We start from the raw sequence: 223,496 nt of genomic DNA, 5'->3' as shown, positions 1-223,496 counted from the left end.
TCACCCAGCTCGCCTCGTTGAAGAACGTCACGGCCGACGTCGAGTCGCGCTACCGCGCCGGCGAGGAGGCCAAGCGGCAGGAGGAGGAGCGTCAGCGTCAGGCCCTCGCCGACCAGGAGGCACCGGGCAGCGCCTGGGTGCCCGGCGAGGTCGCTCCGGCGTCGGTGGCGCAGGCCTACGCGCAGAGCATCCTCGGCAACTACGGCTGGGGCGGCGACCAGTTCGGCTGCCTCGTGCAGCTCTGGATCGGCGAGTCGGGCTGGCGCGCGAACGCCTACAACCCCTCGAGCGGGGCCTATGGCATCCCGCAGTCGCTGCCCGCCTCGAAGATGGCGTCGGTCGGCACCGACTACGTCACCAATCACGAGACGCAGATCATCTGGGGCATGAACTACATCTCCGACCGCTACGGCACGCCCTGCGGCGCCCTCTCGGCCTGGAACGCGCGCAACCCCCACTGGTACTGAGCCGCACCGGCACCCCTCCGAGCCGCACCCCGCGGCACGCACGACCCACGTGGGCACAGACCGACGCCCTCAGTACCCCCGATGATCCTGGATCGTCATCCGCGGCCCCCGCCGCGGCGGCCGGAACCCGCTCGCCAGCACCAGCCGCACCACCCGCTGCCGCTGACCCCGCCACGGCTCGAGCAGTTCGGCCAGCGCGTCGTCGTCGATCGGCTCCCCGACGAGCGCCCAGCCGATCGTGGCGGCGAGGTGGTAGTCGCCGAAGCTCACCGCGTCGGGGTCGCCGTGCGCGCGCTGGGCCGTCTCGGCCGCCGTCCACACGCCGACACCGTTCACCGTGCGCAGCCGGCGCCAGACCTCGTCGCCGCCGCGCCCTAGCGCGAGCGTGCGCTCGAGGCCCGATGCCACGGTGGCGGCCTGCAGCACGGTTCGGGAGCGGCCCGGGTCGACCCCGGCCCGATGCCACTCCCACGAAGGGATGCGCCGCCACTGCTCCGGCGTCAGCGGCAGCCGCAGCGGCGCGTGCCCGAAGGCCGGGCGAGCGCGACCGTGCGCGACGGCACCGCTGCCGAGCGGCCCCGGCGCGAGCTCGCCGTACGCCGTCACCAGGATGCGCCACGCCCGGAACGCCTCGACCGACGTGACCCGCTGCTCGATCACCGCCGGCGCCAGCGCGTCGAGCACCCGCCCCGAGCGCGTCAGCCGCAGCCCCGGGTTGCGGCGGGCCGAGTCGGCGAGCAGGGGGTGACCCGAGGTGTCGAGATCGCTCCAGTCGTCGCCCTCGCCGAGCAGTTCGGGCACCGTCGACAGAGCAGCGGATGCTCCACTCCCCCAGGCCCGCACCCTCACCTCGCCCGACACCGGCGTGAGCAGCAGGGTCGCGACGCCCGGGCTCTCACCGGCGGTGCGCAGCGCGATCCACACCCCGCCGTTCTCGTCGAGCCGCGTGCACGGATCTCCGGGGCCGCGCCGGTGGGGCGCCAGCGTGGCCCGCAGATCGAGTCGCCCCCGCGGCCGGTAGACCGTCTCGAGCTCGGGTGCGTGCACCTGGGGCGAAGCGGTCGGGGAGCTCATCGTGGCATGAAGACTACGTCACGCCCCGGACATCGCGGTCACACGCCGGCGTCACCGACAGGAGTCACGCACGGGAGTCGTCCCCCTGCATCACTCGACCGCGTCGAGCAGCCCCCGCAGCCAGCCCGGCCCGCGCACCTCGGCGCCGAGCGCCAGCACCCGCTCGCTCAGACCGCGGTCGGCCGTCACGACGACGATCCGACCGGGAACCGGCAGCGCGGCAGCCCGCGCGACCTCGTCGACGATCGCGTCGTCGCCGGAGCCGGCCGCGCGCAGCAGGCTGACCTGACCCGAGGGGGCGCCCGCCGCATCCTTCGCCTGCCCCTCGAGCACGACACGGAACTGCGGCCAGCTGCGGCCCGCCCCGGCCTCGGGCGAGAACTCCGAGGTGGCGATGCCGGCGTCGCCGAGCAGCTCGAGCCGCGAGATGAGCCGGGCAGCAGCGCCCGCTCGATCCTTCCACCACCCGTCCGGCACCGAGCCGACCACGTTCGCCGCGTCGACCACGACCCGGATGCGCTCACCGAGACGCTCCCGCAGTGCCGGCCACGCCGAGCCGAACCCGGGATGCAGCGGCAGCGACTCGACCTCGTCGAGCGGCACCCACCGCAGCTCGAGGCTCTCCGCGTCGCCGATGCGGGGGTCGAAGAAACGCGCCGTGCGGGTCACCACGGTCACGTACGACCAGTAGCCGAGGTCGAGCACCGAGGTGAATGCGAGCCGCAGAGCGTCAGCCGGCACCCCGGCCTCCTCCTCGGCCTCGCGGATGGCGCCGTCGACCGCCGACTCGCCCTCGTGCCTGGCACCGCCCGGCAGCCCCCAGGTGCCGCCGAAATGGCTCCACTCGGCGCGATGCTGCAGCAGGATGCCCGCCGTCTCGTCGTGCACCAACAGCCCCGCGGCACCGTAGCGCCCCCAGAACCGGCGGCCGTCCGGCCCCTCGACCCAGGCGTCGCCGCTGTCCCGCGGATGCGTCGGGGGAAGTGCCGTCATGACTCCACCTTCTCACGGTGCGGCACAGCCGACCCGCCCGAACGACCATGATGGAAACATGATCGTCACACCCGAGCTCCGCCACCCCCTGCGGCGCTTCCCGACGCGGCTCGGCGAGCGGGTGATCGACTTCGATCGGCGCATCGCTGTGATGGCGATCGTCAACCGCACGCCCGACTCCTTCTTCGACCGCGGCGCCACCTTCGCGCTCGACAAGGCGGTCGCGAGTGCAGTCGCAGCCGCCGAGGCGGGCGCCGACTGGGTCGACATCGGTGGGGCGAAGTTCGCTCCGGGGCCCGAGATCGGCGAGGCAGAGGAGCTCGACCGCGTGCTGCCGGTGGTGGCGCAGCTGGCGGGGGCGAGCGACGTCGTCATCTCGGTCGACACCTTCCGCGCATCCGTCGCCGCCGCCTGCCTCGCCGCCGGCGCGCATGTCGTGAACGACACGACCGGGCTGAGCGACCCCGAGATGGCCGCAGCCGTCGCCGACGGGGGCGGATCGCTCGTCGTCACCCACTCGCTCGCCGAGCCGCGCACGCCCTACCCGCGGCCGCACTACGACGACGTGGTCGACGAGGTGCGGTCCTTCCTCGTGGAGCGGGTCGAACGCGCGGTCGACGCCGGCGTCGCCGAGAGCGCGCTCTACATCGACCCCGGGCACGACCTCAACAAGAACACGCTGCACAGCCTCGAGCTCACCCGCCGCTTCGACGAGATCGCCTCGATCGGCCTGCCCGCCCTCGCGGCAGTGTCGAACAAGGACTTCGTCGGCGAATCGCTCGATGCCGCCAAGCCCGACCGCCTAGAGGGCTCGCTCGTGGCCGCCACCGTCTGCGCGATGCTCGGCGCCCGCATCGTGCGCATGCACGACGTGCGCGCCTCGGTCGCGTCGATGCGCATGCTCGAGACCGTGCTCGGCTTCCGGGAACCCTCCTTCCTGTCGCACAACGTCTGACCCCCTGCCGAGAGAAAGCCTCAGGATGACCGTCCCACCCACCCCCGACATAGTCGAGCTCTTCCCCCTGCCCTCCGCCCCGCTCCCCCCCGAGGAGCTGCTCGCGCTCTACGCTCCCGACCGCGCGACTCCGCGACTCCGGGTCAACTTCGTACAGAGTCTCGACGGATCGGCGACCGTCGACGGCCTCTCCGGCAGCCTCGGCGGCCCGGCCGACAAGGTCGTCTTCGACATCCTGCGCGGGGTCTCCGACGTCGTGCTCGTCGGCGCCGGTACCGCACGCGCCGAGGGGTACGGCGCCCTGACCGTCGACGAGCGCTTCCACGGCTGGCGCGAGGCACTCCGGATGCCCGTGCACCCCGCCATGGCGCTGGTGAGCGGTCGGCTCGACCTCGACCCGGCATCCGACCTCTTCGCGAAGGCGCCCCGCCGACCCCTCGTGTTCACCTCGAAGGCAGCGCCGCCGGACGCCCGGCGGCGGCTCGCCCCCGTCGCCGACGTCGTCGACGCCGGAGACGAGCGGGTCGACCCGGCCCTCGTCGTGCGGGAGCTGCACGAGCGGGGCCTCACCCAGATCCTCTGCGAGGGCGGTCCGTCGTTCTTCGGCGACCTGATCGCAGCCGATCTCGTCGACGAGCTCTGCCTCACGATCAGTCCGGTGCTCGAGGGTGGCATCGGCCCGCGCATCGCCCGGGCCGGCGGCGACACCGTCGTACCGCGACACCTCGAGCTCGCGGGCCTTCTCCGGAGCGGCAGCCTGCTGCTCTCCCGCTGGGCCAGGGCAGCACGGTGAAGGCTCCGCTGCACGTCGAACCCTGGAACCCGGCCGACGCCGCCGATCGGGCCGCGGTCGCGGCGATGGTGCTGCGGTACCACCAGCAGACCGAGAGCGAGAAGGGGTCATCGGCAATCGAGCTGCCCGACCGCTACCGGGCCGAGGCGGAGGACCCGGTGGCGACTTTCGCGGGTTCCACGGTGCTCCTGGCGAAGGAACTCGACGCACCCTTGGGCATGCTCGTCCTCACCCCCACCGCCCCCGGCTGGTGCGAGGTGAAGCGGCTCTGGGTGGAGACCGAAGCCCGCGGACGCGGTGCGGCGAAGCACGTGCTGATGGAGGCCGCCCACCGGGCCGCCGCCGACGGCTCCGGGCTCCGGCTCTCGGTCTGGGAGTGGCGGACCACGGCGATCGCCCTCTACGAGCGGCTCGGCTTCAGCCGGGTGCCCTCGTGGGACTCCCGCGCCGGGCTCGTGTGCCTGGAACGGCCCGCCGACGGGTGACCGCCGGACGGGCATCCGCTCGTCGTCGGCACGCCGGCACCGATGAGAGTGGCAGCCGCCTAGAGCTGGTCGACCGCCGTCACCCGCACGACCGCCGTGCCCGCCTCGTTCGACGCCGCGAGGTCGATCTCGGCGGTGATGCCCCAGTCGTGGTCGCCGGCCGGGTCGTCGAAGATCTGCCGCGCCCGCCAGAGCGTCGGCTGCTCCTCGAGGATGAGCAGGGCGGCGCTGCGCGCGTGCGGGCCGATGCCGACCGAGTCGTGCACGTCGTAGTAGTCGTCCATCGCGGTGGCCCAGCGGTCGGCGCTGAAGCCCGAGGGGCCGTCGAGCTCCCCCAGCTCGTCCCACGCCTCGCGCGCGGCGAGAGTCACCCGGCGGAACAGCTCGTTGCGCACCAGGATGCGGAACGCCCGCGGGTTCGAGGTGAGCAGCTTCGGCGCAGGCGGCACCACGGCCTCCTCCGACTCCTCGCGCCGGGCGGCGGCTTCGACGGCGGCGGGGTCGATCAGCGCCTCCCACTCGTCGAGCACGCTCGAGTCGGTCTGGCGCACGAGTTCGCCGAGCCATTCGATCAGGTCGAGCAGGTCGTCGTTCTTCAGCTCGTCGGGCACGGTCGACCGCAGCGTGCGGTAGGCGTCGGAGAGGTAGCGCAGCACCAGGCCCTCCGATCGGGGCAGCCGGTAGAACGCGATGTACTCACCGAACGACATTGCCCGCTCGTACATGTCGCGGATGACCGACTTCGGCGAGATGTCGAAGTCGCCGATCCACGGCTGCGAGGCGCGGTAGGTGTCGAAGGCCTCGCTGAGGAGGCCGAGCAGCGGCTTGGGGTAGGTGACCTCGTCGAGCAGCTCCATGCGCTGCTCGTACTCGATGCCCTCGGCCTTCATCGCCTGCACCGCCTCGCCGCGCGCCACGAACTGCTGCGCCGAGAGCACCGGCCGGGGGTCGTCGAGGATGGCCTCGGTGACCGAGACGACGTCGAGCGCGAACGACGGCGAGTCCTCGTCGAGCAGGTCGTAGACCGCCAGCGCGAACGGCGACAACGGCTGGTTCAGCGCGAAGTTCGGCTGCAGGTCGACGGTGGGGCGGATGATCGTGATGCCCGTGACCGCATCGGTCACCTGCTCGACCACTCCCGCCGTGCGGAGCGTGCGGTAGATGGCGAGGGCCTGCCGGATGAGCTCGCGCTGCTTGGCGCGCGGCTCGTGATTGTCTTCCAGCAGGGCGCGCATGTTCGCCACCACGTCGCCGCCGCGCGCGATCGTGTTGAGCACCATCGCGTGCGTGACCGTGAGCTGCGAGGTGAGCTTCTCGGGCTCGGCCGCGATCAGCTTCTCGAAGCTCGGCTCGCCCCACGAGACGAAGCCCTCCGGCGCCTTCTTGCGGATGAACTTGCGGCGCTTCTTCGGGTCGTCGCCGATCTTCGCTAGCGCCTTGAGGTTCTCCGTCTCGTGCTCGGGGGCCTGCACCACGACCGTGCCCGCGGTGTCGTAGCCGGCGCGGCCCGCGCGACCCGCGATCTGGTGGAACTCGCGCGCGGTGAGCTGGCGCATCCGCGTGCCGTCGAACTTGGTCAGCGCCGACAGCAGCACCGTGCGGATCGGCACGTTGATGCCGACGCCCAGCGTGTCGGTGCCGCAGATGACCTTGAGCAGGCCGCGCTGGGCGAGCCGCTCGACGAGCCGCCGGTACTTCGGCAGCATGCCCGCATGGTGCACCCCGATTCCCATGCGGATCAGCCGGGCGAGCGTCTTGCCGAACGCCGTCGTGAAGCGGAACGGGCCGATCAGTTCGGCGATCTCATCGCGCACCTCGCGGCTCGCGACCTTGATGCTCGACAGGGCCTGCGCGCGCTCGATGGCGGCGAGCTGGGAGAAGTGCACGATGTAGACGGGGGCGCGCTGGGTCTGCAGCAGCTCCTCGACCGTCTCCTGGATGGGGGTCGTGGCGTAGCTGAAGGTGAGCGGCACGGGCCGCTCGACGCCCGTGACGACCGTGGTCTCGCGGCCGGTGCGGCGCGAGAGGTCTTCGGCCAGCCAGTCGACCTCGCCGAGGGTCGCCGACATCAGCACGAACTGCGCGTTCGGCAGCGCGAGGATCGGCACCTGCCACGCCCAGCCGCGGTCGGGGTCGGCGTAGAAGTGTAACTCGTCCATTACGACCTGGCCCGCCTCGGTGTCGGCACCGTGCCGGAGTGCGAGGTTGGCGAGGATCTCGGCGGTCGCGCAGATGATCGGAGCATCCGGATTCACCGACGAGTCGCCCGTCACCATGCCCACGTTCGTCGCACCGAAGATCTCGACCAGGTCGAAGAACTTCTCGCTCACCAGCGCCTTGATCGGGGCCGTGTAGTAGCTCCGGATGCCCTGGGCCAGCGCCGTGGCGTGGGCACCGACCGCGACCAGCGACTTGCCCGTTCCCGTGGGGGTGCTGAGGATGACGTTCTCGCCCGAGACGATGGCGAGCACCGACTCGTCCTGCGCGGGGTAGAGCGGGGTGCCGCGCTCGGCCGCCCACTCGGCGAAGGCGTCGTAGGCCGCATCGGGGTCGAAGGGCTGCGGCATCGCCGGGCGGGAGGGGGTGGAGGTCACGTGCCCCAGCCTACGGCGGGCCGCCGACGCTCCCGGGTGCGCCGAGGTCGTGGGCGCCGGCTCGCGGAGGGTGGCTCGGCCGGGGCCTCCCGGCTGTCGGCGGCCTGTGCGAGGCTTGACGGATGAGCGAGGGCGTGCGCATCGACAGCTGGCTGTGGGCTGCCCGCGTCTACAAGACCCGCTCGCTCGCCACCGCGGCGTGCCGGGCCGGTCACGTGAAGCTGAACGGAGACCGCGTGAAGGCGGCGCAGCCCGTTCGGCCCGGAGACGAGGTGCGGGCGCGCATCAGCGGCTTCGACCGCATCCTCACCGTGCAGAAGCTGGGCGCCAAGCGCGGTTCGGCAGCGGTCGCGGCCGAACTGTTCGCCGACCTCACTCCCCCGCCGCCGCCGCGCGAGGAGGTGGCGTTCGTGCCCGTGCGCGATCGCGGAACCGGGCGCCCCACCAAGCGCGATCGGCGCGAGCTCGAGCGGCTGCGCGGCCTCGGCACGGGCGGCGGCCCGCACGACAACGAAGACGGAGACCCGGGACTCAGGCACGGCCAGTACCCTTGACCACGACGAGCCGCGACGACGAGCGGCAGCCCTCACCACCACCCCCGCGAGGCCAGTAGGAGCATCATGTCCGACGCCACCCCCACCGACCCCGACGCCACCCGGCCCCACACCACGCACCCCCAGGCCGACGGGGCCGAGACCGCCGGGCCCGTCGCACAGGCAGACGAGGCGCAGCCCGAGACCGACCTGTTCGCGAGTCTCGCCGAGCACGACGACGACGCCTCCGGCACCGGCGCGACCGCCGCCTACCCGACCCCGGCGTCGGAGCCGGCCCCCGAGCCCGCCCCGGGCTACGAGCTGACCGGGCGCGATCGCACCGCCCTCAGCTTCGTCGGCGCCTCGCTGAAGATCGGCACCCCCGAGTTCCGGGCCCGCTACGCCGCCGTCATCGACGACCTCTACCGCCAGCACTTCATCGACCCCAAGGCGCACCCGGCCTACGAGCCGCCCCCCGTGCCGCCGATCGAGGACGTCGAGGAGACGGACCCGCTGGAGATCATCCGCTCGCAGCTGGGACTGGTCTTCGACGACCGGCGCCTCCGTGACGACGCCCGCGCCGACGCCGAGCAGCGCCTCGCCGACACGAGCGAGCGTCTGGCCGAGATGACCGCGCGCTACGAGCGCACCCAGGCCACCCTCGACACCACCGCCGCCGACCTGGCCGAGCGCGAGGAGCAGTTGCTCGCCCTCCAGGCGCGCCTCGCGTCGGAGACGACGGCGCTGCAGCAGCGCCTCGCCTCCGAGACCGCCGCCCTGCAGGCGCAGCTGGCCGACGAGACCGCGCGCCTCGAATCCCAGCGCCTCGACGAGACCGGCCGCCTGCAGACCGAACTCGCGTCGACCACCTCGCGCCTCACCGACGAGCACCAGGCCATGGCTTCGGGCTACGAGGTGCAGATCGCGGGGCTGCACACGGCCCACGCCGCCCAGCTCGAGGAGGTGCGCGGCTCCCACGTCGCGCAGCTCGAGCAGCTCAGCTCCTCGCACGCGGGTCAGATCGAGCAGCTCACCGCCGCGCACGCCGCCCAGGTCGACGAGCTGCGCAAGGCGCATGCGGCCGAGACCGACCAGCTGCGCGCCGGCCACGCCTCCGAGAGCGACCAGCTGCGGATGCACGACGAGCAGCTGCGCGCCGCCCACGTCGCCGAGATCGAGCAGCTCACCGCGGCCCACCAGGCCGAGCTCGAGCAGCTGCGCACCCAGCACGAGGCCGAGCTCGAGCAGGAGCGCACCGCGGCTGCCGCCGAGCTCGACGGGCTCCGCAGCGAGAACACCACCCTCACCGAGCGCTTCACCGCCGAGATCGAGCAGCTCCGCAGCGACCACGCCACCACGGTCGCCGCCCTGTCGGCCGACGGCGAGGGCGCGGCCTCCGCGATCGCGCAGACCGCCGACGAGCTCGAGCAGAGCCGCGCGCGGGTCGTGCAGCTCGAGAACGAGCTGGCGGCCGCGCGGGCCGAGAGCGACGCCGCGACGGCGGCCACCTTCGCCGACGAGACCCCGGCGACGGATGCGGGGGGCGAGCATGAAGCGGCCCTCGCCGAAGCACGTGGCCGGGTCGACGCCCTCGAGCGCGAGCTGGCCGAGGCGCAGGCCGAGGCCGCCCAGGCGCGTCGCGACGCCGATGCCGCCGCCGCCACGGCGGCCGCCGCCGCGTCGGCCGCGGCCTCGGTCTCGAGCCGGGACACCGAGCGCGAGCCCGAGGGGTTCGAGGCCCTCGGCCTCGGCGGGGGCGGCGACGACCTCGACGACGCCCGCGACCGGGTCGCCCGGCTCGAGAGCGAGCTGCGGGCCGCACGCACCGAGATCGGCATCCTCGCCGACGAGCGCGACCGCGCCCTCTCCGACGCTGCTATCTCGCTCGAGGACCGCGAGAAGCTGAGCGACGCACTGATGGCCGCCCAGGCCAACCGGTCGACCCAGGCCTCGATGCTCGAGGTCGAGCTGCGGCAGGCCAAGGCCCTCGTCACCGAGATCGAGGAGATCGCCACCGGCCAGCTCTGCGACGAGGACGAGACCAACGAGTACGCCATCGGCGCCAACGACTCGGCCGTGCTCGTGCTCAACGCCATCGCGGGCGCCGACGAGTAGAGCCGGTTCGCATCGCGACGCCGCTCCGCTTCATTCACGGGAGGAGCGGCGTCGCCATGTGTACGCTGTCCACAAGAGCGTCCGTCACCCAGGACGCTTCCCTACCCCAGAGGCTGAGCATGAGTGATGAGGAGCCACCACCGTCGCGGTCGACCTACCGGCACGGCGGGCTGCGCGAGGCGCTGCTCGAGGCCGGCATCGAGATGGCCCGCGAGGGCGGCCCCGACGCCGTCGTGCTGCGCGAGGCGACCCGCCGCGCCGGCGTCTCCCCCAATGCCGCCTACCGGCACTTCGCCGATCGGGAGGCGCTGCTGAAGGCCGTCAGCGACAGCTGCCTCGGCTTCTCGGCCGACCGCATCGACCAGGAGCTGGCCGAGCATCCGCCGACCGGCCCCGACGGCGCCGTCACCGAGACCGACGCCCGCGCGATGCTGCGGGCGGTGGGCCTCGGCTACCTCGCCTTCGCCCGCGAGGAGCCGGGCCTCTTCCGCACCGCGTACTCGGTGCCCGACGACCTCAGCCACGCCTTCGACGCCGCCAAGGCGGGCCACTCGGGCCGCACCCCGTTCCAGCTCGTCGGCCTGGCCCTCGACGCGATGGTCGAGACCGGCGCCATGCCCGCGGCCCGTCGGCAGAACGCCGAGTTCCTGGCCTGGGCCACGGTGCATGGCCTCGGCATGCTCATCATCGACGGCCCCCTCCGGGGCCTGGACGACCGCATGGTCGACTTCGCGACCTCCCGCCTCCTCGACATGGTCGACCGCGGCCTCTGACCCGCTCCTCCGGGTCGGTGGCGGCACGACCCCTAGGGGCCGGGATGTCCGGGGTCAAGGCTCAGGGGAGAACCCGTGCCGACTGGCATGATGGCAGCATGAGCGGCTCCGGCGCCCCCGCGGGGCAGCACGACGGCGCGCAGCGCGGTGCCGCCGACGAGCGGATCGTGGCGGCGACGCTGCAGCTGCTGCGCGACCGCGGTCCGGCCGGAGTGACGGTCGAGGCGGTGGCCGCGACCTCCGGCGTCGCGAAGACGACGATCTACCGCCGCTACGAAGACCGCGAGGCGCTCCTGACCGCGGCGATCGACGCCGCGACCACCGAGGTGACCCTCCCCAGCGGCATGAGCACCTACGACACCCTGCACTGGCTGCTGGGGGCGGCGCGCGTGCGCGTGCAGGACATCGTGGGGCGCGGCACGGTCGCCGCCATCCTGGTCGACGACGGCGCTGCGCCGTTCACCGAGCAGTTGCGCGACATGATCCGGATGCGCAGCCACCAGCTCGTCTCGTTCCTGGACGAGGCGGTCGCACGGGGCGACCTGCGGGCCGGCCTCGACGTGAAGCTCGTGGTCAGCGTGCTGCTCGGCTCGGCCGTCGGCCACGTCATCCGCGGCGGCGAGCCCGACGAGGAGTGGGCCGACCGGCTGCTCACGCTGCTCTGGCCGGCCCTGACTCCCCCCGACTGATCGGCGCTTCCCCGCTCCATCCCGACTCGCTACACTGAGCATAACTCAGTTTAGGAGGTCGTTCGATGAGGTCTTTGATTGGCAAGACGACGCTCGTCCTGGTGACACTCGCTTTGGCCGCCACGGCACTCGTCGGCCTTCCGGCCAAGGCGGAGGCACTCGGGTGCGTGCTCGGTCCGAGCCTCGCCACGGCAGCGAAAGCCGCAGGAGTCAGCTGTCCGTCACTCGACGGCGTCACGGGGCCCGAGCACTGGGGCGCGGCCGGCGGCGCCTGCAAGTACGGCTGGGATTCGACAGCACTGCCCGCCGGGCTCCTCGGCTTCCTCGATGCCACCTACCTCAGCCGTGAACGGTACGAGGAGGTCGATGGCTCATCAGCGACCGGCTCCTACTACCGCCGGGGCGGGAAGCTGATCGGCGCCATCATCTTCATGCGGCGGCCCGATCACACCTTCGCGGTGCAGATCTACGTCTGGGGCCGAGGCGGCCGCGCCATGGAGACCGCCTACTTCGACTGCATGTGGCCCGGCATGACGTATCTCGACACCTCCGCACAGGCTCGTCACGTGATGCCGCAACCGGGTCAACCGCCCGCCTCGCCGACCTCGACGCGCGTGACGGCCCGAGGTTCGATGACACCGCTCGGAACAGCCAACCTGCTTCTGCGTGTCGACGTGACGAACGGCGACACCGACCCGAATTTCGCAGATCTGCAGTTCGACCTGGCCGGCTACGCCGTCGACGGCTTTCCGACGCTGCCACGCGGCGTCACCTGCCGACCCCACGAGGGCCTGACCTGCTCGATCGACAGCCTGGACCCCGGTCAGACGGTGACGTTGGTGCTCCTCCTGCACGATGCAGGCACGTCGACCGTCGGTGACGTCGACCTGAGCCTGTCGGCCATCGGGATGATCCGCATCAAGGACTGCATCTGCCATGCACCCGTGAATCATCCCTCGATCGTGACCGACTTCTATCGGGTGATCAGGCCCTGACCGCAGCCGGCCGTGACCCCCGGGCTCAGTGGGCGGCGGGGCTCAGTGAGCGGCGGGGGTGCCGGCGCGGGGCGCGTGCGCGACGCGGTCGGCGACCTCCTCCGGCGTGATCGGCGTGCCGAGGATCTTGCCCGGGTTGAACTGCTGCCCGGGGTCGGCCGCGTCGAACAGGCCCTGCATGAGGGCGACGCCGCCGGCCGAGATGTCCTGCTCCATCCACGGCGAGTGCTCGACGCCCACCGCGTGGTGGTGCGAGAGGGTTCCGCCGGCGTCGATGAAGGCCTGCTGGATGCTCGACTTCACGACCTCGTACTGGCCGATCGGCTCGTCGCCGTGCACGAACGCGAAGGTGAAGTAGAGGCAGGCGCCGGAGTGGTACGAGTGCGAGAGGTGGCACATGATCCAGCCGTGCACGCCGAGGGCGTCGTACGCCTTGTTCGCGGCCGCGACGGTGTCGTCGTAGACCTTCTGCAGCTTCGACCACGGTGCCGCGGTCTCGGAGACGTCGGCGGCGGCGCCCCGGTCGAGCAGGAAGTCGCGGAGGTAGGGCGTGTCGAACTTCTTCTGGTCGTAGAGGGCGCCCGGGCCCTTGCCGACGCCGAGGCCGCCGTGCTTCCGCACGATCTTCGACACGAGCTTCTTCTCGTAGGAGACGTGCGAGGAGCTGCCCTCGAAGCCGATGAACGACAGGCACATGTCTTCCAGCACCCAGCCGCGGCGCTGCAGCACCGACATGAGCGTCTTCGTCACGAAGGACGAGACACCCTTGGACTTCTTGCGGGTGGCGAGCGAGAAGCCGCTCTCCCGCGCATCCGACACCCGGGTGATCGACGGCGAGGCGTCTGACTCCGAGATCTCGTGCATCGCCGCGAGGCCGGCCTTCCAGTTCGGGAAGAAGTAGGCCTGCACCTCGCGAACGGCGGGCTGGCGGTGCACCTGCACGGTGACCTCGGTGATCACGCCGAGGCGGCCCTCGGAGCCGATGATCATCTCGCGCACCGAGGGGCCGGTGGAGGTGGAGGGCAGCGGACGCAGCACGACGACCGTGCCCGGGCGCACCATGCGGAGGCCGCGCGCGATGTCGGCGATGTCGCCGTACTTGTCGCTCTGCATGCCCGAGGAGCGCGTCGCGACCCAGCCGCCGAGGGTGGAGTGCGTGAAGCTGTCGGGGAAGTGGCCGAGCGTCCAGCCGCGCGCGTTCAGCTGCTCCTCGAGGTCGGGGCCCTGGGCACCGGCCTGGATGCGAGCGAGGCCCGAGCCCTCGTCGATGTCGAGCACGCGGCGGAGGCGGCCGAGGTCGAGCGAGACGATCGTGCGCTTCTCGTCGGCGAGCGGCTCGAGGCTCCCGGCGATGTTGCTCCCGCCACCGAACGGGATGAGCACGGCGCCCTCGGTGACCACGGCGTCGACGATGCGCTGCACCTCGGCCTCGTCGGCGGGGTAGACGACCACGTCGGGCACGCGGGCGATCTCGTTGCGGCGCACGCGCAGCAGGTCGCGGATGCTCTTGCCGTAGGTGTGCACCACCCGAGCCATGTCATCCGTCGTCGAGTGCGACGCGCCCACGATCGAGACCAGCTCGGCCTCGAACGACGCCGTGATGCGCGGCGGCTCGACCGTGAGCTCGTCGAACGAGAGCGGCGGCACGGGCGGCACGCTGATGTCGAGCGCGACCGCCTTCTGAACGAACGGGGCGAAGTCGGGCTTGTCCTCGAAGTGGAATCCGACGCCCTCGAGGCCCCAGCCCCACCACTTCATGTGCTTCACGTCGGTCATGAGGATCCTTTCAGAGTGCTGCTTCCGGTCGAGTGCAGTCGCTGCACCTCGACCTTGATCCGCTTCGAGAACTGGTCGGGCGTCTCGCCGGGCAGTCCGATCATAGGCTCCCCGAAGATGACCGCCACGGGCGGGCGCCCAGGGATCGGCCAGTTGCGTCCGCGGGGCATGGCGGCGCTCGCGCCGACCAGCGCGACGGGCACGAGCGGCACGTCGCAGGCGAGCGACAGGGCGGCCGCGCCGGCCTTGAAGTCGGCCATCTCGCCGGTCTTCGAGCGCGTGCCCTCGGGAAAGACGAGCAGTGGGACCCCACGGCTCAGCAGCTTCTTCGACACGCCGTGCTTCTGCGCCGTGCCGGTGCGGTCGATCGGGAACGCGTTGAAGAACAGGGCGGTCAGGATGCGCCGCCACCAGATGTCGAAGAAGTAGTCGGCAGCGGCTCCGGCGGCCAGGTACCGGCCCATGCGCCGCGGCAGCGCGCACATGATCAGCGGCGCGTCGAGGTGGCTGGAGTGGTTCGCGACCGCGATGAAGGCGCCCTGCACACCCTTGACGGCGTCGTGCCCGTGCACGCTGACGCGGGTGATCGACCAGACCACCGGCTTCAGCAGCATCCGCTGCGCGACGAAGCGCATGTTCGCCATGACGCCGCTCGTGAAGCGGTCTTTGGGGGCACGGATGAGGTGCGGGTGGTTGTGGGTCATCATGAGGTCTTCGCCTCCGACGGCACGATCGGTTTGCTGCGACTGGACGAGATGCGTCCCGAGATCCAGCGGATGGTGCGGCGGGGCAGGTGCCGCGTGAAGAGCATGAGGAAACGGAACCGCTTCGAGGGCACCGAGAGCACCTTGCCGTGGGCGACGTCGCGCAGGCACTCCTCCACCAGCGCGTCGGCGTCCAGCCAGAGGAACTCGGGGATCGACTTGGTGCGGATGCCCGCCCGCTCGTGGAACTCGGTGCGCACCCAGCCCGGCAGCACCGCCGTGACCTGCACTCCTGTGCCCTTGAGCTCGACCGCGAGCGCCTCGGTGTACGCCGTCGTCCACGCCTTGACGGCGGAGTAGTTGCCGGTCGCGATGGTGCCGGCGACGCTGGAGACGTTCAGGATGGTGCCCTTGTGCCTGGCCTTCATCGCCCGTCCGGCCGCACCGCCGAGCACCAGCACGGCGAGGCACATCACCGACAGCGCGCGCTCGTGGATCGACACGTCGCGCTCGAGCAGCGAGCCGTGGATGCCGAAGCCGGCGTTGTTGACCAGGAAGTCGATGGGCGCATCCGCCGACTCGAGCCGCTCGGCGACGCGGTCGACGTCGGCCCGCACCGAGAGGTCGGCGGAGATGGTCTCGACCTTCGTCGCCCCGTCGCGGGAGAGCTCGGCGGCCGTCTCGCGCAGCCGCTCCTCGTCGCGCGCGACGAGCACGAGGTCGTACCCTCGAAGGGAGAGGGCCCGGGCGAATGCTGCACCGATCCCCGAGGTTCCACCGGTCACCAGAGCCGTCGCCATGGTGCTTAGGATACGCTACGGAGTGCGTAGCGTTAGACGAGCGCATCCGTTCACCCCTCCTCGCCGACCACGCCGGGGACAGTCCGCCTCGGAGAGACCAGATGTCCGTCGAAGAACGAGTTCCCGAGCGTTTCGACGTGCGCGACTTCGCCCGCACCGCGGTCGGCAGCCACCGCGGCGAGATCGATCTCGAGGCATTCGCCGAGCATCCGCTCGCCGATCGCACCGTGCGCCTGCTCGCCTACCTGCGCGAGCTCGAGCGCTCGACCATGACCTACCTGCGGAACGTGCTCGTCACCCCCACCCACAAGGACGCGCGGGTCACCGCGTTCCTCACCACCTGGGCGTTCGAGAAGTACTGGATCGCCGACGCCCTCGAGGTGATCGTGCGCGCCCACGGCGTCGACCCGACCGCGATCGAGGAGCTCCCCCGCCTCAAGGCGATCGCGCTCGAGCTGTCCGAGCGGGCGACGCCCATCGTCGAGTCGTTCCGCGCGAACGCGATCGGGCCCGACGTCATCGGCGTGCACCTCACCACGGTGGCGGTCGACGAGTGGATGACCGAGGCCGCCTACATCCGCCTCAAGACGCTCGACCCGAACCCCGAGCTGGTCTCGCTGCTCGAGCGCATCCTCGAGGTGAAGAAGCGGCACCGCGCCTTCGTCGAGCCCGACGCCCGCGCCCGCCTGACCGCCTCACGCCGCGCTCAGAACCTAGCCCGCCGCGCCCTGCCGCGCACCCCGTGGCCCATCGGGGCCGCGAGCGTGCAGCAATCCGCCTCGGCCTTCTTCTACGAAGAGCTCCTCGACGCCGAGCTCACCGCCGGCGTCGATGCGAAGGTGCGGGAGCTCCCCGGACTCGGCGCCCTGCACGTGGTGCGGGCGGCTCGCGAGCGCGCGCTCGCCCCCTCGCGGGGTGCGGGTCATGCCCTCGGCCGCCGGCTCGCCGGCCTCCGCCACGGTCTCGCACCCGACAGAGCAGCCCGATCCAGCCGAGCAGCCCGATCCACCCGAACGACCTCGACCACCTCGACCTCCAAGAAAGGCGGAGCGACCGGATGACCGACGCCACCCCCACCGACCCGACGACGACCCCCGCCGACTCCGCCTTCTCTCTCGGCAGCTCGCACGTGCTGCTCACGGGCGCCACCGGCTTCGTCGGCCAGGCGGTGCTGGAACGGCTGCTCTCCTCGCACCCCGACACGCGTGTCTCGCTGCTGATCCGGCCGAAGTCGCGCACCACCGGTGAGACCCGCCTGCAGACGCTGCTGAAGAAGCCGGTGTTCCGCACCTGGCGCGAGGCCGTCGGCGAGGCCGAGGTCGAGCGCACGATCCGGGAACGGCTGACGGTCATCCAGGGCGACCTCGCGAACCCGGGCGAGCTGCCCGGTGACATCGACGTGGTGCTGCACGGCGCCTCCACCGTCTCGTTCGACCCGCCGATCGACGAGGCCTTCCAGACCAACGTCGACGGGGCCACCGGCCTCTACGGCGCGCTGCTCGCCTCGGGCAGCGACCCGCACGTGGTGCACGTCTCCACCGCCTACGTCGGCGGAATGCGCAAGGGCGTCTCGCCCGAGGCGCCGCTCGAGCACGAGATCGACTGGCGCGCCGAGAACGCCGCCGCGAAGTCGGCCCGCCGCCGGGTCGAGATGGCCTCCCGCCAGCCCGAGGTGCTGCGGGGCCTGCTCGCCAAGAGCCGCGCCAAGCTCGGCAAGGTGGGCCCGCAGGCCGTCGCCGCCGACGCCGAGGCCGCCCGCATCGAGTGGGTCACCAAGCGCCTGATCGACCACGGCCGCATCCGCGCCGAGTCCCTCGGCTGGACCGACGTCTACACGCTCACGAAGGCCTTCGCCGAGCGCGCCGCCGAGGAGCTCTGGGGCACGGCCGGTCACCGACTGTCGATCGTCCGCCCCTCCATCATCGAGAGCGCCCTGCGCCACCCGTTCCCGGGCTGGCTCGACGGCTTCAAGGTCGCCGACCCGCTGATCATGGCCTACGGCCGCGGCCAGCTGCCCGAGTTCCCGGGCGTGCCCGACTCCATCCTCGACGTCATCCCGGTCGACTTCGTGGTGAACGCGATCCTCGCGGCCGCCGTGACGCCGGCGCCCGTCGACGAGCCGCGCTACTACCAGGTCGTGTCCGGAGCGCGGAACCCGCTGCCGTTCCACACCATGTACGAGAACGTCAAGGAGTTCTTCACCGAGAACCCCATGCCGGGCGACGACGGCGGCATCGCCGTGCCGTCGTGGCGCTTCCCCGGCGGCCGCTCGGTCGAGCGGACGCTCCGCCTGCAGGAGCGCATCGCCTCCGTAGCCGACCAGGCCGTGATCCGGATGCCCTCGAACCCGCGCACGCGGCAGTGGACCGAGACGCTCCGCCGCCGCCAGCAGGGCCTCGACCAGCTGCGCTACTTCGCCGAGCTCTACCGCGCCTACGTGCAGACCGAGCTCATCTTCGACGACCGCAACACGCGGGCGCTGCACGCCTCGATCCCCGACGAGCTGAAGGCCGACCGCGGCTTCGACGTGGCCGAGATCGACTGGCACGAGTACTTCCAGAGCATCCACTTCCCCTCCATCACCGGTCTGACGAAGGCCTTCGCCAAGCGGCCCGCCGGCCGGGCCCGTGCCAAGCGCGCCCTGCCGGTGCGCAGCGACGTGCTGGCCGTGTTCGACTTCGAGGGCACCGTCGTCGAGTCGAACCTCGTCGAGCAGTACCTCTGGATGCGCCTCGGCATGACCCCGAAGGCCCAGTGGCCGCAGGAGTTCGCGAGCCTCCTGGTCTCGGTGCCGGCGTACCTCCGCGCCGAGCGGCGCGACCGCGGCGAGTTCATCCGCACCCTCGTGCGCCGCTACAAGGGCATCCGCGTCGAGGAGCTGCAGGAGCTCGTGCAGGGCCGCTTCGGCGCAGCCATGCTGAGCCGGGCGATTCCGGATGCTCTCGACCGCGTCGCCCAGCACCGCGCCGCCGGGCACCGCACGGTGCTGGTCACGGGCGCGATGAGCTCGGCAGCCGAACCGTTCTCCGCGTTCTTCGACGAGGTCGTCGCCGGCGAGATGCATGCCTCGAAGGGCGTGCTCACCGGCTACCTCGCCGCTCCCCCGCTGGTCGATGAAGCGCGCGCCGCGTGGCTCCGCGAGTACGCGGCCGGTCACGGTGCGAACCTGACCCAGTCGTACGGCTACGGCGACAGCCTCGCCGACGTCGCGTGGCTGAAGCTGCTGGGAAACGCCACAGTGGTGAATCCCGACACCGATCTGTATCGGCACGCGCAACGAATGAAGTGGACGGTGGAGGACTGGACGAGACGATCGTCCGACCGCCCCGTCGCACCGGCTAATCTGGCTCTGCTGCCCGACGCACCGGCATCCGCATCCGAGGAAGGAGACCGGTCGAGCGCCACCTGACGCTCCCCCGACACACCCATGGCATTCGACATCGACAAGTACACGGAGACCTCCACCAAGGTCGCGTGGCAGGACCTCGACTTCTCCGACTTCCGCGAGCACCCCCTTCCCGAGGGCACCCTGCGGAGCCTCCGCTACATGTGCGACATCGAGTACCACACCGTCTGCTACCTGCGGGACATGCTGGTCACCCCCTCCCACAAGGACGAGGACGTCACGGCGTTCATGACCATGTGGAACCGCGAGGAGTTCTGGCACGGCGAGGCCCTCGCGGCCGTGCTCGCCGAGCACGACGTGATCGTCGACTTCGACGAGCTGAAGGCCACCCGCCTGAAGCTCGGCTGGAAAGACCGTCTCGACCCCGTGAAGCAGTCCCTCCTCGGCAACATCGTCGGCTCGGGCTTCATCGCCGTGCACATGGTGTGGGGCGCGGCCAACGAGTGGTCGGCCGTCGCCGCCTACAACCGGCTCGCCGACCTCGAAGCGCATCCGGTGCTCGCCGAACTGCTGCGCCGCATCGCCAAGCAGGAGGCGCGTCACGTCGCCTTCTACGCCACCCAGGCCCGCGAGCGTCTCGGCAAGAGCAAGAAGGCCCAGGTGCTGGCGCGCTTCGCGCTGAAGAACTTCTGGGGCCCGGTCGGCTCAGGCGTGATGAGCGACGACGAGGTGAAGCACGTCATGGGCCACCTGATGGGCGGGCCCGAGGGTCGTCGTGAGGCGGCCAAGATCGACGCGCACATCGCCCGCATGCCGGGGCTCGAGGGCCTCACCATCGTGCAGGACGCCCTCGACGCTCGCAGCATCGCCGCCTGACGCCATTCGGCTGGGCCATACTGCTGACATGGAGTTCAGCACGACGATCCTCGCCAGCGGCAAGAACAACACGGGCATCCCGGTGCCCGAGAGCGTGGTGACGGCGCTCGACCGCGGCAAGCGCATCCCGGTCGTCGTCACCATCGGCGGCCACAGCTACCGCAGCTCGATCGTGTTCTACACCGGTCAGTACCTGATCGCGCTGAGCGCCGAGAACCGGGCGGCCGCGGGCGTCGCCGCCGGTGACACGGTCGTGGTCGGCGTCGAGCTCGACGAGGCGCCGCGCGAGGTCGAGCTCCCGGATGCTCTTGCCGCCGCTCTGGCCGGGGACGCCGATGCCGCGGCCGCCTTCGCCGCGCTCTCGTACACCAACAAGAAGCGCATCGCGACCTCGATCGTCGACGCGAAGACCGACGCCACGCGCGAGCGGCGCCTGGCGAAAGCGCTGGAGGAGCTGGTCTCCTGAGCCGGATGCTTCGCGGCTAGTGGCGGCGCTGCGTCGAGAGGATCGACGTGGCCAGGAAGACCGAGCCCGAGACGCACAGGATGCCGGCGAAGAAGACCCACGCGTTGGCGAGCGTTCCGAACAGGAACATGCCGACGAGGAACAGCAGAATGGCTCCGATGGCAGCGAGCACGTTCATCCGGTGATCCTCCTCAGTAGTGGCTTCGTTCAATACTAGACGGGTGCCGCCCGCAGAGAACTCCCCCGCCTCCGCCGCCGACCGCGCCGTCGTCGTCGGACCCGACGGTCTCGCCCGCCCGGCCTGGGCCGCGGTCGATCCGCTGCTGCAGGAGTACTACGACACCGAGTGGGGCCTGCCCGTGCGCGACGAGCGCGGGCTGTTCGAGCGGCTGAGCCTCGAGGGCTTCCAATCGGGGCTGTCCTGGGCGACCATCCTGCGGAAGCGGCCGGCGTTCCGGGCGGCGTTCCGCGACTTCGATCCGGACGCCGTGGCCGGGTTCGGCGACGACGACATCGCCCGACTGCTGAATGATGCGGGGATCGTGCGGAACCGGGCCAAGATCCTCGCGACGATCGGCAACGCCCGGGCGACGGTCGCGCTGCGCGACGATCCGGCGACGACGGGTGGGCTGTCGGGGCTGGTCTGGTCGTTCCGGCCGGCCCGCACCCCCCTTCCGCGCACGATGGCCGAGGTGCCGACGGTGAGCCCCGAGTCGACGGCGCTGGCGGCGGCGCTCCGCGCGAAGGGGTTCCGCTTCGTCGGGCCCACGACGATGCACGCGCTGATGGAGGCGGTCGGGATCCTCGACACGCATCTGGTCGGCAGCCATCGCCGGGGCAGCTCGGGGGTGTGGGCGCCCGACGGCTCGCCGAGGTGACCCCCGCGGGGCCAGGTGCGCCGCTCGCGCATCCGCTCGGAATCTGCTTCGCTGGGGTCATGAGCGAGAACGAGAGCGACAACCCCCAGGCGACCGTCGAGGTCGTGCCCCAGCCCGAGCAGAACCGCTACGCGCTGCTCGTCGACGGCGAGGAGGTGGGCTTCACGGAGTACACCGACCGCGGCGTCGACCGCGTCTTCCTGCACACCGAGGTCGATCCGGCCCAGGAGGGCCACGGCTACGGAAGCACCCTGATCAAGGGCACGCTCGAGCAGGTGCGCGACGCGGGCCTCCGGGCCGTGGCGATCTGCCCCTTCGTCGTGCGCTACGTCGAGAAGCACCACGACTTCGACGACATCATCGACCCGGTGTCGATCGAGCTGCGCTCATCACTCTAGGGCGCCGGATGCCCGGGCGACCGATGCCCGGGCGACGCCGCCCGCCCGGGCGCCGAACCCGGGCTAGTCGCTGAGCACCGACAGGATGTTGCCCGACGGGTCGAGGAACCACGCGATGTCGGGCCCGCGGTTCGCCGCCTTGCCCCGCAGCACGCCCCGCTCGTCCTGCGGCATGCCCTCGTAGCGCTCGAGCGCCACCCCGGCCGCCTCGAGCTCGTCGACCGCCCGGTCGATGTCGTCGACGGCGAAGTTCAGGATGGTGAACACCGCCGGCACGTGGTCCTCCTTCGGGTAGGCGAGCACGTGCGCGCCACCGGCCGGGAGGGCGATGTCGAGGATGCCCATCTCGTTCGTCGACACCTCGAGCCCGAGGACGTCCTGGTAGAACCGCCGGGACTCGTCGATGTCCGTGACGCTGAAACCGCTGAAACCGTGGTCGGTCGTGAGCATGTGCACCTCCTGTGTACAGTGTCCACAATGCCACCCGGCGGGCGGCGGGTAAAGGCCTCCGGGTGACGGGCTAGCCGAGCACCTCGTCGAGGAAGGCGCGGAACGCCCGCCAGCTGCGGGCGTCGGCCACGGGCCGCCAGCTCGGCGCCTCGGGCAGCGTGAACGCGTGCGGGGCGCCGCTGTAGAGCACGATCTGCCAGTCGATCGCGGGGTTCTGCCGCAGCTCGTCCTCGAAGGCGACGACCGCCTCGTCGGGGACGACCGGGTCGTCGGCGCCGGTGAGCACGAGCAGGGGCGTGCGGATGCTCTCGACGTCGGCCGGCTCGTGCGTGACGAGCCCGCCGTGGAAGCTGACGGCTCCGGCCAGGGCTGCCCCGGTGCGGGCGAACTCGATCGAGGCCGAGCCGCCGAAGCAGTAGCCGATCACGACGATGCGCGACGGGTCGACCCGCGGGTCGCTCGCCAGCACGTCGTAGGCCGCCTGCACCCGGCGGCGCAAGAGCGGCAGGTCGCCGTAGTACGTGCCGGCCTCGGCAGCCGCGTCGTCACCCGTCGGGCGCACCCCGGCGCCGTAGAGGTCGGCGGCGAAGGCCAAGAGCCCCAGGCGAGCGAGCATCTCGGCGCGCACGCGGGTGTACTCCTGCTCCCCCGTCCAGTCGTGCAGCACGAGCACCGCCGGCCGCGGCCCGTCGATCGCGGCGTCGGCGACGAGGAATCCGTCGAGCGCGGTGCCGCCCTCGTCGTAGTGCACACGCTCGCTCTCGATGCGCGCCCCCTCGCGGAGCGGGACGGTGTCGAGCAGGGCCTGGTGCGTGGAGCTGTAGTCGGTCATCCTCTCGGTCTACCACTCCCCGCCGACAGTCCCGTGAACGGGTGCGGTCGGGTGCCGTGGGCGACACCCCGCCGGGTGCGGTCGGGTGCCGTGGGCGACACCCCACCGGTCAGGTCAGCGCGTGCCGCCCCACCCGCGATCGCAGGTCCTTCCGCAGGATCTTGCCGGAGGTCGACTTCGGGATGGCGTCGATGAACTCCACCAGCCGCACCTTCTCGTGCGGGGCGACCCGCTCGGCGACGAAGGCCATCACCGCGGCCTCGTCGAAGTCGTCCCCGGCGTCGGGCCGGCGCACCACGAAGGCCTTCGGAACCTCCTGCGCGTCCTCGTCGGGCACGCCCACGACGGCCGCATCGACCACGTCGGGGTGGGAGAGCAGCACCGCCTCGAGCACGGCGGGAGCCACCTGGTAGCCCTTGTACTTGATCAGCTCCTTCAGCCGGTCGACGATCGCATAGACGCCCTCCGCGGTGACGGTCGCGATGTCGCCGGTGTGCAGCCAGCCGTCGGGCTCGATGGTGCGGGCCGTGGCCTCCTCGTCGTTCAGGTAGCCGCTCATCACCTGGGGCCCGCGGATCAGGAGCTCTCCGCGTGCGCTGGTGCCGGCATCCGGGAACTCGATGTCGGCACCGGTCTCGGGGTCGACCAGCCGGCACTCGGTGTTCGGGATGGCCAGGCCGATCGAGGACAGATCGATGTCGCCCTCGATCGGGATCGCGTGCGTCACAGGGCTCGTCTCGGTCATACCGTAGCCCTGACGCACCTGGCAGCCGATGCGGCCGGCGACCGCCTTGGCGAGCTCCCGGTCGAGCGGGGCGGCTCCCGAGAAGATCACCTCGACGCCCGAGAGGTCGTATTCGTCGACGAGCGGATGCTTGGCCAGCGCGACCGCGATGGGCGGCGCGATGAACACCCACGTGCAGCGCTGCTCGCTGACCGTACGGAGGAACTCGGCCAGGTCGAACTTCGGCATGGTGACCAGGGCGGCCCGCTGCAGGAGGGCGTAGTCGAGCAGCACCGACATGCCGTAGATGTGGAAGAACGGCAGCACGGCGAGCGCCCGGTCATCGCGGGACAGGGGGATGACGTCGCGGCACTGGTGGATGTTCGCCACCAGGTTGCGGTGGGTCAGCATGACGCCCTTCGGCCGCCCGGTGGTGCCCGAGGAATAGGGCAGCACGGCGAGGTGCGTCGCCGGGTCGAACGAGACGTCGGGCGGTGCCGCCCGCTCGAACAGCAGGTCGCGGAGCGACGGGTGGCCCTCCGCGCCGTCGATCACGACGAGGTGGTCGGCGTCGATCCCGGCCTTCTCCGCGGCCTCGGCGGCGTGGGCGTAGAGCGGCGAGACAGTGAACAGCCAGCTGGCGCCGGCGCTCATCAGCTGGTTCTCGATCTCCTCCGCGGTGTACAGCGAGTTGATGGTGGTCGCGGTGCCGCCCGCACGCAGCACCCCGTGGAAGACGGTCGCGAAGGCGGGCACATTCGGGCAGAGGATGCCGACGCGGTCGCCGACCGCGAGACCCCGGGCCGCGAGCGAGCCGGCGAGCGCGTCGATCTGGGCGATCAGGGCGCGATAGCTGGTCTCGTCGCCGCTCGGGCCGTCGACGAGCGCGACCCGGTCGAGGTCGGCCTCCGCGATGCCTGAGAAGAGGGCGTCGTAGACGCTGAGCTCGGGGATGTCGACGTCGGGGTAGGACGAACGGGTCATGAGCTATCTCCTTCGATAGTCGTTGGCCTATTCGACACCGAATCGAGGAGTTCTCGCAAGTTCCCCGGCGTTCTCGCGGGTGCGACTCCGAGCGCGGACAGGGGCGTAGCGTGGCCGTCATGCAGGCCGTTCTGATCGCCCACCCCGGCGACGCATCCGTTCTCGAGCTCTCCGACGTCGACGACCCGCGCCCCGGGCCCGGTCAGCTGCTGATCGACGTGGCCGCGGCCGGGGTGAACCGCGCCGACGTCGCCCAGCGGAAGGGCCACTACCCGCCGCCGCCCGGGGCTCCCGCCTGGCCGGGCTTGGAGGTGTCGGGCGTGGTCGCCGAGCTCGGGCCGGGTGCGGAGGCCTCCGGCTTCGCGGTCGGCGACCGGGTCTGCGCCCTGCTGGGCGGCGGGGGCTACGCCACACGCGTCGTGGTCGACGCCGGTCACGTGCTGCCGGTGCCCGACTCCGTCGACCTGATCGACGCGGCCGGGCTGCCCGAGGTGGTGGCGACGGTGTGGTCGAACGTCTTCCAGCTCGCCGGACTGCGGTCGGGCGAGACCCTCCTCGTGCACGGCGGCTCCAGCGGCATCGGCACGATGGCGGTGCAGCTCGGCCGCGCCTTCGGCGCCCGGGTCGCGGTGACGGCACGGTCGGCCGAGAAGCTCGAAGCGTGCCGGGAGCTCGGGGCGAGCATCCTGATCGACTACACCCGCGACGACTTCGTCGAGCGGGTGCAGAGCGAGGCCGGAGGCGCCGACGTCGTGCTCGACGTGGTGGGCGGCGACTACCTCGACCGCAACGTCGCCGCGCTCGCGGTGAACGGGCGGATCGCGAACATCTCCTCCAGCGGCGGGTCGGCCGCTCTCGACCTCGGGGCGCTGATGCGCAAGCGCGGCACGCTGCGGTCGACGAGCCTGCGGGCGCGGCCCGACGAGGAGAAGACGGAGATCATGCGCAGCGTGCACGAGGACGTCTGGCCGCTCGTCGCCGACGGGCGGGTGCAGCCGGTGATCGGAGCCCGCTTCCCGCTCGGCGACGCGGCCGAGGCCCACCGGCTGATGGAGTCGTCGGCGCACATCGGCAAGATCCTGCTCGTCGTCTAGCGGGTCGGCTGACGAGCGAGGCGCGCGGTCGCCCGGCAGCGCCCGCATGAGCGCACCGAGGCTGAGTCGCGCCTAAGTGTCGCTCTGGGAGTTGAGTCGCGGGTAAGTGCAGCGGTTTGGCGCGACTCACCGCCACCCAGTAGCGGTTTGGCGCGGGGCGCGGGCAGGTGGGGCGGTCAGGCCAGGCGGATGCCGTTCTGCAGACGGGTGCGCAGCTCGAAGACGCGGTCGATGCTCGTGCGCTCGGCGCCGCCGCCCCAGCCGCCGCGCCCGCCCGCGGCTCCGTCGACGCCGTTCCGCAGCAGCTGCGGCAGCAGCGAGCGGCGCACCACGACCGAGCCCGACAGCCGGCCGCGGTCGACGGTCTCCGCGGGCTCGGCGAGTGCCGCATCCGGAACCACCACGACGAGCAAGGTGAACTTCACGCCCAGCGAGCGGCCGAGCGACTTCGCCGCCCGGTGCAGCTCATGCAGCGGCTCGTCGTCGGGGTGCACCGACTCGCCCACCAGCTCGTCCTTCTTCAGCCGCACCTCGCCGCCCCAGTCCTCGGACTGGATGGCGTAGAGACCCGAGGGGCCGAGCACGACGTGGTCGATCGTCTCGGGCACGCCGTTCGCCGAACGGCCCGAGAGCACGTTGTTCCAGATCGTGTAGCCGATACCGAGGGTCGAGACGAGGCCGGCGGTCGACTCCTCGGCGATGGCCTTCGCGAGCCAGCCGCGGATCTCGCGCGGCGCGCTGCGCACGAGCGCCGGGTCGTAGGGATCGGCGATCTCGACGCCGCGGCCCACCCATTCGCGGAGCAGCGTGAGGTAGACCTCGCGCTCCTGTCCGCCGGGGTGCCCGTAGGTGCGGGCCTTCACGGTCGAGCTGGCGGGGCGACCGGATGCGCGGCCCCCCGTCGCGGGGCCGAAGCCCGATCCCGGGGGCGACGCCGAGCCCGAGGCCCCGGCGGTGTGCGTGCTGCCGGCGCCGCCGCCTCTCGACCCGCGGTCGTAGGCGGCCCGGTCGTCGGGAGCGCCGACGAGTTCCCAGGCCCGCTGCACCGCGACGAAGCGAACGGCGTCGCCTCCGGTGTCGGGGTGGGTCTCGCGGAGCAGGCGGCGGTAGGCCTTCTTCAGCTCGTCCTGGGTCGCGGCTGCGCCGACGCCGAGCACCTCGTAGGGGCTCTGCGCGAGAGGGCTGTCGGACACGCGTTCACGATACCGGGCGTTTCCGGGGTGTTCGCCGAATGCGCGGTCAGCGGAATCCCACGCTCCGGCCGGAGGCGCGGGTCGGGCTGGAGGGTGGCGGCTCAGGACACCTTGTCGGTCACCCGCAGCACGAGCACCGGGCACTGCGCCCCGAGGATGACGTCGTGGCTCACCGAGCCGAGCAGGAAGCGGCCGATGCCGTGCCGGCCGTGGCTGCCCACGACGAGCAGGGCGGCCTCCTTGCCCGCGGTCACCAGGGCGGCCGACGGGGCGGCGAGCACGACCTGCGTCTCGACGGCGACGCCGGTGCCGTCCTCGCGCTGGGCCTGTCCCGCGGTCTCCTCGGCGACGTCCTTGGCGCGCTGCTCGAGGGCCTCGTAGAGCTCCGACCCGTCGGTGAACTCGGGCTGCATCAGGGGCGGCAGGGTCCACGCGGTCAGGATGCGCACGGGCTCGCCGAGCAGGGCCGCCTCCGCGAGCGCGGTGCGCACGAGCCGCGCCGAGGAGGGCCCGCCGTCGATGCCGACGACCACGCCGTGCCGCTTCGTCGCGGGCACGTCGGGGATGACCGCGACCGGCACCGTGGCCGACGCCGCGACCCGGAGGCTGACCGCGCTCGTGGTCAGGCGCTCGTAGAGGTCCTTGCGGTAGCTGCCGACGACAAGCAGGCTCGCGCCGATCGCCTCGGCCTCGGCGACGAGCTCGGTGACGGGGTTGCCCCGCCGCACCTTCGAGGTGACCGTGACGTGCGGCGCCTTGCTGTCGGCGTGGAAGGCGGCCTCGGCGGCCACGACCTCGCCCTTCTGCTGCAGCAGCGGGGCGGCGGTGAACGCCTCGGAGTCCCACGACGTGTCGGCGACGTAGAGCACCTCGAGGTCGCAGCCGGTGGCTTCCGCGCGGCGGAGGGCCCAGTCGAGGGCGGTCTGGGCGGCGGGCGATCCGTCGAAGCCGACGAGGATGGGGGCGGACATGGAGGGCTCCTCACGACGGTGACTGGGCTCCAGTCTGGCAGGCGGGGGCCGCGCGGAATACTGCTGACGAGCATCCGGTTGTCTGCTTTCATACACACGCATGGATAATGGGCGTGAGACGCGGCACCGACGGACAGGACGTAAGACCATGGCAGAGCAGCTCCAGCTCGGACTCGACACCTTCGGCGACGTGACCGCCGCCCCCGACGGCAGCCTGCTGCCCGCCGCGCAGGTGCTGCGGAACCTCGTCGACCAGGCCGTGCTCGCCGACGAGGTGAGCGTCGACTTCATCGGCTTCGGCGAGCACCACCGCGACGACTTCGCCGTCTCGGCGCCCGAGGTCGTGCTGGCGGCGGTGGCGGCGCGCACCTCGCGCATCCACCTCGGCTCGGCCGTCACCGTTCTCTCGAGCGACGACCCGGTGCGGGTGTTCCAGCGCTTCTCGACCCTGGATGCGCTCTCGAACGGGCGCGCGGAAGTCATCCTCGGGCGCGGGTCGTTCACCGAGTCGTTCCCGCTGTTCGGCTTCGAGCTCGGCGACTACGAGCGCCTGTTCGAGGAGAAGCTGAACCTCTTCGCCGCCGTGCGCTCGGGCGAGCCGGTCACCTGGGAGGGCTCGACGCGGGCTCCCCTGAAGGACCAGCAGGTGTTCCCGCAGCTCGAGACCGGGCTGCTGAAGACCTGGGTCGGTGTCGGCGGCAGCCCCGAGTCGGTCGTGCGCGCGGCCCGCTACGGCTTCTCGCTGATGCTCGCCGTGATCGGCGGCGACCCGGTGCGCTTCGCCCCCTTCGCCGACCTCTACCACCGCGCGCTCGACCAGTTCGGCTTCGACCGTCAGCCGGTGGGCGTGCACTCCCCCGGGCACGTCGCCGCCACCGACGAGGAGGCGCGCGAGCAGCTCTGGCCGCACTACCAGTCGCAGATGAACCGCATCGGGCGCGAGCGCGGCTGGTCGCCGATGGGGCGCGCACACTTCGAGCAGGAGGCGGGGCCGCACGGCTCGCTCTACGTCGGATCTCCCGAGACGGTGGCGCAGAAGATCGCGTCGGCCGTGCGGGTGCTCGGCGTCGACCGCTTCGACCTCAAGTACGGCAACGGGCCGCTGTCGCACGCGAACCTGATGACGAGCATCGAGCTGTACGGCACGCAGGTCATCCCGCGGGTTCGGGAGCTGCTGGCGGAGGCGCCGGTTCCGGCCTGATCTCCCGCCGCATCGGCGCGGTCGGCGGGCCGGGCCGACCTGGGCGCGTCAGGCCCCGGCGGCTTCGGACTCGCGGGCCAGCAGCGAGCGCTTCACGGCGGTGCCCCAGGCGAAGCCGCCGAGGGTGCCGTCGGTGCGCAGCACCCGGTGGCACGGCACGAACAGGGCGACCGCGTTGCGCGCGCAGGCGCTGGCCGCCGCCCTGACGGCGGTGGGGCGTCCGAGGTGCGCGGCGAACTGCTGGTAGCTGAGCGGATGCCCGGGCTCGATCGTCCGCAGCGCCTCCCATCCGGCGCGGTGGAATCCTCCTCCCGTCTGGGCGACCTCGACCGTATCGATCGCCCGGACGTCGCCGGAGTAGTAAGCGGTGACCGCATGGGCGGCCCGGGTCTCGGCCGACTCCAGCTCGGTCGGCTGCAGGGCGGGCGCCAGGCGTGCCAGCAGTGCGGCCGGGTCGGCGGTCCAGCCTGAGGCGATGACACGGCCGTCGGCATCGGCGATCAGGCCGAACGGGCCGTCGGGGGTGTCGACGAACTGGATGACGGCGGTCATGGGGTCTCCTCGGTGGGGGTCGGGATCGGCTTCTGCCGGGTCGCTGGGGACGGGATCGGCTTCCGGCGGGTCGCGGGGGTCGGCGTGCGCGTGGTCGCGGTGGTGGGTGTCCGGCGAGTCGGCGGCGCCTGGGGCGGGCGGGGCGGTGGGGCCGACGCCGACCAGAGGTGCAGGGAGAGGTAGGTGCGCCACGGTGCGAAGGGGGCGGCCCACGCCGCGAGGGCTCGCGGAGCATCCGGGAACCCGAGTCGTCGCGCACCGGTTCGCAGCGCCACGTCGCCGGTCGGCAGGACGTCGGGGTTCTTGAGCACCCGCATGGCGAGGTAGCCGGCGGTCCAGTCGCCGATGCCCGGCAGCGCGACGAGGCGGCGGCGCTGCTCGCCCGCGTCGTCGCCGAACGAGAGCTCGAGCGCGCCGGACGCCAGCAGCTCGGCCGTGTTCACCACGGTGGCGATCTTGGCGCGGGGGCCGGTGAGCACGGTTCCGGCGTGCTCGGCGATCTGCGCCGGCGTGGGGAAGAGCAGGGTCGGCGCCGACTCCTCCGGTGCTGCCGCCGGCGGCGGGCCGGGGAACGTCGATCCGGCCGCGAGCGTGAGCCGGTGCAGCAGGGTACGGGCCGCGACGACGGTGATCTGCTGGCCGACGATGGCGCGGAACAGCATCTCGGCGGGGTCGACCGCACCGGGCATCCGGATGCCCGGGGTGGCCGCCACCCGTGCCGCCAGCGCCCGCCCCGCGAGCGCCGACGCGCCTCTCTCGGCGGCGAACGCCTCAGCGGCGGCCGACAGCGCCTCGTCGATCGCCACCGGATCGGCGTCGAGGTCGAACAGGCGGCGGATGCGCGAGACCAGCACGGGCAGGTCGCCGAGAGCGGTGAGCTGGGCGTCGAGGAGGAGGCGCGGGGTGGTGCCGCCGGGCATCCGTCGCACCGTGAACCACGCGGGCCCTCCCGGCAGCGCGAGCGAGCGGGAGTAGGAGTCGATGGCGCCTTCGGCGTCGGTTCCGAGGTGCTCGACGCCCGGGATCGCGCGCACGGCCAGCCAGGTGAAGAGGCCGTCGATGTCGAGGGGCTCGCGGTAGGGCAGGGAGAGCGTGATCGAGCCGGGGGCGGCCGTGTCGTGCCGCGACTGGCGCTCGCGGATCGCCGTCGGGGTCAGCTGGAACACCTCGGCGACGGTGTCGTTGAACTGGCGGATGCTCGAGAAGCCCGCCGCGAAGGCGATGTCGGCCATCGGGAGGTCGGTCGAGGTCAGCAGCGTGCGGGCGGTCTGGGCGCGGTGCGCTCGGGAGAGGGCGAGCGGGCCCGCGCCGAGCTCCTCGGTGAGCACGCGGGTGAGGTGGCGGGTGGAGTAGCCGAGGCGGCGGGCCAGGCCGTCGACGCCCTCACGCTCGACGACGCCGTCGGAGATGAGGCGCATGGAGCGGCCGGCGAGGTCGTCGCGGAGGTTCCACGCGGGCGTGCCGGGCACGGCCTCGGGCAGGCAGCGCTTGCAGGCGCGGTAGCCGGCCTCGTGGGCCGCGGCGCTGGTCTCGTAGAAAGTGACGTTCTGCTCCTTCGGGGTGCGCGCGGGGCAGCTGGGGCGGCAGTAAATGCCCGTGGAGCGGACGGCGGTGATGAACTGGCCGTCGAAGCGGGGGTCGCGCGAGGAAATGATGCGGTAGCGCTCGGCGAAGTCCATGAGAGGGAGTCTCGCACGGGCATCCGCTCGCTTCTAGCGGGAATCGGACATGGCGGTGGGAGTCCTGGGTGACGACTCGCTCTGGCGGCGGAGCGGTTAGGCCCGGGCGGTGCGGGTGTCGGAGGGTGGCCGTAGGGTCGGGGCATGGCGCACTCGATCGTTCCCCCGTATCTGCTGGCCCGCATCGCCGAGACCGAGGCGGACGGCATGCAGCGGGCCGCGCAGGCGGCGCGGCGGTCGCTGCTGGCCGATCCGCCGCTGCGCGAGGAGCGCCGGCGCGAAGCGTTCGTGCCGCCGGTGCCCGGGCAGCCGGTCGCGCCCGAGGATGCGGCGCCGCAGCGCACAATCTACGACGCAGGTCGCACCGAGACGCTGCCCGGCCGGGTTGTTCGGCGCGAAGGAGACGCGGTCTCGGGCGACCCGGCCGTGAACGAGGCCTACGAGGGGCTCGGTGCGACGCACGCGCTGCTGGCCGAGGCCTTCGGGCGCGACTCGATCGACGGGCGCGGCCTGCCGCTCGACGCCACCGTGCACTACGGCGTCGACTACGACAACGCGTTCTGGGACGGGCAGCGCATGGTCTTCGGCGACGGCGACGGCGAGGTGTTCGGGCGGTTCACGGCGTCGCTGTCGGTGATCGGGCACGAGCTGGCGCACGGGGTCACGCAGTACACGGCCGCGCTGGAGTACCAGGGGCAGTCGGGCGCGCTGAACGAGTCGTTCAGCGACGTGATCGGCGCCCTCGTCGAGCAGCACCGCCTCGGGCAGACCGCCGGCGAGGCGAGCTGGCTGATCGGCGAGGGGCTCTTCACCTCCGCTGTGCAGGGTCGGGCCCTGCGGTCGATGCTCTCACCCGGCACGGCGTACGACGACGACGTGCTCGGCAAGGATCCGCAGCCGGCGTCGATGGACGACTACGTCGACACGGCCGACGACAACGGCGGGGTGCACCTGAACTCGGGCATCCCCAACCGGGCGTTCGCGCTGGCGGCGATCGAGCTCGGCGGCTTCGCCTGGGAGCGGGCGGGGCAGGTCTGGTACGACGCGATCACCGGGTCGCTCGCCCCGACCGCCGACTTCGCGGCGTTCGCCGAGGCCACCGTGACGGCGGCCCGCTCGCGGTTCGGCGACGACTCCACGGAGGCTGCCGCGATCGTGGCGGCATGGGCTACCGTGGGCGTGAGGAGCGATGACCGACCAGACCCTGCCTGATTCCGACGCCGAACCCGCGCGAGCACCGCAGCCCGAGGGTGACGTCGGCGGTGCCGTCTCCGATGTCAGTGCTGGTGCCCGCGTCGGTGCCGGTGCCGGTGCCGGTGAGCCTGCATCCGCTGGTGGGGGGCGCGAGTTGCGCATCACGGTGGCGCGGTCGGGGGGCGTCGCCGGGATGTCGCCCCGGTGGAGCATCGAGGCGTCGGAGGAGAACGACGTCGACTCGTGGCTCTCGCTCGTGGAGTCGTGCCCGTGGGACGCGCCCGATCCGGCCGACGGGAGCGGAGCATCCGGGCCCGACGGAGCCGGAGCGCCCGGGGCCGACCGCTTCGTCTACACGATCCGGGTGCTCGTCGACGCGCCCGACGAGCCGGAGGTCGAGCACGGCGCCCGCGTGCCCGAGCAGCACCTCGACGGCCCGTGGCGCGACCTCGTCGACCGCGTGAAGGACGCCTCCCGCCGCTGACCGCGCCGCCCGCCGCCGCCCGGGGCAGCCGCCGACCGGCGCCACCGCCGACCGCCACCCCCGCCGACTACCACCGCCGACCGCCACCTCAGCCGACTGCCATCGCCGACCGCCACCGGCCGCGGCTGCCGACCGCCGCTGCCGCCCAGTGCGACCGCCGCCCCCGCCCACCGCCCTCGCCCACCGCTGCCGCCCGCCGGTGCCGACAGCCGCCGCCGATCGTTGCGGCCGCCCACCGCGACCACGACCGCGTGATCTGCGCGCACCTCCCGCATCCTCGGCCCGGGTGAGAATGGACGGATGAGCGTCCCGTCCTCCTCCCCCGAACCTGGCGCGCGGGTTCGACCACGCGAGACGTCCACCGAGGCCGATAGCGGCTCGGTCGGCGCCACGCGTGCGCCAACCCACATCGAGGAGCCCGGGAGCGCACGGGCGGCGGTGCTCGAGTTCCGCGGGGTGCGGTTCGTGCGGCAGGGGCGGGTGCTGCTGGACGACGTGTCGTTCGAGGTACGGTCCGGCGAGCACTGGGCGCTGATCGGGCCGAACGGCGCCGGGAAGAGCACGATCCTGAGCCTCGCGGGGGCGGTGCAGCATCCGTCGAGCGGAGAGGTGCACGTGCTCGGGCAGCGCATCGGGCGCGTCGAGCTGCAGGCGCTGCGGCGGTCGATCGGGCACGTGAATCCGCGGCATCCGCTCGGGTCGGGGCTGAGCATCCGCGAGGTGGTGCTCACCGGGCTCACCGGGTCGGTCGAGCTCGTGCCGCGGTGGGCACCGAGCGCGGATGATCGCGAGCGCGCCGACGCCTTCACCGAGCTGCTCGGCCTCGCCGACCGCGCCACCGAACCGTGGACGACGCTCTCGCAGGGCGAACGTGGACGCACCCTGATCGCCCGCGCACTGATGACCGACCCGACGCTGCTGCTGCTCGACGAGCCGTCGACCGGCCTCGACGTCGCCGCCCGCGAGCAGCTGCTCGACACCCTCGACCGCGTGCGCGAGACGCACCCCGGCCTCGCCTCGGTGCTCGTCACGCATCACCTCGAGGAGCTGCCGACGTCGACGTCCCACGCGATGCTCCTCGCCCACGGCCGCATCACCGCGATCGGCCCGGCCCCCACCGTCCTCACGACCGAGAACATCACGGCGACCTTCGCTCACCCCATCGACATCGAGCACCGCCGCGGCCGCTGGCACGCCCGTTCGGGCGCCCTCCGCGACTGACCGCTCCGCCGCCCGGGTGGGTGACGGATGCGCGGCCCGCCCACGCGAACTGACCGCCGGGCCCCCGCGTGGGTGGGTGACGGATGCGCAGCCCGCCCACCCCGACGGTGACCACGATCGACCCGGCCCCATCGGGCGGCAGCCAGACGCGCGGCCGGCTCCATCGAGGGGCTACCAAGCGCGCGGCGGCGGCCGCGGGAGGGTGCGCCGCGGCGGTCAGGGGTAGCGGCGGGCCAGGGTGGCGAGATAGCGGCGCTGCGGGAGGTGGCGGAGGGCGCGCGGGAGGCGGCGGTAGACGGGGGCGACGACGCGGAAGAGGCGGTCGAGGCGGTGCTGCTGCGCGGGCGTCCAGCGGAAGCCGAAGAGGGTGCGGACGCTCGGCGGCAGCAGGCCGATCGTCGCGAAACGGGCCAGCGGCATCACCACCCGGATGGGCAGCGCCGCCTTCTCGGCCTTCAGCAGCTCACGCGCCACCGCGCGGATCGGCGGGTCGGCGGACAGGCGTGGCAGCATCCCGTCCCAGTAGGCGCGGAAGGCCGCCCGGTCGGCGGGCCACAGCTCGGCCGGCATCTGCAGCGCGGTGCCCAGCACGGCGTATTCGCGATACACGCGCTCGGCCTCATCCGGGGCGAGCGGCCCGAAGACCCGCTCGTACACGGTGATCGCGGTGTCGTACAGCGTGGCCGCCACCCACAGCTGCAGTTCGGGGTCGCGCGCGTCGTACCGCGGGTCGCCCGACGTCCCGTGGTTGCGCTCGGCGTCGGCGTCGGGTGCGACCGTGGCGTCCGTGAGCTGGGCACCGGCCTGGCCGGCGCCGGGCCGGCGGGGGGAGGCGGAGCCGCGGGGCGGGTTCGCGACCGGGGCGTGCGCGCGGTTGACGGCCTTCCGCATGCGGCGGACGTCGTCGGGCGAGCCGTTCGAGAGGGCGTAGATGTAGCTGAGGGTGGCGTTCAGGCGGCTCATCGGACGCGACGCGAAATCGCTGTGCCGCGCCACGCCGTAGCCCACGCCGGGCAGCGCGATCTGCAGCAGGATCGCCCGGCCGGCTCCGGCGAGCAGGATGCCCTCCGGCGCGATGTCCGCGAGCCCGACCATGCGGCCGACGCTACCACCGGCCGCTGACACGGAGGCGAGGGCATGGAATCGTGGGGGACGTAGGCTCGGGAGCATGCCCGAGAACGATGCGACCGCGCCCGAGTGGTCGGCCGACCGCACCGTCTGGGACGTGATCGTGATCGGCGCGGGGCCGGCCGGGGCGAGTGCGGCGCGGGCCGCGGCGGAGGGTGGAGCATCCGTTCTGCTCGTCGACCGGGCGACGTTCCCGCGGTACAAGACGTGCGGCGGGGGGCTGCTCGGCGAGTCGCTGCGGTACGTGCCCGAGGCGGCCCGGCACACCATCGAGTCGCGGGTGCGCGCGTCGCTCGTGACCGACCGCTTCGCGCGGCCGTTCGTGCTGCGGCGGCCGTCACCGTACCTCGCGATGGTGCGGCGGTCGGAGTTCGATCAGGCGCTGGTCGAGGCGGCGACGGATGCGGGGGCCGTGTTCGTCGACGGGGTGGCGGTGCGCGAGATCCAGGCGGATGACGACCCGACCCGACCGGTGCTCGTGCGCACGGCCACCGCCACCGCAGCCGCCCGGGTCGTCATCGGCGCCGACGGCACCGGCGGGCGCACCGCCCGGCACGTGGGCGTCGAGATCGGCGGCGTCGACCTCGGGCTCGAGGACGAGGTCGCGATGCCCGCCGACGCCCGCGCCTGGCGCGACCGGGTGCGGCTCGACTGGGGCGGGGCCGCGGGCAGCTACGCCTGGGTGTTCCCGAAGCGGGACTCGCTGACGGTCGGGGTCATCCAGCGGAAGGGCCGGCCCGACGAGACCCGTGAGTACCTCGCCGCCTGGCGCCGGCACCTCGGGCTCGAGCACGCCGAGACGCTGCACTCCTCGGGGCACCTCACGCAGTGGCGGGTGCCGGGCTCCCCCGTGCGACGGGGCCGCGTGCTCGTGGCGGGCGACGCCGCCGGCCTCCTCGAACCGTGGACCCGCGAGGGCATCTCGTTCGCCCTCCGCTCCGGCACCTGGGCGGGCGAGGCGGCGGCCGCGGCGGCGGTCGGCACGCGGGCGGCACGTGCAGCCGGTGCGGCGGGCGCGGCCGGGTCAGACGAGCGGATGCCCGCCCTCGACGCCTACACCGGGCGCATCCGCGGCGCGCTCGAACCCGAGCAGGTGCTGGGTGCCGAACTGCTGCGCTTCTTCGAGACGCGTCGCGGCCTCGTGCACTCGCTGATCCGGACACGGTGGGGCGCGCGCTGGTTCGCGCGCTTCTGCCGCGGCGAGACCTCGCTCGCCCGCGTGGCACGGCACCCGATCGCGCGCGCCGTCGCCCGTCGCCTCGCCTGACGCCCGCCGCCTCGCGCCGTCGTTCGCCGCCTCGGCGGACGGCGGCACGGGCTATTTCGCGGTGAGGGTGACCGCGGGCGCCGTCGGCGTCGACGTCGACTGCACCTGGGCGCCGACCGTGATGGTCTGGCCCGGCGCGATGTAGGTGCCCCAGTCGGCGCCCGTGCAGGTGATCACCCCGGCCGCGAGCTCGCAGCGCATGCCCCACGCGTTCACCACGGCGGTGGCGCCCGGGTCGGACCAGGAGGCCGTCCAGCCCGTGGAGCCGCCCGTGTTGGTGACCTTCAGTTCGGCGACGTAGCCCTCGTCCCACGTGCTCTGCAATGCCCAGGCCGCCGAGAGGTCGTCGGCGGACGCCGATCCCGGGGTGGTGGGGGTCGGGGTGGAGGCGGAGGGGGCGGAGGAGCCGGGGGCGCCGGTCACCGGTCCGGGTGCGCCGTCGCGGGCCGTGCCGCCGATGCGGGCACCGGGGGTCGCGGGGCGGGCGGGAGCGGCGCTCGAAGGGTTGGCGGTGCCGGGGGTGCCGGGCTGAGCATCCGGAACCGGAGAAGGAGTGGGAGTGGGAGAAGCCGTGGGCGTGGGCGACGACGGCCCACTCGCCGAGGGTGCCGCGGCGTGCGGCGCGACCGCCGAGCCCGGCCCGAGCAGCGGCACGAGCGCCGCCACCTTCTCGGCCTGGGGCGTGACCCAGTCGTCCTGCACGATGCCGCCCGTGTCACCGCTGTTCGGGTTGAACGACCAGTACGAGAAGCTGATGCCGGTCGACCCGAGGTAGGACACGATGTTCTCGAACCACTGCCGGTCGCTGGTGGTCTGCAGCTTCGAGCCGAACTCGCCGACGAGCACCGGGGCGATGCCCTCGCGGGCGAGGTAGCCCCAGTTCGCGTCCCACACTTCGGGCAGATTCGCCGGGTAGGCCGGATCGGAGAACCAGGTCTGCGGGTAGATCGACGCCGGGTAGTCGTGCGGCGAGTAGACGACCCGGTCGGGCACGGCGAGCGAGACGAGGTCGCCGCCCGCATCCGCCAGCCCGCCGCCCCACCAGGTGGTGCCGCCCGAGCCCTGCCGTTCGACGCCCTCGACGATGACGAGGAGCTCGGGGTTCACGGCGAGCACCGCGTCTCCGGCGCGCTCGGCGGCGGCCCGCCAGTCGACCGAGGAGTCGCCGCAGCCCCAGCACGCGGCGCCGTGCGGCTCGTTGTGCAGGTCGACCCCGATCACCGAGGGCTCGGAGCGGTACCGCTCGGCGAGCATCTGCCAGTCGGCGATCCACGCCTCCTCGGGGAAGCGGTCGGTGTACCAGAGGTCGGACTGCCCGGCCGAGTCGGGCCGGTGCCGGTCGAGGATGACGTTCAGTCCGTACGACTTCGCCGCCTGCACGATGGCGTCCATCAGCTCGAGCGGGCTGAGGTCGACGAGGGTGGGGTTCTCGAAGGCGTTGATCGAGGTCGTCACGGGCTGCGCGAGGCACTCGTTCGAGAACGGCAGCCGGATCGTGTTGAACCCCAGCGACGCGATCTGCGCCAGCCCGGCGTCGAGGCTGATCGACCAGAGGCCGTGCGGGGCGCAGTTGGTGGTCTCCATGCCGAACCACGAGATGCCCTTGATCACGTAGGTGCTGCCGTCGGCGGTGACGATGCGGCCGCCGTCGGTGTGCAGCGGGCCGGGCAGGGTGGCCGAGAGGTCGCCGGTGAGCGGTGCAGCGGCCGGGGCGCCCGGATCGGCCGGGGCGGTTCCGGATGCCGACGCGGGCGGCGGCGTGGCCGGGTCGCTCTGCGGGGTGACGGGCAGCGGTGACATGGTCTCCCCCGATCCGATGGGGCCGGGGCCCGCGGTTCCGCTGTGGCGCGGTGAGGACGTCGGGGCGGTGTCACCGGGCAGGACGGAGGCCGCGCCCCCCGGCAGCGCCGAGGCCGAGCCGACCGAGGCCGTGCCTACGACGGCCGCGACGAGCAGCATCGCGACCGCGCCGGCCCGCCATCCCACCACGTCGTCCCCCGAGCCTCGCCGTCGTCCGCAGCCCAACCCTGCTGGCACGAGACTACCCGCCCACCGGGCGTGCGGTGCGAGGATGGTCGCATGGCGAAGGATCAGCAGTACGCCCAGAGCGTCGGCGCCGAGGCCGCCGCCTACGACGCCGGCCGGCCGGGCTATCCCGACGATGCGGTGGAGTGGCTGCTCTCCCGCGCCGCCACCGACGACGACGCCCGGCCCGACGTGGTCGACGTGGGAGCCGGCACGGGCAAGTTCACGGCGTCGCTGGTCGCACGCAGCGCATCCGTCACCGCCGTCGAGCCCGACGAGCTGATGCGCGCCCGGCTGGCCGCGAACCTGCCGACGGTGGTCGCCGTCGAGGGCACCGGCGAGCAGCTGCCCCTCGGCGACGCGTCGGCCGACGTGGTGACGTACGCGCAGTCGTGGCACTGGGTCGACGTCGAGGCGGCGTCGCAGGAGGCCGCGCGGGTGCTGCGGCCGGGCGGCGTTCTGGCACTGGTCTGGAACGTGCGCGACGAGCAGGTCGACTGGGTGCGGCGCCTGACCGAGGTGATCGGCGCCTCGATCGCCGACGAGTACGAGACCGTCGCTCCCCCGGTCGCCGAACCGCTGCGCCGCGACGCGCACGCCGAGTTCCGCTGGACGAACGAGCTCGACCGCGCCGCCCTGCACTCCCTCGTCTCCTCGCGCAGCAGCGTGATCGCGCTCGACGAGCCGGCCCGGGCCGAGCTGCTGGCCGGCCTCGACGAGCTGCTCGACACGCATCCCGACCTCGCCGGCCTCGACCGCTACCCGATGCCGTACCTGACCCGCGTCACCATCGCCCGCCCGATCTGAGCGGATGCGCGGCCGCCCCGTCGCGTCCGGGGCCTGCCGCGCGGCCTGACACGCCGGGCCGCTATCGTGGGGGCATGCCCGAGACGCAGGCCCCCGCCGCCGTCGGCGAGCGTGTTCCCGGGCACGGGCCGCGGACGCGCATCCGCCGCTTCTCGATCAACGCGGTGCTCGACAACCTCTTCTTCGTCATCGCCGGGGCCGCCGCCGTCTGGCTGGCCTACCTGGTGCTCACCCAGGGCTTCGACTCGGGCTGGGCGCAGGTGTGGTTCTACCTCGTGTTCTGGGTGCTCGTGGCGTACATCGCGCTGCCGCGGCTGCACCGCATCCTGACCAACATCTACGTGCCGAACTACTTCATCGGCCGCACCCGCACGAGCGACGGGCTGCTCGGCGACCCGGTGAACCTCGGCCTGCTCGGTGCCGAGGAGCAGTTGCACACCGCCATGACGGCCGCGGGCTGGACCCGCGCCGACGACCTGAGCCTCCGCAGCGGACTGCGGATCGTGCGCTCCACCGTGCTGCGACGCAGCTACGACGAGGCGCCGGTCAGCCCGCTGATGCTGTTCGGGCGCAACCAGGACTTCGCCTACCAGCAGGAGGTGAAGGGCAACCCGTCCAAGCGGCACCACGTGCGGTTCTGGCGCTGCCCCGACGACTGGCTGCTGCCCGGAGGCCACAAGACCGACTGGCTTGCCGCCGGCACCTACGACCGGGCGGTCGGATTCTCGCTGTTCACGCTGCAGATCACGCACAAGATCGACGAGAACACCGACGTCGAGCGGGACCACATCGTCGCCACGATCGAGCAGTCGGTGCCGGCGGCCGAGGTCGACCTGCTGAAGGACTTCGCCACCGGCTACCACTCCAGGAACGGCGGCGGTGACGCCATCGTCACGGACGGCGACCTGCCCGTGATCGACCTGCGCGCGGTGACGCCGACGGCCGAGGCCACGGCCGAGACGCACGCGCCGGTGCCGACGCCGCACGTCGGGCCGAACGCGTCGCCCGTCCCCGACAAGACGGTGCGGCGGCCGGCGCAGATCGTGTTCGGCGCGGCCGTGGTGGTGCTGCGGGCGTTCTCGCCGCTGTTCGTCATCGCCGCGGTGGTGTTCGACTGGCAGGGCGTGCGCGACCTGATCAGCATCGACACGGGCGACGTGGTGCCCTCGGGGATGGATGCGCGGGACTTCGTGCTCTGGGGCGTGGTGGTGATCTCGGCGCTGTTCGGGCTGGCGCAGCTGCTGTTCGGGGTGCTGATGTTCTTCGGCAGCAACGTCGCCCGCATCCTCGTGATGCTGTTCAGCACGATCAACATCGTGATCGCGCTGATCGACCATCTCGGCGGCGCCCAGATCACGCTCGGCACGAACCTGATCGGGGTGTCGCTCGACATCCTGATCCTGATCGCGCTGTCGAGCGGGCGGGCGCGGGACTACGCGCGGCGGCCGCGGGTGAAGAAGGCGGAGCGGCGGGCGCTCTGAGCGGTCGTCACCGTGCCGGGCGCGGCGCGATGGCGTCGAGCTCGCGGGGCGGCAGGGCGATCCAGCCCTCGCGGCGGGCGCGGTCGCGGTGCCGGGCGGGTGGTGGAGGCGTGAGTCCGAGGGCGTGCGCGCGGGCGACGAGCGCTGCCACCACGGCGTCGAACGCGTCGTCGTCGGCGACCATGAGGTCGGCCATCGCCCCGAGCTCGAGCCAGGGCATCCGCTCGCCGAATTCGGCCAGCAGCCCGGCCCGCACCGAGGCGTCGGTCTTGTACCCGCGCGTGTCGAAGTCCCAGAGCCGCAGCGATGCGCCCGGGTAGACCTCGGCGACGCGGCCCGCGCCCGAGCGGTCGACGGGGCCGATCCGGTCGCCGATGCACTCGAGCAGGGCCGCGCAGTGCATGGCGGTGAGGCCGAGGCGGTCGGTCGAGACGCTGAGCGGCCAGCGGCCGGTGACCTCGCGGGTCACCCGATCGGTCTCGCGGTAGGCGAGGGTGCGGCGCCAGGGCATGCCGGCGAGCTCGCCGGCGATCCGCTCGCCGCGGGCGTGGGCCGCGACGAAGGCGACGAACTCGTCAGGCCAGCCGAAGGCGCAGTCGATGCCCGTGGACGTGGCGTCTTCCGCCGCAGCGGCGACCCGGGCATCCGGAACCGCCGTCTCGAGCGAGACCAGCACGGCCGCCGACGACGACCAGTCGATGACGGCGAGAGCAGTGCCTCGGGTCTCGGCCGCGAGGTCGACCCCCGCGGTCAGCACCGGGAGATCGGGCTCAGGCCGCGATGACGGTGAGGCCCATGCCCACCATCGAGAGCGCCACGACCGCCGAGACGATGGCGACGTTCGAGAGCACGCCGACGGGCAGGCGCCCGGCGACCGGACCGCGGTCGACGGCCGACATGGCCTGGCCGAGGTCGCTGAACCCGCCGAGGTCGAAGCCGGTGGCGCCCGTGGCCAGGAAGTGGCCCTCGGTGTACTCGATCATGCCGGCGTACTCGCCGTTGCGGGAGGCGATCCAGAGCTTCGACTCGGGCGTCGCCCAGTTGAGCGGGGCGGCGATCGTGGGGACAGAAGCGGACTCCTCGATGCGCGGTGCCCGCACCGCGGTGATGTTCGTGAGCAGTGCCATGACGAGCCCTTCTGTGTAACCCTGACTGATTATTAGAGAGACTAGCAATAAGTTCGTCAGGTTTTACGGGGTTGTCACATCGTGTCTGCTCGTGTAGGCATCAATTCGCGTCGGCGGGCACCCGCACCTTCAGCGCGCCCGGGTCGATCCACGTCTTCATCGCGATCGCCGTGCCGAAGCCGTCGCCGTCGAGTTCGATCTCCTCGGGGCGGCGCAGCCGCAGCACGAGCTCCTTGCCGCGCAGGTAGTTGAGCGCACGCACCTCTCGCGCCGAGCCCATCAACCGCCGGCCGGCAGCGGTGCGCCGCAGCACGCCGTTCTCCCAGAAGATCTTGCCCATGATCTGCAGCCAGCCGAAGAAGCCCTCCGGTCGCAGCAGCACGATGTCGAACAGGCCGTCGTCGACCGCGGCGTCGGGCAGCAGCAGGATGTTCGCCGGCAGCGACCCGCAGTTGCCCACCATGATCGTGTGCGCCCGGACGTTCCGCGGCGCCTTGCCGTCCAGGCTGTAGCGCAGCCGCAGCTGGTTCTTGTCGCGCAGCACCGTGGCGATCGCCTTCGCATAGGCCAGCCAGCCGACCTTCGCCTTCAGCTCGTCGTCGGTGGCGGCGAGCATCTTGGCGTCGAGGCCGAGGCCGACCATGACGAGATAGGCGTGCTGGGTCACCTTCTCGTCTTCGTGACGGATGCGCACCTGCCCGAGATCGATGGCCCGCTCGGTGCCGCCGAACGCCGTCTGCAGCGCGTTCTCGACGTCGTCCAGCGTGAGGTCGAGGTTGCGCGCGAGCAGGTTGCCCGTGCCGGACGGGAGCAGTCCGATCGGTACTCCCGTGCCGCCGAGCACCTCGGCCACCGCGCGCACCGTGCCGTCGCCGCCCGCGGCGATCACGAGGTCGACCTCCTCCTCGAGCGCCTTCTTCGTGGGGCCCTGGCCCGGGTCGTCGACCGAGGTCTCGAGCCAGAGGGTCTCGGCCCAGCCGGACTCGGTCTCCTGAGCCGCGACCGCGGTCTTCAGGGCGTCGAGGTCGACTTTGATGGGGTTGTAGACGAGCGCTGCTCGGGGTGCGGTCATCTTGGTGACCGTACCAGGGGGCGCGCTACTCCCCCAGCCCTTGCTCCTGCTCGCCGAGCCCCTGCTCGCCCAGCCCCTGCCCGCCGGGCCCGGGGAACCCCGGCCCGAACAGGGCACGGAGACAGCGCCTCACCTGCACGCCGTCACCGTCCATGTAGGCGTTGATCGCCGCGCGGGCGGTGGAGGCGGCCCGCTCGACGGCGAACTGCTCCTCGATCGACCGCGCGAGCGACGCCTTGGGCAGCACCCGCTGCGTTCCGGTGGGGCTCGTGAGATCGGGCAGCGGCAGCAGGCCGTCGTTCGCGAGCCGCTCCCACACCCAGCAGACGTCCCAGAGAAGGCTGAACGAGCGCTGCTGCAGCGCCTGGCGGAGGGCGACCGTCTCGAGGTAGTAGGAGGTGATGCCGAGGCCGTGCTCGTGCTTCCACGCGATCAGCAGCCGGATCAGGGCCCGCAGCGCCCCGTCGTCGTCGATCCGCGAGAGCAGCAGCTCGCGGGAGCCCGGAAGGTGCGGCACCCAGCGGTGGGCGGCGTCGGGCACCCAGACGGTGTCGACGGCGCCGGCGTCCTTCGCCTCGTAGGAGGGGATCAACCGGAGCCCTGCGGTGCCCGGGCGGTCGATGACGAGCGAGTCGCCGTTCTCGAGGCGCGAGGCGAAGACGCCGAGCGCCGACGCCGGGGCACCGGTCGAGCCGGCCCCTTCGACGAGGGCTGCGCGCAGGGCGTCGATCGCCTTGGCGAGGCTGCGCGGCTTCGGGCCCTCGAGCACGACGAGGCAGTCGAGGCGGCTGGGGCCGGCGACGGCGGTGCCGTGCGCGAACGAGCCGGTGTCGAGGATGCGGCGCACCCGCGGGCTGTGCAGCAGCGCCCCGCCGACGTGGGCTCGCAGCAGCCGCGTCTCGTCGACCACGATCGACGACGGCGTCAGCGCGTCGCCGTACGAGCGTATGGCTTCGGCGACATCATCCGGCACGGCTCGACCTCCCGAGGACGAACCTACTCCGGCGGGGGCGCGCGCGGCGGCGGCCTCGCGCGTGGCCACTCGCGCGTGGCCCCTCGCTTCAGCGGCGGCGGCGCGCCTTGAGGGCCCGGCTGTCCTCGAGCTCCCAGAGGTCGAACTCGCGCACCCGCCGCATCCGCTCGGCCCGGTGCCGGCGGTACTCCTCGTCGACCACGAGGTTCGACGTGGCCCGCACCTGGTCGAGCCGCGCCTCGATCTCGCGCGAGATCTCCTCCCACGCGCGCTTCCGGGCGTCGTCGACGAGCAGCGCCACGGCGACGTCGTCGGCGGCATCGCGACGGATGCTGTCGGCCACGTCGCGGTACACCCGACGCCTCGCCGACAGCAGCTCGAGGTCGCGCGCCTTGTAGTCGTGCTGGTGCCGGGCGACCCCGCGGTCGCTCTGCGCCTCCTCGATCACCTCGAGGGCGTGGTCGAGGTTGTTCTCCTGCTCCTCGGCGAGCTCCTGCAGCACCTCGCGCGCCGCCTCCGCCGCCCGCGCGCGGTCGAACGACTCGTCGTCGCGGAGCGCCGACACGATCAGCCGGTTCTTCAGCGCCAGCACGGCCGAGAACCGGGCGATCAGCAGCCCGTCGGCGATGGCGGCGTCGATCTCGTCGGCCGACAGCGGCTCCGGAGGCGCGATCGGCGCACCGCTCGCCAGCCAGCGAGGTCTCTTCGCTCGCCGCCGTGCCATGGTGCGCCTCCTCGACCCCAGCTTAATCGCTCGGGGCCTCAGGCGCAGAGTCGCTCGCGCAGCCAGCCCGCCGCCTCGGAGCGCGGGAGCTCACCCGACCGCAGCAGGCGGGTGAACTCGACCGCCGCATCCGTCAGTCGCCCGTCGGCGGTGTCGGGCCGGTCACCACCGATCCGGATGCTCGCCCAGCGCGCCGCCCGCGGCCCCACCCGCGCGGCCACCGCCACGATCCCCGCGAAGTGCCGGGCCTGCCCGCGGGTGGCGTCGTCGTACTCCCGGGCGAAGCCGCGGCCCCGGATGACGTTGCGTCCCCCGGTCGCCGCATCGAGCATCCAGAGCGGACCCAGGCGCACACCGGCACCGGCCCGACCGATCTCCACGAGGAAGCGACGCATCGACCAGCGCGTCGGGGCTCCTTCGTCGATCGCCGCGACGAGTGAGCACAGGCGGGAGCACGCATCCATTCCTTTGACCCTACGGCGGCACCCCGAACCCCGCTTTCTTTCGCGTTGCGAAAAGTTTTAGTGTGTGCAACCATTGCGGCATGACGATCGAATCCCCGTCGGCTCCGCCCGGGCTTCGCGAGCGCAAGAAGCGCGAGACCGCGCGGGCCATCGAGGTGGCGGCGGTCGAGCTGGCCGCCGAGCAGTCGCTCAGCGAGGCGACGATCGAGGCCATCAGCGCCCGGGCCGACGTCACCAGCCGCACCTTCTTCAACTACTACGCGAGCAAGGAGGACGCGGTGCTCGGCGTCTCGCGCGCCTTCCCCCGCTCGCAGTTCCTCGAACTGACGCAGCGGCATGGCCGCTCGATCGTCGAGACGCTGCTCGACGGCGTGGTGCAGGAGCTCGGTTCGATCGAGCTCGGCACGGCCGACTTCCAGGCCAAGAAGCGGCACGTGCTGCTCGAGAACCCGCACCTGCTCGCCCGCGACTTCCAGACCATGGGCGACATCGAGGCGGAGCTCGTCGCGGTCACCCGCCGGCTGCTCGACGAGGAGGGCGTCGTGCCGCCCGGCGAGCGTGACGACCGCGCGTGGGCCGTGGTCACGCTGATGGGCGCGGTGCTCCGGCTCGCGATGCAGCGCTGGAGCCGCGACTCCGGTTCGGGCGCCCCGGTCGCCGACCACATCGCCGCCGCCTTCCGCGCCCTGCGCGCGGTCGCCCGCGACGCCTGACGCGCCCCACCGCCGCCCCGCGCCCCACTGCCCCACCTCGCTCGACCGCCCCTAGCTCCACCGCCCCACCGCGCTCGACTCCCACCCCGCCCGACCCGCTCTCCGAAGCCACCACGACCCCGAGGAACCCATGACCGCCAACCCCGACGTGAACGGCGCCGCCGTCCCCGCCTCCGGCACCGCCTCCGCGCCTGCCGCCGCCGACCCCGCCGAGTCCACCGGCCTCACCAAGCGCCGCGTCAACCTGATCTTCGCCGCCCTGCTCGTGGCGATGCTGCTCTCGGCGCTCGACCAGACCATCCTCGGCACCGCCCTGCCGACCATCGTCGGCGAGCTCGACGGCGTCAACCACATGCTCTGGGTGGCGACCGCGTACATCCTCGCCTCGACCATCGTGATGCCGGTCTACGGCAAGGTCGGCGACCTGATCGGCCGCAAGTCGCTCTTCGTGATCGCGCTCAGCATCTTCGTCTTCGGCTCCGCCATCGGCGGTTTCGCCATGTCGATGGAGTGGCTGATTGCCGGCCGCTTCATCCAGGGCCTCGGTGGCGGCGGGCTGATGATCCTCTCGCAGGCGATCATCGCCGACGTCATCCCCGCCCGCGACCGCGGCAAGTACATGGGGTTCATCGGCGCCGTCTTCGGCCTCTCCTCGGTCGCCGGCCCCCTCCTCGGCGGCCTCTTCACCGACACGCTCAGCTGGCGCTACGCCTTCTGGATCAACGTGCCCCTCGGCATCGCCGCCATCGTCGCCGCCGTCGCGCTGATCAAGCTGCCGAAGCTGAACCGCGCCGTCCGCCCGAAGATCGACGTCGCCGGCATGGTCACCCTCGCGATCGCGGCGTCGGCACTGGTGCTCACCGCCTCCTGGGGCGGCACCGAGTACGAGTGGAACTCCCCCGAGATCATCGGCCTGATCATCGCGACCGTCGTGGCGGCGGTCGCCTTCGTGCTGATCGAGCGGAAGAGCTCCGAGCCGGTCATCCCGATGTCGCTGTTCGCCAACCGCAACTTCACCCTCACCACCCTCGGTGGGCTCGCGATCGGCATCTCGATGTTCGGCGCGATCGGCTACATGCCGACGTTCCTGCAGATCGTGAACAACGTCAACGCGACCGTCTCGGGCTTCATGCTCCTGCCGATGCTCGCGGGCCTCCTCGTCACCGGCATCGGCGGCGGCTTCCTGATCTCCAAGACGGGCCGCTACAAGTGGATGCCCATCGTCGGCTCCCTCGTCGTCGCCGGCGCCCTGGTGCTGTTCTCGACCATGCGCGCCGACACCCCGCTCGGCCTGGTGCTGGTGTACCTCGCGATCCTCGGCCTCGGCATCGGACTCGCGATGCAGGTGCTCGTGCTGATCGTGCAGAACTCGGTGCCGCACTCGATGGTCGGAACGGCCACCGCGGGCAACAACTTCTTCCGCGAGATCGGCGCCTCGCTCGGCTCCGCCGTCGTCGGCTCGCTGTTCGTCGCCCGTCTCACCGAGCAGCTCGCGTCCTCGGCCGCGCAGCTCGGCGGCGGAGGCGGCGCGCTGCCGACCGACACCAACGCACTCACCCCGGCCGCCATCAACGCGCTGCCGCCCGAGGTGCACACGATCATCGTCGAGGCCTACTCGAACGCGCTCAGCCCCGTGTACCTCTACCTGGTGCCGCTGATGCTCGTGGCGGCCCTCCTCCTCTGCTTCGTCAAGGAGATCCCCCTCGAGACCACGGTCGTCCGCCCCGAGGCGTAGCCCCCGCACCGACCCGAGCGTGAGTCGCGCCGAAGTGCTGCACTTCGGCGCGACTCAGCCCGTTCGGCAGCCGTTTCCCGCGACTCAGCGCCGCAGGAGGTGAGGCTAGGCCGAGACCTCTTCGGGGCGGGGAAAGCGCGCGAAGAGCTTGTCGAAGACCGCGTGGCGGTCGAACTGGAGCGCGTAGGCGCGCGCCTCGTCGGCCCACTGTCGCCGCTGCTCGGGCGTCGTGTGCAGCACGGCGCGGTCGATCGCCGCCGCCACCGCGTCCGGGTCGTTCACCGGCACCACGATGGCGTGGTCGCCGATGGCCTCGCTGATGCCTCCGGTGAGGGTCGTGATGACGGGGCCGCCGCCCGCCAGCATCTTCTCGGCCAGGGCGATGCCGAAGGTCTCGACGAACTCGGGGCGGGGCTTCGACGGGAGCACGAAGGCCGCGCATCCGGCCATCAGGTACGGCTTCTCGGCATCGCCCACGTCGTCGAGAAAACGGATGCGGTGGGCCAGCGGCGAGGCGGCCGCCAGCTCCTGCAGCGCCTCGGCCTGGGGCCCGCGGCCCGCGATCATCAGGGGCAGCTCGGTCGTGCGTCCGACCTCGCTGCGCTCGAAGCCCGCGATCAGGTCGTCGACGCCCTTCGCGTCGGTGAGCCGCGAGAGGAAGAGCAGGTAGCCGTCGTCGACGAGGCCCCGGGACTCGAGCTCGGCGGCCTTCGCCCCCGGGTCGAGGTCGAGGTACTGGGCGGCGTCGATCGCCGGGTAGGAGACCTCGATGCGCTCCCGGCACTGCGCGGCGAAGCGGGTGCCGTGCTGCTCGTCGACGCGCTCGGCCTCGCTGATGATGAGGTCGCGGGTGTACTCCGAGACGGCGACGCAGTGGTCCTGCGAGAGGTAGGAGGAGAGGATGTGCGCGGCTGCACCGAGCCGCCCCTCCTCGACCGCGGTGCGCACCACGTTCGTGACGTCGCTGCCGACCGCCTCGGCGATCGTGGTGACGTTGACCGGCAGGCCCGTGCCCCAGGCGGCGCGCACGGCGTCGGCCACGGCGATGGTGTGCGGGCTGAGGTAGAGCGAGAGCGCGACCGTCGGCACGCCGTCGGTGAAGAGCTCGACGAGGCGGCCCGTGATGCCGGCGAGGTAGCGGCCGTCGGGCACCTTGTAGTCGCCGACCGGAGCCGGGCGCTCGACGATGATGCCGTCGCTGTAGGGCAGCACCGAGTCGAGCGGCTTGAGCGGCAGGCCCGCCGCCTCGAGGCGGTCGATCGGCCAGGTGACGATGCGCACCTCGTCGAAGCCGCGGGTGAGGGCCGTCTCGGCGAGGTTGCGGCCCTCCACCGAGTGTCCGCAGATCACCGGATCGGCGCGCACCACGATGACCAGGCGGTTGCGGATGGCGTTCATGGGGTGTCTCCTGTCGTGCGGGCGTCGCCCGGCTGCTCGGTGGTCGGTGGGGTGGCCGGTTCGGCCGGGGTGTTGTGTTCTGCTGATTCCAGGGTTTCTTCGAACGTGGGTGGCGGAGCATCCGGAACCTCACGCAGCTCGGGCTGCTCGGGAGCGGCGGACGGCTCGGTCTGCAGGGCCTCGGCCACGAGGGAGGCCACCTGCTGCGCCGTCGCGAAGGCGGCCGCCGCCCCCGCCTCGGCGGAGGTCGGCCCCGCGGCGCCGGCCGCGACCGGGTGCGAGGGCGGCACGTCGCGCGTGCCCCACTCGCTCGGCGCGGGCCCGAGCTCGACGACGAGCTCCCCGCCGCGGTGCCACTCCTCGCCCGTCAGCCAGCTGCGCTCGAGCGGATGCCCGTCGAGCCACATCCGCTGCACGTACTGCACCGGCCCACCCGCCACGGGCTCGACGAAGTTCTCGGTGCGGATGACGAAGTCTCCCCCGGCCACCGCCACCGTCGACTCGCGGAACGACGGCGCGTTCACCAGGAAGAGGTTCTGCCCCGCCACCGGGAACACCCCGAGCGACGCCCAGACGAACCACGAGCTGAGCCCGCCCGAGTCGTCGTTGCCCGGCAGCCCGCCGCGGCCCGTGCCGAACTGCTGGTGCACGATGTTCTGCACGATCTCCGCGGTGCGGTCGGGCCGGCCGGCGTAGTGGTAGGCCCAGGGCGCCTCCATGTCGGGCTCGTTGTTCAGCCCCTCGAAGCGGCCGAGCACGTAGCCCGCGAGCAGCTCCTGCGCGTCGGGCTTGTTGCCCGGCTGCACGACGGGCTCGGCGCCGTAGCCGAAGAAGGCGTCGAGCTGCTCGACGAAGCGGTCGCGGCCGCCGCTGACCTCGATGCGGCCGGCCATGTCGTGCTGCAGCCGGAAGGAGTAGTTGTAGCGGCTGCCCTCGTAGTAGGTGGAGTCCTTGAGCAGGCCCGAGGCGGGGTCGTAGGCGTTGATCCACCGGGCGGCGAGCGCCTCGAACTGCGCCGCGAGCGCGGTGTCTCCGACGTGCCGGGCGACCTTGGCGGTGCACCAGTAGCCGAACGCCAGGTCGAGGGTGTGGCTGATCGGATGCGCCTCCCCGCGCAGCAGGAACTCCTCGCCGTAGGTGCGGCGCAGGTCGTCGCTCATGTGCACGAGCGCCCACTCCCAGTCGATCCCGGGCAGCCCGGCCTGGCAGAGCTCGGCCAGGAAGGTGTGCGCGAGCGCGCTGCCCTGGCGCGAGAAGCGGTCGCCGCCGCGGGCGAGGCGGTAGCCGATCGGGAAGTTGCCCTCCTCCTCGCAGATCGTCAGCAGCGCGTTCGCCAGCTCGACCGCCTTGTCGGGGAAGAGGGTGATCAGCAGGGGCAGCTGGGTGCGGTAGATGTCCCACATCGTCGACAGGTCGAAGGCGAACGGGCCCTCGCTCGGCCAGAACGGGCTCTCGGAGTTCGCGAAGCAGGGCTTGATCAGCGAGTGGTAGAGCGCGGTCGAGAAGACCGTCTTGCGCTCGGCGCTCGGCGTCTCGACCGAGATGGTCTTGAGGTGCTTCCGCCAGGTCTTGCGCGTGCGCTCCCGGCGCGCCTCGAAGCGGCCGGGGCCGGGGCCGCAGTCGGCGCGGAGGTTCGCCTCGGCCTGCTCGACCCCGCGCAGCGAGAAGCCGATGCGCAGCTCGATGGTCTGCCCGGGCTCGCTCGGCCCCGCCCACATCAGGCCGAAGGGGCGCAGCGTCGTCGGCCGGATGTGATCGAGCGCCAGCTTCGTGCCGCCCGGCATCAGGCGGCGGTCGTACCAGAGCATCTGCCGCCACTGCGGGGTGTCGCACTCGATGTGCACCGCGATCGGGGCGCCCTCCGCGACGATCTCACCGCGCGCGACGCCGGGCTCGAGGGTCTCGAGGTTCGCCCGCAGCGGGATGGTGGCGCCGTAGGGGATGCCGAGCCCGCCGAGCGAGAAGTCGATCACCACGCGGGCGTTCGCATGCTTCGGGAAGGTGTAGCGGTGCACGGCGCTCTTCGGGCCCACCGTGATCTCGGCGGTGACACCCGAGTCGAGGGTGGCGGAGTAGTAGCCGGGGGTGGCGGTCTCGTCGGTGATGTCCCAGCTGCGGCCGAGCACGTCGAGCGGCTCGACCATCGGCGTGACCCGGAAGTAGTTGTAGTACTTGCGGATGGCGCCGGTGCCCGACTGCTGGAAGTGCGTGAAGCCGCTGGCCAGCAGGGTGTCGTGGATCGTGCTCGGCACACCCTCGAGGCTGAGGTCGTAGCGGCCGTAGCCCGTGGGGTAGCCGCCCGAGTAGGCGCAGGCCGAGACCATGCCGAGCGGGTAGGTGGCACCGGGGTGGGTGTTGCCGATCTGGGGCTTCGGCCACCACCAGGTGGCGGCGAGTCCGGTCTGGGGCGGGAGGGCGGTGGCCTCGGTGCCGATGAAGGGGTCGACGCGGTCGATCATGCGCGGGGGCTCCTTCGGGGTCGGGCGGGGTTCTGGCCGGCGGTGTCGGTCGTGCCTGCGGTGGCGGTGATCGTCGGAGCGTAGGTTCCGCCGGGTACCGCGCGGTTAACCGAAGGTGGACGGACGGCGAACGGATGCGACGGCCTGGTGCGGTGCGGTTCCATGGGGCTCCTCGTGTTCGTCTCGGGGTCGGGTCAGGGCGGCGGGGCGGTGAGGAGTTCGGCGCGTTCGGCGAGGTAGGGGCCGAGCGGGGTGAAGGCGTTCTCGCCGGGCTGGGCGTTCCAGCGCACGGCGACCGTGTCGCCGCGGAGGATCAGCAGCGGCGTGCGGTCGCCCGCCTGCACCGCCGCCGCCTGCGCACGGAGGGTCGGCGGATCGAGCGCGAGGGCGACGGTGTCGAAGTTCACGGTGTCGCCGTCGGCGAAGCGTCCGTGGGCGGCACGCCGGTAGTCGCGGCGCTCCTCGGCCCGCGGGTTCTGGTTCGTGACGCGGCCGGGTTCGATCGCTCGGGTGACCCGGCCGACGCCGTGCAGCCGCGCATCCGTGTCGAGGAGGAGCACGCCGAGTCGCCAGACCCGACCGAGCGGCGTCATCACCGGGCTGCGGCGGATGCCCAGGATCGCGCGCCGCTCGTCGAAGCGGGCCAGAGCTTCGGTGCGGGCATCCGCTCGCTGCAGGGCCGCCACGGTGCCGGCGAGCAGGGCGTCGAGCCCGGCCGCGACGGCCGCGTCGCCCTGCTCGGTGCCCCCGGTGGTGCCGCTCATACGACGACGCTACCGGTCGCCCCGTTTCGGCCGTGTTACCGGATGCTCCCCCGCCCCTGTGCGTCAGGCCAGCGGCGCCCGAGCCCGTCGATCACCGCCAGGCCGACGACGGCGTGCAGGAGGGCGACCGATGCCAGGGCGATCAGCTGCGCATCCGGTGGGAAGAGGACGAACAGGTAGACCCAGAGCCCGAGCACCAGCCCCGCGGACGCCAGCCCGACCGCCCACGGCGCCGCGAGCCGGAGCGCCCAGGCGAGCAGGAGCCCGAGCGCGGCCGGCACCGCGAGGAAGCCGCCCGAGACGGCTCCGGCGGCCGCGCCGATCAGCATCGCGGTGGATGTCAGCCCGGCCGACCCGGTGCCGCCGGCGCTCGACGGGTCGAAGAGCTGTGGAGGCAGGAAGGCGATGAGAGGGAAGAACGACCCGAAGAAGGCACCTTCCACGATCCCGCCCGCGATCGCGAGCAGGGCGAAGAACGCGGCGGGCGCCCGGGCACCGCGCAGTGCGATGCCCGGGCGCTGCGCCTCAGACGAGGTCACACACCGCCGCCGCCCGAGGCGCCGGCGTGGTCGGCGACACGCTGCCAGAAGAGCATCCAGTTCGCGCCGGCTATGCGGGAGTTGGCGATGTTCATGGTCGGACCGTTGTCGACCTTGACCATCGCATGCACATAGAGATGAAGGTAGCCGCTCGGGTCGTTGTACCAGGAGAAGGTGATGAGCGAGCCGGCTCCGTCGAAGTGGCCGGGTAGGGCGACGAACTGCATTGCGCCGCCGTTGGCCGTCTGCACCTTGACCGGGGCGGCGAAGGCCTGCAGCGAGAACGGGCTCGCGTTGAGATTCAGCACCTGGCCGTCGACGGGGTAACCGCGCGGGGCGCCGAAGATCGGGAAGGAGCAGTTGAAGCAATTGTGCAGGAGGTGGCTGGCGGCGAGCTCGGTGGCCTTCGGGTAGCGCGCGCTGTAGAGCGGGAGCGCGGCCGAGAAGTCGTAGGAGTAGTACCAGTTCGGGTCGAGCAGCACCGGGTAGGCCGTCTGCGCGTCGAGGTCGACGTGCTGGGTGAGGGTGTCGCCCGTCCACTCGTAGCGCGTCGGGAGGTCGCGGCCCGCGGCGTCGCGCGCCCAGGGGGCGGCGAGGGTGCCGATGTAGTGGTGGGCGGCGTCGGCGAGGAGGGTGTCGCCGTCGGGGAGCTCGGTGCGCGTGGTGCCGTCGGGGAGGTCGAAGGTGTAGTCGAACTCGCTTCCCGCGGCGGGGCCGGTGAGGGCGGTCAGCAGGCGCACGCCGTTCATCAGCGGCTGCACGTAGGCGGCGGCGTTCTGTCCGATCGCGAACGAGTCGATGCCCGCATCACCCGGGCCCCGTGTCACCGGACCGTGCGCGTCGTCGATGGTGAGGGAGATCGGGAGGCCGGCGCCCTCCGTCTGCGGGGGCGAGAGGTCGACGACGGGGGCGCCGTCGCCGGTGGAGAGCCGCAGCTCGAACGGGCGGGCGCCCTGCTCGGCCGCGATGGCGTCGGCCTCGGCGGTCGTGGGCGGGCGGCTCGTCTCATCGAGCAGCTCGGGCGCGATCCGCCCGATGACGGCCGCGGGGTCGGTGAGCGGTGGGTTCGTGGAGGCGGCCGTCGCGGGAAGCGCGCCGGCGGGGAGGGTGATCAGGGTGGCCGCCGCAGCGGTCGCGACCACGGCCAGCGCCGCGGAGGCGCGCCGCAGCAGGGGTCGGTGGAGTCGTGACATCGAGTGACCTTTCGTCGGAGTGAACCGTTCCCCCGGCCTGTCCGCATGCACAGCATAGACACATATGGTGTTTGTGCCGCATGCTTTCCTGATTAATCCTCTGATTCTTTTTTAGCGTCGACTCCGGATGTCGGGGGTCGGGGGCAGGGTCGTCCCAGAACGACGAAGAAACCCGTCACCGCGCCTGCGCGCGCCACGGCGAACCGCGCGGCAGGCTCGACGGTCAGCGGCGGGGCGGGCGGCAGCGCGGGTCTGAGAAGCGGGTCGGTCGGGCGGAGCGGTGCTACCCGGATGAGGTCAGGGGGTGGGGAGCGGCGTCGCCAGGGGGTCGCACTGGCTCAGGTCGGTCTGCGCGAGCGGCTGGCCCTCGGCGATGACGTAGGTCACGAGCAGCACGACGTCCTCCGTGCCCTCGTTGATCCCCTCGTGGATGTACCCCTCGCCCTCCACGATCGAGTCCCCCGTCTCGTACACGTGCACGCCGCCCGGGTAGATCGGCGCGTAGTGCGTCAGCTCGCCCTGCTCCACGACCGCGACGAGCTGCCCCGCGTGGCAGTGCTCCCCCGTGCCGGCGCCCGGCTTGATCGTGATCCGCCGGAACGCCACCTGCGTCGGCCCCGCGACCTCCACATCGACGGCGGCGTCCTGCTCGCCCTTGCCGAGCTCCTCCACCACGATCGGCGCGTCGGTCGCGGGAGGCGTGGGGGTCGGGGTCGGGTCGGCCGAAGCGGTGGCCGTCGACGGAGCCGGGGCGGATGATGCGACGGCATCCGAGGATGCGGCCGCCGTGCATCCGGAGACCGCCAGCAGCAGAGCCAGACCCGACACGACCAACGCCGAATGCAGGGCGGAGCGAGGGGAACGGTGCGGGGCGAGCGTCATGGGTCCTCCGACCGGTAGGACGGCGAGCCGCTCACGGCGCCCCGGCGTGCCCTCATGCTGGCAGAGGCGCGGCCCGAGCGGCGGGGATGCCCGACCCCCAGTTCGGGTGCGATGCGTCGCGCCGCCGTCTGTTCGACACGCGTCTCGCCTACCCTGAGGGCGGATGCGGCACGCGCCGGCCTCGGGCGGCAGGCCCAGTGCGCGTCCCGGCACCGTGGCCCCGCGCCGCCGTCGAACCACGAGCCCGGGAACGGTCGGATGTCCAGCAGAGAGCTCCTCGAGCGCCGCCGCTCGCCCGGCCGCGTCGTCGCCGTGATCGGCGGCGTGCTGGCGCTCCTGGTCGGCGCCGCCGCGGCGCTCGCCCTCGGGCTGCTCCCGCCCGTGCTGGCCAGCACTCCGCGCGAACGGCTCACGGCGTCCGCCACCACGGTCACGGTGCACGACGCCACGACGTCTGCCACCGTGACCCTCGGCGAGGGCTGGCTGCTGCTCGGGGTGGGGCCCTTCCTGCCGACGGATGCTCAGACCCTCGTCTCGCCCGACGACGCCTACCGCCTCGTGCTCACGCTCGAGCCCGCCGCTCGGCCCTTCGACGCCACGGCCCCCACCTCCCCCGTCAGCCTCGACCCCGAGGACCTCGACGCCCTGCTCGCCCGCACCGGCGGCGCGACGTCGACGAATGCAGGGCCGGCCGATGCTGCTTCTACCGAAACCAGTTCGTCCAGCGGGGCCGGCGTGAACACCGAGTGGAGCCACGAGACACTGTCCAGCGGTGTGACCGTGAGCTACGCCGACGTCGTCCAGGGCGACCGCACCACGACGGTCACGCTCGTCGCTCCGGCTGGCCTGCCGGCCGGGGCGCACGCGCTCGCCCTCGTCGTCACGGTGACGACCGCCGAAGCCGCCCGCTACCGCACGGTGACCGCCGACCTCGCCTCGACCGCCACCCTCACGCTCAGGCCGAGCGGAACCTCGACGCCCGACGGCAGCGTTCCGGCGGCCCGCGGCGGACGGGATGAGCGGTGAGGCGGCGGGCGAGTACGGCTGTCGGCGCCGCCGTGATCGTCGGGCTGCTGGCAGGATGCGCGAGCGTGCCACCGGCCGCCGGGTCGTGGGAGCCGCGGCAGAACGAGCCGGCCGTCGTGAGCGTGACGGTCGACGACGGGGCGACCACCGCATCCGGAACCTCGCCCGCCGTGCCCCAGACCGCCTCCGGCTTCGACGCCCGCCTGCTCTACAACGCCGACCCGGCCTCGCCGGTCGCGGCGCGGTGGGGCGAGATCCCGGGCAACGCCGGCTTCACCGAGCTGCTGCGCGGCCGCGTGCTGGCCGCCGTCGCCGACCATGCCGCCGCGACCGCCGTGCCCTACGCCTCCGCCGCCGACGCGCCCGAGCTGCCGCCGGAGACGCGGCGCTGCGTGGCCGGATCCACGTCACGGCCCGCCGCCGACCTCCTGGCCGACCCGGCCTTCACTCCCCCGTCGGACACCGGCGCCCCCACGCTCACGATCACCTGCGAGATCGTCGCCGGCGCAGGCACGGTGATCGCTCAGGCGCTGCGCATCCTGACGTCGGCCGCCGGGCAGGTCACGTCCGACGAGACGACGGTCTACTTCGCGGAGACCTCGGGCGCGTTCACGGTGACGAGCGAGGCGTTCCTCAGTGTCGACGGGCTCCGTCAGCTGCTTCGCGACACCTTGCAGTCGCTCAAGATCGAGGCCGGGGCGATGCGGCCCGAGATGGTGCAGAGCACCGACGACTTCGCCCCCGATCAGCTCCGCGACCTCTTCTCGCACCTCGCTTTCGGCGCCGACGGCTCCCTCACCGTGCGGGTCGCGGCCGGCTTCACGGTGCCCGAGCTCGACGCCCTCGCCGCGGCCCGCGCCGAGATCGGCCGGCCGCACGTCGTCACCGTGCCCGCCGCTCTCGCCACCCCGCTGCTCAGCGAGCAGGGCCGCCAGGTGCAGGCGGCCCTCGCCTCCGGTGCCCCGCTCAGCCTGCCCGCCGCCGGCCCGCGCGGCGACGAGACCGTGGACTGCACGGTCTTCGCCTGTGTCGCCGTCACCTTCGACGACGGGCCGGGCCAGTACACCGGCGCCGTGCTGGATGCCCTCGCCGAGCGCCGGGCGGCGGCCACCTTCTTCGTGCAGGGCTATCGGGTCGAGCAGAATCGCGGGACGCTCGTGCGCGCCGACGCGGAGGGCCACCAGATCGGCAACCACACCTGGAACCACCCCGATCTGACGAAGCTCCCCGACGAGGAGGTGAAGTCGCAGCTCGAGCGCACCAGCGTCCTGATCAAGGCCACGATCGGCACCTCGCCCACCACCTTCCGGCCGCCCTACGGCGCGGTCGATCACCGGGTGCTCGGCGACACCGCTCTGCCGGCCATCCTCTGGACGGTCGACACCCTCGACTGGCAGCTCCCCGACGACGACGTGCTGCTCGGCCGAGCCGTCACGGGCGTCGACCCCGGGGACATCGTGCTGCTGCACGACGTGCACGAGAACACCGCCCGCATGACGCCCGCCATCATCGACGGCCTGCTCGGACGGGGCTTCACCCTCGTCACCCTCGAGCAGCTGCTGGGCGGCAGCCCGGGGCCGCACACGACCACTCGCGCAGGCTGAGCAGCGGGTCTTGACGCCATCGCCAACGGGGTCTAACGTACAACCAAATGGTTGCACGAACGATCGATCCCCTACTCCGGATCAGCGACGGCGATGCCGACGCCGTCTTCCGGGCGCTCGCCGACGGCACCCGTCGCGACATCCTGCGACGGACGCTGGCCGGCCCCCAGTCGATCAGCACCCTCGCCGGTCGCTACGAGATGAGCTTCGCCGCCGTGCAGAAGCACGTGACGGTGCTCGATCGCTGCGGGCTCGTCGAGAAGCACCGGTTCGGGAAGGAGCAGCTCGTCCGTGCGCGAGGAGAACGGATCGCTCAGGCCTCGGCCCTGCTGGGCGAGTTCGAGCGGCTCTGGCGCGACCGCGTCGGCCGGATCGACCTGCTGCTCGACGGGCCACCGGCGGAACGAGCATCCGACGACCCCACGAACGACACCGAAACCCACCCCTGAAGGAAGGAACCGACCATGCCGGTCATCAGCACCGAGCGCGACACCGACGCGCTCACCCTCACCCTCGTCGCGGAGTTCGACGCGCCGGCCGCGCGTGTCTGGCAGGTCTGGGAGGATCCACGGCAGCTCGAGCGCTGGTGGGGCCCGCCGAGCTGGCCGGCGACGTTCCGGCGGCATGACTTCGTCGCAGGTGGTGAGTCGCACTATGTCATGACCGGCCCCGACGGCACCGAGGCGGGCGGCTGGTGGCGCGCGATCGACGTGTCGCCCACCGATCGCTTCGAGTGGGAGGACGGCTTCGCCGATGCCGAGGGTCGTCCTGATCCGTCGATGCCGGTGACGCACGCCGTCGCGACCCTCGAGGAGCGGGACGGCACCACGACGATGACCGTCGTCTCGACCTTCGCCTCGCTGGAGCAGCTCGAGCAGTTGCTCGCCATGGGCATGGACGAGGGGATGCGCGAGGCGATGGGGCAGATCGACGCCCTGCTGCGCGAGTAGGTCTCGGCCGCCGAGGTGCTCAGCCGTGGGCGAGCGGTTGGGGCGCCCCGAGTGCATCGAGCAGGGCGGCTGCCTTGAGCAGCACCTCGTCGTATTCCTCCTCGGGGAGGGAGAGCGCGGTCACACCGCCTCCGACGCCGATCGTGGCTCTCGAGGGCAGCGATCCGGCAACGGGGGCGTCGAGCACGATCGAGCGGATCGTCATCGCGAGGTCGGCGCTGCCGTCGCGCCCGATCCAGCCGAAGGCGCCGGCGTACAGACCGCGGGCCCGCTGTTCGAGCCCGTCGAGGATCTCGACCGCGCTCCGCTTCGGCGCTCCCGTCATCGACCCCGCCGGGAACGCCGCCGCCAGCACCTCCGCCACTCCCGCCCCGGGGCGCAGCCGCGCCTCGACCGCACTCACCAGCTGATGCACCTGCGGATGCGTCTCCACCTCGAGCAACGACGTCACCTCCACACCGCCCGGCACGCTCACCCGCGCCAGGTCGTTGCGCATCAGGTCGACGATCATCACGTTCTCGGCCCGCTCCTTGACGCTCGCCGCAAGATCGGCGCGCAGCGCGGCGTCGGCGCGCGCATCCGCCGACCGTCGTCGCGTGCCCTTAACGGGGTGCGTCGAGACGCGACCGTCGGACACGCGCACGAAGCGCTCGGGCGACGAGCTGAGCAGGGTGACGCCACCGATCCGCAGCACCCCGCCGTGCGGCGCGGGCGAGATCGCACGCAGCCGGTCGTAGACGTCGAGGGGGTCGAAGCCGGTTCCGGATGCGGGGGTCACCTCGATCTCGGTGGACAGGTTGAGCACGTACGCGTCTCCGCGGGTGATGGCCTCCTGGCAGGCGCGCACGGCGGCGAGGTACTCGGGGCGGGTGTCGCGCCAGCGCACGCTCGGGCTGTCCGGGAGTGCAGGCTCGAGGCGGGGCGGGGTCGCGGTCAGAGTGCGGAGGACGTCCTCGGTGCGCCGGCGCCAGATGTCGAGCTCTCCTGTCCACGAGGGTGCCACGGCGAGCAGCTCGATGCGCCGCTCCCCCTCGATCAGCGGCCCCAGGGCCACGGCACGGTCGACCACGAGGAAGGCGGCGTCGGGATGCGGGCTCGAACGCGCATCCGGGACCCCCATCGTCTCGCGGGAGACCCCGTAACCCAGCCAGCCGACGAGACCGGGGCGGAAGGGAGGCGCGTCCACGTCGGTGTCGACCGTCAGCGGGTCGTCGCGCCAGGCCTGCTCCCGGGCGGCGAGCGCCGGCAGGAGCGGGCCGCCCGGCTGCCAGCGGGGGCCGGTTCCGATGACGCTCCAGCCGCGGGCATCGTCGAGCCAGAAGGCGTCGGAGCCCGGATCGGCGTGAAGGGCCCGGAAGACGGCGGCGGGATCGAGGGGCGGAACGCCCGCGACGCGGTGACGAAGCAGCCGCGATGCCATGCCCCGAGTCTGCCATGCGCGGAGCCCGGGGGCCGGTCGGGGGCCGGTCGGCGGGCTGAGGGCCGGCGCGCGGGGCCGAGCCGGGAGGCGCATCCGGCCCCTCATCGGGTCGTTCTCGGGCCGCCCACCCCAGTACCTTCCCAGGAGACCTGATTACTGTACGCAGTACTACCACCCGGTACCCGCTCACGCCCGCCCCGCTCCCCGAAACGAGGAAAATTGGACGTCCCCGGATACGTCTGGACGCTGACCATCGTCGGCATCATCGGCCTGCTGGCCTTCGACTTCATCTTCCATGTGCGAAAAGCGCACGAACCGACGTTGAAAGAGGCGGCCATCTGGTCGTCGATCTACGTCGGCATCGCCATCCTGTTCGGCATCGGCGTGCTCGTCTTCGGCGGAGCCACCGCCGGCAGCGAGTACTTCGCCGGCTACATCACCGAGAAGGCCCTGTCGGTCGACAACCTCTTCGTGTTCCTGATCATCATGTCGAGCTTCGCCGTGCCGCGCGCGGATCAGCAGAAGGTGCTGCTGTTCGGCATCGTCTTCGCGCTGATCGCCCGCACCGGCTTCATCCTGATCGGGGCCGCCGCGATCTCGGCGTTCTCGTGGGTGTTCTACCTGTTCGGCGCCATCCTGATCGTCACGGCGATCAACCTGCTGCGGCCGCACGACGAGCACGCCGGCGACAGTCTCATGGTCAGGCTCGCCAAGCGCATGATCAAGACGAGCGACCACTACGACGGCGACAAGTTCTTCACGGTCGAGAACGGCAAGAAGGTGCTCACGCCGATGCTGCTCGTCATCGTGGCGATCGGCCTCACCGACATCCTGTTCGCGCTCGACAGCGTGCCCGCCATCTACGGCCTGACCGAGAACGTGTTCATCGTCTTCACGGCGACGGCGTTCTCGCTGCTGGGTCTGCGTCAGCTGTACTTCCTGATCGACGGACTGCTCGACCGGCTCGTGTACCTGTCGATCGGTCTCGCGGCGATCCTCGCGTTCATCGGCGTGAAGCTCGTGCTGCACGCGCTTCACGAGAACACGCTGCCGTTCATCAACGGCGGCGAGCACGTGCCGGTGTTCGAGATCAGCACAGGGCTCTCGCTGACGGTGATCGTCGGCATCCTGGTCGTCACCGTCGTCGCGTCGCTACTCAGCCCCAAGGGGCGCGCGCAGAACTTCGCGGCGGCCATCCGCCGGCACGCCACCGACGCGGTCGACGACACGAAGCCGACGCCCGAGCGCGCCGCCGCCTTCGACCGCCTGCGCGAGACGCACTCGAAGGCGTCGGCCCTCCCGCCGAAGCACCGCGAGGCCGTGCTCGGCGACGAGTCGCTGAAGTCGGCCGTCGAGCGGGCGCACGAGGAGCACTCCTCGCGCTGATCCGCGCGTCCGCTGCTGGTCCTGGTTCTGCTCCTGCACATCGCTGAGCCGCCGTCGCCCGTCCACAGTCGTGGGCGGGGGCGGCGGTTTCTGCGTGGGGGCTGCTAGGTTTCTCGTGCCTGATGGGAACGGGCTGCGGTACTGCTGGAGTGCGCTGTGCCTGCTGCTGTTTCTTTTCGTCGCCGCCTTCTGCCTGGCCCGACCTGCGGGTTCGCGCCGAGGCATCTCTGTGAGCCGTCATCGTGAGGGCAGAGCTGGTGCCGGCTGTGGTCGTGCTCGTCGCCGCGCTCACCCTGCTCGCGATGCTCGCCACCGTCGGGCTGGCCCGCTGGATGCGCGACCGTCGTCGGCGGCTTCATCACCACCCCCAAGCCCGCACTGCCGATCGCGGCCATCGGTGCTCGTGTCACGGCTCGATGCCGTACCCCACTCCGCCCGTCGATGAGAACTGGGCAGAGAGGGGCGGATGGCCGTCCCGCACCCCACGGCCCGCCGACCCCTCACACGCCACCGTCCCAGGACACACCACCACTCCCACCCAGACCACCTTCTCGAGGCTGACCGCCAACCCGGCCCCCACCACCGCCCCGGGGCGGACCGCCTTCCCCGGACACACGACCACCCCTGCGGGCGCCGGTGCCCCCGGCATCACCGATGAGCTCGACGAGAACGACGACTCGATCGTCACCGTGCGATTCGGCGGCCCCGACGACCCCACGCCGCGACGTCGGGCGTCTCCGGCCGCGACTCCCGAACGCTTCGCCTTCCCACCATCGATGAGGCGCGATGCCGGAACCGCTCCGCCCATCAGCGACCACGACCTGGACGACGTCTTCCCGCCGCGCGGCCGCACCCCGCGCCCGGTGCTGGAGGTCGAACTGGTGCCGATCGACCCCACCGAGGTGATCCCGTTCCATCCGCCCGACCTCGACACACCCTCCGACGACGAGGACGCGTGAGGCTCACGGCCGAGGTCGGCCCTCAGCGGGATCGGTCAGCGGGCGTTCTCGAGGGCGGCCTTGGCCGCGGGGAGCGTCGCGTGCAGCCCGAGGTCGAGGCCCCAGGCGGTGGTGACGGCGAATCCGCGTCCCCAGTTCTCCGACACGATGCCGAGCGGCTCCCCGTGCTCGCCCGATGCCACCCACAGGCCCGCCTGCACGCACCGCCACACCACCGGCGTGGTCGTGGTTGTGGCCGCTGCCGTGGTCATCGTCTCCTGGTAACCGATCATCATCGACCGCCCTCCGCTTGTCTTGAAGCCAGCCAACCCCCGCGGCCGGAGTCCGGCACCGGCTTGACAACCGCGGGATGATCGGCATCCGTCACCCGTGCGCCAGCCCCGGTCGCTGGCGGTAGCGCCTGGGCTCCTGCCTGTAAAGTCCCTCCCCGCGATCGGTTGGTCGTCGAAGGCTGTGCTGGTCCTGCAGTCGTCCCGCTCGCCCCTTCACCTGGAGTCACCGTGCCGATCGTCCCGTCTCCCGCCGACCTCCCCGATGCAGCAGCTGCTCCCAGCGACATCCGCGCCGTTGGCGCACAGCCCACAGAGGGCCGATCATTCGATTCGCAGGCTCCGGGCTCGTCACATCTCGAGATTTGGGGCACCGACGCGCAGCCCATCGACATCGCCGCACTCCTGGCGACCTCCTGACCTCCGCACCGCCCGCGCGCCGAATCATCACAGAACTCGTGACCATGCGAAGCCAGCTCACATCCGTCCGTCCACCCGTGGGCATCCGCGCAGGCGCGCGGGGTCCGGCCCCGTCCGACCAGCAGGGGGAGGACGTCGCTCGTGATCGGCTCGAACTGGTCCCGGTGCTGCCCGACGGCTGGCGGATGCGCGACCGCAGCCACCGCGAAGCCGACGCCTCGGGCCTGCTCGGCTTCGCCCAGACCGCGGGAACGGGCGTGGACGTCGTCTGGCTCACCCCGGTGCCCTCCACCGAGCACTTTCAGTCACTCGACGAGCTCATCGCGGCCGCCACGGCTCGCTGCGCCACTCGGCCCGCCTGACCGACCCGGCACGCCCGGAGCAGGACGGCCGGCTCGGGTCAGGCCCTCGTGACGACGCCGAACATGGCGAGCTCGGGCGAGGCGAAGAAGCCGAGATCGTCGCCCCGCGCATCCGTCGCCCGGTAGTCGTCGTCGGTCTTGGTGATCGTGCCGACGACCTCGTCGGAGCCGCTCACGCGGACGTCCCACGTGGAGGCCGACGTCTGCACCATGACGACGTTGCGGGCCTCGTCGCCCGTGAGGGTCGGCGCCCGGGCGGGCTCGGGCCGTCCGGCGTCGCCGAGAACCGACTCATCCGCAGTGTCCGTCGCTGGCTCCGGCGGGATATCGGGCGTGGGCGCCGAAGCCGACGGGGACACCGGAGCCGACGAAGACTCCGGACCGGACGAGGTCACGGAGGCGGGCCGCGACACCGGACCCGACGAGGTCACGCCACCGGGCCGCGCTACCGGGCCCGACGAGGTCACGGCGGCGGGCGGGGACTCGGGGTCGGTCACTCCGCCTCGGGTTCGGTCGTGGGCACGCCATCGGGGCCGAGGTCGGACTCGATGTCGTAGGGGTCGGGGCCGGTGTCGGCGGATCCGCCGGGCGAGGCCGGCTCGTGGTCGTCGGAGCCGTTCGAAGCGTCCGATCCGCTACCCGCGTCGGGCGACTCCGTCTCGGCCGTGTCGGGCACGTCCGTACCGGGCGTGTCGTGCTCGTCGCCGCTGCCGTCGTGGTGCTCGGTCATCACTGCCTCCCGTCGGGCCGCACCGGATGCGCCGCCCACCTCCAGCCTGCACCCCTCGCCCCCGGCCCGCCGCGACCCGCCGCGATCCGCCGGACGCCGGTGCCGCGCCCCGCGCCCCGCGCCCCGCGCCGTCCTAGGGTGTCGTCATGGGCATCACCCCCGCCGCCGAAGCCGTACGCGTCGCGCTCTACCGACACCTCGCCGACACCGGCACACTGCCCGACGACTCGATCCTGACGTCGGCTGCCACGGGCAGAGCACTGCCCGAACTGCTCGACGAGCTCGAGGACGCCCGCCACATCGTGCGGCGCGACGGGCGGGTGGTGCTCGCGCATCCGTTCGCCACGCGGAATTTCCGGTTCTCGGTGATGAGCGCGTCCACCCTCTGGTGGGGCGGCTGCGCGTGGGACGCGTTCGCCATCCCCCACCTCGTCCCCGGCGCCTCGAACGCCCTGGTCGCCACGACCTGCCCGGCCTGCGACGCCCCCCACGCCTGGACGGTCTCGACCGAGACTCCGCCACCGGGCAGCCAGGTCGCGCACTTCCTCGTGCCGGGCGCGCAGATCTGGGACGACGTCGTGCACTCCTGCGAGAACCAGCTGATCTTCTGCGACGAGCACTGCGTCGCATCGTGGCTCGGACGCACGGGCGAGCCACGCGGCTACGTCATGAACCTCGAGACGCTGTGGCGGCTGGCGTCGCACTGGTACGAGGGGCGGCTCGACACCCCGTACACCCGGCGGGAGCCGATGGCGGCCGCCGAGTACTTCCGAGGTGCGGGCCTGCACGGTGCGTTCTGGGGTCAGCCCGACTGAGGACGCCGACACGACCGCGGGAACCTGGTTAACCGGCGCCGCGATCGGGCAGACTGGGAGGCTGTCGAGAGGAGCCCCGTGCCGAAGTCCCCGCCCCTGTCCGTCGATGCCGTGCCCGAACTCGAGCCGGTGGTCGAGGTGTTCCGCGCGCTGCTCGGCGACGGCCACGAGCTCGGCGCCTCCCTCGCCGTGCACCGCGGCGGCCGGCAGCTGCTGAGCGCGGCGGGCGGCTGGGCCGACACCGCGCGCACGCGCCCCTTCACCGACCGAACGCTCAGCCGCGTCTTCTCGGCCGGCAAGCCGATCGCCGCCCTGACCGCGCTGACGGCCGTCGCCGACGGGCAGCTCACCCTCGACGACCCGCTCACCCGCTGGTGGCCGGAGTACGGCGCGCACGGCAAGGAGGCCACGACCCTCCGGCACGTCCTCAGCCATCGCGCAGGCCTCCCGGCCTACTCCGACGCAGCCGACGCAGCCGATGCCACCGCCGCGACCGACGCGACCGACGCGACCGACGCGACCGGCACAGCCTACTCAGCCGAGGGCATCGACCCCCTCGACCAAGCCGCCCTCCTCGCCGACCTCGTCTCATCGCCCCCGATCGCCCCGCCCGGCCAGGTCATCGCCGAGCACGCGCTCACCTACGGCACCCTGATCGACGGCATCCTCGAGCAGGCGGGGGCTCCGGATGCCCGCACCGCCGCCGCCCGGCTGGCCGCCCTCTGGGGCGCGGGTGCTGCGCCGGGCGACAGTGCCCTCGAGCTACACTTCGGGGTCGAGCGGGACGAGCATCCGCGCGTCGCCGACCTCGAGATCGTCGACGACGCCTGGGTGGCCCGCTACCTCGCGCGCGACGACGGCCGACGGATGCTCGACCGCCCCCACGGCAACCTCGACCCCGAGCGCCTGAACTCCGCCCCGTGGCGCTCGGCCTCGATGCCCGCGACCGGACTGTTCACCACCGCCCGGAGCCTCTCGCGCTTCTACGACGACGTGCACCGCCCCGACGGCCGCGTGGCCGCCCGACTCGGAACCGAGCTGCACGCCGAGTACCTCGCGCCCCAGGCCGTCGGGCACGACCTCTTCGTCGACGGACCGGTCGAGTGGTCGCTCGGCCTGCGGGTCGACGGGGGCGAGATCGGCATGGGCGGGATCGGCGGCAGCTCGGCCTGGTACTCACCGGCGCACGACTACTCGTTCGCGTTCGTGACCCGCTCTCTCGGCACCTTCGCCCGGGTCGACGCCCTGGCCGACGCCGTCGAAGCGGCCCTGCCGGCGCCGGCGCGCTGACTCCGACGCGGCCCTGCCGGCACTGGCTCGCTGACCTCAGCAGCCCCGCCGGCCCCGGCGTTGACCCCCGGCGTCTTCACCCGGACCACGACCACGCCCGCGGTGCTCGCCCTACCGCGTGCGAGCCACCAGCGCCTTGACCGCCGACGACGGCAGCTGCAGCGCACCGAGCGACCACGCCCGCGGGAACGCGAGCACCAGCCGCGGGTACCCCTCGATCGCCACGGCCACCGTCGCGTCCCCGCCCGCGAACCCGCCGCGCTCCTCGACGCCGAGGCGGGCGTAGGCGGTGTCGAACGAGACGACTTCGGTGCCGTCGCTCGAGAGCAGGGTGAGCATCCGCGGGCCGAACGAGGCGTAGAGCGGGCCGGAGAACGCCGGCAGCGGACGCCCGGTGTCCAGCCAGTACCGCTCGGCGAAAGCATCGAGACTGCCGACCGGGCGCGCCCGTACGATCGATGCCTCGGGGAAACGACGCCGCAGCCGGTTCAGCCGCAGCTGCCCACTCACCCCGATCAGCACCACGACGAGCAGTGCGACGACCACCACCGCCGTGGCCACCCCGACCACGGCCGGCGCCCCGGCGAGGCCGGAGCCGGCAGAACCTCCGGCAACGCCCGGCGATGAACCGCCCGACGAACCACCGGACGACGAGGCACCGCCCACGAGCTGCACCGCGTACCACGCCCAGTACCCCGCGAACACGAGCGTCGTCAGCCCCGACAGCGCCCACACGGCCATCATCAGCCTGCGATCCACACCGCACCTCCGCTCCCGGGCCGGACGTCGCGCCCAGCCCGACCCTAACGCCGCGCCCTGAACCCCGGGCGATTGGCGCTGCTCGCAACAAACTCGGCCCGAACTCTTGACGGCCGGCCGAGCATCCGCTTATCGTTGCCGTCGAAGCGCTTAGACGAAGCGCTTCGACACCCCACCGACAGCGACGACGGAGACACGGAGGCGATCATGGCGACCATTCACGACGTGGCCCGGGTCGCCGGAGTGTCCATCTCCACCGTCTCCTACGCCCTCAGCGGCAAACGCACGATCGGTGCCGAGACGCGTGACCGCATCGAGGCCGCCGTCGCCGAGCTCGGCTACCGCCCCAATGCGGGCGCGCGGATGCTCGCCGGCACCCGCACGAACATCCTCGCCCTGAGCGCCCCGCTGCACGCCGACACCTACGCCCCGGCGCACATGACGTTCGTGCTCGCCGTCGCCGAGGCGGCCCGCGAGTTCGACTACGACACCGTGCTGCTCGTTCAGGACGAGGCGGTCAACGGCCTGCGGCGGATGGTCTCCTCCAAGCTCGTCGACGGCATCGTCGCGCTCGACATCGACCGCGACGACGCGCGCGCCGCCCTGCTCCGGGAGCTGGACATCCCGTCGACGCTCGTCGGCATCCCGGGCGACACGAGCGGGCTGACCTGTGTCGACCTCGACTTCGAGGCGGCCGCCCGGCTCGCCGTCGACCGGCTGGCGAAACAGGGTCACCGCAGCATCGGGTTCGTCGGCCACCCCGAGGAGCTCTACGAGCGCGGCTCGAACTTCCCGATCCGCTTCCGCGACGCCTTCTTCGCCGAGTGCGAGGCGCGGGGCATCCGCACCCGCTTCGTGATGCCCGAGCAGGAGCCCTCGAGCGTGCGCGGCGCGTTCGACGACGTCGCCGCGCACCTCTCCGACCTCACCGCGATCGTTCTGAACTGCAACGAGCCGGTGCACACCATGCTCCTCGAGCTGGTGCGCGAGCGGGAGCTGAGCATCCCTGACGATCTGTCGATCGTCTCGGCCTGCTCCAGCTTCCCGACCGACCAGCTCGAGCCCCCGCTCGACGTCATCCCGCTGCCGGCCCACATCACGGGTCGCCGCGGAGTCGAGCTCACCATGCGCCAGCTCGCCGGGTTCACCGACCCGCACGTCGAACTGGTGCCGCCTCACTACGTGGAGAAGGGCTCGACCGCGCAGGTCGGCTAGCTCCGCGCTCCCCTCACAACCGAACATCTCGCCATGGAGCGCTCCATTTAGTCGAAGCGCTTCGACGATCAGAACGACACCACCAGAGACACCACCACCGACAGCACCACCCCAGAACAGCACCCCGAGCATCCGCTCACTACAAGGAGGTAGAACAGTGAACCGACGCACCCGCGTCCTGACCGGGATGGCCCTCGTGGCCGCCACGGCCGCAGCCCTCACCGGCTGCTCCGGCGACTCGAGCGGCGAGAGCGACAACACCCTCACCCTCTGGCACTACGAGGGCGCCGACAGCGCCATGGGCAAGGCCTGGGACGAGGCCATCAAGGTCTTCGAGGAGGAGACCGGCGCCACCGTCGACTTCGAGGAGAAGGGCTTCGAGCAGATCCGCTCGACCGCGAGCCAGGTGCTCAACTCGAACGAGGCGCCCGACATCCTCGAGTACGCCAAGGGCAACGGCACGGCGGGCCTGCTGGCCAGCCAGGGCCTGCTCACCGACATCAGCGATGCCGTCGACGAGTACGGCTGGGACGACAAGCTCGCCCCGTCGCTGCAGACGACCGCCCGCTACGACGACGAGGGCGTGATGGGCGACGGCCCCTGGTACGGCGTGCCGAACTACGGCGAGTACGTCACCGTCTACTACAACAAGGACATGTTCGCGGCCCAGGGCATCACGGTGCCGACGACCGCCGACGAGTTCGAGGCGGCGCTGCAGACGTTCACCGACGCCGGCATCACCCCGCTGGCCGAGGCGGCCCAGGAGTACCCGCTCGGCCAGCTCTGGTACCAGCTCGCGCTGAGCCAGGCCGACCGCGACTGGGTCAACGACTACCAGCTCTACGACAACCCCGTCGACTGGCAGGGCGAGGCGCTCACCAACGCGACCGACACCGTCAAGGACTGGGTCGACAAGGGCTACATCTCGCAAGACGCCTCGGGCCTGAAGGCCGAGGACGCCGGGCTGGAGTTCATCAACGGCGAGGCCCCGATCTTCGTCTCGGGCAGCTGGTGGTACGGCCGCTTCACCTCCGACATCACCACCTTCGACTGGGACATCTTCGAGTACCCGGGCAGCGAGCTGAACCTCGGCTCCGCCGGCAACATGTGGGTCGTCCCGGCGAGCGCGAAGAACCCCGAGCTCGCCTACAAGTTCATCGACATCACGATGCGCCCCGAGATCCAGGCGATCCTCGGCAACAACGGCGGCCTCCCCGTCGCCGCGAACATCGACGACATCACCGACGCGAAGAGCAAGGTGCTGATCGACCAGTTCAACACCATCAACGAGCGCGACGGCCTGGCGTTCTACCCCGACTGGCCCACGCCCACGTTCTACGACGAGCTGAACGGCGAGCTGCAGAACCTGATCAACGGCTCCTCGGACACGTCGGCCGTGCTGACCACCCTCGGCGAGGACTACGACTCCTACGTCGAGGACTTCCGCAAGTAGTCCCAGCGGAAACCCCGCGGGGCGCGCCGGTGCAGGCGCGCCCCGCCCCTCCCCCGTCCTCCCGAGCAAGGAGAGATCGCATGGCCACAACCGTGCCGTTCGTCAGACCGACGAGCGAGAAGGCCGCGGCAGCCGCCGCACGCAGAGCCGAGCGGATGCCCGTTCCGCCCGACGAGCCGCTCATCCCCAGCCGTGGCGGCCGAGGCCGCGCCGCGTACTGGCTCTACCTGCTGCCCGGCTTCGTGCTCCTCACCGTGATCGTGCTGATCCCCCTGGGCTGGAACGTCTACCTCAGCTTCACCGAGTGGCGGGGCATCAAGCCGCCGGAGTTCATCGGCCTCGAGAACTGGATCGAACTCTTCGGCGACGCCGCCTTCTGGGCGTCGTTCCGCAACTCGGTCGCGATGATCATCGCCATGGTGGTCGTGCCGACGCTCGCCGGGCTCGTGCTCGCCGCCCTGTTGTTCGACCTCGTCGGCCGCAAGTTCGGCGGCCGGATCGCGAGCTTCCTGCGGGCCACGTACTACCTGCCGCAGATCCTCCCCGTCGCCGTCGCCGGCATCGTGATCGGCTGGATCCTCCGGCCGGGCGACGACGGCGCGCTCAACCAGATCCTCGAGGGCATCGGTCTCGGCGGCCTCGCCCACAACTGGCTGGGCAGCCCTGACACGGCGCTCGCGAGCATCATGGTCGTGATGGTCTGGGTGCAGATCGGCTATCCGATCGTCATCTTCATGGCAGCCCTGCAGCGGGTCGACCCCGAGCTTTACGAAGCGGCCGAACTCGACGGGGCCAACTGGTTCCAGCGCTTCCGCTCGATCACGGTGAGCATCATCCGGCCCGAGATCTACGTGGTCACCCTGACGTGCACGATCGCCGCACTGAAGGTCTTCGGCCCGATCTACGTTCTGACGGGCGGCGGCCCCGGCACCTCGACGCTGGTGCCCGCGTACTACGCCTACAGCGAGTTCTTCCAGTCGCAGCAGGTCGGCTACGGCGCCACCATCGCCACCGCCCTCACGGTGATCATCGCCGTGGTGGCCATCGCGTTCATCCGCCTGCAGCTGCGCGGCGAAGAGAAGGAGAGGAGCGGACTGTGACCGCCGTCCCCGTGAAGATCGAGACCCCGGCACCGGCCCCTGGCGCGGCGAAACGCACGCGCTCCGGCAAGCGCCGCCCGCGCACCGTCACCGACTGGCTGCTGCTCGCCCTCGGCATCGTGGTCGCCGTCGTGATTGCCTTCCCGTTCATCCTGATCCTGATCAACTCGTTCAAGTCTCCCCAGGACTACGCCGCCACCGGTCCGCTGCAGCTGCCCACCCAGCTCTACTTCGACGGGATCGTGCGCTTCTGGGAGCGCGTCGACTTCCCCCAGAAGCTCGGCAACAGCATCCTGATCGCCGGCGTCGTGTCGGTGCTCGCGGTGCTGATCTCGGTGCTCAACGCCTTCGCGATCGGCATCGGCCGGGTGCGGGCGCGCACGTCGATCATCGTGCTGTTCCTGCTGGCGAACCTGCTGCCGCAGGAGGCGCTGCTCTACCCGCTGTACTACATGTTCAAGCAGGTGGGCCTCTACGACAACGTGTGGAGCGTGATCATCATCTTCACGGTGATCCAGAGCGCGTTCGGCACCTACCTCCTCTCGAGCGTGTTCGGCACCTTCCCGAAGGAGGTTCTCGAGGCCGCCGCGCTCGACGGCGCCGGTCGGTGGACCACGCTCTGGCGGGTGATCGTGCCGATCTCCCGGCCGACCCTCGCCGTGCTCCTGATCTTCTTCTTCATCTGGACCTGGAACGAGTTCCTGATCCCGCTGACCTTCCTCGTCTCCAACGACAACCAGACGGTTCCGGTTGCCATCAGCGTGCTGCAGGGCGACCGCCTGATGGACGTGACGACCACGAGCGCCTCGGCGCTCCTCGGCCTGATCCCGACGCTCGTCTTCTTCCTCATCTTCCAGCGCACCCTCACCCGCGGCATCACCGCCGGCGCGGTGAAGTGATCCACCCTCTCCCACCGAAGGACCAGGCATGAAGTTCACCGACGGGTTCTGGCACGTGCGCCCCGGCGTCACCGCGCTCTACGCCCAGGAGGCCTATGACATCGACGACCGGGGCGACCGCCTCGTCGTCTCGGCCCCCACCAAACGCATCGAGTCGCGCGGCGACACCCTCAACCGGGCGATGCTCACCGTCACCCTCTCCTCGCCGCTCGAGGGCGTGGTGCGGGTGCGCATCGAGCACTTCCAGGGGGCCCGCCGCTCCCCGGGCTTCGAGCTGCCGGGCGCGGCCCCGGGGGATGACGTCGGCAGCACCGCCGCCGGGCCCGACGGCGCCACGCTCACCTCGGGCGCCCTCACCGCGCGGGTCGCCGTGGGCTCCCCCTGGTCGCTCGAGTTCAGCTCGGCCGGGCGGCCCCTCACCGCCAGCGGGCACAAGTCGGTCGGCTACGCCGCGCTCGCTCCGGATGCTCCGGTCGCCGCCGAGCCCACCGGCATCGCGGGGGTCACCTCCACGGGCCTCGCCCCTGCCCTCCGCTACGTGCACGAGCAGCTCGACCTCGCGGTCGGCGAGAGCATCTACGGTCTCGGCGAGCGCTTCGGACCGGTCGTCAAGAACGGCCAGACCGTCGACATCTGGAACGCCGACGGCGGCACCTCGAGCGAGCAGTCCTACAAGAACGTGCCGTTCTACCTCTCCAGCCGCGGCTACGGCGTGTTCGTCAACCAGCCCGAGCACGTCTCGTTCGAGGTCGGCACCGAGGCGGTCGAGCGGGTGCAGTTCTCGACCGCGGGCGAGTCGCTGGAGTACTTCGTGATCGACGGCCCCACCCCGAAGGACGTGCTCGAGCGCTACACGACGCTCTCCGGCAAGCCGGCGCAGGTCCCGGCCTGGTCGTACGGACTGTGGCTCTCGACGTCGTTCACCACCGACTACGACGAGGAGACCGTGACCGGATTCATCGAGGGGATGAGCGCGCGGAGCATCCCGCTCTCGGTGTTCCACTTCGACTGCTTCTGGATGCGCGAGTTCAACTGGACCGACTTCGACTGGGACGCCCGCACCTTCCCCGACCCCGAGGGCATGCTCGCGCGGCTGCACGAGCGCTCACTGCGGGTCTCGGCCTGGCTGAACCCCTACATCGCCCAGCGCTCCCCCCTGTTCGCCGAGGCCTCGGCCGCCGGCTACCTCGTCCGCCGCGCCGACGGCTCGGTCTGGCAATGGGACTTCTGGCAGGCGGGCATGGGTCTCGTCGACTTCACCAACCCGGATGCGCGGGCCTGGTTCCAGGAGAAGGTACGGGTGCTGCTCGGGCAGGGCGTCGACGCCATCAAGACCGACTTCGGCGAGCGCATCCCGCTCGACGTGGTGTGGCACGACGGCAGCGCGCCGGAGGCCATGCACAACCTCTACGCCCAGCTCTACAACGAGGCGGTGTTCGAGGTGCTCGTCGCCGAACGCGGCGAGGGCGACGCCGTGGTCTTCGCCCGCTCGGCCACCGCCGGCGGACAGCGGATGCCCGTGCACTGGGGCGGCGACAACTCCTCGTCGTTCGTGTCGATGGCCGAGACCCTGCGCGGCGGACTCTCGCTCGCACTCAGCGGCTTCGGCTTCTGGAGCCACGACATCGGCGGCTTCGAGGGCACCCCCGACCCGGCGGTCTTCAAGCGCTGGGTGGCGTTCGGGCTGCTCTCCTCGCACTCGCGGCTGCACGGCTCGACGAGCTACCGCGTGCCGTGGGCGTTCGACGACGAGGCGGTCGAGGTGACCCGCCGCTTCGCGGAGCTGAAGCTCTCGCTGATGCCCTACCTCTACTCGGTCGGGCGCACCGCCCACCTCACCGGGGTGCCGTTCATGCGGCCGATGCTGCTGGAGTTCCCCGACGACCCGGCCGTGCGGCACCTCGAGCGGCAGTACATGATCGGGCCGTCGCTGCTCGTGGCACCGGTCTTCGACGCGAGCGGGCTGGTGGAGTACTACCTGCCGGAGGGCACGTGGACGCAGCTGCTGACCGGGGAGACCGTCCGGTCGCCGGGAGCGTGGCGACGGGAGACGCACGACGTGTTCAGCCTGCCCGTGTGGGTGCGCTCGGGCGCCGTGCTGCCGATGTCGGCGCGGGTCGACCGGCCGGATCACGACTACTTCGACGGGCTCGTGCTGGTCGTGCATCCGGGAGCCGGCGGGCCCTCGACGATCGCGGTGACCTCACCCGTGGGAGACCGGACCGTCACGTACCAGGTGACAAGAGAGCGCTCTCAGGTCATCATTGAGACGGAGGCACGCGATGCTGCGTTCTCCGTACGAACCCCCGACGGCGACCTCGTGTCGTCGTCCGACGGAAAGGCGACCCTCCCGGTATGAGCTCCACCACCGGCAACCCCGACTACCGCGACTCGGGGCTGACGTTCCCCGACGGCTTCCTCTTCGGCTCGGCCACCGCGTCGTACCAGATCGAAGGCGCCTACGACGAGGACGGCCGCGGCCCCTCGATCTGGGACACCTTCAGCCACACCCCCGGCATGGTCTGGAACGGCGACACCGGCGACGTCGCCGACGACCACTACCACCGCTGGGAGAGCGACCTCGACCTGATGGTGGAGCTCGGGCTCGAGTCGTACCGGTTCTCGATCGCGTGGCCGCGCATCCAGCCGACCGGTCGGGGCCCCGCCGTGCAGGCCGGCCTCGACTTCTACTCGAACCTCGTCGACGGATTGATCGCGCGCGGCATCACCCCGATCGCCACGCTCTACCACTGGGACCTGCCGCAGGCCCTCGAGGACGAGGGCGGCTGGACCGTGCGCTCGACCGCCGAGGCCTTCGCCGACTACGCCCGCCTCGTCGGCGCGGCGCTCGGCGACCGGGTCGCGGTGTGGACGACGCTCAACGAGCCGTGGTGCTCGGCCTACCTCGGCTACGGCTCGGGCGCGCACGCCCCCGGGGTCACCTCGCCGCTCGCCGCCCTGCAGGCCGTGCACCACCTGAACCTCGCGCACGGGCTGGCCATCCAGGCGCTGCGCTCGGTGGTCACGAACGACCCGCAGTACTCGATCACGCTCAACCTGCACGTGCTGCGCGGCTCGGGCCCGACGGGCGCGGAGGCCGTGCGGAAGATCGACGCCATCGCCAACCGCGCCTTCACCGGGCCGCTCCTGCACGGCGCATACCCGCCCGACCTGTTCGTCGACACCGCGGCCATCACCGACTGGTCGTTCGTGCTCGAGGGCGACCTCGAGATCATCAACCAGCCGCTCGACGTACTCGGCGTCAACTACTACTCGACCACACTCGTGGCGGTGTGGGACGGCGTCTCGCCCCGTCAGATGGCGGATGGCCACAAGGACGTCGGCGGTTCGCCGTGGCCGGGCGCCGACGACATCGAGTTCCTGCCGCAGCCGGGGCCGTACACCGAGATGGGCTGGAACATCGACCCCTCTGGGCTCGAGGAGCTGCTGCTGGCGCTGCACGCCGAGTTCCCGTCGCAGCCGCTCATGATCACCGAGAACGGGGCCGCGTTCGACGATGCGGTGACCGTCTCGGACGGGATCGCCCGGGTGCACGACCCGCTGCGGGTCGACTACCTGCAGCGCCACTTCACCGCGGCGCACCGGGCGCTCTCGGCCGGGGTCGACCTGCGCGGGTACCAGGTGTGGAGCCTGATGGACAACTTCGAGTGGGGCTACGGGTACTCGAAGCGGTTCGGGATCATCCGGGTGGACTACGACACGCAGGAGCGGACGTTGAAGGACAGCGCGCTCTGGTACGCGGCGCTGATCACGTCGCGGACGATCCCTGCGGCATAGCCCGACACCGTCGATCGACCCCGCGCCGGTTTTGGCACAATCTGCCAAAACCGGCGTAGGGTCGTCGTCATGGTCAGTGTGCGCGTCGACGAGTCCCGGCTCCGCGCCTCCGAGGCCGTCTGCGCCCTCTTCGTCGAGCGCGGCACGACCAGGCTGACGGTCGCCGAGATCACGACCGTCATCGGCGTGCCCACCCGAACCTTCCACCGCTACTTCGCCAGCAAGGCCGACTGCGTCCAGCCGGTCTTCGACTGGACCACCGCCGCCTTCAACGACCACGTCTCGACCGCTCCCGCCGGCTCCCTCGACGAGCTGCTGCGCTCCGGCTTCGAGCGGATGCTCGGCGGCCCGGTCGCGGAGCGCACCCGCCTTCTCTTCCCCCTCGTCTTCCGCGACGACGAGATGTGGTCGGTGTTCCTCCGCGCGGTCCACGTCGGCGAGCTCTCCCTCGTGCCGGCTCTGGCCCGGCGCCTCCAGGTGGATCCCGCATCCTCGACGGCTCGGGTCGCCGCGGCCGCCGTCGCGAGCGCCACCCGGCTCGCGCTGGAGGACCTCGTCGCCGACGGTCGCGACCCGGCCGCCGCCTTCGCCCTGCACCTCCAGCACTTCGGAGCGGGCATCCCCTCGCTCTGATCGAGAGAAAGAACGACCCAGAGAAAGAAAGAAGGAACCACCATGACCGGACTCCTGACCGGCAAGGTCGCCATCGTCACCGGGGGCACCAGCGGCATCGGCCTCGCCTCCGTGCGGCGCTTCGTGGAGGAGGGCGCCAAGGTCGCCATCGCCGACATCTCCGACGAGCAGGGAACCGCCCTCGCCGCCGAGCTCGGCGACGCCGCCTTCTACGTGCACACCGACGTCACCGACGAGGCGGCGATCGAGGGCCTCGTGGCCACGACCGTCGACCACTTCGGACAGCTCGACGTCATCTACAACAACGCCGGAGCCCAGGGCGACCCGTCGCCGATCCTCGAGGTCGGCTCGGAGGGCTTCGACAAGACCCTCGCGCTGCTCACCCGCTCGGTGCTGCTCGGCCACAAGTACGCCGCCCGCCAGTTCCAGGCGCAGGGCACCGGGGGCGCGATCGTCTCGACCGCCAGCGCGGCCGCCCTCCAGGGCGGCTGGAGCGCCGCCGGCTACACCATCGCCAAGCACGCCGTCGTGGGCGTCGTGCGGCAGGCCGTCGCCGAGCTGGCGCCGCTCGGCATCCGCTCGAACGCCATCGCCCCGGGCATCATCATGACCCCGATCATGGCGCGCTCGTTCGGCGTGCCGCTCGAGCGCGCCCAGGAGTTCACCGACTTCCTCGGCGAACGCCTCGGCCCCACCCAGCCGATCGGCCGGGTCGGCCAGCCCGAGGACGTCGCCGACGTGGCCGTGTTCCTCGCGAGCGACCTCTCGCGCTTCATGACGGGGGCCGTGGTGCCCGTCGACGGCGGCGCGACCGCGGTGACGCAGGGCACGTTCGCCGCCGACGTGGCGGCCGCCGGCGCCGAGTTCCTCGGAAGGTAAGGGTACCCTCAGGCGGAACCGCTAGCGTGGTCGTGAGGGCGACGGATGCCCCGTGCATCCGCTGCCCTCTCGACACGCCTTCGCGCGAACCCCTGGAGCCCCCCCATGACCGACGTCGCCCCCACCACCCCTGTCTCTGCCTCACCCACCGACGCCGGACGCCGTCCTCCGCGCCCGCCTCAGCCGCAGCGCGTGCTGCAGGTGCGGCGAACCGAGCAGCTGACGCCGCACCTGGTGCGGGTCGTGGCGGGCGGGGAGGCGGTGGCGGGCATTCCGTCGACGCCGCACACCGACCGGTACGCGAAGATGCTCTTCGCGCCGGCCGGCTCGACGCTGCGACCGCCGTACGATCTGGCCGCTCTGCGGTCGACGCTCGGCCCCGCCGAGCTGCCGTCGCAGCGTACGTACACCGTGCGCCGGGTCGACCTCGGGCGGAACGAGGTCTGGATCGACTTCGTCGTGCACGGCACCAGCGGCGTCGCCGGGCCATGGGCTGCTGCCGCCCAGCCCGGCGCCGATGTCGTGATCTCGGGCATCGGCTCGGGCTACGCGCCCGACCCGTCCGCCACCTCGCACCTCTTCGCCGGCGACGAGTCGGCGATCCCGGCCATCGCCGCCGCGCTCGAGGCACTGCCGTCCGACGCCCGCGGCCTCGCCCTGATCGAGGTCGACGGCGCGGCCGACGAGCTCCCGCTCGCGGCCCCCTCGGGCGTGGGCGTGACCTGGGTTCACCGCGGCGGTGCCGCCGCCGGCGCCTCGACGGCCCTCGTCGACGCCCTCGCCGCCCTGCCGGCGCCCACCGGCGACACCCAGGCCTTCGTGCACGGCGAGCGCGGCGCGATGAAAGCGCTGCGGCCGCTGCTCCTCGACACCTGGGGTATCCCTCGGGCCCGCCTCTCGCTCTCGGCCTACTGGGCCTTCGGCCGCGCCGAGGACGCCTTCCAGGCGGAGAAGCGCGAGCCGGTCGGCCAGATCTTCCCGGCCTGACCGCGTTCCGAAAGCCAGGCTGAACATGATCATTCATCACTGAGTATTCCAATTTCGGGACACATGGTTCATAATCGGGCCATGGATCTCTCCAATCCGGGCGACGCCCTCCTCGGCCCCGCGACCACTCGACTGCTGACTCACCTGGCCCGACTGAACGGCGGCATCACCGGACGGCGAGCAGCGGAGCTCGCACAGGTCCCGTGGTCGACAGGATGGCGGACGCTGGAGCGGCTCACTTCGCTGGGGCTGGTTCTCCGGCAGACCGTCGGATCGTCCGCGCTGTTCACACTCAACCGGGATCACATGCTGTGGCCACCGATACGGGACATCCTGGCGGCGCGCAGCCGTCTGGAACTTCTCGTCGCCGATCTCGTAGCAGCCTTGGCCGATGACGAGACCACTGCCGCACTGTACGGCTCCGTGGCCCGTGGCGACTCCACCGCAGGCAGTGACGTCGATCTGATCATCGTGTGGTCCGCTGCCGTAGACGACCCGGCCCAGCGCGACCATCTGCTGCGCCGTCTGGCCGAGGAGGTCGAACTGGCGACCGGCAACCGTCTGGAGGTGATCGACCTCGACCGCAGCGATCTCGAGCGCCTCAGCGTGGCCGCAGATCCGCTGATCTCCTCCTGGCAGAACGACGCCCGCACGCTGGTCGGCCCCGACCTGGGCGAACTGCTCGCACGGGCGGCTGCGTGACCGGACGATTGCGCCGGATCACACCGGCCGAAGTCTCCGTGCGGGCTCGGCACGCGCACGCCTTCCTCGATGCCGCCGAGCTGATCCTCCTTCTCGGAGACGATGCGGGCATCGAGGCGGTGCCCAATCTGATCGGCTCCCTGGCGGTCCTGTCCGGGATCGCTGCAGCCGATGCCATCTGCGGAGGATCGCGCGGGGAACGAGCCGGGGAGAACCACCTCGACGCCGTCGATCTGCTGCGACGATCGGTCGAACCCGGGAGCACCGCACCGGCTCAGCTCAAGCGGCTGCTGACCGCCAAGTCGACCACCCAGTATTCGGGCCAGCTGATCGGGCGGGTGAAGGCCTTCGAACTCCTGACGGCGGCGCGACGGCTCGTCGAGTGCCTCGACCGGAGCTGAACCGAACCCAGCCGTCGACGCCCCGGCGCTTTCCCATCACATCGTCGTAGCGTGGAGCCATGACCCGCCGCCGACCCGAGCCCGTCTACGCCGCCGCCATCGCGATCGGGCGCTCGCTGTTCGCCTCCTGGCGCCTGAAGCGCCACGCGACCGGCCTGTCGAACATCCCGTCCACGGGTGGTGCGGTGATCGCCATGACCCACTTCGGGTATCTGGAGTTCGCGCTCGTGGAGTGGCAGACGTGGCTGTACAACCGCCGGCGCATCCGCTTCATGGCCACCAAGCGCGCCTTCGACAAGCCGGTCGTCGGGTCGCTGCTGCGCGGCATGAAGCACATCGAGGTCGACATGTCAGCCGGTGGCGAGGCGTACGCGCAGGCCGTTCTCGCACTGAAGCGCGGCGAGCTGATCGGCGTCTTCCCCGAGGCCGGCGTCAGCGCGAGCTTCACCGTGCGTTCGCTCAAGACCGGCGCCGTGCGACTGGCCGCCGAGGCGGGTGTGCCGGTCATCCCGGTCGCGGTCTGGGGCGGTCAGCGCCTGCTCACCAAGAACCGCAAGCTCAGGATGCGCGACCGCATCGGCATCCCCGTGCACTTCTCCTTCGGCGCCCCGCTCGTCGTCGCGCCCACCGACGACCCGGCGGAGGCCACCTCCCGGCTCCGAGACACCCTGGTGTCGCAGACCGATGCCCTCCAGCGCTCCTACCCCGCGGACGGCGCCGGAGCCTGGTGGCAGCCCCGCCACCTCGGCGGCACCGCCCCCACGCCCGAGGAGGCGGCGGCGGCCGACGCGGCCCGCGACGCGCGCCGGGCGGCGGAGGCCGCCGCCCGCTCGTAGCGCACCCCTGTTCAGCGCACCCCTGTTCAGCGCACCCCTGTTCTAGGGACTGTTCCGACATCCGTCGACATCTGTAGTGTTCGAGGGCCCGATCGCCCGACGAACCGATTGCGACCCGATGACGACGACCCCTGCCGGCTGGTACCCCGACCCTCAGAACCCCGCTGCTCAGCGGTGGTGGGACGGGACCAGGTGGACGGAATTCACGTCTGCTTGGGCACAATCGCCGGCTGCACCCGCTCCGCCGGCCACGCCTCCCCGGTCTGTGGCGCCGCAGCCCGCCGGTGCCCGGCGCTCGTGGCGGCCGACGTTGTCGACCTACATCGTGGGTGTGCTGGCTGTGCTCGTCTCGATCATCGGCGCCGGCACGAACGGCATCGGCGGCTTTCTCGTAGGCCTGGCACTCTTCGGCATCGGCGCGGGCGTCTACACGCTCGTCAAGCGCCGGCCGAGCTTCCTGAATCTCGCGCCGACGAAGCGGGCCGGCGGAGCAGCGCTCGGGGTCTCGGCGGCGCTGCTGCTGGTCGGCTCGCTCCTGGCGCCGCACTCCGCACCGGCGCCCGAGGCAGCCGACGCCGACTCGGTGGCATCCGTCTCCTCGCCGGCCGCCGCCGCTCCGTCGGCCACGCCGAGCACGACTCCCTCCCCGAAGAAGAGCGCGACTCCCACGCCGACGCCCACCCCCACGCCGACGCCGGTCGTCGCCACGCAGTTCGCGGACGTGTCCGAGCCCATCCCCTTCGCCTCCTCCAGCTACGACGAACCGACCCTCGAGCTGGGCGCGGCCGTGACGGTGACGGCCGGCGTGCCGGGCACTCTCGTGAAGCGCTGGCAGATCACGACCACCGACGGGGTCGAGACCGGCCGCGCCCTGGTCTCGGAGACGGTCACCTCCACCCCGGTCGACGAGGTGATCGCGATCGGCAGCCTGCAGCCCGCTCCACCGCCCGCTCCCGAGCCGGAACCGGTCGCCGATGCCGGGGGCGGCTGCGACCCGAACTACGCCGGCGGCTGCGTGCCGATCGACTCCGACGTCGACTGCCCGGGCGGCAGCGGCAACGGTCCGTCCTACGCTCCCGGCCCCGTTCAGGTCATCGGTTCCGACATCTACGACCTCGACCGCGACGGCGACGGCCTGGCCTGCGACTGACCCTCCCCACGTCCGTCCTCCGCTCTCGGTGGGAAACCTCGGAAGTGCCGTGGTGCCCGGGGCCGAAGCGTGGTTGCCTGAAGGCAGGCCCTCAGCCGCGAGCGCGCCGAGACGACGGATGCGCCGCCCCACCCGAAGGACGCCGCACCATGCCCGAGCCGACCACCTCAGCTGCCGCACCCCGCACCGCCCGGGCGACCACCGCATCCGGCACCACCCCGACGATCGCACCTGACGCGGAGCCGGCGACCACCGCATCCGGAACCATCGCCGACGGGGACACGTTCGACGTCGCCGTGATCGGCGCCGGGCCCGCCGGCACCGCTGCGGCCCTGCGCGCCGCCGAGCTCGGGGCGCGGGTCGTCGTGCTCGAGGCCGGGCGCGTCGGCGGCACCTGCGTCAACACCGGGTGCGTGCCCACCCGCGTGCTCGCCAAGACCGCGCGGCTGATGCGGGACGCCCGGCACGCCGACGACTACGGCATCCAGCTCGGGCAGCCCCGGATCGACTGGGCCGCGACCGTCGCGAACGTGCACGCCCGCGTCGACCGCGTGCGCGACATCAAGCGCGAGGCCGAGCGGTTCGCCGCCGCCGGCATCGCCCTCGTGCAGGAGGGTCGCGCGCGGTTCGAGGACGAGACCACACTCGTGCTGGACAGCGGGCGGCGGGTGCGGGCCGCATCCGTTCTGATCTGTGTCGGCGGGCACTCGCGGCGGCTGCCGATCCCGGGGGCCGAGCTCGCGACCGTGCCCGAGGACGTGCTGCACCTGCCCGAGCTGCCCCGCCGCGTCGCGGTGATCGGAGCGGGCAACACGGGGGCGCAGCTGGTGACCGTGTTCAGCTCGTTCGGGTCGGAGGTGACGCTGCTCGACGTGGCGCCGCGCGTGCTGATGGCGTCGGATGCGGCGATCTCGTCGGTCGTGTCGGACGCGTTCGCGCGGCAGGGCGTCGAGGTGCAGACGGGCATCGAGACCGTCGAGCGGCTCTCTCGTTCTTCTTCGGGTATAGACGTCTCGTGGCGCGCGGCCGGCGTCTCGGCGACGAAGACCGTCGACGCCGTGATCATGGCCACCGGATGGCCCGCCGACGTCGACGACCTGGGCCTCGAGAAGGCCGGCGTCGAGGTCGTGCGCTCGGCGATCCCGGCCGACCGGTACTTCCGCACCGCCGTGCCGCACATCTTCGCCGTCGGCGACGCGAACGGCCGCGACATGCTCGTTCAGGCGGCCCAGTTCGAGGGCGAGGCGGCGGCCGAGAACGCGGTGCTCGGTGTCAACCGGCGCACCCCGCAGCACCTGCTGCCGGCGGGCGGGTTCACCGATCCGGATTACGCCGGCGTCGGGCTCACCGAGGTCGAGGCACGCGAGCGCGACCCGCAGTGCGTCGTGGCGACGGTGCCGTTCAGCGGGGTCGACCGGGCGGTGATCGACGACCGGGAGACCGGCTTCCTGAAGTTGATCGCGGACCGGCGGCGGGAGCTCATTCTCGGAGCGCACGCCGTCGGTGAGAACGCGATCGAGGTGGTGCAGTCGGTGACGACGGCGATGGCGGCGGGCGTGGACGTGTCGACGCTCGCGAACGTGCGCTTCGCCTACCCCACCTACAGCGCGGTGATCGGGCTGGCGGCCCGGGCGCTGCTCGCGGAGTCACCGCGGCCGACGGAGCTCGACTGAGTACGAAGTACTCATAACTCCCCCGGTCGCTTCGCCGACAGGATCGTTTCTCTACCCAGACTCGATCGAAAGCGACCTCTCATGCCCCTCGCCCCCTCCCGCCGGCTCGCACTCGGCAGCCTCGCCACGGCCGCTGTGCTCGGCGCCGCCCTGCTTCCCGCAGTCGCCACCTCGGCCTCGGCGGCGACGCCGAACCCGACGTGCCCGAGCGGTACCGCTCTCGTCGGGTTCCCCCTGACCGCAGAAGACGTCATGCCGCCCGTCGCCGCTCCCGACAGCATGTCCGTCACCATCGAGGGCGCGCTTCCCGACGGCGTCTCGTTGTACAGCGACGCGAACCGGGCCTACGTCTACGGCACACCGACGAAGGTGCAGACCACGGCGTTCAGCATCACCGCCAAGGTCACCAAGGCGGGCACCACCACCACCAGCATCGTGGAGTGCGGCTTCGAGGTGAAGCCCGCCCCCACCGTCACCCGCATCGCAGGCAAAGACCGCTTCGAGCAGAGTGCGCTCGTTTCGAAGGCCACCTTCGCCACGGCCGACACGGTCTATCTGGCGAGCGGCGAGAAGTTCCCGGATGCCCTGAGCGCCGCCTCGGTGGCCGCCGACCACTCGGCGCCGCTCCTGCTCACCACCGCCGCCCGTGTCACCGACGAGGTCGTCGCCGAACTGAAGCGCCTCGCGCCGAAGGACGTCGTCGTGGTCGGCGGACCGCTCGCCGTCTCCCCTGCCGTCGTCGACCAGCTGAAGACCGCCCTCGGCACCCCCTCCACGATCACCCGCATCGGTGGCGCCGATCGCTTCGAGGTCTCGCGCAAGCTGATCGGCGACCGCACCTTCGGCATCCCCGCTTCCGACGACGTCTTCATCGCGACGGGCACGAACTTCCCTGATGCCCTGGGCGCCTCGCCGGCCGCCGCGTTGATCGACGCGCCCGTGCTCCTCGTGAACGGCGGCGCCTCGGCGCTCACCGCTCCCGAAAAGGCGACGCTGACCTCCCTCGGTGCCAAGACCACCTCGATCGTCGGCGGCCCCCTCGCCGTCAGCGCCGCCCTCGAGACCGACCTCGCGAAGTCCTACACGACCACCCGCTTCGGCGGCGGCGACCGCTTCGAGGTCAACGCCGGCCTGAATGCAGCCGCCTTCAAGCCCGGCGTCGACACGCTCTACCTTGCGAGCGGTGCCAACTTCCCCGATGCTCTGAGCGGCGGCGCCGCGGCGGGTGTGCAGGGCAACCCGCTGGCCATCACCGAGACGAACTGCATCTCGGGCGCTACGGCACTGAGCATCGGCCGGCTGCTCCCCTCGAAGATCGTGATCCTCGGCGGAACGGCGAGCCTCGGGGCGCCCCTCGACAAGCTCACCCTCTGCCCCGCCGAGTGACACGCTGAGTCGACCCACCGGCGAGGCTTCCCCTTCCAAGGGGCGGCCTCGTCGGCGTTCGCAGCACTGCTTAGGGTCAGCGGAGCAGGCCGGTGAGCTTCCCGTGAAAGAGGGAGCTGCGGTCGTCGAGGCCCACGATCTGCGCCTCGATGCCGTGCTGGCGGTACTTCATCACCACGGCGTCGAGGGCGGCGACGCTCGAGGCGTCCCAGATCTGCGAGCCGCTGAAGTCGATCACCACCCTGGCCGGGTCGGCCGCGTACGAAAAGAGCTCGACCAGGTCGTTCGAGCTGCCGAAGAAGAGCGGCCCCCGCACCACGTACCGCACGCCACCGTCAGGGCCGGCGTCGGCACGGGCATCCGTCGCCCCCACCCGGTGAGCATCACCATGCGCATCCGACGCCCCCAGCCCACCAGCGAGGGCACGAGCATCCGTCGTTGAAGCAGCAGGCGCAGCACCCGGCACCACGACCCGCGTCACCGTGATCACGTGCGCCACCCGCCGCGCGAACAGCACCATCGCCAGCACCACCCCCACGAGCACCCCGATCGCGAGGTTCCCCGTCGCCACCACGACCGCCACGGTCACGGCCATGACGAGGGTCTCGGGCACGGGCATCCGCTGCAGGGTCGACGGCCGCACGCTGTGCCAGTCGACCGTCGTCACCGCCACGACCATCATCACCGCGGCGAGCGCCACCATCGGAATCTGCGCCATCAGATCGCTCAGCAGCGTCACCAGCGCCAGCAGCACGAGGCCCGCCACGAAGGTCGAGATGCGGGTGCGGGCCCTGGCCATCTTCACGTTGACGACGGTCTGGCCGATCATCGCGCATCCGGCGATGCCCCCGTAGAAGCCGGCGAGGATGTTCGCGACCCCGAGCGCCCACGACTCCCGGTTCTTGTGCGAGCGCGTCTCGGTGATGTCGTCGACGAGCTTCGCGGTCAGCAGCGTCTCCATCAGGCCCACGAACGCCACACTCAACGCGGTGGGCCAGATCAGGGCGAGGGTCGAGAGATCAAGCGGCGCGAGGAACGGCGTGAGCCCGGGCAGCGCCCCGCCGATCTCACCCTCGTCGCCGACGTTCGGCACGCCGAGGTGCGCGATCATCACGATCGCGGTCACCACGATGATCGCCACCAGCGGCGCCGGCACCGCCTTCGTGAACCGCGGCAGCACGAGGATGATCGCCACCGTCAAGGCGAACAGCGGGTACACCAGCCACGGCACGTCGATCAGATGCGGCACCTGCGCCACGAAGATCAGGATGCCCAGCGCGTTCACGAACCCGACCATGACGCTCCGCGGGATGAATCGGGCGAGCCGCGCCAGCCCCAGCGCCCCGAACGCGATCTGCACCAGTCCGGCGAGCAGCACCGTCGGCAGCAGGTACTCGACCCCGTGGTCCTTCACGAGCGGCGCCACCACGAGCGCCACCGATCCGGCCGCCGCGGTGACCATCGCGGGCCGCCCGCCGAGCACCGACATGCTGAGCGCCAGCACCACCGACGCGATCAGGCTGACCTTCGGGTCGACCCCGGCGATCACCGAGAACGAGATCACCTCGGGGATGAGCGCGAGGGTCGTCACGATCCCCGCGAGCACCTCCCGGCTGAGCAGCACGGGGCTGCGCAGCGCCGCCCGCGTCGTGATCTCCTGTTGCGGTGCTGTGCTGTCTGCGAGCGCGATCGTAGGTCCCCTCATCCGCTGAGCGGACCGGGTCGGAGCCGCGCCCGTCAATGCTACGCACTAGCTCGCGGGACTGCAGACGCCGAGGCCTGGCACGAACCAGGTTCCGGATGCTCGCGACCGCCGCCCCCGCAGCGCTACGGTCGATCCATGCCGACTGCTCCGTTCCGTCCCGAGCCCTTCACGTCGAGCACCGATCCCACCGAGCTCGACGACCTCCGCCGCCGCCTCCGGGCGACCCGGTGGCCCCGAACCCCCGCCGACGCCGGATGGGCCGAAGGAGTCGACCTCACCGCCCTCCGCACCCTCGTGGAGTACTGGGCGAACGACTTCGACTGGGCGGCGACCGAGGCCCGGTTGAACGAGCTGCCCCGCTTCCGGGCGACCCTCGGTCTCGGTGCCGGCAGCGGAGTCGATGCCGACAGCGGAGCCGGCCCAGACAGCGGTGAGGGAACAGAGCCGGGCACGATCGGCATCCACTACGTCCACGTCCGCGCGGCCTCGGGCGCGCATCCGCTGCCCCTGATCCTCACGCACGGCTGGCCCGACTCGTTCTGGCGCTACTCGAAGGTCATCGAGCTGCTCACCGACCCGGCGGCCCACGGCGGCGACCCCGAGGACGCTTTCGACGTGATCGTGCCCGACATGCCGGGCTACGGCTACTCGGACCAGCCCGTCGAGGCCCTGAACTCCCGAGACGTCGCCGCACTGTGGACGCAGCTGATGACCGGCCTCGGCTACGAGCGCTTCGCGGCGGCGGGCGGCGACATCGGCAGCCACGTCAGCCGCTACGTCGCGCTCGACGAGCCGTCCCGGGTCGTCGCCGTGCACCGCATGGATGCCGGCCTCCCCTTCCCCTCGATCGACCCGGCGGATCTGTCGGCGCCCGAGCGCGAGTGGCTCGCGGGGGCAGCCGCCTGGGGAGCGAGCGAGGGCGCCTACGCCGCGATGCACCGCACGAAGCCACTGACGGCGGCGGTCGGCCTCACCGACTCCCCCGCCGGGCTCGCGGCGTGGATCCTCGAGAAGCTGCACGCCTGGACCGACACCGATCTCACGCTCGACGACGTGCTCACGAACCTCTCGATCTACTGGTTCACCGGCACGATCGGCTCCTCGATGCGGATGTACCGCGCGAACGCGGCCATCCCGCCCGCGCAGCTGGCACGCCGGGTCGAGGTGCCGTCGGGCTTCTCGATCTTCGACCACGACATCGTGCGCGCGCCGCGGGAGTGGCTCGATCGCTCGGCGAACACGGTGTCCGTCACCCACCCGCCCCACGGCGGCCACTTCGCGCCCCTCGAGCAGCCAGCCCGTTACGCGGACGAACTCCGCACCTTCTTCCGCCCCTACCGCTGAACGCGGGCCTGAGGCCGCGGCGGTGTCGAACCCCGCACGGCCGGGTCGGGATCATCCCACCGCTGCACCGACTGCAGCACCCAGAACACCACGAAGAGCGCCAGGGCGACGGCCTCGCCGACGAAGAGCGGCGGCGGGGATGTGTCGTCGGCGTGGCCCGTGAGCACCGCGACCACCGTCACGGCCAGGTCGATCACGAGCGCCACGGCGAGGACGCCGTAGCTGCGGCGAAGCCACGGCACAGCCGGCACGCCCGGCCCCGACGGCGGTGCGACCGCGTTGACCACCGCGACCGCCGCCACCAGCCCGAAGAACACCACCGCCGCCACCAGGTGGGCATTCGCGAGAAATGCGTCCCGCTCGAGCATCCACCCCGCCGCCACGGCCGCAAGCACCCCGAAAGCTACCCCCGCCGACACCAGCGCACCCGGCGCCGAGCCGTGTCCCGTCGCGCTACCGCCAGCGCCTGCGCCGAGCCAGGCCGCACGATCGCGAGCTGCGCCGAGCGCCGCGAGCGCCAGCACGACCGCCACCGTCAGCGCCCCCGCGATGAGGTACACGGTCACGCCCACCTCGACGTCGGGCAGCACCCCCTCGGGCAGGCAGCGGTCACCGGATGCGCACGCCACCGCCACCCCGGGCACCGCCCCCGCCCGCACCGGCGTCGGCACCAGCGCGATGACGGGAGCGACGACCGCCGCGGCGTCGAGCAGCGCCCGCTGCGCGCCCCGCCCCGACAGCACCAGGATCGCGACCGCCGCCGCCAGCAGGGAACCTACCAGCACGTTGCGCGCGGGTGTGTAGTAGTAGGCGCTGATCGACCCGAGCACCCCGGTGCGCGCCGACGTCACGACCACCGCGATGCCGATCAGCAGCACGGTGCCGCCGATGGCGATCCGCCCGTTCCGATACGTCCGCTCCAGCGCCGTCACGGCCCCGACCCTACCTCGCCTCGCCGACACGGCGGCGTCGGGTCGGGCCGGCGAAAGGAGTCCTCTACTCTGAACCGACGACCCGGAGGAATGATGACGCGCATTCGCACCGCCCTGACCGCACTGATCACCGCGGCGGCCTTCGCGCTGCCCGCCGCCGCGACGCCGCCGGCAGCCGAGGCCGACACGACGACCGAAACGAGCAGCGCGCCGAGCGCCACCGCGACGCAAGCCTCCACCCACACGGTCGCCGGTCACATCTCCGATCTCAGCCCCGCGGGTGCGAACAGCTTCGGCGTCAGCGGAGCCTCCGTGACCATCCAGGATGCGGCGACCGGATACACCATCGCCTACGGGACCGCCGATTCGAGAGGTGACTACCAGATCACCGGCGTCCCCGACGGGGACTACCGGGTGCACGTCACCGAGTACCACGCCCCGTACTCCGACGCGGACACAGGCCTCGCCCCCGCCTGGTGGGGCGGCACGCCGTTCCGCTCGGAAGCCCGCATCCTCAGCCTGACCGAGAGCGGAAACGGAAACGGTGCCGGCACGGTCGACGTCGGCTTGCCCCAGGGAGCTTCGATCACCGGGTCCGTCTCGACCACGACCTGGTTCGAGAACAACCAGAAGTCGGTGAAGACCCTCATCCAGAACCCTGATGGCACCTGGGAACCTGCCGCCTGGGCCTCGGCCGACGGCGGGTCGTTCCGGATGATCGGAGTCCCCGACGCCCCCCAGGTCGTGCTGTTCGACAACTACACCAGTGGGATCGGCGGCGGACAGATGTTCAGTCCGCAGTACTGGCCTGGGCAGCCGTCACGCGCTTCCGCGACGATCGTCCGACCGCGGGCCGGCGAGCAGCTGACGGGATTCGACGCGGTGCTCGGCCCCTGGCGGGCCCACTTCGACGGTCGTATCAGCGGGGCGGACCGGTTCGAGGCCTCGGCCAACATGTCCGCCGCGGCATTCGAACCCGGCGTGCCGGCCGTGTTCGTCGCCGACGGCACGAACTACCCCGACGCGCTCAGCGCCGGGCCGGTAGCTGCAGCGATGGGCGGGCCGGTGCTGCTCGTCCGCCCTGATTCGGTGCCGTCCGCCATAGCCGCCGAACTCGACCGGCTCGACCCCAAGGCGATCTACGTTGTCGGAGGGCCGCGGGCGGTGCAGCCGTCGACCTTCGACCGGATCGCCTCCTATGCCTCGAGCACCACCCGGATCGGAGGGGCTGACCGATTCGAGGCCTCCCGTGCCCTCGCCCGATTGGTCACCCCGCTCATCCCGCCCGGGCAGGGGTCGGGCCAGTCGGGGCCGCAGATCATGTTCGCCGACGCCCGCGGCTTCGCCGACGCCCTCTCGGCCGGCGCGGCGGTGGCCGGCAGCGGCGCCGTGGTGCTCGTCGACGGATCCCGCAACTCGCTCGATGCGGCGACGACCGCTCTTCTGAACGAGCTCCGACCCGGCCACACCTGGGTGATCGGCGGACCGAACGCCATCGCCGCCGGGCTGGAGGACAGCATCCGCTCCCAGGGCTGGTCGTCCCAGCGGGTCGGCGGCGCCACCCGCTACGAAGTCTCGGCGGCACTGATCGGCTTCTTCCCCCGCTCAAACGACGATGCCCGGGTGTACCTGGCGGTGGGCACGAACTTCCCCGATGCGCTGTCCGGCGCGGCCCTCGCCTCGAAGAAGCGGTACTCGCTCCTCATCACGCCCTCGACGTGTGTTCCCGGCGCCGTGCTCGACCGGATGCGCGACTACGCCGAACCCAACGCCGTCCTCCTCGGCGGCCCCGCGAGCCTCGGCCCCGGCGTGGAGAGCATGCAGCGCTGCTAGGCCTCCGTCACGACCCCCGCCGCCACGCTCCAGTGCCGCCCCAGCTCGACGGTCTCGAGCATCCGCCGGTCGTGGGTCACGAGCAGTAGCGTGCCCTCGTACGAGGTGAGCGCCTGCTCGAGCTGCTCGATCGCCACGAGGTCGAGGTGGTTGGTCGGCTCGTCGAGCACGAGCAGGTTCACGCCCCGCGCCTGCAGCAGCGCCAGCCCGGCCCGGGTGCGCTCGCCCGGCGAGAGCTCGGCGACGGGGCGGTTGACGTGGTCGGCCTTGAGGCCGAACTTCGCCAGCAGCGTGCGCAGCTCGGCGACAGGCAGGGCGGGCAGCAGCGACGAGAAGCGGTCGACGAGCGGCCCCGGCCCGGCGAGCACCGCCCGCGCCTGGTCGATCTCCCCGATCTCCACCGAGGCGCCGAGCGACGCGGTGCCTGTGCTGGGCGCCAGGCGACCGAGCAGCAGCTTCAGCAGCGTCGACTTGCCGGCCCCGTTCGGCCCGGTGATGCCGATGCGGTCGCCCGCGGTCACCTGCAACGACACGGGGCCGAGCGTGAAGGACCCCAGCGTCACGGTCGCGGCCGACAGCGTCGACACCACCGACGACGACCGCGGAGCCGACCCGATGGTGAACTGCAGCTGCCACTCCTTGCGCGGCTCCTCCACCTCGTCGAGCCGCGCGATGCGGCTCTCCATCTGCCGTACCTTCTGCGCCTGCTTCTCCGACGACTCCGCCGAGGCCTTGCGCCGGATCTTGTCGTTGTCGGGCGACTTCTTCATCGCGTTCCGCACGCCCTGGCTCGACCATTCGCGCTGCGTGCGCGCCCGCGAGACCAGGTCGTCCTTCTTCGCCGCGAACTCGTCGTACTCCTCGCGCGCGTGCCGCTTCGCGACCTCCCGCTCCTCCAGGAACGCGTCGTAGCCGCCCCCGTAGACCCTGTTCGTGCCCTGCGCGAGGTCGAGCTCGAGCACCCGCGTCACGCTCCGCGCCAGGAACTCGCGGTCGTGGCTGACGAGCACCACCCCACCGCGGAGCCCACGGATGAAGCTCTCAAGCCGCTCCAGCCCGTCGAGGTCGAGGTCGTTCGTCGGCTCGTCGAGCAGCACGATGTCGAACCGCGACAGCAGCAGCGCCGCGAGCCCGACGCGCGCCGCCTGGCCGCCCGAGAGCGAGGTCATCAGCGCATCCGCCGACAACTCGAGGCCCAGTTCGGCCAGCACGACCGGCAGCCGCTCGTCGAGGTCGGCGGCCCCGCTCGCGAGCCAGCGCTCGAGGGCGGCCGAGTACGTGTCGGCGGGGTCGGGGGCACCGGATGCGCGTTCCGCCGTGTCCCCGAGCGCCGACGCCGCGGCATCCATCTCGGCCGTCGCGACGGTGGTACCGGTTCGCCGGCCGACGTACTGCGCCACCGTCTCGTCGGGCATCCGCTCGTGCTCCTGCGGCAGCCAGCCGACGAACGCATCGGCGGGCGCGAGCGAGACGCTGCCCTCGAGCGGCGCGGACAGCCCCGCGAGGATGCGCAGCAGCGTCGACTTGCCGGCCCCGTTCGCGCCGACCACGCCCACCACGTCACCGGGGGCGACGACGAGGTCGAGTGAGCTGAACAGGGTGCGGTGGTCGTGGCCCCCGGCGAGCCCTTTGGCGACGAGCGTTGCGGTCATCCCTCCATGCTCTCGCATCCGCCGCGCCGCTGCGGCCACGGGGTTCCGGATGCTCGTGCCGCCCACCCCGCCCGACACCCTTTACGCGGCGGGCCCCCGGGTCTACTCTCGCCGTGGGGAGATCGACGCGGGGCTCCGAGCGCGATCGGCGCAGTGACCCGACCGTTCCGTTCCATTCCGCTCCGACCGCGATCGAGGAATCATGAACCCCAGCCGTTCCCGCCGTCCGCTCCTGCCGGCGCTCACCGCCGTCGCCCTCGCCGTGCTGCTCACCGGGGCCGCCCTCCCCGCGTCGGCGACGACCTCTGACGAGACCGGAACCACCAGCGCCGCAGCCGAGAGCGCCGCAGCCGCCGCCCCCACCGTCGACCGCATCGGCGGCGCCGACCGCTTCGCCGTCGCGGTCAACGTCTCTAAGGAGGGCTACCCCGACGGCAACGGCGTCGCCTACCTCGTCACCGGCCTCGACTACCCCGACGCCCTCGGCGCCGCTCCGGCTGCCGTGCACACCAACGGCCCGCTGCTCCTGACCACACGCGACACCATCCCGCCCGTCGTGCTCGGCGAGCTGAACAGACTGAAGCCCAATCTCGTGATCATCGTCGGCGGCCCGAACACGGTCTCGGCCGCCGTGCAGTCCCAGCTCGCCGGCGTCGTCTCGGCACCGGCGGTGACCCGTGTGCAGGGCACCGACCGCTACGACACCTCGCGGAAGCTCTTCGACTACGCCTTCGGCTCCGCCGTGGGCCCGATCGCCTACGTGGCGACCGGCCGCAACTTCCCCGACGCCCTCTCGGCGGGCGCCGCCGCCGGGTCGGTCGACGCACCGGTGGTGCTCGTCGACGGTGCGCAGGGCGAGCTCGACGCAGCGACCTCCGGCACCCTCACGGCCCACAACTTCACGACGATCAAGGTCGCCGGTGGCCCGGCCGCGGTCTCCCCCGGCATCGTGTCCGATCTCGACTACCTCTTCGACTCGGTCGTGCGGCTGAGCGGCGCCGACCGCTACCAGAGCTCGATCGCGATCAACCGCGACGGCTTCACCGCGTCGGGCCGCGTCTTCCTGGCCACCGGTTCGACGTTCCCGGATGCCCTCGCCGGCGCCGCCCTCGCCGGGAAGCTCGACGCGCCCCTGTTCGTCGTGCCGAGCACCTGCGTGCCGCCCACGGTGCTGACCGAGATCAGCAACCTCAAGGCGACTCGCGTCACGCTGCTCGGCGGCCCCGCGGCCCTCGCGCCGAGCGTGCAGGCGCTGCAGCCCTGCAGCGGGCCGGAGTAGCACGGCAGCGGGCCGGAGCAGTTCGGCAGCGGACCCGAGCAGTACAGCACGCCGGCGTGGTCGAGCTGCCGGGCCGGAGCAGCATAGCGGGCCCGTGCAGCCGAGCATCCTGAAACAGAACGCAGCCTGAGTGCGACCGGAGAAAGCCCTGCACACACTGCCGCCCCCGGTCGGGGACCCTTGCCATCGGGTCGCTCGGATGCGAACGTGGGGCACAGCGGGTGAGCAGTGTGCGTCGCCCGGGTGAACAGGGAGCCCTTTTGGCATCACACATCGAGTCGCTTCTGAGGCTCGACGAACTCACCCATCAAGGGGTCGCGAAGCGTCAGGCGGGCGACCTTTCGGCGGCGGTCGAGTCGGTGCGCGCCTGCCACGCCCTGCTCGACGGCTTCGACGACGACACCGTGTTCGACCTCGGCCCGGATCTGGTGCCGATGCGCGCCGAATGGGCCCTCACCTCGACGCTGCAGGGTGACGAGGAGCTGGCCCTCCGCGGCTGGGAGCGTTGCTGGGACCAGGCCGAGCGCTTCGAACTCGACGACATCCGCCGCGAGGCCGCAGCGGCGGTCGCGGTGGTGCACGCGTTCAACGGCGACTGCCGCTACGCGACGCGCTGGCTCGAGCGCACCGATCCCGACGTGGCGAGCTCGGCGACGCCCCTGGCCGCCGTGGCCCGCGCCACCCTGGCGCTCGACGCCCTCGACCTGTCCGGCGCTGAGCAGGAACTGGCCGCGGCCCAGGAACTGTCGACGTCCGAGCGCTGGGCCGACCTCGCGTTCGTCGAGGCACGCCTCGCCTCGCTCGACGGCAAGCACGTCTCGGGCATGGCCCGGCTGCGCGCGACCTGCCTCGCCCACTACCCGAAGCAGTGGTCGGGCGGCGCGAACTGGGAGCTGATCGATTCGGCCACGCGCATCCTGGATCGCGTCGACGCCCGCGTGCCCCGTCGCGACCGGGGCAGCGGGGGCTCCTCGGTGACCGAGTACGCCGACCTCGTGATCGCGCTGCGCGCCCTCGACGACGGCAAGATCGAGACGGCGCGGGTGATCGCCCTCGACGATCTCGACCAGCCCGTCGTCTCGCTGCGCACCGGCGCCAGCATGCGGCTGCTCCTGGCCGTCACGGCGCCCGACGAGGAATCGGCGGAGGCGCCGGCCGACGCGGCGCTCGAGACGATCCGCACCGAGCACCTGTACTACCTGCTCCCCAGCTTTCCCCAGGAGCGGGTGCGCGCCCTGGCTTCGCGCTTCGAGGAGCTGCTGCCCTACCTCGGTGAGGCGGATGACCGGCCCCAGCGCCCCTCGCTCACCAAGCGCGAGCGCGAGGTGCTCTGGTACATCGCTCAGGGCTACCGCTTCGAGCAGATCGCGGCGGCGGAGTACATATCGGTCAACACCGTGAAGAGCCACGCGAAGAACCTCTACCTGCGGATCGGCGTCAACGACCGCTCCTCGGCCGCGCGCTACGGCGAGGCGAACCCCGACGAGACCCTGGCGCCCGGCGAGGACTACTGACCGTGCCTACTGGGTCAGCAGCTCGGTGCCGCTGATCGTGCAGGTCGCCGTGGCGAAGGCCCCGGAAGCGGTCTGCTCGATCAGCACGCGGTCGTCGAGCGAGATGCGGCAGGTCACGTCGCCGTCGTTGTCGCCGTTCACGGCCGTGAGCGTGTAGCTGTTGTAGGTGGCCGCACCACCGTAGGCGACGTCGAAGTCGCGCTCGAACGGCAGCCGCTGGCCGGTCTCCTGCTGGGTGCTGTCGATGCCGTCGATGAACGTCGTGTAGGTGATGTCGACGTCGGAGCCCATGCCGTCGACCTCGTAGCTGAGCGGAACGCTGGACTCACCCAGCGGCGGGGGCGGCGTCGGCTCGAACGAGTTGGTGATCGCGCTGATCAGGCTGCCGAAGAGCACCACGGTGTAGAAGATCGAGGTGCCGATCGAGACGATCAGCGCCACGAAGCTGACGATCGACCCCGCGGTCGCCGCCTTCTTGCGCCGCCGGGGCAGCACGAGCGCGATGACGCCGAGCACGATTCCGACGAACGCCACCAGGATCGCGAAGTAGCTGACGAACGGGATGAGCGCGGCCACGAACGCCCCGATGCCCACCCAGAGCGCCGCCAGCCCCAGCTTGTTGGGCAGCAGCGCGCCCTGAGGAGGTGCGGAGTACGGGGGCTGTGGCGGGTAGCTCATGAGTCCACCCTGTCAGACGCCGGTGACATCGAGGAAGCGATCGGCCGTGCGCAGCGCCAGTGCCATGATCGTCAGCGCCGGATTGGCGATCAGCGAGCTCGGGAAGACGGAGTTGTCGGCGATCCAGAGGTTCGGGACGTCGTGCGAGCGCCCGTCGGGGTCGACCACCGAGCTGCCCGGGTCGACGCCCATCCGCGCGGTGCCCACGGTGTGCGCGGTGCGGGCGAGCACCCGCGTGCTGGTCGCGCCGGCCGCCTCCACGATCGCGAGCATCGTGGAGGTCGCGTGCTCGTCGAGCGCCTTCTCGTTCTCACCGGCCGAGAACAGGATGCGCGCCTTCGGTATCCCGAACTGGTCGGTCTCGGAGGACAGCTCGAGCCGGTTCCCCTCGGCGGGCAGGCACTCGCCGTTGATGCCGACGCCGGCCACGAACGCGTAGTCGTCGAGCGCGTCCATCAGACCACGGCCCCAGAGCCCGCCGCCCCGGGTCAGCGAGGTCGCGTAGGTGAGCGGCATCACGCCGAGGCTCTGCATCAGGTAGCCGCCCGCGAAGGAGGCGTCGGCCGGCCGCACCATGTCCTCGCTGATGATCGACGAAGGGTAGCCGCGGTAGCCGCGCATCTCGGTGTCGAACGTCCCCCACACCTGGGTGCCGCCGTGCGCCATGAAGTTGCGGCCCACCTGGCCGCTGCTGTTCGCGAGGCCGGTGTGCAGCAGCAGGCGCGGTGTCTCGATGCCTCCGGCGCAGAGGAAGAGGTTCGCGCAGCGCTGCCGGTGGTCCACCCCGTCCTGGCGGTAGACGACGGCGACGACACGGCCCGAGGCGTCGGTCTCGATGGCGTGCACCATCGCCTCAGCGCGGATCTCCGCCCCTGCGGCCACTGCGGCCGGCAGGTACGTGGTGTCCATGCTGGCCTTCGAGGAGGTGCGGCATCCTTGGTGGCAGGCGCCGCAGGAGACGCAGGCCTGCCGCGGGCCGGCGTTCGGCTGGTGGCGGTCGCGGGTGAGGACGGCCGCCGGGGCGTCGGTGGCGCGGATGCCGAGGGACGAGCATCCGCTCATCATCATGTCGCTCGACGCATTGCGGCGGGTGGCCGGGTAGTCGTAGCGTCGGGCCGGATCCCAGGGGTAGTCGGCGGGGCCCGAGACGCCGATGTCGCGTTCGGCGCGCTCGATGTAGCGGGTGAGCTCGTCGAAGTCGACGGGCCAGTCCTCGCCGAGGCCCGAGTCGCTCTTCAGCCGGATGTCGGTGCGCTGCGGACGGGGCGTGAAGGCGCCCCAGTGCAGGGTCGAGCCGCCGACGCCGCGTCCGCTGTTGTTCTGGCCGAAGGCGGTGGGGTCGGTGCCGCCGCTCAGGCGCTCGGCCATCCAGTTGATCTCGACGGCCTCGGCCTCGTCGGGGGTGTGCTGCTCGGGCTCGAAGTTCGGGCCGGCCTCGAGGGCGACGACGCTGAGGCCGCGGGCGGCGAGGCTCGCCAGGATGGGGGCGCCGCCGGCTCCCGTGCCGATCACGACGGCGTCGACGATCTCGGTCTCGGCGTGGTGCTTCATGCCGGTGAGGTTCATGCGTGGGCCTTCGGGTCGAGGGCGGATGCGGTGGGCTCGGCGGCGGGGTGCGCGGGTTCGCGCTGGTCGCGGCCGGGTTCGCCGGCGGGGCGCGCGGGTTCGGCGGCATGGCGTGGGCCCGGGGCGTCGGCGTCGCGTGAGGTCGGGGTCGCGGCGGCACGCGGTCGTGGCGTCGGCTCCCACTCCTCGCGCGAGCCCGCGACGAGCAGCTGGAAGCCCTGCTTCCGCACCCCGTCGCCACCGGCCGCGAAGCCGTCGAAGCCGACGCGGGCGAGAGAGGCCGGATGCGCGAGCCAGAGCTTCACGAGATCCGCACACGCGTCCTCGAACCAGCTCGCGAGCTGCTTCGGCGAGAGGGTGCCGGCGATCGGCCCTTCTTCGGCGGCCGCAGCGAGGCGTTCAAGGCGCGAGTCCTGTTCGTCCGGAGCCTGCCCCTCGAAGCCCGCGCTTGCCAGCGCATCGAGCGCGAGCGCGTACGCCTCGGGGTCGGCCGGGAGCCCGGCGTTCCGCCACCCGTCGCCCGTGCCGGCGGCGAGCTGCGCGTCGAGGCGGGCGGCGAGGTCGATGGCCTCGCCCTCCTGCGGCACCACCCGCGCGGCGACGGCTCGCAGCGTGGTCAGCTGCGCGGCGGTCAGCACCTGCGGCTCGTACAGCACGTCGTCGCCGAGGGCCCGCCGGGCGAGGATGCCGCGGGTGCGGCGGCTGGTGCGGTCGGACGCGATGACGGCGGCGACGTCCCGCGGGACGGCCGGCGCCCGCCCGGCCGAGAGCTGCCAGAGGCTCTCGATCAGCGCGGCGACCTCGCCCGGCTGCTCGAGCGGCAGCAGGTGCGCGGCGTCGTCGACGACGGCGAAGGTGGCGCGCGGGTAGAGCGGGCCGTTGAGCTCGCGCTGGGCCTTCTCGCCCAGGTCGCCGTCCTCACGGCCGCTGACGATCAGGGCGGGCACCGGGAGCGGCTCGACGACCGGGCTCCAGTCCTCCTCGCTCCCGCGGTTCAACCAAGCGATCCACGCCTCGGGCGCGGTGCGTTCCAGATCGCGCAGCATGAGGGCGTTGTCGCCCGGCGACAGCGGCCCGGCGGTGTTGGCGTCGATGAAGGTGCGCGCGTCGTCGCCGGTGATCGGGCCGGGGCTCGCCCAGCCGATCATCTGCTCGCGGCGCTCCTCCTCCATGGGCTCGGGCGACGGCGGCGAGCCGGCCAGCAGCACGACGCCGGCCAGACCGAAGACGGGGGCCTCCCCGCTCAGCACGCGGGAGGCGACGATGGTGGCGATCTTGCCGCCCATCGAGTGTCCGAGGAGCAGGAAGCGCTGCGGCGCGGCGAAGGCGATGCGCGCCAGCACGTACTCGACCGTCTCCTCGACGGTGGCCGCGCCCCGCGCCGCTTCGTCGCCGAAGCCGGGGAGGTCGAGGGCGAGCATCCGGAACCTGCCCTCGAGCCGTGCCGCGAGTTCGTCGAAGGCGTGGCGGCTGGAGCCGAGGGCGTGCAGGCAGACGAGGGTGGGCAGCTCGTCGGGTCGAACTGCGGGAGTGTGAGGGATGGCGAGGCCGTTTCGCTCGAGGCGGGTGATGCTCGCCAACCTAGTCACATCGCGGCGTGCGGCAAGGGCGCGCCCCCGACCTCGCGGTCGACGCCCAGGCCGGATGCGCGGGCCGACGCCCTGCGCCACCCGACCCGACGGCGCGGCACGCCCGCCACGCCGCACTGCCCGCCCGCCCCGGCGCCACGACCGCGCGGCACGCCCGCCCGCCTTGGGCCCCCGCCCGACAGGTGTCGCACACTCTCGCTAGATTGGGCGGATGCTCTACCTCCTCGCCGCCGTGATCGCCTTTGCCGGCCTCTGGTGCCTGCTGGCCCCGCCCCGTGCCATGCTCTTCGGCTCGCGCTGGCAGCTGGCCGACGGCGACAAGGCCATGCCGAGCGCGGCCTGGATCGCGTACACCCGCGGATCGGGGGTCGTGCTGCTGATCGTGGCCGTCGTGCTGGTGATCGTGACGCTCATGACCCAGGGGCAGAACCGCGACCGCGCCTCACTGAAGGAGGCGTGGGAGATCGGGCGCTACCTCTCCTCGGACGAGCTCCAGATCGACCTCGACCCCGAGGTGCGAGAGGTGTCGAGCGTTCAGTCGACGATCGGCGGCTACAGCGGCGAGCGCCAGGGTCTGCGCGTGTACCGCTCGGCGGTCGTCGGCGTCGACCCGGTCGGTGACATCGGAGACGTCGACGACGGCGACCTGCTGGTAGCGGTGCTGGCCGGCGCCTGCCGCCCGGGCCCGGTGCTCGTCACGGAGACCGAGACCACCGTGACGGCCGCGGTCACGGGTATCGGCTTCGAGGTGCTCGACGAACCCATCACCTGCGGCGCGGACAGCCTCCGCCTCGGCGACCCCGACGCCGAGGACCTGCTGATCGTCCGCATCCCCCTCGCGTCCCCGCTCGGCGACCGCACCCTCGTCCTCCCCGACCCGCCGCAGCGCGACCGCACCCCGCGCCCCATCCCGGGCCTCCCGGCCCTCCCGACGACCGCGCCGTAGCCGTCGCCGGCCATCCGGCCAGTCCCCCGGCCGGCGGCCTCGGCCTCGGCCTCGGCCGCGCTCAGCGCCCGCGGCGGCCCGAGAAGAGCGCGTGCAGCAGCGGCACGACCGAGACCGCCATCAGCACCGTGCCGAAGACGACGTCGTCGCCCCGCAGCACCGTGCCCGCCACGAGCAGCGCCGCGAACACGATCGCCGACACCACCCGCCCGATCGAGCGCTCGAGCCGCGCGACCCGCTTCTCGATCGCCGGGCTCTGCACCGAGAGCGTGCCCTCCTCGAACTGCGTGGCGAGCGAATCGAGCCGTCCCGGCAGCCGCAGCGCGACGCGGGCGCTCTCGGCGGCCTGGCGGGCCACGTCCTGCACCACGTTCCCGCGCTCCTCACGGATCAGCCGCTGCGCGTAGGGCTCGACCGAGTCCCACAGGTTGAACGCGGGGTCGAGCGCACTGGCTACCCCCGACGTCAGCGACATCGCCCGGATGATCAGCAGGAAGTTCTCCGGCAGCTGGAACGGCAGCGCCCGCACGACGTCGCCGAACTGCACCGCGAACTCGCGGAACTCCCGCGGGTCGACCTCGCGCAGCTCCGCGAACCCCATCCCGCCGAACCGCGCGAACAGCTGGGTCATGGCCCGCTCGAGCTCGCTGGTGTCGGCCGACGGAAGCAGCACGCCGAGGTTGCGGGCCGCATCCACGAGCCCCTTGCCGTCGCGCGAGGCGGCGGCGATGAGCATCTTGCGAAGGCCGGCGCGCGTCGACGGCGGCACCATGCCCATCATGCCGAAGTCGATGAAGGTGAGAGTGAACGGATGCTCGACCGCCGCATCCGTCGCATCACCCTGCGCACCCGACGCTGCAGCCGCCGCACCGGCGACCGGCACGGCCCCGGCGAGCGGCAGCGACCCGGTCCCGGTCACCCGAGGCGTCACGAAGATGTTCCCCGGGTGCGGGTCGGCGTGGAAGAACCCCGTCGTGAACAGCTGATCGAACATCACGGCGGCGAACACCGGAGCGACCTCGGCCGGGTCGATGCCCGCGGCGACGAGCGCCTCGTGGTCGGTGATCTTGATGGCGGTGACGTCCTCGAGCGTCAGCACCCGGCGGGTGCTCCGCTCCCAGACGATCTCGGGCACGTTCACCCGTGCGTCGTTCGCGAAGATCTCCGCGAACTGCACCGAGCTGCGGGCCTCGTGCAGGTAGTCGATCTCCTCCAGCGAAGTGGCGGCGAACTCCTCGACCAGCGCCGGGGCGTCGACGCGCGAGTAGACGAGCCGCACGTGGCTGAGCCACCCGCCGACCTTCCGCAGCGCGGCGAGGTCGACCCGCACGATCTCGTCGATGCCGGGGCGCTGCACCTTCAGCACCACCGCATCCAGCCCCGTGTCGGCGGCGTCGAGCGGCCCGAGCCGGGCCCGGTGCGCCTGCCCGAGCGAGGCGGCGGCGACCGGTGTCTCGTCGACCCAGGCGAAGGCTTCGGAAAGCGGCACGCCCAGCTCGGCCTCGGCCAGCCGCCGGATCAGCTCGAACGGAACCGCCGGAACCTCGTCCTGCAGCCCCTCGAGCTCCTTCGTGATCTCAGGGGGCAGCACATCCAGGCGCGACGACATGAACTGCCCCACCTTGATCATCAGCCCGCCGAGGTCGACGGCCAGCACGTGGAACTTGCGCGCGAACTTCTGCATGCGTCGCGTGCGCGTGCGCTCGGCGATCTTCACCAGCCCGATGCGCGGCAGCGCCAGCTCGAAGAACCACGTCACCGCGAGGTTCCAGCCGGCGAAACGCAGGATGCGGTTGTAGCGCGCGCGGGCGACCCGCGCCGCGGGAACCTCGTCTCCGCGGTCGGGTCGGACCGTGCTCACCCGGGTCAGTCCTGGGCGAGGATCGCGTACAGCCGGCGGCGCGCGTCCTCGAGCTCTTTGACGGCCTGCTCGACCTGCGCCGGCGTGCCGGTGCGGCCCACCTGCGCGGCGGCCTGCGCCAGCTCGAAGCCGGCCTTGGGCAGGGCGCCGTGGTCGCGCTTGCTCTCGCTCGACGATTCGTCGTCGCCGCTGAAGGTCGACTTCACGCCCTCGTTGGCCGCCACGACGTGGCCGGCCTCGGTGAGCGCGTAGGTCTTTCGGCCGTTGGACTCCTCGGCGCTGACGAGACCTTCGTCGGCGAGCAGCTGCAGGGTCGGGTAGACCGAGCCGGCGCTGGGCTTCCAGCTGCCGCCCGAGCGCTCCTCGATCTCGTGGATGATCTGGTAGCCGTGCATCGGCTGCTCGGCCAGCAGGGCCAGCACGGCGGCGCGCACGTCGCCCTTGCCGACGCGGGTGCCGGTCTTCTTCTCGAAGCGGGCGCGGAACTGCTCCATCGCCTGCCAGATGCTGTCGGCGTTCATGCCGGCGCCGAAACCGCCGGTGGGAAACGAGTTGCTCATGATGACCTCCGTTGTGATCGCGAACGATACTCAACGATATGCCTCACCGACACTGAGCGAGCGGATGCGCGACCAGCCCCCAGCCAATCACCAGCGTTCACTCGCCCGACGGGGCCGGGCCGGCGGCGAGACCTGCGTTTCCCCGAGGCCCGCACCCCCGGAATCCCGCGGATGCCGCCCCCGTGTTTCGGCGGTCACTGCGAAATGCGTCGACACGAAACACGGCGCCGACGGATTTCGAGGCACTCCCCGCGAGACAGGCTCGCCGGGTATCGCAGGATGGACGTCAAGCGATGAGACTGCCGGTCCCGTCGATACTCCCGCCGAACATCCGAGGAACGAACCGTGAACGCACCGAGATCAGCCCGCCGGGGCCGCATCGCGCCGTCGGCCGCCGGCTACCTCATGCTTCTGCCGGCTCTCGCCGTGATCGTGCTGCTCGTGATCGTGCCGATGCTCGTCATCGCCCGCGACAGCTTCGCCATCAGCGACCCGCTGGGCGGCAACCTCGGCGGCTTCACCCTCGACAACTACGCGAAGCTGATCGACCCGGTCTACCTCAAGACGCTCGGCTACAGCCTGGGCATGGCGCTGCTGAACGCGGTCGTCTGCACGGTCGTCGGCTACATCGTGGCCTACTACATCGCCACCCGCCGGGCCTCGCTGCAGCCCGTGCTGCTGGTGCTCGTGATCATCCCGTTCCTGACCGACTTCCTCGTCCGCACCTTCGCGTGGATCACGCTGCTCGGCTCGGGCGGCCCGTTCATCTCGCTGCTCCGGGCGTTCGGGGTGGATGCGCAATCGCTCGTCCCGTCGCAGCTGGCCGTGACCCTGTCCCTCCTCTACGCGTTCCTCCCGGTGGCGGTGTTTCCGATCTACGCCTCGATGCGCTCGATCGACCCGAGTCTGAAGGAGGCGGCGGCCGACCTCGGCGCCGGCTGGTGGCAGACGCACGCTCGCGTCTTCCTGCCGCTGTCGGCCTCGGGACTCGCCTCGTCGGTGATGCTCACCTTCGTTCCCACCCTCGGGGTCTTCGTCATCCCGGTGCTGCTCGGCGGCGGCAAGGATCCGCTCGTCGGCAACCTGATCGTCACGCTGTTCACCGAGTTCCGCAACGAGCCGCTGGGGGCCGCGCTGTCGATGGTCGTGCTCGTCCTGATGCTCGCCTCGGTCGCCGGGGCGGGGCTGCTGCTGCGGAACGGCGCCCGGCGCAACCGCGCCACACGCACTAGTGCCGCCGCGACCGGCGCCACCCGAACCACCGCCACCCGAAAGGCCGCGTGATGGATCGCCTCACCTCCTGGATCGCCCGAGCGGTCTTCGTCTTCCTCTACCTGCCGATCGCCGCGCTGATCGTCTACTCCTTCAACTCCTCGGAGGTCAGCTACCGCTTCGACGGCTTCACCTTCCGCTGGTACGCCGAGCTGTTCGCCGACCGGATGCTGCTCGAGGCACTCCGCACGAGCGCGATCGTCGGGCTGATCGCCGCGCTGCTCGCCACCGTGATCGGGTTCCTCACCGCCTTCGCGCTGGTGCGGTTCCGGGTCAAGGGCCGCGCGTTCTTCGTCGGCGCCATCCTGATCCCGCTGATCGTGCCCGAGATCGTGCTCGGGGTGTCGCTGCTGACCGTGTTCAGCACGGCGGGCATCCCGACCGGACTGCTGACGCTGGTGCTCGGTCACGTCGTGATCACGCTTCCGCTCGCCACCCTCGTGCTGATGGGGGCGATGAGCTCGCTCGACCCGAGCCTCTCCGAGGCGGCCACCGACCTGGGCGCGTCGCCGTGGGTGACGTTCCGGCGGGTGCTGTTCCCGCTGCTGCGGCCGAGCATCCTGGCGGCCTTCCTGCTCAGCTTCACCACCTCGTTCTCGAACATCGTCATCTCGACGTTCACCGCGGGCGTCGGCACCACCACGCTGCCGCTCCGCATCTACTCGACCCTGCGCACCGGCCTCACCCCCGAGCTGAACGCGCTCGGCACGCTGCTGGTCGTGGCGACGCTCGGCGTCATCCTCGCCGTGGGCGTCTCGCAGATGCGCCGCATCCTGGCCGGCCCGAGCACGACCCCCTGAGGCGGCTCGACCCCAGCCGCCCCACCCCAGACCGCACCACCGCACCACCCACCCTCCTGCACCATCCGACCCCTCACGAAAAGACACCCACATGAACAAGAAGGTCCTGGCGCTCGGCGCCCTGACGCTGGCCTCGGCCACCGTGCTCGCCGGCTGTTCCGCCGGCGGCGACGCCTCCTCCTCGGGAGCGGCCGGCGACGGCTCGCTGTCGATCTACGCCTGGGCGGGCGAGATCCCCGACTCGGTCATCGCGGGCTTCGAGAAGGAGACCGGCATCACAGTCACCGTCGACACCTTCGACAGCAACGAGACGATGATCTCCAAGCTCGCCGCGGGCAACTCGGGCTACGACGTCGTCGAGCCCAGCCAGTACGCCGTGCAGCTGATGGTCGAGCGCGACCTGGTCGCCCCGATCGACCAGTCCAAGCTCGAGGGCTTCGACAACCTGGCCGAGAAGTTCGTCGACCCCTCGTTCGACCCCGGCAACAAGCACTCGATCCCGTGGGCCTGGGGCACCACGGGCATCCTGTACAACGAAGCCTGCACCGGCGCGCCGGTCACCGGCTGGAAGGACATGTGGAACCCCGCCTACTCGGGCAAGGTCTACATGCTCGACAACATGCTCTCGGCCTACATCGCAGGCCTGCAGGTCAACGGGCTCAGCGCCACGACGACCGACGAGGCCGACATCGAGACGGCGACCGATTCGCTGCTCGAGCAGAAGTCGCTGCTCGGCGGCTACAACAGCACGAACTACGCCGACCTCGTCGGCACCGGCGACGCCTGCATCGCGGAAGCCTACTCGGGCACCACCTCGGCCACGGCGGTCGAGAACAACCCCGACGTGAAGTACATCATCCCCGAGGAGGGCGGCACCCTCTGGACGGACAGCTTCTCGATCGTCAAGGGCACCGCGAACGAGGACGCCGCCTACCAGTGGCTGAACTACACCCTTCGCCCTGAGGTCGCCGCACTCGTGACCGACGACGCCTCGCTCGCCTCCACCAACGAGGCCGCGCTGCCGCTCGTCGCCGACCAGTCGCAGGTGGAGAACCCCGCCATCTACGCACCGGCCGACTCGCTGACGAACTCCGAGTTCATCGTCGACCCGGGAGACGCCCTCGCGTTCTTCCAGGACGGCTGGACGCGCGTCCGCGCCTCCTGAGCCCCGCCCCCCTCCCGAAGGAACAGCAGTCATGAACGAGACCACCGAGTCGCCGGCGGTGAAGCTGACCGGCCTCACCAAGAGCTTCGGAGCCAATCAGGTCGTGCAGCCGCTCGACCTCGAGATCGGCCGCAACGAGTTCTTCAGCATCCTCGGCCCGTCCGGATGCGGCAAGACCACGCTGATGCGCATGATCACCGGCTTCGAGACGCCCACCGGCGGCTCGGTGGAGCTCGACGGGAAGAACGTCGACAGCGTTCCGACCAAGTCGCGCGATCTCAACATGCTGTTCCAGAGCTACGCGCTGTTCCCCCACCTCTCGGTCTACGAGAACGTGGCCTTCGAGCTGCGCGTGCGCCGCACCCCGAAACGCGAGATCGACGGGCGGGTTCAGGATGCTCTCGCCCTCGTTCGCCTCGAGGCCTTCGCCGAGCGCAAGCCCGCCGAGCTCTCGGGCGGCCAGCGTCAGCGCGTCGCCCTCGCCCGCGCCGTCGTCGGACGCCCCGCGGTCGTGCTGCTCGACGAGCCGCTCGGCGCCCTCGACCAGAAGCTCCGCAAAGAGATGCAGTTCGAGCTGAAGCGCATGCAGCGCGAGGTCGGCATCACCTTCATCTACGTCACGCACGACCAGGAGGAGGCGCTCACGATGAGCGACCGCATCGCGGTGATGAGCGAGGGCCGGGTGCTGCAGGTCGCGAGCCCCACCGAGATCTACGACGCCCCCGCCTCGCGTTTCGTCGCGACCTTCATCGGCAGCTGCAACGTGCTCGACGGGGTCGTGGACGCGGCGGGCACCGGCGTCGTCGTGCCCGGCCTGGGCGCGCTGCCGGCCTCGGTGCCGGCGGATGCTCGACCGGGCACGGGCGTCACCCTCGCCATCCGCCCCGAGCGCGTCACCCTCTCGCCCGCCGTCACGGTGCCGGCCTCCGCGCCCTCCGACGGTGTCGCCGGGACGCTCCTGGAGCGTGTCTTCCTCGGCGACGAGTGGACCTTCCACGTGCGGCTCGCCTCCGACGCGGTGATGACCGTGTCGGTGCCGAGCGGAGCGGCGGCCGCCGCCCTCGGCGCGATCCCCGACGGCTCCCCCGTGCTGCTCACCTGGGCGGCCTCGGATGCGCGGGTGCTGCCGGCCGACGGCTCGCTCGTCGCCCCGTCATCGTCCTCCTCCTCCTCACCATCTGCCCCGTCTGCCCCGTCCGCCCCCTCCGTCTCCGAGGTCCCCGCATGAACCCGTCCCTCGTCGCCGCCGTCGCGCAGCTGGCGCCCACCGTCGACGCCGCCGCCAACCGCGAGGCGATCGCCGCCCTCGTCGCCGAGGCGGCGGCCGGCGGCGCCCGGCTCGTCGTGCTGCCCGAGGAGTCGATGCTGCTGGCGGGTGACGTGCCCGGCTCTCTCGGCGCGGTCGTCGAGGCCGAGTGGCCCCGCTTCCTCGCCGAGCTGTCGCTGCTGGCCGTCTCGCACGAGGTGTGGGTCATCGCCGGCGGCTACGAGCCGACCGGCACCGACCGGCCGTTCAACACCCTCGTCGTCGTCAACCCGCGCGGCGAGCTCGTCGAGAGCTACCGCAAGCTGCATCTCTACGACGCCTTCTCGTACCGCGAGAGCGACTACGTCACCGGAGGCACCGAGGTGCCGCCCGTGGTGATGATCGAGGGCGTCGCCATCGGCCTCGTCAACTGCTACGACATCCGCTTCCCCGAGCTCAGCCGCGACCTCGTGGCCCGTGGTGCCGACGTGCTCTCGGTCTCGGCCGCCTGGGTGGCCGGCGCGCGCAAGGAGGAGCACTGGTCGACGCTGCTGAAGGCCCGCGCGATCGAGAACACCTGCTGGGTGCTGGCGGCATCCTCGTCGTCGCCGGAGTGCATCGGCAACAGCCTGGTGCTCGACCCGCTCGGCGTCGAGCGCGCCGGCCTCGGGCCGATCGCCGCCGGGGTCGCCGTGGTGCGCATCTCGCTCGACCGCACCGCCGAGGTGCGGGAGATCCTGCCCGCACTGGCCAACCGCCGCCTCGTCTCGACCGTCACCGTCCAGGAGTAGCCCCATGCCGTTCATCACCGGCCCCGCGCCCGCCGCCCTGCCCGCCGAGCTCCTCTCCAAGCTGTCCCGCGTGTCATTTCCGACGCTCGGCCACTACCTGGAGGAGGGGTTCGCCGACTTCGGCATCCGCCGTCTCACCGGCACCGCCCGGGTCGTCGGCCGCGCCGTCACCGTGCGCATCACCGGCCAGGACTCCACGGTGCTGCACCACGCCGCCGGCTGGTGCGAACCGGGCGACGTGTTCGTCGTCGACACCGGTGGCGACACCCGCCACGCGCCCGTCGGCGAGGTGCTCGCGGCGACGCTGTCCATCCGCGGGGCCGCCGGGGTGATCGTCGACGGTGTCGTCACCGACCTCGACGAGGTCGAGCCGTTCGGGCTGCCGGTCTACGCCCGCGGCTCGAGCGTGCTCACCACGAAGCTGCTGTCGCTGGATGCCGGCGGCATCAACGTGCCCGTCGTCTGCGGCGGGGTGGCGGTGAACCCGGGAGACGTCGTGCTGGCCGACCGCAACGGCGTCTTCTTCGCCTCCGTCGCGGTCGTCGAGGCGATCGTCGACACGGCGCTGGCCGACGACGCCGAGGAGCCCGAGCTCGTGGAGGAGCTGCGCCGAGGTGCGCGCCTCGGCGAGCTCACGGGCGCGAGCGAGGCCGTGGCCGGCTTCGGCGCATCCTGAACCGGCCCTTCCCTGACATCCTTCCGACCGCCGAACCACGGAGCACCATGCTGATCAAGGCCGCCATCAACGGAGGGCGGGGGCGCGACGAGCACCCCGCCATCCCCCTCACCGACACCGAGATCGCTGCCGCCGCCGCCGCTGCGGTGGCGGCCGGAGCCGACGTCGTGCACGCGCACGTGCGCACGGCCGAGGGCGGGCAGAGCATCGCTCCCGACGCGGTGGCGTCGATGGTGCGCGCCGTGCGAGCCGTCGATCCCTCGATCGTCGTCGGCACCACGACCGGGCTCTGGACCTGCTCCGGACACGAGGAGCGGATGGCGCACCTGGCCGCCTGGCCGGCCGACGCGCTGCCCGACTTCGCCTCGGTCGCCTTCTCGGAGGAGGGCGCCGCCGAAGCCGCGGCGCTCGTCGTCGAGCGCGGGATGGTGCTCGAGAGCGCGGTGTGGCACCTCGACGAGGTTCCGGCGCTGCTGGCGTCGCCGACGCTGCACGAGAACGTGCGCATCCTGATCGAGCCCGAGGACGAATCGGCCGACGAGGCCGTGGCACACGCGCGCGCCATTGCAGCAGCCCTGCGTGCCGGCGGTGTGACCGCACCGCTGCTCTACCACGGCTACGACGACACGGCCTGGCCGGTGGTGCGGGCGGCGATCGAGGACGGCGCCGAGGTGCGCGTCGGATTCGAGGACATGCTCGTGCTCGATGACGGGTCGGTGGCGCCGGACAACGCGGCGATGGTGACGCTCGCCCGCGCGCTGGAGGGCTCGCTGTCGCTCTCCTCGGCCTCGTCGGTCTCGCCGGCTCGGCCGCTCGGCGCCTGAGTCGACCGGGCGGGCCGTCCTCGGGGATAATCGGCACATGGCGGCGGATGACCTGGATCGGCGGCTCGTCGAGCTCCTCGGCGAGGACGGTCGGCGCGCGTACACCGACATCGCCGGCATCGTCGGCGTCTCGGAGGCGACCGTGCGGGCGCGCATCCAGCGGCTCACCTCGAACGGCACCCTGCGCATCGTCGCCCTCTGCAACCCGCTGACGCTCGGGCACCAGTCGGTGCGGCTGCTGCTCGGAGTGCACGGCGTGACGCCGCGGAACGTGGCGAAGTCGCTGACCTCGCTGCCGATGATCGGTCATGTCGCCCTCACTTCGGGGGCGCACGACATCTACCTCGAGGCCACCCCGCGCGACCTTGGGCAGCTCGCCGATCTGCTCGACGACATCCGCCGCACGCCGGGCGTCGCGAAGATCGACCAGTTCGTGCTGACCCGGCTGTTCAAGGACTACTCCTGGAACGGGCTGCGCGACCAGTCGGGCGAACGCGCCGTCGGCGGCTCCGTGGGCGCGGCTCCTACGCCCCCCGCGTGATGCCGGTGGCCGGATGCGGCCGGGTCGGACGCCCCACGGGCTCGCGGAAGCCCGACCAGACGTACTCGTCCTTGATCACCTCGAGCACGGCCGCCGTCTCGAGCACGTCGATACCCAGGATCGAGCGCACCGTGTCGGTGAGCAGACGGTTCATCTCGGCCTGGTCGGCGCAGCGCACATCCGCACTGAGATCGAACGAGCCGATGCAGGCGCCCACGTACTTCACCTGCGGCAGCGCGGCGAGCGCCTTCGCCACCGATTCGACGGTCGCGCCCCGCACCCGGATCGACAGGTGCGCCTCGACATAGCCCATGCGCGGGCTGTTCGGCATGCCCACGACCTGCACGACGCCGAGCGCGAGGAGGCGGTTGTAGCGCTGCCGCACGCTGCCCTCGGTGAGCCCGACGTAGCGGGCGATCTGGCCGAACGAGCGTCGGCCGTCGAGGCGCAGTTGATCGATGATCTTGCGATCGATCACGTCGATGGCCTCGAGTTCCACGGCCCCATTCTGTCACGGGGGTCGGGGCTCACCCCGGCCCGGCATCGCCCGGTCGGGTGGCGCGCAGGTGCGCCCGCGTCAGCTCCTCGACCTCCGCGTCGCTCAGCTCGTCGATCGAGGCGCTCTCGCGCCTGTCGTGCCGCGTCCAGCGGATGAACAGCAGGATGAGGATCGGGATGTCGGCCACCTCCGCGATCAGCCAGAGCAGGTCGCCCGAAAGCTGCTGGTCACGCAGCGCGCTCGGGAACCAGCCCGGCACCGTGCCCACCAGCGGCGAGGCGTGGTCGAGCAGAGTTTCGCTCAGCCGCAGCACGATGCCGGGGATGGCGTCGACCACCAGCTCGGCGAACGCGAACAGGAACTCCGCGGCGATGAACAGGCTCGTGCGCAGCACCACGAGCTCGGTCAGCGGCAGCACGAGCACGAGGCCGACGAGCGGCACGATCAGCCCGATCGAGTCCTCGGCGACCGGCGATCCCCGCAGGAATCCGGCCAGCGGCGTCAGGAAAACGCAGAACACCGCCAGTGCGAACACCGGCCCGAACACGGCGTTCCCCATCACGCGGAACACCCGCGACGCCAGCACCCGGTTCACCACGACGAGCGGATGCCCGGCGAGCGCCGCCCGCAGCAGCCCCACCGGCTTCCCGGTCGCCACGAGCGCCGGCACCACGAACAGCAGCAGCGCGATGCGCGTGGTGAACGCGAATCGGAGCTCGCCGCTGTAGGAGCCGAGGAAGCCGAACTCGATCACCGCGTACGAGCCCAGGCCGAGCAGGGCGAAGCCGAGGGTCGGCCGGAGCGGCCAGCGGGTGCCGCGGCGGTGCGCGGCGACGATGCCGAGGGCGTAGGCGGCGGCCGCGAGGAGGATCACGGCGAGGGCGACGGGGTTCAACGTCCAGGTGGTGAGGACGGTCGCGATGTCAGGCGTGGGGGCTCCTCGGGTGGGGCGGGGCGGCGAGCGGTGGTGCGGGTCAGTCGCGCAGGCGGGTCGGGCGGGCCGGCGGGCGGGTCGGTCGGGCGGGCGGGTCGGGCGGGCAGTGGGGGCGGGTCGCGCGGGGGCCTCCGCCGAGCATCCGTCACCCGGCTGGGTGCGCGCTCGAAACTCGACACGTGACCCTAGGCAGGCGTGGGGCCCGGGCATAGCCTCGGCTCATGGTGGACGACGTGACGCAGGTGCAGGCCGAACGGATGACCTCGGGCAAGGGCTTCATCGCCGCCCTCGACCAGAGCGGCGGGTCGACGCCCAAGGCGCTCGCGCTGTACGGCATCGAGGAGGGCTCGTACTCGGGCGAGGCCGAGATGTTCGATCTGATCCACCGGATGCGCACGCGCATCGTGATGTCCCCGGCGTTCACGGGCGACCGGGTGCTCGCGGCGATCCTGTTCGAGGAGACGATGGAGCGGTCGTTCGGCGACCGGCCGGCGGCGGCGTACCTGTGGCACGTGAAGGGGGTCGTGCCGTTCCTCAAGATCGATCAGGGGCTCGCGGAGGCCGCCGACGGCGTGCAGCTGATGAAGCCGATCTCCGGGCTGGATGCGCTGCTGGAGTGCGCGGTGCGGCACGGGATCTTCGGGACGAAGGCGCGGTCGGTGATCGGGGCGGCGTCGGCGTCGGGGATCGCGGAGATCGTGGCGCAGCAGTTCGAGGTCGCGGAGCAGGTGCTGACGCACGGGCTGGTGCCGATCCTCGAGCCGGAGGTCACGATCACGATCGACGACAAGGCGGCCGCCGAGGAGCTGCTGCTGGCGCAGCTCGTCGAGCAGCTCGACCGGCTGCCCGCGGATCGGCGCGTGATGGTGAAGCTCTCGCTGCCGACGGTTCCGAATCTGTATCGGCCGCTGGTCGAGCATCCGCGGGTCATGCGGGTCGTGGCGCTGTCGGGCGGGTACTCGCGCGCGGAGGCCGACGCGCTGCTCGCCGAGGACTCGGGCGAGATCGCGAGCTTCAGCCGGGCGCTGACCCAGGGGCTGTCGGTGGAGCAGTCTGACGCCGAGTTCGATGCCACGCTGGACGCGGCGATCCAGGCGATCTACGACGCGTCGGTGGCGCCGGGCGCGGCCTCCTCGGCCTAGAAGTCCTCGGGCAGGCCGGCGCGACGCAGGTAGGCGGCACGGTCGCTGTTCTGCGGCAGGGGCTTCGTCTCGGCGTCGTCGCGGGCGGATGCGCGACCGGCGTAGCTGTCGATGCGCTCGCTCTCGAGCCGGTCGGCATCCAGGCGCGCGGTGTCGAGGCGCTGGGTGGCGTCACGGCCGGTGTCGATGCGCTCGGTCACGCCGGTGTCGCCGAACAGCGCCTCGAGCTCGGCGGCGTCGTCGAAGGCCAGGTCGCGCGCCTCGGCCTCGCGGGCCGCCTCGGCCTTCGCCGCCGAGTCACGGCCGCTCAGACCGCGCCACCACGCGCCGTTCCGCCGAGCATCCGCCACCGGGGACCGCTGGTCGCGACCGGATGCCGCCGCAGCAGACCCGACCTCGGGCCGGCCGACGACCTGAGCCGCCGCTGCCGCTGCTGCACCGGCATCGAGCGCTCCTGAAGCACCGGCACCCGCGGCAGTAGCCGAACCTGCGCCGAGTGCGCCAGCGGCAGCAGCAGCACCACCCGAACCCGCACCCTCCGACGCCTCGAGCGACCGCTCCCACTCCCCCATCCGCGCCTCGGCCCGCTCACCCGCGTACCGCCCCCACACCTCGAGCGCCCGCGAGATCACGGTCTCCTGCTGCTCGAGCACCGCCTGGTTCACGCGCCGCCCGAACTCGACCTGCCGCTCCGCACGGTCTGAAGCCACCGACACCTGCACTCCCGCCTCGACCTCGATCGCCTCGGCACGCTTCGATGCCCAGACCGACCCGCCGGAGACCTCGCCGTCCTCGCGCACGTCCACGAGCCGGTCGTACGCCGTCGGCCCGCCGAGGTTCGCGAGCGTCTTCACGATCACCGGAAGAAGCTCGATGCAGATGAACAGCAACGCGATCATGATGTGCGCCACGTTCAGCAGCGGGTTCGCCTCCCCCAGCCGGAAGAGCGCCTCGAGCCGCGAGAGCAGCCCCGCGCTGTTGTCGACGGCGTTGTCGTAGGCGGCCTGCTCGGCGCTGCGCTGGTCCTGCGCGGTCGCGAGCGTCGCCTTGTCCGCGGCGAGCTGCGAGGTCGCCGCCTCGAGCCGGCTCTGCGCCGACGCTTCGAGGTTCGACGAGGCCGCGGTCTCGGCGGCGGCCTGAGCATCCTGAGCCGCCTGCAACCGGGCCTCGGCAGCATCGAGCGCCGCCTGCTTCGACGCGGTCACGGGCCCGTCGCCGCGCACGCCGGTGCCCCCGCTGCCGTCGATCTCGGCGAGGTACGCGGCCTGGGCCTGGTCGTACGCGGCCTGCGCCGCCGCGGTCGCCGCCACGGCAGCGGCGTAGTTCGGGTCGGACGACAGGTCGGTCTGCAGCCCCTTATCGACGATCGCCTGGTTCGCGGCGATCGACTCCTGCAGCGACGGGATGGCGGCGAAGCGCGGGTCGTTCGCCATCCGCTCCTCAAAGGCGGACTTGTCCTCGGCCTGCATGACCTGGATCTCCGAGTTGATCTCCGCCTGGAAGATCTGCAGCGTCAGCGGCGTCGAGATCACCGTGCCGATGATCAGCGCGAGCGCCACCCGCGGCATCGCGAGAGCGAGGTTCCGCCAGACACCCTTCTGCTTTGCCATGCCGATGATCAGCAGCCGGTCGAGGTTCAGGATGATCAGACCCCAGAAGATCCCCACGATCACCGCCACGACGATCGGCGCCCCGATGGCCATCACCAGCGCGAACGCCGCCGACACCGCCGACAGGAACGCCGTGCTCAGGATCACCCCGCCCATCGCGACGAACCGCGCGCGGTCGCCGGGCGCATCCTGCAGCACGTCGAGGCGAGCGCCACCCAGCCACGACATGACGTTCGAGACGGGGTTCGAGTTGTAACGACGAGCCATTGCGCGGCGACCTTTCGGGTGGGTGACGTGCCCCACGACGAGCGGATGCGCGCACCGCACTCCGGCCGCCTCGGAACACGAGGAGCGAAACTACCCCACGCGCCTCGGCGTTCCCTGGCACGCGCCTGAGCCCCGCCTCGTCGCGCTTCCCGCCGCGGCTGGCAACCCCTATGATTGCCGTACACCCCCGGATACTTCGGTTACCGGTTAGAAGGCCTCAGGAGACTGGGGCCTTCGGAATTTAAGCATCATTCAGGCCCACTTCGGAGGGCAGTGGAAAACACCTTTTCCATCTCTCAGCTGCTTCGGGAACTGACAGGCCGCGAGCGCCTCATCGGTGATGTGAGCCATGAAGTCGGGCTCGGTCTTGACGAGCTCCTTCGAGCTGCGCGAACTCGGCATGGGGAAGATGATGCCGACTCGGAAGCCGAACTCATGCTTGAGCATTCTCAGCGTGCCGGCGAGGTCGGAGTCGTTGGAGAGCATGACGAAGACGTCAGCCGCGCTCGTGAACGCGTCGGCGGTCATTCGGGTGCCGAGATTGACGTCGGAACCCTTCTCCTCGAGCTTCCGGACGGCCGTGGTCACCCACTTCCCGGTCGTGGGGTCGACGGTCTGCGGATGCACCGGCATCTGCCGTCGGTCGTTCCGGAAGGTGCCCAGGTGCACCGACACGTCGGGCTGCGCAGTGAGCGCTCGGAGGTACATCTGCTGACGGACCGGTGACTGCGGATCCACCAGGAGCCCCGGTCTCAGGTGGGCTGTGAAGTAATGGACGTGGTCGATCCGATAGTCCGGCATCAGGTACCGGCCCAACGCGGCGAGGTCGAGCCACTTCAGGTGGGGCTTCGATTCCAGGCACCGTCGATACAGATTGAACCCGTCGACGTAGAGGCGGGCGGACGGCATGGCGACATACTCTCATCTTCGCCCCGCCGAAGTGTTACGAACTCTTGGCCGGTGGATCCTTCAGGTCGACGTCGGTTGCGTCGGGGAGGTCGACATCGGCCAGGAAGCGCTCGACGGTGGGGAAGAGGGGTTCGCGGGAGGCGCGTTCGGCCTCGACGCCGATGCGGAGGATGTCGTGGAGCGGGAGGGCGTCGGCCTCGAGGCGCGCGCGGAGCGCGGCGACGCGGTCGAACGGGGAGACGTCGGGCGGGGTGCCATCGGCCGGAGTGGAGCCGGTGCCGGAGCCGGAAGAGCCGGAGCCGGATGAGCCGCGGCCCGACGGGCGGGCGCCGGCGGCGGAGCGTGGGTTGCCCGGTGGTAGGGAGATGCCCATCGCCGCCTCGAGGGAGGCGAGGTCGGGGAGCACGCCGAGGGCGGCCGGCACCGACGGCGACGCGACCGCGATGCGCGCCGGGGTCGGGATGGGGAGCACCCGCACCACGTCGGTCAGCGCCGAGGAGGAGCCGTGCGCGTTGGAGGCGCGCACGCCGATGCGGCCGCTCTGGCGGGCCGTGAAGCGCTCGGTCACGAGGCGTCCGGCGACCTCGCGGCGGATGTCCGCCCGCCCGGGCATCTCGATCACCACCTCGCGCGCACCGTCGACCTCGACGGTCAGCCGCACCTCGTCGCCCTCGGCCACCAGGGACGGGCTGACCGACACCCCGCGGATGACCGGCGCCTCCAGTTGCGTCGCCACCAGCCCGCGCAGGTACGCGTACCAGTCGGCGGCGGTGGGGCGGGCGGCGGGGTCGTCGCCGAGGGCGCGGTCGAGCATCCGCTGGCCTTGTTCGTCGAGCACACCGGCGGCTCGCGACGCGTCACGGCTGCGGTCGAGCCCGTCGCCGGCCGGCGCGAGCACCCGCAGCACGAGCAGGCCGAGCTTGTACCGGTCGGTCTCGACGCTCTGCACCGACGGCTCGCGCGACAGTTCGACGTCAGATGAAGACGGCGCCGCCCACCCCGCGCTGTTGCGCTGATGCACGCCCTCGCCGGCGAACGCGGCGCCCTCGCAGCCGACCACGAACGCCGACGCGACCTCGCCCGCGCCGAAGAGAACCGACCGCTCCGACAGGTCGCCGAAGACGACGCCGTTCCGGTGCAGCACGCCGAGCAGCAGGCTCACGCGGGCGAGCACGGTGGCGCGGGCGACGACGTCCCGCTCGGATACCGCCGCGGCCCCCGCCCGCCGGGCCCGCTTGGGAGCGCTGATCAGCCACTTCGCGTTCTGCGTGACCTTGCGGTGCTCGGGGTCGTCGGCGGGCACGTAATAGAACGGATGCGCGGCCAACGGCACGAGACACCCCACCACCTCGCCGCCGTCCCCCTCGACGACGGCCAACGGCCACGCGGCGACGGCGTCGAGCATCCCGCGCTCGCGCGCGTCGAGCGCCCAGCGGAGGGCGACGAGTCGCGAGAGCACGGCCGAGTCCCACTGCGGAGCCTTGCCGTCGCGCACCCGCACGAACGCGACCCCGCCCTGATGGCCGGGCACGGTGAAGCTGTCGAGCCGGAGCACCTCGGTCGCGGCCCCGCTGCCGATCGGCGCGCGCCCACCCAGATCGACCTCGCGCACGCGGATGCCCGCGGCCCGCGACACGACCTGCTCCTGACCCTCACGCTCCGACACGATCAGCGAAACTACCGCACGCGCATCCACGTTCCCTGGAGCGGGCCGGCGACCGATACCGTCGATACGGTCGTCGCCGCCGACGCCCCCGCACAGGCCGTCACTCTGGAAGGATCAGCCTCATGAAGATCGCCGTCGCCGGAGGAACCGGAACCGTCGGCCGCCACATCGTCGACGCGGCCCGCGGCCGGGGCCACGACGTGGTGGTGCTCGCCCGCTCGACCGGGGTCGACCTCACGACGGGCGCCGGCCTCGCGCCCGCGCTGGCCGGGGTCGACGTGGTGGTGGATGCCGCGTCGGTCGGCACGCAGTCGGCCACGGTCTCGCGGGCCTTCTTCGGCGGCGTCACTGCCCACCTCCTAGCGGCGTCGAAGGCCGCCGGTGTCGGCCACCACCTCGCCCTCTCGATCGTCGGCAGCGACCGCGCTCCCTTCGGCTACTACGCCGGCAAGGCGCTGCAGGAGCAGCTCGTGACGGCCGGGCCTGTCCCGTGGACGATCCTCCGCGCCACCCAGTTCCACGAGTTCGCGCAGCAGATCTACGGCCAGGTGAAGCTCGGCCCGATCAATCTGGTGCCGCGGATGCTCTCCCAGCCGGTCGCGGCCCGAGAAGTCGCCGCACGCCTCGTCGACCTCGCCGAAGCCGGCCCCTCCGGCCACGCGACCGATCTGGCGGGCCCCGAAGAACTGCGGATGGCCGACATGGTGCGCGCCTACGCGTCGGCAACAGGCGGTCGCGGCCCGATCGTGGAGGTCCCGCTGCCCGGCGGCTTCGGCAAGGCGCTCCGCGACGGCACGATCCTGGCGGGTCCCGCGGCTGACCGGGGGACGCAGACCTTCGCTGAATGGATCGCGCAGGTCCCCCGCCGGTAAAGACGAGTAGCGTGACGAGCATGAGAAGCCTCGGGTTCGTCATCGTCGGTGTGGTCGCGCTCGTGATCGGGGGCGTCTTCGCCGGTCAGGGCGCGAACCTGATCCCCGGCAGTTCGATGACCGGAGACCCCACGTGGCTCTACATCGGGCTCGCCCTCGCGGTCGTCGGCGTCGTGCTGATCGTGCTGGGCGTCCGTCGCCGCGGCGTCCGCCGCTGACGGTAGGGCCGCTCGAAGGCGACGTCGGGCTCAGCGGACGAGCTGGGTCGACGGCACGAACGCCAGCGACCAGCTGCGCCGCTGCGCCAGGTAGCGGTCGACGACGATGTCGACGAGCTCGGCGGGCGGCGGGGTGGTGCCGTCCAGGAGCGGCAGGGTGGTGCGGTCGCCGCCGGCCGCGGTGACGCGGTCGGAGAAGTGTCCGGGGGCGAGGAGGTAGTTCGCCACGACGACGCGGCCGCCCGGGAGAAGGTCCCGCCGCGCCAGGCCGACCGCGGCGCGGAGTTCGGGCTGGGCAGCCGAGACGAAGCCCAGCGTCACGGGGTTGCCGATCTCGGCGGCGAGCAGGCGGCGCATCCGCTCGCAATCGGCGACCGCGCGAGGGTCGGTCGAGCCGGCTGCCGCCAGCACGACGGTGTCGGCGGGCTCGAGCCCGACGTCGGCCAGGCGCCGGGCGAGCAGCGTCGCGAGCCGCACGTCGGGACCGAGCGCGGGGGTGACAGCGGCGGGGATCCGGGTGCGGGCGGCGGCGACCGCCTCGGCGAGGTCGACGTAGACGTGGAACCCCGCCGAGAGTAGCAGCGGCACCACGACGGCCGCCGAGTCGTCGGCGATACGGTCGAGGGTCGTGGGAACATCCGGGGTCTCGACATCGACGTGGCAGCCGAGCACCGTCACCCGCGGCAGCGCGTCGGCGACGGCCGCCACGAGCTGCGCCACCGCGGCCTGACCGACGGGTGAGGAGGTGCCGTGCGAGGCGAGCACGAGCTCGGGCGCGGTCACACCTCGACCTCGACGAAGCCGCAGACGACGCGGGTGCGGTAGGTGCTGAGCACGAGCTCGGGGTGGGTGAAGCACTCCCCCGTGCCGAGGTCGTAGACCTGCTTGTGCAGGGGCGAGGCGATCGTGGGGCGGTCGCCCTTCGAGCCGACGATGCCGCGGGCCATGACGTAGGAGCCGGTGGCCGGGTCCTGGTGCTCGACCGCGTAGATCTCGCGGGGTGAGAACAGCACGAGTGCGATCTGCTTCGCGCGCAGCAGCACGGCCTCGCCCCAGGAGGGCTCGAGGTCGTCGACGCGGCAGGCGCGCTGCCAGGTGCGGGCGGGCGGGGCGGCTGGGGTGACGTCGGCGGCTGGGCCGGCGGCTTCGGCCGCGACGGTGGCGACGGGCTCGACGGCTGCCTCCTCGGTGGCGTCGGTGCGGGCCGGTTCGACGGATGCGGCGGGTCGTTCGATCAGCAGGCTCATGACACCGACGCTAGGAAGCGGATGTTTCGCCTGTCGCAGCACCGTGTTTCGAGTGCGTGAAACCTCCCTCACACCTGTTGACGGTGCACGTGCGGTCGATGTAATCGGCTGTTACATGAGGGTCATCTCGATGAAACGGCGGATCCCTAGGCTCGCCGCATGACGACTCCTCCTTCCCCTCGCCGCCGCGTCGTCGTGATCGGCGGAGGCCCGGCCGCGCACCGCCTCGTCGACTCCCTGCTCGCCCGCGACGCCGGCCGCACCGTCGAGATCGTCGTCGTCGCCGAGGAGCAGCACCTCCCCTACGACCGCGTGGCGCTGACCCGCCGACTCGACGACCCCACCGACGACCTCGTCCTCGAGCCGACCACGCACTGGGGTGCCGAGTCGGTCGTGCTGCGGCGCAACGAGCGCGCGGTCGCGCTCGACACCGCGGCTCAGCGGGTCGTGCTGGCCGGCGGTGAGGTGCTCCCCTACGACGAGCTCGTGCTGGCGACCGGCTCGAGCGCCCCCGTCCCCGCCATCCCCGGCAGCGAGCAGGTGCGCGTCTATCGCACGATCGACGACGTGGATGCGCTCCGCAGCGAGGTGGCCGCGCTCACCGAGCGACTCGGCCGGGCGCCGCGCGCAGTCGTCGCCGGGGGCGGCTTGCTCGGCCTCGAGGCCGCGGGCGGACTGCAGCGCCTCGGCGCCTCCTCCACCGTCGTCCACTCCGGCTCGTGGCTGATGTCGGCGCAGCTCGACGAGGGAGCCGGCCAGGCCCTCGGCCGCCTCATCGCCGCCCAGAACATCGCCCTCGAGCTCGGCACCCGCCCGCGCGCGATCCTGCTCGCCGACGACGACGAATGCGACCGCGGTGACGACCACGACCACGACCTCGACCACCGCCGGGCGCAGACCGTCACCGCCGTCAAGCTCGCCAACGGCCAGACCCTCCCCGCCGACCTCGTGGTCTTCGCCATCGGCATCACCCCCCGCGACGAGCTCGCCCGCGACGCCGGCCTCGAGCTCGGCCCCCGCGGCGGCGTCGCGGTCGACACGGCCTGCCGCTCGAGCGACCCCCATGTCTTCGCCATCGGCGAGGTCGCCTCCGTCGACGGACGCTGCGTCGGCCTCGTCGCCCCCGCCAACGCCATGGCCGAGACCGTCGCCGACCGCCTGCTCGGCGGCGACGCCGAGTTCACCACGATCGACGACGCCACGAAGCTCAAGCTCTCGGGTGTCGAGGTCGCCGCGTTCGGCGACGCGATGGCCGCCGGCGACGGCGCCCTGGAGATCGTCTACGCCGACCCCGCCCGCGGCCTCTACCAGAAGATCGTCGTCAGCGACGATGCCCGCACCCTCCTCGGCGGCATGTTCGTCGGTGACGCGAGCCCCTACTCCGCGCTCCGCCCGCTGGTCGGCCGCACCCTCGACGCCGAGCCCGCCGCCTACCTCTCGGCCGCCGGTGCCGAGCCGCCCACCGGCACCGGCCTCCCCGACGACGCCCTGATCTGCTCCTGCAACAACGTCACCGCCGGCACGGTCCGAACCGCAATCAACGGCACCGAACATGAAGACGGATGCACCGACCTCTCCACCCTCAAGAGCTGCACCCGCGCCGGCACCCAGTGCGGCTCCTGCGTGCCCCTGGTGAAGAAGATCCTCGAGACCGAGCTCGAGAAGAACGGTGTCGCCGTCAGCCGCGCCCTCTGCGAGCACTTCCCCCTCTCCCGCCAGGAGCTCTTCGACTCGGTGCGCGTGCTCGAGCTGGCGAGCTTCGACGAGATCGTCGCGCGCTTCGGCACCGGCCGCGGCTGCGACATCTGCAAGCCGGTGGTCGCCTCGATCCTGGCGAGCCAGCGCGGCGAGTACGTGCTCGACTCCGGCCGCGGATCCCTCCAGGACACCAACGACCGCGCCCTCGCCAACATGCAGAAGGACGGCACCTACTCGGTCGTCCCCCGCATCCCGGGCGGCGAGATCACCCCCGAGAAACTCGGCGTCATCGCCCGGGTCGCCACCGAGTACCAGCTGTACACGAAGATCACCGGCGGCCAACGCATCGACCTCTTCGGTGCCCGTCTCGAGCAGCTGCCTGAGATCTGGAAGAAGCTCGTCGACGCCGGCTTCGAGTCGGGCCAGGCCTACGGCAAGTCGCTCCGCACGGTGAAGAGCTGCGTCGGCTCCACCTGGTGCCGTTTCGGCGTGCAGGACTCCGTCGGCATGGCCGTGCACCTCGAGCTGCGCTACCGGGGCCTGCGCGCACCCCACAAGTTCAAGCTCGGGGTCTCCGGATGCGCGCGCGAGTGCGCCGAGGCCCGCAGCAAGGACGTCGGCGTGATCGCGACCGACCAGGGCTGGAACCTCTACGTCGGCGGCAACGGCGGATTCCAGCCCGCTCACGCCCAGCTGCTCGCCAGCGATCTCGACGATGAGACCCTCGTGCGCTACATCGACCGATACCTCATGTACTACATCCGCACGGCCGACCGCCTGCAGCGCACCGCCCGGTGGATGGACGAGCTCGACGGCGGCCTCGACCACGTGCGCGAGGTGGTCGTGGAGGACTCGCTCGGCCTCGCCGAGGAGCTCGAGGCGGCAATGGCCACGCACGTCGAGGGCTACGAGGACGAGTGGGCGGCGACGCTGGCCGACCCCGAGCGCCTGCGCCGCTTCCGCTCCTTCGTCAACGCGCCCACCGAGGGCGACCCCTCGTTCGCCCGCGTCGAGGAGCGCGGCCAGCTGCGCCCGGCCACCGACGCCGAGCGCGCCGCGGGCACCGTGCTCGTGGCCGGCACCCGACTCCCGGTGCGCGAGCGCGAGTCCACCGCTACAGCGACCGCGACCGCCGCACCCACCCCGACACCGACCACCCACGGCCACACCACCACCGCCCCACGACCGGAGGAGTCCGCATGACCGAGGTACGAGCATCCGGAACCCGCGAACCGGCGAACGGAGGGCACGTAGCCATCGTCGGCGGCGGCCCCGGCGACGAGGAGCTGCTCACCGTCGCCGCGCTGAGAGAGCTCGAGCGCGCCGACGTCGTGCTCTACGACCGCCTCGCCCCGCACGAGAACCTCGACCGCCTCGCGCCGCACGCGCAGCTGATCGACGTCGGCAAGCGCCCGCACCACCACCCCGTGAGCCAGCGCGAGATCGAGCAGCTGATGGTCGAGCACGCGCTGGAAGGCAAGCGCGTCGTGCGCCTCAAGGGCGGCGACCCCTTCGTGTTCGGCCGCGGCGGCGAGGAGCTGCTGGCGTGCCGGGCGGCGGGCATCCCGACGCGGGTCGTGCCCGGGGTCTCGAGTGCGCTGGCGGTGCCGGCGTCCGCGGGCATCCCATTGACCCACCGCGGCATCAGCCACGCCTTCACCGTCATCTCGGGCCACGCGCCCTTCACCGAGAGCGAGTTCGAGCACCTGGCAGGCCTCGGCGGCACCATCGTGGTGCTCATGGGCATCACCAATCTGCCCTCGATCACCGCCGGGCTGAGACGGCACGGGATGCGCGCCGACATGCCGGTCGCCGCGATCGAGCGCGGGTTCAGCCCCAGCTCGCGCACGACGGTGAGCTCGCTCGCAGGCATCCTGCACGACTCGCACCGGGTGGGCATCGCCTCGCCCGCGGTCCTCGTGATCGGCGAGGTCGTGTCGGTGGCGCAGGCGGGCGACGAGGCCGCGGTCGCGCGCATCGACTCTCTCGTCGCGCTGGCCGGCAGCTAGGGCGCCGGATGTCCGACGTGCCGGGGTTCCGCCCCACCCAGCTCACCGGCTTCCGCATCGGCGTCACGAGCGACCGCCGCTCGCAGGACCTCATCGACGCCTTCGAGCGCCGCGGAGCCACCGTCGTGCACGCGCCGACGATCCGCATCACGCACTCCCCGCACGACGAGGTGATCGTCGCCGAGACGCGCGCCATCATCGCCGCGCGCCCGCAACTGCTGCTCGCGACCACGAGCTACGGCCTGCGCCGCTGGTTCGAGATCGCCGACTCCACGGGGCTCGGGCAGCCGCTGCTCGAGACGCTCGAGGCCGCCGACATCCTGGTGCGGGGACCCAAGGCGCGCGGGGCGATCCGGGCCGCCGACCTCGACGACGCGGGGATGAGCGACGAGGAGACCACGGCGTCGCTCGTGTCGAAGGTGCTGGCCGAACATCCGCCGGGCCTCACCGTGGCCGTGCAGCTGCACGGTTCGACGGACGAGCAGCAGCTCGACCGCCTGCGCGACGCCGGCTACACCGTCCTCACGGTGGCGCCCTACCAGTGGTCGGCGCCGAAGAACGACGACCACCGCGTGACCCGGCTCGTCGACGCCATCTGTGCCGGCCAGCTCGACTGCGTCACCTTCACCAGCGCCCCCGCGGTCGACGCGCTGCTCTCGGCCGCCGAGCTGCTCGGCCAGCTCGACCCGCTGCTGGACGCCTTCCGCGGCCCGGTCGTGGCCGCCGTCGTCGGCCCCGTCACCGCCGCTCCGCTGCTCGCGCTCGGCGTGCAGCCGATCCAGCCGGAGCGTTTCCGGATGGGTGCGCTGATCCGCCTGGTCTGCGAGTGGCTCGAGCAGAACCAAGTCGCGCGCGTCGAGACGAAGCACGGTCTCGTCGAGCTGCGCGGCAGCACCGCCTCGGTGGACGGCTCGACCGTGACGCTGCCGCCCACCGCGCTCGCCCTGCTGCGCTCGCTCGTCGCGGCGAAGGGAGCGGTGGTCTCGCGCGCCGTGCTGGCCGAGACCCTGCAAGCCGGGGGTGACGAGCACGCGCTCGAGATGGCGCTGAGCCGGCTGCGCCAGGCACTGCCGGCGCCGAAGATCGTGGCGACGGTGGTGAAGCGGGGCTACCGTCTCGACGTGTAGCCCCGCTTCGCCTGTCGTGCTCACGAGCATCCGTTCTTCTCGTTCATCTCGTTCTGCTTGGTTTCGTGCTTGTGGGCGGTCAGTCGGTGGCGAGCGCGGCGTCGCTGGTGAGCACCGCATCCTGCGACCGCACCACCGACGGGCGGCGTGAGGCGACCGGGCGACGGATGCTCGACGCCGCCTTCTTCGACCCGTCGAGCCGTCGCGTGGTGGGCGTGCGGGGCGCCTTCGTGCGGGCGTAGGTGAGGTAGAGCGGCAGGGCCGTGAAGACGAGGCCGCCGACGAGATTGCCGAGCACGGTGGGGATCTCGTTCCAGATCAGGTAGTCGGTGATCGTGAAGTCGCCGCCGAGCATCAGGCCGGCCGGGAACAGGAACATGTTCACGATGGAGTGCTCGAAGCCCATGAAGAAGAAGAGCATGATGGGCATCCACATGGCGATGACCTTGCCGGGGACGTCCTTCGCGATCATCGACATGGCGATGCCGGTGGAGACCATCCAGTTGCAGAGCACGCCGCGGATGAACAGCGTCAGCATGCCGGCGGCGCCGTGCTCGGCGTACCCGACCGTGCGGCCCTCGCCGATGTGGCCGATGGCCTCGCCGACCTCGTTCGGCGGCACCGAGAACCCGTAGGTCACGACGATCGCCATCAAGAGCGCCACGGTGAACGCCCCGATGAAGTTGCCGACGAACACCAGCCCCCAGTTGCGCAGCACGCCGCCGATGGTGACGCCGGGGCGCTTGTCGAGCCAGGCCAGCGGGCCCAGCACGAACACCCCGGTGAGCAGGTCGTAGCCGAGCAGGTACAGCATGATGAACCCGACCGGGAAGAGCACGGCTCCCAGCAGCGGGATGCCCGTGGTGACGCTCACGGTGATGGCGAACGCGGCGGCGATGGTGAGCAGCGCCCCGCCCATGATCGCTCGGACGATGGTGTCGCGGGTCGACAGGAAGATCTTCGTCTCCCCCGCGTCGATCATGGTCGAGACGAGCTCGACGGGCTTCACGTAGGACATGGACGGCCTTCCCCTTCGGACGTGGACCCCGCTCATCGGCGGGTGTCTCCGACGCTAGGGGGCGGCGGTTTCGCGGCTGTGTCGGCGCCTGTGCGGTTGCGTTACCGTTCGCTCACGGGGCGGCGGGGGTGGTGTGAGGTCGCGGCTACGAGGTCGTCCACCGCGCGCCAGTCGCCCTCGGTCGTCCGCGAGACTAGCTAAAGTCGGGCGGAGGCGGGGGCGCGGAGGGCGGCGGCGTCTTGGGTGGGGGACGCGCCGAAGGCGCGGCGGTACTCGCGGCTGAACTGGGAGGGGCTGTCGTAGCCGACCGCGTAAGCGGTGGCGCCGACGTCGCCGGAGCCGGAGCCGGTGCCCGCGATCAGGCGCAGGCGAGCCTCCTGCAGGCGGATGCTCTTCTGGTACTGGATCGGGCTCATCGACGTCACCGCGTGGAATGCCCGGTGGAACGCCGAGGGGCTCATCCGCGCGAGCGACGCGAGGTCGTCGACTCGGAGCGACTCGGCGAAGTGCTCCCGCATCCAGCGGACGACGTGACGCACGCGGCTCAGACTGCTGTCGGCGAGGCCGAGCTGGCGCACGGTCGCGCCCTGCTCGCCCGACATGATCAGCCAGAGGATCTCGCGCTCGATCAGCGGGGCGAGCACCGGGATGTCTCGGGGATGATCGAGCAGCCGGAGCATCCGGAGCACAGCGTCGAGCAGCCGAGGCGAGGTGTCCCCCACGGCGAGCGCCGACGGCGATGGCCCCCGAGACGGCCGGGGAAAGTCAGCCGCGGCTGCGGTGAGCATCAGCTCGGCGATGACCTCAGGGCGCAGCTCGAGGCCGAAGCCCAGCGCCGGATGCTCACGCGAAGCGTCGGTGAAGTGCCCCGAGACGGGGAGGTCGACCGAGGCGACGAGGTACTGGCCGGCGCCGTAATCGTGCACCGCCCCTCCGACGGAGATGCGCTTGGTGCCCTGCGCGACGACGGCGAGGATCGTGCCGGTCGTGGACTCGTCCTGCGAGCCCCCGTCGTCCATCCGCGACACGAGCACGCCGGGAATGGCGGTCGGGCTGATGCCGCCCGGGGCGTGCTGCGCCACGCGGCTGCGGAACTCGTCGAACGACATGAGACGAGTGAAGCAGTAACTCAGGCGAGGAGCATCCATTTCTGGCGTGCGCAGCAGTTCTGTGCGAGGAGTCGAGCGGATTCCCCTAACCCGTCACAGGCCGCCGCCGCTTGGCTGAAGGCATGAGCGAACAGACCAGCAACCAGAAGATCGTCGTCGTCACCGGAGCGAGCTCCGGCATCGGACGCGGCGCCGCCATCGAGATCGCCGCCCGCGGCATGGGCGTCGCCGCCACCTACAACGCCCGCCCCGAGGGTGCCGAGCGCACCGTCGAGGAGATCCGGGAGGCCGGCGGCACCGCCGTCGCACTCCCCCTCGACATCGGCCGCATCGACACCTTCCCCGCGTTCACGACCGCCCTCACACGGGTGCTGAGCAGCGAATGGGGCGCTACGAGCATCCACGCCCTGGTCAACAACGCCGGCTTCGGCGGCGGTATGGCCTTCGAGGAGATGACCGAGGACGCGTTCGACGCCTACTACCGCGTGCTGCTGCGCGGCCCGTACTTCCTCACCCAGGCGCTCCTACCGCTGATCGGGCACGGCGGCGCGATCGTCAACACCTCCAGCAGCTCGGTGCGGCCGGGCGACACCGAGCCCGGCTACTCGGGGTACGCGGCGATGAAGGGCGGCCTCGCCACCGCCACCCGGTACCTCGCGAAGGAGCTGAGCGGCCGGGCGATCCGCGTGAACTCGGTCTCGCCCGGACCGACCCGCACCCGTCTCGGCGACAACGCCTTCGAGCGGTTCCCCGAGGTGATCGACGGGCTCGCCGCCAAGACCGCGTTCGGCCGCATCGGCGAGCCGGCCGACATCGGGAAGGTCATCGCGTTCCTGGTCTCCGACGACTCGGCCTGGATCACCGGCGAGGACATCCTCGCGACCGGCGGCTACGCGCTGTGAGCGCCCGGTTCGCAACTGCCGCCGTCACCAGCCGCGAAGGCGACCGCGTCACCACCCTCGAGTTCTTCTTCGACCTGGCCTTCGTGTTCGCCTTCACCCAGCTCAGCCGCCTGATGGCGCAGCAGCACGACGCCCTCGGCATCCTGCAGGCGCTGGTCATCCTCGCGCTGCTGTGGTGGGCGTGGACGTCGTACGGCTGGCTCACCAACATCGCCCACGCCGACCGGGGCGTGGTGCGCGTGGCGATGATCGTCGGCATGACGGCGATGTTCGTCGCCGGCCTCGTGGTGCTGGAGGCCTACGACGACCTGCCCGGCGGCCTCGTCGGCCCCCTCGTCTTCGTCGGCGCCTACCTCGTCGCCCGGGTGACCCACGCGATCGTGTTCGTCTGGCTCGCCGAGCCGTTACTGCGTCGGCGCACCCTCCTTACCGTCGCGCTCTCCGTCATCCCGTCGGGAGCGCTCCTCATCGCGGGAGCGCTCCTCGGCGGCACCTGGCAGCTCTGGCTCACAATCGCCGCCGTCGCGATCGAGCCGATCGTCTCGGCCAAGACCAGCGTCGGCGTCGCCTGGCCCGTGCGCTCGACGGCCCACTTCACCGAGCGCCACGGCCTGATCGTCATCCTGGCCCTCGGCGAGTCGATCCTCGGCATCGGCACCGGGGCGGCCACCGAGCCGATCAGCGTCGGCATCCTCGCCGGCGTGATCCTGTCGATGCTCATCTGCATCGCCCTCTGGTGGGCCTACTTCACCCGCCTGAGCGGCGAGGCCGAGCACGCGCTCCTGGCCGTCTCCGCCGCCGACCGCGGGCGAACGGCCACCGCCGCGTACACCTACCTCCACCTCCTCCTGGTCGCCGGCATCGTGCTGGCCGCGCTCGGCCTCGAGGTCGCGATGGCCCACATCGAGTCCCCCGACCCCTTCGGCCTCTTCGGCGCCGCCGCCCTGGGCGGAGGAGCAGCCTGCTACCTCGCCGGCACCGCGGCCTTCGCCCGCCGCCTGCTCGGCGCCTGGAACGTCCCCCGCCTGGCGATCGCAACGATCTTCGTCGCGATCGTCCCTGTGCTCGGGATGCTCGCGCCGCTCGCCGCGCTGACCGGCGTCGTGGCGCTCCTCATCGCGCTCTTCGCGGCCGAACGAATCGCCACTCCGGCCCGAGCACACTGACCAGCGGCCCGGCCCCTCCGACCGCGGCGGCGTGGCTCGCCATGGCTGCGCAGACCCAGGTCCTCACTCGACCGGAGAGGACTCAGGTCTATGGTGCCGCGTCGGCCAGCACGCCACGGTGGTCGTGGAGGAAACCGAACCCGCATCCAGGACCGTCGCGCATCCACCACACCCGTCTTCGTCAGGCCGAACATCGGAGCCGCCATGCGTCGCATCTCTCTCAGCCGAACACGTGCCGCCGCAGCATCCGTGCTCACGCTCGGTCTCGCCGGCATCCTGCTGCTGACCGGATGCACGGCCGGAAGCCCCGCATCGCAGACTCCCGCCGCCGCGACTCCCTCGGCCGGCGCCCCGACCCCGACGCCCGTCGCCGACGGCGAAGACCTCACGCCCGAGACCTCCTTCACGCCCCTGATGGCCTCGACCACCACGACGCCCGCGCCCGTTCTCGGCACCGACGGCAAGGTGCATCTCGCCTACGAGCTGCTCCTCACGAACGCCGTCTCCCTGCCCTACGCCGTCGACTCGATCGACATCGCCGACCCCGAGACCGGCGACGCACTGCTCACCATCGGACCCGACAACACCCAGAGCTCCATCACACGCCTGGGAGACGACGCGGAGGGCACCGACGAGGCCGGCCCGATCACGATCGACCAGTCGGAGACGTGGATCGCCTGGATCGACGTCGCCGTCGACCCCGACGCCGTGCCCTCCCGCCTGCAGCACACCGCGAACGGCGCCATCCAGCGGCCCGACGGCCAGACCATCCCGGTCGACGCCGTCATCAACACCACCACCATCAGTGACGCGGAGGCGCAGGTCGTCTCCTCGCCCGTGGCGGCGGGCGACTGGCTGATGAGCGAGGGCTGCTGCAGCAACTACACCCACCACCGCAACGGCTTCGCGCCGGTCAACGGCCAGGGCCTCGTGCCGCAGCGCTTCGCCATCGACTTCTACAAAGTGGATGCCGACGGCGTCACCTGGGAGGGCGACCCGAGCAAGCCGGAGAGCTACTTCTCCTACCGCCAGCCGATCGTGTCGGCGACAGCCGGAACCGTCGTGCGAGCCGTGGACGAGTTCGAGAACAGCACCTCGCTTCCCGAGCCGCCGCCCATCCCTCCGATCATCGAGACCGTCGGCAACCATGTCGTCGTCGAGATCGGGCCCGGCCGCTACCTGCTCTACGGGCACATGGACCCGGGGTCGGTGAAGGTGAAGGTCGGCGACACGGTGGAGGTGGGGCAGGAGCTCGGTCTCATCGGCACGAGCGGCAACTCGTCCACCCCTCACCTGCACTTCCAGCTGCAGACCGAGCCCACGTTCTTCCCCACCGACAGCGTGCCCTGGGCGTTCGACCGCTTCACGCTGCTCGGCTCGATCACCGAGCGGATCTGGGACGACGACCTCGGCCTCCAGCCCACCGGCCAGCTCCCCTTCGAGGCCATCGACCCGTCCGATCGCGAGAACGAGATGCCGCTCGACCGCGACGTGATCCGCCTCGACTAGGGCTCGAGAGCCCAGGGCACGAACGTGGCCTTCTCAGGCCCCCTCGGCACATGGAACATCCCCGGCCTCGCGATCGGGCACAACCTTCGTCGCCACCGTCCGCTTCCACCAGTGCGGGGGCCATGCTCACTCCGGATGTCGGACGTGACACATAGAATCGCTCATCAGGAGGATCTCGATGACCATCACTGAAACGCGAGCACAGCAGGTCGAAGCGGCGATTCACAGCGCCGAGATCGAGGGCCTTACGGTGACGGACAACACCCGGGCTGATGCTGACTCCTATGTGGCCGGCGTGATCGACTCGAGCGAACTCGTCGACCGAGTCCGTGCCCGTTATGGCCTCTCCTGACTTCATCGACCCGTACCTGATACCCGGCTCAACCGTCCTCCGCAACCTCGTCGGGGCTGTCACCGCCACCGAGCTGGCCGAAGCCGAGGCCGATCTCTCGTTCGCTCGCGCGGTAGAGCTGCTGGACCATCCGGTCAGGCCCACGAATGATCTCCGCGAGTTCAAGGCAATTCATCGGCACCTGTTCCAGGACGTCTTCGACTGGGCCGGCCAAGTTCGCTCGGTCGATGTTCGAAAAGACGTGCCAGGCGCACAGTTCTTCTTGCCGGTCGGCTACATCGAGCGCGCTGCCGAGATCTGCTTCGGCGAACTGGCGGAGGAGCAGCACCTCACGGGGCTTGGGCGCGACGCGTTCATACAGCGGCTCGCCTTTCACTACGAGAAGATCAACTACATTCATCCGTTTCGGGAGGGCAATGGCAGGACGCAGCGGATCTTCTGGAACCGCCTCGCCCTCGAAGCGGGCTGGCAGCTCGACTGGCGTCCGGTCCACGGCGAGGAGAACCACGCGGCCGCTCGCGCGGGATCCGATGAAAACGACCTTGCGCCCCTGATCGCGATGTTCGAGAAGGTCGTCACGCGGGCGGATGCGCACGAGCGCGATCGGGTGATGACCGAGATCAGGCGACTCTCCATAGCCCCGTCGGAAAAGAGCTGAGCCGGCCGGCCCCGTGCCGGCGTGTCAGCGGCCCGACGTATGCTCGTGGGACGCAGTGACGAGGTGGGCGGGCGCTGCGCGTTCGATCGCCGTGAAGCGCCGGGAGCAGCTCGATGGACAGCAACAACCCTGAAGTCAGCCGTGCGCCCGAAGGCGCCGGCGAGCACGAGATGACAGCGGCGGCGGCGGCAACAGCGACAGCGACAGCGACAACGGACACGACCACGGCCACGGCCACGGCCACGGCCACGGCGAGGCTCGAGCTCACGACCGCCGGCGTCGTCAGCTACGCCCTGGCCAACGCCCGCCTCTCCGCGCTCGAAGCCGTCACCATCACGAACGACGGCCCCGCCCGCCGCGGCGCCACCCTAGTGATCGAGGCCACCGACGCCTTCGGCTCCCTCGGCGCCCCGAGCACCACCCTGATCGACCTAGCCGAGCACGCCACCATCACCCTCGACGAGCGAACCCTCCACCTCGACCCCGCGACGATGCTCGCCGTCGACGAGCAGCGCCCCGGCCGCATCACCGCCCGCCTGAGCGACGCCGACGGCACGCTGATCGCGCAGGCAGCCGCAGACGTCGACGTCCTCGCCGCTTCCCAGTGGCGCACGACCCCGGTGCAGCTCGGCATGGAGCTCCTCCCCGCCTACGTGCAGCCGAACGCCGCCGCGATCCAGCCGCTCCTGCACGAGGCCGGCGAGCTGCTCGAGCAGGCCACGGGCGACCGCAGCATGACGGGCTACCAGCTCGACGATCCGAGCCGGGTGGATACGACGGTCGCGGCGATCTTCGAAGCCATGCGCCAACGAGGCATCCGGTACGCCGAACCGCCCGCCAGCTGGGCGGGCACCGGCCAGAAGGTGCGCACCCCCGCCGAGGTGCTCGAAGGCCGGGTCGGCACCTGCCTCGACACGACCGTCGTGCTCGCCGCCGCCCTCGAGCAGGCGGGCATCAACTCGACGCTGTGGATCTTCGACGGCCACGCCCTCCTCGGCTACTGGCGGCACAACAGCGAGCTGGGCTCAGTGGTCGACTTCGAGCCCGCCGACCTGATCAACCGCGTGGCGCTCGGCCAGATCGTGCTGATCGAGACGACGGCCGTCACCGACCAGCGAGCCGGCGACTCCGAGGTGGCGATGAGCGCGGCGAAGAGCGCCGCGAGAGCGCGCATCGAGGGCGCGCCGAGCACCTTCATCGGTGCCGTCGACGTGGGCGCGGCGCGGTCGGCGAGCATCTTCCCGCTGCCGTCCCGGTCGGTCGACGCCGACGGCAGCGTGGTCGTCACCGAGTACCGGGTGGCCCCGCGGGTGGCGACGCGCGACGGCCGCGCGACGACGGCGGCCGGCGGTGAGGGGGCGGGGCGAGCATCCGCCCCACCTCGCGTGGCGCAGTGGAAGAACTCGCTGCTCGACCTGAGCCTGCGCAACCGGCTGATCAACTTCACCGACCGCGCCGGCTACTCGCTCGCCGTGCCGAGCGGCTCCCTCGCGCAGCTCGAGGACCAGATCAGTTCGGGGCTGCAGCTGTCGCTGCGACCCTCGAACACGGTCAGCGCCGTCGATCGCGAGCGCAAGATCCAGTACGGGCGCGAGCTGCCCGACGAGACGCGCGCCCAGCTGCTCGCCGACCGCAAGGAGGCGTACATCGACATCACCGACGAGTCGTACGCCACGAAGCTGCGCTATCTCGCCTACAAGGCGAAGACGATCGTCGAGGAGACCGGCGCCAACAACCTCTACCTCGCCTTCGGCATGCTGCACTGGACGTTCAACGACCGCGAGCTGCGGTCGCCGCTCATCCTCGTGCCGGTCACGCTGACGACGGCCAACCGCGGCTCGCTCTACCGGCTCACGCTCGACGAGTCGGGCGCGTCCACCCCCAACTACTGCCTGCTCGAGAAGCTGGGTCAGGCGTTCGATCTGAGCATCCCGGGGCTGGCCGAGCCGGTTCAGGATGGCGCGGGCATCGACCTGCAGGCCGCGTTCACCGCGACGCGGCAGGCGGTTCTGGATGCCGGACTGCCCTTCCGGGTCGACGACACCGTGAATCTGGGCATCCTCCAGTTCGCGAAGTTCCGGCTCTGGAAGGACCTCGACGAGAACTGGGAGTCGCTCGCCGCCAACCCGCTCGTGAAGCACCTGATCGAGACGCCGACCGCGGCCTTCGCCGACCCGGTGCCGCCGGCGGCCGAGGGCACCGTCGACCTCGACGCCCTGAGCGCGCAGTGCCCGGTGCCGGCCGACTCGTCGCAGCTCGAAGCCGTCGCCGAGGCCGCGCAGGGCCGCACCTTCGTGCTCGAGGGCCCTCCCGGAACGGGCAAGTCGCAGACCATCACGAACCTGCTCGCGAAGGCGCTCACCGACGGCAAGCGTGTGCTGTTCGTGGCCGAGAAGCGCGCGGCCCTCAGCGTGGTGCAGCGCCGCCTCGAGGAGATCGGCCTCGGCCCGTTCTCGCTCGACCTGCACGACAAGGGCGCGCGGCCCACGGCGGTGCGCGCGCAGATCAAGTCGGCGCTCGAGCACCGGGTGACGACCGACGGCGCCGCCCTCACGACGAACCTCGAGATCGCGAACTCGAACCGCCGCACGCTCTCCCGCTACGCCGACCGTCTGCACGAGAGCAACCCGGCCGGGCTCTCCCTCTATTCGGCGCGCACGAGCGAGCTGGCGGCCGACGCCTTCGTGCCCGCGCTGCCGGTGCCGGCGTCGCTCGTCGCGGGCGGCTCGCCCGAGGACTTCGACGCGATCCGCACCGCGCTGCGTGACCTGCCCGAGACGGCCGACTACGTGCGGCCGCAGCGGGTGAACCCGTGGGGCTTCGTGGTCGACCGGCCGGAGGCGCCGGTCGACGCAGCCGTCACGCACGCCGCGGCGAAGACTCTCGACAACGCGATCGCAGCGGCCGCCGACGCCGGAAACGCCCCCGAGCTCATCGACCTGGCGCAGACCCCCGAGCAGCTCGCCGACTGGTCCCGCATCGACGGCTACCAGCGCGAACCGCTCGCCGTGATCGACGCCGCCCGCGACACCACGAGCCCCTGGAACCAGCAGGCTCAGTTGGTCCTCGACCAGCTCGCCACTCTCGCGCAGACCCCGCCGCCCTGGATGCAGCAGGCACAGCCCGAGGCGATCGCGCTCGATGCGGCGGGCATCCACGCCGAGGCGCTGGCCGCCGACCAGTCCGGCTTCTTCGGCCGCAAGAAGCGCCGCCGCGCGGTCGCGGCCCGCCTCGCCCAGGTGCTGAGAGCACCAGACGCGGTCGACCTCAAGCAGCTCTCGACGCTCACCGGCCAGATCGCCGCCTCGGCCGAGCACGCGAACGCCCTCCGCGCCACCGTGCAGCAGCTGCCCGGCGTCCACCTCACCACCGCCTGGAACCCGCTCCGCCCGAGCGACGCCGAAGCGGCTCGCACCCAGATCGCCTGGCTGCGCTGGGTCGGCTCGACCATCGGCGTGCGCCCCGGCGACCAGCCCGACCCCTTCACCACCGAGAGCCGCTGCCTCTACGAGACCACCGCACCCGACGCGAATCGCTCAGCAGCCCTGTCGGCAATGAGCACCGCCTGGGGCGACCTCATCGCGGCAGCACTCACGACAGCGAACGGCCTCGCCGACTGGGCGACAGCTCACCAAACGAGCGAGCCGACAGCCGCCCCCGCCCACCGCAGCTTCTTCGACGCCTGGGCCGCCACCCGCCCCGGCCGCGCCGTCGACTCCCCCACCCCGGTCGCCCTCGACCGCTGGCTCGCCTTCTCCCGAGCCCTCGAACCGCTCCGCCGCCGTGGCTTGACCGAGGCGGTGCAGGCCCTGGAAACCGGCGACCTCTCAGCCGACGACGCCCGCCTGTCGTTCGAGAAGGGTCTCGCGGCGGCATCCGTCGACGAGCGCGAGCAGAGCACCGGCCTGGCCGACTTCGACCCCACCGCCCACAACCGCTCGATCGAGCGCTTCACGACGAGTGCGCTGGCAATCCGCGCCGAGCTGCCGAACGCCATCCCGGCCCACGTGCTGGCGCTCAGGCGTTTCGACTCGAGTGCGCCGGCCGGCCAGGTCGGCCTGCTGCGCCGCCAGCTCGAACGCCAGCGGGGTGGGATGAGCGTGCGCACCCTGCTCGACACCTTCGGCGAGCTGATCACCCAGATCCTGCCGATCACCCTGATGTCGCCCGAGTCGGTAGCCCGTTTCTTCCCCGCGAAGCCGGGCCTGTTCGACATCGTGGTGTTCGACGAGGCCTCGCAGATCCGGGTGGCGGATGCGGTGGGCGCCATGGGCCGCGCCGGCTCCGTCGTCGTGGTGGGCGACAGCAAGCAGATGCCGCCGACCAGCTTCGGCGAGGCGGCCATCGACGCCGACGACGAGCTCGAGCTCTCGGCCGAGGCGGTCGCCGTGGCCGACGAGGAGTCGATCCTCTCGGAGTGCGTGCAGTCGCAGGTGCCGAGCAAGTGGCTGTCGTGGCACTACCGCAGCCAGGACGAGTCGCTCATCACCTTCAGCAACCACCACTACTACGAGAGCCGCCTCTCGTCGTTCCCGGCGCCCCTCCGCTCGACCGAGCGCGACGCCCTCGACGGCTACGGCGTCTCGATGGTGCGCGTGAACGGCGTCTTCAACCGCGCCGGCAAGGGCAAGGAGCTGCGCACCAACCGCATCGAGGCCGAGGCGATCGTAGCCGAGATCCGCCGCCGCTTCGACGCCGCCGCCCGCGCCCAGGCCGATGTTCCCCTGGCCGAGTTCGAGGCCCCGTCGCTCGGTGTGGTGACGTTCAACGCCCAGCAGCGCGACTTCATCGAGAACCTGCTGCGCGACACCGGCGACGAGCGCATCCTGAAGGCCCTCGACCACGACAGCGAGGGCCTGTTCGTGAAGAACCTTGAGAACGTGCAGGGCGACGAGCGCGACGCCATCCTCTTCTCGATCGCCTTCAGCGTGAACGACAAGGGCTTCCTGCCGCTGAACTTCGGCCCCCTGCAGCGCGCCGGCGGCGAGCGCCGCCTCAACGTGGCGGTCACCCGAGCCCGCCGCCAGGTGCTCCTCTTCGCGAGCTTCGACCCCTCAGAACTCCGCGCCGAGCAGACCAGCTCGGTGGGCGTGAAGCACCTGAAGTCCTACCTCGAGATGGCCTCCCGCGGCTCCGACGCCCTCGAGGCCGACCCCCGCCGCACGGCCATCTTCGACCGCCACCGAGACGACATCGCTGCAGAATTGCGGATGCGCGGCCTGGCCGTGAAGACCGACGTCGGCCTCTCCGACTTCCGTGTCGACCTCAGCATCGCCCCGGCCGCCACCCCCGACCGCCCCCTCCTCGCGGTCCTCCTCGACGGCGACTCCTGGAGGGCCCGCCGCACGGTCGCCGACCGCGACGGCCTCCCCACGGAGGTGCTGAAGAACCTCATGCACTGGCCGTCGGTCGAACGCGTCTGGCTCCCGGAGTGGCTGCACGCCCGCGAGGCGGTGCTCGACCGGCTGGAGCTGGCGGTCGCTGATGCTCTGTCGGCCGCCGACGATGTCTCGCAGATCGCTCGCGTCGACTCGATGGTCGAGCAGGCCCTCGAGGACGACCTCGACCTCGACGATGCCGAGCCGGATTTCGCCGAGCCGCCGACTCCGACCGCTGACGCTGAGCCAGGCCTGTTCCTCCGGTCGATCGCGACGGCGGCACAGACGTCGACCGTCGACGACCTCCTCTCCCCCTACACGCCCTGGGTACCGCGCCGAGTCGGCTCGATCGCAGTCCTCGACGCGCTCCCCCGCCAGGACGCGGCTCGAGCCGTCGAGGCCGTGATCCGCGAGATCGTGACAACCGAAGGCCCGGTGCACCTGGTGCGCCTCGCAAAACTCGTGGCTGCCGCCTTCGACCTGAACAAGGTTGCGCAGTCCCGTGCCACAGCCATCCTGCGCCACGTCCCGGCCGAGATGACGGCCCGCTCCACCGAGCCCTTCGCCTGGCCGACCGACGTCGACCCGACGACCTGGCGCGGCGCCCGCTCCTCGCAGCAGGGCGACGGCCGCTCCCTCGACCACGTCTCCCTCATCGAGATCGCGAACGCCATGTCCATCGTCGCGGAAGCCTCAGCGGGCCTGGCCGAGCCCGACCTCAAGCGCGAAGCCCTCGCAGTCTTCGGCGGCCGCCGAATGACCGAGGCGATCAGCACCCGCCTCGACGCGGCCCTCGAGTGGGGCATCGACAACGCCCGCCTCCGCCGCGCCGAAGCAGGCATCATCCAGTCGGCGTCCTGAGCGGATGGCGGCGAGGCGCCGCCGGCGTACGAGCTGATAAATCAGTTCGTTCAGACCGGCCGTCGGTCGAGCGCTATGCGCTCATCGATAGCCCCACCCGGATCACTGATGACGATCCAGTCGGCGGCCTCGGACAGTGGGCCGTCGAACCCCACGCTCACCTCATCCGGCAGCACCATGCCGCCCGACGAGGTCGCCCGCCAGGCGTACTCCGCGCCAGTGTCGTCAAATAGCGTCATCCTCAACTCTCGAAGCTCGCGTCCTGTTCTGCTGTCGAGTCCAACAAGACGCACGACCGTCTGCTCCGGCCACAGTTCGACGAACGACAGCACATAGGCAGCGCCGCTCGCCAGCACCGCCGGCCTCTGGACCACGATCAGCTCAGGCACAGGCCTCATCACCGTCTCTCCAACCGACCGCTGGACGCATCCGCAATCTCCGCTTGCTGAATATTCATCACTACCCTACTGTGATCACCATTCGGGGAACGGATACCCAACGCGGCGCTCTCAAGTCGAAGGGTCAACGATGATCACAGTCCCCAATGCCCGCACCTGGCGGGTCCGCTTCTGCGTCGCAACAGCCATTGCCGTCACGTGCGCGGCTGTGGCGATCGGCCCCGTAGCGGCGTCCGCCAGCACTTTGGCCGAAGGCGAAGCCACACCCCCGGTGCAGGTTGAGCCGATCGACCCGAGCGATCCCGTCATCCACAGCGATGGCACCATCACCGGCGGGGACGGCCACATCCTGGGGACCGACCGCTGCGGCAGCACAGCATCCTTCCCGCCCCTCGGCGGTTATGGCCCCGTGTCCCAGGCGACCTGCGCCTACATCGGCTCACCAGGAGCAATGGCCGGCTATACCTGGTCGGTCGCACCGTTCTCGCGGTCGCAAGCCTGCGTCTCGGGTCTCGGATACAACTCGGCTACCTCGCCTGTCTACTTCGGCGTCGGCTGCGGCAAGAGCGGCGCGAAGAACGTCTCCTGGGGCAACGTCTTCGGGTACCAGAAGCTCAAGGCCTACGCGACCGGCCTGATGACCGCTGGGATGATCGCTTGGCATTGAGATGCCGGGGCAGTAGAGCCACCGCGGCAGGAGCGATCTCGCTCGCGGTGCTGGTCTGCTCATCGTGCACCAGCGCGGTGACCCCCACGGCGCACGATCTGGCCACGCAGCTCGAGAAACTTGGAGTCGCACTCACGTGCGTCCGTGCCCTGCCGCTCTACGACGACGTCTACCACCTGGCCTCGATGAGAGGAACGATCTGCGTCGACAGCGATGGATCGATCACTCAGATCCGTGTCTTCGACTCACCGACCGCCAGCTTGGTGGCGCTGCAGGACTGGGCAGTCGACACCGACAGCCAGTGGCTCGTGCAAGACAGCAACTGGTTCGCGATCGGGCCCCGCCAGACTGTCGGAGATGTCGCCATCCAAGCCGGGGTCGCACTGACACCAACGCAGGTGATCCCAGACCTACCCAAGGGCTACCAGCCAGACCCGCTCGACGAATGCGCTCAGTTCGTGAGCAGCACCGCCTACACGTATCTGACGGATGCGTCGATGTTCGACTCCGACAGAGCCGCCTTCGAGAAGGTTCTCCCAGGCGTCACGGCCGAAGTCGAGTCGTTGATCCAGAAGCCAGGTTCAGCCGAACTCCGCGGGCTGGCTCCGGAAGATCTCGCCTTCGAATCCGAATTCTCACGCCTGGGCCCAGACGTGAAGTCATTCTGCCGCGACTCCTCGACAGCCGACCCCACCTGAACTGGCCGCTCATGCCCCCACGCCTCACAGCCCGCCAGATCTTCATCACGGGCATCATTCTCGCAGCGGCCGGAGCCGCCCTGGCGTTGGTCACCGACGGATGGTTGACGGCGATCTTCCAATCGGCCGATGTCCCTCATGCAATCGCCGGCTCCATCGCGATCATCGTCCGAGAGATCTGCATGACCCTCGGGTTGGTCCTGATCGGCGTCTCGCTCTTGGCTCGAGTTGTGGAATCGTCCACCCAAGGCGAGGTCAACAGCCGTTGAAGGTCGCGAGCCCATCCTAACGTTCGGACCGCCACTTCTCGATCGCGTTCAGCGTGAACGAAAAGGGCTTCCTGCCGCTGAACTTGGCCCGCTGCAGCGTGCCGGCGGCGAGCGCCGCACGACGATCTTCGATCGCCACCGAGACGACATCGCAGCAGAATTGCGGATGCGCGGCCTCGCCGTGAAGACGGACGTCGGCCTCTCCGAGTTCCGAGTCGACCTCAGCATCGCGCCAGCAGACACCCCCGACCGCCCGGTGCTGGCGGTGCTCCTCGAAGGCGACTCCTGGAAGTCACGCCGCGCGGTCGCCGACCGCGACGGCCTCCCTACCGAGGTACTGAAGAACTTGATGCACTGGCCGGAAGTCGAGCGCGTCTGGCTGCCGGAGTGGTTGCATACCCGCGAGGCGGTACTAGACCGCCTCGAACTGGCTAAAGCCGATGCGCGAACGTCTCACGGCTTCGGGAAGCAATCTGCTCGGTCCACTCGATGATCGATGGGGCCCTGGACGGACCGCGCCAGGCCCAGTTCGTCCCCCGATAGGGGGGAGTGTCGCTTCTCTACAGTTGACGCCGAATTGACCAGACTGAGTGAACTACTCAATGGAGGTGACCTGAGTGGGGGATGCATTTCCAAGCTTCGCGCAGGAAATAACGAGCAAACGCTGGATCGCGCGCCAGCGACTCGAGGACGGCGGAATTCTCGCGGACCAGACTCCAGACGAGCCAATGGTGGCAATGCAGTCCTGGCCAGCTGTCCTTGATCTACACGAAGGGACGGAGGAACGGCCCGGTCTGCGACGCCCGCAAGTTGGAGCTGTTCATGCGTTGCTCGGCTATTGGACCACTGATCCAAAGGTTCCAGCCACGATCGTAATGCCAACCGGCACTGGAAAGACCGACTCGATGGTCGCTGCGCTTGTGGCTGCACGCATCAGTAAGCTGCTAGTAGTCGTGCCGTCGGATGCCCTCCGAGACCAAATCGCAGAGCGGTTCGAGTCTCTTGGGGTGCTTCGAGCAACTGGTCTAGTTGGCCCAGAACAGAAGAACCCGGTTGTGGCTCGGCTCCGCGGTGCTCTAACCGATCTGGCGGACGTCGATCGACTCCTTGCCAGCAGCGATGTCGTAGTTACCACTCCCCCTGCACTTGATAGCAGCGAAGCCGGTCTGAAACAGCAGCTTCTTGACGGTTTCTCGCACTTGTTCATCGACGAAGCCCATCACGTCGGCGCTCCGACGTGGCGAGCCATCAGAGACGCTTTTCTTCCCAAACCGGTCGTCCAGTTCACGGCCACTCCGCACCGCGCAGATGGACAACATCTTGGCGGGTCGATGGTCTACGTTTTTCCGCTACGAGAGGCGCAGCGAGAGGGGTATTTTTCCACTATTGGGTACCTTCCAGTGCTCGATCTATTGGCGCCTGATGAGGCCGTGGCCATGGCCGCGGCCGGTCAGCTGCGAGCAGATCTTGCCTCCGGTTCCGACCACATCCTTATGGCACGAGCGAAGACCATCGCGCGAGCAGAAGCGATCACGGAGATCTATCAGGCGATTGCACCTGAATTCGCGCCCGTTGTCGTTCACAATCGAACGAAGAGGGAGCAACGCCAAAATGCGATAGGTGCTCTTCACGACAGGACATCGAGAATACTGGTGTGTGTCGATATGTTCGGGGAAGGTTTCGATCTCCCGCAACTGAAGATTGCGGCAATGCACGACCAGCACCGTAGCCTCGGAATTACCCTTCAATTCATCGGGCGGTTTGCCCGAGGAGGAGTGACCGGTCTTGGCTCCGCGACAGTCATCGCTGCACAGACGGACTATCGGCACATCGATGTGCTTCGCCAACTGTATGCGGAGGATGCCGACTGGAACTCGATCGTCGAAGATCTGAGCCGAGCTGCCGTCGATGAGCAGGTTGAGCTAGACGAGTTCGTGAAGGCGTTCAATCACGATCCGGATCCAGTCTCAATTCACAGCGTGACCCCTGCGATGAGTACTGTCGTCTACCGAAGCCCGGTCCTGGTTTGGTCGCCAACCAAGCTGAATGAGATATATGACGAAGCTAAGCTCCTCACCTTTCCCATTCCGGTAAGTGAGCGAGACCACGTCACCTGGTTTGTGACGCAAAGTCGGGCCGCGGTCCGATGGGGAACTATCGACGGGGCGGACGGTATTGAGCACCATCTGTACATCGCCTACTGGGACCCCGGCCGCGGACTTCTCTACATAAATAGCTCAAACAACGATGGCGTACACGAGGACATGGCAATTGCTCTGGTCGGGCCTGAAGCTTCGCTAATTCATGGAGAGCGAATTTACAGAGTTTTCCACGGCGTTGATCGCCTCACCCCAACTAACGTCGGGCTGCTCGATACTCGTAGTCGTGCGCGACGCTACACGAGTTACACCGGAGCAGACGTTACGGACGGGTTCCCCACTGCAGAGAAGCAGACCAAGGCCCAAACACATATTGCAGGGAGTGGCTTTGTCGGTGGAGTTCCTCATAGCATCGCTGGTTCTAGAAAAGGTCGTGTGTGGAGTCATCGGACTGCGCCAGGCATCAAAGAATGGACTGCTTGGTGCGATGCTATTGGAACAAAACTTCTTGACGACACCATCAGTGTCGAGACACTCATTGCTGGCTTCATCAAGCCGCAGCCAATCGATCGCTGGCCGGATCTGACGGTCTTGGCGGTGGAGTCTACGCTCGCTTTAGAGGAGGCCTTGGCAAACGCCGTACTCAGTCGCGACGGTATTGACGTTCCATGGTCATCTGTGGAGCTCGATGTTGTGCCGCATCGGCCAGACGAGAGTATCAAGCTGACCCTGAGGACGGACGAGTGGGATGCGGAGTTCCTCCTACTCCTCCCCGCGTCGGGGCTGAGCTGCGTCGCAGTTGACGTAGATGTGACCGTCAAGCGGGAACGCTCTGATACGACCTTTGGGAAGCTAGCCACAGCCCGTGGACTTCTCGTGAACTTTGAGGGCGATGCGATCGTCGAACCACCAGGCATCCTGCTGCGGCCAGATCGAGCGCTCCTACCTTATGTACTCGATCATCAGTCAGTCCTGGACTGGCGAGACGTCAACATCCGCAAAGAGTCATGGGGCAAGGAACGAGATCTGCTGACAGTCCAGGGCAGGATGATCCAGGTTACGGAGGAGGGTGACTGGGATCTCATCATCGACGACGACGGACCGGGTGAGATCGCCGACATCGTGGCGCTACGCGAGGTGGATGGATCCCTAGTCGTCAACCTCATCCATTGCAAATACTCGCATAAGGATTCACCTGGGGCCCGCATCGAAGACCTCTACGAGGTCTGCGGACAATCGATGAAATCAGCCCGGTGGCGCCGTGATCCCGAAGGCATGCTTCGGAGACTCCTTCTCCGCGAACGTGATCGGCTCAAGAATTCACGACCTTCGGGATTCGTTCGCGGGTCGGTCGCTGAACTCAACGAACTTATCAACCGCGCACATCAACTTCAGCCCCGCTACAACATTTCGGTAGCGCAACCAGGCTTGAGCGCCAGGAGAGCCAGCGCTCAGCAACTCGAACTGCTTGCGAGCGTCGAGGTCTATGTATCTGAGATAGCAGCGGCTGGCTTCGCCGTCCGTTGCAGCGCGTAAAGCGCCCTGGTTCGATCGACCGCCACCTGAGCCCCACTATGGGAGGAGTCCAGGTGAAGGAATCGATCCTAAGCCCTTCGGACGCCTGCCGAATACGCGTCCAGAAACGCCGTTTCACAGGCGAGATTATTGCGGCGCGTCGGACGGTCGAGCAAGTCGAACTCGCGACCATTGAATACGTGTGGTGGTGGAACAACCAACGTCTTCACGGCTGTCAGCGCCGGTGAGGAAGTAGGCCAGTAGCCCCGGCGCTGACAAGCAGTCGTGAGTGTTCTCACACGATGTGGCCAATCCGCGCCTCGACGGGGGCATCGACGAAGTCGTCAGGCGCCTGGCTCGCCATGGCGTCGGCCGCGTCTTGCCCCGTCCAACGTGCTAATGGCGGTGCGGGTGTTGACGCTGCAGGAATTTCTCGGCTGAGTCCAATCCCTATGATGAGGCCATGCTGCACACGCCTCTGCATCGTCTTCTTGGCGAATTTCCTGGTCCTCTCACCGACCACATGATCGACGCCGCCGTTGCCAACGGCCTCCAGGAAAGCGATTTGCTCGACTGGAAGGGGTCTCTCCCCCCGCAGAAGGAGTTCCGCGAATCTGACATCGTAAAGGACATCGCCGCCTTCGCTAACGCGAGCGGTGGCATCATCGTCTTCGGGGTCAACGAGACGAACAAGGTCGCATCGGGCCGGGTCGACGCGGGCCAACTAACGGAGAACTACGAGCGCACCATTCATCAGACGTGCATGGCTGCAATAACTCCCCCGGTGTTCGGCGTCCAAGTCATCTCCATCCCAACTACTACCAACATCCGAGCTGTGGCTCTGGTGATCCCAAGTAGTGCAGACGGGCCGCACCTTATCTATCGCAATGATTACTTCGGCGCACCGCTGCGCGTAAACGCGGACACACATTGGATGAAGGAGCGACAGATCGAAAACGCATACCGTTCGCGCTTTGAAGCGGCGCACCGAGGCGAGGAAGGGCTGCAGCGGATCTACGACGACATGGCTGCAGTGTCCGAAGCAGGCAAGTATGCCGTGATGGTGGGTGTGGCCCGTCCACGCGCGCTGGACCCCAAGCTTCAAGCTGAAGGGGACGTGACTTCGGTCGCCACTCGAGCATCGTTGGTTGCGCAGTGGTGGCTGTCGGGTCCCACAGCGAAATACAACCCGCTCGAGGACCTGGACATCTATCGTCCACGTCCCACCTTGGCGGGCAACTACTTGCCCCCAGCCAATCCCGACGGGCATCGCGAAGCCCACGCGGCGGTCTTCGATGACGGCTCAGTCGGGTTGACCTGGCGTGCGGGCGGCCACGAACACCGCATGAGCGGCAAACGTTACGAACCCCATCAAATACCCACCGTTGCGGTCGAAGGCTTCTCCGCCGCGCTCGCCGCGTTAGTGCACGCCGCGGCTGATGGTCACGCCTCTGATTACGAGATCGTGATCGGTGTGGAACTCCTCGGCCCGGCCTCTCGCGTACCCGAGTTCCACGAAAGGGATGCCGCACCTCCTTACGGCGTGCATCGAACCTTCGCTGGCAGATTCCGCCCTGTGCGCACCACGGTGGCCCCATATCTCAACGACACTGACTTCATCGTGGCGCCCATCGATCTTGCGACTGCATGTCTCAATCAGGTGGGGATAAAGAAGCCGAGGGTACTAAGCCCAATGCTGCCACAAAGACCTCGCGAATGGTCGTGGTGAGCGTGCTGCGCAAGGGGCCGGTGAGATGGTCGCCCGCTGGTCTCCCAACTTCGGGCGTCATCGGCTGGCGTCACCGCGCAGATATTGCGCCTTCACAAGTCCAAAGGGTCATGCGAGTGCAAGCGCGGTTACGAGCGGATGTGTCGGGCAACACTGTGCGAACCGCTGTTAGCGATCCGAGCCGTCCGCGAAACTGACCGACTCGAACGTTTCGGCGGTTATCGCTCATACGGGTCGGAGATCGATGCAGGAAAGCGACGTCATCCGTGGAACTGAAGGCTCACAGAGATTCTGGCCTAAATTCCCGTCACCCAAAATGGGGTGGTGCCGCGGCTACGTAGATGCTGAATGAATTCAGCAAATGTGAGATCGTGGGACGGGGGGACACTTGTAGACGAGCACCTGACCCCCTCGCACCATTCGAGCCGAAGTCAATGACGTCTGCAATGGTCGGTTCGCAGATGCTCGACGAAAGGCATCCGCGATGACGACCGACCGCCAGGCTTGGGAGGCCGATCCTCGACTCGCTCGCGAGGTAGAGGATCAGTTCACCCGAACGATCGAGGCGTACCGAATCCATCCGAATCTCGTTTCGGAGCACGCTAACCACGAAGAGTCGATCCAGACAGGCGGATACGCGAGTCGGACACTGCTCGAATTGGTTCAGAACGCAGCCGACGCTCTCGCCGGTGCTGAAGACACAGGCTCAGACAGCGCCGGCCGCGTAGAGATCGTCCTGGACACGGAAAATAGCGTGCTCTACTGCGCGAACGCGGGAAGGCCTTTTTCTCTTAGCGGCCTGACGGCGGTAACAATGGCGTACCTCAGCGAGAAGCGCGGCGACGAAATCGGTCGGTTCGGCCTCGGGTTCAAATCGGTGCTCGCGGTATCGCAGACGCCGCAAGTGTTCAGCCGCTCGATTTCGTTCGAGTTCAATTCGCCGAGGGCTCGAACGGAGTTGGCCAACATTGCGACCGCCCGTCGGTACCCGGTTCTCCGCACCGCCACGCTTCTGGATGCAACAGCCGAATTGGAACGCGATCCAATCCTGGCGGAACTTGGATCGTGGGCCTCCACAATCGTTAGGCTTCCCGGCGCGACGAACCTAGAACGGCTGCAAACTGAAATACAGGAATTCACGTCGGAGTTTCTCCTATTTGTAGGCGCGGTCAGGGAGGTCCGCCTGCGAGTGCTCGGCGATGACCTGTTTGAGACGAGCCATGTCTCCCGAGACCTAGGCAATAAGAGCTACAGGATCGAACGACCGGACGGCACCGGCGACGAGTGGATAGTGGACAGTGCGATGCACAGACCATCGTCAGAGGCACGTCACGAAGTCGGCGAGGCGGTATCCCGCGACGCGGTAAAGGTCACAGTTGCCGTTCCTAGTCAACGCAGCCGCGTGGCATTCGGGCAGTTCTGGTCATATTTCCCGCTCCAGGACAAGACTTCCGTGGCGGCCCTGCTCAACGCGCCGTGGAGTGTGAACGACGACCGCACAAACCTGCTCGAGAATCGATACAACCAGGAAATCATCAGAACCCTCGCGGAGCTCTTTGTTCCGCTGCTTCCCAGAATGCGATCCGCTGACGAACCAGCCGCGCACCTGGATTACCTCCCAGCACGAGAGCGTGATCAGGAGAGTCGCGGCTTCGCGGGTGACGCTCTGCGGGCGCACGTGAATAGCTTGGCGGGCGCGGGCCGCTACATTCCCGATCCGGCGGGAACTCTACGCAACGGATCAGAACTTCGCCCCCTGGATCCAGCAGTCCGTTTCGACCCCCCCGTCCACCTCGGTTGGACGGTCTCACCGAACACCGGCGAAGACGTTCCCCATTGGCACTGCTACAGGACATCGCAAAGGGCGCTTCGACTCCGTGAGCTTCTCTTAGTTGCTCAGGAACCAGACTTGGACCCCAGCTCTCGCGACGTCCGCGCCGCGATGGAGCGAATGCCTAAGAGGGGACTTCTGACGTGGCTTCGAGAGTGGGCGGAGGGCGATGATCCAGTCTCCTCCGCAAACGCGTTCAGGACGGTCCTCAGAAATCTCTCTCTCGAGGACATCTCGACGGCGAAGGTCATCCCGACGTCCGACGGCATGAAATCACTCACTGACAGCAACGTCGTTTTCCTCCGTCGGGAGGAGGGATTGGACGTCGATGGCGCCGTGTTTGTTGATCCGGCATTCCTCCTGGAGGACCAGGTCGAGCAGTTACTTGTAAGCCGCGGCTTCCGCAACTTAGACCCGGAAGCGATTCTCAACGCACGGCTGGCAATGTTGTCGTCGGATCCGAGCGGTCAAGACCTCGAGAAGCTGTGGGACGCCGCAATCTCGGTGAGCTTGGCCAAAGCTGTGATGGCCATGACGACCTCGAAAGCGTCGGTCAAAGTGCCCACGCGTGACGGGGGGTGGGCGTGGCCCCAACAAGTGATTGACGTTGACGTAGTTTTGCCCGAGCGGTTCGCGTCCCGGCTACTCGACCGACGACGGTGCATGCCCGAGGTAGCGCACGGGCTCGGCGTTGCTGAAAGTCCGGTTGAAGACTTCTCGCTCGAGGACGAGGCGGAGTACGAATCATATGTTGCTGCGACTGTCGAGGCGCTCAATACGAGACGCGGGCCAGGCGAACGCCCCGTTGAGCGCGTGGATGTCAGCCCTGGCCATGGACCGGGCCCCTTCTCCGCATTGTTGATGCTGCGAGATGCCGAGGCACCAGTGCAATTGCGTGCGGCGTGGACAATGGCGCTGCTGACACTGCCGGAGCGAGATTGGACCTTCGAAGATCTCGATACTGGGCGCTCGCATGGAGCGATGTCACCCTCCCGATGGGCTGTCCAGCAGGCAGGTATTCTTCCGTCGTCGCGAGGATTCAGAGCACCCGACGACATTGTCGCGCCTTCATTAGTGCGGTTTGGCGCTCTCCTTCCACTCTTCAAGGGCTCGCACCAGGTCCAGGCCGCCTTAGATCTTCCAGACGATCTCGCCGCAGTTCCTCCGCACGTTCTCCGCGAGATGTTGGAGGCTGACGTTTTCCCAACTGTCGACGACGCAGTTCTTTCCGAATTCATCCTCACCGCCACAAGAGTCGGGTATGCAGGCGCGAAGCCGTCGACTATTCCTGCGCGAGTCACACGAGTCGTCGAAGCACATTCGCCCACGACCGTGTTCCTTGCATCCACCGATGACGAAGTGGAGATTCTTCGAAGTAGGCAGCGCCCGTATCTGAGGGTTGATGCGGAAAAGGTCGAGGAGTTTGTCGAGACAGTGGGCTGTCGACGATTCACCGATAGCTTCTCGTTCGCCATGGTTGTCGAGGGCCAGCAGGATTCCCAGCGAATCCTTGATGCATTTACCGGTCTTCGCTCCGGATACGGCGCGGCACTCGGATCGGCCAAGTTTGCTCGGGCTCTGCTTATCGCAAAACGTGTGGTGACCGAAGACGGAACTGAGGACCAGCCCAGGGATTGGCACCTAGACGGACAGGACCTCATCGTAAGAAGCGATGTCGACGACCGGCGGATTCTTGAGTTCATCAACGATGCCTTTGATCTTCGCCTGAACAATGCACATCTCACCGCCGTGTTGAAGGCTGGACTAAACCATCAGCTTGAGCTGATGCGCCAGCAGGCCCAAGCTATCAAGAGCGATGCAGATCGTCTCGACTTATACATCGGCCCAGACGACCTCATGGAAGCGCTACCGACCGGACTTTGGAGCGCCCTTGAAGCTCAGGGCTTGGTCAACTCCCGAACATCGGTAGCGGAACTTTTCTTGACCGTGTTTGGCTCCGATGCACTACTCATTCTCGCGGACAGATTCCGAGCCCTCGGGTTCTCAGACGTTCCGGAAGCGTGGGCCGGCACCAGACCCGCTGTGACTTGGGTCCGGAAAATGGGGTTCAGCGCAGACTATGCGGGGCAGCGAAACGAGAACCGACCGTCCGAATTCGTAGTCCCGGGCGCGGTCGTGCTGAACCGTCTGCACACGTACCAGAAGCGGATCAGTGAGGACCTCCGCACTGTACTGACCCAACCCTCAGATAACGGGCCCGGTCAAAAGGCGATGGTTGAGCTGCCGACCGGCGCGGGCAAGACGCGAGTCGCCACCGAGACCGTCCTCAAACTGTTCGTTGACGAAGTTCTTTCAGGGACGATCCTTTGGATCGCGCAGTCTGAGGAACTTTGTGAGCAAGCCGTGCAGACCTTTCAGACGGTTTGGCGATACCTCGCCGATGAACGATCCCTCACGATCGGTCGGCTATGGGGATCGAACACGGTTCAACGACCGGACACTGAACTGTCCGTGATCGTCGCAACCGACGCGCAGCTGGAGAAGCTCATCGGACGCGTCGACTACGAGTGGCTCAGCACGCCGGCAGCGGTATTCGTTGACGAGGCTCATCGCGCCGGTTCAGCGAGATACACCGCAATCCTTCGGTGGTTGGGCGTCGACGGGCGCAGCTGGGATAGGCCGCTTGTCGGGCTCTCGGCTACGCCGTTCAAGGGACGAGCTGGCGACCACAGCGGGACCAAGGAACTGAAAGCTAGGTTCGGCAAGCGGCTGGCCATTCCGGACCCAGAGCCATACAAAGAGCTTGTGAAGCTAGGTGTTCTCGCAAGCGTCAAGCATGAAGTCCTGCCGAGCGGCATCGAAGTCGAGCTCAACGACTCCGAGCGTGTCGCTCTCAGCTCCAGCCGGCTGATTGACCGCAACGTCTACGAGCGCATCGGACGCAGCGAAGAGCGCATGCGGATTCTTATCGAACACATCGTTCAGACTCTCGAGGCACATCCGGACTGGCCAATCTTGGTCTTCACCCCGAGCGTGCTGTCTGCGCAGGTGCTGTCGGCTTCGCTGCGCTACCGAGGACTTGCTGCTGAGTCGGTCAGTGGGCAAACCAGTCGGCAACAGCGCCGAAAGGTCATCACGCAGTTTCAAGCGGGTGAGATCCAGGTCCTCGCTAACTGCGACCTCCTCGTGCAGGGGTTCGACGCTCCAGGGGTGAGGGCGCTCTATATCGCACGTCCGACATTCAGCCCGGGCGCATACATCCAAATGGCCGGCCGCGGTCTGCGTGGAACGGAGAACGGCGGCAAGGAGGAGTGCCTCATCGTCGATATTGCCGACAACTGGGGCGCAATGAACGACTTTCTTGGCTACCACGACTATGAGAACCTCTGGACGGAGCAGCGCGGATGATCCTTGTTCCATGCCTCGCAGACATCGAAACGACGTCACGAAGCGAAGCTGAGCGGCGAGTTGCCCGACTCCTCCGGGATGTCGTTGAAGACGACGACGCAGTCGCCTTTTACTCGGTTGGGCTCCGCTCCCACGCGTACAAGCAGCAGGCGGAAGCCGATTTTGTGATCCTCTGGCGGGGAACCGTTGTTGTCGTCGAGGTCAAGGGGGGCGGCGTGCGCAAGCACGACGGACTCTGGTACAGCATCGACCGTCGCAGAGACTGGCACAGGCTCGGAACGTCTCCGATGGAGCAGGCGCGCTCGGCGGCATACGCACTGCGTAAAATACTGAAAGAGCAGGGCATCGGGTGGTACGCGCATGAGGCTGTTGTCCTGACGCCTGATACAGAGGCACCACCGGACTCGGTCGATTGGAAGCCCACGCACTGGCTGGCGCGAGACGCAATGTCAGCTGGCGATCTGACAAGCGCGCTGAATGCCATGGTTGTTGGTGCGCAAAAGGCACCGCATGGTACGAAGGTCGCCCGGCTGGCCGATCTGCGTACACGTCTTTTTGGCGAGTTCACTCGAATGCCCGTGGTTGATGCGCAGCGCGGCGCGGTAATTGAAGAGCAAAACCGCGCCACCGACGGCCAGGCCCGTGTGCTCGCGTCACTCGCGCGCAACAAGCGTGTGCTCGTTTACGGAGGGGCTGGTACGGGGAAATCGCTTGTGCTGGTAGAGGCCGCAAAACAGGAGGCGGAGCGCGGGCGGTCCGTGCTCGTCACTTTTCGTTCTCCGTCTCTTGCGCAGTACTTCGCGCCGCACCTCCATGACCGCGCAGTTGACGTGATTCCGTTCGCCGACCTCGAGCATGCCGGGGAGTATGACGTCGTGTTGGTCGACGAAGCACAGGACATGATGACCGCCGAGGCGATGGACCGGCTGGACGCCACCATCATCGGGGGCCGAGCGACTGGGCGGTGGCGAATGTTCCTCGACCCGAACAACCAGGCTCACGTCGAGGGCGACTATGACCCCGATGTTGCGGAGTTGATTGCTGAAGAGGCAATCACGGTCGACCTGTCGCTGAACGTGCGCAACACGCGTGCGATTGTCCACGTCGTGCAGGAGTATCTTGGCGCAGACGTGGGCGACCCAGGAATCGTCAACGGCGAGCGAGTTGAGTGGCACACCACAGACCAGGAAGTTTCGGTCGACGATGGTGTGAGGATCGCTGAAGCCCTTGTTGCGGACGGCGCACGGCGCTCCGACATCTGGGTGATCGACCCGCGATCTGTTGCGGCGCCCGTCGCTGTCGGCGGCGTTACTGTCACGAGCCCGCGCTTCTCAAAAGGTTTGGAAGCGGAGCACGTCGTCGTGTGCGGACTACCCGCGAATCTCGATGAATCGGGGACGGCCGCCTTCTACGTCGCTGTAACCCGCGCCCGTGTTTCCCTGCACGTGGTGCTCTCCAAGGGGGACACGCGCCGCCTGCAGCACTTGTTACGCCAAGGAGCGATGAATCGATGACGCTAACCCGTGCGCAAGGGCTCGTGCTCGCACACCTCAAGTCGGCCTACGTCGGACCGGACAGCGGAGATGCCGAGGTCATCTGCAACCCGCCGAACAGGCAATATGCCGTCGGGATGCTGTTCCCACGCGATCCCGGTTCCGCGGAAGACCACGGTGCTGATGAGCACGAGAGCGACGTGGCCGATCGGATGATCGCGTTTGATGGCGAGGTCGAGGAGAACGGAGCCACGGTCCCGATCGCCGAGGACTGGCGGCCGTCATCGGCGGCGATCTCGTTTGTGACCGACTGCAAGATTGTCGAATGCCAGATTACAGGCGCGACATACTCGTCCGTCGAAGGCGATGGCCCCCCGAGGTGGCGTCGAACCCCGTTCTCCATCTCGGACCTTTGTCTCACCCGCGACGATCGCGTTCGCGAGCAGGCCGTCGGTCAGGTTCCGATCGAGATCGGCAGCCGCTGGCGGCAGGTTGGGAATGCGTATCTTGTGACCGTCCACCTGCGAGTTCTGGCGATGTCGACCGGTGACGACCGCCTGGACGCCACCAGCATGCTTTACCAGGTCGCTCTTTCGGTTTCCGCTGCCGGTGCCGGAACGATCCTTGAGTACGACATGCGACGCGCTTTCGACCTCGACGACGAATCCGCGGAACTGCGTCTGAGATTCAGGAATCGAAAGGTGTACGCGGTCGGACACGGAATGGCTGCCGACTGGGCCGTCGCGGACGGAGTCTGCCGCCAGGTGCGCCTGGAACCCGTCCCGCACTTCGTCGTTCCTGACGTCGAGACAACGGGGTTCGAGGACGGCACTCCAGAAGCAGATGCCCTGCGTCTTGAGCACATCGCGACGCTCGACAGAAACACCGACCAGGTACTCGCATCGCTGCACGCCTTTCTCGAAAAGTTCGAGCTTTGGGTGATGGAGCAGGAGGAGCGCGTTCCTCTATTCGGACCAGAACGCGAGATTGCCCGTCGGATTGTAGGGCGGTCGAAGAAAGCGCTCGACCGCATGAAGATGTCACTCGGCCTCCTCGGCCACTCGGGCAGCGGTTCCCTTCGGACTGCATTCTCACTCGCTATGGCCGCCATGCGTCTGCAGATGCAACAGGCCGTCTTCAACCGTGACGGAACTCGGCCGGAGCCACGGTGGCGTCCCTTCCAACTGGGCTTTCTCCTCGTCGCCCTTGCCTCGACCGTAGATGACACGCACGAGGAGCGAGCGCTTGTCGATCTAATCTGGTTCCCCACCGGCGGCGGGAAGACGGAAGCATACTTGGGGCTTGCTGCGATCGAGATCTTCCGAAGGCGCCTCTGCGACGGTCCGGCAGGAGGTGGCACTGCGGTTCTGACTCGTTACACGCTTCGGCTGCTCACATCCCAGCAGTTTCAGCGAGCCGCCTCTCTCGTGTGTGCGATGGAGCTGCTCCGTCGTCACGATCGGATCGGCGATTCGCGCGCGGACGGAATGGCCCCGTTCTCGATCGGCCTGTGGGTCGGCAACGAAGTGACTCCAGGGAAACGGGCGGAGGCGAAGACTGCTCTTGAGCGACTCCACCAAGCAGCGCGGCCGGAGGAGGCGAACCAGTTCCAGGTTGAAAGCTGCGCATGGTGCGCCACGCCTCTCCTGCCCCGCACGCGATCGCCTCACCTGAGCGAGTATGGCGTTCGGATGGTTGGTAAGGATCTCCTCATCCACTGCGTGAACCCGTCATGCGAGTTCGCCGACGAACTTCCCGTATGTGTCGTCGACGAGATGCTTTACGATCATCCACCGACAGTCTTGCTTGCAACGGTAGACAAATTCGCACGCCTGCAGTTCCGCCCAGAGGCCGGCAGGCTGCTCGGCCTAGGTTCCGCGTTCCGGCAACCGTCGATGATTATCCAGGATGAGCTGCATCTGTTGGCGGGGCCGTTGGGCACAACCGTCGCGGTGTTCGATGCCGTGGTTCAGATGCTTCTCGCCGCCAACGGCTCGAGGCCAAAGATCGTTGCATCAACTGCGACCATCAGGGCCTCCGATGAGCAGGTGAAGGGTCTGTACGGCAGGCCAGTCGCTCTATACCCGCCATCCGGTCTTGACGACGACACGACGTTCTTCTCCAAGCCGGTTTCCAGCGGCGAGGGTCGACTGTACCTCGGGCTGATGCCACAAGCTCTGTCCCAGATGTCGGCGACCGTGTCTGCATCAGCCCCCTTGATCGAGATTCCAGAGATTCTTCGAGAGCACCCGGAGGCGGATGCGAGTCTCGACGCCTACTGGACAGCGGTGATGTACCACAACAGTCTTCGTGAGCTGGGCCGCACCGGTACTTTGGTTATCGACGACGTCAACGCTCGACTTGAGCCTCGAGCCGAGAGACTCAATCACGCGCTTCGAACGATTCGCGCCGGACGGGTGTTGGAGCTTACGAGCCGACGTGGGCCGGAGGAACTACCCAACGATCTGCGCGAGCTACGTCGGAGCGCCGATGAGTCCGACCAGGCGGTCGACGTCGTACTGTCCTCAAACATGCTCTCGGTCGGCATCGATATTCCACGCCTTGCTTTGATGCTGATGGTCGGCCAGCCCAAAACCACGTCCGAGTACATCCAAGCGACTAGCCGCGTCGGCCGAGGAAAGGTCCGCGGAGTCGTCACCACGCTGTTCCGCTCCAACCGAGCCAGAGACAGATCCCACTTCGAGACGTTCCGTGGGTACCACGAGGCGCTCTACAGAAGCGTCGAGCCGACGAGCGTCACTCCCTGGTCATTGGCGTCGCGCGAACGTTCGCTCGCTGGCGCGCTCGTGACGCTCGTCCGTCACCTCGGCCCCGGGCTAGCCTCCAACGACGCAGCCAAAGATTTCAGCCTTGACAATGTTGCCCAGCGTTTCCCTGTTGAGGCCCTGATCGATCGATTCCTTGCGCAAGTCGAGCGGGCGGACAGCGTCGAGGCGGCAGCTACGCGCGAACGAATCAACGCGCTACTTCGCCAATGGGACCGTCGCGCACGCTCTGCTCGCGAGACTGGCCAGGACCTTCTCTACGACCGCGTCAAGTCAGATGATTCTGCGCTACTGAAGCGGTTTGGACAGTCCGGGGAAGGCTGGCTGGTCGCTGACTCGATGCGGTCGGTTGAACCGAACGTTGCCGTCGAGGTGCGCGAACCATTCGAGGAGGGGAAGAATGCAGCGGATCAAGCATGACCTGCGATTATCAGAAACGGTCTCACCGTTCGGAGTCGGGGCTGTCGTCGACATCCGAGGAGAGTCGCTGATCGCGCCCGACACGTCATGGTGGGACGAGCGCTACGCTCCCGAGATTCACTGCGAGCGACTCGTCGAGCGGCTTGGCCCCAGCGTGCTACGGGAAGCTCCGACCCACTCGGGGCGAACGGGCAAGGAGACCGCCAGCTTGCTGTACTGGCGGTTCCCCACGTGGCGGTTTTGCGAGCGATGCTCCCGACTGTCGCAACGCACAAGCAGGAACCGGGGCAAATGGACTAACAAGTGTGACTGTGGCGGCATGCTCGTCCCAATGCGCTACGTAGCTGTGTGTAACAACGGCAGTCATCTTCAAGACATCCCTTGGTTCATGTGGGCACATCGCGGTCGCGATGCGGGCGTCACCGAAGCTGTTCGCCACTGCCGGGCATACAAGGAACTGGTGTTCGTCCGATCGGCAAAGCACGGCGAGGGCTTGAAGTCCCTTCGAGTGGAGTGCGGTGGCTGCCAACGTTCCCGTTCGATGTCAGACCTGGTCACCAAGGAAGCACTGGCACATGACGGCATTCGCTGTAAGGGCATCCAGCCTTGGCAAGACCCAACTCAGACGGATGCTTGCGACTACCCGCTTGTCGCCGTCCAGCGTGGCGCGACGGGCAACTACATCGCGGACCGCATCTCCGCTCTCGACATCCCCGAGGAGGCTCCCCAGTCGATCGCGCTCGCTGCTGCCGTCCGATCCCACGACGACTTTAGGCGAGTGGTCGATGACAACGGTGGGCCCAAGGCCGCGATGATCGCGGGCTGGATAGCTGACGAGGTCGGCGTCCCGGTCGAGGAAGTCCTACGGCTCGCGGCGACGGGCAATGATCCGCGCGACGACATTCTCGCCGATCTCAAGGATGGCGAGTGGGCGGCGTTTCTCAAAAAGCTCGGATCGCCAGGGCGCGACCACAGCGAAGGTGACTTCGTCGTCGACTCTTGGTTGACGGCCGACGAACCTGGGATCCCTGCGACGCTGAGGGAATGCTTGACCGCCATCGGCCAAGTTCGGCGAGTACGTGAGGTTAGAGCTCTGAAGGGCTTCCGTCGTTACTCAGCAGAGGCCGATCTCATCCCGGCCGATCTGTCACTCAGGGGGAAACGCAAGCAGACACTCCCCGCAATAGAAATGTACGGAGAAGGAATCTTCCTCCAGTTCAGCGACGAATTTCTCTCAGAATGGGAACGGCGCGCCGAGGTCCGCGCGCGAGCTGGCATCCTGATCGACCGCCGATCGACAACGCAGTGGGCAAGTCGACTGGACGTGCCTGAGGCGCGCTTTGTCGCCCTCCACACGATCGCCCACCTGCTAATCCGCCGACTCGCGTATGCGTCTGGGTACTCGTCTGCGTCGCTCCAGGAGCGCATATACGCTCACTCCGACCGTCCGGATCGCACCTCGGGAGTGCTGATCTACACTGCAGCCGGGGACGCGCAGGGCACGCTGGGAGGTCTCGTTCGACTTGGCGACCCCGACAAGCTGGTCCCGCTGCTCCTCGCGGCCATCGACGACGGCGACGTCTGCTCAAACGATCCGGTATGTATTGAGAGCGACAGACAAGGTGCCTCGAGCCTCAACCTGTCCGCGTGCCACGGATGTTCGCTCGTTAGTGAGACATCCTGCGAGACCGCTAACCGGCTGCTCGATCGCCAGCTGGTTCTCGGTGGACGGGACGTTACAGGGTTGCTCGAAGGCGTCCTCGACGAGGTCCGCACGATTGGTGGGGCATAGCGTTACCGCCTCATCGGAGGTCACGAGGACATTCGAAGGACTGCAGAAATACGCTCGGCGGCTGAATCCGGACTCTCATGCTCCCATATACGACACACCCGCCAGGCAATTGACTTCAGCACCTGCTCAGTCTCTGCATCCCGATCCTTGTTTCGCTGAAGTTTGACCAACCACCAGTCCGCGTTCGCGCGCGGCACTGTGCCGTGCTCTGGGCATCCGTGCCAGAAACAGCCGTCGATGAACACTGCAACCTTGGTTCTCGTGAAGGCGATGTCGATGGACCGCCGCGCCATACCTGGCACAGGGTACGTGACGCGGTAACGAAGACCGCGAGCGTGCAGGATACGACGAACATCGACTTCCGGCTTGGTATCTCGTCGCCGGGCGGAGCTCATTCGCTGGCTAACACCCAGACTTGACGCCCCTGGATGGGGACCGGGAATGGACACGAATTCACAGTAGTCGAAGCGCTGTCCCATCTAGTCGCGCGGACCAACCGCGCCGGCGGTGCAAGCTAATATTGGTAAGTGACATCAGAGGGACACAGCAGCCCCCCGATCACGGTTCTCGATCTCTTCGCGGGCTGCGGCGGCCTAACCGAGGGGTTCCACCAATATCGTCCCGAGGGCACTCCCGGGCCTGTATTCCGAAGCGTCGGTGCGGTCGAGTGGGAACCAACGGCCGCAGCTTCATACGCAGCAAATTTCGGCGCCGGGTCATCTCGGCTTGGTAACTTTGGCTCACCGGAGATCGTTTGTCGCACAATCGTCGGCTGGGAGCCAAGGTGGAAGCCCGGTGAGATCGATGTGGTGGTCGGCGGACCGCCTTGCCAGGGCTTCTCTGGACTGAACCGCGAGAAGGTGAACCCCGAGCGGAACACCCTTTGGGAAGAATTCATCCGTGTAGTCGTCGCACTTCAACCCAAGGTCTTCGTGATCGAGAACGTCGACCGGTTCCTCCGATCCGCCGAGTTCAGAGACCTGAAGTACCGCATCGGCGGAACGGACCTCAAGAACTACCGCCTCGTCGACCCTGGATCGAAGCCCAACGAGACCGAAGAGGAGCATGACCGACGCTACCTGCTGAACGCGGCCAACTTCGGCGCTCCGCAGGCACGACGGCGTGCCATCGTGATTGGTGTTCGCACCGACGCCGGCTTGCCCTCTGACCTGCTGAGCTATCCCACGCCAACACATACCAAGGTCGCTTTACGAGATGAGGTGCTGACGAAGCGCCACCGCATCTCGTCGCTCGGGACACAGGCCGAGGCTGCAGCTTGGGCAACCGTTGACGAGCTGTTCGAGGACAGTGCAACCAACGAGATCGCGCCTGACCTGCCAGTCGTGCATCCGCGGCAGGTCTCCGGAATCGCAGGCCGGTTCGCTGGGCCGTTCTTGACGACCGACCTCCACATCGGACGCAAACCGGAGCCCATCTCACTTTCACGCTATCGCGCGATTCCGAAGAACGGGAACCGTAAGGACCTTCGAGGTCGATACGCATGTCGGTTCGCTGACGGCGGCGAGATCATCATTCAGAAAGTGAGTCACCACCGAGGAAGCGGTGGTGCGTTGAACGTCCTCGGCGCGCACGTCGAAGTCATCGACGGTCTCACCACAGAGCGTCAAGTCACTGTGCGCGATGTCATTCGTTTAGAGGAATCGACGACAGTTGGGCGTCGTCGCAGCAAGTCAGAATTGTTCAATGCAGTCGTCAGCGACGGCGTTGTAGATCGGGCCGCCGTGCTCGAATACTTGTCTACAGAAGCGTGGGACTCGCACGACGCCGGCTCGGGCGACGTCATGGGTCGACTCCGGAGCGGTGCGCCGTCAGTCACGATCCGAACAGAATTCTTCAAGCCGGAGAAGGGCCGGTACCTGCATCCAGTTGAGGACCGCCCGATTACCCACTTCGAGGCGGCCAAGCTGCAGGGATTCCCGGACGACTTCCAGTGGTACGGGTCCAAGACCGATATTGCGAAGCAGATCGGCAACGCAGTGCCCATTCCGCTTGGCCGCAAGATCGCGGAATCAATCTATTCATATCTACATACGACGGAGTAACTTCGGGCGTGGCGTGGCACCCCAACCGCGACCGGCCCGCTCGTCGCTATCACCGCGACGCCCGCGGTCACAGCAGCAGGTAACCCTAATGGCGAATTACGGCGGTTGGTTCCAGTCCCAGACTCCGAGAGTGGGCGCGGGAGGTGGCGCCGGAATCCGGTCTCGTAGATCCAACATCCACCCCGGGTAGATAAAGCCGGGAACAGCGCCGCGAAGGCTGCGGGCAGAGTCGGCGAGCTGCCAGTCGATCGCAGTTGCTGCCTGACTCGCGTAGTCACTGAGCTTTTCCGCCACCATCGTCCTGGTTAGCTGGAAGGCCCGAGAAGCTACCCTAAGGCGCCTAAAGATGTACTTCTGAATCACGACATCGTCCGAAAGGGGTACCTCCTGTCGCCTCATGAGCTCCAGTGTCTTATCGTCGGCTGAGCCTCTGCCATCCAGAAAGTTCTGAGCTGTGTCGAACGCGTGCAAGCAATCATTAAGGGCGAGCCAAGCAATCGCGTCCAAGGCAGCTGGCTGTCGCTCAATCCTCAGGCGGGTGTCCAAGTGCATGGGCAAGAACGTGCTACCGGGATTCTGATAGAACCCCAATCTCCGCGCTTGCTTCCAGACCGTCGTAGCCAGATCGACACTCTGGGCGGTTACAACGAACACAGAATCCGAGAAACCAGTCGAAATTTCAGCTACCTCAAACTTCACCCCATTCATCACGCATTCGACTAGGGCTTGGAAGCACGGATCTATCTGGTTCAGGCTGATGCTCTCCACAGATATTCGAAGAAGCGGCCCCTTCGATACGTCAACGCTCCTCACGAGAAGCCCGTTGTCCCCGAACCACTCATAGGTTCTTCGGATCTGGAAGGAACGCGGCACCGCAGCGGATGCTCGTTCATCGGGAGCCTCCACCATCGTCGGATAGTTAGCGAGACCCGCTTCGCAGCCAGCGGTGAACGCAAGCGCCTCCCCCGTGCGACGCTCGATCTCGGTCGGCCCGACGACGGTACCGTCCTCATCAACCATCCGGTCATGTTCGTCGAACTGAATGTCCTCGTGAGCGGACGCATTCCGCCACGTAGGTTTGAGGAAGACGCTGACCTGTCGCATGAGTGTTCGCGGGTCCTGCGAAACGCGACGCGAAAGTCCTGCCAGCATGGGCGCCCTCTCGTTTGTATCCCCGCCGTCAAGCAGAAGCCAGAGCCATGACCTGAGCTGGCCCTCAGCCAGCTTTCTGTAGGCATCGAGACGTAGGGCGGTTCGCGTCCGCGGATCAGCCTCGGAATCCACAATGTTAGTGATGGCATTAAACGTCCGCGAACTCGTCCAGGCCTGATCGCCTCGCGCGGAGAAAGCCCTGATCTTTGCCGACGCAGGCTCCATACCGAGGAAACTGAGACGTTCCTGGATTAGCGCCATCGCTCGGCTCGTCCATAGGAAGTTCGGTGTCTCAAGAAGACTAACTAGGGTCGGACCAAGCTGGACGGAGACCATAAAGGGCACCCTCGCGAGGAACATGAGGGCCCCGGCTGCCTTCGCAAGCTCCGCCGGCCGCTGGTAGTAATGCGCCAACAAACGTGAACTCACCACCAGCCCTGCTGCATCGGTGAGGCTGCTGCGGGGAACACCGAAAAGATCTTCCCAGGGGTCGGTTGAGAAACTTCCGTTTGAGAATGTGGTCGATCGCGCAATTAGTTCCGCAGACAGAGCGGAAATTCGTTGAGGTCTCAGTTCTCCTTGTTCCAAGAAACCGTCCACGGCTTCTTTGGCCACCCTGATGGCATCGAGATCGGTGCATGCGAGCCATCCAATTGCGGACAGATCGTTCGCAAGCATGGCAACGGCGCCCTGTAAGTCCGGTTCTCCACCTCTGCTGCCCAGAAGGCGAATTGATTCTTGAAGCGAGTCTCGGCTTGCTAGCCACCGACCCTCACTCACAGGTATGCGACGAGCGCCCGAGTCATTCGCGTCGACAGCCATGCTCGCCATCTTGGCACGGTCATCCTTTTTTATTGAGGCCTAAAGACCAGTACCTTTGGCGGTCGCAGACGGCGCCTTTGGTGGGAAAACCGGCTTCTCCGGTACTTGACCTGAAGATTCGACTCGACGCACTCTCAATGCATCCGGCCCTCCGCCAGCTCGTCACCTGCGACTACTCAGTCCGGCACGCACAGTCGAATCCAAATCTCATCGGCGCAATCTCCAGAGCAGGCCTTCCAGGGCATCAGCCGCTCCTCCTTCGCTACGCGAACTCCACAGTTTCGGCAGCGACGGAGGCTCTTCGATTTATGGCTCCGAGGCCGTGGAACAGGCGTTTCGGCGAGCATCCACCTCAACAGAAGCTGCTCGACTAGTTCATCCAGACTCTGGCCTCTTTGATGGGCTCTCAGTTCGGCCTCGTTGGCCAGATCAACCGGGATAGATAGGGTGGGTGAACTCTCGAAAGGTGTCATACCACCGATGATAATAGGTGGCTGTACACCCTGCAAGAGGTGCGTCTCTGGCACGATTGCACAATGCCTAATCAGCCAAAGACACCGCACAAGTCCTTTCGGATTCCCCCTGAGCTCTACGCGGCGGCGCAGGCGAAGGCAGCACGGCAGGGCCGAACCCTGACGGACGTCGTAAAGGAACTACTCCAGGGATACATAGACTCAGACGACTGAACAGGACAAGACAGCGATCCGGCCTCATGGAAGGGGCCAGCGCTACGGCAAAGAGACAAGGGGCCGCAGGTGCTCCCGGAGCGCCGGGTCATGGACGTAGATGTAGGTGCCTCGAATGCCCCGCGTCAGTAGCACCGCGTAGACGTTCTGGATGTACCAGAGCAGGTCGTCGTCGGAGTAGACGCGACCGAGCGCCTTGTTGGCCTCCTTGCCCTTCTTGTCGAAGTACGAGGCGCGGTCGACGACGATGCGGCCAGTGGTGGTGTCGAAGAGGAGGTCGGGGCCGATGATCACGCCGGCGTAGTTGAGGTCGTAGCCCTGCACCGTGTGGATCGAACCCACCTCGCCGAGGGAGCCTGGCGACGCGGTCCAGTCGGTCTGGGTGCTGTTCCAGCGCATCCGGAAGTCGCCGATTTCGATGTCGTGGCCCGGCTTGTTGCCCTTCGTCTTCCACTCCCAGGCGTAACCCGCGACCAGGCGTGAGAGGCCGACTTCCCGGTCTCGGTGCACGATCTCCGCGCGCATCGCGGAAACGTCGTCGAACATCCGGAAGTCGTAGTCGCCGAAGTCTGGAACAGAAGCAGGCGGCTGCGCGCCAGATTCGGTTGCGACGCCGAGCATCCGTCTCACGTGACCGACGTAGTCGGAACCGGCGCGCACCCTCATCTGCGAGAGAAGGGGGTGGTGATGGTCAGCGGCTTTCGCGTCTGCGACGAGCTGCTGGAGGAGCTCGATGGGGATGTCGGCCGGCTTCACGCTTTGAGCGGGGTCGACCAGGAAGATCTGGTGGGTGCTGCGGGCCTTGATCCAGTCGAGCTGGGTCTTCGACGTGTCGTCCTGGCCGAAGAGCTTCGTCGTGATGTCGCGGAACTTCGCGTTGAGAGTGGCGGCCGGCTGGTTGGCGCGCTGGTTCAGGCGGTGGGTCTCGTCGACGATGAGGAGGTCGAAGTCATGCTCCGACTCCCCCACCTCGAAGGCCGTCATCACCATCGTCGGGTCGAGGCCGGGGGTCTTGCGGAATACCTTCTGCACCGATTTTCGGAGTGACTGCTGCGGGATGACGAAACCGATGCGGAGGTCGCGGAGGAGCATCCGGTGCTCGTCGGTGAAGAACTCGGAGAAAAGAGAGTCGCCGTCGTCATCGAGGGCGTCGAGGTCAGTTGACGAGCGGATGTCGGCGAGCAGCTTGAGCAGGTAGATCGCGACGACGGTCTTGCCGGTGCCGGGGTCGCCTTGGATGACCGTGGTGCTGCGGTCATTGCTGCGCAGGTCGTCGAAGAGGCTTTTCACGACGCCCTCGACGGCGAAAGCCTGGTCGTCGGTGAGCGACTTGAAGGGGCTCAGCTTGAAGAGGTCGCTGTTGATGATCTCGGGGATGGTGCGGGTGAAGACGCCGGCCATCTTGAGCTGGTGGAAGATCTCGTCGAAACGGTCTTGGTAGAAGGCTCGATTGTAGTAGTCGGCGTCGACTATGCCGTCGTTGCGGTTGAGCACCTCGAAGGCGCCGTCTCCGCTGAGGAGTTCGATGAGGTAGGACTCGAGGTGCAGGCAGACCGACTTGTTGAAGGTGTCGTCGATGATGACTCGGAGGTTGGTGAGTCGGCTGCGCTCGATGCTCGCGAGGTGTTGGCGCATGCGGGCGGCTACGTTGAGTGATTCGCCGACGTAGATCTTGCGGCGCTGTTCTCGCTTCTTCTTGCCGACGGCGGTCTGGGTGTCGTCGTCGAGGATGTAGACGACCGGCCAGTTGGAGACGCGCTTGTCGCCGCTTCTCGACCAGACGGCCAGCTCGGCGCGGTCGAAGGGGAGGCGGATGATCTCAGAGCTGGTCATACTTCGTGGCGTTGCCTCGGGACTTCTCCACCGGGTACTTCTCGCGGGTCTTCTCGAGCTTGGTGCGGACGATGTCGTCGGGGTTCTTGCCGAGCTTCGCGGCTAGGAGGTAGGCGTAGGTGAGGACGTCCGCCAGCTCGTCTTGGACTCGGTGCTGGTCCGCATCCGGGGACCATTGGAAGAGTTCTAGGAGTTCGGCCGCCTCGATGGAGATGCTTTTTGCGAGGTTCTCTGGAGTGTGGAACTGGGGCCAGTCGCGTTCGGCTGCGAAGGCTGCTAGTTCGTCATGGACAGAAGGCGTGGCCATGGGGTGAGGGTAGCAGGGGCGAGGTGGGTCGAATCCGATTGCACATCGACGCGGTTTTAGGTGACAGATTCTCGTTGCTCTCTCGCAGGCCGCCGCCGCGCGGCACGAGAACTCGTCAGAGGCCTTGTGGCCGTTGACACACCACTCATATGATTCGGCCACCGGACGCTGCTGTTCTTCCACATCGCGATGCAGCTATGGGGAAGCGTAGAGCGACAGCAACGACGACTACCCCTCGCCGTCTGATCGAGCCTTCGCATGCCGAGCGAAAGGGACATTGCAGTGATGGTCAAACGAACGATAAGGCCAAGCGGCGGCATCCTGATCGCCCTAGCCATTGCCCTAGGCGCCGGCATAGCGATCTGTATCGCACTCTCGCTCAGCGCGTCCGACTTCAATGTGGGAGTCGCATTTCTGCTTGTCGGCTATATGTTCGCGGCGGCGGCAGCATTCTCCATTGTCGGATTCATATTCGGAGTGCCCAAGACAAAAGAGCAATCCGCACAAGCTGAATCCGGTCGGTTCGCCGCAAGCTCGAGCCTCGAGCAGATTTCGGACTGGCTGACCAAGATCATCATCGGTGCAACCCTTGTGCAGGTGGCCACCTTGCCGGGGGCGCTGGCTGCGCTTGGGCGCTATCTCGCCACAGGATTGTCGCTTCCGAACGCGCCGGCAGTCGCGATTTCTGTGGTCGTGTACGGCGCGAGCGTCGGTTTCTTGATGAGCTACTTGTGGGCCCGGCTGATCTTGCGCACGATGGTGGAGTCGACTGAATCAGACGCTATTCAGCTGTCGCAGGCGGGCCGGCGAGCGGCAGAATTTCTGGCGGACGCGGAAGAGACAGCGGGCTCGAAAACCAGCAAAGAATCCATCGACAAAAAGGCCACTCACGCCGCAGAACTCGCGGATCAGGCATATTTGTCGGGCCCGATTCTGTGGGTGGACGACCATGTGGAGAACATCCTCGACACAGTCAAGGCGTTTCGGGTGATAGGGGTCGACGTTGATCTTGCCCGATCTACCGATGAAGCCCTTAGTCTCCTGGAGTCACGCAACTATCGTTTGATAATCACTGACTTGGGTCGCAACGAGAGTTCTGGGTACAACCGAAGCGCGGGTTTGGATCTCAACACAGAGCTCCTTGAGAAGGGATCGAAAGTCCCGATCTTCGTTTACACAAGCAAGAGCTCACTGAGGCGAAGCGCTGAACTTCACACGGCGGGCATCGACTTTGTCACTTCAGCGCCGACCGAATTGTTCGCTCGTGCCGTGCAACAACTGAAGGCACAGTAATCCCCTTCTTCCAACTATTCGAGCTTTCATCAGGAACTCCTGATAGAATCTCAGTATGCAAACAGACGACCAGCTGAAAGAGATCGCCAACGATCTCCGGGTCGCGCTGGGCAGTGCTGTCAGCAGGCTTGCGGTTCTGACCGACGAGGAAGTGCTCGAGGTCATGGCCGACTTTGAGGCGATCGGACGACTGGCGTCTGCGGGGCAGGTGCAAACCGCCGGCGAGGTCGGGTTGCGGTCGCGCAGCGAGCTCGGCGACGAGGGTCTGAGCCAGCGTCAGAACTTCACCAGCCCCACCACGCTCGTCGCGAGCGTCACCGGGGCTTCTACGCGGGAGTGCAAGGCGCGTCTCGAGCTGGGGCGGAAGCTGCGGGGTGCAGTGCTGCTGGGTGGCGGCGAGGGGCCCGCGCCGTTCCCGCTTGTGGGGCAACGGCTCAACGAGGGGGTGCTTGGCGTCGAGGCGGCGGCGGCCATCGTGAAGCAATGCAACGGGCTCGCCGACAGTGGATGCTCGGCCGACGTGATGGCGCTCGCCGAGCAGACCCTCGTCGACGAGACGATCGCGTGCAGACTGACCGCCGACGAGACGTTCAGGGCCGCCATCCATCTTCGCGAGGTGCTCGACCCCGACGGTTCCGAGCCGCGGGATGAGGTGCTGCAGATGCAGCGGTTTTTGACGATCGCGCAGGCGCGGACGGGATGGTGCGGGGGAAGTTCGCGCTCACGCCCGAGCAGGGCGGGGTGTGGTTCGCGAGCATCCGGGCGATGCTGAGCCCCCGCGTGACCGGGCCTCGGTTCCTCGATGAAGACGAGCGTGTGGCCCAGATGGTAACCGCCGATACCCGCCCGCAGGCGCAGAAGAATGCCGACACCATCACCGAGCTCATTTCCCGCGCCACCCGCGCCGACGACATGCCTCGCATCAACGGAGCGACCGCGACTGTCAACGTGCACATCTCGGTCGAGGACCTCGAAGCTGGGCGTGGCGTCGGATGGATCGACGGCGTCGACGAGCCGGTTCCCGCGTCGACCGTCGCGCAGCTTCGCTGCCACTCCCCCATCGCCGCCACCGTCTTCGGCGATCGGGGCGAGGTGCTCTATCACGGCAAGACGAAGCGGCTCTTCTCCCCGGCGCAGAACCGGGCGCTCGCGGCCCGGGATGGTGGGTGCATCTGGCCCGACTGCGTTCGGCCACCCTCGTTCTGCGAGACACACCACGCAGACGAGTGGGTTTCGGACGATCATCCGCCCGGAAGAACCGACATCGACAACGGCGTGCTTCTTTGTCACCTCCACCACTCGCACCTGCACAAGGCAGCGTGGAAGTTGACCATGCAGTCCGGGGTGCCTCATCTCATTCCGCCTAGGTATATCGATACCGAGCAGACACCGATTCCGACCACGCGCCGACGCACCATCCACCGACCGGCCGCCTGATCCGGCGCGCCCGCCCTCCTGACCGGCCATGGTCTTCGAGGGCAAGCGCGAAGCGCGCGGCAGCATCCGTCAGACAGCCGCCGACCGTCCTGCGGCGCAAGGCTGCCGCGCGCTCCGCGCTTGCCCACGATGGTCATAGCTGGGTTGGCAGCGGCGTGCCGGCACGGGCTGCGGGTCGAAAGATTCGGCCGGTCGATCAGCGAGCCGGGCGCCTAGCGCGAGCCTGAGCTCACTCCGCCAGGCGGGCGGCCTGGGCGTCGAGGAGGGTGTCGAGGGCCGACTCGAGGGAGGCCGCGTCGTCGGCGGCGAGGGTCTCCGAGATGTAGGCCTGCACGAGGCTCCAGTGGCCGTCGCCTTCCGCCCACCAGGTGAGCTGCTCGCCGTCGTCACCCGAGAGCGGTCCGCGGACGCCACGCCAGGGGCCGTGGTCGATCCGGGTCTGGGCGGAGGCGCCGAGGCACGCGTCCACCTCGGCGTCGAGGAGGGCGATGGGTGCGGACGCATCCGGCGCGGTCAGCACGGCGACGCCCACACCGCCGAGGAGGCGGGCGTCCTCGGCGAAGTCCGTGGCGAGGTCGAAGGTGGTGATCTGCGACTGCACGTCTTTCCAGGCTCCGTAGAACGCGGTCTGGCGGGCCTCGTCGCAGGCCGGAGACGTGTCGCCCCACGCCGGCGTGTTCACGACCGTCGTGAAGACCGAGTCCGACCAGGGGCGGCCGTCGATCGCGCACAGCTCGGCGGCGGTGACGACCCGCGCGGCATCCGCGTCGGTGGGTGCGGGAGGGCATGGGGCGGCTGACGTGGCTGGGGTCGGGCCCGGGGCCGCGGGCGCGCAACCTGCGAGCGGGGCGGTCGCCACGGCGAGGGCTGAGAGAGCGAGCAGGGCGCGCATCCGTCGTGTTCGTGACATGGGGGTGCGTGGCGGAGCGGATGCCTCACTCAGCCCCGAGGCCTCGCCGGACGTGCTTTGCCGAACGGTGTCCGGGATCGATCGCATGACCTGACCGTAGCCCCGCACGCGCCGGGTGCCCACGATCCCGCCCTGACCGCGGCCAACGCGCAGTCGTCGCCTACCGAATGGTGATGCAAGAAGTATGGCCCGCCGAGGCGGGCCATACTCTGTTACTTCCAAATCCGAATGGTGCCTAGCCCCGGAGGGCCAGAGGACTGAGATCCACCGGTAATGAACACACTCTACAAGCCGTGCACTTCGAGTCAACTCAAATCCCCCGTCTTCTCCATCGACGCATGGGCGCACCCTGCAGCAGTGCGTCGGTCATGACGAAACATCAGTAGTTGCTACGGTTTGGGGGTGCCGAGCACACAGCATCCCGCATCACAGCGACGTGTCCGCCGGCATCATCGGCGACTTGATCAACAAGCTCCCGCAGACTCACTACAAATGGCGACAGGAGATGAGATGACGACGAAGGGCAAGACTGAAGTGAAAGCGCGAGCACGGCGAGATGGGCGCTGGTGGTACATCGAGTTTCCCGAGCTCGGGACCTCTGGGCAGGCTCGGACCATCAAGGAGATCGACGAGATCGCGCTCGAGGTCGCCGCGTTGTGGCTCGACGTGGATGAAGCGACGCTCGACGTGACGGTCGACCTTGAACTTCCCGAGACGGCGGCGGACCTGTGGACGAAGGCCAACGAGGCTGACGCGCGGGCGCGGGAAGACGCGAAGGCCGCGGCAGCGCTTCGGCGGCGGGCTGTTGCTGCTCTGCAGGCGGAGCACATCAGTAAGGCAGATGCAGCTCGACTTCTCGGACTTTCGCCTCAACGGATCAGTCAGCTCAGCAAGGCGTCGTAGCTAGCTGGCGTCACCCGAGAACGCGCTTGCCAGCGCCCACCCGCGCACACGTCGGTTGGCGGGTGGGCGCGGGCGGGCATCCGCTTTTCTCAGGCGCTGCGGAGGGCCTTGGCGTAGAACTCGGCGGGGTCGTTGGCCAGGGAGGCCTTGACCAGGCGGGACCAGTCGTCGACCAGGACCTCGATCGCGTCGGAGGCGACGCCGTCGAGGGCGGCGGTGGCGACCGCGCGCGGGGCGGTCATGGGGCCGTCGTAGCCGGCCATCATGTCGGTGTCGGCGGCTCCGAGGTGGACGCCCACGACGAGGGTGTTCTGGGCGGCGAGCTCGAGGCGGACGCCGTTCGTCATCGCCCATTCGGCGGCCTTCGCGACGGCGTATCCGTTGGCGCCGTTCGTGGAGAACCAGGAGAGGGCCGAGTGGATGTCGACGATCGCTCCCCCGCCGTTGGCCGCGAGCACCGGGGCGAAGGCGCGGATGACGCCGAGGGTGCCGAAGAGGTGGGTGTCGAGTTCGCGGCGGAGGCCGGCCAGGTCGTTCTCGCCCAGGAGGTTGGCGCCTGTGGTGATGCCGGCGTTGTTGATGAGGAGGGTGAGGTCGGTGGCTCGGGCGGCGGCATCCGTGATGGAGGTGTCGTCGAGGAGATCCAGACGGAGGACCTCCACTCGGGCGTCGGTGAACTCGGTCCCCTTCACGTTGTCGGGGTTGCGGACGGCCGCGTAGACCTTCGCGGCGCCTCGGTCGAGCAGTTCGTCGACGAAGCGGCGGCCGATGCCGCGGTTGGCTCCGGTGACGAGGGCGACGGATCCGGCGATGTTCATGGGTGTCCTTTCGGGTTCTGCCGCATGGAGCGGCTCTTCTCTCGTAGGCTAAGACCTCACGTTGACGTCAAGGGCAAGTCGAGGGTGTGCTGATGGTGTTGTTGGATGACTCGGTCGTCGAGATGCGGATCGGGGAGCTCGCGGCTCGGGCCGGAGTCAGTACTCGGGCGCTGCGGTATTACGAGGAGCAGGGCATCCTGCACTCGTCGCGGACGGGCAGCGGGCAGCGGGTCTATGGCTCTTCGGCCGTGGATCGGGTGCGGTTGATTCAGCATCTGTTCTCGGCGGGGCTGGCCAGTCGGACGATCGCGCTGATCCTGCCGTGCGTGGATACGGGGCATGCGCCGCCGGAGATGCTGCTCAGCCTGCACCGGGAGCGGGATCGGATCTCGCAGCTCATGGCGGATCTCGAGGTGGCTCGGGGGCGGTTGGATGAGGTGATCTCGATGACGGAGAACCCGGACGAGGCGCGGTGTGAGGCTGTGCGGGATTCGATGGGGAGGACTTCGGCGATTCTCGCGTCGGCGTAGCTCATCGGAAGTGAGTCGCGCGCGTTCGTCAAACCGCGCTGTAGTCGCGGCAGTCGAGGAAATCCTGCTGAGACAGGAAGTGGCAGTACGGCATCCGTCGCGGCGGTGACATCCGCAATCCCTCGGGGAACCAGAGGGGCTTCGATCCCGACCAGCACGCGACTTCGATGTGGGCTGCGGTGTCACGGTAGGCCAGCTCGACCGCGGGCAGCAGGTCGGTGTCGCAGCTGAAGACGATCGCCACGTCGAATTGCTCCTTGAGCGAACCTTCGACCAGCGAGACCGCCAATGCCACGTCGATGCCCTTCTCGCGTGCCGACACCCACTTGCGGTCAGCGTCGAACTCGTACTTGAGGTCTCGCCGCTTGAGCTGCACGCGGCTGTCGAGCACCCATGCGGCGGCCTGCAGGTCGTTCGCACTGGCGGGTTTGGACTGGAACTCGGGGACAGGCCGCCCACGGAACACGCGGATCGATGTGAGCTCGCCGGCCGTCCGCCGTTTCGCCACGACGACTTCAGCGATTTTCACCGGGTCGACGACGGTGTCGTACTTCGGCTGCCCTACAGACCCGTACAACTGATGGCCGGTGCGATGCACGTTCTCGTAGTCGAGGAAGACTGCGACGCGTTCCATTCGGAACTCCTACAAAAAAGCCCCACCAATCCGTGAGGACGGTGGGGAGCAATGGATTGATGTTAGCAACCTGAAGCCACCCGATGTCAAGCGACCATTGATCCGACGTCTGCGGCAAGAAGACACGGAACTCGAATATGAGGATATATTACTTAAGGCAAAAGCTGACAACCGGGAAGGGAGAGACCGTGGTAACCGAACATGATCCGATTCACCCGGGCGAGGTTCTTCTTGAGGAGTTTCTGAAGCCAATGGGCGTCAGCCAGTTGAGGCTGGCGCAGGCGATCAATGTGCCGGCATCGCGGATCAGCGAGATCATTCTGGGCAGGCGCGACATTTCCCCCGATATCGCGTCGCGGCTCGCTCGAACGTTCGACACGTCGGATCGCTTCTGGACCAAGATGCAGACTCGTCACGACCTCGAGCTGGTGGCGGAAGCAAAAGGCGACGAGCGCCCATGGCTTGTCGCCAGGGCACGGACATCTTCAGACCAAGGTGAGGGCCGTCAGGGCCTCGAAGAGGGCTGAGCGCTGGGGTTCGTCGAGGGGGGCGAAGAGGGCGGGGAGCTGGGCGGCCGCGATGCGGCGGCCGGCCGCGAGGGCGTCGGCGCCGGCGGGCGTGAGGGTGTGCTCGAGGCGGCGGCCGTGGCCGGGGGTGCGGGCGACGAGGCCGCGCGCGACGAGGCGGGTGGCGAGGGTGCCGAACGCCTGGTCACTCTGGAAGGTCGCGATTGCCAGGGCGTGAGCGGAGGCGCCGGGCGCCTGGTCGATGGCGCGGAGGGCGTCCCACTGCACGAGGCTGACGCCGACGTCCTGGAGGGCGGTGTCCATCGTGCGGTGGTTTCGGTACTGCGCCCGCTTGAGCGCTTGGCCGAGCAGTTCCAGATCGGTGGGCATGGTGCTACCGTATCAGCAGGTTTGTATAAACATGTTGATTTGGAGTGGTCATGGTTCTGGAGTTCGTATCCCGCGCATCCGTCGTCGAGGTCGGCGAGGTCGGGCGGCCCCTCGCCCTTGTGCTGCACGGGGGTGGCGGGCCGCGCACGGTCGCGCCTCTCGTCGGGCATCTCGGAGAAGGGCGGCGGGTGCTCACGCCGACGCATCCGGGGTGGGAGGGTACGGCGCTGCCCGAGTCGCTGACCTCGGTGTCGCAGCTCGCCGCCGACTACCTCGAGCTGCTGGCCGAGGAGCCGGGCGAGGGTGCGGTGACCGTCGTCGGGTCGTCGATCGGTGGGTGGATCGCGCTCGAGATGGCGGTGCAAGCGGCGAAAGACCCGCGCTTCGAAGACCTGATCGGGTCGGTGATCGTCATCGACTCGGTGGGCGTCGAGGTCGCGGGCGAGCCGATCGCCGACTTCTTCTCGCTCAGCCCTCGGCAGCTCGCCGAGCTCGCGTGGCACGACGCCTCGCTGGGGTTCATGGATCCGGCGGGGTTCTCCGACGAGCAGCGAGCCATGCTGGCCGGCAACGCCCGCGCGATGAAGGCGATCGCCGGGGGCGGGATGGCCGACCCGACGCTCCTCGGCCGGCTCGATGTAGTGAGTGTGCCGACGCTGGTGGTGTGGGGCGCGAGCGACCGCGTCGTCACTCCGGCGTACGGGCGCGCGATGGCGGCCGCCGTGCCCGGTGCCGAGTTCGCCGAGGTCGAGTTGGCCGGGCATCTCCCCCACCTCGAGCAGCCGGCAGCGACGTTCGCCGTGATCGAGAGGTTCCTCGCCGCGACGCGCTGAGCGATCGCGCCCCTCGAGGGCTCAGCGAAGCTCGGCGGCTGCCGCTCGGAGTTCGGTGAAGGCGGCCGCCGCGTAGGTGGCCAGTTCGCCCGGGGTGTCGTCGTGCGCCGGATCCGACCAGCGGCGATAGCCGAGGCCGAAGGCGAGCACGCCGAGCTCGGCGGCGACCTGCGCGGCCGTGTCGCTGACGCCGCGGGCTCGCAGCGCATCCGCCATCGCCGCCGCCAGGCCGATGCTCTTCATCGCGTTGCGGGCACGCAGCTCCTCGTTCGCGTCGATGGCCGCGTGCAGGCGGGGGCCGAGGCCGCGGTTGAAGTCGGTCATCGCACCGGATGCGCGCGCGAGTCCTGCGGCCACCGCCTCGAGTGGGGTCGCCTCGGCCGGAGCCTCGCGGATCCCCTCGGCGAGCAGGCCGCTGAGCATCTCCTGCCCGGCCGAGAGCAGTTCCCGCTTGTCGCTGAAGTGCCGGAAGAACGTGCTGCGGGTCAGCTCGGCGCGCTCGGCGATCTGCGCGACCGTCGTCTCGTCGTAGCCCTGCTCGGTGAAGAGGTCGAGGGCCGCTTCGACGAGGCGGTCGCGCGCATCCGGTTTCCATCTGGGCATGAGGTCATTCTACGTGATGCGACACTTGTCCCATCGAGGTGCTACGGTGATGGGACATCAGTCGCATCATCTGTGGAGGTCTCTCATGCGCGTCTTCATCACCGGGGCAACCGGACTCATCGGCTCGGCCGTCGTGGCCGAACTGCTCGCGAACGGGCACTCCGTCACCGCTCTCACCCGCTCGGACGGGTCGGCGGCCGCGGCTTCTGCAGCCGGTGCAGCCACCGTGCGCGGTTCGCTCGTCGACCTCGACGTGCTGCGGTCGTCGGCCGCCGACGCCGACGGGGTCATCCACCTCGCATTCGGCAACGACTTCACCTCGGCCGAGGCCCTCGCGCAGAACGTCGCCGAGGAGTCGGCCGCCCTCTCCACCCTGGGCGACGCCCTCGTCGGCACGGGCAAGCCGTTCGTCACGGTGTCGGGCACGCCGTGGATCCCGGGGCGCGCGTCGACCGAGAACGACCCGCTGCCCCTCGACGGGCCGGTCGGCGGGCGCGGCATCTCCGTAGAGCGGATGCTCGGCCTCTCGTCGCGCGGAGTGCGCAGCTCGGCCATCCGTCTCCCCCGCACCGTGCACAACGAGGGGCAGGGCGGGTTCGCCGGACTGCTGACGCAGTTCGCGCGCCAGGCCGGGGTCGCGGGCTACCCGGGCGACGGGGCGCAGCGGTGGCCGGCCGTGCACGCGCTGGACGCGGCGGTGCTGTTCCGGCTCGCACTCGAGGGCTCGCCTGCCGGGCGGGCATGGCACGCGGTCGACGACGAGGGCGACACGGTGCTCGACATCGTCTCGGTGATCGGGCGGCGCCTCGGGCTGCCGGTCGAACCGCGCCCCCTCGAGGACTTCGGCCCGATCGGCCCGGTCTTCGCGACCGACCAGCCGGCGTCGAGCGCTCTCACGCGCGCGGAGCTCGGCTGGGAGCCGACGCACCCCCGTCTGCTCGCCGACCTCGAGAACCTGACGGCCTGAGTACCTGAATCCTCGGGCTCGTTCGGGCGGTCGTGCCAGAATCAGGCGTGGTCAGGCGCGGATCGAGGCACCGGCGGGAGCTCCGGTCGGCCGAACCCCTTCGGCTCACGGGGGCTGTGCTGAGCGGCGTAGCTCTCGTGCTCGCTGTTCCCATGCTCTTCTCCGGGTTGTTCCTGCTTCTCGTGATGCCGCAGGACGCCCCGGTTTACGCCGACACCTCCCAGCAGGCGGAGTGCTCGGTGGTGTCAGCGGTGCGAGGCAGTACGACGACGGTCACCCTTCCGCTGGAGCAAGCCGGCAGCACGGGACCGGTCTGGTACATCAGAGGTATCGACCCCCTCGGCAGTTCGAACGCGATCGTGTCGTCGAAACAGTTCATCGGGGCGACCGTCCAGGGGTCCGTTCGGTTCGAGGTGCGACCAATGAACCCCGACCTCCCGTACTCGTTCGAGGCTGTGCGAGTCACGTTCGGCCGCGAAGACCAGGCGTGGCACCAGGTGATGCGGCTCGCTCTGAGGAGCGACGCCGGTGATTGCCAGGTCGATGTGGGGCAGGTTCTTCAGGGTTGATCCGGTCGATCTGAGCGCGGTGGCGGGGACCGGAAGGCCGGATGTCGGCGATCGCCTCTATAGTGGCCGCAATCCCTACACTCACGCCGTTCCGACGACCGCGAAAGTAGGACAACCATGCCGAAGCGTGCCCCTCGTGCAAACCACAGCCGCCCCCACGCGAGCGCACAACGCCTGAGTGCAGGCGCGCAGAGGGTGACCATTGAATTGGGTTCAGCCGAGCAAGCGCGGTTCTCGGCGTTGGTCGACGTCACCGGACGATCTGCCGCAGATGTCGCACGCGATCTGGTGATCGCGGCTATGGACGAACTGGAGGACAATGTCCGGGCCGACGCTGCAGCCCGCAAAATGCTTGCATCCATCAGGGCGTCGCATCCCGTTGCGGAAGTCGAGCCAGGGCCGGACCCTCGATCGGTGGGCCGCCCACTCCCCGACTGAGATCGCCCGGGTACGCCTTCACGGTCGGAGGCGGCCGGGCGGACCCTCAGAGGGCCGCCGGGCGGGGCTTGAGGGAGACCAGGAGGAGGGCGCCGAGGGCCGCCGAGACGCCGCCCGTGATGAGGGCCGTCTGCACGCCGATGCCGTCGACCAGGAGGCCGCCGATGATGGCGCCGAGGGCGATCGCCACCTGGAACGTGGCCGACTGGAGGCCGCCGACGCTCTCGAGGCGGGTGGGTTCGGCACGGGCCATCCACGTGGTGAGGGTGGTGGGCACGGCTCCGAAGCCGAGGCCCCAGACCGCGACCGCGGCGATCAGACCGGGCGCCGTCGAACCCGCGAGAGCGAAGGTGATCATCGCCGCGCCGAGGAGGACGGGGAAGAGGAGGACGGCGACGCGCATCCGCTTGTCTGCGAGGGGGCCCGCCACGAGGTTGCCCGCCGTGACCGCGATGCCGTAGACGACGAGCAGCAGCGAGAGCTGCGAGGGGTCGAGACCGCCGATGTCGGTGGCCGCTGGTCGGATGTACGTGAAGCCGGTGAAGTGGCCGGCGGCGATGAGGGCGGTGGCGAGGAGGCCGAGCAGGATGAAGCGGGAACGGAGGGTGGCGAGCAGCGGGCGGAAGCCCGGGGCGCCGGTCGAGCGTACGCTCGGCAGAACGAGCAGCTGCACGACGACCGCGACCACGCCGACGACTGCAGCGAGCACGAAGACGGCGCGCCAGCCCCAGAGCTCGCCGAGCCAGGTTCCGAGCGGGATGGCGGCGACGGTCGCCAGCGAGACGCCGACGTTCACCACCGTGAGGCCGCGGCCGAGGCGGTCGGCGGGCACCAGGCGGGCGGTGATGGAGATGGCGAGGGCCCAGAATCCCCCGAGGGAGATGCCGAGCAGCACGCGGGCCAGGAGGAGCACGGAGTAACTGGGGGCGATGGCGACGAGGAGGTCGGAGACGACGGCCAGGGCCGAGAGGCCGAGCATGAGGTAGCGGCGGTCGACGCGAGGGAGGAGCACGGGGATGGTCAGGCCCGCGATAGCGGCAACGATGGCCGTGACGCTGACGGACTGTCCGGCCACGCCTTCGGTCACGCCGAGGTCGGCGGCCACTCGGGTGAGGAGGCTTGCCGGGAGGAACTCGGCCATGACGATGGCGAAGACCCCGAGGCCCAGGGAGATGACGCCGAGCCAGGAGGTGGGGGTGGGAGTCGTGCCCGTGTGGGACGGGCGGGTGTTCCTAGCAGTGGGAGTGCCGGAGCCCGCGGCCGGCGCGGAGATCGTGGCCGTGCTGGCGGTGCCGGGTGAGGCGAACTCGTTCGAGGTCATGAGGTGGTGCAACTCCGTGGAGGCTGTGGCATTCCCGAGGGTGCGTTCTGTGACGATCAAGGCGGGCCGACGGGCAGGCGGTTGCGGGCTGTGAGACGGTGGAGACATGGCAGTGTCGACAGGGGAAGACGCGGTCCGCATCGGGCGGAGTCCGGCGCGAGCGAGTTGGAAGCTGATCCTGGTGGTGACCGGCGTGGGCAGCGCCGTGCTCGCCTCCTTCCCGGCCGCCGCCTACGTGGCGCTCGGTGTGGGCGAGTGGAGCTGGTTGCTCGGGCTCCTCACGGCGTGGGCGCTGCTCGGGGGCGGACTCCTCATCGGATTGCACGTGGCGTACGGCGGCATCGTCTGGTATCCCGGCGAGCGTGCGGCCGAGCTGCGCGGCCGGCGCGTGCCGATCGACACCATCACCGAGGCGTGGCGGTCGCTGAGCTCGAGCGGCACCGCGGCCTACGTCGTCTATCGCTTCGTCTCGACCGAGGGGCCGTCGGTGCGGCTGCTCGTCGCGGGGCGTCCGATGAAGGGGCTCGACGCGGCCGGTGTGAAGGATCTGGCGCGGTTCGTGCGCGAGCTGCCACTGGTGGTTCCGGATGCGCAGACGAGCCCGCTCGGAGATGAAGGCGGTCCCCGGCTGTCCGATCGGCAGCGCGCTGCCGCTGTCTCCCTCACCTCGGGCGGCGGCAAGTCGCGGGTCGGGCGGGAGACGTTGCTCGCCGAGCTGGGCGCCGATGCTGATACCGACGCCAATGCCGCTGCCGACGCCGACGCAGACCTCGACGAAGCCCGAACCGACGACCGGGTCGGCAACCCCGACCCCGCGACACCGGAGCGGGAACCGGCCACCTACCTGCCTCCGGCATCCGACCGTCGTCGACCGAACCGAACCGGCGATCACGCCGTAATCTCCCAGCGTGAGGCCGACCGGCTGGTGAGCGAATGGGCCGCCGATGACCAGCACGCCGAGCGCATGCTCGCCGCCGAGCCCGGCCGCGCGCGCCCGGTTCGGCGCCTGTTCTTCTGGCTGATGATCCTGGCGCTGGGCGTCGCCGCCCTGACCCTGGTGTTCGCCGTGGTGCGCGAGGAGTCGGGCGGCGGGCCGCTCGGCTCGATGGACGACGACCTCATGGCCGCGCTCATCGTGGGGCCCGGGGTCCTCGGGCTGCTCTTCTACATCGGCTGGTGCGCCGCGTCGGATGCGCAGCAGCGCCACCTCCGGCGGCTCGGTGCCCGCTGGCTCGAGGAGCGGGCGCGTGAGGATCCCGAGGTGCGGAGGCGGGGGCTCGCCGCCGAGATGCTGGCGGCCTGGGTGGTGTCGGTGCAGCGGCTGCGCACCGTGCTGGCGTTCCTGCTCTCGCTGCTCGGCTTCTTCGTGATCCTCGGTGGAATCTTCTTCTTCTCCGAGGACTCGGTGTCCGGCGGCGTCATCTCGCTCGCCGTCGGCATCGTGATGGTGGTGATCTCGGTGCTGCTGTTCCTGCGGGTGCAGCGGCGCAAGAAGGCGGATGCCGAGCAGCTCGTCCATCTCGGCGGCTGGCGGCTGCTACCGCCCGAGATCGAGCGCTGAACCCGCCGCCCGACCGAGCAGTGAACCCGCCGCCCGAGCGAGTGACGGCGGAGGGGTTTCGCGTGGGCCGTGAGCGGAGGAGGATCGCCACGGCGACAGTGCGCGAAGGAGGGTGACCATGGGATTCACCGAGGTCGTTCCGTACCTCTACTACGAGGATGCCGATGCGGCGATCGAGTGGCTCGAGCGGGTGCTCGGGTTCGGGCCGTCGACGCGGTGGCGGATGGGCGGGGACGTGACGCGGGAGGCGGACATCCGGGTGGGCCTCAGCCGGGTGTCGATCTCAGGGCGGGCGCCGGGCGCTGCCGAAGGCGGCGGGGCGCTCGTGATCGTGCACGTCGACGACGTCGCCGCGCTGCACGCACGGGTCGTCGCCGCCGAACCGGGGCTGGACGTCGAGGAGCCGGCCCAGCAACCGTACGGGCCGATCACACTCATGGTCACCGACCCGTGGGGCTACCGCTGGAACTTCTGGCAAGGAGAGGCCGACCCGCCGTGATGAGTGACCTACCCATCCTGATCGTGCTGTGCGGGCGCAGCTTCTCGGGGAAGTCGACGCTCGGCGCCGCGCTCGCCACGAGGTGGGGCGCCGAGGTCGTGAGCCTCGACGCCATCAACGAGCGGCGCGGGCTGGCGAGCGGGCACGAAGTCCCCGTCGAGGAGTGGCAGCGCACCCACGGGATCGCCCGCGACGAGGTCGGGGCGCTGCTCGCGCGCGGGCGATCGGTCGTGCTCGACGACACGAGCTCGATGCGGTTCCTGCGGGACGGGTGGAGGGAGTTCGCGCGCGAGGCGGGTGCCGCGTTCGCGCTCGTCTTCGTCGACACGCCTCGGGACGAGATCGAGCGGCGGGTGCGGGTGAACCGCGCGGATCCGGTGCGGCACGATGTGCAGCCGGGGGTGCTCGCCCGCCATCTCGACGGGTTCGAGGTACCGGGCGCCGACGAGCGGCCGGTCGTCGTCGGGGGCGCAGGCGTGGTCGACGCGGACGAGGTCGTCGCGCGCATCCGCTCGTCTCTCGGCGTGTGAGCGGCGCCCCCGAGACCGAGGCCTAGGCCGAGAGCTCCGAGCGGAGGAGGGCCGCCCCGGCGCCCAGCGCGGCGAGCTTGCCGCGGGCCACGGTTCTGGGCAGGGGGGCCATGCCGCAGTTGGTTGAGGGGTAGAGCTTGTCGGCGTCTACGAACTGGAGGGCCCGGCGCAGGGTGTCGGCGACCTCGTCGGGGGTCTCGACTGTGTTAGTCGCCACGTCGATCGCGCCGACCATCACCTTCTTGCCCCGGATGAGCTCGATCAAATCGATCGGCACGTGCGAGTTGTGACACTCGAGCGAGACGATGTCGATGTCCGACGCCTGGATCTTGGGGAAGATCGCCTCGTACTGGCGCCATTCCGCGCCGAGCGTCGCCTTCCAGTCGGTGTTGGCCTTGATGCCGTAGCCGTAGCAGACGTGCACCGCGGTCTCGCAGGTGAGGCCCTCGATCGCGCGCTCCAGCGCGGCCACGCCCCAGTCGTTCACCTCGTCGAAGAAGACGTTGAACGAGGGCTCGTCGAACTGGATGATGTCGACCCCCGCGTCCTGGAGCTCTCTGGCCTCCTGGTTGAGGGCGACCGCGAACTCCCAGGCCAGCTTCTCGCGGCTGCCGTAGTGGGCGTCGTAGAGGGTGTCGACCATGGTCATGGGGCCGGGCAGCGCCCACTTGATGGGCTGGTCGGTCTGGGCGCGGAGGAACCGGGCGTCGTCGACGAAGACGGGCTTCTCGCGGGTCACGGCGCCGACGACGGTCGGGACGGAGGCGTCGTAGCGATCGCGGATCCTGACCGTCTCGCGGTTCACGAAGTCGACTCCGCCGAGGTGCTCGATGAAGGTGGTGACGAAGTGCTGACGGGTCTGCTCGCCGTCGCTGACGATGTCGATACCCGCCTGCTGCTGGTCGGCGAGCGACAGCCGCAGCGCGTCGCGCCGGCCTTCGGCCAGCTCGTCGCCGTCGAGCTTCCAGGGTGACCAGAGCTTCTCGGGTTCGGCGAGCCAGACGGGCTTGGGGAGGCTGCCGGCGGTGGAGGTGGGGAGGAGCTTCGTCATGAGCGGCCTCCTTGCAGGGCGAGATCGCGGCTTGCGAAGTCGGTCGACCACTCGGCGAGGGCGGCCCGGTGCGGCTCGATGAAGTACTCCTCGGCGAACCGGCCCTGCTCGAGCGCCAGGCGGCTGCGCTCCTCGCGGTCGTAGGTGATCGGCGTCCTCGTGAAGTCGGGGTTCGTCAGGCTCGGCCGGTAGCTCTCTCCCGCCGTGTGGTTCGCGGCATAGATCTCCGGTCGGTAGATCTTCTGGAACGTCTCCATCGTGCCGATCGTGGCCGCGAGCTCGAGGTCGCTGTAGTCGCCGGTCAGATCGGCGAGGTGGTAGAAAGCCAGCGGGGCAGCGCTGCCCGGCGGCAGGAAGAAGCGCACGCGCATCCCCATCTTCTCGAAGTAGGCGTCGGTCGCCGAGTACGCGCTCTGCCGGTACTCGACACCCAGCACCGGATGCTCGTTCTCGGTGCGCTGGTAGGTCTGGCTGCTCGAGACGCTGAGGCAGATGACGGGCGACTTGGCGAAGCGCCGGGCGTAGGCGTCCGACCGCAGGAAGGCCTTGAACAGCTGGCCGTGCAGGTCGCCGAAGTCCTCCGGCAGGCCTTCGGCTCCAGGATGCGCGGCGTGCGCCGGGAGTAGGATGCTGAAGTCGTAGTCGCGCACGTAGGACGAGAAGTTGTTCCCCACGATGCCTTCGAGGCGCTCACCGGTCAGCTGGTCGACGATGGTCGTCTGGAGCACCTCGATCAGCGGGACGGCGTCGCCGAGCCCTTCGCCGTCGATGTCGACGCTGACGGAGATGATCTCGAGTTCGACCGAGTACCGCGCGCCATCGGTGTCGTCACGACGGGCCAGTCGGTTCGTGCGTTCGTCGATCATCGCGAACGTGTTGCGGAGGTTCTCCTGGCGCTTCTCACCCCGGGCCAGATTGGCGAAATTGGTGGTGATGCGGGAGTTCGGGAGGGGACTGTAGTCCTCGTCCAGGCGGGTGCTGTCGATCGAGAAGGCCACGTTCGTCATCGACACGACTCCGCCCGCGTGGTTCCGGTGAGGCCGGTCATTCCGGTGCTGACGGTGCGGGCGGTGCGGGCGTTCATCATGGTGACCATGGCGGTGAGCTCCTCGAGTAGGGAAGCCGCGATGACGCGACTCCACGGATAAGGTGTCGCAGGCGTGACCCGGGGCCTCGTTGTGCGCACTGCCTGATCAGGCTACGGCGGCGCTGCGCGATCGGGCCCTGGATGACTCTGCGTTACGGCGAGCGCTCTCCCGCACCTCGGCCGGAGCGGGTTCCCTCAGCCCAGCCAGGGGTCGACGACATCGATGCGGAGGCCCTCGAAGTCGAGGACGTTGCGGGTCGCGAGCGTCGCGCCGAAGGTCAGGCAGGTCGCGGCGATCATGCCGTCCTCGACCGAGAGCGGCCGGCCCACTCGCGAGCGATGCTCGTTGAGCTCGGCATAGGCGCGGGCGGAGCGCTCGTCAAAGGGGAGCACGTCGTGGCGGAACGCGCGCACGGTCGCCTCGATGCCCGCCACCAGCTCGTCGCGCCGCCGGCCGTCGGGCAGCAGCCGGGCGCCGCGGAGCAGTTCGGCGACCGTCACCGCCGAGATGGCAGCGGGCTCACGCAGGGACGCGAGCCAGTCGATGACCACCGGCGACGGGCGTCGGCGCAGCGGCTCGCTCAGCACGTTCGTGTCGAGGACGATCACGAGAGGTCGATCACGAAAGGTCGATCGACCGCGGAGCGGAGCGCGGAGGCAGCACCAGATCGTTGCCCTGCTGAGTGGCCCCGAGCTCGAGCCACGCGCGCACGAACCCCGACCCTGACACGGCCGACGTCAGGATCGCCCGAGCCTCTGCCTCCATCGAGCGGTGGTTCTGAGCGGCCCGCTCCTTGAGCCGGCGCTGCACGTCGTCGTCGAGGTTGCGCACCACGATCGCTGCCATCTCCACCTCCGAAGTGATAGCAGATGCTAGCACGGAAGAAATGAAACGTGGGTGAAACAGGAGGAACGATTTCACGAAACGTAAAAGGTTTACGTTGGGCGTGGTCCTGCGATCGAGATGGAGGTCTCTATGACGAACCCGACCCAGCGCGCCACACACCCCGAGGCGCGCTACACGAGCACCACCCGCACCCGCTCCACGTTCTCCCGCACCACGTCTTCCCGCACTCGCACCACTGCTTCCCACCCCGCAGCCCGCCGCACCACCCGCGGCCTCGCCGCGGTGGCGGGGCTCACCCTCGCCGTCACGCTGGCTGCCTGCTCCAGCAGTGCACCGGCGGCCACCCCCGAGTCGGGCGCCGCCGGCGCCGACGGCTTCGGTGACGCCGGCATCGCCCTCAGCTGGATCAAGAACTACGAGTTCGCCGGCTACTTCTACGCCGATAAGGACGGCGACTACACCGAGAACGGCTTCGACTCGGTCGACGTCATCGCCGGTGGCGGCACCACGAACTCGTGGGACACCGTGCTCACCGGCCAGGCCATGATCGGCCTCGCCTCCGACCTCACCGGCGTGACCGGGGCGATCAACGACGGGGCACCGCTCGCGATCATCGGCGCCCAGTTCGTGAAGAGCCCCGTGGGCTTCGTCTCGCTCGCGGGCGACCCGATCAGCTCGATCGACGACCTGGCCGGCAAGACCATCGGCGTCGACGCGGGCGGCAAGCTCGCCGTCGAGGCCGTGCTGAAGGCCAACGACCTGCCGGCCGACACCGTCACGTTCGCGTCGGTGCCCGCGGGCATCGATCCGCTGATGAACGGCGACGTGGATGCGCTGATCGGCTTCCTGACGAACTATCCGCTGGCCGTCGAAGCCGCGGGCGGCGACGCCGTGACCCTGTCGTTCTCCGACGCCGGCTACGCCCAGATGGGCGATGCGGTCGTGGTGACGAAGGATGCCCTCGAGAACGACCGGGAGGCTCTGAAGGCGCTGATGAAGTCGGTCATCCAGGGCTGGAACTCCGGCCTGACCGACGGTCCGCAGGGCATCGCCGACATCGCCATGGAGTACGGCGGCGACGAGAACGACCTGGACCCGGCGCTGCAGCTCAGCTCGGCCACGGTGCTGCCTTCGTTCATGCTGACCGACGACACGGTGAAGGACGGCATCTTCACGATCACGCCCGAGCTCGCCGACCAGGCCGTCGAGTCGCTCGGTGCCGCCGGCATCGACACGAGCACCGAATCCCTCTTCGACCTCACGCTTCTGCAGGAGGTCTACGACGAGAACCCCGAGCTGGTGCCGGGCTTCACCGTTCCCGAATGATGAGACGCCAGCCGCCGGCGCCGGCCCTTCTGGGCGCCGGCGGTCTGGTGGTGATCCTCGTGCTCTGGCACCTGGTCGCCACGTTCGGCTTCACCCGCCCGAACGGCAGCTACGGAGCCGTTCCTCCCCCACTTGCCGCCCTGGACCGCGTGGGCGCCGACCTCGTCGACCCCGCCTACTGGAGCGGGATCGGCGCCACCGCCGGCGCCGCCCTGACCGGCTACCTGCTCGCCGTCGCCGCCGCGCTCGTGCTCGGGGTGCTCGTGCTGCTCGCTCCCCCGCTGGAGTCGTTCGCGAACCAGCTCGGCGTGGTGGCCGCGTGCATCCCGATCGCCGCCATCAGCCCGATCGTGGTGCTGCTCTCCCCCACCGGCAGCCGGGCCGTGAGCGTCGTGCTCGCCCTTCTCGCCGTGGAGTTCCCGATGATCATCGGCGTGCTGCTCGGCCTGCGTGCCACGAGCCCCGCCCAGCTCGATCTCGTGCACGCCTACGGTGGCGGCACCCTCACCGCCATCCGCAAGGTGCGACTGATCGCCGCCATCCCGGCACTGCTGTCGGCCCTCAAGATCGGCGCCCCGGCCGCCTTCCTCGGCGCCATGACGGGCGAGTTCTTCGCCGTGGGCGTCGACTCCGGCGCCGGGCGGCTGCTGATCTCGCAGCAGTACGCGGGCGACTACGTCGGCATGTGGGCGATCGCCATCCTGGCGAGTGCGGTGTCGGCGCTGGGGTACGGCGCCATCGCGCTGCTGGCCCGGTGGCTCGCACCGTGGACGGCGCACACCTCGGCCCAGACCGCGGGAGCGCTGCGATGAGCGCCGGGACGCCGGAGCGCCGCTCCGCCGGATCGCGGCTCCGAGCATCCGCCCCCGCTCTGATCACGACCGTGGTGACGCTCGTCGTTCTGCTCGCCGGCTGGCAGCTCGCCATCTCGGTCACGAACGTCAACGCCTACCTCACCAAGTCACCCGTCGATGTCTGGAACTATCTCTTCGTCGACGGCACCTTCTCGCCCGAGTCGGCCGCCGAGCGCCGCGCGGCCCTGGTGCCGATGATCGGGGTGACTGTCTACCACGCCGGCATCGGGCTGGTCTTCGGCGTCTCGCTCGGGCTCGTCGGCAGCGTGCTGCTGTCGGTGTCGCGCACGCTGCGGGCGATGTTCCTGCCGATCGCGCTGGTGCTGCAGACGGTGCCGCTGATCGCCATGGCGCCCGTGATCTACGCGGTCTTCGGTGCGGGAGTCGTGACGGCCGCGGTGATCGCCGGTGTCGTGACCTTCTTCCCTCTGCTGATGAACCTCGGTGCCGGGCTCTCGGCCGCCAGCCCCGAGACGGTCGACCTCGTGCACGCCTACGGCGGCGGACGGGCGAAGCTGCTGGTCATCGTGCAGCTGCCGGCCGCCTTGCCCTACCTGTTCGCCGGGCTCAAGATCGCCGCCCCGGCCGTGATCTCGGCCGCCACCCTGTACGAGTTCCTGTTCTCGTTCGAGGGGCTCGGCGCGAACCTGCTGACCAGCCGCTCGTACTCCGACTACGGCCTGCTCTGGACGCTCGTGGTCGTCACCATCGCCCTGGCTCTCGTGGCCTACGGGCTGGTGGTGCTGCTCGAGCGGCTGGTGCTGGCCGGCCGCTATCCCCCCGAATCCGCACTCGCCCGCCGAGGAGGCCTCCGATGACGATCAACGAGCCACTGAGCACGACCACCCTCACTGACACGGGCGTACGCCTGAGCGGGCTGACCCGCAGTTTCGGCACCCGCTCCGGCCCGGTCGTCGCGGTCTCCGACGTCGACCTGACGACGCCGAAGGGGTCGTTCCTGTCGCTGCTCGGGCCGAGTGGATGCGGCAAGTCGACGATCCTCCGGATCCTCGCCGGCCTCGACACCCCGACGAGCGGCGACGCGACCGTGCACGGCAAGCATCCTGCCGAGCTGCGCAAGGAGAAGAGCCTCGGCATCGCCTTCCAGGACCACGCGCTGCTGCCCTGGCGCAGCGTCGAGAAGAACGTGCGCCTGCCCTTCGAGGTGGCCGGCGTGCCCTACGACCGGGAATGGGCGACCGAGCTGCTGCAGCTCGTGGGGCTCGAGGCCTTCGCCGATGCGAAGCCCTGGCAGCTCTCGGGCGGGATGCGCCAGCGCGTGTCGATCGCCCGGGCGCTCGCGCTGAAACCGAGCGTGCTCTTCCTCGACGAACCGTTCGGCGCCCTCGACGACATGACCCGGCAGAAGCTCAACATCGAGCTGCAGCGGCTCTGGATGGAGCAGCAGGCGACCACCGTGATGGTCACGCACGGCATCCAGGAGGCCGTCTTCCTGTCGGACTTCGTCGCCGTGATGAGCCCGCGGCCCGGCACGATCCGCGAGGTGATCGAGGTCGACCTTCCCCGGCCTCGCACGATCGAGATGATCTCGACCCCCGAGTTCCACCAGCACGTCGACCGGGCGACGCAGCTGTTGTTCCACTGACCCGCCGACCGATGTGGGCCCCGCTAGACGCCCCCACCGCCCCGAGCCCCTCACCGAAACCGCCCCACCAGCCCCGCAGAAAGCAGGACACCGCCATGGACACGGCCACCGCCACCGCACCGGCATCCGCCACCACCACCCCCGACCTGATCGCCGCCGAGCGAGCCGTGCGCGACTACATGGCCGCCATCGGCCTCGACGTCGATCACCCCACCCTGCTCGACACCCCGCGCCGGGTCGCCCACGCCGGGCTCGACCTGTACTCGGGGCTCGACGGCGACCCGGGTAAGGCGCTCGGCGGCGGAGAGCCCATCGAGGGTGTCTACCCCGGCCCAGTCTCGGTGCGCGACGTGCCCTACTCGTCGATGTGCGAGCACCACCTGCTGCCGTTCAAGGGGGTCATCTCGGTGGCCTACCTGCCCGACCGGATGCTCGCGGGGATCGGCGACTTCGACGCCATGATCCGCGTGCTGGCGGCCCGGCCGCAGATGCAGGAGCGCCTCGCCGACGAGATCGCCGAGACCGTCTCGGAGACCCTGGGCGCCAAGGGCGTGCTCGTGCACCTCACCGCCGAGCACGCCTGCATGTGGGCCCGCGGCGAGCGCACGGTGGGCGCCGAGGCGCAGTCGCTGGCGTCTCGCGGGGTGTACGACGGCGGGGCCGAGCGAGCCGAGGCGCGCATCCTGATCGGTCTGTGAGCATGAGCGGCATCACGTCACCCGCCGTCGCCGCTCTCGCCGCGGCCGGGGCGGTCGCCGTGCAGCCGATCGGCGCGGTGGAGCAGCACGGCCCGCATCTGCCCGTCACCACCGACGCCGAGATCGCCGAGGCCCTCGCCCGCGGTGCCGTCGAGAGGCTGCCCGAGAGCGTGCCGAGCTGGCTGCTGCCGGTGCTCTCGTACGGCCTGTCGCCCGAGCACCTGGGGCGGCCGGGCACCGTCTCGCTCTCGACCAGCACGCTGCTCGGCGTCTGTCTCGACCTCGGCCGGTCCGTGGCGGCCAGCGGCGTGGGTACGCTGATCTTCGTGAACGCGCACGGTGGCAACCCCGATCTTCTGCGCGTGGTCGCGCGCGACATCCATGCCGACTGCGGCGTGCGCACCTACGTCGTCCACGCTCCCGAGCTGGCCCTGCCCCGCGAGCTGGTCGAGCGGATGCCCGTGCCCGCGCTCGACGTGCACGCGGGCTTCTACGAGACCAGCGTGATGCTCGCGCTCGACCCGGCAGCCGTCGATCTCCCGGCGGCCACCCCCGACGGGCTCGCGATCACCGAGTCGCTCGCCGGACTGACCCATGTCTCCCTGTTCGGCGGCATCGGGCTGCCCTGGCACACCGACGACCTCTCGGAGTCGGGCGTGATCGGCGACCCGACCGGGGCGAGCGCCGAGTGGGGCCGGGCCGCCCTCGACGCCCAGACCACCGCCCTCGCCGAGGCGATCGGGGAGCTCGCCGGGTTCGAGTACCCGCGATGACCGAAGCGCAGAGCCCCAGCCGCACCCCCACACTGCAAGAGGTCGCGAAGGCCGCCGGCGTGAGCCTCGCGACCGCGAGCAACGCCCTCTCGGGCAAGCGCGGCGTCAGCGCCGAGCTGCGCGAGCGCGTGTTCGACGCGGCGAAGCTGATCGGCTACCCGCGGGGTGGTTCGGCGCGGGCTCGGCGCACGGAGCACGTCACGGTGGGGATCGTGCTGCCCGACGTGCGGAACCCCGCCTATGCCGAGCTGGCCCACGCCTTCGAGCGCGAGGGGCAGCTGCGCGACTGGTCGCTGGTGCTCGCGAGCTCGGACTACGAGCCGGCCCAGGAGCTGGAGGCACTGGAGCGGCTGATCGAGACCACCGACGGCGTGGTGCTCTCGCCGAGCCGGCCGCCCCGCTCGGGCATCCACCGGCTGGCCGCGAGCCCGGTGCCGATCGTGACCTGCGACGAGCCCGCCGACTCGGCGCTGATCGGCGCCTCGGTGCGCACCGACAGCTTCGGTGGCGGACGGGCGGCCGCGCACCACCTCGTCGAGCGCGGCGGAACGCGCTTCGGCATGATCGGGGGTGCCGGCTACCTGCCGTCGACGCAGGAGCGCCGGGAGGGGTTCCTCGCCGGGCTCCGCGATCGCGGCGTGGCCGACGAGGTCGTGCACGTCGTCGGCGACGTCTACGGCATGGACGGCGGACAGTCGGCGATGTACGAGTTGCTCGAGATCGACCCGGGTGTCGACGCGGTCTTCGCGGTGAGCGACATGCAGGCCGTCGGCGCCCTGTTCGAGGCGCAGCAGGCGGGCCGCTCCGTTCCGGGCGATCTGCTGCTCTGCGGCTACGACGGCATCGGCTGGACGCGCAAGATCTCGCCGACGATCACCACGATCCGCCAGGACTGGGGCGCGATTGCGACTCGCGCCATGGACTACCTGGCGGAGATGCTCGCCGGCGGCGAGGGCGGCCGGGCCGTGCTCCCGGTCGAGCTCGTCGAAGGCGAGTCGACTCGCGCCCTGCGGCGCTAGTCGCGGCGGCCTGCCAGTGGCGCGCTGGTGCTAGTGGCGGCGAGGCGCTGGCGAGGCGAGGGCGGCGCCCAGCCGGTGGGCCTCGTCGAGGAGGAGACGGCCGAGCTCGGGGCGGCGGTCGGGGCGGAAGCGCGGCTCGATGCCCGTGAGGCTGAGCGCCCAGGCCGGGCGGCCGGCGGCGTCGAAGACGGCGGCACCCATGCCCCAGCTGCCCTCGAGGATGAGCGCGGGGTTCACCGCGTAGCCCGTCTCGCGGGTGGCGGCGACGCGCTCGAGGAGGGCCGGGGTCGCGTGCCCGGCGCCCCATCGGCGCGGGAGGTCGGCCGTGGCGAGATAGTCGGACACCTCGCCAGCCGGCAGGAACGACAGGATCGCCAGCCCCGCCGACGCCACGCCCAGAGGGAACCGCACCCCCTCGTGCAGCACGAACGAACGCACCGGGAAGCTCCCCTCCTCCCTCAGCAGGCACACCGTCTCGGTGCCACGGCGGGCCGAGAAGAACGCGCTCTCCCCCGTCTGCTGCGCGAGCCGCCGCACCGAGTCGCGCGCCGCCTGCGGGATGTCGTAGCGGCCGGCCGCGAGCGTGCCGAGCAGGTAGAGCTCGGGCCCCAGGAACCAGCGGCCCCGAGCGGTGTCGTGGTCGACGAGGCCCTCGGCCGCGAGCGAGGCGAGCAGGCGGTGCGTGGTGGGGCGGGTGAGGCCGGTGGCGTGCGAGACGGCCGCGGCGGTGACGCCGTCGGGGTACTCCGCGACGGTCTTCAGCACGCGGGAGACGCGCGAGACCAGCTGCGCCCCCGGGGTGTGCTCAGCCATGGTGACGGGCGACCTTGTCCATATGGTGAGACTAGCGGATGCGCACGCCCAGACTGCGAGAGGCGGCGTTGACCGGCCGCCGCGGCCGTTCTACCGTACGAGGAGCGGTGGGCAGCGACCACCACGTGGACACGAAGGAGTGCCGTATGGCCAAGAGCTGGAGCAGTGCATCCGAGGCCCTGCAGGACGTGGTGCGCGACGGGATGGTGGTCGCCGTCGGCGGCTTCGGACTGAGCGGCAACCCCACCGACCTGATCGAGGCGCTGCGCGACACCGGCGCCCGAGACCTCACCATCGTGTCGAACAACATGGGCGTCGACGGCAAGGGCCTCGGACTGCTGCTCGAGAACCGGCAGGTCGCGAAGGTGATCGCCTCGTACGTCGGCGAGAACCGGATGTTCGCCCAGCAGTACCTCGACGGCAAGCTCGAGGTCGAGTTCGCCCCGCAGGGCACCCTCGCCGAACGCCTGCGCGCGGGCGGCGCCGGCATCGCGGGCTTCTACACGAAGACCGGAGTCGGCACCCCGGTCGCCGAGGGCAAGCCCGTCGAGACCTTCGACGGCGAGCGGTACGTGCTCGAGCGCGGCATCGTCGCCGACCTCGCCCTGGTGCACGCCTGGCGAGCCGACGCCGAGGGCAACCTCGTCTACCGGCACACCGCCCGCAACTTCAACCCGCTCGTCGCGACCGCCGGCCGGATCACCGTCGCCGAGGCAGAGGAGGTGGTCGAGGGATGGCTCGATCCGAACGCGATCGTCACGCCGGGCATCTTCGTGCAGCGGCTGGTGACCGCGACCGAGCGCGAGAAGCAGATCGAGCAGCGCACCGTGCGGAGTGCGGCATGAGCTGGACGCGGGACGAGATGGCGGCGATCGCGGCCGCCGAGCTCGAGGACGGGCAGTACGTCAATCTGGGGATCGGCATCCCGACCCTGGTCGCCAACAACCTGCCGGCGGGCGTGCGGGTGACCCTGCAGAGCGAGAACGGGCTGCTCGGCATGGGGCCGTTCCCGTTCGAGGGCGAGGAGGACGCCGACCTGATCAACGCCGGCAAGCAGACGGTGACCCTCTTGCCAGGCGGCAGCTACTTCGACTCGGCGACGAGCTTCGGGATGATCCGCGGCGGGCATGTGGCCACCGCCATCCTCGGGGCGCTGCAGGTCGCGGCGAACGGCGATCTCGCGAACTGGACCATCCCGGGCAAGCTCGTGAAGGGCATGGGCGGCGCGATGGACCTCGTCGCCGGCACCCCGCGCGTGATCGTGGTCACCGACCACGTCTCGAAGGACGGCAGCCCGAAGATCGTCGCCGAGTGCGACCTGCCGCTCACCGGCGCGGGAGTCGTCGACCGCATCGTCAGCGACCTGGCCGTGTTCGACGTCGAGGCCGACGGGCTGGCGCTGCGGGCGCTCGCCCCGGGTGTCACGGTCGACGAGGTGCGCGCGAAGACGGGTGCGCCGTTCCGGGTCGAGTTGGCCGGTTGACGGGGCGACCGCCCGGCGTCCCCACAACGCCGAGCGGCCGGACCCGCGGCGAGCTAGCTGCCGCTCGTGGTGATGTCGCCGTTCACGCCGCCCGGGAAGAAACCGCCGGAGGTGACGGCCTTCGGGTTGAGGAAGACGATGTTCAGCACCTGGGCCGGCGTGCGGCTGAAGGTGATGCCGTTCTTGTCGGTCGGAACCAGGTTGGCCTTGCCGTTGACCGTGATGCCCTGGTCGAGGTCGGTGCCCTGATCGAGGCTGTCGCGGGCGTCGGAGATGGCGTTCGCGGCGTCCTGCAGGTCGAGGTTGTAGAGGGCGTTGCGCACGATGCCCGCGTGGTAGGCCTCGACCGAGAGGATGCCGGCGGCGGCCTCGAGGTAGGTCTTGTTCGCGATCAGCGGGGCGGCGCCCTTGTAGGCCGTGACTCCGACGTCCTCGAAGACGAAGGCGCCGAGGAGGAAGTTCTCCTCGCTGGCGTAGACGTCGAAGGTTCCGCCGGCCGGGATCAGGCCGGCCGCTGCGGCGGCAGCGCTGAAGGCCTCGTTGATGTTGATCGCGGGGCGGGCGACAGCGGCCGAGCCGAGCGCGGTGCGGAGGAACGCGACGTGCGCCTTCTCGTCGGCCGCGATCTCCTCGGCGTAGGCCTTGATCTTCGCGGTCTTGAACGGCACGGCCTTGCCGCCGGTGACGCCACCGGGGGTGCCCTTGCCCGAGATCATGCTGCTCGGGAGCCCCGCACCGGTCGTCGCCCGCAGGTAGAACTCGGCCTCGAGGTACTCGAGGTTCAGGGCGAAGTTGAGGATCGAGCCGTCGCTCACTCCCGCGGCGGAAGCGGCGCCCACGGCACCGGCTCCCATGGCGGGCAGCAGCACCGACGCGCCGACTCCGACGCCGGCGATACCCGCCGCGGCCAGCAGTTTGCGGCGGTCGAACTCGGTCTCCGCGCTGCGGTTGATGACCTCGGTCAGGAACTTCTTCTCGAACATATGCGAACTCTCCATCGTCGTTCGTGCCGTCTGGATCAGCAACTCTCGCCACAGTAGCCAGCCCTCGAACCTGGGTATATCCAGATAACGACGACATCACAATTTGAAGGCTCTCAGCCCATTTACGGCATCTCGGTGGGGCGGATACCGTGGGCTCACCGCAGGCACCACCGGACGCGCTCTCGCGCTCTCGGACACGGACGATCCCCGCGGGTCACCTTGAGAGTTGGAGCACCGATGCACACCACACCTCCGTCCCGGCGCCGTCCCGGCGCCCGCTGGGCCGCCCTCGGCGCCGGCCTCGCCGTGCTGGCCCTGCCGCTTCTCGGCACGGCCACCGCGGCGAACGCGGCCGCCGACACCTTCGCGGTCACCAGCCCGACGCAGGGTCAGCAGGACGTGCCGGAGGCGTTCCCGAACGTCGCCCAGCTCGACGGCACCGGGCTCACCCCGGGCAACCACGTCGACGTGCAGTACGTCAGCGGCGACGGCTCACTGCAGCCCGCCGTCTTCACCGAGGGCACCGGCGAGGACGACGGCACCTGGTCGGTCTACGGCAACTTCGACCAGCTCGGCCTCGCCGAGACCACCGTCGTCGCGACCGTCTCCGAACTCACCCCCGAGGACGAGGTCGTCGTCAGCATCCCGCTGACCTTCGACCTCGCCGTGGCCCCGAACCCGGCCGACCCGTTCACGGTCGTCTCGCCCGCCGTGCTCGACGTCGTCGACACCGCGACCCCCGCCTTCACCGGCACCGCCACCCCGGGCACCACCGTTGTCGTGCTCTACGGCGCCCGCTCGGGCTCGACCGCCGAGGCCGGCGTCGCCACCGTCGGAGAGGACGGCACCTACTCGGTCGCCACCGACTTCAGCCGCCTCGAGCCGGGCTCGCTCGGCACCGGAGCCGACGTCTACAACTACGACGCGAACGGCGACCCGATCCCCGGCATCACCCCGATCGGCGTGTTCTTCACCTTCGCCGACGCTCCCGTGCCGCTCATCCCGCTCGCGCTGAGTGTCGACCCGGCCTCGACCACCGTCACCGCCGCGGGCTCGACGGGCATCGCGCTGACCGCCGCGGGCTTCAGCCCGAACGAGCAGCTCACCGTCGCCGTCACCCTGCCCGACGGTTCGGCCCTGCCGTTCGCCGAGGACGCCCCGCTCGTCTTCGCCGACGACGAGGACGGCAGCTACACCGGCACCGTCGTCATCGCCTCGGCTCCGGTCGGCGCCTACACGGTGACGCTCACCGGCGTGCGCAGCGAGCGCACCGTCTCCGCCTCGTTCGAGGTCGTCGCCGACCCGGTCACCCCGACCACGCCGGCCACGCCGGTTCCCGTCCCCGGTGGCACCGGAAGCGGCTCGCTCGCCAACACCGGCTTCGAGCCCGTCACCGGCCTGGGTGCCGCGGGCGTGCTGCTCGCCCTCGGTGTCGGGGCCGCCGTGCTGGTGCGCCGCCGCCGCATCAAGGCGTAGCCGCACCGCCAGAGGCGCAGCCGCGCCACACGGCGGCGTAGCCGCACCGCACGACGCTGTCATAGCACCGCACGATCGCCGGGCCCGGGAGCACACGCTCCCGGGCCCGCTTCGTTTTGCGGCTGTCCGCCCCACCGGGTCGGGGTCGGCTCCGAATGACAGACATGGTCCACCCCACCGACCCCGTGCTGATGGCGTGCCAGTTCATCCGCGCCGAGGCGAGGGAACCCATCGGGCTCGCCCAGATCGCGGCGGCCGCCCACCTGTCGGAGCGGGGCCTGCAGCACGCGTTCAAGAAGCGGCTCGGCACCACCCCGCTCGGCTACCTCCGCGGCGTCCGGCTCGCGCGCGCCCACGACGAGCTCGTGGCCGAAGCGGCGGACCGGGCACCCGGGCGGCGCACGACCGTGAACGAGATCGCCCGGCACTGGCACTTCGCGCATCCGTCGCGCTTCGCCGCCCTGTACTTCGAGCGGTACGCCCGCTACCCGGCCGACACCCTGCGCGGCCGGGCCGTGGCACCGCCGGCCGAGCCCGGCGTGTCGAGCACCGGCCCAGCCGACGAGGCCAGGATGGAGTCATGACCGATCAGGCCCCGCCCCGCCCGAATCCCTACGAGAGCCGTCCCTGGCTTGCGGCCTACGCCGACGGGGTGCCCGACGAGATCGAGGCGCCCAGCCAGACGCTGCCGCAGATGATCGAGGCGAGCGTCGCGCGCTACGGCAAGAAGCCCGCGCTGGAGTTCTTCGGCGCCGTCACGAGCTACCGCGAGCTGGGCGAGCAGATCGAGCGCGCCGCCGAGGGCCTGCGGAAGCTCGGCGTGACCAAGGGTGACCGCGTCGCGATCGTGCTGCCGAACTGCCCGCAGCACGTCGTCGCGTTCTACGCGGCCCTGCGCCTCGGCGCCATCGTGATCGAGCACAACCCCCTCTACACGGCCCGCGAGCTGCGGCACCAGTTCGAGGACCACGGTGCCCGCGTCGCGATCGTCTGGGACAAGACCTTCGACACCCTCGCCGGCTTCCCCGCCGACCTCACGCTCGACCGCATCGTCAGCGTCGACATCACCGAGGCGCTGCCGTTCGGCAAGCGGCTCGCGCTCAAGCTGCCCGTGAAGAAGGCCCGGGAGTCGCGGGCGCAGCTGACCGCGACGCCGCGGGCCGCGCATCCGCTCACCTGGGCGAAGCTGCTCGACCACCGTCGCGTGTCGCGCCGGGTCGCGGGGCCTGCGCTCGACGACATCGCGCTGCTGCAGTACACCAGCGGAACGACCGGCACGCCGAAGGGCGCCATCCTCACCCACGCGAACCTGCGGGCGAACGCCGCACAGGGCCGCGCCTGGGTGCCGGGCCTCCTCGACGGGGAGGAGACGTTCTACGGGGTGCTCCCCCTCTTCCACGCCTACGGCATGACGCTCTGCCTCACCTTCGCGATGAGCATCGGCGCGAAGCTCGTGCTGTTCCCGAAGTTCGACCTCGGTCTGGTGACGGATGCTGCGCGAACCTCGCCCCCGACCTTCCTTCCCGCCGTCCCGCCCATCTACGACCAGCTCGCGCGGGCGGCGTCGCGCGGATCCATCGACCTGTCGAGCGTGCGGTTCGCGATCTCGGGCGCGATGAGCCTGCCCGTCGCGACCGTCGCGAACTGGGAGGAGGCGACCGGCGGCCTGCTGGTGGAGGGGTACGGGATGACCGAGACCTCCCCCGTGGCGCTCGGCAACCCGATCGGGCCCTCGCGCCGGCCGGGCACCGTGGGGGTGCCGTTCCCGTCGACGGAGATCCGCGTGGTCGACCCGGCGACGCTGGAGGACCTGCCGTTCGGCGAGCCGGGCGAGCTGCTGATCCGCGGGCCGCAGGTGTTCCAGGGCTACTGGGGGCGGCCGGGTGACACCGCCACGACGCTGCTCTCGGGCGGCTGGCTGCGCTCGGGCGACATCGCCTCGGTCTCGGCCGACGGCTTCGTGACCATCGTCGACCGCTTGAAGGAGCTCATCATCACGGGCGGCTTCAACGTCTCGCCGACCGAGGTGGAGGACGCGCTCGGCTCGCATCCGGATGTCGAGAGCGCCGCCGTGGTCGCCCTGCCGCGGGCGAGCGGCGGCGAGGAGGTGGCCGCGGCCGTCGTGCTGCGGCCGGGCGCGACGCTCGACGTCGAGGGGCTGCGCGACTACTGCCGCACGCGGCTCGCGGCGTACAAGGTGCCGCGGCGGATCGTGGCGGTCGACGACCTCCCGCGTTCGCTGATCGGGAAGGTGCTGCGGCGCCAGGTGCGGGAGACGCTGATCGCGTCGCTGTAGCTCCGGCTAGTCCTCCTGCGGGCAGAAGCTCGAGTAGCGGTAGACGCCGTCGGCGAGAGCGGTCGGGCCACCGAGCAGGGTGATGTCGATGGGGTTGAGGATGTCGATCACCTGCCGGGTTGTATCGGGGATGCAGGTTCTCCGCACGAGCATCACGGGCGCATCCGAGCGGGGTGCGACAGCCCCACCGCTGAGCGCGTCGGGGAAGTTCTCCCCCGACGCGAAGTAGACCGCCTCCGCGTGACCCCAGACCCGCCAGGCGATGTTCATCGAGGTGTCGAAACGCTCGAGGCCGGCGATGCGCTCGACGCTGCCCACCCGGCGCTGCAGCCAGGACTCGATCGGTGCGCCGACCGCCGCCTGGCCGCCGGCGATGTAGACCTTCTCCAGGCCGAGGCGGCCGATCAGCGCAGCCGTCTGCGCATCGGGTTCGGTGGCAGAGCCGTTCACGAGCAGCACGGGCCCGCCGAGATGCGCTGCCGCGGGACCGGCGGACAAGGCGTCGGGGTAGCTCGAGCCGGTCGCCACGAAAGCGGCTCCGATCGCCGGGCAGGACGTGGCATCGACCCGGCCGCAGAAGGCGTCGGCGACGACCTTCCGGCTGACCTCGTAACGGTCGGCGCCGCCGATGCGCTGGATCGACGGGGCCAGACCGGCCAGCTGGGCGGCGACCTCAGACGATATCGCGGCCGGGCCGCCGACCACGACGATCCGCTGCGGGCGCAGCCGCTCGAGCTCCGACCGTGTCGCTGCCGGCAGAGTCGCGCGGGCGGTCAGCAGGAGGCTCCCGCCCCGATGGGCCGCTGCCGGGCCGGCACTCAGCGCGTCGGGGAAGTTCTCTCCGCTGGCCAGATAGACGACGGGAACACCCGGCTCGAACGTGCTCTTCGAGGCCGCGGCGGAGACGGCGTAGCGATCGGCGCCGCCGATGCGGAACATCGAGTAGCTGCGCGCCTCCATGCGGGCGTCGACACCGGTCGTTGTCTCGGCGGCGCGCACGGTGACGAGTCGGGCGTCCTGCGGGTAGAGCTCGTCGTCGAAGTACTCGCTGCGGTACTCGTCGTGGTTGTCCTGGTTGTGCGCCTGCACGAAGCGGACCCGATAGTCACCGGCGGGGAGGCCGGCGAGTCGGTAGTTCCAGCCGGTCGGCCCCGATGGAAAGTTCGTCCACTCCCCGGTCACGGGATCGCGGCGCTCCGCATTCACCACGACCCGGGCGTCGCTGCGGCCGTCCCAGACCGTGATCCGCCCCTCGATGCTGCCGGCCCGCTCCACTGTGACGTCGGTTCCGGCGTACACGATGCCGTCCTGGAAGTCGCGCGACCCGAGCTCGACCCGCACCCAGTTGCGGGAGTCGGGGATGGGATCGAGTTGTCCGGCGTCGTTTCCGAACGACACGTCGTAGCGTCCCGGAGTGTCCACCAGGATCTCGTACCGGCCGGCCGCGTCCGTCACGGTGGTCACGTCGCTCGAGTCGCCGTCGGGGTCCAGCGTCACCGTGACGCCCTCCGCCGGGACGATCGCCCCCGTCGCGTCGGTCGTGGTCACGGTGCCGTCGATGGCGGGACGGTTGGTGAGCTCGACGTCGTAGCCGGTCAGCGCCTGACCGGTTGCGATGTCCACGGGGGTCGCACCCTCCCGCGTGGGAGAGTCCTTCCACCACTCGGGAAGCCAGCGCTCCCGTTCCGCGGTGAGCGCGAAGTCGTAGCGGCCGGGAGGCAGGTCGGACACGGTGTAGCGACCGGTCGTGGCGTCGATGCGCGCATGCAGATCATGCTGGATCGGATAGCCCGCGAACGCCGGATCGATGAAGGTGGGCAGGATGCGGTCGGGAATGCCGTGCGCGCTCGAGATGGTTCCTGAGACGGTCGCCTCGGGAAGCAGCTGAGGCTCGATCGAGAGCGATTCACCCGCCACGGCGGTGATGAGGAGGGGGCGGCCACCCGTGGTCGTGTCGTCGCCTCGATAGTCGCGATAGTCGACGACGACCGCGTACTCGCCAGGAGCGAGTTCGGCGGTGAAGGGCGCATCGTTCTGGCGGACCGTCCAACTGAACCATCCGCCGGTTCCACCGGTCTTCGGCACGAATCGGACACCAACGAGGGCCCCCGTGCTCCAGGTGGCCTCCGGTGCGACGTCGACGGACACCGTCACGGAGGCAGTGGTCGGCGCGCGCTCCAGAAGAACCTGGGCCGCGGCGGGCGACGAGGCAGCCAGCAGGCCGAGGCCGACCGCGATCGAGGCGGCAGCCGCAGCGGCGCGGCGCGTGTTGATGCTCATGGTGACAGAAGACCCCCTGCCGGAATCATGGCATGGACGAGCAGGTACGGATGCGAACGGGCGCCGTCAATGGTGGTCCCCGGATTGGGTGTGAGCACCGCGGGTGAACATACTGGGGAGATGGTCTCCGGGGGCATCGACATCGTCGGGACGGCGTTCCAGCCCATCGTCGAGATCTCGTCGGGCCGGGTCGTCGCCCACGAGGCGCTGTCGCGGTTCGCCGACGGCGACGGAGTCGTGACGCCCGACGTGGCCTTCTCCGACGCCTACGCGAGCGGCCGGATCGAGAGCGTCGACGCCGACTGCCTCGAGCGCGCCGTCGACGCCGCGGGGGCGTTCGGCGGCCGGGACGCGCACGAGCTGTTCCTCAACGTGGAGCCGCCGACGCTCTGGCGCCGCGAGCTGCCGGCTGCCCTGCGGCGCGGCCTGCCGGTGACCATCGAGATCACCGAGCGCGCGCTCGGGCAGGACACCGGGCGGCTGCTCGGCGCCATCCGTCGACTGAGGGAGCTCGGGCACGCCATCGCCGTCGACGACCTCGGCGCCGAACCCGCGACCCTCGCCCTGCTGCCGCTGATCGCGCCCGACGTGATCAAGCTCGACATGGGGCTGATCCGGCAGCGGCCCGACCGGCACGCGGCCCGCATCATGACCGCCATCGCCGACTACGCCGGCCGGAGCGAGGCCTTGGTGCTCGCCGAGGGCATCGAGAACGAGCGGCACGAGGTGATGGCGCGTGCGCTCGGCGCCACCCTCGGTCAGGGCTGGCACTACGGCCGCCCCGCCCCGGCCTCGGCCGCCGCCCCCGTCGCGACGAGCCGCGAGGAGCGGGACGAGTGGCGGGCGCAGGTGTCGCGCTCGGCGGCGGCCGCTGCCGCCGTCGACACCTCGGCTACCCCCTTCGAGCTGGTCGCCACCGCCATCGAGCCGCGTCGCGCCGAGCGGGGACTGCTGCTGCAGGTCAGCCGCTTCCTCGAGGAGCGGGCCTCGGCGGGCGGTGACACCGCGGTGCTGCTCGCGACCTTCCAGCGCGAGGCCAACGTCACGCCGGGGACGCGGGCGCGCTACGAGTGGCTCGTCGACCGCGGCTGCCTCCTCACCGTGTTCACGGTGGGCGAGTCGGCCGGGCTCCCCGCGCCGGCGCAGAACAGGGTGATCGCCGACGACGACCGGCTCGCCGCGGAGTGGGACGTGATCGTGCTCACCGCCGACCACGCCGCCGCGCTGACCGCGCGCGAGGTCGACCCGTCCGAGCGTCCGGGCAGCGAGTACGACTTCGTGCTGACGACCGACCGGGAACTCGTCACCCGTGCCGCGCGGGCGCTGCTGACGAGCGGGCGCGGCTGAGGGCTGCAGCTACTTCAGCGCCGAGCGCCGGGTGCTGACGAGGGTGACGACGCCCCAGGCGAAGATCGCGCCGCCGACCCAGGTGAAGGTGTGGATGAAGGCCGGCCCGCCGTTGAGGTCCCAGGCGATGCCGCCGGCGAGGAACACGATGCCGAGCACGATCAGCGTCACGGCGATGCTCCGCTTCGTCGCCACGGGCATGGTCTGCAGGCCGTCGGTGTTGGTCATGGTGGTCCCCCTTCACGGAACCGCCCCCTCGGCGGTCTCCTCGCCGCCATTAAAGCGGATCCGAGCCCGTCACGAAGCCGATGGCCACCCTCGGGAATAAGCGGGGCCCTCCAGCGTTGAACTTGAGCGTAAGGCACTCAAGTTTCAAACCAGGAGGTTTCGTGCCCGAGAACTTCACCCCCAATGAGGGCGCCGGATCGTTCGACGAATTCCTCGCCCGTTACCTCGAGGGCGAGCGCGCCGCGCGCGCCGGTCGCTCCATCGACCTCAGCAAGCTGATCAGCCGCCGCACGCAGGAGCTGCTGTCCGAAGCCGGCAGCTACGCCGTCGAGCACGGCCACCGCGAGCTCGACGCGCTGCACATCCTGCGCACGATCGCGCCGCAGCAGCCCGCGGCCGAAGCCATCCGCAACGTCGGAGCCGACCCCGCGGCGATCGCCCGCGCCGCCGAGCTCCGCCTTCCCGCCGCGAGCACCGATCGCGTGACCGCGCCCGCGCTCACCCAGTCGGCCCAGCGCGCGCTGTTCCACGCCTACCAGGTGGCCCGCGCGTCCGGCTCGACCTACATCGACCCCGAGCACCTCTTCTTCGCGCTCGTGATCAACCAGGACTCCCCCGCCGGTCAGGTGCTGGCCCAGGCGGGTGTCACCCCCGACGCCCTCCAGGAGGGCATGCGTCAGAACCTCGGTGCCACGGGTGCCGCGGCGACGGATGCTCGCGGTGAGGCTGGGGCGGACGGCGAGAGCCGCGCATCCGAGACCCCGACCCTGGACAAGTTCGGCACCGACCTGACCGAGCTCGCCCGCGAGGGTTCGCTCGACCCCGTGATCGGACGGCTCGACGAGATCGAGCAGACCATCGAGATCCTCTCGCGCCGCACCAAGAACAACCCGGTTCTCGTGGGTGAGGCCGGCGTCGGCAAGACCGCGATCGTCGACGGCATCGCCCAGGCGATCGTCGACGGCGGCGTGCCCGAGCAGCTGCGCGACAAGCGCGTGGTCTCGCTCGACCTGCCCGCGATGCTCGCCGGAACCAAGTTCCGTGGCGACTTCGAGGAGCGCCTGACCTCCCTGATGGACGAGATCTCGGCCCACAAGGACGAGCTGATCGTCTTCATCGACGAGCTGCACACCGTGGTCGGCGCGGGTGGCTCCGGTGAGGGCGGGATGGACGCCGGGAACATCCTGAAGCCGCGTCTGGCCCGGGGCGACCTGCACCTGCTGGGCGCCACCACGCTCAAGGAGTACCGCGCGATCGAGAAGGACCCGGCGCTGGAGCGCCGCTTCTCGCCCGTGACGGTCGGCGAGCCCTCCCAGGCCGATGCCGTGCAGATCCTGCACGGACTGCGGCCCGCGTACGAGGAGCACCACGGTGTCTCGTACACCGACGCGGCCCTCTCGGCCGCGGTGGAGCTCTCGGCCCGCTACGTCAGCGACCGCTTCCTGCCCGACAAGGCGATCGACCTGATCGACCAGGCCGGCGCGCGGCTCAGGCTGTCGCTCGGCAAGGTGGCGTCGGTGGTCGACACCGGTGCGCTGATGGCCGACCTGGCCGCGCTCGAGGCCGCCAAGAACTCGGCGGTGTCGCTCGAGCACTACGAGGAGGCGTCGCGGATCCGCGATGAGATCGAGGACGTCCAGCACCAGCTGGCCGAGGCCTCGTCGGTGAACCGGCGGGTGGCGGCCGAGCAGGCCTCCTTCGCCGCTGCGCGCGGCGTCGAGTCGGATGCGGTGGTCGACGAGGCGGAGATCGCCGCGGTGATCTCGCGCGCGACGGGCATCCCGATCTCGCGTCTCGGTGACGTCGACCGGGCCCGGCTGGCCGCCCTCGAGGGCGAGCTGCACGAGCACGTGATCGGACAGGACGACGCCGTGACCGTGGTCGCCAAGGCCGTGCGCCGCAACCGCACGGGCATGGGCGACGCGAACCGGCCGATCGGCTCGTTCCTCTTCCTCGGCCCGACCGGCGTCGGCAAGACCGAGCTGGCGAAGACGCTCGCGTCGTCGCTGTTCGGCTCGCCCGATGCGATGCTGCGCTTCGACATGTCGGAGTTCGGCGAGCGGCACACCGTGTCGCGCCTCGTCGGTGCCCCTCCCGGATACGTGGGCTACGACGAGGCCGGTCAGCTAACCGAGCGCGTGCGCCGGAACCCGTACTCGGTGGTGCTGTTCGACGAGATCGAGAAGGCCCACCCCGACGTGTTCAACCTGCTGCTGCAGGTACTGGACGACGGGCGGCTGACCGACGGTCAGGGGCGCACCGTGGACTTCCGGAACACCGTGGTGATCATGACCTCGAACCTGGGGTCGGAGTTCCTGGCCTCGCGGTCGGGGGCCATGGGGTTCGTGGCGGCATCCCCGGACGGGGCCGCCGGGAACGGCTTCGGCTCGGACAAGGCGCTGCGCGACCGCGTGATGGGCAAGCTGCGTGAGGCGATGCGGCCGGAGTTCCTCAACCGGATCGACGAGATCGTGCTGTTCCGCAAGCTCGAGAAGGCTCAGCTGGAGCAGATCGTGTCGCTGCTGCTGGAGTCCACCCGGGCTCGGCTGGCGAACCTCTCGATCGCGCTGACGGTGACGCCGGCGGCGGTCGCGTGGCTCGCGACCAACGGGTACGAGCCCGAGTACGGCGCCCGGCCGCTGCGTCGGCTGATCCAGCGGAAGGTCGACGACGCGATCGCGGAGCTGCTCGTGGACGGGTCGCTGAACGACGGCGGTTCGGTGACCGTGGATGCGGTGGACGGGGCGCTCGCGGTTCGGCCTTCCGCGCCTGCTGCGGCTGCGTCGTCCTCCTCGGACGCGGGGTTCGCGTTCGCGGCGTAAGGGCAGTCTGATCTGACCGGCGATGGGCCGGGGACTTCGGTTCCCGGCCCATCGTCGTTCCCGGTTCTCCACAGGGGCTGACGGGTTCACGAGGATATGTCACACTGTTCTGAGTAAAACTCACACTCAGGAGGGTGATCATGACGATCTCGACAACGAACCGGGCCGGCAGGCGGCGGGCGCGTCGCGCCGCTTCGGCGCTGGGCATTCTGGCCGTGGCGGCGGGCGCCGTGCTCGTGCCGACCGCGGCGCACGCCGACGACGTGCCGCCGACGGCGACGGCCGACAGCTACACCGTGGGCTCGGGCGTGACGTTCCGCGTCGCGGCCGCGCAGGGCCTGCTCGCCAACGACCTCAACCTCGGGGCCGGCGTCTTCGCCGCCCCGGCCACCGACCCCGCACACGGCACGCTCGACGTCGAGCTCGACGGGAGCTTCAGCTACCTGCCGGCCGCCGGCTACCTCGGGGTCGACAGCTTCACGTACTGCATCAAGATCGCCGACACGCTGCCGTGCCTGTCGGCCGAGGTGACGGTGACGCTCACCGTCGACGCGACGATGGAGCGCATCGGGGGCGCCGACCGCTTCGCCGTGTCGGCCGCCGTCTCGCAGAAGACCTTCGAGCCCGAGGTGGGCACGGCCTACATCGCCTCGGGTGAGACCTTCCCCGACGCACTGTCGGCGTCGGCCGCGGCGGGCGCCGACGGCGGCCCCGTGCTGCTGGTGCGGAAGAACGCGATCTCGACCGAGGTCGACGCCGAGCTGCGCCGGCTGAAGCCCCAGCGCATCGTCGTCGTGGGCGGTGAGCAGGCCATCACCAAGACGGTCGAGACGGCGCTCGGCACCTACAGCGATGTCGTCGAGCGCATCGGCGGAGCCGACCGCTTCGTGGTGTCGGCCGCGATCTCGAAGGAGGCCTTCGGGGCCGACCGTCCGGTCGCCTACGTGGCCTCGGGCGAGGACTTCCCCGACGCCCTCGCGGGGTCGGCTGCCGCCGGAGTCAAGGGCGGTCCGGTGCTGCTGGTACGGCACGACGGTGTCCCGACCGACGTCGCCGCGGAGCTGCGCCGCCTGAACCCGGCCAAGATCGTGCTGCTCGGTGGCCCGAACGCGGTCTCCGACGCGACGAAGACGGCGCTCGAGGCGATCAAGCCCGTCACGCGCATCGGCGGCGCCGACCGCTTCGTGGTGGCCTCGGCCGTCTCGGCCGACGCGTTCTCGACGACCGACACCCACACGGTGTACGTCGCCTCGGGCGAGAAGTTCCCCGACGCGCTCTCGGGCTCGGCGGCGGCCATCGCCCGCCACGCTCCGGTGCTGCTCGTCACCCGAGACGGCCTCCCGGCCGCCACGGCGACCGAGCTCGACCGCCTGAACCCGACGCGCATCGTCGTCCTCGGCGGCGAGCAGGCCATCTCGGCGGCGACCTACACGGCGCTGCAGGCGCACCTGGGCTGACGACCGGCCGCAGTGCGGCCGGCGCTTCCCCCGCGCCGGCCGCACCCGGGTCACAGCACGACTCCGACGACCACTCCGACAATCCCTCCCGGGCGGGCACCTCCCGGGCACCGCCCCCACCATCGGACCTTCGAATCGACGCCGCAGACGCACCGTCCACCTCCCCGCAGCGAAGGTCCCTCGACCCTAGGATCTGCGCATGAGCATGCTGCACCTCGACCCCGACCGGATCATGGGCGAGGCGCGAGCCCTCGACACGACCGCCTCGCAGGCGCCGTCCGAGAGGACCAGGCTCGCGCGCGCCGAGGCCATCCGCGTGCTCACCACCGCCGCGAACGACCGCGCCGACGCCGAGCAGGACTACCTCGACGCCCGTGCCACCCACCGCCGCGCCTACGAGGCCGCACGGGCCGCCGACTTCTCGGCCGCCGACCTCGAGCAGCTCGGGCTGACGCCTCCGACTCTCACCCCCTAGCGCCGAGCCCGAGCCCGCGCCCGAGCGGAGCGCGAAAGGCTGGTGGGGGCGGGTGGTGTCAAGCCCCGGCCGCTGGGGGCGGACGGTCGTAGGGTCGGCAGCACGAGTGACCGACGGCTCGGCGGCGGGGGTACGGCCTCCGCAGTCGGGCCACGACCGAGGAGGACGCGATGACCACCGCTCGCGACATCATGACACCCGACCCCCAGTGCGTGAAGGAGGGTGAGACCCTCGTCGACGCCGCCCGGCTGATGCGGGAGCGCGACACCGGCGCCCTGCCGATCTGCGGTGACGACGGACGGCTGAAGGGCATGCTGACCGACCGCGACATCGTCGTGAAGTGCATCGCCGACGGCGGTGACCCGTCGACCGTGACCGCCGGCAGCCTGGCCGAGGGCAAGCCCGTGACCATCGGGGCCGACGACGACGTGCGCGAGGCCCTCGAGACGATGAAGGCGCACCAGGTGCGCCGCCTGCCGGTGATCGACGGGCACGACCTCGTCGGGATCATCAGCCAGGCCGACATCGCGCTCTCCCTCAGCGCGACCGAGACCGGCGAGACCGTCGAGGAGATCTCGGACGGACCGGAGAACGGCACGGTATGAGCGACGAGTCCCTCCGGGTCGCGCCCGACGATCAGCCCGATCCGCCGATCGTCTCTGAGTACCAGCCCGACGACCTCGACCCCGAGACCGTCGCCCATGACGACGCGCCCACCGTCGCCACGACCGACCGTGGCGACCGGGTCGAGGCGCTCGACGACGACCGCCCGGTTCCCCTGACCGACGACCGCGACGCCCCCGGCGCCTGACCCCCTCGGCGACGGCGGGCCGCCCGCGCACCCGATGCCGGGCGGCCCGCTCACCGCCGCGTCATCGGTGGAGAGGGTCGCCGCGGCGCGCCGTGAAGTAGGTGGGGGTCGAGGAGAGCGCCGGGAGGCGGCGGCCGATCCAGACCGAGCGGGCCGCGAAGAAGCCGCCGGCGCCGCCCGAGACGAGGGCGACCACGATCGTGATCGTCGTCGCCTGCCACGAGCCCAGCACGAGCGCCAGCACGATCCACGGCACGGCCGTGCCGATCGCCACGATGTGCAGCACGGCGAAGCCTCGCTCCCGCGTCGTCAGCGATCGCCGGTTGAGCAGCGGCCAGGCGATCAGGCCCACGATCAGCGCCCAGGCTCCGGCGCCCAGCGCCGAGAGGAGGCTTGACAGGGCCGCCGCGCTCCACGACGAGACGTTGTTCCCGGCGGCCACGAGCAGGAGCGCCTGGCTCCCGGCGAGGGCCGCGACCGCGGCGGCGAAGGCTCCCTCGACGGCGAACCAGCCGGTGCGGTTGGCCGGCTGGTGCTCTGATCCGATCATCGATCGTCCTTTCCCGGCCACGCTGCCGGAGTGGTGCGGCGAGCCCCCGTCGTCGTCGACCGGTGCCCGCGATGGTGCTGCTCCTACTGTGTTCCGGAGCGGCGGTCACCGCAAGGCACCACACCGGGGGCCATCCCCTCCTGTTCGGAGCCGAGGAGGAAACGGACGGGCCTCGGACGGCATACCCACGGAGCTCAGACGCGCTCCCGTGCCTCCCGCGCCGTCACGATCGAGTACTGCACGTTCGCCAGCGCGTGCAGCACCACTCCTACCCCGACGAACGCCAGCGCCACCCCCGCGGGCACCGACGGAGCCGGCGCCACCCACTCGGCGAGCAGCAGCAGCGGGAACCCCACCATCAGCAGCACCGTCCGCAGCTTGCCGAACCACCGCACCCGCACCGTGTCGGGCCGCGCCACGAGGATCACGATCCCGAGCAGCAGATCGCCCGCGACCAGCACGAGAGCCATCCAGAGCGGCACCAGCCCCGCGATCACCAGCGTCACGCACACGGCGAGCTGGCTCACCCGGTCGGCCAGCGGGTCGAGCCGCTTGCCCAGCTCGGTCACGAGGTCGAAGCGCCGTGCGATGAAGCCGTCGGCCCAGTCGGTGACGCCCAGCACGATCAGCAGCACCAGCGCCAGCAGCGGGTCGTCGAGCACCAGGAGCGCCACGACGAACAACGGCGTCAGGACGACCAGCCGCCCGATCGAGATGGCGTTGGGGAGGTTCACTGCTCCGGCAGCGCCTCTGAGGTGATGATCGAGCCCGTCCAGCCCTTCTGGGCGGCGATGATCGAGGTCAGCTCGGCGTTGATGTAGAGCGTGCCGCCGTCGGGCCCGGCGGAGTGGAAGTAGGAGTCGTTGAAGACGCTGTCGCTCAGGACGACCTTCACGTTGGGGTAGGTCTGCACGATGCGCGCGATGGCTTTCTCCGGGTCTGACACCACCCCTCCTTTCGATAGCCTTGACCCAGCTTACTTCTAGGGGGTACCGGGGCATGGAGTTCCAGACCGAAACGATCGGCGACGGCGTCGTGGTCATCCGGGGTGAGGGCCGGTTGAACATGGTGTCCGGCCCGACGCTCCGCGAGACGGTGCTCCGGGAGGTCGAGGCGGGCAACCCTCGGGTGGTCGTCGAGCTCAGCCGCATCGCCTTCATGGACTCCTCCGGCCTCGGGGCCCTGATCGGCTGCCTCAAGTCGGCCCGCGAGAAGGGCGGCGACCTGCGGATCGTGGCCCCCTCGACCCAGGTGTCCATGGTGCTGCGGCTGTCGAACGTCGACACGATCCTCCCGCCGTACGAGAGCGTCGAGGGGGCCTACCGTGACTGAGGCGGCGCGCAACCTGCTGTTCAGCTCCCCGCCCGACGACGTGGATGCGGTGCACGAGTTCCTGGAACAGATCTGGCAGGCGAATCCCGGCGTCGGCGAGTTCGACCGCATGGCGTTCGAGACGGCGCTGATCGAGCTGGCGGCGAACGTCATCCAGCACGCCTCGGGCGAAGGCGGCGTGACCTGCGTGCTCTCGGTGACGAGCGACGCCGACGGTCTGCACGCCTCGCTCTCCGACACGGCGGATGCGGGCGGGGTCGTGCTCGTCGACCGCGCCATGCCCGACGAGCTGAGCGAGTCGGGCCGGGGCATCGCGCTGATCCAGGCCCTCGTCGACGAGCTCCGCTACGAGCGCATCGACGAGCGCAACGTGTGGACGATCAGCAAGGCGCCGCAGGCGGTCGAGCCTCCGAGCGAGGGCTAGCCCCGGCGCGACACCACGACCACGCTGACGTCGTCGTCCGCCCCGTGCGACGCGACAAGGGCGGCGAACCGGTCGACCGCGGCCTGCGGTCCGTCGGCCGCGGCGACGATGGCCGCGACCTCGTCGAGGGCGTCGAGCGTTCCGCCGAACAGGTCGAGCACGCCGTCGGTGAAGACGACGAGGCTCTCCCCCGCTCCGAGTGCCGCCTCGCCGACACCCCAGTGCCCGCCTTCGACGATGCCGATCGGCAGACCGGTGGCGTCGAGGCGCTCGACCGAGCCGTCGCGACGCACGATCGCGGAGAGGCCGTGGCCCGCATCCGCGTACCGGATGCGCCCGCTGGCCGTGTCGATGACGCCGTGCACGAGCGTGGCGAAGCTGGAGGTCTGGCCGAGGTCGTCGAGCAGCTGCTCGTTGACGGCCGAGACGGTCTCGGCGACCTCGTCGCCCGAGCGGGAGAGGAAGGCGGCGCGCACGGTGGCGGCCATGATGGCGCCGCCCGTGCCCTTGCCCATCACGTCGGCGAGGGTGAACTCGAGCCCGTCGGCGGTGGCATGCCAGGAGTAGAAGTCCCCGCCCACGACCTTCTTCGGGATGCTCGTGCCCGCCACGTCGTAGTCGGGCGCCGCCGGCTGGTCCCGCGGCAGCAGGCTCTGCTGCACGAGGGCCGCGCGGTCCTGGTCCTTGCTGTCCTCGAGCTCGCGCTCGACCCAGGAGCCGAGCTCCTCGAGCAGGCGCACCTCGTCGGGCCCGAACTCGCGCGGCGAGGAGTCGACGAGGCAGAGCGTGCCGAGGTTGTAGTCGTCCCCGAGGTTCAGCGGCGCCCCGGCGTAGAAGCGAATGTGGCGCTCACCCGTGACGGTCGACCGCCAGCTGAAGCGGTCGTCCTTCGTCGCATCCGGCACCACGAGCACGTCGGGCTTCTGGATCGTGATGTCGCAGAACGACTGGGCGCGCTCGCTGACCGGCGAGGTGCCCGGCTGCTGCGGCGACTTGGTGAACTGCCGCGTCTCGTCGAGCAGGTTGATCTCGGCCACCGGCACGCCGAAGAGCTCGCGGGCGAGCCGGGTGATGCGATCGAAGCGCTCCTCGGCGGGGGTGTCGAGCAGGTCGAGCTTCTCGACCGCGGCGACGCGCAGCTGCTCGAAGCGGTCGGCGCCCAACCCGGCGAGGCGCGCGTCGTCGGCCCGATCGCTGCCGGTGCCCGTGGCCGTGTGGTCGTCGGTGCTGGCATCCATGTCGACAGCGTAGCCAATCCGGGGGGCACGGATGCGGGCCCACCCCTTCCCGGCGGCCGCGGGACCGGCACGCGACGATGCGGCGCACCCGCTAGCCTGGGGCCGTGCTCTCGATTCCGGCGCGCACCCTCCGCCTCGTCGCCGCCCACTGGCCGGCGCTTCTGGCGTGGTATCTCGCGGGCTGGCTGGCGCGCTACCTGATCATCGAGCTGGCCTCGTACTTCGGCGCCACGAGCGCCCTGATCGGCCTGCTCATCCTGCCGCTGGCGGCGCTCGCCCGGCTCGGCAGCTTCATCGCGATGTTCCTGGTGCTGCGCCCGAGCATGCCCGCCTTCCAGGAGCTGCGCCGCTCGGGCCGCGGCACCGAGGAGCCGGCCGGGCCCGAGACCGGGCGCCGGCGGGTCACCGAGATCGTGCTGACGAGCATCCTGCCGTTCTTCACCTTCTATGCGGCCTGGCAGCTGCTCAGCGCCGACGTGCAGCAGTACGCCACCGGGTCGCTGGAGAACATCAACCCGTTCCAGTCCGGCGTCGACAGCTCCGCCTCGGTGCTGAACGTGCGGCTCGACGTCTGGTCGATCGGCGTGATCGTCGTCGCCTTCGCCGGGCGCACCCTGCTGAAGCGGTACCGGCCGAAGCTGCCGGCCTGGTCGAGCGTCGTCGCCGTCTACTGCGAGGCCGTGTGGATCTACATCGCCCTCTACTTCATCAACAGCTACGTCGCCCAGTTCACCGGCTGGATCCAGGGCCGATCCGCAGTGCAGTGGTACGAGTCGGTGCGCGCCTCGGCCCTCGAGGTGGTGCACCCGATCGGGGTCGCCTGGGGTGCGATCGAGTGGGCTATCGACCGCACCGGCGGTCTGGTGCTGCTGCCGCTGGCCTGGCTCACCCTCGCCGGCATCGTCTACGGCCGGGCCCTGGCCGCGCCGAAGATCGCCTACCGGCCGAAGAACGTCTACTACACCAGCGCCCGCAAGCGCATCGACGGGCTGCCCGGTCAGCTGCGCCGCCGCCTCGCCGAGCTGGGCGACGGCCTCACCGGGCGGTTCAAGCCGATCGTCTCGGCCTTCCTGCTGATCTGGCGCGCGGGTGCCGCCCCGATGGGGCTGTTCGTGCTCGGCTACACCGTGATCGAGGCGGCCTCGTCGTGGCTGCTGCTCGCCGGGGTGCGGGTGATCGGGCCGCACGATTTGAACACGTGGTGGATGAACTTCGACGACATGCTGGTGTTCGTGGTCGGCGTGATCGTCGAGCCGCTGCGGCTCTGCCTGATCGCGGCGGCCTACGACTTCTGCTTGCGTCGGCTCGAGGAGCGGCGGGAAGCGGCGGAGGCCGAGGGCGGCGACCCGGCGGCCCCGTCAGCGGCAGCGGCTACGACCGTGTCGCCGTCGCCGTCGCCGTCGCCTACAGCGTGACGCTCAGATACCGCGGCAGCTCGTCCACCACCTCCACGTTCAGTCGCAGTGCGTCGCCCGTGTCGGCCGGCACGACGAAGACGGCCTCCAGGGTGTAGTCGCCGGTCTGCTCCGGGTCGCACGAGAGCGGGACGTCGAGACCGAGACCGAGATCGATGTCGGCGCCCGTGTCGGCGCTCCAGCTGCGCGGCTCCGCTCCCTCCCGCGTCTCCTCGAGCGTGAACAGGCAGCCGGGCGCCGTCGCTTCGCCGGGCGACACGGCGACCGAGACGACCACGGCATCCGTTCCGGGCGGGGCCCCCGCATCGGCGGGCAGCTCGGTCGAGCGGATGCGCTGCACCTCCGTGACCCGCCACTTGGCTCCCCCGAAGCCGACGTCGGCGCCGCGGTCCACGGCGACGGGGCTGCTCGCCCGCTGCTGCCAGTAGCTCAGCCAGTCGGACGAGAAGCTCACGAACAGGGAGGCGGGCACGAGCACGACGACCGCGCCGAGCGCGATCGCGTTGCGCCGCAGCCAGCCGCTCATCCGGCCGCCCCCTCGGTCGGCTCGCCCGACGCCGGGGTGCCGAGGACCGGCTCGTCGGTCTCGATCGTGGGCACGGCGGCGAGCTCGGTGAGATCGACCGGCACCACGAGCAGCGAGTCGACGCGCGGATCGGCATCGAGCCCGAGCTCGAGCCGGGCACCGCGGCCGTCGGCGCTGTCGAGGTCGTCGCGCGGGATCTCGAACAGCAGCGGCCCGGTCATCGGGATGCCCACGCTGAGCGACCGCCCGGCGAGCACCGAGAGCCCGGGTCGGTCGGAGGCGCTGTAGCTGCGGTCGCCGATCCGCAGCACCGCGCCGTCGAGCAGCGCCGCGCGGTCGTCGACCACGGCGGCGACGCTCAGGTCGACGACGATCCAGACCCCGGTGGTGGCGCCCTGCCAGCCGTTCGAGGTCGTGACGCTGTCGGCGGCGCGCACGCCCCGCACGGTCGCCTCGATGTTGCGGCCGGTGACCGTCTCGCCGAGACGGCCCTCGACCTCGACGGGCGCCTGCCAGCCGCCGCCGCTCGGGGCGGTGTCGGCGACGACGCCGGCCACGGCGAGCAGGCCGACGAGCACCAGGGCGCTGAGGGCGTGGCGCCACCACGGGACGCGCGCGGGCGCCGGGTCGCCGGAGGGGGCCGTCACGGTGTCGGCGGGCACGGTCATCCGTCGGCCCCCGCACCGACGTCGTCGACCTCGAGCTCGGCCCGCGCGAAGAGGAACGGGTTCTCGTAGCGGGCGCCGTAGGTCACGAAGCCCTCGGCCCGGTAGCTCTTGTCGTAGACGTCGACGTCGAGCGGGTCGCCGGCCCCGAGGGCGCCGTCGTCGACCTGCCAGACGTAGGCCAGCTCGACCGGCACGCGGGGCTGCAGCTGGGCCAGCTCGGCCGCGTCGTCGAGCACCACCACCGTGAGCGGCTGCGAGCCGGCGTCGAGGCCGGGCACGCCGGTCGGGCGGAGGTTGTCGGCGGCGCCGAAGCCGTTCCCCGTGCTCACGGGCACGTCGGTGAGGTTCTCGACCTCGGTGACGAGCACCAGCAGGCGCTTGCCCGGGTCGGGCACGATGCTCTGCTCGGGGAACCCGTCGATCAGCACCGCCCGCTCGACGGCGATGCGGAGCTGCGCTCCCGTGACGCTCTCGCCCGCGGCGACGACCGGCAGCGGGGAGGACGGGGCGTCGGCGAGACCGCCGAACCCGGCGGTGGCGAGCAGCACGACCCCGGTGAGACCCGTGACGACGTACTTCGTGGGCACCCTCTCGCCCAGCGCCCTGGCGCGCGCCCGCACGCCCTGGGGCGGTGCCGGCGGTGTGGTCGTCACCCGTCACATGCTAGCGGTGGGGTGACGACCACAGGGATTCGCCGGGTTCGGAGATCAGTACCAGTTGACCGACTGCGAGTGCGACCAGGCCGAGCAGGGGGTGCCGTAGCCGGCCGCGATGTACTTCAGGCCCCAGCTGATCTGAGTGACCGGGTTGGTGGCCCAGTCGTCGGCGATGGTCGACATCTTGCTGCCGGGCAGCGACTGCGGGATGCCGAAGGCACCGCTCGAGGCGTTCTCGGCCTGGTAGTTCCAGCCGGACTCCTTGGTCCAGAGCGAGTCGAGGCACTGGAACTGGTCGGAGCCCCAGCCGTAGTCGGACGCCGCGATCTGGGCGGCGGCGGCGCGGGCGCCGTCGGGCGTGGTCGAGGCGGCGAGACGGTCGGCCGCGGCCTGCGCGGCAGCGGCGGCGTCGGCGGCCGCCTGGGCGGCAGCGGCCTCGGCGGCGGCCTGGGCTGCGGCGGCGGCCTCGGCGGCGGCCTTGTCGAGGGCCGCCTTCTGGTTCTGCACCGAGGCGGTCTGCGTCACGGCCTGCGTGGTCAGCGTCTGCACCGTCGTGGTGTCGAGGTACGCGTAGTTGGCCAGCGAGGCGATCGACGTCGACAGCGCCGTGGTGTCGACCTGGCCCTTGGCAGCGGTCAGCACCGAGGTGGCCTGCGAGACCGCGCGGTCGGCGCGCTCGTCGGCCTGCTTCGAGGTCGTGTCGAAGAGGGCGTCGACGGCCTTCTGCTCCTCGGTGCTCGGCAGCTGGGTGCCGGCAGCGGTCACGGTGGACGCAATCGTCGAGCCGACCGAGACGGTCTGCGCGTTCGCGATCGTGGGGTGCGAGAACGCCGTCAGCGTCACGAGCAGGCCGGCGGCGGCGAAGCCGGCCACCGGCACGATCGCGCTGCGCTGCTTGCGGCGGCGGTCGTCGGCCCGGCGGGCGCCGGCGCTGCGCTCGACGGCGCGGCGGTCACGGCGGGTGGCGGGCGGGGCCGAGGCGGTGAGGGCGGCGGGCGTGGGGTTGGCGGGTGCCGAGTTCGCGGGTGCGGGGGTGGTGCTCATCGGGGTGCGGGTGCTCTGGGGCCTGTCGGGGGTGGTGTTCTCAGCGGTGCTCATGGGTTCCCTGGGGTGGGCCAACGGATGCACGGCGTGCGGTGATCGGGCAGCCTGCAGTCCAGCCGCGGTTCGAGCTCGGGTGAGAACGACAGCGCAGGGGCCCGCGTGGGGTGGGGGCGCGATGCCTGGCGGCGATTGGCGGTGACGGTCGGTGTCGGGTTGAAGCCGTCACGGCTTCTGTCACGATCCGCCTGACCAGGATGGGTTTCCCGGCGCTGGAGGCGAACGATTGAAGCCACAAGTATGAGTCGTTTTTCTGGGAAACCTCTCCATACGCGGTAATGCGTCTCCGGGTGCGGGGCGGTGGAAGGCCGATCCGCACCCGGAGACGCCACCGGACGGCTACGGCCGGCGGCCGGTGGGAGGCGTGCCTCCCGCGCCGCCGGCGGGCATCCCGCCGCCCCCGCCGCCCATCGTGCCGGCGGCCGCCTCACCCGCCGTCACCGTGGCGGCGGTCGTGCCGCCGGTGACGATGCTGTAGCTCGCTCCGGAGGAGACGGTCGAGGAGGAGTACACGACGTTCTGGAACTCCTTCGCCGATTGGAAGGACGCGAGCTCGGTGCCGTCGGCGGCCAGGATCTGGACGATCTCGCCCGCCTCGATCGTGGTCGTCGCCGTGGCCGAGAGCCACCCCTGGGCGGAGGCCGTGCCCGGCGAGACGGCCATGCCCGAGCTGCCGGTGGCCAGCAGCGAGCCGCCCGAGACGGTGAAGTCGCCGTTCACGTCGAGGGCTCCGTTGCCGGAGTCGGTCGGCCCGTTCACGACGGTCGTGCCGCCCGTGATCGTCATGCTGCCGTTCGAGTCGAGACCGTCGCCGCCCGAGTCGACCGTGAGCGTGCCGCCCGAGATCGTGATCGTCTGGTCGCCGGCCGCCATCTCGCCGCCGCCCATGCCCCCCGCGGCATCCGCGGTGTCGGTGGTCGTGCCGCCGGCGGCATTCAGGCCGTCGTCGCTCGAGGTGACGGAGGTGTCGCCGCCCGCGACGGTGATGTGCTGCGACTCGAGGCCCTCGTAGCTGGACGCGACGTCGAGGGTGCCACCGTCGACGACGAGCGCCGAATCGGCGTGCACCCCGTCGTCGCCGGCGGTCGAGGTGACCTCCGCCGTGCCCGTGACGTGCACGTAGGCGGCCGAGTTGACGGCGTCGTCGGCGGAGTCGACGGTGACGGTGCCACCCTCCAGGACGGTGATCACCTCGCTCGCGATGCCCTTCGCCGACGCGGTGTCATCCGTCGTGCTCGTGCTGTCGGTCGACGCCTGGTCGTCAGCGAAGCCCGCACCGGGGGTGGAGGCGCGCTCGGGCGCTGCGGCCGAGCCGCCGCCGGCCGTGAGGTCGAGGGTGCCGCCGGTGACGACCACGTCGGTCTGCGCCTGCACCGCGTCGTCGGCGGAAGCGACCGTGATCGTGCCGCCCGTGACGCTGACGAAGCCGCGGGTGACGTCGCCGTCCTCGTCGGACTTCAGGCCGTCGCCGCCGGCCGTCACGTCGAGGGTGCCGCCCGAGACGACGAGGTAGTCCTTGCCGCGCACGCCGTCGTCGGCCGCGTCGACCGTGATCGATCCCGAGGCGATGACGACGCCGTCCTTGCCGGTGATGCCGTCGTTGCCGTTGCCGGTGACCGAGAGTGCTCCGTCGCCCGTGATCAGCAGGTCGGCCGAGCTCCAGAGGGCGGCGTTCGGGGTGCTGGTGCTGTCGTCGGCCGACTCCTCGGCGTAGGCGGACGTGTCACTCAGGCTGTTCGTCGAGCCGTCCGCGAGCACCAGCACCACTTCCTCCGCGGCGGTGACGGCGATGGCCGAGGTCGTGCTGCTGGAGATGGACGCCCCGTCGAGGATGAGCCGCACGGTGCCCGTGTCGCCCGAGTCGACGACGAGCTGCCCGTCGGTGAGCTCGCCACTGACGCGATAGGTGCCCGAGGCGGTGATGGTGACGGTTCCGCCGTCGACGGTGACGCTGCCGGCGTCGGTTCCGGAGACGGTCGCGGTGCCGCCCGAGAGCGCGATCGTGGTGGCGGAGGCGTCTCCGCTGTCGTCGTCGGTGAACTGGTGCACGCTCTCGTTCGCGGCGAGCACGGCGGCGGCGTTCTGCGTGGCGTCCACCCCGGCGGCGGCCGTGCTCGCCGACGAGGAGGTGTCGACGGACTCGGCGGTCGTGCCCGAGCCGGTGGCGACGGTGGTGGCGCATCCGGCCAGCAGGGCGACGGTGACGACGCCCCCGGCCAGCAGGGGGAAGACGGTGGTCGTGCGGTTCATGTTGATCTCCTCGATCGGATGTTCGGGGCCGCGTCAGGCGGCGGGGGTGAAGTGGCGGCGGAGCACCCGCGACCACTTGTTGGCGGGCAGCGCCGGCACGAGGGCGGCGAGTCCGGTGCCGTACTTCGAGATGGTCGACGGCCGGTGACCGTGCGCCCAGAGCACCCGGTCGACGCCCGAGGGCCGCGAGCCCGACTTCGTCTCGACGATGGCTATGCCGGGCGTCTCGATGCGGCGGGCCTCCCCGGTGACGCAGGGGTCGAGCTCCCAGGCGAGCCGGGTGTCGACGGTGGCGCGGCTCTCCGGACGCGTGTCCCGCCCGTCGCCCGGCACGAACAGCGTGGCCCGGCGGTAGCGGGTCACCACCGTGCGCCGCAGCTGCTCGGACTCGAGCTCGAAGCCGGCTCCGTCGAGGGTGTCGTGGGCGTAGAGCAGGCCGTCGCCGTTCAGCACCGACCGCTCGTCGAAGGCGTACTCGAGCCGCTCCTTGACGGTGGCCGAGCGAGCCCCACGGGTCTTCACCTCGAGGTAGGCGGTGGCCGAGTCGACGTAGGCGCGGGTGCGCATCTTGAAACGGCGCCGACGGGCGTGCGCCGCCATCCGGTAGCTCGTCAGCTCGGGGGTGTCGAAGTACACCGACTCGTAGCGGAAGGCGCGCACCCCGTCCATTTCCAGCACCCGCGTCTCGGGTCCGAGATGATCCAGGATGCCCGCCAGCTCCCCCACCGGCACGACGTACTTGCGGTCGACCCGCGTCTGCAGCGCGGCCCGGGCGGTCAGCTCCTCGAGCGAGATGGGGTCGAAGGCGCCGAGGTCGAGCGGGCCGGTCATCGGGCCGCCGCCTCGGCGCGGGCGGCGGGAGCGGCCGGCGCCGCGACGTCGACGGCCGGGGCGGCGGCTCGCGCATCCGGAACCGTGTACCGCACGTCGACCACCGTGGTGTCGTTCACCAGGTCGAGGCTCTTCACCTGCACCTGCTTCACCCGCCCGCCGAGCAGCTGCTCGAGGTGCGCGGTGAGCGCCGGCTCGTCGGTGAACGCGCGGTCGAGCACGATGCTCTGCTGACGGTGCCGCGGGAACAGACGGCGGCTGTCGCCGACGAACATCACGGCGAGGATGAGCACCATCAGGCTGATCGAGAGAACGCTCAGCGTGCTGCCGAGCCCGGCGAGGAGGCCGAGGGCGAGCGCGGAGAAGTAGTACGCGACCTCGTGCTGGGCGATCTCGTCGCTGCGGAGGCGGATGATGCTCAGCACCCCGAAGAGGCCGAGGCCGAGCCCGGCGCCGATGGTGCTCGATCCGAGCACCATCGAGACGGCCAGCACGCCGACGTTGACGCCGAGGAAGGCGACCACGAGATCGCGGCGGTGATGGCGGCGGAAGTAGAGGCCGAAGGTGAGGATCCCGACCATCAGGAGGTCGAGGGCGACGAGGACGGCGTAGGTCATGAGGGGCTCCAGTGAACGGGACGTGAACGGATGTCCCTATTCATGCCGCTCGGGCTATGCACCCCCTATGACGACCCTATGGAGCGCTTTCGAATGCCTCCGGGCTCGTCTCGCCGGGCCAGAGGTAGGGCAGATCGGCCGGGACGCCGGGGAACAGCTCGCCGTAGAACTCGGGATCCTTGCGCACCAGGTTCGAGCGGTGGCTGAGGTGGAAGGCCTCGTCGCCGATCCAGGGCGGCAGCACGATGGCGCTCTGCCGCAGCGCGTCCACCTCGGGCGCGAAGGCGAGCACCTGGGGGCGCACGGTGTCGGCGTGGCCCTGCTCGATCCACTCGTCGGTGACCTCGAGGGCGTACTTCGTCAGCGCCGGCAGGTAGCCGCGCCACATTTTCGCGGCCGGGTGGTTGCGCCAGCCGTACGTCGGGATCGTCACCGCGCGGAGCACCTGCAGCGCCTCGACGCGCTGCTTGCCGAGGCGGGCCCGGTCGAGCGCGCGGGCGCTGGCGCGGAAGTCGGGGTAGGGCAAGAAGGTCTGCACGCCGACGACCGTACGCCGGGTCGGCTTCTGCTCCCCGCTCCCTGCGTGATTGCGGGCGACGGATGCGCGGCCGAGGATGATCGCATGAGATCCGGCTACACCGCCCAGGCCGTCCGCGACGCCGAGCGCCCGCACCTCGAGGCGGGCGAGCCGCTGATGGAGCGGGCCTCGCACGCGCTGGCGGAGGAGATCGCCGCGCGGCTCGGCGCCCTCCCGCCTCCGCCCGGCCGACGGCCGTGGCGGGTCGTGCTGCTCGTCGGCTCGGGGTCGAACGGGGGCGACGCGCTGTTCGCGGGGGCCGAACTGGCGGGCGGGGCGGGGGTCGCGGGCGGGACGGGGGTCGTGGTGGAGGCGATCCGGGTGGGGACGCGGGTGCACGAGGGCGGCCGCGCCGCGGCGGAGGCCGCGGGCGTCGGGGTGCGGTCGCTCGGGGCGACGGAGGCGGCGCGGGTCGCGGTGCAGAGCGACGTGGTCGTGGACGGGATCCTCGGCACCGGCACGTCGGCGTCGGCACCGGCGCTGCGGGGGCCGGCGCGCGAGGTGGTGGCGGGCATCCTGAACCTGATCGCCGAGGGAGAGGGCACGCCCCTGGTCGTGGCCGTCGATCTGCCGAGCGGCGTCGACCCCGACACCGGGGAGGTCGCCGACGAGGTCGTGCTGCCCGCCGCCGTCACGGTGACTTTCGGGGGCATCAAGGCGGGGCTCCTGCAGGGGCCGGGCGCCCGGCTGGCCGGTGAGGTCGTGCTCGCCCGGATCGGCATCGAGGACGAGCTCGCGGCGACCGAACCCGCGATCGTCGTGCCGTGAACCCCCGGGAAAGCGCCGGGAGCCCTTTGCGGATGCCGCCGACCGGAGAACGATGGGGGGGGAAGGGCGGTCTCGCACCGCATCCGCGAACTGAACGGACAGCACTCATGAAGAAGATCCTCGTCATCGTCGCCTTCGCCGCCGGCTACGTCGTCGGCGCCCGCGCCGGACGCCGCCGCTACGAGCAGATCCGCGACAAGGCCCAGCAGCTCTGGCACGACGACCACGTGCAGTCGGCCGTGCAGAGCGCCGGCGACGCCGTCGAGCAGGTCGCGGGCAAGGCCGCCGACAAGGCGGGCGACCTCATCGGCAAGGTACGCTCGCACTGACCTCCCGGGAAGGACCCTCCATGGCGAAGAAGAAGTCGAGCGACGAGCTGTCGGTGCCCAAGGCCATCTCCGAGGTGGCCCGGGGCGTCGCCACCGCGCGCGCCATGAAGCCGCACGACCACTCCGACGCCGGGCCTGCCGACGCCGACGGCGACGCGAAGACCGAGGCACCGCAGCGCAGCCGGGCCGAGCTGCAGGCCGACATTGCCAAGACCAGGGCGCAGCTGGCCGGACTGGTCGACGAGATCGAGCACCGGCTCGACGTGCCCGCGCGTGCCGAGGTGATCGTCGACGACTTCAAGGCCGACCCAAAGAAGGCCGTGGTCACCCACAAGAAGACCACGGTCACCGCGATCGTGCTCGTCGCCGCCGTCGGAACGGGCATCGGCCTGCTGGTTCGGGCGATCGTCACGAAGTAGGGCCCTGGGACCAGAACGCCCGGCCTCCGCTGACAAGCGGGGCCGGGCGTTCTCTGTGCGGGGAAGGTGGCTAGGCCACGACCTCCGCGGTGGGCGGCTGGGCCTTCGGTGTCCGATCCTTCTTCTTGCGTTTCGGATGCGGCTCGGGCTCGGGGGCCGGCCCGTTCCAGACCTTGATGATCGCCCAGCCGACCGCCGCGATCGGCACCGACAGCACGGCACCGACGATGCCGCCGAGGATGGTGCCCGCGGTCAGCGCGACCAGGATGACGAGCGGATGCAGCTTCAGCGACTGCGCCATCACGACCGGCTGCAGGAAGTTGCCCTCGAGCTGGTTCACGGCGATCACGATGCCGACCACGATCAGGGCGGCCACCGGTCCGTTGGCGACGAGCGCCACCAGCGCGGCCAGCACGCCGGCCAGCGTCGCACCGATCAGCGGGATGAAGGCACCCACGAAGACGATGATCGCGAGCGGCAGGGCCAGCGGCACGCCGACGATCGCGACGCCCACGCCGATGGCGACCGAGTCGACGAGCGCGACGACGGCCGTGCCTCGCACGTACCCGCCGAGGGTGCGCACCGCGGTGTGGCCGATGCGCTCCCCGCGCTCGTGCCGGTAGCCCTTGAACGGCTTCAGCAGGAAGGCCCAGATCTGCGGCCCGTCCTTCATGAAGAAGAACAGGATGACGATCGCCAGCACCGCACCGGTGATGACCTCACCCGCCGCCGACACCCCGGCTAGCGCCCCCGAGCCGAACTGGCTGCTGGTGAGGAAGTCCAGGGCCGAGGTCTTCGCGTCCTCGATCTGCGACTGGTCGATGTCGAAGGGCAGGTTCGTGACGAAGCCCTGCAGGTTGTCCACGCCCTCCGACGCGCGCTTGCCCAGCTCGTCCCACTGCCCGCGCACGGCGAAGACGATCAGCGTGATCAGCCCGCCGAACACGAGGATGGCGGCGACCAGCGTCACCCAGGTCGCCATCATGGCCGAGAAGCCGTGATGCTTCAGCCAGCGCAGCACGGGGCTCACCGCGGCCGCGAGGATGATCGCGATCAGCAGCGGGATGACCACGAGCTTCAGCTGCACCAGCGCGAACACGACCACGGTGGCGAGGATCAGCACCACGATGATCTGCAGGCTCCGCAGCGCGAGCTGGCCGAACTTGTCGGTGAGCATCGAGCGCAGGCTCGGGCGCGACGCGGGGTCGGTGTGCGCGGGGTCGGTGCGCGCGGGGGTCGCGGCACCCGGCGGGTTCGGGCGGGCGAGGGCGGAGTCGTCGGTCGGCATGGATTCACCTTCCCATGAACACCCGCCCCGCGCCCGCTCGCGCTAGCCTCGGGAGCGTGCCCGCCTCCGCCTCCCCGTCGACCGCGGTGCAGACCGTGGCCGCGGCCCTGCGCGAGCTGATCCTCGACGCCCGGCTCGCCCCGGGTCAGGCGCTCCGCGAGGAGACGCTCTCGGCCGAGCACGGCGTCAACCGCCACACGGTGCGGGCGGCCCTCCAGCTGCTGGCCGCGCAGCGCCTCGTCACCTTCGAGCCCTACAAGGGCGCTCGGGTGCGGGCCTTCTCCGACGACGACGTGCGGGCGCTGATGGAGTACCGCACCGCACTCGAGGGCGAGGCTGTCGCCCTGCTCCGGCGACGCACCGGCACCGCCGCGGGCGCACCGCTCCCCCTGCCGCCCGAGCTGGTGGCCGCGAACGCTCGGCTCCGAGAGGTCTGCGAGGGCCATCCCGACGACCACCGCGCCATCGAGAGCGCGCACGCCGAGCTGCACCACGCCCTGGTGGCCTCGGCCGGCAGCCCCCGCATCACCGAGGCGCACGCCCAGCTCGAGAGCGAGCTGCTGCTCTTCCTGAACCAGCTGCGGCCCCTGCTGCCGGCCGACGAGATGGTCGAGCAGCACGATCGGCTGCTCGAGGGCATCCGGATGCGCGGCGAGCCCGCCGTGCGCGAGCACCTCGCCCACTCGGCCGAGCAGCTGATCGCGCTGCACCGGGCCCGCTGAGCGAAGCCGCCCAGCCGCGCCGGTGGCACCCATCCTCGGCCCGCATCACTCGGCGGCGCGGGCGAGCTCGGCTCCGCTCAGCCGACCTCGACCAGCACCCGCGGCAGCTCGGTGAGCAGCTCGCTTGCCAGGAACCCGAGCGGCCCCACCCGCACGGCCAGCCGGTCCCCCGCCGCCGCGTGGGCGTGCGTCGCCCATACCGCGGCCTGTTCGAGCGACGCACCCCGGGCGCAGAGCCCGGTGATCGCGCCCGCCAGCACGTCGCCGCTCCCCGAGGTGCCGAGGCCGCCGTGGCCCGTGCCGACGATCCAGAGCCGGCCGTCGGGGTGCGCGATCCGGTTCTGGCACGACACGACGGCCCCGTACTCGCGCGCGACCGCCCGGGCGACCTCACCGAGATCGGGGTCGTCACCCTTGGCGAGCTCGGCGTCGTCGGTCGAGGCCAGCAGCCGGCCGGCCTCCCCCACGTTCGGCGTCAGCACGAGGCGATCGGCGAGCTCCTCCCGCGCGGATGAGTCGGGCAGCACTCCCAGCGCATAGGCGTCGAGCACCAGCACGGTCGACTCTCCGACGAGCGCGGGCAGGCGGTCGAGCATCCGCTTCGCCTCGTCGGCGTCGTCGAGACCGGGGCCGACCAGCACGGCATCGGCCGAGCCGAGGTCGTCGACGGCCTCGTCGATCGAGGCGCCGTCGATGTGGCCCGAGCGCTCGGGCAGCGGCACGACGCCCGACTCGGGCAGAGCGACGGCGGCCGTCAGCGCGACGCTCTTGGCGAGCGCGATGGTGAGGCGCCCGGCCCCGACACGGAGGGTGGCCTCGGCGGCGAGCAGCGCGGCTCCGGGCGAACGGCGGTCGCCGCCCACGACGAGCACCTGGCCCCGGTCGTACTTCGACGCGCCCGGGCCCGGCAGCGGCCAGTCCCGCAGCACGGCGGGGGTGACGACGACGGGCGGCCGCGCATCCTGAGCCGTGGTCGAATCGCTCTGCTCACTGCTCATCGGTGTCTCCCGGATGCTCGGTCGGCGCCGCCAAGGCGTCGAGGTGCTCGTGCTCGGCGAACGTCGCGACCCGCCACCGGCCCTGCCCCGAGGGGCGCACCAGGCGGGTGACGGAGGCGTTCGTGACGGTGTGGTCCTGCGCGAAGTCGAGGATCTCCTCCTCGCCCATCTCGCCGCAGACGTAGAGGAACAGCATGACGACGGCGTCGTGCGCGGCCACGAGAGCGGTGCCCTCGTCGTCGACGTCGTCCACGTCCATCAGGAACGAGCGGATGCGCAGCGCCACGTCGGCCCAGGACTCCCCGCCCGGCGGCCGGTAGTAGAACTTGCCGAGCCACCGGCGCCGCTCCGCCTCGGCGGGGAACCGTGCCTCGACGCCGACCGCCGTCAGCCGGTCGAGGATCCCGAGCTCCCGGTCGCGCAGCCGCTCGTCGACGCGCGGAGTCATCTCGACGCCCGCCTCGGCGAGCGCGATCTCGATGGTCTGGCGCGCCCGCAGGTAGGAGGAGCTCCACACGGTGTTCGGAACGCCGAACTCGGCGTGCTCGGCGATCCAGGCGCCGAGGGCCGCCGCCTGCTGCTCGCCGAGGGGCGAGAGCGGCACGTCGGCATCGCGCCAGTCGACCTCGATCGTCTCCTCGCCGGCCTCCTGGGCCGCGGTCGCCTGCACGTTCGCCGTGCTCTCGCCGTGCCGCACCAGCCACAGTTCTCTCGCGCCCATCCCTTCACGGTATGCCGGTGCCGCGCATCCGCCACCCCCTCCGCCTGCGCTCGGTGCGCTGCTCCCCTGGCCCCGGGGACGTCTCGGGGCCATGATCGAGGCATGAGCACGATCGCGCCGATGCTGGCCAAGGCCGTCCCCGCCGTCCCGGCGCCTGAGAGCGTCGAGGGCGGTCTCGTCTACGAGCCGAAGTGGGACGGCTTCCGGGGCGTCATCTCCTACGACGGCTCCGGAACGGCGGACGGCGTCGAGATCGGCAGCCGCGGCTCGAAGCCGCTGACCCGCTACTTCCCCGAACTGACCGAGGCGCTGGCGCGCATCCTGCCCGGGCCCTGCGTGCTCGACGGCGAGATCGTCGTGCCCGTCGCGGTCGACGGCGGGCGGGCGAAGCTCGACTGGGAGGCGCTCTCGCAGCGCATCCACCCCGCGGCATCGCGCGTGGCGAAGCTCGCGGTCGAGACGCCGGCGCTGTTCGTCGCGTTCGACCTGCTCGAGCGGGGTGACGAGTCGCTGCTCGAGCAGCCATTCTCGGCCCGCCGCGACGCGCTCGAGGAGCTCGCCGAAGGACTGCCCGCCCCGTTCCACCTCTCGCGCACCACGGCCGATGTCGAGCTCGCCCGGCGCTGGCTCGAGGAGTTCGAGGGCGCCGGGCTCGACGGGGTCGTCGCCAAACCGCTCGCGGCCTCCTACGCCCCGGGCAAGCGCGTGATGCTCAAGGTGAAGCACCACCGCACGGCCGACGTGGTCGTCACGGGCTACCGCATACACGCGAGCGGCCGAGGTGTCGGCTCGCTGCTGCTCGGGCTCTACGACGGCGACGGCCGGGGCGACCTGCGCGGCGTCGGCGGCGCCTCGGCGTTCACCGACAAACGCCGCCTCGAGCTGATCGACGAGCTGGAGCCGTACGTCGAACGCGACGCCGAGGGCAACGCGGTGCTCGGCGAGGGCGAGCGCAGCCGCTTCTCCTCGGGCAAGGACGTGTCGTTCGTGAAGCTGCGGCCCGAGCTCGTGGCCGAGGTGCGCTACGACCAGATGGAGGGCATGCGGTTCCGGCACACGGTGCAGTTCGAGCGCTGGCGACCCGACCGCGAGGCGCGCTCGTGCACCTTCGAGCAGCTCGACCGGCCGATCGCCTACGACCTCGGCGACGTGCTGGTCTGACGCCGGGCGTCACGGCACTGCGCCGACACCCGTGCGCGGCCGGGGCCGGCGGTGCGGCGCGCACCCGGCGCCGACGCCGCGGTCGCCGCCTCAGTCGTCGTGGCGGGCGCGGCTCGGCTGCACGCGCGGCGGCTCCCCGGGCATCTTCGGGTAGTCGGGCGGGAACGGCAGCTCGCCGAGCCCCGACTCGAGGTCGCGCGCCCACCACACCATCAGCACGTCGATGGTGCCCGGATGCTCGGCCATCCCCGCCCACGGGTCGCCCACCGTGCGCAGCCGCTCGGGCACCGTCAGCACGGTGAACGCCGTGGGGTCGGCATCCGGCAGCTCGTCCCAGGTGATCGGGCAGGACACCGGAGCGTGCGCGAGCGCCCGCGGGCTGTACGCCCCCGCCATGGTGCGGTCGCGATTGGCCTGGTTGAAGTCGACGAAGACGCGCTGCCCGCGCTCCTCCTTCCACCAGTTCGTGGTGACCTGCTCGGGCATCCGCCGCTCGAGCTCGCGGGCCGCGGCGATCACGGCGTGGCGCACGTCGAGGAACTCCCGGGTCGGCTCGATCGGCGCGAACACGTGCAGGCCGCGGTTGCCCGAGGTCTTGATGAAGGCCTCGAGGCCGGCGTCGGCGAGCACCTTCCGCAGCTCGAACGCGATCGGCACGGCGTCGCCGAAGTCGGTGCCCGGCTGCGGGTCGAGGTCGATGCGCAGCTGGTCGGGGAAGTCGCTCGTCTCGGCGCGCGAGGCCCAGGGGTGGAACACGACGGTGTTCATCTGCACCGCCCACACCGTCACGGCGGTCTCGTCGATGACGATCTGCGGATGCGCCCGGGCGCTGGGGTAGGTCACCGTCTCCGAGCGCACGTAGTCGGGCGCGCCCTTCGGCGGGTTCTTCGAGAAGAACTGGTCGCCGTGGATGTCACCGCCGAAGCGCTGCAGCGAGATCGGCCGGTCGCCGTTGGCGGCGAGGAAGGCCTCCCCGACGGCGATGTGGTACTCGGCGAGGCCGAGCTTTGTGATGCCCGCCTCGGGGAAGACGAGCCGCGACGGGCTCGAGATGCGCACCTCGCGGGTGCCGTGCGGTCCGTCGACGTCGACCGTGGTCGCCTCACTAGCCATGGCGCTCACGCTACCGGGCGCCGCCCCTCCCGCCTAGGCATGGAGGGGCGGCGACGCGATCAGTTGGCGGCGTCGGGGCTGGGAGCCGTGCGGGTGGCGGCGGGGGCGACGCCCACGTCGGCCAGGGCACGGCCCGCGGCGGCGCCGGCCGCGGCGCCCGAGGCGCGGCCGGTGATGATCTCGGCCAGGTCGATGCCCACGAGATCCTTCACGATCTGCATCGACGAGGCGAGCTGGCTCGCGACGTTGCCGCCGACCTGCTCGACGCCGTTGCCGTCGTTCGAGATGACCGTCATGTTCGTGATCGCGGCGAGCGGCTCCGAGGCCGCGCGCACGATCGCAGGCAGCTGCCCGATCACCTGCTGGCGCAGCAGGTCGTCGGCGCGCTCCTCGAGGGCGTCGGCCTGCGCCCGCGTGGCCTCCGCCTCGGCGGCACCCTTCACGCGGATGGAGTTCGCCTCGGCCTCACCCTCGGCCCGGAGCGCCTCGGCGGCCGCGATACGGCGGTTCTTCTCGGCCACACCCTCGGCCTCGGTCGCCTCGGCGGCGCTGCGGCGGCGGTTGCGCTCGGCGATACCCTCGGCCTCGACGGCCTCGGCCTGCGCCTTGCGGCGGTCGCGCTCGGCGACCGCGGCGGCGACGGCGGCGGCCGCGTCGGCCTGGGCCTTCTTCTCCAGCGAGTACGCCTCGGCGTCGGCCACGGCGCGGATCTCGGCGTCGAGCTCCTGCTTGCGGAGGCCCACGCGCTTGCCGGCGGTGATCTCCTGCTGGGCGATGACCTCCTGCTGCGAGATCGCCTCGGCCAGCGGGCGGGAGGCGGCGGCCTCGGCGCGGGCCTTGTCGGTCTCCTTCTGGATCTCGGCGTTCCGCAGGTCGAGCTTGCGCTGCTGCTCCGCGACGGCCTGGTCGGCCTCGATCCGGGCCTCCTCCGAGGTGCGGCGGGCCACCGACTCGGCGACCTCGGCGACCTGCTTCACGCGGGCCGCCTCGGCACGACCCAGGTCGCGGATGTAGCCGTTGTCGTCGTCGATCTCCTTGATCTGGAGCGTGTCGATCTGCAGGCCCTGCACGTCGAGCGACTCGCGCACGGCGTCGAGCACCTGGCCCTGGAGGGCCTGGCGGTTCGTGATGATCTCGGTCACCGTCAGCTGGCCGACGATCGATCGCACCGACCCGGAGAGCACCTCCTCGGTGGAGGTCTCGATCTGGTCCTGCTGGTTCAGGAAGCGCTGGGCGGCGGCGCGCACCATCGACTCCGAGCCGCCGACCTTCACGACGGCGACGGCGTTCACCTTGATGGTGATGGCGTCCTTGGTCTGGGC

General features: G+C 70.4%; 212 protein-coding genes and 1 pseudogene (2 of these 213 only partly in view). 126 read left to right on the top strand and 87 right to left on the bottom strand.

The annotated features are described in order from the left end of the window. Positions 1-467, top strand: the 3' portion of a protein-coding gene (locus HQQ85_RS01310; RefSeq protein ID WP_173180708.1) for a hypothetical protein. 778 nt of this gene lie to the left of the window's left edge; 467 of the gene's 1,245 nt are visible here — the last part of the coding sequence; its start codon lies off the left edge, out of view; its stop codon occupies positions 465-467. A 69-nt stretch (positions 468-536) separates the two neighbouring features. Here the strand turns inward: HQQ85_RS01310 and HQQ85_RS01305 are convergent, their stop codons facing one another. Both HQQ85_RS01305 and HQQ85_RS01300 read right to left on the bottom strand, forming a co-directional pair. Continuing rightward, a complete protein-coding gene (locus HQQ85_RS01305) occupies positions 537-1,541 on the bottom strand; it encodes a DNA-3-methyladenine glycosylase (RefSeq protein WP_216851395.1) in 1,005 nt (334 codons plus the stop codon). A gap of 90 nt (positions 1,542-1,631) precedes the next feature. Beyond that, the gene (locus HQQ85_RS01300) at positions 1,632-2,534 is read right to left on the bottom strand and encodes an NUDIX domain-containing protein (RefSeq protein ID WP_173180707.1); all 903 of its coding nucleotides are present in this window, start codon (positions 2,532-2,534) and stop codon (positions 1,632-1,634) included. Between the two features lie 58 nt (positions 2,535-2,592). Between HQQ85_RS01300 and folP the strand changes: the two genes are divergently transcribed. Genes folP through HQQ85_RS01285 form a run of 3 tightly spaced genes read left to right on the top strand, consistent with a single transcriptional unit; the run spans position 2,593 to position 4,767 of the window. Next, on the top strand, positions 2,593-3,489 hold the full coding sequence (gene folP, locus HQQ85_RS01295; protein ID WP_173180706.1) for a dihydropteroate synthase: 897 nt from the start codon (positions 2,593-2,595) through the stop codon (positions 3,487-3,489). Positions 3,490-3,514: 25 nt separating this feature from the next. Next, entirely contained in the window at positions 3,515-4,282 is a 768-nt protein-coding gene (locus tag HQQ85_RS01290; RefSeq protein WP_173180705.1) for a pyrimidine reductase family protein, read from the top strand. Next, entirely contained in the window at positions 4,279-4,767 is a 489-nt protein-coding gene (locus HQQ85_RS01285) for a GNAT family N-acetyltransferase (protein ID WP_371741713.1), read from the top strand. The genes HQQ85_RS01290 and HQQ85_RS01285 overlap by 4 nt, the downstream gene beginning before the upstream one ends. Before the next feature lie 59 nt (positions 4,768-4,826). On the opposite strand, the gene HQQ85_RS01280 is transcribed toward HQQ85_RS01285, so the two are convergent. Further along, positions 4,827-7,334, bottom strand: coding sequence for an RNA helicase (locus HQQ85_RS01280; RefSeq protein ID WP_173181668.1), 2,508 nt, complete (start codon positions 7,332-7,334; stop codon positions 4,827-4,829). A 149-nt stretch (positions 7,335-7,483) separates the two neighbouring features. On the opposite strand from HQQ85_RS01280, the gene HQQ85_RS01275 reads away from it, so the two are divergent. The 5 genes from HQQ85_RS01275 (at position 7,484) to HQQ85_RS01255 (ending at position 12,466) form a co-directional block, all read left to right on the top strand. Next, the gene (locus HQQ85_RS01275) at positions 7,484-7,915 is read left to right on the top strand and encodes an RNA-binding S4 domain-containing protein (RefSeq protein ID WP_173180704.1); all 432 of its coding nucleotides are present in this window, start codon (positions 7,484-7,486) and stop codon (positions 7,913-7,915) included. A 66-nt stretch (positions 7,916-7,981) separates the two neighbouring features. Next, positions 7,982-10,009, top strand: coding sequence for a hypothetical protein (locus HQQ85_RS01270; RefSeq protein WP_173180703.1), 2,028 nt, complete (start codon positions 7,982-7,984; stop codon positions 10,007-10,009). 119 nt (positions 10,010-10,128) lie between these two features. Further along, entirely contained in the window at positions 10,129-10,782 is a 654-nt protein-coding gene (locus tag HQQ85_RS01265; RefSeq protein ID WP_173180702.1) for a TetR/AcrR family transcriptional regulator, read from the top strand. A 98-nt stretch (positions 10,783-10,880) separates the two neighbouring features. Beyond that, positions 10,881-11,471: a TetR/AcrR family transcriptional regulator gene (locus HQQ85_RS01260; protein ID WP_173180701.1), complete on the top strand. Its 591-nt coding sequence runs from the start codon at positions 10,881-10,883 to the stop codon at positions 11,469-11,471. Positions 11,472-11,536: 65 nt separating this feature from the next. After that, entirely contained in the window at positions 11,537-12,466 is a 930-nt protein-coding gene (locus tag HQQ85_RS01255) for a hypothetical protein (protein ID WP_173180700.1), read from the top strand. Positions 12,467-12,508: 42 nt separating this feature from the next. Here HQQ85_RS01255 and HQQ85_RS01250 read toward each other — a convergent pair whose 3' ends face one another. Genes HQQ85_RS01250 through HQQ85_RS01240 form a run of 3 tightly spaced genes read right to left on the bottom strand, consistent with a single transcriptional unit; the run spans position 12,509 to position 15,746 of the window. Next, positions 12,509-14,242, bottom strand: coding sequence for an FAD-binding oxidoreductase (locus HQQ85_RS01250; RefSeq protein WP_173180699.1), 1,734 nt, complete (start codon positions 14,240-14,242; stop codon positions 12,509-12,511). Then, complete coding sequence (locus HQQ85_RS01245; protein WP_254069077.1) at positions 14,239-14,949, bottom strand: 1-acyl-sn-glycerol-3-phosphate acyltransferase; 711 nt, start codon at positions 14,947-14,949, stop codon at positions 14,239-14,241. The genes HQQ85_RS01250 and HQQ85_RS01245 overlap by 4 nt, the downstream gene beginning before the upstream one ends. Then, positions 14,946-15,746: an SDR family oxidoreductase gene (locus HQQ85_RS01240; protein ID WP_173180698.1), complete on the bottom strand. Its 801-nt coding sequence runs from the start codon at positions 15,744-15,746 to the stop codon at positions 14,946-14,948. Before HQQ85_RS01240 ends, HQQ85_RS01245 begins: the two co-directional genes overlap by 4 nt. Before the next feature lie 101 nt (positions 15,747-15,847). Here HQQ85_RS01240 and HQQ85_RS01235 point away from each other — a divergent pair, with 101 nt between their 5' ends. Genes HQQ85_RS01235 through HQQ85_RS01220 form a run of 4 tightly spaced genes read left to right on the top strand, consistent with a single transcriptional unit; the run spans position 15,848 to position 20,434 of the window. After that, a complete protein-coding gene (locus HQQ85_RS01235) occupies positions 15,848-16,807 on the top strand; it encodes a hypothetical protein (RefSeq protein WP_216851394.1) in 960 nt (319 codons plus the stop codon). Continuing rightward, entirely contained in the window at positions 16,804-19,155 is a 2,352-nt protein-coding gene (locus HQQ85_RS01230) for an SDR family oxidoreductase (protein WP_173180697.1), read from the top strand. Before HQQ85_RS01235 ends, HQQ85_RS01230 begins: the two co-directional genes overlap by 4 nt. An 18-nt stretch (positions 19,156-19,173) precedes the next feature. Continuing rightward, on the top strand, positions 19,174-19,968 hold the full coding sequence (locus HQQ85_RS01225) for a ferritin-like domain-containing protein (RefSeq protein WP_173180696.1): 795 nt from the start codon (positions 19,174-19,176) through the stop codon (positions 19,966-19,968). A 28-nt stretch (positions 19,969-19,996) separates the two neighbouring features. Continuing rightward, complete coding sequence (locus HQQ85_RS01220) at positions 19,997-20,434, top strand: YdeI/OmpD-associated family protein (RefSeq protein WP_173180695.1); 438 nt, start codon at positions 19,997-19,999, stop codon at positions 20,432-20,434. A gap of 16 nt (positions 20,435-20,450) precedes the next feature. Here the strand turns inward: HQQ85_RS01220 and HQQ85_RS01215 are convergent, their stop codons facing one another. Further along, positions 20,451-20,612 (bottom strand): hypothetical protein, encoded by a 162-nt coding sequence (locus HQQ85_RS01215; RefSeq protein ID WP_173180694.1) that lies wholly within the window; start codon positions 20,610-20,612, stop codon positions 20,451-20,453. A 43-nt stretch (positions 20,613-20,655) separates the two neighbouring features. Here HQQ85_RS01215 and HQQ85_RS01210 point away from each other — a divergent pair, with 43 nt between their 5' ends. Next, the gene (locus tag HQQ85_RS01210) at positions 20,656-21,312 is read left to right on the top strand and encodes a DNA-3-methyladenine glycosylase I (RefSeq protein WP_173180693.1); all 657 of its coding nucleotides are present in this window, start codon (positions 20,656-20,658) and stop codon (positions 21,310-21,312) included. 59 nt (positions 21,313-21,371) lie between these two features. After that, complete coding sequence (locus HQQ85_RS01205) at positions 21,372-21,710, top strand: GNAT family N-acetyltransferase (protein ID WP_173180692.1); 339 nt, start codon at positions 21,372-21,374, stop codon at positions 21,708-21,710. A gap of 63 nt (positions 21,711-21,773) precedes the next feature. Here the strand turns inward: HQQ85_RS01205 and HQQ85_RS01200 are convergent, their stop codons facing one another. From HQQ85_RS01200 to HQQ85_RS01190, 3 genes are all read right to left on the bottom strand, one after another. Next, complete coding sequence (locus HQQ85_RS01200; protein ID WP_173180691.1) at positions 21,774-22,160, bottom strand: VOC family protein; 387 nt, start codon at positions 22,158-22,160, stop codon at positions 21,774-21,776. 70 nt (positions 22,161-22,230) lie between these two features. Continuing rightward, on the bottom strand, positions 22,231-22,992 hold the full coding sequence (locus tag HQQ85_RS01195) for a dienelactone hydrolase family protein (RefSeq protein WP_173180690.1): 762 nt from the start codon (positions 22,990-22,992) through the stop codon (positions 22,231-22,233). Between the two features lie 109 nt (positions 22,993-23,101). After that, complete coding sequence (locus HQQ85_RS01190; protein ID WP_173180689.1) at positions 23,102-24,700, bottom strand: AMP-binding protein; 1,599 nt, start codon at positions 24,698-24,700, stop codon at positions 23,102-23,104. A 119-nt stretch (positions 24,701-24,819) separates the two neighbouring features. Between HQQ85_RS01190 and HQQ85_RS01185 the strand changes: the two genes are divergently transcribed. Next, on the top strand, positions 24,820-25,794 hold the full coding sequence (locus HQQ85_RS01185) for an NAD(P)H-quinone oxidoreductase (protein ID WP_173180688.1): 975 nt from the start codon (positions 24,820-24,822) through the stop codon (positions 25,792-25,794). A 176-nt stretch (positions 25,795-25,970) separates the two neighbouring features. Here HQQ85_RS01185 and HQQ85_RS01180 read toward each other — a convergent pair whose 3' ends face one another. Then, positions 25,971-26,987 (bottom strand): DnaJ domain-containing protein, encoded by a 1,017-nt coding sequence (locus tag HQQ85_RS01180; protein ID WP_173180687.1) that lies wholly within the window; start codon positions 26,985-26,987, stop codon positions 25,971-25,973. A 101-nt stretch (positions 26,988-27,088) separates the two neighbouring features. Further along, complete coding sequence (locus tag HQQ85_RS01175; RefSeq protein WP_173180686.1) at positions 27,089-27,958, bottom strand: universal stress protein; 870 nt, start codon at positions 27,956-27,958, stop codon at positions 27,089-27,091. 148 nt (positions 27,959-28,106) lie between these two features. Here HQQ85_RS01175 and HQQ85_RS01170 point away from each other — a divergent pair, with 148 nt between their 5' ends. Continuing rightward, positions 28,107-29,159, top strand: coding sequence for an LLM class flavin-dependent oxidoreductase (locus HQQ85_RS01170; RefSeq protein ID WP_173180685.1), 1,053 nt, complete (start codon positions 28,107-28,109; stop codon positions 29,157-29,159). 48 nt (positions 29,160-29,207) lie between these two features. Here the strand turns inward: HQQ85_RS01170 and HQQ85_RS01165 are convergent, their stop codons facing one another. Both HQQ85_RS01165 and HQQ85_RS01160 read right to left on the bottom strand, forming a co-directional pair. After that, positions 29,208-29,711 (bottom strand): methylated-DNA--[protein]-cysteine S-methyltransferase, encoded by a 504-nt coding sequence (locus tag HQQ85_RS01165; protein WP_173180684.1) that lies wholly within the window; start codon positions 29,709-29,711, stop codon positions 29,208-29,210. Continuing rightward, positions 29,708-31,390: a DNA-3-methyladenine glycosylase 2 family protein gene (locus HQQ85_RS01160; protein WP_173180683.1), complete on the bottom strand. Its 1,683-nt coding sequence runs from the start codon at positions 31,388-31,390 to the stop codon at positions 29,708-29,710. The genes HQQ85_RS01165 and HQQ85_RS01160 overlap by 4 nt, the downstream gene beginning before the upstream one ends. A gap of 144 nt (positions 31,391-31,534) precedes the next feature. Here HQQ85_RS01160 and HQQ85_RS01155 point away from each other — a divergent pair, with 144 nt between their 5' ends. From HQQ85_RS01155 to HQQ85_RS01145, 3 genes are all read left to right on the top strand, one after another. Further along, a complete protein-coding gene (locus HQQ85_RS01155; RefSeq protein ID WP_173180682.1) occupies positions 31,535-32,602 on the top strand; it encodes a M4 family metallopeptidase in 1,068 nt (355 codons plus the stop codon). After that, entirely contained in the window at positions 32,580-33,068 is a 489-nt protein-coding gene (locus tag HQQ85_RS01150) for a protealysin inhibitor emfourin (protein WP_254069075.1), read from the top strand. The genes HQQ85_RS01155 and HQQ85_RS01150 overlap by 23 nt, the downstream gene beginning before the upstream one ends. A gap of 300 nt (positions 33,069-33,368) precedes the next feature. Then, positions 33,369-34,289, top strand: coding sequence for an ABC transporter ATP-binding protein (locus tag HQQ85_RS01145; RefSeq protein WP_173180681.1), 921 nt, complete (start codon positions 33,369-33,371; stop codon positions 34,287-34,289). 216 nt (positions 34,290-34,505) lie between these two features. Here the strand turns inward: HQQ85_RS01145 and HQQ85_RS01140 are convergent, their stop codons facing one another. Next, a complete protein-coding gene (locus HQQ85_RS01140) occupies positions 34,506-35,384 on the bottom strand; it encodes an oxygenase MpaB family protein (RefSeq protein ID WP_173180680.1) in 879 nt (292 codons plus the stop codon). 73 nt (positions 35,385-35,457) lie between these two features. Here HQQ85_RS01140 and HQQ85_RS01135 point away from each other — a divergent pair, with 73 nt between their 5' ends. Beyond that, positions 35,458-36,684, top strand: a complete 1,227-nt coding sequence (locus HQQ85_RS01135; RefSeq protein ID WP_173180679.1) for a geranylgeranyl reductase family protein — start codon at positions 35,458-35,460, stop codon at positions 36,682-36,684. A gap of 51 nt (positions 36,685-36,735) precedes the next feature. Here the strand turns inward: HQQ85_RS01135 and HQQ85_RS01130 are convergent, their stop codons facing one another. Next, on the bottom strand, positions 36,736-38,673 hold the full coding sequence (locus tag HQQ85_RS01130) for a cellulase family glycosylhydrolase (RefSeq protein ID WP_371741711.1): 1,938 nt from the start codon (positions 38,671-38,673) through the stop codon (positions 36,736-36,738). 90 nt (positions 38,674-38,763) lie between these two features. Here HQQ85_RS01130 and HQQ85_RS01125 point away from each other — a divergent pair, with 90 nt between their 5' ends. Together HQQ85_RS01125 and HQQ85_RS01120 are read left to right on the top strand one after the other, a co-directional pair. Next, complete coding sequence (locus tag HQQ85_RS01125; protein ID WP_173180678.1) at positions 38,764-39,516, top strand: class I SAM-dependent methyltransferase; 753 nt, start codon at positions 38,764-38,766, stop codon at positions 39,514-39,516. A 74-nt stretch (positions 39,517-39,590) separates the two neighbouring features. After that, complete coding sequence (locus HQQ85_RS01120; protein ID WP_173180677.1) at positions 39,591-40,997, top strand: LssY C-terminal domain-containing protein; 1,407 nt, start codon at positions 39,591-39,593, stop codon at positions 40,995-40,997. 7 nt (positions 40,998-41,004) lie between these two features. On the opposite strand, the gene HQQ85_RS01115 is transcribed toward HQQ85_RS01120, so the two are convergent. The 6 genes from HQQ85_RS01115 to HQQ85_RS01090 form a co-directional block, all read right to left on the bottom strand. Next, entirely contained in the window at positions 41,005-41,754 is a 750-nt protein-coding gene (locus tag HQQ85_RS01115; RefSeq protein WP_173180676.1) for a DUF429 domain-containing protein, read from the bottom strand. A 13-nt stretch (positions 41,755-41,767) separates the two neighbouring features. Continuing rightward, positions 41,768-42,124: a hypothetical protein gene (locus HQQ85_RS01110; RefSeq protein ID WP_173180675.1), complete on the bottom strand. Its 357-nt coding sequence runs from the start codon at positions 42,122-42,124 to the stop codon at positions 41,768-41,770. A gap of 100 nt (positions 42,125-42,224) precedes the next feature. After that, complete coding sequence (locus HQQ85_RS01105) at positions 42,225-43,196, bottom strand: diacylglycerol kinase family protein (protein ID WP_173180674.1); 972 nt, start codon at positions 43,194-43,196, stop codon at positions 42,225-42,227. Positions 43,197-43,221: 25 nt separating this feature from the next. After that, on the bottom strand, positions 43,222-44,169 hold the full coding sequence (locus HQQ85_RS01100; protein WP_173180673.1) for a hypothetical protein: 948 nt from the start codon (positions 44,167-44,169) through the stop codon (positions 43,222-43,224). Positions 44,170-44,257: 88 nt separating this feature from the next. Then, entirely contained in the window at positions 44,258-44,893 is a 636-nt protein-coding gene (locus HQQ85_RS01095) for a hypothetical protein (RefSeq protein WP_173180672.1), read from the bottom strand. Between the two features lie 38 nt (positions 44,894-44,931). Beyond that, on the bottom strand, positions 44,932-45,357 hold the full coding sequence (locus tag HQQ85_RS01090) for a hypothetical protein (RefSeq protein ID WP_173180671.1): 426 nt from the start codon (positions 45,355-45,357) through the stop codon (positions 44,932-44,934). A gap of 80 nt (positions 45,358-45,437) precedes the next feature. Here HQQ85_RS01090 and HQQ85_RS01085 point away from each other — a divergent pair, with 80 nt between their 5' ends. Both HQQ85_RS01085 and HQQ85_RS01080 read left to right on the top strand, forming a co-directional pair. Then, a complete protein-coding gene (locus HQQ85_RS01085) occupies positions 45,438-46,070 on the top strand; it encodes a TetR/AcrR family transcriptional regulator (RefSeq protein ID WP_173180670.1) in 633 nt (210 codons plus the stop codon). Between the two features lie 130 nt (positions 46,071-46,200). Then, the gene (locus HQQ85_RS01080; protein WP_173180669.1) at positions 46,201-47,805 is read left to right on the top strand and encodes an MDR family MFS transporter; all 1,605 of its coding nucleotides are present in this window, start codon (positions 46,201-46,203) and stop codon (positions 47,803-47,805) included. A 105-nt stretch (positions 47,806-47,910) separates the two neighbouring features. Here HQQ85_RS01080 and HQQ85_RS01075 read toward each other — a convergent pair whose 3' ends face one another. The 6 genes from HQQ85_RS01075 to HQQ85_RS01050 all read right to left on the bottom strand — a co-directional run bounded on the left by HQQ85_RS01075 (position 47,911) and on the right by HQQ85_RS01050 (position 54,986). Next, positions 47,911-49,203, bottom strand: a complete 1,293-nt coding sequence (locus HQQ85_RS01075; protein WP_173180668.1) for a glycosyltransferase — start codon at positions 49,201-49,203, stop codon at positions 47,911-47,913. Beyond that, entirely contained in the window at positions 49,200-51,662 is a 2,463-nt protein-coding gene (locus HQQ85_RS01070; RefSeq protein ID WP_173180667.1) for a glycoside hydrolase domain-containing protein, read from the bottom strand. The genes HQQ85_RS01075 and HQQ85_RS01070 overlap by 4 nt, the downstream gene beginning before the upstream one ends. 194 nt (positions 51,663-51,856) lie before the next feature. Continuing rightward, positions 51,857-52,426, bottom strand: a complete 570-nt coding sequence (locus HQQ85_RS01065) for a hypothetical protein (RefSeq protein ID WP_173180666.1) — start codon at positions 52,424-52,426, stop codon at positions 51,857-51,859. A 35-nt stretch (positions 52,427-52,461) separates the two neighbouring features. After that, positions 52,462-52,965, bottom strand: coding sequence for a hypothetical protein (locus tag HQQ85_RS01060; RefSeq protein ID WP_173180665.1), 504 nt, complete (start codon positions 52,963-52,965; stop codon positions 52,462-52,464). After that, the gene (locus HQQ85_RS01055; RefSeq protein WP_173180664.1) at positions 52,962-54,158 is read right to left on the bottom strand and encodes a hypothetical protein; all 1,197 of its coding nucleotides are present in this window, start codon (positions 54,156-54,158) and stop codon (positions 52,962-52,964) included. The genes HQQ85_RS01060 and HQQ85_RS01055 overlap by 4 nt, the downstream gene beginning before the upstream one ends. Positions 54,159-54,455: 297 nt before the next feature. After that, entirely contained in the window at positions 54,456-54,986 is a 531-nt protein-coding gene (locus tag HQQ85_RS01050) for a cupin domain-containing protein (RefSeq protein WP_173180663.1), read from the bottom strand. A gap of 312 nt (positions 54,987-55,298) precedes the next feature. Between HQQ85_RS01050 and HQQ85_RS01045 the strand changes: the two genes are divergently transcribed. From HQQ85_RS01045 to HQQ85_RS01030, 4 genes are all read left to right on the top strand, one after another. Continuing rightward, positions 55,299-56,066 (top strand): hypothetical protein, encoded by a 768-nt coding sequence (locus tag HQQ85_RS01045; protein WP_173180662.1) that lies wholly within the window; start codon positions 55,299-55,301, stop codon positions 56,064-56,066. A gap of 65 nt (positions 56,067-56,131) precedes the next feature. Continuing rightward, positions 56,132-57,670, top strand: a complete 1,539-nt coding sequence (locus HQQ85_RS21525; protein WP_173180661.1) for a polysaccharide deacetylase family protein — start codon at positions 56,132-56,134, stop codon at positions 57,668-57,670. 47 nt (positions 57,671-57,717) lie between these two features. Further along, complete coding sequence (locus tag HQQ85_RS01035) at positions 57,718-58,119, top strand: helix-turn-helix domain-containing protein (RefSeq protein WP_173180660.1); 402 nt, start codon at positions 57,718-57,720, stop codon at positions 58,117-58,119. 15 nt (positions 58,120-58,134) lie between these two features. Then, the gene (locus HQQ85_RS01030) at positions 58,135-58,620 is read left to right on the top strand and encodes an SRPBCC domain-containing protein (RefSeq protein WP_173180659.1); all 486 of its coding nucleotides are present in this window, start codon (positions 58,135-58,137) and stop codon (positions 58,618-58,620) included. A gap of 19 nt (positions 58,621-58,639) precedes the next feature. Here HQQ85_RS01030 and HQQ85_RS01025 read toward each other — a convergent pair whose 3' ends face one another. Next, entirely contained in the window at positions 58,640-60,040 is a 1,401-nt protein-coding gene (locus HQQ85_RS01025) for an anthranilate synthase component I family protein (protein WP_173180658.1), read from the bottom strand. A gap of 219 nt (positions 60,041-60,259) precedes the next feature. Here HQQ85_RS01025 and HQQ85_RS01020 point away from each other — a divergent pair, with 219 nt between their 5' ends. Then, the gene (locus HQQ85_RS01020; protein ID WP_173180657.1) at positions 60,260-61,426 is read left to right on the top strand and encodes a TerC family protein; all 1,167 of its coding nucleotides are present in this window, start codon (positions 60,260-60,262) and stop codon (positions 61,424-61,426) included. Positions 61,427-61,668: 242 nt separating this feature from the next. Then, positions 61,669-62,385 carry a hypothetical protein gene (locus HQQ85_RS21425; protein WP_173180656.1) on the top strand — a complete coding sequence of 239 codons (717 nt, stop codon included), beginning with the start codon at positions 61,669-61,671 and terminating at the stop codon, positions 62,383-62,385. Between the two features lie 35 nt (positions 62,386-62,420). Here the strand turns inward: HQQ85_RS21425 and HQQ85_RS01010 are convergent, their stop codons facing one another. Continuing rightward, positions 62,421-62,660, bottom strand: coding sequence for a hypothetical protein (locus HQQ85_RS01010; RefSeq protein WP_173180655.1), 240 nt, complete (start codon positions 62,658-62,660; stop codon positions 62,421-62,423). A 452-nt stretch (positions 62,661-63,112) separates the two neighbouring features. Here HQQ85_RS01010 and HQQ85_RS01005 point away from each other — a divergent pair, with 452 nt between their 5' ends. Further along, the gene (locus HQQ85_RS01005) at positions 63,113-63,436 is read left to right on the top strand and encodes a hypothetical protein (RefSeq protein WP_173180654.1); all 324 of its coding nucleotides are present in this window, start codon (positions 63,113-63,115) and stop codon (positions 63,434-63,436) included. 38 nt (positions 63,437-63,474) lie between these two features. Here the strand turns inward: HQQ85_RS01005 and HQQ85_RS01000 are convergent, their stop codons facing one another. Both HQQ85_RS01000 and HQQ85_RS00995 read right to left on the bottom strand, forming a co-directional pair. Then, positions 63,475-63,933, bottom strand: a complete 459-nt coding sequence (locus tag HQQ85_RS01000; RefSeq protein WP_173180653.1) for a hypothetical protein — start codon at positions 63,931-63,933, stop codon at positions 63,475-63,477. Next, positions 63,930-64,166: a hypothetical protein gene (locus HQQ85_RS00995; protein ID WP_173180652.1), complete on the bottom strand. Its 237-nt coding sequence runs from the start codon at positions 64,164-64,166 to the stop codon at positions 63,930-63,932. Before HQQ85_RS00995 ends, HQQ85_RS01000 begins: the two co-directional genes overlap by 4 nt. A 146-nt stretch (positions 64,167-64,312) precedes the next feature. Between HQQ85_RS00995 and merB the strand changes: the two genes are divergently transcribed. Together merB and HQQ85_RS00985 are read left to right on the top strand one after the other, a co-directional pair. Then, entirely contained in the window at positions 64,313-64,981 is a 669-nt protein-coding gene (merB, locus tag HQQ85_RS00990; RefSeq protein WP_173180651.1) for an organomercurial lyase, read from the top strand. Between the two features lie 78 nt (positions 64,982-65,059). Further along, positions 65,060-66,271, top strand: a complete 1,212-nt coding sequence (locus tag HQQ85_RS00985) for a serine hydrolase domain-containing protein (protein ID WP_173180650.1) — start codon at positions 65,060-65,062, stop codon at positions 66,269-66,271. A gap of 111 nt (positions 66,272-66,382) precedes the next feature. Here the strand turns inward: HQQ85_RS00985 and HQQ85_RS00980 are convergent, their stop codons facing one another. Next, the gene (locus HQQ85_RS00980; protein ID WP_173180649.1) at positions 66,383-67,030 is read right to left on the bottom strand and encodes a hypothetical protein; all 648 of its coding nucleotides are present in this window, start codon (positions 67,028-67,030) and stop codon (positions 66,383-66,385) included. A 207-nt stretch (positions 67,031-67,237) separates the two neighbouring features. Between HQQ85_RS00980 and HQQ85_RS00975 the strand changes: the two genes are divergently transcribed. The 16 genes and pseudogenes from HQQ85_RS00975 to HQQ85_RS00905 all read left to right on the top strand — a co-directional run bounded on the left by HQQ85_RS00975 (position 67,238) and on the right by HQQ85_RS00905 (position 84,142). Continuing rightward, positions 67,238-68,245, top strand: coding sequence for a LacI family DNA-binding transcriptional regulator (locus HQQ85_RS00975; RefSeq protein ID WP_173180648.1), 1,008 nt, complete (start codon positions 67,238-67,240; stop codon positions 68,243-68,245). Between the two features lie 157 nt (positions 68,246-68,402). Beyond that, a complete protein-coding gene (locus HQQ85_RS00970; RefSeq protein WP_371741710.1) occupies positions 68,403-69,698 on the top strand; it encodes an ABC transporter substrate-binding protein in 1,296 nt (431 codons plus the stop codon). Positions 69,699-69,853: 155 nt separating this feature from the next. Next, positions 69,854-70,798, top strand: coding sequence for a carbohydrate ABC transporter permease (locus tag HQQ85_RS00965; RefSeq protein ID WP_173181662.1), 945 nt, complete (start codon positions 69,854-69,856; stop codon positions 70,796-70,798). Between the two features lie 17 nt (positions 70,799-70,815). Beyond that, positions 70,816-71,697: a carbohydrate ABC transporter permease gene (locus HQQ85_RS00960; protein ID WP_173181663.1), complete on the top strand. Its 882-nt coding sequence runs from the start codon at positions 70,816-70,818 to the stop codon at positions 71,695-71,697. A gap of 28 nt (positions 71,698-71,725) precedes the next feature. Beyond that, positions 71,726-74,056, top strand: a complete 2,331-nt coding sequence (gene yicI, locus HQQ85_RS00955) for an alpha-xylosidase (RefSeq protein ID WP_173180647.1) — start codon at positions 71,726-71,728, stop codon at positions 74,054-74,056. Then, complete coding sequence (locus HQQ85_RS00950; protein WP_173180646.1) at positions 74,053-75,495, top strand: GH1 family beta-glucosidase; 1,443 nt, start codon at positions 74,053-74,055, stop codon at positions 75,493-75,495. Before yicI ends, HQQ85_RS00950 begins: the two co-directional genes overlap by 4 nt. A gap of 69 nt (positions 75,496-75,564) precedes the next feature. After that, positions 75,565-76,128 (top strand): TetR/AcrR family transcriptional regulator, encoded by a 564-nt coding sequence (locus HQQ85_RS00945; RefSeq protein ID WP_173180645.1) that lies wholly within the window; start codon positions 75,565-75,567, stop codon positions 76,126-76,128. 42 nt (positions 76,129-76,170) lie between these two features. Beyond that, positions 76,171-77,007, top strand: a complete 837-nt coding sequence (locus HQQ85_RS00940) for an SDR family NAD(P)-dependent oxidoreductase (protein ID WP_173180644.1) — start codon at positions 76,171-76,173, stop codon at positions 77,005-77,007. Positions 77,008-77,112: 105 nt separating this feature from the next. Further along, positions 77,113-77,994 carry a siderophore-interacting protein gene (locus tag HQQ85_RS00935; protein WP_173180643.1) on the top strand — a complete coding sequence of 294 codons (882 nt, stop codon included), beginning with the start codon at positions 77,113-77,115 and terminating at the stop codon, positions 77,992-77,994. Positions 77,995-78,075: 81 nt separating this feature from the next. Beyond that, complete coding sequence (locus HQQ85_RS00930; RefSeq protein ID WP_173180642.1) at positions 78,076-78,696, top strand: nucleotidyltransferase domain-containing protein; 621 nt, start codon at positions 78,076-78,078, stop codon at positions 78,694-78,696. 38 nt (positions 78,697-78,734) lie between these two features. Then, positions 78,735-79,097: a hypothetical protein gene (locus tag HQQ85_RS00925; protein WP_173180641.1), complete on the top strand. Its 363-nt coding sequence runs from the start codon at positions 78,735-78,737 to the stop codon at positions 79,095-79,097. A 59-nt stretch (positions 79,098-79,156) separates the two neighbouring features. Then, positions 79,157-79,933, top strand: a complete 777-nt coding sequence (locus HQQ85_RS00920; RefSeq protein ID WP_173180640.1) for a 1-acyl-sn-glycerol-3-phosphate acyltransferase — start codon at positions 79,157-79,159, stop codon at positions 79,931-79,933. A gap of 118 nt (positions 79,934-80,051) precedes the next feature. Further along, positions 80,052-80,159: pseudogene (locus tag HQQ85_RS21520) on the top strand (DUF2510 domain-containing protein); the annotation flags it as partial. 84 nt (positions 80,160-80,243) lie between these two features. Next, positions 80,244-81,083 (top strand): G5 domain-containing protein, encoded by an 840-nt coding sequence (locus HQQ85_RS00915; protein WP_254069073.1) that lies wholly within the window; start codon positions 80,244-80,246, stop codon positions 81,081-81,083. 149 nt (positions 81,084-81,232) lie between these two features. Next, positions 81,233-82,756 carry an NAD(P)/FAD-dependent oxidoreductase gene (locus HQQ85_RS00910; protein ID WP_173180638.1) on the top strand — a complete coding sequence of 508 codons (1,524 nt, stop codon included), beginning with the start codon at positions 81,233-81,235 and terminating at the stop codon, positions 82,754-82,756. 81 nt (positions 82,757-82,837) lie between these two features. Next, a complete protein-coding gene (locus HQQ85_RS00905) occupies positions 82,838-84,142 on the top strand; it encodes a cell wall-binding repeat-containing protein (protein ID WP_173180637.1) in 1,305 nt (434 codons plus the stop codon). A 76-nt stretch (positions 84,143-84,218) separates the two neighbouring features. On the opposite strand, the gene HQQ85_RS00900 is transcribed toward HQQ85_RS00905, so the two are convergent. Further along, complete coding sequence (locus HQQ85_RS00900; protein WP_216851393.1) at positions 84,219-85,847, bottom strand: SulP family inorganic anion transporter; 1,629 nt, start codon at positions 85,845-85,847, stop codon at positions 84,219-84,221. A 135-nt stretch (positions 85,848-85,982) separates the two neighbouring features. On the opposite strand from HQQ85_RS00900, the gene HQQ85_RS00895 reads away from it, so the two are divergent. Further along, the gene (locus HQQ85_RS00895) at positions 85,983-87,191 is read left to right on the top strand and encodes an epoxide hydrolase family protein (protein ID WP_173180636.1); all 1,209 of its coding nucleotides are present in this window, start codon (positions 85,983-85,985) and stop codon (positions 87,189-87,191) included. On the opposite strand, the gene HQQ85_RS00890 is transcribed toward HQQ85_RS00895, so the two are convergent. Further along, a complete protein-coding gene (locus HQQ85_RS00890; protein WP_173180635.1) occupies positions 87,182-88,123 on the bottom strand; it encodes a hypothetical protein in 942 nt (313 codons plus the stop codon). The genes HQQ85_RS00895 and HQQ85_RS00890 overlap by 10 nt on opposite strands. 90 nt (positions 88,124-88,213) lie before the next feature. Between HQQ85_RS00890 and HQQ85_RS00885 the strand changes: the two genes are divergently transcribed. Beyond that, positions 88,214-89,956, top strand: a complete 1,743-nt coding sequence (locus tag HQQ85_RS00885; RefSeq protein WP_173180634.1) for a cell wall-binding repeat-containing protein — start codon at positions 88,214-88,216, stop codon at positions 89,954-89,956. On the opposite strand, the gene HQQ85_RS00880 is transcribed toward HQQ85_RS00885, so the two are convergent. Continuing rightward, a complete protein-coding gene (locus tag HQQ85_RS00880) occupies positions 89,953-91,608 on the bottom strand; it encodes an ABC-F family ATP-binding cassette domain-containing protein (protein ID WP_173180633.1) in 1,656 nt (551 codons plus the stop codon). The genes HQQ85_RS00885 and HQQ85_RS00880 overlap by 4 nt on opposite strands. Positions 91,609-91,810: 202 nt before the next feature. Here HQQ85_RS00880 and HQQ85_RS00875 point away from each other — a divergent pair, with 202 nt between their 5' ends. Both HQQ85_RS00875 and HQQ85_RS00870 read left to right on the top strand, forming a co-directional pair. Further along, positions 91,811-92,887 (top strand): cell wall-binding repeat-containing protein, encoded by a 1,077-nt coding sequence (locus HQQ85_RS00875; protein WP_173180632.1) that lies wholly within the window; start codon positions 91,811-91,813, stop codon positions 92,885-92,887. 260 nt (positions 92,888-93,147) lie between these two features. Next, positions 93,148-94,401, top strand: coding sequence for a LuxR C-terminal-related transcriptional regulator (locus HQQ85_RS00870; RefSeq protein ID WP_173180631.1), 1,254 nt, complete (start codon positions 93,148-93,150; stop codon positions 94,399-94,401). A 6-nt stretch (positions 94,402-94,407) separates the two neighbouring features. Here the strand turns inward: HQQ85_RS00870 and HQQ85_RS00865 are convergent, their stop codons facing one another. The 3 genes from HQQ85_RS00865 to HQQ85_RS00855 are packed head-to-tail and all read right to left on the bottom strand — an operon-like array spanning position 94,408 to position 98,225. Then, entirely contained in the window at positions 94,408-95,079 is a 672-nt protein-coding gene (locus HQQ85_RS00865; protein ID WP_173180630.1) for a hypothetical protein, read from the bottom strand. 12 nt (positions 95,080-95,091) lie between these two features. Next, positions 95,092-96,645 (bottom strand): GMC family oxidoreductase, encoded by a 1,554-nt coding sequence (locus HQQ85_RS00860; protein WP_173180629.1) that lies wholly within the window; start codon positions 96,643-96,645, stop codon positions 95,092-95,094. Beyond that, a complete protein-coding gene (locus HQQ85_RS00855) occupies positions 96,642-98,225 on the bottom strand; it encodes an alpha/beta fold hydrolase (protein WP_173180628.1) in 1,584 nt (527 codons plus the stop codon). Before HQQ85_RS00855 ends, HQQ85_RS00860 begins: the two co-directional genes overlap by 4 nt. Positions 98,226-98,445: 220 nt before the next feature. Between HQQ85_RS00855 and HQQ85_RS00850 the strand changes: the two genes are divergently transcribed. Then, positions 98,446-99,180, top strand: a complete 735-nt coding sequence (locus HQQ85_RS00850) for a hypothetical protein (protein WP_173180627.1) — start codon at positions 98,446-98,448, stop codon at positions 99,178-99,180. 61 nt (positions 99,181-99,241) lie between these two features. Here the strand turns inward: HQQ85_RS00850 and HQQ85_RS00845 are convergent, their stop codons facing one another. Both HQQ85_RS00845 and HQQ85_RS00840 read right to left on the bottom strand, forming a co-directional pair. Next, a complete protein-coding gene (locus tag HQQ85_RS00845) occupies positions 99,242-101,041 on the bottom strand; it encodes an AarF/UbiB family protein (protein ID WP_173180626.1) in 1,800 nt (599 codons plus the stop codon). A gap of 5 nt (positions 101,042-101,046) precedes the next feature. After that, positions 101,047-101,601, bottom strand: a complete 555-nt coding sequence (locus tag HQQ85_RS00840; protein ID WP_173180625.1) for a PadR family transcriptional regulator — start codon at positions 101,599-101,601, stop codon at positions 101,047-101,049. A gap of 345 nt (positions 101,602-101,946) precedes the next feature. Here HQQ85_RS00840 and HQQ85_RS00835 point away from each other — a divergent pair, with 345 nt between their 5' ends. From HQQ85_RS00835 to HQQ85_RS00800, 8 genes are all read left to right on the top strand, one after another. Then, positions 101,947-102,885 carry an ABC transporter permease gene (locus HQQ85_RS00835; RefSeq protein ID WP_371741709.1) on the top strand — a complete coding sequence of 313 codons (939 nt, stop codon included), beginning with the start codon at positions 101,947-101,949 and terminating at the stop codon, positions 102,883-102,885. After that, positions 102,885-103,673, top strand: coding sequence for an ABC transporter permease (locus tag HQQ85_RS00830; protein WP_173180624.1), 789 nt, complete (start codon positions 102,885-102,887; stop codon positions 103,671-103,673). The genes HQQ85_RS00835 and HQQ85_RS00830 overlap by 1 nt, the downstream gene beginning before the upstream one ends. Positions 103,674-103,764: 91 nt before the next feature. Then, a complete protein-coding gene (locus tag HQQ85_RS00825; protein WP_173180623.1) occupies positions 103,765-104,838 on the top strand; it encodes a PotD/PotF family extracellular solute-binding protein in 1,074 nt (357 codons plus the stop codon). Positions 104,839-104,869: 31 nt separating this feature from the next. Further along, complete coding sequence (locus HQQ85_RS00820; protein WP_173180622.1) at positions 104,870-106,066, top strand: ABC transporter ATP-binding protein; 1,197 nt, start codon at positions 104,870-104,872, stop codon at positions 106,064-106,066. Further along, positions 106,063-106,875 carry a carbon-nitrogen hydrolase family protein gene (locus tag HQQ85_RS00815; protein WP_173180621.1) on the top strand — a complete coding sequence of 271 codons (813 nt, stop codon included), beginning with the start codon at positions 106,063-106,065 and terminating at the stop codon, positions 106,873-106,875. Before HQQ85_RS00820 ends, HQQ85_RS00815 begins: the two co-directional genes overlap by 4 nt. Positions 106,876-106,879: 4 nt before the next feature. After that, positions 106,880-107,551 (top strand): RraA family protein, encoded by a 672-nt coding sequence (locus HQQ85_RS00810; RefSeq protein WP_173180620.1) that lies wholly within the window; start codon positions 106,880-106,882, stop codon positions 107,549-107,551. 47 nt (positions 107,552-107,598) lie between these two features. Continuing rightward, entirely contained in the window at positions 107,599-108,375 is a 777-nt protein-coding gene (locus HQQ85_RS00805) for a 3-keto-5-aminohexanoate cleavage protein (protein WP_173180619.1), read from the top strand. 37 nt (positions 108,376-108,412) lie between these two features. Continuing rightward, positions 108,413-108,916 (top strand): Lrp/AsnC family transcriptional regulator, encoded by a 504-nt coding sequence (locus tag HQQ85_RS00800; RefSeq protein ID WP_173180618.1) that lies wholly within the window; start codon positions 108,413-108,415, stop codon positions 108,914-108,916. Here HQQ85_RS00800 and HQQ85_RS21515 read toward each other — a convergent pair. Next, positions 108,900-109,415, bottom strand: a complete 516-nt coding sequence (locus tag HQQ85_RS21515) for an Lrp/AsnC family transcriptional regulator (RefSeq protein WP_216851392.1) — start codon at positions 109,413-109,415, stop codon at positions 108,900-108,902. The genes HQQ85_RS00800 and HQQ85_RS21515 overlap by 17 nt on opposite strands. 28 nt (positions 109,416-109,443) lie before the next feature. After that, complete coding sequence (locus tag HQQ85_RS00790) at positions 109,444-110,310, bottom strand: cytochrome c oxidase assembly protein (protein ID WP_254069071.1); 867 nt, start codon at positions 110,308-110,310, stop codon at positions 109,444-109,446. Positions 110,311-110,570: 260 nt separating this feature from the next. Between HQQ85_RS00790 and HQQ85_RS00785 the strand changes: the two genes are divergently transcribed. After that, the gene (locus tag HQQ85_RS00785) at positions 110,571-111,491 is read left to right on the top strand and encodes a fructose bisphosphate aldolase (RefSeq protein ID WP_173180617.1); all 921 of its coding nucleotides are present in this window, start codon (positions 110,571-110,573) and stop codon (positions 111,489-111,491) included. Here HQQ85_RS00785 and HQQ85_RS00780 read toward each other — a convergent pair. From HQQ85_RS00780 to HQQ85_RS00770, 3 genes are all read right to left on the bottom strand, one after another. Continuing rightward, positions 111,488-113,368, bottom strand: coding sequence for a DUF4407 domain-containing protein (locus HQQ85_RS00780; RefSeq protein WP_173180616.1), 1,881 nt, complete (start codon positions 113,366-113,368; stop codon positions 111,488-111,490). The genes HQQ85_RS00785 and HQQ85_RS00780 overlap by 4 nt on opposite strands. Positions 113,369-113,620: 252 nt before the next feature. Continuing rightward, positions 113,621-114,277, bottom strand: a complete 657-nt coding sequence (locus HQQ85_RS00775) for an NYN domain-containing protein (protein ID WP_173180615.1) — start codon at positions 114,275-114,277, stop codon at positions 113,621-113,623. 34 nt (positions 114,278-114,311) lie between these two features. Next, on the bottom strand, positions 114,312-115,943 hold the full coding sequence (locus tag HQQ85_RS00770; RefSeq protein WP_173180614.1) for a hypothetical protein: 1,632 nt from the start codon (positions 115,941-115,943) through the stop codon (positions 114,312-114,314). Positions 115,944-116,065: 122 nt separating this feature from the next. On the opposite strand from HQQ85_RS00770, the gene HQQ85_RS00765 reads away from it, so the two are divergent. Further along, the gene (locus tag HQQ85_RS00765) at positions 116,066-116,815 is read left to right on the top strand and encodes an SDR family oxidoreductase (protein ID WP_173180613.1); all 750 of its coding nucleotides are present in this window, start codon (positions 116,066-116,068) and stop codon (positions 116,813-116,815) included. Positions 116,816-116,835: 20 nt separating this feature from the next. Further along, positions 116,836-117,033, top strand: coding sequence for a hypothetical protein (locus HQQ85_RS00760; protein WP_173180612.1), 198 nt, complete (start codon positions 116,836-116,838; stop codon positions 117,031-117,033). Between the two features lie 30 nt (positions 117,034-117,063). On the opposite strand, the gene HQQ85_RS00755 is transcribed toward HQQ85_RS00760, so the two are convergent. Together HQQ85_RS00755 and nirD are read right to left on the bottom strand one after the other, a co-directional pair. After that, positions 117,064-117,816: a CbiX/SirB N-terminal domain-containing protein gene (locus tag HQQ85_RS00755; protein ID WP_173180611.1), complete on the bottom strand. Its 753-nt coding sequence runs from the start codon at positions 117,814-117,816 to the stop codon at positions 117,064-117,066. Beyond that, a complete protein-coding gene (nirD, locus tag HQQ85_RS00750; protein ID WP_173180610.1) occupies positions 117,813-118,280 on the bottom strand; it encodes a nitrite reductase small subunit NirD in 468 nt (155 codons plus the stop codon). The genes HQQ85_RS00755 and nirD overlap by 4 nt, the downstream gene beginning before the upstream one ends. A 159-nt stretch (positions 118,281-118,439) precedes the next feature. Between nirD and nirB the strand changes: the two genes are divergently transcribed. Genes nirB through HQQ85_RS00735 form a run of 3 tightly spaced genes read left to right on the top strand, consistent with a single transcriptional unit; the run spans position 118,440 to position 123,114 of the window. Beyond that, on the top strand, positions 118,440-121,181 hold the full coding sequence (gene nirB / locus HQQ85_RS00745) for a nitrite reductase large subunit NirB (protein WP_173180609.1): 2,742 nt from the start codon (positions 118,440-118,442) through the stop codon (positions 121,179-121,181). Next, positions 121,178-121,987, top strand: a complete 810-nt coding sequence (gene cobA, locus HQQ85_RS00740) for a uroporphyrinogen-III C-methyltransferase (RefSeq protein WP_173180608.1) — start codon at positions 121,178-121,180, stop codon at positions 121,985-121,987. The genes nirB and cobA overlap by 4 nt, the downstream gene beginning before the upstream one ends. An 8-nt stretch (positions 121,988-121,995) precedes the next feature. Next, positions 121,996-123,114: a uroporphyrinogen-III synthase gene (locus tag HQQ85_RS00735; RefSeq protein WP_173180607.1), complete on the top strand. Its 1,119-nt coding sequence runs from the start codon at positions 121,996-121,998 to the stop codon at positions 123,112-123,114. 79 nt (positions 123,115-123,193) lie between these two features. Here the strand turns inward: HQQ85_RS00735 and HQQ85_RS00730 are convergent, their stop codons facing one another. Both HQQ85_RS00730 and HQQ85_RS00725 read right to left on the bottom strand, forming a co-directional pair. After that, positions 123,194-124,132: a formate/nitrite transporter family protein gene (locus HQQ85_RS00730; protein ID WP_173180606.1), complete on the bottom strand. Its 939-nt coding sequence runs from the start codon at positions 124,130-124,132 to the stop codon at positions 123,194-123,196. Positions 124,133-124,329: 197 nt separating this feature from the next. Further along, a complete protein-coding gene (locus tag HQQ85_RS00725; protein ID WP_173180605.1) occupies positions 124,330-125,241 on the bottom strand; it encodes an AraC family transcriptional regulator in 912 nt (303 codons plus the stop codon). Between the two features lie 122 nt (positions 125,242-125,363). Here HQQ85_RS00725 and HQQ85_RS00720 point away from each other — a divergent pair, with 122 nt between their 5' ends. The 6 genes from HQQ85_RS00720 (at position 125,364) to HQQ85_RS00695 (ending at position 136,067) form a co-directional block, all read left to right on the top strand. Further along, a complete protein-coding gene (locus HQQ85_RS00720) occupies positions 125,364-126,143 on the top strand; it encodes an SDR family NAD(P)-dependent oxidoreductase (RefSeq protein ID WP_173180604.1) in 780 nt (259 codons plus the stop codon). Further along, positions 126,140-127,309, top strand: coding sequence for a low temperature requirement protein A (locus tag HQQ85_RS00715; protein WP_173180603.1), 1,170 nt, complete (start codon positions 126,140-126,142; stop codon positions 127,307-127,309). The genes HQQ85_RS00720 and HQQ85_RS00715 overlap by 4 nt, the downstream gene beginning before the upstream one ends. A 204-nt stretch (positions 127,310-127,513) precedes the next feature. Next, entirely contained in the window at positions 127,514-128,818 is a 1,305-nt protein-coding gene (locus HQQ85_RS00710; protein ID WP_173180602.1) for a M23 family metallopeptidase, read from the top strand. Between the two features lie 178 nt (positions 128,819-128,996). Beyond that, complete coding sequence (locus HQQ85_RS00705; protein WP_173180601.1) at positions 128,997-129,170, top strand: antitoxin VbhA family protein; 174 nt, start codon at positions 128,997-128,999, stop codon at positions 129,168-129,170. Continuing rightward, positions 129,157-129,828, top strand: coding sequence for a Fic family protein (locus tag HQQ85_RS00700; protein WP_173180600.1), 672 nt, complete (start codon positions 129,157-129,159; stop codon positions 129,826-129,828). The genes HQQ85_RS00705 and HQQ85_RS00700 overlap by 14 nt, the downstream gene beginning before the upstream one ends. A gap of 113 nt (positions 129,829-129,941) precedes the next feature. Beyond that, positions 129,942-136,067: a DUF4011 domain-containing protein gene (locus tag HQQ85_RS00695; protein ID WP_216851390.1), complete on the top strand. Its 6,126-nt coding sequence runs from the start codon at positions 129,942-129,944 to the stop codon at positions 136,065-136,067. 50 nt (positions 136,068-136,117) lie between these two features. Here HQQ85_RS00695 and HQQ85_RS00690 read toward each other — a convergent pair whose 3' ends face one another. Next, positions 136,118-136,456, bottom strand: coding sequence for a hypothetical protein (locus HQQ85_RS00690; RefSeq protein ID WP_173180599.1), 339 nt, complete (start codon positions 136,454-136,456; stop codon positions 136,118-136,120). Between the two features lie 139 nt (positions 136,457-136,595). On the opposite strand from HQQ85_RS00690, the gene HQQ85_RS00685 reads away from it, so the two are divergent. From HQQ85_RS00685 to HQQ85_RS00675, 3 genes are all read left to right on the top strand, one after another. Then, a complete protein-coding gene (locus HQQ85_RS00685; protein ID WP_173180598.1) occupies positions 136,596-137,132 on the top strand; it encodes a hypothetical protein in 537 nt (178 codons plus the stop codon). Positions 137,133-137,209: 77 nt separating this feature from the next. Next, positions 137,210-137,830: a hypothetical protein gene (locus HQQ85_RS00680; RefSeq protein ID WP_173180597.1), complete on the top strand. Its 621-nt coding sequence runs from the start codon at positions 137,210-137,212 to the stop codon at positions 137,828-137,830. Between the two features lie 11 nt (positions 137,831-137,841). Beyond that, positions 137,842-138,099 (top strand): hypothetical protein, encoded by a 258-nt coding sequence (locus HQQ85_RS00675; RefSeq protein ID WP_173180596.1) that lies wholly within the window; start codon positions 137,842-137,844, stop codon positions 138,097-138,099. 16 nt (positions 138,100-138,115) lie between these two features. On the opposite strand, the gene HQQ85_RS21510 is transcribed toward HQQ85_RS00675, so the two are convergent. Beyond that, entirely contained in the window at positions 138,116-138,238 is a 123-nt protein-coding gene (locus tag HQQ85_RS21510; protein WP_371741708.1) for a hypothetical protein, read from the bottom strand. Between the two features lie 27 nt (positions 138,239-138,265). Between HQQ85_RS21510 and HQQ85_RS21505 the strand changes: the two genes are divergently transcribed. The 8 genes from HQQ85_RS21505 (at position 138,266) to drmB (ending at position 155,133) form a co-directional block, all read left to right on the top strand. Further along, entirely contained in the window at positions 138,266-138,592 is a 327-nt protein-coding gene (locus HQQ85_RS21505; protein ID WP_173180595.1) for a hypothetical protein, read from the top strand. 235 nt (positions 138,593-138,827) lie between these two features. Further along, complete coding sequence (locus tag HQQ85_RS00665; protein WP_371741791.1) at positions 138,828-141,734, top strand: DEAD/DEAH box helicase; 2,907 nt, start codon at positions 138,828-138,830, stop codon at positions 141,732-141,734. Positions 141,735-141,787: 53 nt separating this feature from the next. After that, positions 141,788-141,961 carry an IS3 family transposase gene (locus HQQ85_RS00660; protein WP_173180593.1) on the top strand — a complete coding sequence of 58 codons (174 nt, stop codon included), beginning with the start codon at positions 141,788-141,790 and terminating at the stop codon, positions 141,959-141,961. A 215-nt stretch (positions 141,962-142,176) separates the two neighbouring features. Beyond that, the gene (locus HQQ85_RS00655; RefSeq protein WP_173180592.1) at positions 142,177-143,442 is read left to right on the top strand and encodes a helix-turn-helix domain-containing protein; all 1,266 of its coding nucleotides are present in this window, start codon (positions 142,177-142,179) and stop codon (positions 143,440-143,442) included. Between the two features lie 484 nt (positions 143,443-143,926). After that, positions 143,927-148,642 carry a sacsin N-terminal ATP-binding-like domain-containing protein gene (locus tag HQQ85_RS00650; RefSeq protein ID WP_173180591.1) on the top strand — a complete coding sequence of 1,572 codons (4,716 nt, stop codon included), beginning with the start codon at positions 143,927-143,929 and terminating at the stop codon, positions 148,640-148,642. Next, entirely contained in the window at positions 148,639-150,156 is a 1,518-nt protein-coding gene (locus HQQ85_RS00645) for a nuclease-related domain-containing DEAD/DEAH box helicase (RefSeq protein ID WP_173180590.1), read from the top strand. The genes HQQ85_RS00650 and HQQ85_RS00645 overlap by 4 nt, the downstream gene beginning before the upstream one ends. Beyond that, a complete protein-coding gene (locus tag HQQ85_RS00640; RefSeq protein WP_173180589.1) occupies positions 150,153-153,341 on the top strand; it encodes a helicase-related protein in 3,189 nt (1,062 codons plus the stop codon). Before HQQ85_RS00645 ends, HQQ85_RS00640 begins: the two co-directional genes overlap by 4 nt. Next, positions 153,322-155,133, top strand: coding sequence for a DUF1998 domain-containing protein (drmB, locus tag HQQ85_RS00635; RefSeq protein WP_173180588.1), 1,812 nt, complete (start codon positions 153,322-153,324; stop codon positions 155,131-155,133). Before HQQ85_RS00640 ends, drmB begins: the two co-directional genes overlap by 20 nt. A gap of 20 nt (positions 155,134-155,153) precedes the next feature. Here drmB and HQQ85_RS00630 read toward each other — a convergent pair whose 3' ends face one another. Further along, positions 155,154-155,528, bottom strand: a complete 375-nt coding sequence (locus HQQ85_RS00630) for a very short patch repair endonuclease (RefSeq protein WP_173181656.1) — start codon at positions 155,526-155,528, stop codon at positions 155,154-155,156. Between the two features lie 132 nt (positions 155,529-155,660). On the opposite strand from HQQ85_RS00630, the gene HQQ85_RS21500 reads away from it, so the two are divergent. Next, positions 155,661-157,196, top strand: a complete 1,536-nt coding sequence (locus HQQ85_RS21500; RefSeq protein WP_173180587.1) for a DNA cytosine methyltransferase — start codon at positions 155,661-155,663, stop codon at positions 157,194-157,196. 96 nt (positions 157,197-157,292) lie between these two features. On the opposite strand, the gene HQQ85_RS00620 is transcribed toward HQQ85_RS21500, so the two are convergent. The 3 genes from HQQ85_RS00620 to HQQ85_RS00610 all read right to left on the bottom strand — a co-directional run bounded on the left by HQQ85_RS00620 (position 157,293) and on the right by HQQ85_RS00610 (position 161,996). Further along, positions 157,293-159,026 carry a hypothetical protein gene (locus tag HQQ85_RS00620; RefSeq protein ID WP_173180586.1) on the bottom strand — a complete coding sequence of 578 codons (1,734 nt, stop codon included), beginning with the start codon at positions 159,024-159,026 and terminating at the stop codon, positions 157,293-157,295. An 872-nt stretch (positions 159,027-159,898) separates the two neighbouring features. Next, on the bottom strand, positions 159,899-161,689 hold the full coding sequence (locus HQQ85_RS00615; protein WP_173180585.1) for a DUF2075 domain-containing protein: 1,791 nt from the start codon (positions 161,687-161,689) through the stop codon (positions 159,899-159,901). Next, on the bottom strand, positions 161,676-161,996 hold the full coding sequence (locus HQQ85_RS00610) for a nucleotide pyrophosphohydrolase (RefSeq protein ID WP_173180584.1): 321 nt from the start codon (positions 161,994-161,996) through the stop codon (positions 161,676-161,678). Before HQQ85_RS00610 ends, HQQ85_RS00615 begins: the two co-directional genes overlap by 14 nt. A 285-nt stretch (positions 161,997-162,281) precedes the next feature. On the opposite strand from HQQ85_RS00610, the gene HQQ85_RS00605 reads away from it, so the two are divergent. The 3 genes from HQQ85_RS00605 to HQQ85_RS00595 are packed head-to-tail and all read left to right on the top strand — an operon-like array spanning position 162,282 to position 164,726. After that, complete coding sequence (locus HQQ85_RS00605; protein ID WP_173180583.1) at positions 162,282-163,289, top strand: hypothetical protein; 1,008 nt, start codon at positions 162,282-162,284, stop codon at positions 163,287-163,289. Positions 163,290-163,344: 55 nt separating this feature from the next. Continuing rightward, positions 163,345-164,061 carry a DUF222 domain-containing protein gene (locus tag HQQ85_RS00600; RefSeq protein ID WP_173180582.1) on the top strand — a complete coding sequence of 239 codons (717 nt, stop codon included), beginning with the start codon at positions 163,345-163,347 and terminating at the stop codon, positions 164,059-164,061. Then, positions 163,989-164,726, top strand: a complete 738-nt coding sequence (locus tag HQQ85_RS00595) for a DUF222 domain-containing protein (protein ID WP_173180581.1) — start codon at positions 163,989-163,991, stop codon at positions 164,724-164,726. Before HQQ85_RS00600 ends, HQQ85_RS00595 begins: the two co-directional genes overlap by 73 nt. A gap of 229 nt (positions 164,727-164,955) precedes the next feature. On the opposite strand, the gene HQQ85_RS00590 is transcribed toward HQQ85_RS00595, so the two are convergent. Beyond that, complete coding sequence (locus HQQ85_RS00590; protein ID WP_173180580.1) at positions 164,956-165,636, bottom strand: hypothetical protein; 681 nt, start codon at positions 165,634-165,636, stop codon at positions 164,956-164,958. A gap of 510 nt (positions 165,637-166,146) precedes the next feature. Between HQQ85_RS00590 and HQQ85_RS00585 the strand changes: the two genes are divergently transcribed. Then, positions 166,147-166,539 carry an antitoxin HicB gene (locus HQQ85_RS00585; RefSeq protein ID WP_173180579.1) on the top strand — a complete coding sequence of 131 codons (393 nt, stop codon included), beginning with the start codon at positions 166,147-166,149 and terminating at the stop codon, positions 166,537-166,539. 89 nt (positions 166,540-166,628) lie between these two features. On the opposite strand, the gene HQQ85_RS00580 is transcribed toward HQQ85_RS00585, so the two are convergent. Then, positions 166,629-167,357 (bottom strand): SDR family oxidoreductase, encoded by a 729-nt coding sequence (locus tag HQQ85_RS00580; protein ID WP_173180578.1) that lies wholly within the window; start codon positions 167,355-167,357, stop codon positions 166,629-166,631. Between the two features lie 92 nt (positions 167,358-167,449). Here HQQ85_RS00580 and HQQ85_RS00575 point away from each other — a divergent pair, with 92 nt between their 5' ends. Beyond that, on the top strand, positions 167,450-167,887 hold the full coding sequence (locus HQQ85_RS00575) for a MerR family transcriptional regulator (RefSeq protein WP_254069067.1): 438 nt from the start codon (positions 167,450-167,452) through the stop codon (positions 167,885-167,887). 28 nt (positions 167,888-167,915) lie between these two features. Here HQQ85_RS00575 and HQQ85_RS00570 read toward each other — a convergent pair whose 3' ends face one another. Next, positions 167,916-168,521 carry an NYN domain-containing protein gene (locus HQQ85_RS00570; protein WP_173180577.1) on the bottom strand — a complete coding sequence of 202 codons (606 nt, stop codon included), beginning with the start codon at positions 168,519-168,521 and terminating at the stop codon, positions 167,916-167,918. A gap of 188 nt (positions 168,522-168,709) precedes the next feature. On the opposite strand from HQQ85_RS00570, the gene HQQ85_RS00565 reads away from it, so the two are divergent. Further along, positions 168,710-169,048, top strand: coding sequence for a HigA family addiction module antitoxin (locus HQQ85_RS00565; RefSeq protein ID WP_371741707.1), 339 nt, complete (start codon positions 168,710-168,712; stop codon positions 169,046-169,048). Here the strand turns inward: HQQ85_RS00565 and HQQ85_RS00560 are convergent. Further along, entirely contained in the window at positions 169,007-169,417 is a 411-nt protein-coding gene (locus HQQ85_RS00560; RefSeq protein WP_173180575.1) for a MarR family winged helix-turn-helix transcriptional regulator, read from the bottom strand. The genes HQQ85_RS00565 and HQQ85_RS00560 overlap by 42 nt on opposite strands. 50 nt (positions 169,418-169,467) lie before the next feature. Between HQQ85_RS00560 and HQQ85_RS00555 the strand changes: the two genes are divergently transcribed. Beyond that, a complete protein-coding gene (locus HQQ85_RS00555) occupies positions 169,468-170,250 on the top strand; it encodes an alpha/beta fold hydrolase (RefSeq protein WP_173180574.1) in 783 nt (260 codons plus the stop codon). A 21-nt stretch (positions 170,251-170,271) separates the two neighbouring features. Here HQQ85_RS00555 and HQQ85_RS00550 read toward each other — a convergent pair whose 3' ends face one another. Next, positions 170,272-170,853, bottom strand: coding sequence for a TetR/AcrR family transcriptional regulator (locus tag HQQ85_RS00550; RefSeq protein ID WP_173180573.1), 582 nt, complete (start codon positions 170,851-170,853; stop codon positions 170,272-170,274). Between the two features lie 85 nt (positions 170,854-170,938). Between HQQ85_RS00550 and HQQ85_RS00545 the strand changes: the two genes are divergently transcribed. The 3 genes from HQQ85_RS00545 to HQQ85_RS00535 all read left to right on the top strand — a co-directional run bounded on the left by HQQ85_RS00545 (position 170,939) and on the right by HQQ85_RS00535 (position 172,827). Beyond that, positions 170,939-171,820 (top strand): SDR family oxidoreductase, encoded by an 882-nt coding sequence (locus HQQ85_RS00545; RefSeq protein ID WP_173180572.1) that lies wholly within the window; start codon positions 170,939-170,941, stop codon positions 171,818-171,820. A 47-nt stretch (positions 171,821-171,867) separates the two neighbouring features. After that, positions 171,868-172,389, top strand: coding sequence for a hypothetical protein (locus HQQ85_RS00540; RefSeq protein WP_173180571.1), 522 nt, complete (start codon positions 171,868-171,870; stop codon positions 172,387-172,389). 195 nt (positions 172,390-172,584) lie between these two features. Continuing rightward, positions 172,585-172,827 carry a hypothetical protein gene (locus tag HQQ85_RS00535; protein ID WP_173180570.1) on the top strand — a complete coding sequence of 81 codons (243 nt, stop codon included), beginning with the start codon at positions 172,585-172,587 and terminating at the stop codon, positions 172,825-172,827. A gap of 46 nt (positions 172,828-172,873) precedes the next feature. Here HQQ85_RS00535 and HQQ85_RS00530 read toward each other — a convergent pair whose 3' ends face one another. Further along, positions 172,874-174,148: an MFS transporter gene (locus tag HQQ85_RS00530; protein WP_173180569.1), complete on the bottom strand. Its 1,275-nt coding sequence runs from the start codon at positions 174,146-174,148 to the stop codon at positions 172,874-172,876. A 106-nt stretch (positions 174,149-174,254) separates the two neighbouring features. Between HQQ85_RS00530 and HQQ85_RS00525 the strand changes: the two genes are divergently transcribed. The 3 genes from HQQ85_RS00525 (at position 174,255) to HQQ85_RS00515 (ending at position 176,738) form a co-directional block, all read left to right on the top strand. Then, positions 174,255-175,709, top strand: a complete 1,455-nt coding sequence (locus HQQ85_RS00525) for a hypothetical protein (protein ID WP_173180568.1) — start codon at positions 174,255-174,257, stop codon at positions 175,707-175,709. Positions 175,710-175,827: 118 nt separating this feature from the next. Further along, positions 175,828-176,208 carry a glyoxalase/bleomycin resistance/extradiol dioxygenase family protein gene (locus tag HQQ85_RS00520; protein WP_173180567.1) on the top strand — a complete coding sequence of 127 codons (381 nt, stop codon included), beginning with the start codon at positions 175,828-175,830 and terminating at the stop codon, positions 176,206-176,208. Beyond that, positions 176,208-176,738, top strand: coding sequence for an ATP-binding protein (locus HQQ85_RS00515; protein WP_173180566.1), 531 nt, complete (start codon positions 176,208-176,210; stop codon positions 176,736-176,738). The genes HQQ85_RS00520 and HQQ85_RS00515 overlap by 1 nt, the downstream gene beginning before the upstream one ends. 22 nt (positions 176,739-176,760) lie before the next feature. Here the strand turns inward: HQQ85_RS00515 and HQQ85_RS00510 are convergent, their stop codons facing one another. From HQQ85_RS00510 to HQQ85_RS00495, 4 genes are all read right to left on the bottom strand, one after another. Beyond that, complete coding sequence (locus HQQ85_RS00510; protein WP_173180565.1) at positions 176,761-177,789, bottom strand: methionine synthase; 1,029 nt, start codon at positions 177,787-177,789, stop codon at positions 176,761-176,763. Further along, entirely contained in the window at positions 177,786-178,796 is a 1,011-nt protein-coding gene (locus HQQ85_RS00505) for a putative oxygenase MesX (RefSeq protein ID WP_173180564.1), read from the bottom strand. The genes HQQ85_RS00510 and HQQ85_RS00505 overlap by 4 nt, the downstream gene beginning before the upstream one ends. Positions 178,797-179,071: 275 nt before the next feature. Next, positions 179,072-179,485 (bottom strand): type II toxin-antitoxin system VapC family toxin, encoded by a 414-nt coding sequence (locus HQQ85_RS00500; RefSeq protein WP_173180563.1) that lies wholly within the window; start codon positions 179,483-179,485, stop codon positions 179,072-179,074. A gap of 10 nt (positions 179,486-179,495) precedes the next feature. After that, positions 179,496-179,723 (bottom strand): Arc family DNA-binding protein, encoded by a 228-nt coding sequence (locus HQQ85_RS00495; protein WP_173180562.1) that lies wholly within the window; start codon positions 179,721-179,723, stop codon positions 179,496-179,498. Between the two features lie 129 nt (positions 179,724-179,852). Here HQQ85_RS00495 and HQQ85_RS00490 point away from each other — a divergent pair, with 129 nt between their 5' ends. The 7 genes from HQQ85_RS00490 to HQQ85_RS00460 all read left to right on the top strand — a co-directional run bounded on the left by HQQ85_RS00490 (position 179,853) and on the right by HQQ85_RS00460 (position 185,999). Beyond that, complete coding sequence (locus HQQ85_RS00490) at positions 179,853-181,049, top strand: ABC transporter substrate-binding protein (protein ID WP_173180561.1); 1,197 nt, start codon at positions 179,853-179,855, stop codon at positions 181,047-181,049. Beyond that, entirely contained in the window at positions 181,046-181,861 is an 816-nt protein-coding gene (locus HQQ85_RS00485; protein ID WP_173180560.1) for an ABC transporter permease, read from the top strand. Before HQQ85_RS00490 ends, HQQ85_RS00485 begins: the two co-directional genes overlap by 4 nt. Further along, entirely contained in the window at positions 181,858-182,721 is an 864-nt protein-coding gene (locus HQQ85_RS00480; RefSeq protein WP_173180559.1) for an ABC transporter permease, read from the top strand. Before HQQ85_RS00485 ends, HQQ85_RS00480 begins: the two co-directional genes overlap by 4 nt. Next, positions 182,718-183,509 carry an ABC transporter ATP-binding protein gene (locus tag HQQ85_RS00475; RefSeq protein WP_173180558.1) on the top strand — a complete coding sequence of 264 codons (792 nt, stop codon included), beginning with the start codon at positions 182,718-182,720 and terminating at the stop codon, positions 183,507-183,509. The genes HQQ85_RS00480 and HQQ85_RS00475 overlap by 4 nt, the downstream gene beginning before the upstream one ends. A 95-nt stretch (positions 183,510-183,604) precedes the next feature. Continuing rightward, the gene (gene folE, locus HQQ85_RS00470) at positions 183,605-184,207 is read left to right on the top strand and encodes a GTP cyclohydrolase I (RefSeq protein ID WP_173180557.1); all 603 of its coding nucleotides are present in this window, start codon (positions 183,605-183,607) and stop codon (positions 184,205-184,207) included. 2 nt (positions 184,208-184,209) lie between these two features. Further along, positions 184,210-184,980: a creatininase family protein gene (locus tag HQQ85_RS00465; RefSeq protein ID WP_173180556.1), complete on the top strand. Its 771-nt coding sequence runs from the start codon at positions 184,210-184,212 to the stop codon at positions 184,978-184,980. Beyond that, positions 184,977-185,999 carry a LacI family DNA-binding transcriptional regulator gene (locus HQQ85_RS00460; protein WP_173180555.1) on the top strand — a complete coding sequence of 341 codons (1,023 nt, stop codon included), beginning with the start codon at positions 184,977-184,979 and terminating at the stop codon, positions 185,997-185,999. Before HQQ85_RS00465 ends, HQQ85_RS00460 begins: the two co-directional genes overlap by 4 nt. Before the next feature lie 30 nt (positions 186,000-186,029). Here the strand turns inward: HQQ85_RS00460 and HQQ85_RS00455 are convergent, their stop codons facing one another. After that, positions 186,030-186,812 (bottom strand): IclR family transcriptional regulator, encoded by a 783-nt coding sequence (locus HQQ85_RS00455; RefSeq protein WP_173180554.1) that lies wholly within the window; start codon positions 186,810-186,812, stop codon positions 186,030-186,032. A gap of 146 nt (positions 186,813-186,958) precedes the next feature. On the opposite strand from HQQ85_RS00455, the gene HQQ85_RS00450 reads away from it, so the two are divergent. Further along, positions 186,959-187,657, top strand: a complete 699-nt coding sequence (locus tag HQQ85_RS00450; RefSeq protein WP_173180553.1) for a CoA transferase subunit A — start codon at positions 186,959-186,961, stop codon at positions 187,655-187,657. Beyond that, entirely contained in the window at positions 187,654-188,295 is a 642-nt protein-coding gene (locus HQQ85_RS00445) for a CoA transferase subunit B (RefSeq protein WP_173180552.1), read from the top strand. The genes HQQ85_RS00450 and HQQ85_RS00445 overlap by 4 nt, the downstream gene beginning before the upstream one ends. A gap of 53 nt (positions 188,296-188,348) precedes the next feature. Here HQQ85_RS00445 and HQQ85_RS00440 read toward each other — a convergent pair whose 3' ends face one another. Beyond that, entirely contained in the window at positions 188,349-189,278 is a 930-nt protein-coding gene (locus tag HQQ85_RS00440; protein WP_173180551.1) for a ferritin-like domain-containing protein, read from the bottom strand. Between the two features lie 237 nt (positions 189,279-189,515). Here HQQ85_RS00440 and HQQ85_RS00435 point away from each other — a divergent pair, with 237 nt between their 5' ends. The 3 genes from HQQ85_RS00435 (at position 189,516) to HQQ85_RS00425 (ending at position 193,050) form a co-directional block, all read left to right on the top strand. Beyond that, entirely contained in the window at positions 189,516-190,754 is a 1,239-nt protein-coding gene (locus HQQ85_RS00435) for a hypothetical protein (protein WP_173180550.1), read from the top strand. A 164-nt stretch (positions 190,755-190,918) separates the two neighbouring features. Further along, positions 190,919-191,338, top strand: a complete 420-nt coding sequence (locus tag HQQ85_RS00430) for a helix-turn-helix transcriptional regulator (RefSeq protein ID WP_216851389.1) — start codon at positions 190,919-190,921, stop codon at positions 191,336-191,338. Beyond that, the gene (locus HQQ85_RS00425) at positions 191,335-193,050 is read left to right on the top strand and encodes a long-chain-fatty-acid--CoA ligase (RefSeq protein WP_173180548.1); all 1,716 of its coding nucleotides are present in this window, start codon (positions 191,335-191,337) and stop codon (positions 193,048-193,050) included. The genes HQQ85_RS00430 and HQQ85_RS00425 overlap by 4 nt, the downstream gene beginning before the upstream one ends. A gap of 6 nt (positions 193,051-193,056) precedes the next feature. Here HQQ85_RS00425 and HQQ85_RS00420 read toward each other — a convergent pair whose 3' ends face one another. Further along, positions 193,057-195,330 (bottom strand): cell wall-binding repeat-containing protein, encoded by a 2,274-nt coding sequence (locus HQQ85_RS00420; protein WP_173180547.1) that lies wholly within the window; start codon positions 195,328-195,330, stop codon positions 193,057-193,059. Positions 195,331-195,450: 120 nt separating this feature from the next. Between HQQ85_RS00420 and HQQ85_RS00415 the strand changes: the two genes are divergently transcribed. Then, on the top strand, positions 195,451-196,677 hold the full coding sequence (locus tag HQQ85_RS00415) for an EAL domain-containing protein (protein WP_173180546.1): 1,227 nt from the start codon (positions 195,451-195,453) through the stop codon (positions 196,675-196,677). A gap of 9 nt (positions 196,678-196,686) precedes the next feature. Here the strand turns inward: HQQ85_RS00415 and HQQ85_RS00410 are convergent, their stop codons facing one another. Continuing rightward, positions 196,687-196,905 carry a hypothetical protein gene (locus tag HQQ85_RS00410; protein WP_173180545.1) on the bottom strand — a complete coding sequence of 73 codons (219 nt, stop codon included), beginning with the start codon at positions 196,903-196,905 and terminating at the stop codon, positions 196,687-196,689. A 161-nt stretch (positions 196,906-197,066) separates the two neighbouring features. Between HQQ85_RS00410 and HQQ85_RS00405 the strand changes: the two genes are divergently transcribed. The 5 genes from HQQ85_RS00405 (at position 197,067) to HQQ85_RS00385 (ending at position 202,470) form a co-directional block, all read left to right on the top strand. Further along, positions 197,067-199,727 carry an ATP-dependent Clp protease ATP-binding subunit gene (locus tag HQQ85_RS00405; protein ID WP_173180544.1) on the top strand — a complete coding sequence of 887 codons (2,661 nt, stop codon included), beginning with the start codon at positions 197,067-197,069 and terminating at the stop codon, positions 199,725-199,727. A 140-nt stretch (positions 199,728-199,867) separates the two neighbouring features. Continuing rightward, positions 199,868-201,184: a cell wall-binding repeat-containing protein gene (locus HQQ85_RS00400; protein WP_173180543.1), complete on the top strand. Its 1,317-nt coding sequence runs from the start codon at positions 199,868-199,870 to the stop codon at positions 201,182-201,184. 199 nt (positions 201,185-201,383) lie between these two features. Then, entirely contained in the window at positions 201,384-201,659 is a 276-nt protein-coding gene (locus HQQ85_RS00395) for a hypothetical protein (RefSeq protein ID WP_173180542.1), read from the top strand. A gap of 170 nt (positions 201,660-201,829) precedes the next feature. After that, the gene (locus HQQ85_RS00390) at positions 201,830-202,264 is read left to right on the top strand and encodes a CBS domain-containing protein (RefSeq protein ID WP_173180541.1); all 435 of its coding nucleotides are present in this window, start codon (positions 201,830-201,832) and stop codon (positions 202,262-202,264) included. Next, positions 202,261-202,470 carry a hypothetical protein gene (locus HQQ85_RS00385; protein WP_173180540.1) on the top strand — a complete coding sequence of 70 codons (210 nt, stop codon included), beginning with the start codon at positions 202,261-202,263 and terminating at the stop codon, positions 202,468-202,470. Before HQQ85_RS00390 ends, HQQ85_RS00385 begins: the two co-directional genes overlap by 4 nt. Before the next feature lie 61 nt (positions 202,471-202,531). On the opposite strand, the gene HQQ85_RS00380 is transcribed toward HQQ85_RS00385, so the two are convergent. The 3 genes from HQQ85_RS00380 to HQQ85_RS21495 all read right to left on the bottom strand — a co-directional run bounded on the left by HQQ85_RS00380 (position 202,532) and on the right by HQQ85_RS21495 (position 203,966). Further along, complete coding sequence (locus tag HQQ85_RS00380; protein WP_173180539.1) at positions 202,532-203,020, bottom strand: hypothetical protein; 489 nt, start codon at positions 203,018-203,020, stop codon at positions 202,532-202,534. Between the two features lie 194 nt (positions 203,021-203,214). After that, complete coding sequence (locus tag HQQ85_RS00375) at positions 203,215-203,754, bottom strand: CDP-alcohol phosphatidyltransferase family protein (protein WP_173180538.1); 540 nt, start codon at positions 203,752-203,754, stop codon at positions 203,215-203,217. Further along, the gene (locus tag HQQ85_RS21495; protein ID WP_173180537.1) at positions 203,751-203,966 is read right to left on the bottom strand and encodes a hypothetical protein; all 216 of its coding nucleotides are present in this window, start codon (positions 203,964-203,966) and stop codon (positions 203,751-203,753) included. Before HQQ85_RS21495 ends, HQQ85_RS00375 begins: the two co-directional genes overlap by 4 nt. A gap of 53 nt (positions 203,967-204,019) precedes the next feature. Between HQQ85_RS21495 and HQQ85_RS00365 the strand changes: the two genes are divergently transcribed. Beyond that, complete coding sequence (locus tag HQQ85_RS00365; protein ID WP_173180536.1) at positions 204,020-204,352, top strand: STAS domain-containing protein; 333 nt, start codon at positions 204,020-204,022, stop codon at positions 204,350-204,352. Further along, positions 204,345-204,776 carry an ATP-binding protein gene (locus tag HQQ85_RS00360; RefSeq protein ID WP_173180535.1) on the top strand — a complete coding sequence of 144 codons (432 nt, stop codon included), beginning with the start codon at positions 204,345-204,347 and terminating at the stop codon, positions 204,774-204,776. The genes HQQ85_RS00365 and HQQ85_RS00360 overlap by 8 nt, the downstream gene beginning before the upstream one ends. Here HQQ85_RS00360 and HQQ85_RS00355 read toward each other — a convergent pair. Further along, positions 204,773-206,014 carry a PP2C family protein-serine/threonine phosphatase gene (locus HQQ85_RS00355; RefSeq protein WP_173180534.1) on the bottom strand — a complete coding sequence of 414 codons (1,242 nt, stop codon included), beginning with the start codon at positions 206,012-206,014 and terminating at the stop codon, positions 204,773-204,775. The two genes, HQQ85_RS00360 and HQQ85_RS00355, sit on opposite strands and share 4 nt — an antisense overlap. Positions 206,015-206,118: 104 nt before the next feature. On the opposite strand from HQQ85_RS00355, the gene HQQ85_RS00350 reads away from it, so the two are divergent. Next, positions 206,119-207,429, top strand: a complete 1,311-nt coding sequence (locus HQQ85_RS00350) for a hypothetical protein (RefSeq protein WP_173180533.1) — start codon at positions 206,119-206,121, stop codon at positions 207,427-207,429. Here the strand turns inward: HQQ85_RS00350 and HQQ85_RS00345 are convergent. The 8 genes from HQQ85_RS00345 to HQQ85_RS00310 all read right to left on the bottom strand — a co-directional run bounded on the left by HQQ85_RS00345 (position 207,419) and on the right by HQQ85_RS00310 (position 214,616). Continuing rightward, on the bottom strand, positions 207,419-207,955 hold the full coding sequence (locus HQQ85_RS00345; protein ID WP_173180532.1) for a hypothetical protein: 537 nt from the start codon (positions 207,953-207,955) through the stop codon (positions 207,419-207,421). The genes HQQ85_RS00350 and HQQ85_RS00345 overlap by 11 nt on opposite strands. Beyond that, entirely contained in the window at positions 207,952-208,623 is a 672-nt protein-coding gene (locus HQQ85_RS00340; RefSeq protein ID WP_173180531.1) for a hypothetical protein, read from the bottom strand. The genes HQQ85_RS00345 and HQQ85_RS00340 overlap by 4 nt, the downstream gene beginning before the upstream one ends. Continuing rightward, positions 208,620-209,276, bottom strand: a complete 657-nt coding sequence (locus HQQ85_RS00335) for a hypothetical protein (RefSeq protein ID WP_173180530.1) — start codon at positions 209,274-209,276, stop codon at positions 208,620-208,622. Before HQQ85_RS00335 ends, HQQ85_RS00340 begins: the two co-directional genes overlap by 4 nt. Before the next feature lie 54 nt (positions 209,277-209,330). Then, positions 209,331-210,377, bottom strand: coding sequence for a phospholipase (locus HQQ85_RS00330; protein ID WP_173180529.1), 1,047 nt, complete (start codon positions 210,375-210,377; stop codon positions 209,331-209,333). Positions 210,378-210,719: 342 nt separating this feature from the next. Then, complete coding sequence (locus HQQ85_RS00325; protein WP_173180528.1) at positions 210,720-212,630, bottom strand: carbohydrate-binding domain-containing protein; 1,911 nt, start codon at positions 212,628-212,630, stop codon at positions 210,720-210,722. Positions 212,631-212,663: 33 nt separating this feature from the next. Further along, positions 212,664-213,461 (bottom strand): VTC domain-containing protein, encoded by a 798-nt coding sequence (locus HQQ85_RS00320; RefSeq protein ID WP_173180527.1) that lies wholly within the window; start codon positions 213,459-213,461, stop codon positions 212,664-212,666. Then, positions 213,458-214,078 carry a DUF4956 domain-containing protein gene (locus tag HQQ85_RS00315; RefSeq protein WP_173180526.1) on the bottom strand — a complete coding sequence of 207 codons (621 nt, stop codon included), beginning with the start codon at positions 214,076-214,078 and terminating at the stop codon, positions 213,458-213,460. The genes HQQ85_RS00320 and HQQ85_RS00315 overlap by 4 nt, the downstream gene beginning before the upstream one ends. A gap of 76 nt (positions 214,079-214,154) precedes the next feature. Further along, the gene (locus tag HQQ85_RS00310) at positions 214,155-214,616 is read right to left on the bottom strand and encodes an MSMEG_6728 family protein (RefSeq protein ID WP_173180525.1); all 462 of its coding nucleotides are present in this window, start codon (positions 214,614-214,616) and stop codon (positions 214,155-214,157) included. Positions 214,617-214,700: 84 nt separating this feature from the next. Between HQQ85_RS00310 and HQQ85_RS00305 the strand changes: the two genes are divergently transcribed. The 3 genes from HQQ85_RS00305 (at position 214,701) to HQQ85_RS00295 (ending at position 216,171) form a co-directional block, all read left to right on the top strand. Then, entirely contained in the window at positions 214,701-215,423 is a 723-nt protein-coding gene (locus tag HQQ85_RS00305; RefSeq protein WP_173180524.1) for an NAD(P)H-hydrate epimerase, read from the top strand. 107 nt (positions 215,424-215,530) lie between these two features. Continuing rightward, positions 215,531-215,752, top strand: a complete 222-nt coding sequence (locus tag HQQ85_RS00300; protein WP_173180523.1) for a hypothetical protein — start codon at positions 215,531-215,533, stop codon at positions 215,750-215,752. 20 nt (positions 215,753-215,772) lie between these two features. Beyond that, positions 215,773-216,171, top strand: coding sequence for a DUF3618 domain-containing protein (locus HQQ85_RS00295; RefSeq protein WP_173180522.1), 399 nt, complete (start codon positions 215,773-215,775; stop codon positions 216,169-216,171). Positions 216,172-216,241: 70 nt separating this feature from the next. Here the strand turns inward: HQQ85_RS00295 and HQQ85_RS00290 are convergent, their stop codons facing one another. Continuing rightward, complete coding sequence (locus HQQ85_RS00290; RefSeq protein WP_173180521.1) at positions 216,242-217,459, bottom strand: AI-2E family transporter; 1,218 nt, start codon at positions 217,457-217,459, stop codon at positions 216,242-216,244. 56 nt (positions 217,460-217,515) lie between these two features. Here HQQ85_RS00290 and HQQ85_RS00285 point away from each other — a divergent pair, with 56 nt between their 5' ends. Beyond that, on the top strand, positions 217,516-218,181 hold the full coding sequence (locus tag HQQ85_RS00285) for a GntR family transcriptional regulator (protein ID WP_173180520.1): 666 nt from the start codon (positions 217,516-217,518) through the stop codon (positions 218,179-218,181). 77 nt (positions 218,182-218,258) lie between these two features. Here HQQ85_RS00285 and HQQ85_RS00280 read toward each other — a convergent pair whose 3' ends face one another. Further along, positions 218,259-219,179, bottom strand: a complete 921-nt coding sequence (locus HQQ85_RS00280; protein WP_173180519.1) for an NAD(P)H-hydrate dehydratase — start codon at positions 219,177-219,179, stop codon at positions 218,259-218,261. Continuing rightward, on the bottom strand, positions 219,169-219,900 hold the full coding sequence (locus HQQ85_RS00275) for a histidine phosphatase family protein (protein WP_173180518.1): 732 nt from the start codon (positions 219,898-219,900) through the stop codon (positions 219,169-219,171). Before HQQ85_RS00275 ends, HQQ85_RS00280 begins: the two co-directional genes overlap by 11 nt. Before the next feature lie 102 nt (positions 219,901-220,002). Between HQQ85_RS00275 and HQQ85_RS00270 the strand changes: the two genes are divergently transcribed. Then, a complete protein-coding gene (locus HQQ85_RS00270) occupies positions 220,003-221,061 on the top strand; it encodes an ATP-dependent DNA ligase (RefSeq protein WP_254069061.1) in 1,059 nt (352 codons plus the stop codon). A gap of 90 nt (positions 221,062-221,151) precedes the next feature. Here HQQ85_RS00270 and ligD read toward each other — a convergent pair whose 3' ends face one another. Together ligD and HQQ85_RS00260 are read right to left on the bottom strand one after the other, a co-directional pair. After that, the gene (ligD, locus tag HQQ85_RS00265; protein ID WP_173180517.1) at positions 221,152-222,174 is read right to left on the bottom strand and encodes a non-homologous end-joining DNA ligase; all 1,023 of its coding nucleotides are present in this window, start codon (positions 222,172-222,174) and stop codon (positions 221,152-221,154) included. Between the two features lie 59 nt (positions 222,175-222,233). After that, positions 222,234-223,496, bottom strand: partial view of an SPFH domain-containing protein gene (locus tag HQQ85_RS00260; RefSeq protein ID WP_173180516.1) — the 3' portion only. Its footprint extends 288 nt past the window's final position; only the last 1,263 of its 1,551 coding nucleotides appear in the window; its start codon lies off the right edge, out of view — the gene reads right to left on this strand; its stop codon occupies positions 222,234-222,236.

This window comes from Herbiconiux sp. VKM Ac-2851 (assembly GCF_013205105.1).
Taxonomy (GTDB): Bacteria; Actinomycetota; Actinomycetes; order Actinomycetales; family Microbacteriaceae; genus Herbiconiux; species Herbiconiux flava.
The sequence above is the reverse complement of the archived record's forward strand: the minus strand, read 5'-3'. Positions and strand labels throughout refer to the sequence as shown.

What these genes read in the sequence shown, in the direction of transcription:
- HQQ85_RS00850 (WP_173180627.1), top strand. Translation starts at nt 98,446, where the DNA reads ATGCTCTACCTCCTCGCCGCCGTGATCGCCTTTGCCGGCCTCTGGTGC.
- HQQ85_RS00300 (WP_173180523.1), top strand. Translation starts at nt 215,531, where the DNA reads ATGAAGAAGATCCTCGTCATCGTCGCCTTCGCCGCCGGCTACGTCGTC.
- HQQ85_RS00605 (WP_173180583.1), top strand. Translation starts at nt 162,282, where the DNA reads ATGGTCAAACGAACGATAAGGCCAAGCGGCGGCATCCTGATCGCCCTA.
- HQQ85_RS01305 (WP_216851395.1), bottom strand. Translation starts at nt 1,541, where the DNA reads ATGAGCTCCCCGACCGCTTCGCCCCAGGTGCACGCACCCGAGCTCGAG.
- HQQ85_RS00865 (WP_173180630.1), bottom strand. Translation starts at nt 95,079, where the DNA reads ATGAGCTACCCGCCACAGCCCCCGTACTCCGCACCTCCTCAGGGCGCG.
- HQQ85_RS00710 (WP_173180602.1), top strand. Translation starts at nt 127,514, where the DNA reads ATGCGTCGCATCTCTCTCAGCCGAACACGTGCCGCCGCAGCATCCGTG.
- nirB (WP_173180609.1), top strand. Translation starts at nt 118,440, where the DNA reads ATGACGACTCCTCCTTCCCCTCGCCGCCGCGTCGTCGTGATCGGCGGA.
- HQQ85_RS00940 (WP_173180644.1), top strand. Translation starts at nt 76,171, where the DNA reads ATGACCGGACTCCTGACCGGCAAGGTCGCCATCGTCACCGGGGGCACC.
- HQQ85_RS00905 (WP_173180637.1), top strand. Translation starts at nt 82,838, where the DNA reads ATGCCCCTCGCCCCCTCCCGCCGGCTCGCACTCGGCAGCCTCGCCACG.
- HQQ85_RS00650 (WP_173180591.1), top strand. Translation starts at nt 143,927, where the DNA reads ATGACGACCGACCGCCAGGCTTGGGAGGCCGATCCTCGACTCGCTCGC.
- HQQ85_RS00615 (WP_173180585.1), bottom strand. Translation starts at nt 161,689, where the DNA reads ATGACCAGCTCTGAGATCATCCGCCTCCCCTTCGACCGCGCCGAGCTG.
- HQQ85_RS01255 (WP_173180700.1), top strand. Translation starts at nt 11,537, where the DNA reads ATGAGGTCTTTGATTGGCAAGACGACGCTCGTCCTGGTGACACTCGCT.
- HQQ85_RS00330 (WP_173180529.1), bottom strand. Translation starts at nt 210,377, where the DNA reads ATGAGCACCGCTGAGAACACCACCCCCGACAGGCCCCAGAGCACCCGC.
- ligD (WP_173180517.1), bottom strand. Translation starts at nt 222,174, where the DNA reads ATGGCTAGTGAGGCGACCACGGTCGACGTCGACGGACCGCACGGCACC.
- HQQ85_RS00950 (WP_173180646.1), top strand. Translation starts at nt 74,053, where the DNA reads ATGAGCTCCACCACCGGCAACCCCGACTACCGCGACTCGGGGCTGACG.
- HQQ85_RS01185 (WP_173180688.1), top strand. Translation starts at nt 24,820, where the DNA reads ATGCAGGCCGTTCTGATCGCCCACCCCGGCGACGCATCCGTTCTCGAG.
- HQQ85_RS00455 (WP_173180554.1), bottom strand. Translation starts at nt 186,812, where the DNA reads ATGGCTGAGCACACCCCGGGGGCGCAGCTGGTCTCGCGCGTCTCCCGC.
- HQQ85_RS00935 (WP_173180643.1), top strand. Translation starts at nt 77,113, where the DNA reads ATGACCGACGTCGCCCCCACCACCCCTGTCTCTGCCTCACCCACCGAC.
- HQQ85_RS00390 (WP_173180541.1), top strand. Translation starts at nt 201,830, where the DNA reads ATGACCACCGCTCGCGACATCATGACACCCGACCCCCAGTGCGTGAAG.
- HQQ85_RS00720 (WP_173180604.1), top strand. Translation starts at nt 125,364, where the DNA reads ATGAGCGAACAGACCAGCAACCAGAAGATCGTCGTCGTCACCGGAGCG.
- HQQ85_RS01095 (WP_173180672.1), bottom strand. Translation starts at nt 44,893, where the DNA reads ATGGCACGGCGGCGAGCGAAGAGACCTCGCTGGCTGGCGAGCGGTGCG.
- HQQ85_RS01195 (WP_173180690.1), bottom strand. Translation starts at nt 22,992, where the DNA reads ATGACCGACTACAGCTCCACGCACCAGGCCCTGCTCGACACCGTCCCG.
- HQQ85_RS00415 (WP_173180546.1), top strand. Translation starts at nt 195,451, where the DNA reads ATGGTCTCCGGGGGCATCGACATCGTCGGGACGGCGTTCCAGCCCATC.
- HQQ85_RS00810 (WP_173180620.1), top strand. Translation starts at nt 106,880, where the DNA reads ATGCCGTTCATCACCGGCCCCGCGCCCGCCGCCCTGCCCGCCGAGCTC.
- HQQ85_RS00800 (WP_173180618.1), top strand. Translation starts at nt 108,413, where the DNA reads ATGGCGGCGGATGACCTGGATCGGCGGCTCGTCGAGCTCCTCGGCGAG.
- HQQ85_RS00780 (WP_173180616.1), bottom strand. Translation starts at nt 113,368, where the DNA reads ATGGCTCGTCGTTACAACTCGAACCCCGTCTCGAACGTCATGTCGTGG.
- HQQ85_RS01045 (WP_173180662.1), top strand. Translation starts at nt 55,299, where the DNA reads ATGTCCAGCAGAGAGCTCCTCGAGCGCCGCCGCTCGCCCGGCCGCGTC.
- drmB (WP_173180588.1), top strand. Translation starts at nt 153,322, where the DNA reads ATGCAGCGGATCAAGCATGACCTGCGATTATCAGAAACGGTCTCACCG.
- HQQ85_RS01070 (WP_173180667.1), bottom strand. Translation starts at nt 51,662, where the DNA reads ATGATCGACCGCGTCGACCCCTTCATCGGCACCGAGGCCACCGCCCTC.
- HQQ85_RS00385 (WP_173180540.1), top strand. Translation starts at nt 202,261, where the DNA reads ATGAGCGACGAGTCCCTCCGGGTCGCGCCCGACGATCAGCCCGATCCG.
- HQQ85_RS01010 (WP_173180655.1), bottom strand. Translation starts at nt 62,660, where the DNA reads ATGATGATCGGTTACCAGGAGACGATGACCACGGCAGCGGCCACAACC.
- HQQ85_RS00440 (WP_173180551.1), bottom strand. Translation starts at nt 189,278, where the DNA reads ATGTTCGAGAAGAAGTTCCTGACCGAGGTCATCAACCGCAGCGCGGAG.
- HQQ85_RS00325 (WP_173180528.1), bottom strand. Translation starts at nt 212,630, where the DNA reads ATGAACCGCACGACCACCGTCTTCCCCCTGCTGGCCGGGGGCGTCGTC.
- HQQ85_RS00365 (WP_173180536.1), top strand. Translation starts at nt 204,020, where the DNA reads ATGGAGTTCCAGACCGAAACGATCGGCGACGGCGTCGTGGTCATCCGG.
- HQQ85_RS01035 (WP_173180660.1), top strand. Translation starts at nt 57,718, where the DNA reads ATGGTTGCACGAACGATCGATCCCCTACTCCGGATCAGCGACGGCGAT.
- HQQ85_RS00705 (WP_173180601.1), top strand. Translation starts at nt 128,997, where the DNA reads ATGACCATCACTGAAACGCGAGCACAGCAGGTCGAAGCGGCGATTCAC.
- HQQ85_RS01085 (WP_173180670.1), top strand. Translation starts at nt 45,438, where the DNA reads ATGACGATCGAATCCCCGTCGGCTCCGCCCGGGCTTCGCGAGCGCAAG.
- HQQ85_RS00630 (WP_173181656.1), bottom strand. Translation starts at nt 155,528, where the DNA reads ATGAGCTCCGCCCGGCGACGAGATACCAAGCCGGAAGTCGATGTTCGT.
- HQQ85_RS01105 (WP_173180674.1), bottom strand. Translation starts at nt 43,196, where the DNA reads ATGACCGCACCCCGAGCAGCGCTCGTCTACAACCCCATCAAAGTCGAC.
- HQQ85_RS00815 (WP_173180621.1), top strand. Translation starts at nt 106,063, where the DNA reads ATGAACCCGTCCCTCGTCGCCGCCGTCGCGCAGCTGGCGCCCACCGTC.
- HQQ85_RS00420 (WP_173180547.1), bottom strand. Translation starts at nt 195,330, where the DNA reads ATGAGCATCAACACGCGCCGCGCCGCTGCGGCTGCCGCCTCGATCGCG.
- HQQ85_RS01300 (WP_173180707.1), bottom strand. Translation starts at nt 2,534, where the DNA reads ATGACGGCACTTCCCCCGACGCATCCGCGGGACAGCGGCGACGCCTGG.
- HQQ85_RS00530 (WP_173180569.1), bottom strand. Translation starts at nt 174,148, where the DNA reads ATGACCTCGAACGAGTTCGCCTCACCCGGCACCGCCAGCACGGCCACG.
- HQQ85_RS00725 (WP_173180605.1), bottom strand. Translation starts at nt 125,241, where the DNA reads ATGTCGTTCGACGAGTTCCGCAGCCGCGTGGCGCAGCACGCCCCGGGC.
- HQQ85_RS00525 (WP_173180568.1), top strand. Translation starts at nt 174,255, where the DNA reads ATGGCAGTGTCGACAGGGGAAGACGCGGTCCGCATCGGGCGGAGTCCG.
- HQQ85_RS00880 (WP_173180633.1), bottom strand. Translation starts at nt 91,608, where the DNA reads ATGACCGCAACGCTCGTCGCCAAAGGGCTCGCCGGGGGCCACGACCAC.
- HQQ85_RS01160 (WP_173180683.1), bottom strand. Translation starts at nt 31,390, where the DNA reads ATGGACTTCGCCGAGCGCTACCGCATCATTTCCTCGCGCGACCCCCGC.
- HQQ85_RS00945 (WP_173180645.1), top strand. Translation starts at nt 75,565, where the DNA reads ATGGTCAGTGTGCGCGTCGACGAGTCCCGGCTCCGCGCCTCCGAGGCC.
- HQQ85_RS00820 (WP_173180622.1), top strand. Translation starts at nt 104,870, where the DNA reads ATGAACGAGACCACCGAGTCGCCGGCGGTGAAGCTGACCGGCCTCACC.
- HQQ85_RS00700 (WP_173180600.1), top strand. Translation starts at nt 129,157, where the DNA reads ATGGCCTCTCCTGACTTCATCGACCCGTACCTGATACCCGGCTCAACC.
- HQQ85_RS00595 (WP_173180581.1), top strand. Translation starts at nt 163,989, where the DNA reads ATGGTGCGGGGGAAGTTCGCGCTCACGCCCGAGCAGGGCGGGGTGTGG.
- HQQ85_RS21505 (WP_173180595.1), top strand. Translation starts at nt 138,266, where the DNA reads ATGCGCGGCCTCGCCGTGAAGACGGACGTCGGCCTCTCCGAGTTCCGA.
- HQQ85_RS00655 (WP_173180592.1), top strand. Translation starts at nt 142,177, where the DNA reads ATGCTGCACACGCCTCTGCATCGTCTTCTTGGCGAATTTCCTGGTCCT.
- HQQ85_RS01275 (WP_173180704.1), top strand. Translation starts at nt 7,484, where the DNA reads ATGAGCGAGGGCGTGCGCATCGACAGCTGGCTGTGGGCTGCCCGCGTC.
- HQQ85_RS01080 (WP_173180669.1), top strand. Translation starts at nt 46,201, where the DNA reads ATGACCGCCAACCCCGACGTGAACGGCGCCGCCGTCCCCGCCTCCGGC.
- HQQ85_RS00425 (WP_173180548.1), top strand. Translation starts at nt 191,335, where the DNA reads ATGACCGATCAGGCCCCGCCCCGCCCGAATCCCTACGAGAGCCGTCCC.
- folP (WP_173180706.1), top strand. Translation starts at nt 2,593, where the DNA reads ATGATCGTCACACCCGAGCTCCGCCACCCCCTGCGGCGCTTCCCGACG.
- HQQ85_RS00785 (WP_173180617.1), top strand. Translation starts at nt 110,571, where the DNA reads ATGGTGGACGACGTGACGCAGGTGCAGGCCGAACGGATGACCTCGGGC.
- HQQ85_RS00975 (WP_173180648.1), top strand. Translation starts at nt 67,238, where the DNA reads ATGGCGACCATTCACGACGTGGCCCGGGTCGCCGGAGTGTCCATCTCC.
- HQQ85_RS00765 (WP_173180613.1), top strand. Translation starts at nt 116,066, where the DNA reads ATGAAGATCGCCGTCGCCGGAGGAACCGGAACCGTCGGCCGCCACATC.
- HQQ85_RS00585 (WP_173180579.1), top strand. Translation starts at nt 166,147, where the DNA reads ATGACGACGAAGGGCAAGACTGAAGTGAAAGCGCGAGCACGGCGAGAT.
- HQQ85_RS01280 (WP_173181668.1), bottom strand. Translation starts at nt 7,334, where the DNA reads ATGCCGCAGCCCTTCGACCCCGATGCGGCCTACGACGCCTTCGCCGAG.
- HQQ85_RS01030 (WP_173180659.1), top strand. Translation starts at nt 58,135, where the DNA reads ATGCCGGTCATCAGCACCGAGCGCGACACCGACGCGCTCACCCTCACC.
- HQQ85_RS00590 (WP_173180580.1), bottom strand. Translation starts at nt 165,636, where the DNA reads ATGTCACGAACACGACGGATGCGCGCCCTGCTCGCTCTCTCAGCCCTC.
- HQQ85_RS00895 (WP_173180636.1), top strand. Translation starts at nt 85,983, where the DNA reads ATGCCGACTGCTCCGTTCCGTCCCGAGCCCTTCACGTCGAGCACCGAT.
- HQQ85_RS00485 (WP_173180560.1), top strand. Translation starts at nt 181,046, where the DNA reads ATGATGAGACGCCAGCCGCCGGCGCCGGCCCTTCTGGGCGCCGGCGGT.
- HQQ85_RS00675 (WP_173180596.1), top strand. Translation starts at nt 137,842, where the DNA reads ATGCCCCCACGCCTCACAGCCCGCCAGATCTTCATCACGGGCATCATT.
- HQQ85_RS00805 (WP_173180619.1), top strand. Translation starts at nt 107,599, where the DNA reads ATGCTGATCAAGGCCGCCATCAACGGAGGGCGGGGGCGCGACGAGCAC.
- HQQ85_RS00620 (WP_173180586.1), bottom strand. Translation starts at nt 159,026, where the DNA reads ATGCTTGCGAACGATCTGTCCGCAATTGGATGGCTCGCATGCACCGAT.
- HQQ85_RS00930 (WP_173180642.1), top strand. Translation starts at nt 78,076, where the DNA reads ATGGATCTCTCCAATCCGGGCGACGCCCTCCTCGGCCCCGCGACCACT.
- HQQ85_RS01025 (WP_173180658.1), bottom strand. Translation starts at nt 60,040, where the DNA reads ATGGCATCGCGGCTGCTTCGTCACCGCGTCGCGGGCGTTCCGCCCCTC.
- HQQ85_RS00520 (WP_173180567.1), top strand. Translation starts at nt 175,828, where the DNA reads ATGGGATTCACCGAGGTCGTTCCGTACCTCTACTACGAGGATGCCGAT.
- folE (WP_173180557.1), top strand. Translation starts at nt 183,605, where the DNA reads ATGGACACGGCCACCGCCACCGCACCGGCATCCGCCACCACCACCCCC.
- HQQ85_RS00465 (WP_173180556.1), top strand. Translation starts at nt 184,210, where the DNA reads ATGAGCGGCATCACGTCACCCGCCGTCGCCGCTCTCGCCGCGGCCGGG.
- HQQ85_RS00345 (WP_173180532.1), bottom strand. Translation starts at nt 207,955, where the DNA reads ATGAGCGGCTGGCTGCGGCGCAACGCGATCGCGCTCGGCGCGGTCGTC.
- HQQ85_RS00600 (WP_173180582.1), top strand. Translation starts at nt 163,345, where the DNA reads ATGCAAACAGACGACCAGCTGAAAGAGATCGCCAACGATCTCCGGGTC.
- HQQ85_RS00490 (WP_173180561.1), top strand. Translation starts at nt 179,853, where the DNA reads ATGACGAACCCGACCCAGCGCGCCACACACCCCGAGGCGCGCTACACG.
- HQQ85_RS00920 (WP_173180640.1), top strand. Translation starts at nt 79,157, where the DNA reads ATGACCCGCCGCCGACCCGAGCCCGTCTACGCCGCCGCCATCGCGATC.
- HQQ85_RS00295 (WP_173180522.1), top strand. Translation starts at nt 215,773, where the DNA reads ATGGCGAAGAAGAAGTCGAGCGACGAGCTGTCGGTGCCCAAGGCCATC.
- HQQ85_RS00395 (WP_173180542.1), top strand. Translation starts at nt 201,384, where the DNA reads ATGAGCATGCTGCACCTCGACCCCGACCGGATCATGGGCGAGGCGCGA.
- HQQ85_RS00775 (WP_173180615.1), bottom strand. Translation starts at nt 114,277, where the DNA reads ATGCCGTCCGCCCGCCTCTACGTCGACGGGTTCAATCTGTATCGACGG.
- HQQ85_RS01110 (WP_173180675.1), bottom strand. Translation starts at nt 42,124, where the DNA reads ATGGCACTGCTCACGAACATCACCGCGGTGCGGGCACCGCGCATCGAG.
- HQQ85_RS01245 (WP_254069077.1), bottom strand. Translation starts at nt 14,949, where the DNA reads ATGATGACCCACAACCACCCGCACCTCATCCGTGCCCCCAAAGACCGC.
- HQQ85_RS01075 (WP_173180668.1), bottom strand. Translation starts at nt 49,203, where the DNA reads ATGAACGCCATCCGCAACCGCCTGGTCATCGTGGTGCGCGCCGATCCG.
- HQQ85_RS01260 (WP_173180701.1), top strand. Translation starts at nt 10,881, where the DNA reads ATGAGCGGCTCCGGCGCCCCCGCGGGGCAGCACGACGGCGCGCAGCGC.
- HQQ85_RS00320 (WP_173180527.1), bottom strand. Translation starts at nt 213,461, where the DNA reads ATGACCGGCCCGCTCGACCTCGGCGCCTTCGACCCCATCTCGCTCGAG.
- HQQ85_RS00505 (WP_173180564.1), bottom strand. Translation starts at nt 178,796, where the DNA reads ATGACGAACGTGGCCTTCTCGATCGACAGCACCCGCCTGGACGAGGAC.
- HQQ85_RS00355 (WP_173180534.1), bottom strand. Translation starts at nt 206,014, where the DNA reads ATGGATGCCAGCACCGACGACCACACGGCCACGGGCACCGGCAGCGAT.
- HQQ85_RS00730 (WP_173180606.1), bottom strand. Translation starts at nt 124,132, where the DNA reads ATGTCCTACGTGAAGCCCGTCGAGCTCGTCTCGACCATGATCGACGCG.
- HQQ85_RS01145 (WP_173180681.1), top strand. Translation starts at nt 33,369, where the DNA reads ATGAGCGTCCCGTCCTCCTCCCCCGAACCTGGCGCGCGGGTTCGACCA.
- HQQ85_RS00380 (WP_173180539.1), bottom strand. Translation starts at nt 203,020, where the DNA reads ATGATCGGATCAGAGCACCAGCCGGCCAACCGCACCGGCTGGTTCGCC.
- HQQ85_RS00510 (WP_173180565.1), bottom strand. Translation starts at nt 177,789, where the DNA reads ATGACGAAGCTCCTCCCCACCTCCACCGCCGGCAGCCTCCCCAAGCCC.
- HQQ85_RS00305 (WP_173180524.1), top strand. Translation starts at nt 214,701, where the DNA reads ATGAGATCCGGCTACACCGCCCAGGCCGTCCGCGACGCCGAGCGCCCG.
- merB (WP_173180651.1), top strand. Translation starts at nt 64,313, where the DNA reads ATGGGCATCACCCCCGCCGCCGAAGCCGTACGCGTCGCGCTCTACCGA.
- HQQ85_RS00640 (WP_173180589.1), top strand. Translation starts at nt 150,153, where the DNA reads ATGACGCTAACCCGTGCGCAAGGGCTCGTGCTCGCACACCTCAAGTCG.
- HQQ85_RS01250 (WP_173180699.1), bottom strand. Translation starts at nt 14,242, where the DNA reads ATGACCGACGTGAAGCACATGAAGTGGTGGGGCTGGGGCCTCGAGGGC.
- HQQ85_RS00900 (WP_216851393.1), bottom strand. Translation starts at nt 85,847, where the DNA reads ATGAGGGGACCTACGATCGCGCTCGCAGACAGCACAGCACCGCAACAG.
- HQQ85_RS00400 (WP_173180543.1), top strand. Translation starts at nt 199,868, where the DNA reads ATGACGATCTCGACAACGAACCGGGCCGGCAGGCGGCGGGCGCGTCGC.
- HQQ85_RS00445 (WP_173180552.1), top strand. Translation starts at nt 187,654, where the DNA reads ATGAGCTGGACGCGGGACGAGATGGCGGCGATCGCGGCCGCCGAGCTC.
- HQQ85_RS00430 (WP_216851389.1), top strand. Translation starts at nt 190,919, where the DNA reads ATGGTCCACCCCACCGACCCCGTGCTGATGGCGTGCCAGTTCATCCGC.
- HQQ85_RS01205 (WP_173180692.1), top strand. Translation starts at nt 21,372, where the DNA reads ATGAGCGAGAACGAGAGCGACAACCCCCAGGCGACCGTCGAGGTCGTG.
- HQQ85_RS00830 (WP_173180624.1), top strand. Translation starts at nt 102,885, where the DNA reads ATGGATCGCCTCACCTCCTGGATCGCCCGAGCGGTCTTCGTCTTCCTC.
- HQQ85_RS01170 (WP_173180685.1), top strand. Translation starts at nt 28,107, where the DNA reads ATGGCAGAGCAGCTCCAGCTCGGACTCGACACCTTCGGCGACGTGACC.
- HQQ85_RS00550 (WP_173180573.1), bottom strand. Translation starts at nt 170,853, where the DNA reads ATGCCCAGATGGAAACCGGATGCGCGCGACCGCCTCGTCGAAGCGGCC.
- HQQ85_RS01120 (WP_173180677.1), top strand. Translation starts at nt 39,591, where the DNA reads ATGCCCGAGACGCAGGCCCCCGCCGCCGTCGGCGAGCGTGTTCCCGGG.
- HQQ85_RS01215 (WP_173180694.1), bottom strand. Translation starts at nt 20,612, where the DNA reads ATGAACGTGCTCGCTGCCATCGGAGCCATTCTGCTGTTCCTCGTCGGC.
- HQQ85_RS00885 (WP_173180634.1), top strand. Translation starts at nt 88,214, where the DNA reads ATGATGACGCGCATTCGCACCGCCCTGACCGCACTGATCACCGCGGCG.
- HQQ85_RS00860 (WP_173180629.1), bottom strand. Translation starts at nt 96,645, where the DNA reads ATGAACCTCACCGGCATGAAGCACCACGCCGAGACCGAGATCGTCGAC.
- HQQ85_RS01235 (WP_216851394.1), top strand. Translation starts at nt 15,848, where the DNA reads ATGTCCGTCGAAGAACGAGTTCCCGAGCGTTTCGACGTGCGCGACTTC.
- HQQ85_RS00340 (WP_173180531.1), bottom strand. Translation starts at nt 208,623, where the DNA reads ATGACCGTGCCCGCCGACACCGTGACGGCCCCCTCCGGCGACCCGGCG.
- HQQ85_RS00685 (WP_173180598.1), top strand. Translation starts at nt 136,596, where the DNA reads ATGATCACAGTCCCCAATGCCCGCACCTGGCGGGTCCGCTTCTGCGTC.
- HQQ85_RS01175 (WP_173180686.1), bottom strand. Translation starts at nt 27,958, where the DNA reads ATGTCCGCCCCCATCCTCGTCGGCTTCGACGGATCGCCCGCCGCCCAG.
- HQQ85_RS00695 (WP_216851390.1), top strand. Translation starts at nt 129,942, where the DNA reads ATGGACAGCAACAACCCTGAAGTCAGCCGTGCGCCCGAAGGCGCCGGC.
- HQQ85_RS00275 (WP_173180518.1), bottom strand. Translation starts at nt 219,900, where the DNA reads ATGGGCGCGAGAGAACTGTGGCTGGTGCGGCACGGCGAGAGCACGGCG.
- HQQ85_RS01140 (WP_173180680.1), bottom strand. Translation starts at nt 35,384, where the DNA reads ATGGTCGGGCTCGCGGACATCGCGCCGGAGGGCATCCTGCTCGCCGGA.
- HQQ85_RS01090 (WP_173180671.1), bottom strand. Translation starts at nt 45,357, where the DNA reads ATGGATGCGTGCTCCCGCCTGTGCTCACTCGTCGCGGCGATCGACGAA.
- HQQ85_RS01200 (WP_173180691.1), bottom strand. Translation starts at nt 22,160, where the DNA reads ATGCTCACGACCGACCACGGTTTCAGCGGTTTCAGCGTCACGGACATC.
- HQQ85_RS01290 (WP_173180705.1), top strand. Translation starts at nt 3,515, where the DNA reads ATGACCGTCCCACCCACCCCCGACATAGTCGAGCTCTTCCCCCTGCCC.
- HQQ85_RS01150 (WP_254069075.1), top strand. Translation starts at nt 32,580, where the DNA reads ATGACCGACCAGACCCTGCCTGATTCCGACGCCGAACCCGCGCGAGCA.
- HQQ85_RS00460 (WP_173180555.1), top strand. Translation starts at nt 184,977, where the DNA reads ATGACCGAAGCGCAGAGCCCCAGCCGCACCCCCACACTGCAAGAGGTC.
- HQQ85_RS00965 (WP_173181662.1), top strand. Translation starts at nt 69,854, where the DNA reads ATGCCCGTTCCGCCCGACGAGCCGCTCATCCCCAGCCGTGGCGGCCGA.
- HQQ85_RS00290 (WP_173180521.1), bottom strand. Translation starts at nt 217,459, where the DNA reads ATGCCGACCGACGACTCCGCCCTCGCCCGCCCGAACCCGCCGGGTGCC.
- nirD (WP_173180610.1), bottom strand. Translation starts at nt 118,280, where the DNA reads ATGAGCCTGCTGATCGAACGACCCGCCGCATCCGTCGAACCGGCCCGC.
- HQQ85_RS00435 (WP_173180550.1), top strand. Translation starts at nt 189,516, where the DNA reads ATGCACACCACACCTCCGTCCCGGCGCCGTCCCGGCGCCCGCTGGGCC.
- HQQ85_RS01225 (WP_173180696.1), top strand. Translation starts at nt 19,174, where the DNA reads ATGGCATTCGACATCGACAAGTACACGGAGACCTCCACCAAGGTCGCG.
- HQQ85_RS00515 (WP_173180566.1), top strand. Translation starts at nt 176,208, where the DNA reads ATGAGTGACCTACCCATCCTGATCGTGCTGTGCGGGCGCAGCTTCTCG.
- HQQ85_RS00760 (WP_173180612.1), top strand. Translation starts at nt 116,836, where the DNA reads ATGAGAAGCCTCGGGTTCGTCATCGTCGGTGTGGTCGCGCTCGTGATC.
- HQQ85_RS01125 (WP_173180678.1), top strand. Translation starts at nt 38,764, where the DNA reads ATGGCGAAGGATCAGCAGTACGCCCAGAGCGTCGGCGCCGAGGCCGCC.
- HQQ85_RS01165 (WP_173180684.1), bottom strand. Translation starts at nt 29,711, where the DNA reads ATGACCGCCGTCATCCAGTTCGTCGACACCCCCGACGGCCCGTTCGGC.
- HQQ85_RS00280 (WP_173180519.1), bottom strand. Translation starts at nt 219,179, where the DNA reads ATGAGCAGTGAGCAGAGCGATTCGACCACGGCTCAGGATGCGCGGCCG.
- HQQ85_RS00645 (WP_173180590.1), top strand. Translation starts at nt 148,639, where the DNA reads ATGATCCTTGTTCCATGCCTCGCAGACATCGAAACGACGTCACGAAGC.
- HQQ85_RS00575 (WP_254069067.1), top strand. Translation starts at nt 167,450, where the DNA reads ATGGTGTTGTTGGATGACTCGGTCGTCGAGATGCGGATCGGGGAGCTC.
- HQQ85_RS00270 (WP_254069061.1), top strand. Translation starts at nt 220,003, where the DNA reads ATGAGCACGATCGCGCCGATGCTGGCCAAGGCCGTCCCCGCCGTCCCG.
- yicI (WP_173180647.1), top strand. Translation starts at nt 71,726, where the DNA reads ATGAAGTTCACCGACGGGTTCTGGCACGTGCGCCCCGGCGTCACCGCG.
- HQQ85_RS01240 (WP_173180698.1), bottom strand. Translation starts at nt 15,746, where the DNA reads ATGGCGACGGCTCTGGTGACCGGTGGAACCTCGGGGATCGGTGCAGCA.
- HQQ85_RS00610 (WP_173180584.1), bottom strand. Translation starts at nt 161,996, where the DNA reads ATGGCCACGCCTTCTGTCCATGACGAACTAGCAGCCTTCGCAGCCGAA.
- HQQ85_RS01155 (WP_173180682.1), top strand. Translation starts at nt 31,535, where the DNA reads ATGGCGCACTCGATCGTTCCCCCGTATCTGCTGGCCCGCATCGCCGAG.
- HQQ85_RS01055 (WP_173180664.1), bottom strand. Translation starts at nt 54,158, where the DNA reads ATGTCACGACTCCACCGACCCCTGCTGCGGCGCGCCTCCGCGGCGCTG.
- HQQ85_RS01065 (WP_173180666.1), bottom strand. Translation starts at nt 52,426, where the DNA reads ATGAGCGGCACCACCGGGGGCACCGAGCAGGGCGACGCGGCCGTCGCG.
- HQQ85_RS01230 (WP_173180697.1), top strand. Translation starts at nt 16,804, where the DNA reads ATGACCGACGCCACCCCCACCGACCCGACGACGACCCCCGCCGACTCC.
- HQQ85_RS00995 (WP_173180652.1), bottom strand. Translation starts at nt 64,166, where the DNA reads ATGACCGAGCACCACGACGGCAGCGGCGACGAGCACGACACGCCCGGT.
- HQQ85_RS01135 (WP_173180679.1), top strand. Translation starts at nt 35,458, where the DNA reads ATGCCCGAGAACGATGCGACCGCGCCCGAGTGGTCGGCCGACCGCACC.
- HQQ85_RS00570 (WP_173180577.1), bottom strand. Translation starts at nt 168,521, where the DNA reads ATGGAACGCGTCGCAGTCTTCCTCGACTACGAGAACGTGCATCGCACC.
- cobA (WP_173180608.1), top strand. Translation starts at nt 121,178, where the DNA reads ATGACCGAGGTACGAGCATCCGGAACCCGCGAACCGGCGAACGGAGGG.
- HQQ85_RS01270 (WP_173180703.1), top strand. Translation starts at nt 7,982, where the DNA reads ATGTCCGACGCCACCCCCACCGACCCCGACGCCACCCGGCCCCACACC.
- HQQ85_RS00450 (WP_173180553.1), top strand. Translation starts at nt 186,959, where the DNA reads ATGGCCAAGAGCTGGAGCAGTGCATCCGAGGCCCTGCAGGACGTGGTG.
- HQQ85_RS00910 (WP_173180638.1), top strand. Translation starts at nt 81,233, where the DNA reads ATGCCCGAGCCGACCACCTCAGCTGCCGCACCCCGCACCGCCCGGGCG.
- HQQ85_RS00495 (WP_173180562.1), bottom strand. Translation starts at nt 179,723, where the DNA reads ATGGCAGCGATCGTGGTGCGCAACCTCGACGACGACGTGCAGCGCCGG.
- HQQ85_RS00560 (WP_173180575.1), bottom strand. Translation starts at nt 169,417, where the DNA reads ATGCCCACCGATCTGGAACTGCTCGGCCAAGCGCTCAAGCGGGCGCAG.
- HQQ85_RS00410 (WP_173180545.1), bottom strand. Translation starts at nt 196,905, where the DNA reads ATGACCAACACCGACGGCCTGCAGACCATGCCCGTGGCGACGAAGCGG.
- HQQ85_RS00735 (WP_173180607.1), top strand. Translation starts at nt 121,996, where the DNA reads ATGTCCGACGTGCCGGGGTTCCGCCCCACCCAGCTCACCGGCTTCCGC.
- HQQ85_RS00580 (WP_173180578.1), bottom strand. Translation starts at nt 167,357, where the DNA reads ATGAACATCGCCGGATCCGTCGCCCTCGTCACCGGAGCCAACCGCGGC.
- HQQ85_RS00315 (WP_173180526.1), bottom strand. Translation starts at nt 214,078, where the DNA reads ATGACCTACGCCGTCCTCGTCGCCCTCGACCTCCTGATGGTCGGGATC.
- HQQ85_RS00545 (WP_173180572.1), top strand. Translation starts at nt 170,939, where the DNA reads ATGCGCGTCTTCATCACCGGGGCAACCGGACTCATCGGCTCGGCCGTC.
- HQQ85_RS00480 (WP_173180559.1), top strand. Translation starts at nt 181,858, where the DNA reads ATGAGCGCCGGGACGCCGGAGCGCCGCTCCGCCGGATCGCGGCTCCGA.
- HQQ85_RS01190 (WP_173180689.1), bottom strand. Translation starts at nt 24,700, where the DNA reads ATGACCCGTTCGTCCTACCCCGACGTCGACATCCCCGAGCTCAGCGTC.
- HQQ85_RS00555 (WP_173180574.1), top strand. Translation starts at nt 169,468, where the DNA reads ATGGTTCTGGAGTTCGTATCCCGCGCATCCGTCGTCGAGGTCGGCGAG.
- HQQ85_RS00840 (WP_173180625.1), bottom strand. Translation starts at nt 101,601, where the DNA reads ATGAGCAACTCGTTTCCCACCGGCGGTTTCGGCGCCGGCATGAACGCC.
- HQQ85_RS01265 (WP_173180702.1), top strand. Translation starts at nt 10,129, where the DNA reads ATGAGTGATGAGGAGCCACCACCGTCGCGGTCGACCTACCGGCACGGC.
- HQQ85_RS00825 (WP_173180623.1), top strand. Translation starts at nt 103,765, where the DNA reads ATGAACAAGAAGGTCCTGGCGCTCGGCGCCCTGACGCTGGCCTCGGCC.
- HQQ85_RS00475 (WP_173180558.1), top strand. Translation starts at nt 182,718, where the DNA reads ATGACGATCAACGAGCCACTGAGCACGACCACCCTCACTGACACGGGC.
- HQQ85_RS00875 (WP_173180632.1), top strand. Translation starts at nt 91,811, where the DNA reads ATGAACCCCAGCCGTTCCCGCCGTCCGCTCCTGCCGGCGCTCACCGCC.
- HQQ85_RS01220 (WP_173180695.1), top strand. Translation starts at nt 19,997, where the DNA reads ATGGAGTTCAGCACGACGATCCTCGCCAGCGGCAAGAACAACACGGGC.
- HQQ85_RS00665 (WP_371741791.1), top strand. Translation starts at nt 138,828, where the DNA reads ATGGTGGCAATGCAGTCCTGGCCAGCTGTCCTTGATCTACACGAAGGG.